Consider the following 226,217-nt stretch of genomic DNA (forward strand, 5'->3'; position numbering starts at 1 on the left):
GCACCGCGCCGCGCTTGGCGATGGCGGCCTCGATATCGCCCGCCACCTTCTCCGGCGTCGCCCACAGCGGGCCGCCTTGCGGCAGGTGGGCGGTCATCTTGGTTGCAACGAAGCCGGGGCGCACGTCGAGCACCGCGACATTGGCCTTGAACAGGCGATGCCGCAGCCCTTCCAGGAATTTCTGCAAGCCGCCCTTGGCGGCGCCGTAGAGATAATTGCTCTGCCGCCCCCGGTCGCCTGCCACCGAGGTGATAACGGCAATGGTGCCCGCCTTCCCCACCTCGAACCGCGCGGCGAGCGCATCGCAGAGCAGGGCCGGGCTGACGAAATTGAGCGCAAGCGCCGCCTCCCCTTCCCGCGCGTCGGCGGAAACGCGGGCTTGATCTGGCAGCGAGCCATAGGCGATGAGCGCCACGTCCAGCCCGCCGAGCGCGCTCCAGGCATTTTCGGCGACCGCCGCAAGGGCAGCGGTGCGGGCGAAATCGGCCTCCTGCACCTCCACCTGTGGCGCGCCGCGCACGCTGAGATCGGCCGCGAGCCGGTCAAGTGCGGCGCGGTCCCGCCCCACCAGAACCAAGCGCTGGCGCGCCTCGGCGCAGCGGCGGGCGAAGGCAATGGCGATGTCGGAGGTGGCGCCGAAAATGGCGACGCGGCGTGCGGTCAAGGTCATGTCTGGGCCTCCGCCGGGTGAATGCCGACGCGGCGCGAGAACGCCGAGGACATTGCGGGATCGAGAAAATGCCGGAACGCGGACAGGGCCGGATAGCCCTTCTCATAAGTCGCGGCCGACATGGAGAAATCCTTGGCGGGATAGATGCGCCCGCGTGCGGCCACCACCATATCCTCCAGCCGCCGCAGCAGGCGCAGCGTGTCGTCCCCGAGATTGGGGAAGTCCAGCGCCAGCGTCACGCCCGGCATGGGAAAGGACATGAGGCCGGGCGAACCCACGCTGCCGAAGCGCTTCAGCACCACCAGCATGGAGCCCTGCCCGGCGTCCGCGATGGCGCGCAGCAGATCCGCCGTGCCCTCGCGCGCCGCCTGCGGCGGGATCACCGCCTGGAACTGGTAGAAGCCGCGCGGGCCATAGAGCTTGTTCCACTGGCCGATGGCATCCAGCGGGAAGAAGGTCTTCTCATAGGAGGCGATCTGCGTCTTGCGGCCCGTGCGGCCGAGCTTGCGCAGGTAGGCGGCATTGAAGGCGCGCAGCGAAAGGGCGTTCACCGCCGAGATGGGCGGGGCGAAGGGCACCGCGATCTTCGGTTCGCGCGAGGGCGGCGGCGCGCCGATGCCGGGCGCGTGGCGCGCCCGCAGATAGATGCCGCGCCCGAGCTGCGCCCCACCGGCGAGGCAATCCACCCAGGCGGCGGTGTATTCCCACGCCTCGGCGCTCTCCGCATCGAGCGCGAAGAAATCGTCGAGATGGCCGAAGCGGATTTCCTCGCTCTCCAGCGCCAGCCCACTCACCTTGCGCAGCCGCAGCGTGGCGGAAAGGATCAGCCCGGTGAGGCCGAGGCCGCCGATGGTGGCGCAGAATAGCCCGGGATTTTCGGTGCGCGAGCAGATCAGCCGGCTGCCGTCGCTGCGCGCCAGCTCCAGGCGCTCGACGTGATTGCCGAAGCTGCCGCAGGCATGGTCGTTCTTGCCGTGCACGTCATTGGCGATGGCCCCGCCGACGCTGACGAACCGCGTGCCCGGCACCACCGGCAGCATCCAGCCCGAGCCGTCCGCCTGCGGGCGCGAGATCACCGCGAAAATATCGGCGAGGCGAACTCCGGCTTCGCAGGTCAGCAATCCCGTTTCGGGGTCGAACGCCATGAAACAGTCGAGATGGCGGGTCTCCACCAGCAGCCCGCCGGGATTGAGCGCCACATCCCCATAGGAGCGCCCGCAGCCATAAGCGATGACCGGCGCGGTATGCGGCCCCAGGAGAAACCGCGCGGCGCTTTTCGGATCGCGCGGGCGCACCACGTCGCCCTCGGCGCGGAGCACGCCGCCCCAGGAGCGATAGGCGCGCCGCACCGGTTCCATCAGGTCGCCGCGAACAAGACGAGAAGCGCCAGAAGGCCCAGCAGAAGCGAGAAGCGATCTTTCAGCGCGAACACCACCGGATCCTCGCTCATGCGCCCGTGCACGGTGAGATGCCACACCCGCAGGATCCAGATCAGCACCAGCGGCATCAGCGCCCACAACATGCCGGGATGCGTGTAGATGTCGCGCGGATATTGCTCGTTGATCAAATAGACCATGAAGATGACGATAGCGGAAAAGCTGGAGGCGATGCCCGCCGCCAGCAGCAGCGGCAGATCGCGCACCGTATAGCCGCGCGACACCACGCCCGTGCCCCCCGCCTGCACCACCCGGTTCAGCTCCGCATAGCGCTTCACCATCGCGAGGCCGAGGAAGATCAGCATGGAGAAGGTCAACAGCCAGGGCGAAACCGGCTGCGGCGCCAGCAGGCTGCCGGCGAGCACGCGCAAGGTGAACAGGCCCGCCAGGACGAACACGTCGATGATCGGCTGGCGCTTGAGGATCAGCGAATAGCTCAGCGTGACCCCCGCATAGGCCGCGAGCGCCGCTGCGGCGTCGATCGGCAGGGCCAGCGAAATCAGCGCCGAGAGCGCGAACAGGGCGATGGCCGCGAATGCGCCATCGCGCGGGGAAATGGCGCCGGCGGCGAACGGGCGATGGCGCTTGCGCGGATGCTGGCGATCCGTGGGCAGGTCCAGCAGGTCGTTCACGATATAGGTCGCCGAGGCCAGTATGCTCATGGCGAAGAACAGCAGGACCGCGTTCATCGCCAGCACCGGCGTCGCATAGCTGAAGCCGAGCACGGGCGCGACGAACACCAGCACGTTCTTCGCCCAATGCTGGAGGCGCAGCGCCTTCGCCCAGGTCCGCGCGCCCGCGCGCTTCACCGCAAACGCCTGCTCGATGGACTTTCCCGCCGGCAGCAACAGCTTGAGGCGGTCCACATTGCCGACCAGGATCACCGCGTCCGCCGCCGCGAAGATGGGCGCGTCCACCGGGCCGTCGCCGGCATAGACGAACCGCTCCCCCAGCATCTGCCGGATCACCGCCAGCTTGCGCGCGCCGGAGAGATTGACCCCGTGCTGCGAGCCGCGTGCCTGGTCGAACAGGCCGAGATGGGCGGCCACCGCATCGGCGATGGATTGATCGGCGGCGGTGACCAGCGCAATCGTGCGCCCGGCGCGCTTCTGCGCCTTCAGATAATTCAGCAATTCCGAATTGTAGGGCAGCAAAGCGGGATCGAAATCGGTGCGGTCGGCGACCGCGCGCTTGAACGCCGCCTTCCCCTCGCCGAGGCGCGCCGCGAGGTCGATGACATCTTGCAGCCCCGTCTTCACATAGGCGAGACATCCCTCGTGCAGGGTATCGGACAACGTCAAGGTGCCGTCGAGATCCACCGCCAGGGGCGGGAGGGATGCTTCTTCTTTCGCGGCCAGCCCTTGCACCTGCTCATAGCCTCCGAAGACGCGCCGAAGGCGTCCGGTGCGACATCCCGGCCGCGCGAACATCTATCCGCGCCACCCGATATGGCCCTGGCTTATTGCACTTGCCCTGCACAGGCGCAACCCGAGCGGTGGTATCCCGCACCCCCGTGCCGCGCGCGCCCGGCCCGGGGGAGTGCGGCAAAGAAAAAGGCCCCGGACATGCCGGGGCCTCGCGAACCGCCTTAACCGGAAAGGCTCAGTTCTTGGTCTTGTCCACCAGGGCCTTGGCCTTGATCCAGGGCATCATGGCGCGCAGCTTCTCGCCGACTTCCTCGATCTGGTGGGCATTGGCCTTGGCGCGGGTGGCCTTGAACGAGGTCTGGCTGACCTTGTTCTCCAGCATCCAGTCGCGGGTGAACTTGCCGCCCTGGATGTCGGCCAGGACGCGCTTCATCTCGGCCTTGGTCTCGGGCGTGATGATGCGCGGGCCGGTGACGTATTCGCCATATTCGGCGGTGTTGGAGATGGAATAGTTCATGTTCGCGATGCCGCCCTCATAGATCAGGTCGACGATCAGCTTCACTTCGTGCAGGCACTCGAAATAGGCCATCTCGGGAGCATAGCCCGCCTCGACCAGGGTCTCGAAGCCGGCGCGGATCAGCTCCACGAGGCCGCCGCACAACACCACCTGCTCGCCGAACAGATCGGTCTCGCACTCTTCCTTGAAGGTGGTCTCGATGATGCCGGCGCGGCCGCCGCCGATGGCGCTGGCATAGGAGAGGCCGAGATCATGGGCATTGCCCGAGGAATCCTGGGCGATGGCGATCAGGGTCGGCACGCCGCCGCCACGCTGATATTCCGAGCGTACGGTATGGCCGGGGCCCTTGGGGGCGATCATCAGCACGTCGAGATCCTTGCGGGCCTCGATCAGGTTGAAGTGGATGTTGAGGCCGTGGGCGAACAGCAGCGCCGCGCCGGTCTTCATGTTGTCGTGCAGGCTTTCCTTGTAGATGTCGGCCTGAAGCTCGTCGGGGGTGAGCATCATCACCACGTCGGCCCATTTGGCGGCCTCGGCGGGCGACATCACCTTGAAGCCCTCGGCCTCGGCCTTTTTGGCGGTGGCGGAACCGGGGCGCAGCGCGACCACGACATCCTTGACGCCGCTGTCACGCATGTTCAGCGCATGGGCATGGCCCTGGCTGCCATAGCCGACGACGGCAACCTTCTTCCCCTTGATGAGGTTCAGGTCGGCGTCACGATCATAATAAACGCGCATCATTCTCTCCTGTTGGGCGTTTCTTGGAGTGTTCGTTACTCAGGCGGAAGGCGGGACCCACCCTCGGGACGGGCGAAAATGGACGGGGGCCGGCGCGACCTGGCTTGCGGCGGCGCGCAGACCCCTTAGACCATTCGACGGCTTTCTTTTCGGCCCTCAGGTATCCCAGCCCCTCACATCAGCGCAAGCGCGGCCTCGCATGGCCGAGGGCGGAGCCCTGCGGCGAGCGCTGTGGCCGGCGCGCCGCCTCACATGGCCTCCGGTCCGCGCGAAATGGCGACGATGCCGGTGCGCGACACCTCCACCAGGCCGAGCGGCGTCATCAGCACGGCGAACTGGTCGATCTTGTCGGACTTGCCGGTGATCTCGAACACGAAACTCTCGGTGGTGGCGTCGATCACGCGGGCTCGAAACGCCTCGGCGATGCGCAGCGCCTCGCTGCGGGCGTCGCCTGTGCCGCGCACCTTCACCATGGCCAGCTCGCGCTCGATGGAGGAGGCTTCCACGGTGAGGTCGCGCACCCGGTGCACCGGCACCAGGCGGTCGAGCTGGTTGCGGATCTGCTCGATCACCATGGGCGTGCCGGTGGTGACGATGGTGATGCGCGAGAGATGGCCCTCGTGACTCACCTCGGACACGGTGAGGCTGTCGATATTATAGCCGCGGCCGGAAAACAGGCCGATCACGCGGGCGAGCACGCCCGGCTCATTGTCCACCAGGACGGAGAGCGTGTGGCGTTCGGTACGTTCGGGAGGGTGGGACATTTTGGTGTCTCTGATCAGCCGGATTCCCTCTCCCGCGCGCGGGGGAGGGGTAGGGAGGGGGCCGGCCGAAGGCCGGAAAGCTGCGGAATTCGGAGAGGTTGCGTCTGCCCCCTCCCCGACCCTCCCCCGCAAGCGGGAGAGGGGGAACGAACGCGCGTGAGGCAGCCGAGCTCACACCAGCATCTTGCCCTCGTCGGTGATGGCGTCGTCGAGATCCACCGCCATGTCGCCGAGGATCATCTCGTTATGGGCGCGGCCCGACGGGATCATGGGGAAGCAGTTTTCCTGCTGGTCCACGATGCAGTCGAAGATCACCGGGCGCTTGATGTCGATCATCTCGGCGATGGCCGCGTCGAGATCGGCCGGCTTGTCGCAGCGGATGCCGACGCCGCCATAAGCTTCCGCCAGCTTCACGAAGTCCGGCAGGGCTTCCGAATAGGAATGAGCGTAGCGCCCGCCGTGCAGCAATTCCTGCCACTGGCGCACCATGCCCATGTAGCGATTGTTCAGGATGAAGATCTTCACCGGCAGCTCGAACTGCACCGCCGTGGACATTTCTTGCATGTTCATCAGGATCGAGGCTTCGCCCGCGATATCCACGCACAGGGCGCCGGGATGGGCGATCTGCGCGCCGATGGCGGCGGGCAGGCCGTAGCCCATGGTGCCGAGGCCGCCCGAGGTCATCCAGCGGTTCGGCTCCTCGAAGCGGAAGAATTGCGCCGCCCACATCTGGTGCTGGCCCACCTCGGTGGAGATGTAGACGTCCTTGTCCTTGGTCGCCGCATAGAGCCGCTCGATGGCATATTGCGGCTTGATGATGTCCGTGCCCTGGCGATAGGCGAGGCTGTTGCGCCCGCGCCAGCGGTCGATCTGCTTCCACCACACATCCAGCGCGTCGCGGTCGAGCTGCTTGTCCTTGGCCTTCCATTCGGCGACCAGCGCTTCCAGCACCTTGGTGCAGTCGCCGACGATGGGCAGGTCCACCTTGACGTTCTTGTTGATCGACGAGGGGTCGATGTCGATGTGGATTTTCTTCGAATTGGGCGCGAACGCGTCCAGCCGGCCGGTGATGCGGTCGTCGAAGCGCGCACCGATGCACACCATCACGTCGCAGCCGTGCATGGCCATGTTGGCTTCATAGGTGCCGTGCATGCCCAGCATGCCCAGCCATTGCCCGCTCGCCGCCGGAAACGCGCCGAGGCCCATCAAGGTGGAGGTGACCGGAACGCCCGTGAGCCGCGCCAGGTCGCGCAGCGCGCGGCTCGCCTGCGGGCCGGAATTGATCACGCCGCCGCCGGTATAGAAGATCGGCCGCTTGGCGCCGGCAATCATCTCCACCGCCGCCGCGATCTTGTCGGCATCCCCGACCAGCTTCGGACGATAGGTCTTATGCTGGATGTTCTCGCGGCCGACATAGGTGCCGGTGGCGAACTGCACGTCCTTGGGAATATCGACCACGACCGGGCCGGGCCGCCCGTTCTGCGCCACGTAGAAAGCTTCATGCAGCACGCGCGCGAGGTCGTTCACGTCGCGGACGAGATAATTATGCTTGGTGCAGGGGCGCGTGATGCCGACCGTGTCGCATTCCTGGAACGCGTCATTGCCGATCAGATGGGTCGGCACCTGCCCGGTGATGCAGACGATGGGTATCGAATCCATCAGCGCGTCGGTGAGGCCGGTGACGGCATTGGTGGCGCCGGGGCCGGAGGTGACGAGCACCACGCCCACCTTGCCGGAGGAGCGGGCATAGCCCTCGGCGGAATGCACCGCCGCCTGCTCGTGGCGCACCAGGATGTGCTCGACCTGGTTCTGCTGGAACAGCGCATCATAGATCGGCAGCACGGCTCCGCCGGGATAGCCGAACAGATGGTCGACACCCTGGTCGGCCAGCGCCTGCATGACCATTTCGGCGCCCGTCATTTCCCTGCTCATCTCATCCACTCCTCTGCGCCCGTCCCCGAGGGGCATCCGCGCATCTCTAGTCCTCATCCACCCGCCGCCCGCCGGACACCCGATCCGGACGGCGGCCCAGAAACGACGAAGGGGCCCGAAGGCCCCTCGTCACGCGCCACCAGACCCCGAAGCAGCATTCAAGCTGCTCCGCCGGTGGCGCTCCTGCGTACAAGGATGGTAACGATCTTGCGCATGACTGCACATAGCCTTCCAAAAGTTGCGCGAACCTAGCCGCGCACGAAATCTCCGTCAAGGCGCCCTGCCACTTTTTTGTGACGCGCGCGCAAGGAAACGCCATTATCCGCGCTTCGCCCCGATATTGCCCAATCTTTCGTGGCAATATAAGGGGGAAAAGCTGGATCAGCAGCCGCTGCGGAAGACCTCATGCCCTTGAACACCAAATGCGCGCGCCTGTCGGCGATCACTTTCGCCCTGTTCCTGACAGGGGCCGGCGTCGCGCGCGCGGACTGCCAGACCGACTTCAATGCCCTGCGCCAGGAGATGGAGACCAAGGGGCAGGCGCTGCAGGCCGCCGGCAAGCGCAAGGCGCCGCCGCAGGAATTGTGCGGCCTGTTCCGCACCTATACGGCGGTCGAAGGCAAGCTTGCCAAATATCTCGCCGACAATAAGGACTGGTGCCAGATCCCCGATCAGGCCGTGACCTCCGCCAAGGCCAACAACACCAAGACCGCCGCTTTGCGCGACAAGATCTGCGCCGCCGCGGCCTCCGGCGCCGCCGGGGGCGAGGCCGCCGGCGTCAAGCCGCCGCCGCAGGGCTCCATCTCCAGCGCGCTCGGCGTCACCACCGGATATGTTCCCGGCCAGAGCTCAAAGGGCGGCGGCATCTTCGATACTTTGAACGGCAACGCCCTCGGCAAGTGAGGGCCACCCGATGACCCGCTGGGGGGGAGACGGGGCGGTCGCGCCGGTCGCCGATGCGCCTGCGAACAATTGGGTGGATCGCTACGCCCCGGGGCCGATCCGTCCCTATCTGCGCCTCGCGCGCGCCGATCGTCCCATAGGCAGCTGGCTGCTGGTCCTGCCGTGCTGGTGGTCCACCGCGCTCGCCGCCATCGCGGCCGGGCAGCCCTACCCCGATCCCGTGCTCCTGGCGTTGTTCGCCATCGGCTCCGTGGCCATGCGCGGTGCCGGCTGCACCTGGAACGACATTCTCGACCGGGATATCGATCGCAAGGTCGCGCGCACCCGCAACCGCCCGCTCGCCTCAGGCCAGATCCGCCTGCCCGCCGCCTTCGCCTTCCTGATCTTCCAATGCCTGGTGGGCTTCGCGGTGCTGCTCTCGCTGCCGCGCTTCGCAATCATCACCGGCATCGCCTCGCTCGGGGTGGTCGCCATCTATCCTTTGATGAAGCGCATCACCTCGGTGCCCCAGCTCGCGCTCGGCATCGCCTTTTCCTGGGGCGCGCTGATGGGCTGGGCGAGCGTGTTCCGCAGCATCGAGGACCCCGCGCTCCTGCTGTTCGCCGGCTCGGTCTGCTGGGTGTTCGGCTATGACACCATCTATGCCCACCAGGACCGGGAGGACGACGCCATCGTCGGCGTGCGCTCGACCGCCCTCTTGTTCGGCCGCCGCAGCTGGATCGCACTCGCGCTGTCCTTTGGCGCGACCCTGATCCTGTTCGCCATGGCCCTGGCCTCCGCCGGGGCCGGCCTGTTGGCCGCCTTGGGGCTGGCCATTTTCGGCGGCTACCTCTTCATTCAGGTGAAGCGGCTGGATATCGACGATCCCGACCGCTGCCTCGCCTTGTTCAAATCCAACCGGGACGCGGGCCTCGTGCTGTTTGCCGGCCTCGCGCTCGATGCCGCGCTCCAGCATGCGGTGGCGATCGGCCTGTTCTGAACGCTTCAAGGCTGTAGGCGCGCGCTGCGGCATCACGGGATTGTGCACCGCACGCTGAATGCCGGCGCCGCCGCCGAATTCCCCGCTGGCCGGGGCGATCTTCGCTTGCGCCGAAAGGCGCCTCCGCCTATTGCCTGCGCCATGAGCCTGCTTGATCCTCCGACCGCGACCGGCGCTTCCGAACCGGCGATCGAGGTGCCCGCGATTGCGGCCCGCCATCTCGCCGACGCCGTTGCGGCGGCTGGCGCGATCGCGCTCGCCATGTTCCGCACGGGCGTCACGAGCTGGACCAAGGACAATGATTCCCCGGTCACCGAGGCCGATATCGCCGTGGATCGCTTCCTGCGCGAGCGCCTGACGGCGCTTGCGGTCGATTACGGCTGGCTGTCCGAGGAAAGCGCCGATTCCGCCGAGCGTCTCGGCGCCCGCCGGGTATGGGTGGTCGATCCCATCGACGGCACGCGCGGCTTTATGGCCGGCGGGGCCGATTGGGTGGTCTCGGCGGCCCTGGTGGAGAATGGGCGGCCGATCGCCGGCGCCCTGTTCGCGCCGGTCTCGGACGAATTGTTCGTCGCCTCCCTCGGCGGCGGCGCGACCCGGAACGGGGCGGCGATCGTCGCTGGCGCGCGCGTTGCGGTGGCCGGCTCCGTGGTCGCAGGCCCCACCTCCATTCTCGACCGCGTCGCGCGGCACACCAGCGTGACCCGGCCGCCGCGCCTGCGCTCGCTGGCGCTTCGGCTCGCCCGCGTCGCCACCGGCGAACTGGACATCGCGCTTGCCCACGGCAACAGCGCCGACTGGGACATCGCGGCCGCCGACCTGATCGTGCACGAGGCGGGCGGGCTGCTGACCGGGCTCGACGGCACGGCGCCGATCTATAACGCACCGGTCCCGCTTCACCGGCCGCTGGTCTGTGCCGGAACCGCGCTTCACGCCCACACCCTCGCCCTCGCGCAACGCGAGTTCGGGGCCATCTTCTGACCGTCACCGCCGGGGAACGTTGACACCATGACCACCTCTTCCGAACCGAAACAATTGCTGCACCTCGTTTTTGGCGGCGAGTTGAAGGAACTCGACGGGGTCGAGTTCAAGGATCTGTCGAAGGTTGACATCGTCGGCATCTATCCCGACTACGCGAGCGCCGCCGCCGCATGGCGCGGGAAGGCCCAGCAGACCGTGGACAATGCCTTGATGCGTTATTTCGTGGTGCACATGCACCGCCTGCTCGACCCGGACACCCACACCCCGGGCCATTAGCCAAGACCTCCCGGCTGCGGCACCGCTGAAGGTGCCGCAGCCGATGGAAACACTGCCAAGCTTGCGTTTGGCGGTATCATAAGGGTATTAACTCCCCCTTCGTCCAAATATGCCCCCCGTGGGGATGTGGGATTGATCGCGTTCCCGGCCGGGGAACGCGCCCACGCAAGGAGCAGGACGCTTTTTGAGCATGTGGCGCCGTCTTCGCACGAACCGTGGCTTCCAGATCGCAGCCGGCACGACCTTCGCGTCCTATTTCGCGCTGGTGGCGCGGACCACGCGTTTCGACGTCGAGCCGGCGGACATTTACGAGCGCATCGATGCGCACCTGCCGCTGATCATGACCTTCTGGCACGGGCAGCATTTCCTCACCCCCTTCATCATGAAGCCGCACCACAAGGCCAAGGTGCTGATCTCCCGCCATGCGGACGCGGAGATCAACGCCATCGCCGCCGAACGGCTCGGGGTCGGCACCATTCGCGGCTCGGGGGCGACCTCGCCGGGGGATTTCCATCGCAAAGGCGGCGTCTCGGCCACCTATGCCATGATTGAGACCCTGCGAGAGGGCATCAATGTAGCCATGACCGCCGACGTTCCGAAGATCGCCCGCCGCGCGGGCCTGGGCGTGATCACCATCGCGCGCCATTCCGGCCGGCCGATCCTGCCCATCGCCATGGCCACCGCCAACCGCATCACGCTGAAAAGCTGGGACAAGGCCAGCCTCAACCTGCCGTTCGGACGCGGGGCGGCGGTGGTCGGCGAGCCGATCTTCGTCGATCGCGACGTGGACGAGGCCGGCATGCAGGCGGCGCGCGCGCAATTGCAGCGCAGCCTTGAGGTCATCACCGCCCGCGCCGAGGCGATGGTCGGCCGCCCGCAGGGGGCGCCGGCATGAAGGGCATCCGCCTGCCGGTTCCGCTGCGCCTGTATCGGGGCGTCACGTCGGCGGCGGCGCTGCTCACGCCCGCATGGCTCGGCTATCGCGTGCGCGAGGGCAAGGAAGATCCCGCCCGCTTGCCCGAACGCCGCGGCATCGCGAGCGCCGCCCGTCCGCGCGGCCCGCTGATCTGGGTGCATGGCGCAAGCGTGGGCGAGATCGTCTCGGTCCTGCCGCTGATCGAGCGGCTGGCGGGGCGCGGCTACGGCATCCTGCTCACCTCCGGGACGCTGACCTCCAGCCGCATCGCGGCGCGGCGGGCGCACCCGTCCGTGATCCACCAATTCATGCCGCTGGACGCCCATCGCTTCGTCGGCCGGTTCCTGGACCATTGGAAGCCGGACCTGGTGCTGCTGGCGGAATCCGAATTGTGGCCCAACCTCATGAGCGAGCTCGGCCGCCGCAATACGCCCCTGGTGCTGGTGAACGGGCGCCTGTCGCGCCGCTCGGCGGAGCGCTGGGCCCATCTGCCGAAGAGTGCGCGCGCCCTGCTCTCGCGGGTCGATTTGTGCCTCGCCCAGAGCCGCGACGACGCCGCACGCTTCAAGGCCCTGGGTGCGCCGCGGGTGGAAGTGGTGGGCAATCTGAAATTCGACGCCCCCGCCCCGCCCGCCGACGCGAAGTCGCTCGACCGCATGAGCGTGGAATGCGGCAACCGGCCGATCTTCCTCGCCGCCTCCACCCATCCGGGAGAGGATGAAATCCTGCTCGCAGCACACCGGCGGCTGGCGCAGGAGATACCCGACCTCCTGACCATCATCGCCCCGCGCCATCCCGAACGCGGCACGGACGTGCGCCTGCTCGCCGAAGCCGCGCATCTGGCGGCGGTGCAGCGCAGCGAGGGCTATCTGCCGGACGGCGGGACCGAAATCTACGTCGCCGACACCATCGGCGAGCTTGGCCTGTTCTATCGCCTCGCCCCGGTGGTGTTCATGGGCGGTTCCCTGGTGCGCCATGGCGGGCAAAATCCCATCGAGCCCGCCAAGCTCGGCGCCGTGGCGCTGCACGGCCCCCATGTGTGGAATTTCGGCTCCATCTACGCCCGGCTTGACGAACGGCACGGTGCCGCTTTGGTGCAGAATGACGGCGATATCGCCCAATGCGTGTCCGCTTTGCTGTTCGACGGCCACCTGCATGCGCAGACTGCCGCCGCCGCCCGCCAGGTGGTGGATCAGCTCGGTGGCGCGCTGGACCGCACGCTCTCGGCCATAGAGCCATATCTCCTGCATATCCGCCTCGCGCGCTGATGTTCGCCCGGGCGCCCACCTTCTGGTCGCATCCGCACACGCTGCCCGGCCGGCTGTTCGCGCCCATCGGCTGGATCGTCGGGGCGATCACCTTGCGGCGGATGGCGAAGCCCGGCGTCGCAATGGACCTGCCGGTGATCTGCATCGGCAATCCCACGGTGGGCGGCGCGGGCAAGACGCCGACCGCTTTGGCATTGCTCGCCCGGCTGACCGCACGCGGCGCCACTCCGTTCGCCCTGCTGCGCGGCCATGGCGGGCGCGAGGCGGGGCCGCTGCTTGTGGATCTCGCGCGCCACGATGCGGCGGCGGTGGGCGATGAAGCCTTGCTCCTGGCTCAGGCCGCGCCCACGGTCGTGTCCCGCGACCGGGTGGCGGGGGCGCGGCTCGCCGTGGCGCGGGGCGCCTCGCACATCGTGATGGACGACGGCTTTCAGAACCCGTCCCTGCACAAGGATGCCGCATTGCTGGTGGTGGATGGCGCGGCCGGGCTCGGCAACGGGCACGTGCTGCCGGCGGGGCCGCTGCGCGCGCCCTTTCCCGGCCAGGTGGCGCGCGCGGATGCGCTGCTGATCATCGGCACGGGAGCGGCGGGCGCGCAGGTCGCCGCGCGCGCGGCGGGGCAGATCCCTGTGCTGCGCGGGCACCTCGTGGCGTTTGCAGACGATGCCGCCGCGCTCGCCGGACAGCGCATTCTCGCCTTCGCCGGCATCGGCCGGCCGGAGAAATTCTTCCAGACCCTGCGCGATCTCAATCTCGACGTGGCGGCGTGCCGGGCGTTCCCGGATCATCATCCCTATTCGCCCGCCGATCTTTCCAGCCTTCACCGCGAGGCGCGCGCCGGCGGCCTCAGCCTCGTGACGACCGCGAAGGACGCCGCGCGCCTTCAAGCGCAGGATTTTGCGGACGCGCGCACGCGGATCCGGGTGCTGCGGGTGGGGCTGGAGCTGGATGGCGGCCCAAAGGCCCGGGGCTTGGAGGCGCAGGGCTTGGAGGCGCAGGGCTTGGAGGCGCAGGAGTTCGATACGCTGATCGCGCTGGCGGAGACGCGCGCCGCGCGGCGGCTGAGGACTGAGTGACATTCTGGGCGCGACGTATGGTTGCAGCGCCTGAAGCAGGTGTGCGCCATTGTCTGTCTTCGATCGCTCGTCATGGCCAGACTCGTCATGGCCGAGCTCGTCCCGGCCATCCATGCCGGGCCGACCGTGCGGGTCTTGGAAACCTGGCGCCAGCGGCGCTGCGTGGATGCACGGGACAAGCCCGTGCATGACGGCATCTCCGGCCGGGACGCCAAACCCTGAATGTCTTTCGCGACTAGCCCTGCTGCTGGCGGCGGATCTGGTTGACGCGCGTCAGCACGGCCTGCGGATCGATATAGGCTTCCTGGAGATCGACGCTCCAATAGCGCAGCTCGTCCAGCGCGATACCCTGGCCGGTCACGGCGCAGCGCACGAAGGTGCCGGGGCGCATAATGCGGAATTCGCCGTCCAGATAGCGCAGCTCGGCTTCGCCATTGCCTTCGGGAAAACGCTCGAATCTGTTCATCACGGGGAAAACAAGGCCTCATCTAGAGCGAATAACATAAGCCCAACCGGCGCCGACCGAAAGGGCCGTCGTTTAAATTGCTTGTGGTGAAGGCAAGAGCTCCTTCATAGGCTTGCCAAACGAGGTAGAGCGACCATTTCATGTGCGGAAGATAAGAAACGAGGTACGAAATGGCGGATGCTCATTACGTCGCTGTCATGATCACGGATGGCGGAATAGATCAGGGTCCTATCGATTTGAATGATGCAGTCGATGAAAATCACGCCAAATCTCTCGCTAAAGAGCGGGGTACCATTTGGCTAAATGAACGAGGCTTGACACTCGGAATTGTCCGCATCACACGCGGCGCTGTTTTAATGGATGTTAGTATCAGTTTATAATTTAGTTGTGCCGCAGATAGGGCAAATTTCGCCCTCGCATCCCTTGTCAAAGGTCGAACAGGCCGGGCTGGGATTTGGCCTTCTCGCCGCTCCGCGTCCGTGCGGGCTTCGGTCGCGACGGCGGGGCCATGCCCTGCCCGCCCGTGGGCGGAACGGGGGCGGTGCCGGCACCGTTCGCCACCACGCCGACGCGCCCGTCGGCGAATTCCAGTTCCAGCGCCGTGCCCGGTGCGACCGCCGAGGCGGCGCGCACGGCCATGCCCCGCGCATCGCGCACCAAAGCGAAGCCGCGCTTCAGCACGCCCTTATAGGACAAGGCGCCCAGCACCTGGGCGGCGCTCGAAAGCTGGCGCCGCCGCTCGCGCAGCAGGATGCGCGCCGCCCGGGTCGCGCGGTCGCCAAGCCCCTCCAGCCGGTCGCGATTGCGGGCGATGTGGACGCGCTGCGCGCGCCGGGCCGCATCGAGGCCGGTGCGGATCGCGGAAAAGCGTTCGCGCTTGCGCTCCACCGCCCGCCGCAGGCAGCGCTCCAGATTCGCCCCAAGGCTTTCCGAACGTTCCCGCGCGCGCTCCAGCCGCGCCTTCAGGCTGGACGGGGACAGCCGCGCGCTCGCCTTCTGGAACCGGATGCGATGGGCGAAAGCGTTGGCCCGCAAGGCCCGGGGCAGCCGGCCGGACGCCGCATCGAGCCGCTGGCGGGGAATCGCGAGAAGCGCATCGGCGGAGGGCAGCAGGCGCGCGAGAGCGCGCAATTCGCCGCGCCGGCGCTCCAGCAGGCGCAAGGGCGCCGCCATGAGCCGGCCGCCCAGCCCCTCCACCGCCACCAGCAGATCCGCCCGCACCGGCACCACCATTTCGGCGGCGGCGGTGGGGGTCGGCGCGCGCACGTCGGCGGCAAAATCGATCAGCGTCACGTCCGTCTCATGGCCGACGGCGGAAACGAGGGGAATCGCGCTTTCGGCGGCGGCGCGCACCACCGCCTCCTCGGAAAAGCCCAGTAGGTCTTCCAGCGAGCCGCCCCCGCGCGCGACGATGATCACGTCCGGCCGGGGCACCGGCCCACCCTCGGGCAGCGCATTGAAACCGCGAATGGCGGCCGAGACTTCCGCCGCGCAGGTCTCGCCCTGCACCCGCACCGGCCACACCACCACCCGGCGCGGAAAACGGTCCGCGAGGCGATGCAGGATGTCGCGGATGACGGCGCCGGTGGGCGAAGTGACGATGCCGATGACGTTCGGCAGATAGGGCAGCAGCGCCTTGCGCGCGGGATCGAACAGGCCTTCGGTGGCGAGGCGGCGCTTGCGCTCCTCCAGCATGGCCATGATGGCGCCGGCCCCGGCGAATTCCAGGGATTCGATGATGATCTGATAGCCCGACTTGCCGGGATAGGTGGTGAGGCGCCCGATGGCGATCACCTCCAGCCCCTCTTCGGGCCGCAGCTTGAGGCGGGCAAAATTGCCCTTCCACACCACGGCATCGAGCCGGGCGCCCTCGTCCTTCAGCGAGAAATAAGCATGGCCCGAGGAATGCGGGCCGCGGTAACCGGAAATTTCGCCCCGCACGCGGACATGGCCATAGGCCTCCTCCACCGTGCGGCGGAGCGCGGCGGAGAGTTCCGAAACGCTCCATTCGGGAGCATTGGCATGGGGTTCGGGCAGTTGGACCATCGACTCACATCGCTGCATATGATCTTGGCAAGAGCATAGCGGCACCATCTCATATGCGGCGAGCGCAATGCCTGCCCCCTTGTTTGGAAGCCCGCAAGCCGATAGCCAAGTTAAAAAGGGAGATGACGCCGCATGAATGTGCTTCTGCTCGGTTCCGGTGGCCGCGAGCATGCCCTCGCCTGGAAGCTCGCGCAGAGCCCTAGCATTGCTCAGCTCTATGCCTTGCCCGGCAATCCCGGCATCGCGGACCATGCCGAGCTGGTGGAAGGCATAGCGCTCTCGGCCCACGACACGCTGGTAACGTGGTGCCAGAAGAACGGCATCGCCCTAGTGGTGGTCGGCCCCGAGGCACCGCTGGTGGCGGGCCTGGTGGATCGGCTGGCGGAAGCCGGCATCCCTGCCTTCGGACCGACGGCCGCCGCCGCCCGGCTGGAGGGCTCCAAGCTCTTCACCAAGGAATTGTGCCGCGCCCACGGTATTCCCACCGCCGCCTTCGCCCGCTTCACCAAGCCGGAAGCCGCCTGGGCCCATGTGACCACCGAGGGCGCGCCCATCGTCATCAAGGCCGACGGCCTGATGGCCGGCAAGGGCGTCGTGGTCGCGCTGACGGTGGAGGAAGCCATCGCCGCCATCGACCAGGTGTTCGCCGGCGGCGGGCAGGAAGTGCTGATCGAGGAATTCATGGAGGGCGAGGAGGCCAGCCTGTTCTGCCTCGTCGACGGGGAAACCGTCATTCCCTTCGGCAGCGCCCAGGACCACAAGCGCGCGTTCGACGGCGATCTCGGCCCCAACACCGGCGGCATGGGCGCCTATTCCCCCGCCCCGGTGCTCACTGCCGAGCTGGAAGCGCGGGCGATCGCGGAAATCGTCGTGCCCACCGCGCGCGCCATGGTGGCCGAGGGCAGCCCCTATCGCGGCATCCTCTATGCCGGCCTCATGCTGACGCAGAGCGGGCCGAAACTTGTGGAATATAATTGCCGCTTCGGCGATCCGGAATGCCAGGTGCTGATGCCGCGCCTGGAGAGCGACCTTCTCGCCCTGCTCAACGCCGCCGCCCACGGCGAACTCGCCGGCGCCGCGCCGCAATGGTCGCGGAAGAGCGCCATCGCGGTGGTCTACGCCAGCCGCGGCTACCCCGGCCCGCACCAGACCGGCTCGGAAATCCGCGGCATCGAGGCGGCCGAGAAGGAAGAGGGCGTGATCGTCTTCCAGGCCGGCACCAAGCGGTCGGGCGCCAAGATCGTGTCCAACGGCGGGCGGGTGCTGAACGTCACCGCCACCGGCGACACGCTGCGCGAAGCCCGCGACCGGGCCTATCGCGCCGCCGCCCGCATCGACTGGCCGGACGGCTTCTATCGCAACGATATCGGCTGGCGCGCCCTGGACTGAGGGCCCTTCGCGCCGGCGGGCGAGGCGCTGGCCCTCGCCCTGCGGCCGTGTCACCTTGCGGCCTGCCATTGCCGCCCTCCATTGCCGCTCTCCTCGCGCGGAGCATGACCATGCCCGATCTCGCCGACTTATTTCCCGGCTTCTCGTCCCACAATGTGGACACGCCCGCCGGCCGCCTGTTCGCGCGCACCGGCGGCGAGGGGCCGCCGGTGCTTCTGCTGCACGGCTATCCCCAGACCGGCGTGATGTGGCATCGCGTGGCGGGCGAGCTTGCGAAAACCCATCGCCTTATCATTCCCGACCTGCCCGGCTATGGCTGGAGCGCGGCGCCAGCGCCGGGCAAGGACCATGCGCCTTATTCCAAGCGCGCCACCGCCGCCGCCCTGGTGGCGCTGATGGAAACACTCGGCCATGCCCACTTCGCTTTGGCGGGACATGATCGCGGGGCGCGGGTTGGCTATCGGCTGGCGCTCGATTCCCCCGGCCGGGTGGACCGGCTCGCGGTGCTGGATATCGTGCCCACGCTTGCCATGTGGCACGGCATGGACCGGGCCCGTGCGCTCCAAGTGTATCATTGGGCCTTCCTCGCCCAGCCCCATCCGCTGCCGGAAACCCTGATCGGCGGACATCCGCGCTTTTATCTCGACCATACCCTGGCGAGCTGGACCGCCGCGAAGGATCTCTCCGCCTTCGATGCGCGGGCACTCGCCCATTATCGCGCGGCCTATTCATCACCCGACCATATCCGCGCCATGTGCGAGGATTATCGCGCCGGCGCCACCATCGATCTTGCCCATGACGAGGCCGACCTTGCCGCCGGCCGGGTGATCGAATGTCCGGTGTTCGCGATCTGGGGCGCCCATGGCATTCCGAGCCGCGGCGTCACCCCACTGGGTGCTTGGCGGGTGTTCGCGCCGAAGATCGAGGGGCAGGCCGTGGAGGCCGGCCATTTCCTGTGCGAGGAAAACCCCGAGGCAACGCTGAAGGCGCTGCAGGGCTTTTTGGGCTGAGGGTTTTGCGCTTCGGCTGCGGACGGCGCGCAGCCCCCTCACCCGTCCGCTGCGCGGCCGACCTCCCCCCACGGGGAGAGGTGAGACGGAAAGGCTGGGTTTTAAGACTGGCCCTTCCCATCACGCCAGCTTGCCCCCTCTCCCCCACGGGGAGAGGGCTGGGGCGAGGGGTGTTCAAGCCAAGCGCCCCCCTCACCCGTCCGCTGCGCGGCCGACCTCTCCCCCACGGGGAGAGGTGAGATGGACAGGCTGGGTTTTAAGACCGATCTTTCCCACCACGCCAGCCCGCCCCCTCTCCCCGACGGGGAGAGGGCTGGGGTGAGGGGTGTTCAAGCCGCGGCCGCGCGCAGCCCCCTCACCCGTCCGCTGCGCGGCCGACCTCTCCCCCACGGGGAGAGGTGAGACGGAGAGGCCGGGCTTTAAGACTGGCCCTTCCCATCACGCCAGCTTGCCCCCTCTCCCCCACGGGGAGAGGGCTGGGGTGAGGGGGCCGCCGCCGCTATCGAACCCACCGCCCTTCAGCGCCGGTCCTTGAAAAACGCGCGCAGCACGTCGGCCGCCTGACGCTCGGCGATGCCGCCATAGACTTCCGGCGCATGATGGCAGGTGGGCTGCGTATAGAAGCGCGGGCCGCTCTCCACCGCGCCGCCCTTGGGATCGGGCGCGCCGTAATACAATCTGCGGATGCGGGCGAACGAGATCGCCGCCGCGCACATGGCGCACGGCTCCAGCGTCACATAGAGATCGCAGGACAAAAGCCGCTCGGCGCTGAGAATTTTCGCCCCGGCGCGCAGCACCTGCATTTCCGCGTGTGCGGTGGGATCGGACAATTCGCGCGTGCGATTGCCGTCGCGGGCGACCACGGTCGAACCCCGCACCAGCACCGCGCCGACCGGAACTTCGCCCCGTTCGGCCGCCGCGCGCGCCTCATTGAGCGCCATCTGCATGAAAGTCTCGCCCAACCCGCGCTCCTGCACCTCGTGTCGCCGCACGGTTCGTGCTATCGGCCTTCCATGCCCCGTACACAACCTCCCCGCAAGGACAAGAACCGCGTCCCGCGCGACAAGCGCGCGTTGCCGCAGGCCAAGACCAATGACGCCGAGCGCGTCGCAAAGGTGATCGCACGCGCAGGCCTCGGCTCGCGGCGCGAGATCGAAACCTGGATCGAGGCCGGGCGGATCGCCGTCAACGGCATCGTCCTCACCAGCCCCGCCTTCACCGTGACGGAAAAGGACGCCATCCAGGTGGACGGCCAGCCGCTGCCGGAGCGCGAGCGCACCCGTCTTTACCTCTACCATAAGCCCAAGGGCGTGGTGACCACCAACCGCGACCCGGAAGGCCGCACCACCCTGTTTGAAATCCTGCCGAAGGGCCTGCCGCGCCTCGTCAGCGTCGGGCGGCTCGATCTCAATTCGGAAGGCCTGCTCCTGCTCACCAATGACGGCGGGCTCGCCCGCGCGCTGGAGCTGCCGGAAACCGGCTGGCTGCGCCGCTATCGCGTGCGCGCCAACGGCGCCATCGACCAGGCCAAGCTCGACGCCCTCATGGGCGGCATCACGGTGGAAGGCATCGAATACGGCCCCATCGAAGCCACGCTGGACCGGGTGCAGGGGGCGAATGCCTGGATCAGCGTATCGCTGCGCGAAGGCAAGAATCGCGAAGTGCGCAACGTGCTCGCCGCCCTCGGCATGCGCGTGAACCGCCTGATCCGCGTCTCCTACGGGCCGTTCCAATTGGGCGACGTGCCCGAGAACGGCATCGAGGAGGTGCGCACGCGCATCCTGCGCGACCAGCTCGGCGAGGAACTCGCCACCGCCGCCGGGGTGGATTTCGACGCGCCCATGTTCGAGCGTGCGATGGAAGAAGCCCAGCGCTTCACCCCGCGCCCCGAGGATCTGGACGATCGCCCGGTCCGCCGGGCGCCCACGCGCCGCGACACGATATCCGTGCGGCACGATACGGAAATCGAGCATCGCGGCCGCTCGCGCCATCCCCATGGCGATGGGGACAGCGAAGGCGGCGCATTCCGTGTGCGCAGCCGCCGCAAGGACGAGCGCGAAACCGTCAGCGCCGGAACCGTCGCCGACCGCAAGGGCCGGCAGGTGAAGGTGGAACGCTTCGTGCCCGAGCCGCAGGAAGAGCGCTTTGCCGAGCGGTCCGACACCCGCCGCCCGGCGCGGCCCGGCATGGGCCAGAAGTTCGGCCCGCGCCCGTCGCGTCCCGAGGGTCGCTTCAGGAGCGACGAGGAGCGCCCGCGCGCGGCCCGTCCCGAGGAAGGCGGCCACAAGCGCGGCGCCGCCCGGTTCACCCGCGAGGACAACCGCGACGGCGCGCCTGCACGCGCTCCGCGCCGGGAAGGGGTCGGCGCTTCGCCGCATAAGCCGATCTTCGGCCGCGGCCGCCCTGAAGGCGCCGAAGGCGGTTTCCGCCGCGAAGGTGGCGAACGCGGCTTCCGCCGCGAGGGTGGCGCCGGCAAGCCGGGCGGCTTCCGCTCGGATCGCGCGGAACGTCCCAAGCCCTTCAGCGCCGACCGGCCGGAACGCGCCCCCCGCCGCGACGACCGGCCCGAATATGGCGACAAGCGCCCGCCGCGCCGCGAAGGTGGCGCCGGCAAGCCGGGCGGCTTCCGCTCGGATCGCGCGGAGCGCTCCAAACCCTTCAGTGCCGACCGGCCCGAGCGCGCCCCGCGCCGCGACGATCGCCCGGCCTATGACGACAAGCGTCCGCCGCGCCGCGAAGGTAGTGCCGGCAAGCCGGGCGGCTTCCGCTCGGAGCGCACCGAACGTCCCCGCCCCTTCAGTGCCGACCGGCCCGAACGCGCCCCGCGTCGCGATGAGGCGGGCCGCAGCGAGCGCCCGCGTGGCGGCGGCTTTGCCGAGCGCGGACGGGGTCCGGAGGACGTCGGCTTTTCCGGCGCCCGTCCCCAGCGACCCGACGCCCCGCGGGGCCGCGGCAGTTTCGGCGATCGCCCGCCGCGCGAGGGTAATGAGCGCGGTGGATTCGGTGGCGGCAAAGCGCGTGGCGCTTACGGTACGGACAAGCCGCGCAGCGCCTACGGGACAGAAAAACCGCGCGGCTCTTATGGGACAGACAAGCCGCGCAGCAGCGGCGGCCCGCGTGGCGCGGCGGGCGCGGAACGTCCGCGCGGCGAATTCGGCACCGGACCGGGGCGCGAACGTCCGGCCGGCAAGCCCGGATTTGCCGGCGGGCGGCCGCGCGCCGGCGGCGCTGAAGGCGGCGAGCGCACCGGCTTTCGTCCCGGCGGCAAGGCCGGCCCTGGCGGCCCCAAGCGCCCCGGCTTCGGCGGCCCGAAAGGCGGCGCGCGTCCCGGTGGCGCACCGCGTGGAAAGCCCTCGGCCCCGCGCAAGCGGGACTGAGGCGGTACGCGAGAGCTGATGCAGCATGCGCATCGTCGGCGGCCTCCATCGCGGACGGGCTCTGAAAAGCCCGTCCGGCAGCGCCACCCGGCCCACCACGGACCGGCTGCGCGAGGCGCTCTTCAACGTGCTCGCCCATGCCTATGACGACGCGGCCGACGGCGCGCGCGTGCTGGATCTGTTCGCCGGCACCGGCGCGCTGGGCCTGGAAGCGCTCTCGCGCGGGGCGGCCTTCGCCTTATTCGTGGAAGATGCGGTGGAGCCGCGCGCGGTGATCCGCACCAATGTGGAGACGCTGGGCCTCACCGGGGTGACGCGCATCTTCCGCCGCGACGCCACCAAGCTCGGCGCCATGGGGCCGGGCGAACCTTATTCGCTCGTGTTCTGCGACCCGCCCTATGGCAAGGGCCTCGCCGAGCTTGCGCTGGCCTCGGCGCGGACCGGCGGCTGGCTCGCGCCCGGCGCCCTGCTGGTGGTGGAGGAGAAGGCGGGCGCTTTCACCACGCCCGAAGGCTTCCGCGAGCTGGAGCGCCGCCGCTATGACGAGACCGAGCTGACAATTCTCTCGGCCTGATATTCCCGCTGATCATTCCGCCTTCAGGAACGCGCCCACGCGCTCCACCGCCTCGCGCATATCCGGCGCGGAACCGGCATAGGAGAAGCGCAGGAACTGGCGGCCGCGGAACGGGTCGAAATCCACACCCGGCGTCACCGCCACCTGCACCGCATCGAGCATGCGCGAGGCAAAGGCGTGCGAATCGCCGGTGAAGGCCGAGACGTCGGCATAGAGATAGAAGGCGCCGTCGGCCGGCAGGAAATGGTGCAGCCCCACACGCGGCAGCCCCTCCACCAGGATGCGCCGGTTCTCCTCATAACCGTGCTTGACCGCTTCCATCTCCGCGCGCCCGTCGAAGGCGGCCTCGGCGGCGACCTGCGAGAGCGTCGGCACGGAGATGGAGAAATTCTGCTGCAACCGCTCCATGGTGCGCGACAAGCCGGGCGGCACCACCATCCAGCCCACGCGCCAGCCGGTCATGCAGAAATATTTCGAGAAGGAATTAATGATCACCGCATCCTCAGCGATCTCGGCCGCGCTCACGGCCGGAAACGCATAATCGAGGCCGTGATAGATCTCATCCGAGACGAAGCGCAGGCCAAGGTCGCGGGCGCAGGCCATCAGCGCCGTGAGCGCTTCGCGGTCCATCATGGTGCCGGTGGGATTGGCGGGGCTCGCCACCAGCACGCCCTTGAGCGGCTTTTCCCGGTGCGCGGCGATCAGGCTTTCGGGCGTCAGGGCGAATCGGTCCTCGGCGCGGGTCTCGATCAGCACCGGCTCGCAGCCGAGCGCGGACAGCACGTGCCGATAGGGCGGATAGCCCGGCGCGGCGATGGCGACGCGGTCGCCGGCCTCGAACAAAGCGAGAAAGGCGAGGATGAAGCCGCCGGATGAGCCATTCGTGACCACCACCCGCTCGGGATCGAGCGCAAGGCCGTGCACCTCGCCATAATGCCGGGCGATGCGCGCCCGCAGCCCGGGAAGGCCGAGCGCGGCCGTGTAACCCACCTGCCCGGCCTGAAGAAATGCCGCTGCGGCATTGCGCGCGCTGAGCGGCGCGGGAGCGGCCGGCTGGCCGACTTCCAGATGGATCACCCGCGCGCCCGCCCGTTCCAGCCGCGCGGCATGCTCCATCACGTCCATGACGATGAAGGGCGCCACCGCGCTACGGCGGGAGGCAAACTCGAAATCGGACGCGAGACCCATGATCCAATCCTGCCCTGCGGGCGTTTTGCCCTGGCGCGCCGCCGTGCTCTCGCCGCAATCGCACGTTGGGTAAGAGGCTCGTCGCCCCAACGTGAACGGGGGTGCATTGACCGCAGCCGCCGGCCCGTGTTCCTTCGTTTCGTATCGTGTCTGCCGGCGTCCGCCAAGGGTGCGGTGCTGGCGCCCATTGGCGGGGCGATGGGCAGGCGTCTCCGGTTCTAAGCGAAAGAGAGCACGCGCGTTCGATGAGCTTGACGGCCAGTCCTTCCCGTCCCCTGTCCGGCATCGCGCAGCGCCTTGCCGGGGCGTGCGGCCATGGCCTTGCACTGCTCGCCGCGGCCCTCTTCTGCACGCCCCTTGTGCACGCACAGGAAAGCGGCGCCAAGCCGCGCACCCAGATCATCCGCGACGCCGAGATTGAGGAATTGCTGCGCGACTACACGCGCCCGGTGCTGAAGGCGGCGGGGCTGGCGCAGCAGAATGTGGAAGTCGTGCTGATCGGAGACCGCGCCTACAACGCCTTCGTGGCCGACGGAAAGCGCATCTTCATCAATGTCGGCGCTTTGATGGATTCGGATACCCCGAACCAGATCATCGGCGTGCTCGCCCACGAAACCGGCCATATCGCCGGCGGGCATCTGGCGCGCATGCGCGAGCAGATCGCCGGCGCGCAGACCATGGCCATCGTGGCCATGCTGCTGGCCGGCGCCGGCGTCGCGGCGGGGGCGGTCACGGGCTCGAGCGGCCTCGGCAGCGCGGCGGCCGGCGCCATGACCGCACCGCAGGAGATGATCCGCCGCTCGCTTTTGTCCTACCAGCGCGGCGAGGAGCAGGCGGCCGACCGCTCGGCGGTGAAATATCTCAACGCCACCCACCAGTCCGCCAAGGGCATGATCGAGACCTTTCAGCGCTTCCAGAACGAGCAATTGTTCATCAGCCAGCGGGTCGATCCCTATCTGCTGAGCCATCCCATGGCGCGCGAGCGCATCGCCGCGCTGGAGGAGCTGGCCAAGGCGAGCCCCTATTACAACACCAAGGATTCGCCCGCCCTCCAGGCCCGGCACGACATGATGCGGGCGAAGCTCTTCGGCTTCGTCGAGCGGCCCGACGTGGTCTACCGGCGCTATCCGCTGAACGACACCTCCCTGCCCGCGCAATATGCCCGCGCCATTTCCGCCTATCGCTTCGGCAATGTGAATGATGCTGTGGCCAAGATCGACGCTTTGGTGGCCAAGCAGCCGTCCAATCCCTATTTCCTGGAATTGAAGGGCCAGGCGCTGCTGGAAGCCGGCCGCGCCGGCGCGGCGGTGCCGCCCCTGAAGCAGGCGGTGAGCATGACCAACGGCAATCCGCTGATCCGCGCCATGCTCGGGCAGGCGCTCGTCCAGTCGGGCAATCCGGCCTATACGGACGAGGCGATCCGCGAATTGTCGTTCGCCACCCAGCGCGACCCCAATTCCGCCACGGGATGGCGCTCCTTGGCGCAGGCCTATGGGCGCAAGGGTGATCTCGCCAACGCCGACCTGGCGTCGGCGCAGGCCGCCTTCGCCTCCGGTGATTTCAAGACCGCGCGGGAGCTCGCCGCCCGCGCCCGTACACGCTTTCCCAAAGGTACCCCCGGCTGGCTGAAATCCGACGACATCGTCAATTTCAAGCCGCCCGCCACCGCCCAGCGTCGATAGACGCCGTTACTGACTGGAGATTTCGATGCTGTCCCGCCTTGGCCCGCGCGCCGCCCTTGCCGCCTTCGCCGCGCTCGCGCCGGCCCTGGCCCTCGTCACGCCCGCCGCCGCCTTCACCGACGCCGAGAAGGCGGAGATGGGCCCCGTCATCCGCGACTATCTGCTGAAGAATCCGGAAGTGCTCCAGGAGGCCATCACCGTGCTGGAAAGCCGGCAGCAGCAGGCGGAAAGCGCCGGCCGCAAGGATGCGCTGGTGAAAATGAAGGATCTGGTCTTCAACAGCCCGCGCGGCGTGGTGGTCGGCAATCCCAAGGGCGACGTCACCCTGGTCGAGTTCTTCGATTACAATTGCGGCTATTGCAAACACGCCCTGGCTGACATGAACGCCCTCATGAAGGCCGACCCGAACCTGAAGATCGTGCTGCGCGAATTCCCGGTGCTCGGACCGGGCTCGGTTGAAGCCGCGCAGGTGGCGGTGGCGGTGCGCATGGTGGCGCCCGAGAAATATCTCGCCTTCCACGAGGCCCTGCTCGGCGGCAAGGGCCCGGCCGACCGCGCCCGCGCGCTCACGGCGGCGAAGGAGGTCGGCATCGACCCCGCGCTGATCCAGAAGCAGGCCACCTCGCCGGAGCTGAACGCGACCCTGGATGAAAGCATGAAGATCGCCCAGGCCCTCGGCCTCAACGGCACGCCGAGCTTCGTCGTCGGCGACGACGTGATCGTGGGCGCGGTCGGCTTCGACAAGCTGAAGAGCGCGGTGGACGCGGTGCGCAAGCCGGTCGCCAATTGAGGCACACGCTTTTTCGCGCCGGATCGCCCCTGAACCCCGCGTCGCGCCCCCGCGCGGCGCGCTTCGGCGGTGTATTGCGCGCAACGGCGCTTTTCATGTCGCACCGGGACCCCTATAACCCCGTGGCCCGGCTTGGCCGGGTTCACGGCTGAACGGTCACGGATGCCCGATACCATCCACGTCCTGAACGGACCCAATCTCAATCTGCTCGGCACGCGGGAACCCGCGATATATGGCGCCGCGACGCTCGCGGACGTCGAGGCCCTGTGCCGTGCCGCCTGCGAGAGCCATGGCCTGGACCTCGTGTTTCGCCAGACGAACCACGAGGGCATGCTGGTGGAGCATATCCAGGAGGCGCGCGGCGCCTTTGGCATCGTGCTGAACGCGGCGGCCTATACCCACACCTCGGTCGCGGTGCGCGACGCCATTGGCGGTTGCGGCGTGCCGACGGTGGAAGTGCACCTGTCCAACGTTTTCGCCCGCGAAGACTTCCGCCACCATTCCTATATTTCCCCGGTTGCGCGCGGGGTGATCTGCGGCTTCGGCCCGCAGAGCTACGTGCTCGGCATCGCGGCCCTCGCCGCGGGCCGGACCAGACCCGCATGACCCGCACGAATATCCGCAAGGAGCCCTTGTGCGGCCGCCCAGGCCACACGATCGCAGGACCATGATGAAACCCAGCAAAACCCCCATCGACACCGCGCTGGTGCGCGAAATCGCCAAGCTTCTGTCGGACTCCGACCTGACCGAGATCGAGGTGCAGCAGGACGCGCTGCGCATCCGCGTGGTGCGCACCCCCGCCGCCGTCACCATCGCCGCGCCCGCCCAGGGCTATGCGCCGGTGCACGCCGCCGCCCCGGCACCGGCGGACGCCGCGCCGCTCGCGACGCCGACCGATTTCTCCAAGCATCCCGGCGTCCTCTCCTCCCCCATGGTGGGCACCGCCTATCGCGCCTCCGAGCCGGGCGCGCCCGCGTTCGTCGAGCTGGGCACGGTGGTGAAGGAGGGCCAGACGGTCCTGATCATCGAGGCCATGAAGACCATGAACGCCATTCCGGCCCCCCATGCGGGCACGGTGACGCGCATCCTGGTGGAGAACGGCCAGCCGGTGGAATATGGCGAGCCGCTGATCGTCATCGAGTGAGCGGGCGCCAAAGCGCACGTCTCGCCCGGTCGACAAGGTGCCGCGCGCCCCGGTTCCCCGCACTCGCCAGCGCGCCGCGACGCCGGCACGGCGCAGGCCGGGCGGGCCGGAACAGGGCGCGCAGCCATAAGCTTCAAGACCAATTTCAAGACCAGTTTCAGGTGAAAGCAGGCATCCTCAGATGTTCCAGAAAATCCTGATCGCCAATCGCGGCGAGATCGCCTTGCGCATCCTGCGGGCCTGCAAGGAATTGGGGATCGCCACCGTCGCCGTGCATTCCACCGCCGATGCCGACGCCATGCATGTGCGCCTCGCCGACGAGAGCGTGTGCATTGGCCCGCCCGCCGCGCGCGAAAGCTATCTCAACATCCCGTCCCTGCTCGCCGCGTGCGAGATCACGGGCGCGGACGCGGTGCATCCCGGCTACGGGTTCCTGGCGGAGAACGCCCGGTTCGCGGAGATCCTCGCGGACCACAAGATCCATTTCATCGGCCCCAAGGCCGAGCACATCCGCATCATGGGCGACAAGATCGAGGCCAAGCGCACCGCGCAGCGGCTCGGCATTCCCGTGGTGCCGGGTTCGGAAGGCGGCATCCATTCGGACGAGGAGGCGCACCGCGTCGCCAAGGAGATCGGATTCCCGGTCCTGGTGAAGGCGGCGGCCGGCGGCGGCGGGCGCGGCATGAAGGTGGCGATGACCGAGGAGGATCTCTCCACGGCGCTTTCCACCGCCCGCACCGAGGCCAAGGCCGCGTTCGGCGACGATGCGGTCTATCTGGAAAAATATCTCTCCACCCCGCGCCATATCGAAATCCAGGTGCTCGGCGACGGCAAGGGCCATGCGGTGCATCTCGGCGAGCGCGATTGCTCGCTCCAGCGCCGGCACCAGAAGGTGTGGGAGGAAGCCCCCTCCCCGGCGCTCACCCCCGCGCAGCGCGAGGAAATCGGCGAGACCGTCGCCAAGGCCATGCGCGAGCTGCAATATCTCGGCGTCGGCACGGTCGAGTTCCTGTATGAGAATGGGCAGTTCTATTTCATCGAGATGAACACCCGCATCCAGGTGGAGCACCCCGTGACCGAGATGGTCACCGGCATCGACCTCATCAACGAGCAGATCCGCGTTGCTGCCGGCGAGCCGCTGACCATCCAGCAATCGGACGTGGTGATCGAGGGCCATGCCATCGAATGCCGGGTGAATGCCGAGCATCCGAGCACCTTCCGCCCCTCGCCCGGCCGCATCACCCATTATCACGTGCCGGGCGGCCTTGGCATCCGGGTCGATAGCAATGCCTACCAGGGCTATGTCATCCCGCCCCATTATGACTCGCTGGTGGGCAAGCTGATCGTCCACGGCAAGACCCGGGCGGAATGCCTCAACCGCCTGCGCCGGGCGCTGGACGAGTTCGTCGTGGACGGCATCGACACCACCTTGCCGCTGTTCCGCGTGCTGGTGCGCACCCACGACATCGCGGAAGGCCGCTACGACATCCACTGGCTGGAGCATTTCCTGGCCGAGGGCGAAGGATCAGACAAGGCCGTGCGCTAAGCGCGGCTTTCCCGGCTGCACAGTCGGACCGGATCTCAGTCGAACCCGAGCAGAGCGAGCGTCGCCGGATCCGCATCCCCGCCGAAATGCCGGTCCAGCGCCGCCCGGAAGACGTCGTCGCCCTCCTCCGCCTCGCCTGTCTCTGCCGCCTTGGCGAACAAGGTCATGCAGGAGTGGAATTTCAGATCGTCCGGCGTGCCGAAAATGGCCGATAGGCTGCGCCCCTCATGCGTCTCCACCGCCTGCGTACAAGCGATGAGACGGGGGCCGAGCAGCGGGTGCGCCAGAAAGGCGCGCGCTTCCGCGAGGGAGGAGATGCCGTAGAATGCGGCGGTCGGCGAATGTCCGAGCCCGCGCATCTGCGGAAACACGAACCACATCCAATGGCTGCGCTTGCGGCCCGCGCGAAGCTCGGCCAGCGCCTGTTCGATCACGCCGTGCTGCGCCTCGACGAAGCGGGCGAGAGAGAATTCATCCTGTGCCATGCTCCCTCCTGCCTTTGGGGCCGCGGGCCGTGCGGCACGACTTGCCGCCCGCTCAATCCTCCTCGCCCAGGCTGAATTGCTGCAATTGCTCGTCATAGGCGAAGCTTTCGCCATAGCGCGCCCAGGTGATGACCGCGCGCAGGGATTCGTCGGCGAATTCCTCCGACATATGATCTTCCAGCTCATCCTCGAAGCGCGACCAGGGCGCCTTGTGGCTCGGCCGCTCCTCCAGCACATGGCGGATGTGGGCGGCGAGCGGCACGTGGGCGAGGAGATGCTTGGCGAACAAGTCCTTGCGGTCGTCGATATCGGCGGCGGCAAACGCCCGGCCGGCTTCGGTGAGCAGGATATCGCCGCTCTGCACGTCGGCGAAGCGCAGGATCTGGAGCGTTTCCGCGATCGGGAACAGCGCGTCGGCCGGCATGTTCAGGCTGTCGGCGAGCGCCGGAAGGTCCGCCCGCCCGTTATAGGGCGCGTCGGTCAGTTCCTCCAGCAGGCCCGCGAGCACGTTGGTGGACACCGCCGTCAGCGGCGTCGTGATGGTGATGTCCTGCCCCTGGCCCTGCTCCGCGCCCGGCTTGTTCAGTTCGGCGCCCGGGCCGTCGCGATTGGTCATGCGCGAATAGATCTCTTCCACCAGCGCGCGGAACTCCGGCGCCAGGCGGTCGCGCGGATGGGCGAGCGGGATCGGCATCTCGTGCGCGACCCGGCCGGGGTTGGAGGAGAAGATCAGGACGCGGTCGCACATCAGCACCGCTTCCTCGATATTATGGGTCACGATCAGGATCGACTTGATGGGCAATGCGCCCTCGGTCCACAAATCGATGATGTCCGTGCGCAGGGTTTCTGCGGTCAGCACGTCGAGGGCGGAGAAGGGCTCATCCATCAGCATCAGGCGCGGATGGACCACGAGCGCCCGGGCAAAGCCCACGCGCTGGCGCATGCCGCCGGACAATTCCTTGGGATAGGCGCTCTCGAACCCGCCGAGGCCGATCAGATCGATCGCCTGTTCGGCGCGGCGGCGGCGCTCGGCCATCTCGATGCCGATGGCCTCAAGGCCGATCTCCACATTCTGGAGCACGGTGAGCCAGGGAAACAGGGCGAAGGTCTGGAACACCATGGAGATGCCCCGCGCCGGCCCGTCCAGCTTGCGGCCGCACCAGGTCACCTCGCCCGAGACCGGCGTGGTCAGGCCGGAAATGATCCGCAGCAGCGAGGACTTGCCCGAGCCCGAGCGGCCGAGCAGGCCGACGATCTCGCCTTCCTGAATCGCCAGCGAGACGTCATCGAGCACCAGGAAGCGGTTGTTGTCGCTCTTGCGATACGACTGGACCACATGGGACACCGACAGCATCGGCGTGGTCGCGGCCGGGGACGTGGTTTCGAGCATGGGAGGTCTCCTCAGTCGAGCCGCAGGCGGCGGGCCGCGAAGGTGAACAAAGGTCGCCACAACACCCGGTTGAAGGCGATGACATAGAGCGACATGATCGCGATGCCGAGCGTGATGCGCGGGAAATCCGCCGCCGTGGTGGCGTCCGCGATATAGGCCCCGAGGCCCTCCGCGCGCAGGGTCGTGTTGCCCCAGCTCGCCACTTCCGCAACGATACTGGCGTTCCAGGAGCCACCGCTCGCAGTCAGCGCGCCGGTGACATAATAGGGGAACACGCCGGGCAGGATCACCTTGGTCCACCAGTGCCAGCCGCGGATATGGAAGGCGGAGGCCGCCTCGCGCATGTCGCCGGGAAACGCGCTCGCGCCGGCGATCACATTGAACAAAATGTACCATTGGGTCCCGAGGATCATCAGCGGCGAGAGCCAGATGTTCGGGTCGAGCCCCAGCGCCACGATGCCCACCACCGCGAACGGAAATACGATATTGGCCGGGAACGCGGCCAGGAACTGGGCCAGCGGCTGCACCGCCGTCGCCACCTTCGGGTTGAGGCCGATCCACACGCCGATCGGCACCCAGACCAGCGAGGCGAGGAAGATCAGCACCGCCACCCGCAGCAAGGTGAGGAAGCCGAGATAGAGCACATGCACCACCTCGCCGCCCGCGACCTCGGTGGCGACGAAGGCGACGATCACCCACAGGCTGTAGAGCGCGGCCAAGATCACGAGACCCGCCCAGATGCGGTCCATGGTGCGGCTGCCCCAGGCCTTGTGCACCTCATGCGGCACCCGCACCGGCGCGCGCAGCGGCATGCGGCCGAGCGCCCGCGCGAGGCTGCCGAGGGGCGAGAGCACGATGCGGAAATAATGCGCCCGCTTGACGAGATCGAGCACCCAGGACCGCGGCGGCGGCCCGCCGGCCGATTGCTCGAAGCGGAATTTCTCCGCCCACGCCACCAGCGGGCGGAACAGCAGCTGATCGTACAACAGGATGATCACCAGCATGGCCAGCACCGCATAGGCGACGGCCGCGATGTTCTGGTCGGCGATTGCCGTGGCGACATAAGCGCCGATGCCCGGCAATGTAATGGTGGTATTGCCCACCGAGATCGCTTCCGAGGCCACCACGAAGAACCAGCCGCCGGACATGGACATCATGGTGTTCCACACCAGCCCCGGCATGGAGAACGGCACTTCCAGACGCCAGAAGCGCTGCCAGCCGGTGAGGCCGAATCCGTCGCAGACCTCCTCCAGGTCGCGCGGCAGCGTCTTCATGGACTGGTAGAAGCTGAAGGTCATGTTCCATGCTTGGCTGGTGAAGATGGCGAACACCGCCGCCAGTTCCACCCCCAGCACCTGGCCGGGGAATAGGCCCATGAAGAAGACCACGGTGAAGGATAGAAATCCCAGCACCGGCACCGACTGGAGAATGTCGAGAATGGGAATCAGCACCATTTCGGCGCGCCGGCTTTTTGCGGCGATGGCGCCATAAATGAAGGTGAACACCAGCGAGGCGACGATCGCGGCCAGCATGCGCAGCGTGGTGCGCAGGGCATATTCCGGCAGCATCGCCGGATCCAGCGAGATCGGCGTCTGCTGCAATTGCGCGATCGGAACCAGCGTCTCCTGCGTGCCATGGGTGAACAGCGCGAACAGCGCGAAAATCACCGCGAAGGCGAAGATGTCGAAAATGGAGAACCGGTGCTGCCGCACAGGGTTGGACTCGTTTCCGGCACCAGCTGGCTGAAAAAGCATGGCAGGCCCACCGCGCAGAGGAGGATGCAAGCGGTTCACACCGAGGTGAACATCAGGGGCAGTAGCGCGCCCGCATGACAAATGCACTACGCATTTGCAAGGCGCCGGCCGGATCTCGACAGGACGCACGCACGCCCATGTTCGGCCGGTTCAGCGGCACCGGCGGCAAAGCGCCACATCCTCGCTCAACTTATATGCGCCATCAATGGAGCCATGAGCCGACCCAACGAACCGATCGTCGAAATCACCCCGGATGTGCTGCTGAAGGCCTATGCCTGCGGCATCTTTCCCATGGCCGAAAGCGCGGACGATCCCGGCCTCTATTGGATCGAGCCGGAGCGGCGGGGCGTGTTTCCCCTCGACGGGCTGAAAATCTCCTCGCGCCTCGCCCGCACCATCCGATCGGACAAGTTCGAGATAAGGGTCGATCACGATTTCGAAGCGGTCATCGACGGCTGTGCCGCGCCTCAGGAGGGCCGCGCCAAGACCTGGATCAATGCCCGCATCCGCCGGCTCTACGGGGAATTATTCATGCGCGGCCGCTGCCATACGGTGGAAGCCTGGCGCGACGGCCGGCTGGTGGGCGGGCTTTATGGCGTGCGGCTCGGCGGCGCGTTTTTCGGCGAGAGCATGTTCCACATCGAGCGGGATGCCTCGAAAGTGGCGCTGGTGCATCTTGTGGCACGCCTCAAGGCCGGCGGCTTCCGCCTACTCGACACCCAGTTCGTGACCAGCCACCTGGAAAGCCTCGGCGCCATCGAGATTAGCCGGCGCCAATATCACCGGCAGCTGGAACAGGCGCTGGACGTGGAAGGCGATTTCTATTTCTGGCCGGCGGCCTTGCCGGTGGCGGGCGGGGTGGCCTTGCAGTCGGTCAGCCAGACGTCATAGATCGGGTGCTCCACGCCGTGCAGGCCGGGACTGGAGGCGAACATCCAGCCGGTGAAGATGCGCTTCGCCTCGCCCTTGAGGGTGATTTCGTTCACTTCGGTGAAGCTGGTGGTGTTCTGCGTCTCCGTGGGCGGGCGCGTGTAGCACACGCGCGGCGTCACCTGGAGCGCGCCGAACTGCACGGTTTCGCCGATTCCCACCTCGAACGAGGTGATGCGGCCGGTGATCTTGTCGAGCCCGGCATAGACCGCGGTGCGATTGGAAATCCGCTCCGGCGGCGGCTGCACCACCACCACATCCCCGGAATCCCCCGGCGCTGAGGGCGTTCCGGCGGCGGGCGGCTGCGCCACGGAGGGTGCGGGCAATTGCCCCTGTCCAGGCGGGCGGGGAGAGCCGGGCGGCGGCAATTGGGGTGCCGAAGGCCGCTGAGGGGACGCGGGATATCCCGGCGGCAACGCGCCGTTCGGCGCGGGGGCGGTTGAACTGCCGAAGCCGCTCGGCGGCGCCAGCGGCGCCGATTCGATACCGGTGCGGCTCTGCGCCAGCGCCGGACCGGCGGCGCAAAGCCCGATGACGAGCGCGACGCCGGCCTTCAGCCGCGATAACGGAGGAAACAGCCGACACGCATCGAATTGGACTTTGACCATGAAAACGCAGACCCGAACATGCCGAGGGCGGAGCCCGTTCCCCGCGTTGCACTGGCGTCCGGCGGACGGCGCGCCGTCCAAGCCATTCCTCGATGCACGCGGCACGGTGAAGCGCACCCAATTCCCTGCTGGTTATCACCTGCAATGCGGCGCTGCGAGGGCGAATCGCGCATGCCGGAACGAAAGCGCGGGATCAAAGCCCGCACCCGCAGGCCCCATCGCCGCCCGCCTCAAAGCGCGAGCGGCGGACGCGCAGTCACTCGCCCGGTGCCCACGCTTTATAATCGCCCGTGACTTCGGGACGGTTGCGGCCGCCGGGAAACGCGCCCTTGGGCCGATAGGCGGCGGGCGAGCCAGTCATGTTCCGCAGATGCGGCTTCTGCCAGTCGCGCGGGGTGTAGGATTCCTCGGTGGGCGGGGTGTCGGTGCGATGGTGAATCCAGCCGTACCAGCCGGTTGGGATGGTCGTGCTGTCGGCATAGCCGGGATAGATCACCCAGCGGCGTTCAAACCCCAATTGCGGATCTATGGCGCCGCCCTTGGTGCGGAAATAACGGTTGCCCGCCTCATCCTGCCCCACGAACTCGCCAAAGCGACGGGTCCACAGCATGGTGCCGACCGTCTGCTTATTCCACCAGGTGAACACATAGAGCAGGAACTCTTTCACGGCCCACGCCTCGCTGCTTGACGCCTCGCCCTTGATCGCGCGGACCATGCCACCGCGCCCCGGCGGTGTCCACCGAGCGGAAGCACGCGCCGCCGCTCAGGGCGAAAAAAGCGTCATGACATAAACAAAGAACAGCACCAGATGCACCAGCCCCGTCAGGGCATTGGTCTTGCCGGTGCCGAAGGACACGATGCTCAGCACCAGCGCCAGCAGCAATTGCACCCGGTCCTCGGGATCGAGCGCGAGGGTCACCTGCCGGTCCACCATATAGCTCACCGCCACCATGACCGGCATGGTCAGGCCGATAGTGGCCAGCGCCGAGCCAAGCGCGGCGTTCAGAGCCCGCTGCAACCGGTTGCGCCGCGCCGCCCGCACCGCGGTGATGGTCTCCGGCAGCAGCAGGATCGCCACGACGATGGCACCCACCACCGCATCCGGATCCGGCAGGCCCTGGCGCTCCATGAACCGCTCGACGCCCTCCGCCACATGATTGGAGAGCAGCACCACGCCGCCGAGGCTCAGCAGCAGAAACACCACCGCGCGCCAGAATTCGGAGGCGGTCGCCTCGCGCTCCTCGCTCTCGTCCCAGCCGAGGAAATGATCGCGGTGCCGCACGGTCTGCATGAACAGGAACGATCCATACAGCAGCACCACGCCGGCCATGATGACAGCGATGTTCAGGGTTTTGGGCGTGCCCAGCTGGCCGTCCGCGGTGACGCCTGGCAGGATCAGCGCCAGGATCGAGATCGACATGATGACCGAGAGGAATCCGCTCAGCCCCTGCTGGCGCACCTCCTGCTCGCGATGGCGCAGCCCGCCCAGCAGCAGGCACAGCCCCACCACGCCCGTCAGCACGAACATCACGGTGGACAGCACCGCCTCACGCGGCAAGGTCGGGTTGTTCTCCCCGTGCAGCATCATGGACACCAGCACCGATACTTCGATGAGGGTGACGCTGAAGGTCAGGACGAGGGTCCCGAACGGTTGCGGCAGCCGGGCCGAGACGGTGTCGGCATGGCTGACCGCCGCAAAGATGGTGCCCATCATCAGCAGCGAGGCAGCCCATTGCGCGACGCGCCCCAACAGCGGGTAGAGCACCGGCCACGCAAAAGCGAGGCCGAGCGCGACGATGGGGAAGAGAAACGGTAGCAGCCGGCGCAGCATCGAGCCGGCCCGCTAGAGCGCGATGCTCAGCCCCTGCGCCTTGCGCTGGGCGAGCAGGCACAGATAGGTGGCGGCGAGGCTCGCGCCCGCGAGCGCCGTAATCTCCGCGTGATCGTAAGGCGGGGACACCTCCACCACGTCGAAGCCCTTCAGGTTGAGAGCGCCGAGCCCGCCGACCGTCATCAGCGCCTCGCGGCTGGTAAGGCCGCCGCACACCGGGGTGCCGGTGCCGGGCGCGAACGCGGGGTCGAGCGCGTCGATGTCGAAAGTGAGATAGACCGGCGCATCGCCCACCCGCTCGCGGATATGACGAATAATGCCGCGCGGGCCGAGCTCGGCCGCATCGAAGCCGTGCAGCACGTCGATGCCGTAGGTTTCCGGCGCATGGGTCCTTATGCCGACCTGGACCGAGCGGTCCACCCGGATCAGCCCATCCTTCACCGCGCGGGTGATCATGGTGCCATGGTCGACCCGCGTGCCGTCATCGTCCCAGGTGTCCTGGTGGGCGTCGAACTGCACCAGGGCGATCGGCTCGCCGAGGCGCGCCACCAGGGCCTTGAGCACGGGATAGGTGAGAAAATGGTCCCCGCCCAGGGTCACGAGATGGGAGCCGCGCGCGAAATGCTGCGCCGCCTGCGCCTCGATCGCCGCCGGGATGGAATAAGGCAGGCCATAGTCGAACACGCAGTCGCCGGCGTCGGCCACATCGAGCGCCGCGAAGGGATCGAAGCCGAAAGGATAGAACTCGTCGCCGTCCAGGATCGCGGAGGCGGCGCGGATGGCGCGCGGCCCGAAACGCGTGCCGGGCCGGTTGGACACCGTGACATCGAGCGGAATGCCCCACACCACCGCCTCCGCTCCGCCGCCATCCTTGGCGTAGCGCCGGCGCAGGAACGAGGTGGCGCCGGAATAATTCGGCTCCATGGACTGGCCATGACGGAAGTTGCGATCCAGGGCCCGATCCACGGGGCGCGGGTGAAGGGGATCATCGCTCATGGAAGACCTCTCGGGCGCGGGTACGGCAGCCGCGCCGCCGTGGAGGGCGGTGCGATCGTGCGGCGAGGCACGCCCCTGTCGATAGCGCCCGCACGCGGCCGCAGGCAAGCATTTCGCGGGCACAAAACCCGATTATGGCCCGGCGCCACGGCCTTGGCCGTCAGATCGCGTATTCGCCCACCTGGTGGGACGCCGGCGGGCGGCAATCCACCCCTGGCCCGCTGGCCGGAAACAGGCGGGCGCGGTCGAACCGCACTGCGACTTTGCCGGCCTCGGGCACCTTGGCCGTGGGAGCGACATCGGCTTCCACATGCGCCCCGCCCACCTCCAGCTCCAGCCGGCGGATCGCCCCGTGGCGCCGATAGGCCTTCACCATTCCCTCCGCCCCCGGCGTGCCGGCGAGCGCGACCGTGATGTCGTGCGGCCGCGCGAACAGCACCGCCGGGCCATCGGCCACGCGCTCCACGGCGGTGGCGATGATCTGCCCTTCGGCGCGCACCACCCCCTGCGCGACCTCCACCGGAATGCGGCTCGATTCGCCCATGAAGCCGAACACGTCGGGCGTGGAGGGCCGGTCATAGACATCGTCCGGCGTGCCCACCTGCTCGATGCGGCCCTTGCTCATCACCACCACGCGGTCGGCGAGTTCGAGGGCCTCTTCCTGATCGTGTGTCACGAACAAGGTGGTATGGCCGGTCTGTTCGTGCAGATGCCGCAGCCAGGCGCGCAATTCCTTGCGGACCAGCGCATCCAGCGCGCCGAACGGCTCGTCGAGCAGCAACACCTTGGGCTCGATGGCGAGCGCGCGCGCCAAAGCCACCCGCTGGCGCTGGCCGCCGGACAATTGCGCCGGATAGCGCGCGCCATAGCCGGCCAGTTGCACCAAGGCGAGCAGGCTTTCCACGCGCTTGCCAATGTCGCCTTCGGACGGGCGCGTGGCGCGCGGGCGCGAGCGCAGGCCATAGGCGATGTTGTCGGCCACGTTCATATGGCGGAACAGGGCATAATGCTGGAACACGAAGCCGATGCCGCGATAGCGCACCGGCACGGTGGAGGCATCCGCCCCATCCAGGACCACCCGGCCGGAATCCAATTGCTCCAGCCCCGCGACCACCCGCAGCAAGGTGGTCTTGCCCGAGCCGGAGGGCCCGAGCAGTGCCACCAGTTCGCCCGGCTGCACATCCAGGGAGATGCCCGCAAGCGCCTGCTGCGTGCCGAACATCTTGACGGCATTTTCTACGGCGACGGCAACGGTCATAAGCTGTGCAAGGCCCCGGTGAAGCGGAAGTCCCGCTTATGGCATGATCGCGCGGCGCAGGAAACGCACGCCCCGCGAGATCAGGTCACAGCCGCCTGAGCGGCCCGGTGAGGATCACTTCGGCCGCGCCCTGCCCCGGCGCGGCATCGGCGGCCTCAAGCGTGATCTCGAGCATGGCGCTCGATTCTCCGGTCCAGGTCGTGAGGTCGGGGGCGAGCGCGGTCGGGTCGCGGAAGGCGCACAGGAGATGGCGCGTGCCATCCTGCGACACCAGCCACAGGCGATAGGTCTGCCCTTCCGGCGGAGGACCGGGAAGCCCGATCACGTCCAGGCGACCGGTCGCCGGATCAAGCGTTATGGTGACACGCGGCGCGCTGCGCGGGGTCAGCACCGCCTCGTGCGGGGTCTGTGCGGGGCTTGGCTGTCCGGCAGGGGTCTGCGCTGCAGGCGTTTGTGGAGCGGCGGTTTCTTGCGGGACGGCGGTTTGTACGACCGGCGGCTGGAGGCTTCCCCGATCGCTGCGCCCCGCGTCGCGCAGCAGCAGACCGCCGAGGCCGAGCACAAGGATGGCCATCAGCCCGCTCGCCACGCGCCAGGGATTGCGCGCGGCCGGCGATTGCGCGGGGGGCTCCGGTGGGTTGAGCGGAACGCTCTTCTGCGGCAAGGGCGAAGGCGCACGGGCCGATGCGGCGCCTTGCGGGCTGGAGTCTTTCTCCAGTTCCCGGATTTCCGCTTCCGCCACCACCGGCGGAATCGGCAATGGCTCCTCGTCCGGTGCCCCCTCGGCGGCAGGCGGCGCATCTGGCGCGAGGGGGGACGGCGCGACGGCGGACGCCGAGGCGGGAGCCGGTGCGGAGGGAACCGGGACGACGGGGGACGACGGGGCGGCGGGGGACGGCGGAGCCGTCGACACCACGGCGGCGTCGGGTGGGTGCTCGGGCGACTCCTCGGTGATGGCGGGTCCGCTCTCGACCGCCGGCAGGTCCGCCATCAGCTCTTGCAGCAGCCCTTCGGGCGGGGCCACGCTGACCGCGAGTTCATGCAGCGGCCCGAGCCGGCGTTCCCAGAGCGTGACGAGGGCGGCGAATGTGCTGTCGCTGGCGATCCGCGCCCGGGCGGCGTTGCGTTCGGCGGCATCGAGCGTGCCGAGGACATATTCGGCGGCGTCCTGGCGGTCGTCTTCTCGCGCACCGGTCATTGCAGGACCGCGTCGATCTCGCCGACGCTCCGCCGCAACCAGCTGTTGATGCCGTGGACCGGCGCGTCGAAATAGACGGAGAGCGCGTCGCGGGTCCAGCCGTCATAATAGGCCAGCAGGACCATCCGGCGGCGCTCCTCCGAAAGCTGGCCGAGGCAGCCGAGCAGTTCGAGCAGTTCGCGGCTGCGCACTTCGCTGGCCAGGGGATCGTCCGCCGCCTCCTCGGCCGCGAACGGCTCGAACACCGAGCCGTCGTCGCTCGCCTGCTCACGGGCGAGATCGAGCGCCGTGCGCCGCACATGCGCGACCATCCAGCACAAGGGATCGCCGATGACATCGCGCAGGGTCTCGGCCGCCGGACCATCGGAAGGCGCATCGTCCCCCTGCGGAGCCGCGTCCAGCGACGGGCGCAAGGTGCGCGCCTCGTTCCAGATTGCGAGATAGGCGGCCTTCAGCGCGGCCCTGGCGCGATCGCGGTGGCGCAGCAGGCGCAGGGCGACGCCATAGAAGCGCGGGCTGGTGCGGGCATAGAGAATCTGGAAGGCGTCGCGATCCCCGTGGGAAACCGCGATCACAAGATCGCTCAGCACATCCGAATTCGCCACGACCGTCCTGATCCCGCACACGGGAACCGCTGAAAAGCGAGACTTAAACTCTCACTCTAAAAAACGGCCGCAAGGCTTTGCGGAAAAATACATTTTCGCCGCCAGGCCCGCGCGCGGCGGAAGCGCCGCACCCCAAGGAAATGAGGCTAAATCAAGACCCGCCAAAGGTGAAGCCCTTCTGGCCCTTTCGCAGGCAAGAAGTTGAAACTACGTCCTTTTTGTACGGAACCTCACAGGGCGTGGACGCCGGCCGGCACCCGCGAAACCCTCACGCCAAGCCCTCGGGCAAGGCCCTCAGGCCCGGGCCGGCTCGCCCATGCGCCAGCCGATGCGACGCTCCAGCGCTTCCGCCTCGCTCACGCGTTCGCGCTCGCTGGCGGCCTCTTCCATCTGAAGCTGGGCCTCGGCGTCCGCAAGGGCGCCCTCCGCCTCGTCGCGCTGGGTGCGCAGATCCTGGGCGGAGCGGGAGAGATTGTCGCGCCGCTGGCGGGCCGCGGCGGCGAGTGGGGAATAGGCAAAATGGCGCGGATCGGAAATGCCCGACCGCTCCTCCTCTCCCGCGATGTCGCGATCGAGATCGGCCGCCATGCGGTCGAACTCGGCGATCATGGCATCTATCCGCACGATGCGCCGACGCGCATCCTCGATCTTGAACCGCTTGGCGCGGATCAGGGGTTCACGCGACTTCATGGAACGCGATACTCCGAAGGCACAAATGAACGCGGCGGCCAAGTTCCCGGCGCTTCCAGAGCCACAATGACGCCGACCTCTTGCCCTTTCCTTACCGCCCCGCCGCTTTGGCCAGGAAAATCGCTTAACCTCGCGGGACGGAAACCAATCGTTTACCGACTTCGTTAATGATGCCTCCACGGTTCGGATGAGGGCGCTTCGAAAAAGCCCCTTACCCGACGCTCCCGAGGCTCGGGAGATGGTGTGGAGATACAGGCCGAGTCGGCCGAAACAACTTTAGCGGCGTGCGGAGAGTCAGTCTTCGCATTCATGCACAAAGTTTTTTCGAAGGACTCTTGTCCAGATGAATCGGTATCGGGTATCGATTCATCACACGTATCGCGAATCACACTGTCGGCTGAGCACACCAAGGGCGGCACGCCGCTTTTCGGGTTGTTGCGAGGAAGGGGATTGCCATGCGCGTCTTGCTCATCGAGGACGACAGTGCGACGGCCCAAAGCATCGAGCTGATGCTGAAGTCCGAGAGCTTTAATGTCTACACGACGGATCTCGGTGAAGAAGGCATCGACCTGGGTAAGGTCTATGAATACGACATCATCCTGCTCGACATAAACCTTCCGGATATGTCGGGCTTCGAGGTGCTGCGCAACCTGCGCGTCGCCAAGGTGAAAACCCCCATCCTCATCCTCTCCGGCCTCGCCGGCACCGAGGACAAGGTGAAGGGCTTCGGCTTCGGCGCCGATGATTATCTCACCAAGCCGTTCCACAAGGACGAGATGGTGGCGCGCATCCACGCCATCGTGCGCCGCTCCAAGGGCCATGCCCAGTCGGTGATCCAGACCGGGGACCTGATCGTCAACCTCGACACCAAGACGGTGGAAGTGGAAGGCGCGCGGGTCCATCTGACCGGCAAGGAATACCAAATGCTGGAGCTGCTCTCGCTCCGCAAGGGCACCACGCTCACCAAGGAGATGTTCCTGAACCATCTCTACGGCGGCATGGACGAGCCCGAGCTGAAGATCATCGACGTGTTCATCTGCAAGCTGCGCAAGAAGCTCGCGAACGCCTCGGCGGGCAAGAACTACATCGAGACCGTCTGGGGTCGCGGCTATGTTCTGCGCGAACCCGTGGCCGGTGCCGACCGCATCGCGGTCTGACCCACGCCGGATCAGCCATCCGACAAAAAGGCCTCGCCGGCGGCGAGGCCTTTTTCATTTTCGCGTCCTGCTTCGAAGCATGTCTTAAGCGCTTCCCGCCGTGGATCTCATCGCCCCTTGGCGGCGAGCCATTTGCGCATCTCGGCGATTTCCTGCTCCTGCGCCACGATGATCCCCTCGGCCAGCTTGCGGACCTGCGGGTCCGTACCCTAGCTCAGCTCCACCTTCGCCATGTCGATGGCCCCCCTGGTGATAAGCGATCATGCCGCGCACGAAATCGACGTCGGCATCGCCCGTATAAGCGATGGCCATGTCGGCATGCATCTTGGCGTTCTGCGCCTGGAGCGCCGCAGTGGCCGGGGAAGCGCTGGGAGCCGCCGGGGAAGCGGCAGGCTCTGGCATTGCCGTGGGCATGGTGTCATCGTGACTGGCGGGCGCCGACGTGGACTGGGCAGAGGCCCGCGCCGGGCAGTGCAAACGCGCCGACCACGAGGCTCGCCGTGCATATCCGTACCATGCGAGCCATCATGTGCTGCTCTTTCTAAGGCGCGTGCGCCCATGACGCGGCACGCCGCGCGGCACTTGGCGCCGGCGGCAAATGAGGTCGCAGCACAGGGATGGGCCAACCACGGCTTCAACAGCAAGGCGCGACGCACCGACGCGGCGCTCAGGGCACGAGGCTCAGGGCGCGACCCGCAACGACGCGGACGCGCCGCCGCCGGGCGCGGCGTCATTTTTCCTCGGCGACCGCGCGCATCTTGCGCATCAGCGCTTCAAGCTCCGGGTCGTGGTCGGCCGGCAGCACCAGATTGGCGCTCACCAGCAGATCGCCGTGTCCACCGGAGGCCTTGGGAAGCCCCTTGCCGCGCAGCCGGAAGGTGCGCCCGCCTGAGGTCCAGGCGGGAATGTTCAGGTCCACGGCCCCTGTCAGCGTCGGCACGCGCACCTTGGCACCCAGCACGGCATCAGGAAGCGTCACGTCGGCCTCATAGCGCAGGTCGAAGTCCTCGCGCTTGAACTTCTCGTGCGGAGCGTAGCTGATGGTGACGAAGGCATCGCCCGGCGGACCGCCGAGCGGGCTCGGCTCCCCCTGCCCCTTCAGGCGCATGCGGTGGCCTTCCAGCGTGCCGGCGGCGATCTTCACCTCCACCTGCTTGCCGCTAGGCAATTGCACCCGCTTTCCAGCGCCATGGGTCGCCTCCTCGAAGCTGACCGGCAAGGTCAGCTCGATATCGGCGCCCGGCTCCGGCATGCCGCCACGCGTTCCGCGCCGCTGGCGGCCGAACCCGAACATATCGCCAAGATCCTCGCCCAGGTCGGGGCCGCGCCGGGGATTACGTCGCACCCCCTCGGGGCCGAAGGAAAAACTCTCGAAAATCGTGTCGCCGTCGAAGCCGGAAAAGCCGCCCGGACCGGGCCGGCCGCGCCCGCCGCCGAAACCGGAGAAATCCGGGGCGCGTGGCTTGCCGTCCGCATCGATCTCGCCCCGGTCGAACTGGCCCCGCTTTTCGGCGTCGGCCAGAATCTCATGGGCCGTATTCAGCTCGGCAAAGCGGTCCTGCGCCTTCGGGTCGCCCTGGTTGGCGTCGGGATGCAGCTTCTTCGCCAGCCGCCGATAGGCGCGCTTGATCTCCGCTTCGTCGGCGTTCTTGGCAACGCCGAGGACGTCGTATGGATCACGCATGCAAATTCACCTCAGGGTCGGCGCTTTCCGGCCGACCTCGCCCTTCATGTGGGAACAGGGTGCCCTATTTCAACAGCGGGGCTCAAGCCCGTCCAAGGACTCGCACCTGCGACAGGGTGGTTGCCTTGCCATCACGGCAGGCTTCGCCCTGCACCCAATGTTCGCCCGTGCTGTCGACGACGCCGATCCGGAAGTCGCGGCACCCGTTGTCCTTCAACGCGCCCAGCGGCGTGGAGGTCCCGCGCGCGCCGGTGATGGTGTTCTGCCACGGCATGCTTGCGCCAGCATCGCGCGATTTCAGCGCCTGGTCGAGCGCGACCTTCGCTTGGACCCAATCCGTGGAGGCGATGCCCTGCGGCGCCTCCCCTACGGGCATGGAGAGCGCCACCGGCTGGGGTTTCAGCGAGCCTGTCACCAATTGATCGTCATCCGACATGCCCAGCAGAGAGCCGCACCCGGACAGCGCCAGCGCGGTGCACAAAAGCGCCCCTGCGACCAATGGCCGGACGACTGTGCGGCGCCGGGCGATCGCCCTATATAAGGCGGTCTCTGCGTCGCCTTGGTCCGCCGTTTCATAATGACGCCACACGGGAAGGGCTCCCAGCCATGTCCGATTCGCCTATGGAAGCCGCAAACCCCTTAACAGGCGGTGATTTCACGCAGAGTCCCGAGCCTTTTCGCCTGTTTGCCGAATGGCTCGACGAGGCCGGGCGCACCGAACCCAACGATCCCAACGCCATGACCCTCGCAACCGTGGACCGGGACGGCCTGCCGGATGCCCGCATGGTGCTGTTGAAGGGCCTCGATGCGCGCGGCTTCGTTTTCTTCACCAATACGATGAGCGCCAAGGGCCGCGAGCTTGCCGACACCCCCAAGGCGGCGCTCGTGTTTCACTGGAAGTCGCTGCGCCGGCAGGTGCGGGTGCGCGGCCCGGTGGAGCAGGTCACCGATACGGAAGCGGACGTCTATTTCGCCACTCGTCCGCGCCTGTCCCAGATCGGCGCCTGGGCCAGCCAGCAGTCGCAGCCGCTGGAGGGGCGTTTCGCCTTCGAGGCGGCGGTGGCCGCGACCACGGCGAAATACGCCCTCGGCTCCGTGCCGCGCCCGCCCCACTGGACCGGCTTCCGCATCGTGCCCGTGGCGATCGAATTCTGGCACGATCGCCCGTTCCGCCTGCATGACCGCATCGTGTTCCGCCGCCCGGAGCCGGAGGGCGACTGGACCCGCACGCGTCTCTATCCCTGAGGCGGGCAGGCCGCGATGCGGGGACGCGGGCCGCCGCGCTTGACCCCGCCTCCCGCCCGTGCTGCCTGCCGGGAGAAGGCGCCGGGCGCGCCACACGGCTTTACGTTTCGAGGAATCCATGTCCGCCAGCAACCAATCGCCACGCATCATGCTGCTGACCGGCGCCTCGCGCGGCATCGGCCACGCGACGGTGAAGCGCTTTTCCAGCGCCGGCTGGCGGGTCATCACCTGCTCGCGCCACGCGTTTCCCGAGCAATGCCCCTGGGCGGCCGGGCCGGAGGACCACATCCAGGTGGACCTCTCCGACCCGGAGAACACCGAAGCCGCCATCGCCGAAATCAAGAACCGCCTGCCGGCCGGCGAACTGCACGCCCTGGTGAACAATGCCGGCATCTCGCCCAAGGGCGCGGGCGGCGCGCGCCTCGGCTCGCTCGACACGACGCGCGAGACCTGGGCCCATGTGTTCCAGGTGAATTTCTTCGCACCCATCATGCTGGCGCGCGGGCTGGTGGAGCAGTTGGAAGCCGCACGTGGCTCGGTGGTGAACGTCACCTCCATCGCCGGCGTGCGGGTGCACCCGTTCGCGGGGGCGGCCTATTCAACCTCCAAGGCCGCGCTGGCGGCGCTCACGCGCGAGATGGCGGTGGATTTCGGCCGGCGCGGCATCCGCGTCAATGCCATCGCGCCGGGCGAGATCGATACCGCCATTCTCTCCCCCGGCACCGACAAGATCGTCGAGCAGATCCCCTTGCAGCGGCTCGGCACGCCCGACGAGGTGGCGAAGATCATCTATGTGCTGTGTACCGAAACCTCGTCCTATCTCAACGGCGCCGAGATCCACATCGACGGTGGGCAGAACGTGTGAGCGGAGCGGCAGCTATAGCCAGCGGCGCCATTTGAAAAACAGGTAGGGCAGGATCGACGAGATCACCATCGCGGTCAGCGCGATCGGATAGCCATAGGTCTCGGCAAGCTCTGGCATGTGCTGGAAGTTCATGCCGTAGATCGAGGCGATCAGGGTGGGCGGCATCAGCACCACCGAGAGCACGGCGAAAATCTTGATGATGTTGTTCTGCTCCAGCCCCACCATGCCGATGGTGCCGTCCAGCAGGAATTGCAGCTTGTTGCCGAGGAAATTGGCATAATCCGAGAGGCCCGCGACGTCGCGCGTCATGCTCTTGATCTGGCTCTTGGTGTCCGGGCCGAGAGGCTTTGAATCGCCCTCGGTGCCGATGAAGGCCAGCACCCGCGACAGTGAGGCGAGACTTTCCCTGGCATAGGAGAGCAAGCCCTCCTTGCGGCCGATATGGGTCAGGATCGCGCGATAGCGCTGGGTGCGGTTGCCGCCCTCGGTGTCGCGCTCGAACACGCGCTTGGACAGGCGCTCGATATCCGTGCCGGCCCGCTCCAGCACCTCGGACACCCGATCCACGATGGTGTCGAGGAGTTCCATCATGATCTGCCCGCCGGTGGTCTGCGCGCACAGCTTATTGAGCCGGGTCGCGAGCACCGTGAAGGGCTTGGGATTGGCGTAGCGCACCGTCACCAGCTTCCCCTTGACCAGGATGAAGGTGACCGGATCGACCGACGGCGCCTCGGTATCGGCGCCGCACAGGATCGACAGCGTCATGTAAGCGGCGCCGCCTTCCACATAGAGCCGGCTGGATGGCTCGATCTGGCGCATCTCTTCCCGGGTGGGAATTTCGACCCCCACCGCGCGCTCGATCTGCTCGTCCTCGTGGTCCGCAGGAGACACGAGATCCAGCCACAGCGCATCCGTCGGCACCTCGCCATCGTGTGGAACGGTCTGCGCCTTCAGCGCACCGTCAACCAGGCAATAGGCCACCAGCATGTCTCACCGTCTCGGCTCGCGAACGCGGCTCACGGGCGTCCGCTTCAGGCGATACATGCGCGGCCCTGCACGGGCTGGCAAGCGCGGCTCAGGCCGGAACGCGCGGTTCAGGCCGCGAGGTGGTCGATATCGCGCAGGGTGACGACCTTGTTGGGCTCTCCGGCGCTCTTCGGCGTCGCGGCCTTGGTCTCGCTGGCGAGACGGGCAGCGGCGGCGGCGGCAGCAACGGCCGTGATCCCGATCTCGCGCCACTGGCCCGAATGGGCGCCGTAACGGTTTGTTTCGGTCTCCGCGCGGGGGGCTTCGCCCGGCCCTGGCTGATTGCTAGACATCGTACTCTCTCCTAACGATGGCATCTGCCTAAAACAGATGCCCCTGGGTGTGAAGACCACTGACAGATGGTGGGCAACTGCGTCGAAACTGTGCAGGAGCTGCGACATTGCAGAGGTCTTAGTGCGAGAGCATTGCGCAGGCCTTTCAACACGGTCTTAACGGGTGACGAAAGGTGAGACACTGAGACATTTTTGCCACGTTTTTCTGCGCTGCGGCGTGGCGAGTTCGTGGCCTCTTCAAGGCGTGGCAGGGTTCGGGTAATCCATTTCTACGAAACGAATCTGTTCACCCTATTTTGGTATGAGGCGGTCATGGCGAAGCGGGCGGTCGCGGCTGTTCTGCTTGGACTTCTATTAGGTGGCTGCATGGCTTCCACGCCTCAGCCCGCTCCGGAATCGTCGCTCAAGCCGCGAGACAAGCAATTGCTCGCGCAGGCGCCCTATCCGAAGGTGAAGCCCGAGGGGATGTTTGCACGACAGATTGTCGAGTACACCGGCAAGGAGAAGCCGGGGACAATCGTCATCGATACCGACAAGAAGCTGCTCTATTTCGTCGAGGGCAATGGCCAGGCCATTCGCTACGGCGTGACGGTGGGCGAGGAGAGCCTGGCTTTCCGCGGCGACGCCAAGGTGGGCCGCAAGGCCGAATGGCCGAGCTGGACCCCGACCCCGGAGATCCACCAGCGCATTGCCGGCCTCCCGGCCTATGTGGGCCCCGGCCCGCATAATCCGATGGGCGCTCGCGCGCTGTATCTCTACCAGGGCCAGAAGGACACGCTGTTCCGCATCCACGGCACCAACCAGCCGGAATTGCTGGGCCAGGCCATCTCCTCGGGCTGCATTCGCATGCTCAATGAGGACGTGATCGACCTCTACAATCGCGTCCCGGTCGGCGCGCAAGTCGTGGTGCTCTGAGCCCCGCCTTCGCTACGGACCGTTGAAAAAGGACCGCTGAAAAAGCCGCCGCGCTCTTGCACGGCGGCTTTTTTCGTTTCCCATGCCTTGGCCCCCATGCCTTGGCCCCGACGCCTTGGCCCAAGCCGTGGCGCCCGAGGATCGGATCGCGCTCCGCGCATTCCGGCTGCCCGCAAATGCAGGCGCATCCGGCCAATGCCGATGGCTGATCGCGCCGGACAGCCCGCGTCGGCTGCCGCGCGACGGGACGGCCGCAACCCGGGACCACCGGAAGATGCGAGCAGAGGCACACAAGCCGCTTCGATTAACGGCGCGGAATCGTCGGTAGAATTTACCCCACGGAATATCTCGCGGATGCGCGACATCCGGCCTCGGTTCAGCCTCCGGGCGATTTCCCGCCGTCGCCGGCAGCCTTTGGGCCGGGCTTGATCTGCGGCCGCTTCAGGGGAAGCGGGACCTTGTCCCGCATCGTCGCCGCGCCGCTGTCTCCCGGCGCGCGTGACGCCGCCGGCGATGCTTCCTGCGCCTCCGCTTCCTCCGGCGCGGCGGCCCCATCCTTGCCGGTAGCGTCCTTGCCGGTGGCGTCCTTGCCGGTGGCGTCCTTGCCAGCATCGCGCGTCGCGATCACGGCCGGTGCCGGCGTCTTGATGATCCAGCGACACAGCTTGATGTCGAGCCGGCGCTTGGCGATGTCCACGTGGATATGATCCTCGTGATAGCCGTCCGATCCCGGGCCGAGCACGGTGGAGAAGCGGGTACAGGCATCCGCCTTGATGCGTTCCTGCAGGGCAATGGGAAACCCGCCGTTCTTCACCTCGATCACCCGCTTGTCGGCGGTCTCGAAGCCGCCGAAGTCGATCGCATTGCCCTGCCCGTGCTCGCTCATCTTGGCACCCTTGATGCGGTTGCGCGGGCGGCAGTCGTAGGAGGCGGCGACCTTGAAGGTCTCCATCCGGGTGCCGAGCGTCGCCACCGCCGGGCCGAGATCATCGCGGATCCATTGCGTCACCGCCGCCGCCATCTCGCACTGGAGGATCGCGGCGGGCGACAGGGTCACGAGATGGCCGTCCGCCAGCCGCACCGCCGTGACATGCACCGGCGCCGGCAGCGCGCAGCCGGGCTTGATCGCGACCGGCGGCGCCGGGGTCGCCACCAGGGCCTGCTGATCCACCAGCGCCGCGCATAAGGCGGGCAAGTTTCCCGGCGCGACCACCTCGGCGGGCGCACCGGAAGCCGGCGGCGCGCCGGGCGCGGCCGATCCACTCGGCGGCGGCGGGGAGACCAACGCCGGAGCCGGCTTGTCCTCGGCCGCGGGCTCCGCGTCCTCCTCGCCCGGCAAGGGTTCGCGTGCCCGGGGCATGGGAACATTGGCAAGGCGCGGCAAAGGCGCGGTCGATGGCGCCGCCTCGGCGACTTCCGGAGCCGGAGCCGGCGGCGCGGCGAAGGCGGGCGCGGGCGCCAGCGCGGCAAACGGCGGAAAAGCAAAGGCCGCAGGAGCCGGCTGCGCCTCGGCGGGTTGCGATTCGGCCTCCGCCGCGTCCTCGGCCTCGATCTCCGCATCCAGAATATCGGGGCGCGGCGTCGGCAAGGGCACCTTGGCGAGGGGAATGCGCGGCTTTCCAACCGGCAGGGAGGCGGGCGGGCGCGGCGCGGCGCTGGTTGCGGCCTGCGTGGGCTGCGGCATGAGCACGGGTGCGGCGGCCGCGAGCAAAAGCGCGAGCCACAGGCCCGCATGCGCCTTGAGGCGGCGACCCCGCGCGATGCGATGGGGCATGGCGGTCCACCGCGCGGGTGGCGACCAGGGAAGCGGGGATCGCAGTCTCATCGGCGCGATCATAGGCAGATGGCTTCATGATGTGAACGCCTATCCACACCATACACGCGCAGCCAAGGTGAAGCTGAGTGCGCGCCTTGTGTTTCTTCGTTCCGGCTTCCACAACACATGAAACTGTTCGCGCCGCATCGGGCGCTTTCCCTATTTTCTCCTTGTGCGGAGGCCCCATGCGCGACCTGAAGGCGGTTTTATTCGACAAGGACGGCACATTGGTGGATTTCGACCGGACCTGGGGCCCGTCCGCCGGCTCCGTCATGCGCACGCTTGCGGCCGGAAATGCCGCCGCCCTGGCGCGGCTGGAGGCGATCAGCGAATATCTGCCGGGCGAGGAGCGCTTCCTGCCATCCTCGCCTTTGGTCGCCGGCTCCTCGGCCCATTACGGGCCGCTCTGGGCGCAGACCCTGGCGCGGCCGGCGGATGAGGACTTCCTGCACCTCATCGATCGCCTGTTCCGCGAGGCCGGTCTCATTCATCTCACCCCGATCGGCGCGCCGGATCAGGTGCTTCAGCGCCTGCACCAGGGTGGGCTCAAGCTCGCCATCGTCACCAATGACGCGGAATCCAACGCCCGCACCCAGGCCGAGGCGCTGGGCCTCATGCCGTATCTGGAGGCGATCCACGGCTATGATTCCGGCTTCGGCTCCAAGCCCGGTCCCGGCATGGTGAGCGCGTTGGCGCGAAGCCTCGCGCTCGATCCCCACGCCATGGCGGTGGTGGGCGACAGCGAGCACGATTTTACCGCCGCGCGCAGTGCCGGTGCCCGCTTCATCCTGGTCCGCACCGGACCGGCGCCGGTGGAGCATCTCTATGGCGCGGCCGATCTGGTGGTGGATTCCATCGCCGATTTGCCGGCCCGCCTTCTGGACGCGTGACAGCCGGCGCTGGAAACGCACATGAAAAGCGGGCATAGATCGGCGTGATGCGGCGCCGGGCACTCCGAACAGCGCCTCCTGGGACACCGACGCGACAGCCATGATCAAGCGCCAGCTCTATGTGGAGGAGCGATCTTCCGCCCTCGCATCCTGGAGCCTGCGGCTCGCCCTGTTCGCCATCCCGGTGATTGCGCTGGCCTCCGTGCTCTATCGCGCCAATCTGCTGGACTTCGAACCCGCCATGGCCACCGTGGGCGCCGGGCTCGGCCTTGCGGTGGTCGGCGCGCTGGTCGCGGTTGCGGCGTGCATTTCCATCTGGGAAAGCGGATGGCGCGGACTCGGCAAGGCCATCGGCGCGCTGGCGATCGCGCTGTTCGTGCTGGCGGGGCCGGCCGCCGTGCTGGCGCGCGGCGTGATGCTGCCGCCGCTCACCGATCTTTCCACCGACATGGAAGACCCGCCCTATTTCCGCGCCATGGGCTTCGCACGCCCGCGCGCCGCAAATCCGGCCATTTATCCGGGCGAGGATGTGGCGGCAATGCAGCGCTCCGCCTATCCGGGCATCAAGCCCATCGACCTCGACGCGACGCCGGAGGAAGCCTTCAACACCATGCTCGCTTTGGTGCAGAAGCGGCGCTGGCGGGTGCTCGACGCGGTGCCGCCGCGCGGCGGCCTGCGCGACGGGCAGATCGAGGCGGTGGCCATGACCCCGCTGCTCGGCCTGCGCAACGACGTGGTCATCCGCGTGCGGCCGACCGCGCGGGGCGCGCGTATCGACATCCGCTCCATGTCGCGTTTCGGCGTGCATGATTTGGGCGAGAATTCCTGGCGCATTTCCAGCCTTCTGGCCGATATTTCCGCCGAGCGCCGCAAGAAGCGGCAATAAGGCCGGGCGCGTACGGGCTCAGACCGCGACCGGGAGCGCGAGGTCCTCGCCCTCGTTGCGCACCGAATTGACTCGGGCGGAGACCGCCCACATCTCCATCGCCGCTGCCGGATAGGGCTTCATCAGATCGAACGGCGCAGGATCCGCCAGCCAGCGCGCGATGTCCGCCGGATCGAGGATCACCGGCATGCGGTCGTGCAGCGGCGCCAGAAGCGGGTTCGCGGCGCAGGTGAGAATGGTGAAGGTGCGCACCCATTCGCCCGAGGCCGGATCCTTCCACCCCTCCCATAAACCTGCGAGCGCCATGGGCTGGCGGCTGCGCAAGGCGATGAGAAAAGGCTGGTGGCCCGTGGCCGTGCGCTGCCATTCGTAGAAGCCGTCGATGGGGATGACGCAGCGGCGCGGCTTCCGCCAGGCGGCCCGGAAGCTTTGCTTCTCCGCCACGGTCTCGCTGCGGGCATTGATGAGCGCGCTCGCGCCCTTCATGTCCTTGGCGAACGAGGGCACCAGCCCCCAGCGCAGCAGGCCGATTTCCGCGCGCGCCGTTTCAGGATTGCGCCGGATGACCAGCAGATCCTGGGTCGGCGCGGCGTTGAAGCGCGCCGGCGCGTTGGGCAGGGGCATGTTCTTGGACTCAAGGCCAAGGCGCTCCATGTAATAGACTGGCCCGTAGCTTTGGATGAAGCGTCCGCACATGGATGCACCGTGCCGCACCACGCCGCGCGGGAGAAGGCCGGCACGCGGCCTTCGCGGACCGGCCCACAGGAGAAATGCCCATGAAGCGCGTGCTGCTCGTGCTGCCCTTGTTCGGGATACTCGGGCTCGCTCTGTGGTGGATGGTGGTGGGCTGGGAGGCCGGCGCGAACGCGCCCATGCAGGCGACCGATTATATTCCCATGGTGCTCGGCGTCGTCCTCACCTTGCTCCTCGGCTGCGGGCTGATGGCATTGCTCTTCATTTCCAGTCGCCGGGGATATGACGAAGCGGCAAGCGGTGCCCACGATCCACAGGCAACTGCTCCTCCCGAGCGCACCGGCAGCTACAATCTGCATGTGCGCCCGGCAGCATCGAGCCCGGACGGCATGGCGAACCGCCATGCCGATGCCGAAACGCCGGACCCGCCTCAGCGCGCGATGCGATAATCCCCGGTGATGGAGGGTGCGCCCTCGGTCTCGACCTGCCGCTTCTCCACCAGATGTTCCAGATGGGCGAGCACGGTGAGCGAGGCGGCGCCGAACAGGCGGGGATCGAGGCCGATATAGATGCCGCGCACCAGTTCGGGAATGGTGGAGGTGCGCTCCAAGCCGCGCAGGATCGCCGCCTCGCGGGCATGGCGATGGTTGAGATAATCGCGCACGAAGGCGGGCGCATCGTTTACCGCCGGGCCGTGGCCGGGCAGATAGAGCGTCTCGCTGCGCTGGGCCAGCTTCTCCAGCGAATGCACATAATCGCCCATGGACCCATCGGGCGGCGCGACGATGGAGGTCGCCCAGCCCATCACATGGTCGCCGGAGAACACCAATGCGTCCTCGTGCAGGGCGAAGGCGAGATGGTTGGCGCAATGGCCGGGCGTGGTGATCGCCTCCAGCGTCCATCCGCTGCCGGTGAGCACATCCCCGTCGGCAAGCACGATGTCGGGCACGAAATCGGTGTCGGCGCTCGCATCCATGGGGTTGATCTCGCCGATGAACAGGGGACGGGCCGGGCGATGCGGCCCTTCCCCCACCGTGCGCGCGCCGGTCGCCGCCTGCACCGCCGGCGCGGCGGGGGAATGATCGCGATGGGTGTGGGTGATAACGATGTGGCTCACATTCTCGTCGCGCACCGCATCCAGCACCGCAGCGATATGGGCGGCATCGTCGGGACCGGGATCGAGGATCGCCACATTGCCGCGCCCGACGATATAGGTGCAGGTGCCGGTGAAGGTGAAGGGCGAGGGATTGGGCGCCACGATGCGGCGCACGTTGGGCGCCACCTGTTCCACCTGTCCGGGCGGCACATCGAAGCGCCGGTTAAACTCAATGTCATCGCTCATGGATATTTTTCGCAGGCTGGCGGGCGCATCGCGGAGTAATGTCGCGCCGGAGTTGGGGTTCGCAAGGACGAGTCGCATGACAATCTTCCGCAGCTTGACCGGCAACGCAAATGCCCAGGCCCGCCATAGCGCCCGCCCGGTGCTCGCCGGCTTGGCAATGGTGGCCGGATTTGCGCTGGCCGGCGCGCTCACCGGCTCCGGCACGGCGATGGCGCAAAGCGCCTATCCCAACGGCCCTTCCAGCGTGACCATGACCTGCGCGCAGGCTTTGAGCTTCGTCACCAAGGCGGGCGGCACGGTGCTCGGCACCGGCGGGCTGACCTATGACCGCTATGTGCGCGACCGCTCGTTCTGCAATTATTCCGAAGTCACCAAGCCCGCCTTCGTACCGACGCGGGACGTCAAGCAATGCTTCGTCGGCTACACCTGCATTGATCCCTCGATCGACAATGGCGGACGTCGCTAAAGACCTGTCGCGCTAAAGACCTGTCGCGCCGAAGGCCGCAATGGCTGAAGCGCGCCGGCGTCAGGTGCGGCGGCGCGCTGTCGCTCAGGCGGCGGACAAGGCGGCAACCGGCGGCGCGATGGCGGCGAGCGCCGCGAGCAGCGATTCATAATCCACGCCATAGCGCTCCGCGAGCGTTCGCCACCAGGCATCGCGCGCGAACACCTCGCGCGCCGCGGCCGCATGGAACGCGGCCTGCGCGGCATCGCCCAGCCCGCGATAACACAGCGCGACATAGAGGTGGCCGAAGGCGTGGTCCTCATATTTGGCGACGACATTCTTCATGTAGTTCAGCGCCAGATCGTAGCGGCCGATCTTGATATTGTAGTTTTCGACGAAATTGACCCTGAGCTGGGTTTCGTAGGCATAGGCCTCCAGCTTCACCGGATCGACGCCGGGGGCGCGAATGACCGATCGGGTCGCCACGAAGTTCGCATTGTCGGTATTCTCGATATAGCCTTTCTCGACGCAGATGTCGTAAAGGCGGCTGCCGAAAATCGGGATCGCAAGATAGACGTGCACCCAGTCGAAGCCGTTTTCGATCAGCATCTCCAGGGTTTCCTGGCGATGTTCGTCCTGCTCGCCGGGCAGGCCCGTGACGATGAAGACATGCGAACGCACGTCGAACTTGCGCAAAGCCTCCACGGCGGGGCGGATCAGCTTTTTCTTCAGCGGCTTCTTGATGATGTGGTTCAACACATGGTCGGACCCGGATTCGACCGCCAGCGCCACCGCCGAGACTCCGGCCTTGGAAAACAGCTCCGCCACCTCCTCGTCGATGGCATAGACCGCGACCCCGTTCGGAAACTCGCAGCGGATTCCAAGGTCCGCCATGGCCCGTAGCAAGGTTTTCGCGCGCGCTTTGTCGTGGAAGAAATGATCATCCTCCAGCATCAGCACCGTCATGCCGAATTCGTCCCGCATGCGCGTCACGTCCGCGATGATGCGGTCCACCGACATGAAGCGCACGTCCTGTCCGTGCAAGGAGGGGTTTGAACAGAAGACGCACAGGAACGGGCAGCCGCGCGAGGTGTGGATCGCCATTTCGCGCTTGGGCTGGTCGGTGTATTTCTTGTCGATGCCGCGATTGTTGTAATGATCCAGATCGAGCATCGCGTAATTCATCTGCGGTATCTCGTCGAGATTGGCAATGAAGCTATGCGCGGGCACCTTCCCCGCCTGCACGCCGTCCCGCGTCACCCACGATTTGTGCGCGGCGAGGACCGTCGCGGGATCGTCCGCGTCGAGCAATGCCTTGAGCGGCAATTCCCCTTCGCCCTTGCAGATGGCATCGAGGTCCGGGCATGCCTCCAGCATCAGCTTGAAAGCGGCGGAGGGCAGGCCGCCGCCAGCAATCGTGAGGATCTGCGGGCGAAACGCCTTCACTGCCTGCGCCAGGGTCTGGATATAGCCGAAGGAGGAATTGAACAGGGCCGACACGCCGACGATGTCCGGCTGGAAATCCGCAAGCACCGCATGCAGTTCGGCGCGGAAGACGTCCTCGTAGCCATCGACGGCGCGCTCTTCCACCAGGCGCTTCAGCGTCACGTTCAGATCGAGCAGCCGCAGGTCTTCGAGCCGCGCGCATTGGGCGCGGAGATAGGCTTCCATGGAGAGGATGCCATAGGGAATGGTGAAGGCCGGCAGCACCGCCGCGCGGGTCTTGTCGAGATAGTCCGCCGCGTTGAAGTAAGGCGGAATCACGAACAGCAGCTTCTTCATCGGCAAGGCTCACCACCGGCGTAACGGACGGATCGGGATTTTCATCCCCACCCGGTCCGTTCTACGGTGCCGTACTGTGCCGAGGCTTGCGCCGAAGGAGCGCGGTTTTTCGCCCGCCAAGCGCTAGGCACGTTCGGCGAACACTGGTCGCCGAACTGAATACGCTCTAGACTCCATAGCCGCGCTGCTTCAGCACGGCGCCGATCTCCTCCAGCACCGCCGGATCGTCGATGGTGGCGGGCGCGGTCCACACGTCCGCGTCGGCGATCTTCTTCATGGTGCCGCGCAGGATCTTGCCAGAACGCGTCTTGGGCAGGCGCGCCACGGTCACCGCCAGCTTGAAGGCGGCCACCGGGCCGATCCGGTCGCGCACGAGGCCGACCAATTCCCGCTCGATGATCTCCGGCGCGCGCCGCTCGCCGGCCTTCAGCACCACGAAGCCGCACGGGATCTCGCCCTTCAGCGCATCCTTAACGCCGATCACCGCGCACTCCGCCACATCGGGATGGGAGGACAGCACCTCCTCCATGCCGCCGGTGGAGAGGCGGTGGCCGGCGACATTGATGATGTCGTCGGTGCGGCCCATCACGAACACATAGCCGTCGTCGTCGAGATAGCCGGCATCCGAGGTTTTGTAATAGCCGGGGAATTCGGCGAGATAACTCTCGCGGAACCGCTCGTCCTGCTGCCACAAGGTGGGCAGGCAGCCCGGAGGCAGGGGCAGCTTGATGACGATCGAGCCCATGACGCCATTCGCCATCGGCTTTGCCGCTTCATCCACGATATGAATGTCATAGCCGGGCAGCGGCACCGTGGGCGAGCCGGGCTTGATGGGCAGAAGGCCGAGCCCGACCGGATTGCCGACGATGCCCCAGCCGGTTTCCGTCTGCCACCAATGGTCCACCACCGGCACCTTCAGCTTTTCCCCGGCCCAGGCGACCGTATCGGGATCGGCCCGCTCGCCGGCGAGGAACAGGGTGCGCAGCGAGGAGGTGTCGTAGCGGGCAAGGAAGGTCGCGTCCGGGTCTTCCTTCTTGATGGCGCGCAAAGCGGTGGGCGCGGTGAACAGCGCCGCGACCTTGTGCTCGGCCACCACGCGCCAGAATGCGCCGGGATCGGGCGTGCCCACCGGCTTGCCTTCATAGATCACGGAGGTGCAGCCCATCAGCAGGGGGCCATAGACGATGTAGGAATGGCCGACCACCCAGCCGATGTCGGAGGCGGTCCAGAACACGTCGCCGGGCTTGAGGCCGTAGAGATTGTCCATGGTCCAGCGCAGCGCCACCATATGGCCGCCGGTGTCGCGCACCACCCCCTTGGGGATGCCGGTGGTGCCCGAGGTATAAAGGATATAGAGCGGATCAGTGGCGCCCATGGGGGCGCAATCCACGCCCCGTCCGGCGGCGGCGGCGGTTGCCCGCTGCTCGGCCCAGTCGAGATCGCGGCCTTCCACCATGTCCGCCGCAAGCTGCGGCCGCTGGAGGATCAGGCAGCCCGAGGGCTTTACTGTCGCCATCGCGATGGCCGCATCCAGCAGCGGCTTGTAGGGCACCACGCGATTGGGCTCGATGCCGCACGAGGCGGCGAGGATCACTTTTGGCGCCGCATCGTCGATGCGCACCGCCAGTTCCTTGGCCGCGAAGCCGCCGAACACCACCGAATGGATGGCGCCGATGCGCGCGCACGCCAGCATGGCGATCACCGCCTCGGGCACCATGGGCATATAGATGACGACGCGGTCGCCCTTGCCGACGCCCATGTCGCGCAGCACGGCGCCGAGGGTGCGCACTTCCGCCAGCAAGGCGGAATAGGTGATTTCGCGCTTGACGCCAGTGACCGGGCTGTCGTGGATCAGCGCCACCTGCGCGCCGCGCCCGGCGTCCACATGGCGGTCCACCGCATTGAAGCAGGTGTTGCACACCCCACCGACAAACCAGCGGCCATAGGGTCCAAGGTCGGGATCGAACACGGTGCGCGCAGGCGCGATCCAGGCAATGTCGCGCGCCGCTTCCGCCCAGAAGGCCTGCGGATCGCTCTGCCAGCGGGCATAAACCTCGCCATAGCGGCTGGAGCCCAGGTCGAGCATGGCACGTTCCTCCCGATAGACGTGTTCTGATTGGCGCGCATGATGCGCGGGGGATTTCACAACGCAAGTCCGCTCTACTGCGTACGACCTTTGTCGACCACACGGGGTGATTGCGCCGGCCCGAACGGCTCAGCTAGGTTCGGCCCGCCGTTACGGCCCAAAAAGATAGGGGAAGCGCCATGGTGAGCATTTATGATCGCGATCTCGACCGGACGCCCGCCAATTTCCAGCCGCTGACCCCGCTTGGCTTCCTGGAACGGGCCGCGTGCGTGTTTCCCGAGCACACGGCGATCATTCACGGCACCCTGCGCCGCAATTATCGCGATTTCTATGCCCGCGCGCGGCGCCTCGCCTCGGCGCTGGAAAAGCGCGGGGTCGGCCCCAACGATACGGTGGCAGTGATGCTGCCGAACGTGCCCGCCATGCTGGAAGCCCATTACGGCGTGCCCATGTGCGGCGCGGTGCTGAATGCGCTCAATACCCGCCTCGACGCGGCGATCCTCGCCTTCACGCTGGAGCATGGCGAAGCGAAGGTGCTGATCACGGATCGCGAATTCTCGCCCGTCATCAAGGCGGCGCTGGCGCTCTCCACCAACAAGCCGATCGTCATCGATTATGACGACCCCGAATTCACCGGCGCCGGCGCCCGCATCGGCGAACTGGAATATGAGGATTTCCTCGCCACCGGCAATCCCGAATATGACTGGGCCATGCCCGGCGACGAATGGAACGCCATCGCGCTGAACTATACCTCCGGTACCACGGGCGACCCGAAGGGCGTGGTCTATCACCATCGCGGCGCGCATCTGCTGGCGGTGGGCAATGTGGTGACCTGCGCCATGGGCCGGCATCCGGTCTATCTGTGGACGCTGCCCATGTTCCACTGCAACGGCTGGTGCTTCCCGTGGTCGGTATCGCTCGCCGCCGGCACGCATGTGTGCCTGCGGCAGGTCCGTGCGAAGCCCATCTTCGATGCGTTCGCGGACTATGGCGTCACCCATATGTGCGGCGCGCCCATCGTCATGTCGACGCTGCTCAATGCGCCGGACAGCGACAAGCGCCCCCTGCCGCACGTGGTCGAATTCATCACCGCCGCCGCCCCGCCGCCGGCCGCCGTGCTCGCCGCCATGCAAGAGGCCGGCTTCAACGTCACCCACGTCTATGGCCTGACCGAAGTGTACGGCCCGGCGGTCGTGAACGAATGGCACGCGGAATGGAATGCGCTTCCCGCGCCCGAACGGGCGGCGAAGAAATCGCGCCAGGGCGTGCGCTACGGCGCGCTGGAGGCGCTGGACGTGATGGACCCCGATACCATGGTGCCGGTGCCGGCCGATGGCGAGACGCTGGGAGAAGTCATGTTCCGCGGCAATGTGGTGATGAAGGGCTATCTGAAGAACCCGCCCGCGACCGACAAGGCCTTCTCCGGTGGCTGGTTCCATTCCGGCGACCTCGGGGTGAAGCATCCCGACGGCTATGTGCAGCTCAAGGACCGCTCGAAGGACATCATCATTTCCGGGGGCGAGAACATCTCATCAATTGAAGTTGAAGACGCGCTCTACAAGCATCCGGCCGTCAGCGCCGCCGCCGTGGTGGCGCGTGCGGACGACAAATGGGGCGAAACCCCGGTCGCCTTCGTGGAAGTGCGGGAAGGCGCGAGCGTCACGGCGGAGGAGCTGATCGCCCATTGCCGGGCCCATCTCGCCGGCTACAAATGCCCGCGCCACATCATTTTCGATGAGATCCCCAAGACCTCCACCGGCAAGATCCAGAAATTCAAGCTGCGGGAAATGGCGAAGGAGGCCTGACCGGCCGCCGGGGTCCGCCTGGGGTTCGCAATGCGATGACCTTCGGTTCCGAACCTGACTAAGCGGTAATATGCCGGCCATCGTTTTTTCACGTGCCCTGGGCCTATGGTGCGCGAAAGTCACCAACGCCAGGACCGCGATGCGCTCCCTCTTCCGTCTGCTCCGCGATATCCGCCGTCTTGCCCTGCCCTATTTCCGCAGCGAGGAGCGCTGGAGCGCGCTCGGCCTGCTCGCGGCGGTGATCGCCCTGGAACTTGGCTGGGTCTATGCCACGGTGCTGCTGAACCAATGGAACAGCGCCTTTTACGACGCCATTCAGGAAAAGAACTTTCCGGCGTTCCAGAAGCAATTGCTGGTGTTCTGCGGCATTGCGGCCGGCGCGATCATCGTCGCCGTGTACCAGATCTATCTCAAGCAATGGCTCCAGATCCGCTGGCGGCGCTGGCTCACCAAGCGCTATCTCGACCATTGGCTGGCGGACGAGACGCATTATCGGCTGCGCCTGTCCGGTGATTCGGCGGATAATCCCGACCAGCGCATCGCCGAAGACGTGAACATGTTCGTCAGCCAGACCATCGGCGTCGGCATCGGGCTTCTGGGCACCATCGTGTCGCTGGCCTCGTTCAGCGTGATCCTGTGGGGCCTGTCCGGCTCCTATGACCTCAAGCTTTTCGGCACCAGCCTCCTCATTCCGGGCTATCTGTTCTGGGCTGCGTTGATTTATGCCGGCGTCGGCACCTGGCTCGCCCATCTCATCGGCAAACCGCTGGTGCGCCTCAATTTCGACCAGCAGCGCTACGAAGCCGACTTCCGCGTGGACCTGGTGCGGGTGCGCGAGAATGCCGAGCAAATCGCGCTGCTGCGCGGCGAGCCGGCGGAAGAGCGCCGCCTGACCGGCCGCTTCTCTCGCATCCGGGAGAATTTCTTCGCCCTCATGGGCGCGCAGAAGCGCCTGACCTGGTTCTCCGCAGGCTACAACCAGATCTCCACCATCTTCCCCTATGTTGTAGTGTCGCCGGCCTATTTCTCCGGCGCCATCCTGCTTGGGCCGATGATGCAGACAGCCTCCGCCTTCTCGTCCGTGCAGAGTTCGTTTTCCTTCTTCATCTCCTCTTATTCGACCCTGGCTGAATGGACCGCAGTGGTGAACCGGCTCACCGGTTTCGAAGCCTCCATGGCGGCGGTGAAGCGCGATGCCAATGCTCCGGCCTTCCGCCATGTGCAGAGCGGCGGCACCGAGGTGCGGCTTACCAATCTGGACGTGCGCCTTCCCAATGGCAGCGCCTTGCTGCACGCGCAGGGCATCTCCGCCCATCCGGGTGAGCGGGTGCTGGTGACCGGGCCGTCGGGTGCCGGCAAGACCACCTTGTTGCGGGCGATCGCCGGCATCTGGCCGTTCGGCGAGGGGGAAATCGCCCTGCCCGAGCAGGCGCGGCTGATGATCCTGCCGCAGCGGCCCTATATTCCCGCCGGCCGGCTGGATGCCGCCCTCTCCTATCCCGCCGAGCCGGAGGCCTATGAGCGCGCCCAGTTCGAGGATGTGCTGACGGCGGTGGGGCTTCCCGCTCTCGTGCTGCGCCTCGAAGAGGCGGCCGCGTGGCCCCATGTGCTCTCGCTCGGCGAACAGCAGCGCCTCTCCATCGCCCGCGTGCTGCTGGTGCGGCCCGACGTGCTGCTGCTGGACGAGGCTACCGCCGCGTTGGACGAGCCCCTGGAAGCGCGGCTCTATGCTTTGATCGCGCAGCGCCTGCCGAAGGTGGTGCTATTGTCCATCGGCCATCGCTCCACCCTGGTGGCGCTGCACGACACGGCGCTGGCGTTGGAGGGCGCGCAATCACCGCGCACGCTGGCCGCATCCCGATTGGCGCCAGCGGCAGCATGAGGCGACACGTCGCATAGGATTGTCGCGCTCAATGCTGCGACACAGTGCATCGCAGCAAATGCAAAGGTAGCGGGACACAAATTTCACCTGAGTAAACCGATTTATTCACGCATTCGATAACTTGTGCGACACCCTTTAACTTGCCCTTAGGGTTTGCTATAATTGCAAAGCCATCGGGTGTTTAGATCATGATTTTAGTCGGACGCAAGTTGACCCGTTTCACGAAGCTCCGCTAACGGGGAAGTTTTATGCGCAAAGTTCAGGAGTTGATGAACGTATTGTCCATGTTTTTCTTCGTCGCTTGCGCGGCGATTTTGACGTGTTCGATGATTGCGTCTACGGCTTACTCGCTTTTCTTATATCTGATTTACGGGTTTGATCTTCCTCAGGCGGCCATGTCCGGCTTTGACCTTCTGTTCAAGCTCATCATTTGCGCCATTGCCGCGCTGGTGATGTCCATCTTCTGCCGCGCGGTGGCGCGCTTGAGCGCGGAGATGGTGGAAGCTCCGGTTGCCCTGAAGCCCTCCCTTCAGCGCAAGTCGGTTTCCAAATAGAGGCGTCCGCCCGCCCCCGGTGGTCTGTCGCCAAGTGGGAGCGCCGGCCCAATGGGCCGAACCGCCGCATTCCGAGCCTTTTCCCGTTCATGCGCATTGACGGTGGCGCCGCTAGCCCGTAACGCCTGGGAAGGCTGGGCGTGAGGCGGGAACCATGATGTTTAAACGGGATTTGCGGCGTGTGCGGGTCGCTCTCACGTCGCGGATCTTCTGGCAGCGCCGATGCGTCTTTCTCCTGGGCGCGGTGGCGGTTGGACTCGCGTCCGTCCTGTTTGCCGCCGCCGCCGATCGCGGGCAGGAGCTGTATGTCGCCATCTCGCACGAGGTGCCGTACGCGCTGCTGATCATAACGCCGGTCGGCTTCGGCCTGTTCGCTCATCTCACCGCCCGCTATTTCGACGGCGCCCAGGGCAGCGGGATCCCGCAAGCCATATCCGCGCGCCGGTCGAACGATCCCGCCCATCGCGCCCGGCTGCTCAGCGTGAAGGTGACTCTGGGCAAGGTCGCCCTCACCATCGCCGGCCTCGCCGTAGGCGCCTCCATCGGCCGGGAGGGGCCGACCGTGCAGCTCGGCTGCGCGATCATGGTGATGCTCGCGGGATTCGTCGGCATCGGCCGCGCCAACGGCCTGATCCTCGCGGGCGCTGCGGCCGGCATCGCGGGCGCCTTCAACACGCCGCTGGCCGGCATCATGTTCGCCATCGAGGAGATGGCCAAATCCTACGACAAGCGCCTCTCGGGCATGATCTCCTACGCCGTGGTCATATCCGGCCTCGTGAGCTTGCTGCTGGTGGGCCAGTATTCCTATTTTGGTACCATTCCGTCGGAGGCGTTCCCCCAGCAGATCGGATGGACGGCGGTCGCCGCCTGCGCGATCATGGGCGGCATCGCCGGTGCCATTTTCTCGCGCGGCCTGGTCGCGCTCTCGTTCGCCAATAGCGGAATGATCGGCCGCCTGAAGCGCACGCCCTGGCTCTACGGGGGCCTGATCGGCCTCATCGTGGCGGTGCTCGCCGTGACGACGGAGGGCTTTGCCGGCGGCTCCGGCTACGCGCCCACCCGCGACCTGCTCGAACAGGGCATCACCCATCCGTGGTGGTATGCCCCGATCAAGCTCGTGACCACTCTGCTCTCCTCCGCCGCGGGGATTCCCGGCGGGCTGTTTTCGCCCTCCCTCTCCGTGGGAGCCGGCTTTGGCGCGGCGCTGTCCGGCCTTCTGCCCCATATCGATGTGCGCGCGCTGGCCATGCTGGGAATGGTGGCCTATTTCGCCGGCGTGGTTCAGGCGCCACTGACCGCCTTCGTCATCGTCATGGAGATGACCAACGAAGTGCATCTGGTGGTGCCGCTGCTGGCGACCGCGCTGCTGGCCGCCGGCCTGTCCCGCCTGCTCGCGCCGGAGCCACTCTATCACGCGCTGTCCTATGCCTACGACCCCAAGCCGGTCTCTCCCCCGCCGTCGCGCCCAACGGGATCCTGAATCCGCGCCGCGGTGGGGAATCACCCACCAGGCGGCGGTGTTCGGCAGAACTCAGGCCAGACGCGCGTCCGCCTGGGACAGCAGCGCCAGAAAGGCGTCACCCGCCAAGGCGGCATATTCGCGCGCGCGCTGGTCGGTGACCGGATCGCGGCTTGCGAGCACGGCGTCGGGATGGCCGGGATGCACCATGACGAGGCCGCCGTCGGGAAGCCCGGCGATGAAATGGCCGAGCAGCGCCACGAAATCGTGCCCTGGGCCGAAATCATAGGCGCCGGCAAAACCGCTGTTGGTCGGCAAGCCCCACGCCTGCGCCTGCGCCTTCAGCCCGGTGGCGAACAGGCCGAGCAGCCGGGCCTTGGCATCGAAGCCGAGACGCGCCAGGGGCGCCGGCGTGCAGTCGCGCACCAGGGCGCCGGGCGCATGGCGGGCCGTCGCTTCCAAGACCACGCCCCGGATGCCAGGAAGAAGGTGCACATGCTGATGCCCGTCCACATGGGCAGGCGGGCGGCCGAAGGCGGCATGGAAGGCCTGGAACTGGGCCTCCACCTCCGCGCGGACCGCGGCTGCGTCCAGCCGGCCGGTGAGCGCACGCCCGACGACCGCCCGCAACGGCGCGAAAGCCGTCCCGCCGAGCGGATCGGCGGCGAGCGGGGTGAATCCGCCCGTAAACGTCACATGCAGCCCGATGCTGGCGGACGTAGGCGTGGGCTTCGTCCGCAGGGCCTCGTCAAGACATGCGGCCTCCTCGGCGAGGCCGGGAAACACGGTCATCACCGAGGTGGCGTTCAGCCGGCCCATGGAAAGAAGCGCGCGGATCGCCTCCGACACACCCGGTGCGAGGGCGTAATCGTCCGCGCAGATCCAGATGGATTTCACGGCAGGATCATCGGGCGCACGCCGACATCGCCATAATCGGCCGCGACGGGCGCTGCCGGCTCCTCGTCATGGCGCAGCGCATGGTCGGCGACGAAATAGACCGGGCGCGCTTTGATCTCCGAGAGGATGCGCGCGATATATTCGCCCATCACGCCGATCACCAGCAATTGCACGCCGCCGATCACCATCAGGCCGACCACAAGTGAGGGGTATCCTGGCACCGGAATGCCCCAGAACAGGCGCTCGATCACGATCCACACGCCATACAGGAAAGCGATGCCGGCAAGCCCCGCGCCCACCAGGCCGGCGAGCCGCAACGGGGCGGGCGAGAACGAGGTCAGCGCCTCCATGGAGAGGCTCAGCAGGCGGAAGAAGCTCCAACTGCTGGACCCATGGGTGCGCCCTGCCGGCCGATAGGGCACGGCGATCTGGCGAAAGCCGATCCAGCTCGACAGGCCCTTGAAGAAGCGGTTGCGCTCCGGCAGGCGGCGCAGGGCCGCCGTGGCGCGCGGCGAGAGCAGGCGAAAATCCGCCGCATCCTCGGGGATGCGCGTCGAGGCGCCGAAATTCAGCAGCTTGTAGAACACCTTAACGAACCAGCGCCGGGACGCCGCCTCATCCATGCGGTCGGCCTTGACCGCATAGGGCACGTCATAACCCTGATCCTTCCAGAGGCCGACGAAGGTTTCGATCATTTCGGGGGGATGCTGGCCGTCGCCGTCCATGAACAACAGCGCATCGCCGCGCGCATGGTCGAGCCCGGCGAGCAGGGCAGCTTCCTTGCCGAAATTGCGGGAGAGCGCCACCACCTGCACATCGACGCCCAAGGCCGGCAATTCACCGGCCACGGTGGCGCAGGCGTCGCGGCTGCCGTCGTCCACATAGACGATCTCGATCCGCATGCTGCGCGCGCGGGCGACCGCCTGGGCGCAGGCGCTGAGCTTGGCATGAAAGGTCGGCAGGCCTTCCGCCTCGTTGTAGACCGGAACGACGATGCTGAGGTCGGGTGTCATGGGAAAGCCGCCCTTGGCGCCGCTGGCTATTTTCACCCGTTTAGCCGGGATCGGGGGGATAGGCGAGAGACTCGACATTTTTTTAGAACCTAGGGGAACCGCCGTTCCCAGTGGCGCGTTAACGCGACGGACAGTGTGCTTCCCCCGGCACTGTCCATGGACGCGGTCGCCTCCCCCCCGGCGGCCGCGTTTTCCATTTCAGATGTTGATATCCGATGCGCGGTCGAAATTTGCGGCGGGTCAATGAAGGAATTGTGGCCAATACTTAAGCTGAATTAAATGTCGACGACACGAGCTAAGGTCGTGTCGCCGACACGGCTAGAGCCGGATCTGCCCATATTGAATCGCCTTTGGCGTTTCAATAATGGGCAGTGAATCCGCCTCTATTCAATAAGTGAGAGGGCGATTCACCGCCCATATGGAACCACTTGGTGGTTCCATATGGGCGGATCGCGCTCAAGGAGAGGCCACTTCCGATGATCCGGGACATTCTCGTCAATCTGACCAACGGCGGCGCGCGTGACGCGGCCGGCGAATTTGCAATTCACTTGGCGGCCCGCCTGTCCGCCAACCTCACCGGCCTTGCGGTGACTTATGAAATGGAAGTGCCGCCCTTCTACATGGGCGCGCTGCCGACCGATTTCATTGATGCGCAGATCAAGGAAAACGAGGAAGCCGCGCTGAAGGCGGCGGAGCGGTTCGGTCACGAAGCCGCGGCGGCGGGGATCGTCTATGAAACACGCACGCTCAGCGCCTCGCTCGGCATCGCGGCGAATCGCTTCGCGAGCATGGCCCGCCTGTTCGATCTGACTGTGGTCGCCCAGCCCGATCCCGACCGGCCCGGCCCGGAAGAGGTGATCGCCGAGACCGTGCTGATGGACAGCGGCCGCGCGGTGCTGCTGGTGCCCTACGTGCAGACGACGCCGCTCGGCACCGGCCGCGCCGTGATCGCGTGGGACGGCAGCCGCGCCGCCGCCCGCGCCCTCAACGAAGGCATGCCCCTGCTGCATCTGGCCAAGACCATCGAGGTTCTCTCGATCATTCGCGGCAATGAGGACGAACAGAGTTTCGAAGGCTGCGCCGAGGTGGCCCGCCATCTCGCCCGTCACGGTCTCAAGGCGGACGTGCACAAGCTGCATATCGGCCCGGGGCAGAAGGTCGCCGACACGATTCTGAACGAAGTGTCCGACCAGGGCGCGGATTTCGTCATCATGGGCGGCTACGGCCATTCCCGACTGAAGGAATTGGTGATGGGCGGCGTCACCCGCGAAATCCTCGACACCATGACCGTGCCGGTGCTGATGGCCCATTAGGCCCAAGGTCACGCAGCGAGGGGCCGCGCGACGCAGCCACGCCGCACAGTGGAGCTGAAACAAAAACGGCGCCTCCCGGGGCGCCGTTTCTATTCAGAGGCCAGGGCACCCCTGAGGCCAGGTACCCCTGAGGCCAAGTATCTCAGAGGCCAGGGCACCGCGCTAGCGCGCGGCGTGCGTCACTCGCCCTTCTTGGAGCCGCCGAGCTTGGCGAACACGGTTTCCAGATCCAGCGATTCCCGACGGCCGCTTGGCGCGTGGTCAGTGTCGCGCTCCTCGTGGCGGGTCGTGACGTCGGCGGGCAGAAGGGTTGCGCCCTTGTCCTCGCCGGCCGGCGAAGCGGGCCGATCCTTGGCGGCGCGTTGGACTTCCATGTCCAGGTCGATCTGGCTGCACAGGCCGAGGGTCACTGGGTCCATTGGGGTGAGCGCCGCCGAATTCCAGTGGGTGCGCTCCTTGATCTGCTGGATCGTCGCCTTGGTGGTGCCGACGAGGCGGATGATCTGCGCGTCCTTCAATTCGGCATGATTGCGGACCAGCCACAGAATCGCGTTCGGGCGGTCGTGGCGACGCGACACCGGGGTGTAGCGCGGACCCTTGCGGCGCTTCTGCTCCGGCAGGCGCACCTTGGATTCCTGCAATTTCAGCCGGCGGCTCTCGTTCTTCTCCGCAAGGTCGATTTCCTCGCGCGTGAGCTGGCCGTTGGAGATGGGATCGAGCCCCTTGATTCCCTGCGCGACTTCGCCGTCGGCGATGCCCTTCACTTCCAGCGGGTGAAGTTTGCAAAAATCGCCGATCTGCTCGAACGTGAGCGCGGTATTCTCCACCAGCCAAACGGCCGTCGCTTTCGGCATCAGGGGGGTGTTGGGTGACATGGGCTGCCTCTGAAGCTTCTCTTAGGTGGACATTCGCGACACCTGGGGCGCAAATCTGCGCGAGGTCGCTCCGGGTCGGGAGCGAACCGCGGATGTCTCACGATGTCCGGGATGCGCTTAACATAAGCGCCTGTGCGTTCTTATGCAAATGCTCCCCTGCGGGAGCGTGCGAATCGTCCCGCGCCGGCCGCGCCGCTTGACAGGCGGGGTGCCGGCGGGGCTTTTCAGCGTCCGAACCCTGGAACACATGAATCATGGAAGAAAAGCCCCCGCTCCGTGTCCTGCTCTGCGCCCCGCGCGGCTTCTGCGCCGGCGTCGTGCGCGCCATCGACGCGGTGGAACGGGCGCTGGAAATGCATGGCGCGCCGGTCTATGTGCGCCACGAGATCGTGCATAATAAGTATGTGGTGGAAGGGCTTAAGAACAAGGGCGCGGTCTTCGTGCGCGAGCTGGACGAGATTCCGCCCACCAGCGCGCCGGTGATTTTCTCCGCCCACGGGGTTGCGAAATCGGTGCCGGAAAACGCCGCCGCGCGCAATTTCTTCGCCATCGACGCCACCTGCCCGCTGGTCACCAAAGTGCATCGCGAAGCGCAGGTGCACCACAAGAAGGGCCGCGACATCCTGCTGATCGGCCACAAGGGCCACCCAGAAGTGGTGGGCACCATGGGACAGTTCGAGCCCGGCGTGGTCACGCTGATCGAGACCGCCGAGGATGCGCGCGCCTTCACCCCGCGCGATGCGAACAATCTCGCCTATGTGACGCAGACCACGCTTTCCATCGACGACACGGCGGAAATCGTCGCGATCCTGACCTCGCGCTTCCCGGCGACGGTCGCACCCCACAAGGAAGACATCTGCTATGCCACCACCAACCGCCAGGAAGCGGTGAAGAAGGTGGCGCCCAAGGTGGATGCCATGGTGGTGGTGGGTGCGCCGAATTCCTCCAATTCCCAGCGCCTGCGCGAGACCGCCGCGCGCGAGGGCTGCGACGTCGCGGTGCTGGTGCAACGGGCCGCCGACATCGACTGGCCCCGCTTTGAAGGCATCGCCAGCCTCGGCGTGACCGCCGGCGCCTCCGCGCCCGAAATCCTGGTGGAAGAAATCCTCGATGCGTTTGCGGAGCGTTACACATTGCATGTCGAGACCGTAACCGCCGCCCAGGAAGACGTGTTCTTTCCCCTGCCCCGCGCCCTGCGCCCCGACGCGGCGGAATAGAGCGTGGCTGTCTATACCGACGTCTCGGCCACGAGCCTTGCCGAATTCCTTGAGCGCTACGATATCGGCACGCTGGAATCCTTCCACGGCATCGCCGAGGGCGTTGAGAACTCGAACTTCCTGCTGCAAACCAGTCGCGGCACGTTCATTCTCACCTTGTACGAGAAGCGGGTGGACCCGGCGGACCTGCCCTTCTTCATCGGCCTGATGCAGCACCTGGCCGCGCGTGGCCTATCCTGCCCCGAGCCGGTGGCCGGGCGCGACGGCTCCATGCTGGGCGAGCTGGCCGGCCGACCGGCGGCGATCGTCACGTTTTTGCGCGGGGTTTCCGTGCGCCGGCCCACCGCCGCACAGTGCGGACAATTGGGCGAGGCGCTGGCGCGGCTGCACCTGGCCGGTGCGGATTTCGCGCTGAAGCGGCCGAACGCCCTGTCCGTCTCCGGCTGGCGCCCCCTGTTCGAGGCTGCCCGCGCGCGCGCTGACGAGGTCGTGCCGGGCTTGGCCGAGACCATCGGCGCCGAGCTTTCCGAGCTGGAGGGCGCGTGGCCCCACGGCCTGCCTGCCGGGGTCATCCATGCCGACCTGTTTCCGGACAACGCCTTCTTCCTGGACGATCGGCTCTCCGGTATCATCGATTTCTATTTCGCCTGCACCGATCTTTATGCCTATGACGTGGCGGTGTGCCTGAACGCTTGGTGCTTCGAGCAGGATGGCGCCTTCAACGCCACCAAGGGCCGGGCGCTTCTGGCCGGCTACCAGGCGGTGCGCCAGCTGACCCCCGGCGAGGCCGAGGCCCTGCCGCGGCTCGCGCGCGGGGCTGCGCTGCGCTTTCTGCTGACCCGCCTCGTAGACTGGCTGAACGTGCCGGAGGGTGCGCTGGTGCGGCCCAAGGACCCGCTGGAATATCTGCGCAAGCTGCGCTTCCACCGCGCGGTGCACACCGCCCGCGACTATGGACTGGCCGCATGAGCGCCCGCATCGAAATCTGGACCGACGGCGCCTGTTCCGGCAATCCGGGACCGGGCGGCTGGGGGGCGGTTCTGCGTTCCGGGCCGCACGAGAAGGAACTCTCCGGCGGCGAGGCGCACACCACCAACAACCGCATGGAGCTGATGGCCGCCATCAGCGCCCTGGAGGCACTGAAGAAGCCGAGCGCGGTGGACCTCCACACCGACAGCGAATATCTGCGCAACGGCATCACCAAATGGGTCGCCGGCTGGCGCCGCAACGGCTGGCGGACCGCCGACAAGAAGCCGGTGAAGAACCAGGATCTCTGGGAACGGCTCGACGCCGCCCTCGGTCGCCACGAGATCGCGTGGCACTGGGTGAAGGGCCACGCCGGCAATGAACTGAACGAGCGCGCGGACCAACTCGCCCGCGACGGCATGGCGCCGTTCAAGTCCGGCGGAATGGCGCGGGTGGGCGTGGTTTAGGCCTTCTCGCCGTTCGTACGCGTTTTGCCGGCCCCCGAACCCCTACCCCAGCGCGGCCGCATAGTCCCCCTCCTTGAAGCCCACGATCAGCCGGCTGCCCAGATCCAGCACCGGCCGCTTGATCATGGAAGGCTGGGCCAGCATCAACGCCACCGCCTTGGCTTCATCGAGGCCGGTCTTCTCGGCGTCCGGCAGCTTGCGGAATGTGGTGCCGGCGCGGTTCAGCAGCACCTCCCACCCGAGCGTGCGCACCCAGGAGTCCAACTGGTCGCGCTCGATGCCCTGGGTTTTGTAATCGTGAAAATCATAAGAGATCCCATGGGCATCGAGCCAGGCGCGCGCCTTTTTCATGGTCTCGCAATTCTTGATGCCATAGATCGTCGCCGTCGCCATGGTCCCGCCCTTTACTGGTTGCGCGCGCTATAGCATTTCGCGCCCCGCCCCCGCACCGGGCTTGGCAGCGCCCGTCGCCCTTTTCACCGCACCCGGCTGAAAATTAATTAAATCGCATTTTTAATTATTGATGCGAAATTAAGGGGCCGCTAGGCTTCCCTCGATCACGCCGGATGCCCCTGTCATGACGCGCCCCGCGCACATCGTTCGCCACTCGCTGCATGAAACTCTCGTGGCGCCCTTGCGGGATATGATCCTGCAAGGCGAACTGAGGCCCGGCGAGAAAGTGCCGGAAGAGCGGCTGTGCGCGCATTTCGGCGTCTCCCGCACACCCATTCGCGAAGCGCTAAAAGTGCTTGCGGCGGAAGGCGTGCTGCAGATCCTGCCCCATCGCGGCGCCATCGTCGCCCGCATCACCGAGGAGCAGGTGGAGGAGCTCTTCCCCATCATGGCGTCGCTGGAAGCGCTGGCCGGCACGCTCGCCTGTCGCAACGCCACCGACGCGCAGATCGCCCAGGTGCGGGCGCTGCATGACCAGATGATGGCCCATTACCGGGCCGGCGATGAGCCCGCCTATCTCAAGCTGAACCGCCGGATCCACGACGCCACGTTCGAGCTGGCGGGCAATGCGACGCTCGCCTCCTTCTATCAGCAGGTGCTCACCCGCATCCACGCGTGCCGCTTCGTGATGCGCAAGAGCCCCGAGCATTGGCGTCAGGCGGTGGCGGAGCACGAGCAGATGATCGCGGCGCTGGAAGCGCGCGATGGTCCCCGCCTGTCCAAGTTGCTGGAAGAGCATGTGACCGGCACCACCGCCGGCATCGCCCGCGAATTCATCGCCCGCGAAAGTGCCGCCGAGGGCGCTGGGCGTCGCGAAGGAACGGGCGCGGCAGGTGCGGCAGAACGGGGCACCGCGCTTCCCATCCCTGCCCGGCGTGCGGTCGGCCGACCGCGCAAGATTCCCGCGGAATAAGACCAGACACCGCGCGCGCCGGCGCCATCACGCGCCACAAAATTCGTAATTATTGATGAGATGCCAGGAGACCCCTTCATGAACGCACCCCATCGCCCCGCCCCCGCGCGGGACACCGCCGAACGCCCCGCGGTGGAGGGGCAGGCCGCGCGCCGCCCCTTGCCTCTGGAGGGCGTGCGCGTGCTGGACGTCAGCCAGGTCATGGCCGGCCCCTATGCCAGCATGCTGCTGGGCGATCTCGGCGCCGACGTGATCAAGGTGGAACCCCCGGGAACGGGCGATCAGACCCGCAGCGCCATGGGTTTCAAGATGAAGGGGCCCGACAGCATGGGCTTCCTCAACATGAACCGGAACAAACGCTCCATCGCACTGAACCTGAAGAGCGATGCCGGGCGCGAACTCTTCTATAAGCTGGTCGAGACCGCCGATATTCTGATCGAGAATTATCGGCCCGGGGTAATGAAGAAGCTCAAGTGCGATTATGAAAGCCTGAAGGCGATCAATCCGCGCCTGGTCTATGCATCCATCTCCGGCTTCGGCCAGACCGGCCCCTGGGCCATGCGTCCGGGCTTCGACCTGATGGCGCAGGCCATGTCGGGCGTGATGAGCGTCACAGGCCATCCCGGTGGCCCGCCGGTGAAGGCGGGCGTTCCGGTGGCCGACATCGGTTGCGGCCTGTTCGCGGTCTATGCGGTGCTCGGCGCCTATATCGGCCGCACACATACCGGCGAAGGACAATATATCGACGCCTCGCTGTTCGAAGCGGCGCTCGCCTTCTCGGTGTGGGACACCAGCGAATATTGGGGCACCGGCAAGGAGCCGACGCCGCTCGGCACCGCCAACCGCATGAGCGCGCCCTATCAGGCGGTGCGTTCCAAGGACGGCTATTTCGTCATGGGCGCCACCAACCAGAAGCTCTATCGCGCCCTGTGCGAAAATCTCGGCCGGCCCGAATTGATTGACGATCCGCGCTTCCACGACATTTCCGCCCGCCTCGCCAATCGCGAAGCGTTGATCGAGGAATTGGAGAAAGTGTTCGTTACGCGCACGTCCGAAGACTGGGTGGAAAGCCTGCTCGCCGTCGGCATTCCCGCCGGCCCCATGTATTCCTATCCCCAGGCCTTCGAGAGCGCCCACGGGCAGCATCGCAACATGCGCATGGAAATCCCACACCCCATCGAGGGCACGGTGCCCAACATCGGCTTTGCGGTGAAGCTCCAGGGCACCCCGCAGCAGGTGCGGCTGCATCCCCCGCTGCTTGGCGAGCACACCGAGGCTATCCTCGGAGAATTGGGCGTGGTCGGCGCAGCCGTGGACGCCCTGCGTACGGGAGGAGCCTTCGCGCCATGAACGATACCCTGACCGCCACGGCCCCGTCCGCCGCCGATACCGGCACCGTGCGGCTGGAGATCGACGGGCCGATCGCCCGTATCACCATTGACCGGCCCCACGCGCACAATGCCATGACCTGGCGCATGTATGAGGAATTGGCGCAGGCCTGCGCCCAGCTCGCCACGAGCGCCGATACCGTACGCGTGGCGGTGCTGCGCGGCGCCGGCGGCAAGGCGTTCGTCGCCGGCACGTCGATCGATCAATTCCGCCCCTTCGCCGACGGCGAGGATGGCATGGCCTATGAGGCGAAGGTGGAGGGCTTCATCGGCGCGCTGGAGCGCCTGCCCATGCCCACCATCGCCGTTGTTGAAGGCCTTGCGGTCGGCGGCGGCATGGTGATTTGCAACGTCTGCGATTTCCGCGTGGCGACACCGGGCGCGCGGTTCGGCATACCCATCGCCCGCACGCTGGGAAACTGCCTTTCAGCCGCAAACCTGCGCCGCCTCACCCAGACGCTGGGGCTGCCGATCGTAAAGCGCATGCTCCTGACGGCGGAGCTGATGCCGGCCGAAAGCCTGCCCGCCGGCTATGTGAGCGTGGTCGCACCCGAGGCGCTGGACGCCCATGTGGAGGCGATGTGCGCGCGCATCGCCTCCCAGGCGCCCGTCACCATGCGCGTGACCAAGGAAGCCCTGCGCCGCCTCGGCGATGATCTCGATCCGGAGGACGGCGACCTTGTGCGCGCCGCCTATGGCAGCGCCGATTTCCAGGAGGGCGTGGACGCCTTTACCTCCAAGCGCCCGCCAGTCTGGCGCGGCGTGTAGCGACCGCCGGGCACGTTTTCGAATCGAAAGTCAAACATGCCCGGCGGTTCGCCGGGCATGCGTTTTTCGCAAAGACGCGTCTCAGCGCAAGACGTCGAGCGTGGTCGCCGGCGTTTCGATGGAGAAAGTCTTCATCGCCTTGGCGTCGAGATCGGCCTTGGTCAGGTCGAGCACCTGCGTCTGGCTGTTCTGGTAGGTGCGCAGATAGAAGCGCTTGGTCTTCAGGTCGGACACGGCGCTCCATTCCGTGGTTTCGAGCCCGGCGACACCGCCGCCGGCCTGGCTGTCCGCGGCCGTGCGCACAACACCCGGCGCGATATCGAACGTATTCAACAGGTGGAACGCAAGATCCACGGCATCCGAACTCTTGGCGAGCGGAGGCGCCGCACGGGTATATTGGAACGCCCGAACGAAGCGCGAGGGCGAAGACACATCACCCGGCAGGCCCACCGCGCCCGACCCGGTGCTCGGCGGTGCGATCGTCAGGCCGCCGATGGTGATCGGCTTAGGATCATAAGCCGAGAGGTTCAGATAATTGCCGAGATTGGCGATGTGCCATTCGAAGCGCGGCGCATTGGTGAGCACGCCGGTCGGGTTGTCGTGCATGTGAAGCACGCCGCCGATATATTCGATCACAAGGCTCTTTCCGCCGGCATCATGCAACGTCACATGCAGCGGCGCCGGCATTTTCAGCACCGATTGCAGCGCCTTGTTGACCTTGATCTTGGGCAGCGCGACCTTGACTTCCTCCACTGTGGCGAAATTCGTCAACAGATAGAGCAGAAGTTCGTAGGATGCGATCGACGTCTTGGCCTCGGCTGGCGCAACCTCCTGATAATCGGCAAGGCCCGGCAGATAGAGCATGCCGCCGGCAAGGCCCGCCTCGTTGAGGCCGTCCACCAGGACCGGCAGGCCGAGCCCATTGAGGCCGACGGCGCCATATTTCGTTGTCCACGGCAGGCCCCCATTGGCGGTGCCGTCCGGCGCGGTGCCCGCGAGGGCGAGCTTGCGCGGCACCACCATGAATTGCGATTGCATGGGCAGGCCGAATTCCATGGTGCGCCCATAGACGAAACCACCGTCATTGGAATGCAGCAGGAAGGATGTGCAGGCATTCGCCTGCTGTATCGGCAACACCACCGCTGCCATAAGGGCAAATGCGGCGGCCGTCGACCGCGTGAGGCGTGAAAGCATGTGGAGCCTCCTTGGCGCGGCCTGGTGGCCGCCACAGGAGCATAAGCTTCGCCATTGCTGCTGCCCAGGGGACAAGGCACGCCATTTCTTCCAGAATCCGCAAGCTTGGAAATGTTCAGCAACAGGCGCCTGAGTGATTCTCTTTTCGGCCTCGCGCCGGCTTCACATTTACGTTTGGTCAATCGTATTGATACACAGATGCGGCAGAATTCGAAGATCGGAACGCGGGAAGATCAACGTTAAATGGTAGGGTGACACCCGCTTCCGCGATGCGAATATCGTCGCGCAATTCACCTCCGCCCACGCTCCGCCGGTCCCGCTCGGGACAGGGAAATATCGATGGGATAAAGGGTTGCGGCTAGACCGCCGGGAGCGGGAACACGAAGATTACCTCACGCCAAGTCCCTGGGAACGGGCCTTCCGCCTGCGTCTTCGCGGCACCGCCAAGGCCGCTTCTCTTCAAGGATGCACGCAAAAACCCCGCGTTGCCATTTTAGCGCGAAAAACGACGAAGACTTGCGGTTGTCAATGAGATGAGGCAATAAAGCATCACTCAAGAATAAGGACGACTTCATTGACCGACGAATCCAATCCCGCCTTGAATGCAATATATGTGGAGCTCGCAGCAGAGATCGTGGCGGCCTACGTCAGCAATAATTCGGTGGCGGCAAGCGAGATCGCGAGCCTGATCGAAACCGTCCACACCTCCATCGCCAACCTCACGCAGACCGCCAAGGAACCGGAAGTGGTGCCGCTGACTCCCGCCGTCAGCGTCCGTAAATCGGTGACTCCCGATTACATCATCTGCCTGGAAGACGGAAAGCAGTTCAAGTCGCTGAAGCGCCATCTGCGCACGCGTTACGACCTGACCCCCGAAGAGTACCGCGCGAAGTGGGGCCTGCCGAGCGACTATCCCATGGTTGCTCCGAACTATGCTGCCGCCCGCTCGGAATTGGCGAAGGCCTCCGGCCTCGGCCAGCTGCGCAAGACCGCCGCCGCCGCCCCCGTGGCCGCCAAGCCGGCCGCCAAGCGCCGCGCGCCGGCCAAGAAGAGCTGAAGTCGTATCCCTGAAAAGACGGCGCGGGCGTCACAGCCCGCGCCGTCTTTTTTATTTGCCCCACGCGCATTGCGCAATCCAGGCCCGCATTTTTGAACCGCCGCTCTGTTTATATTGACTCCAAATAAAGCCGCGAAATTCTCCGGCAGGAATCAGCTGCTTCCACACGCCGGTCCGCGCCGTTTTTCCCCATCCGCATCATCGATCTCTTCACGTCTGCACCGGATCGTCGCGCAGCGGCGCGGGATCATCCACCGGCTCAGGATCGGGGAAAGGATCGCGCCGTGGCTCGCGGCGCGGATCATCGTCCGGCAAGGGCGGCAGATCCGGGCCCGGATCGGGCACATCCTCGGGATCGCCGATGGGATCGATGGGCGGACCAGGGGGCCGTGGCGGCCGGGTCGGCTCTGGAGTGCCGGGGAACGGCCCTGCGTGAGGGCCGGAGCCGCGCAGCGGTGCCGGGGCGTGCTCCAGGGGATGCATGGAATGTCCTTCCGCGTCTTCACCGGAAGAAACCCACGCGGCGTGCCCGCGGTTCCCGCGTCACCATATGCGTGCAAGGGGCGCCGAAAAGAAAAGTGCCGGACCTCGTGAGAGGCCCGGCAAGTATCGCCGCAGTGCGGCGAACCTTCCAGAGGGGAACAGCTGCTGCACCGCACAGGATGCAAGCAGTGCAAGGACAAATTGCCCCTTCCTTGGGCAGATTGCAATGCAAAATGATCGCATGTCAGGCATGTGCCTGACGCTTGGCTAATGCGCGCCCACACCGCGTGCACAGGCCGAAAGCGTCACAAATCAGTAATTCCAGCGCTGCGCCTTGGAGATCAAAAAGTCCCGGAACACCTGGATGCGGGCCACCGAGCGCATTTCCTGGGCATAGGTGAAATAAGCCTCAAGTTGAGGCGTTTCGCGGTCGGTGAACAATTGCACCAGCGAGGTGGAATCGTCGGAGAGATAATCCGGCAAGGTGCCGATGCCCACACCGCGCTCCACCGCCCGCTTCAAGCCCAGGACGCTGTTCACCTCGAACGCCGGCACGCGCGGCGCCCCGCCCTCGCGCCCGGCATGTTCCAGCCAGTTCAAGCCCTGGAAATAGCTCGGGATCGGCCCGCCCAGCAGCAGGATGCGATGCTTGTCCAGCTCGTCCAGCGTGCGCGGGTGGCCGTGGCGCTTGAGATAATCCGCCGAGGCATAGGCATGAAAATGCACGGTGAACAGTTTGCGCTGCACCAGATCCGGCTGCACCGGCTGGCGCATGCGGATCGCGACATCGGCCTCGCGCATGGCAAGGTCCAGCTCCTCGTCGGTAAGGATGAGCTGGATCCGGATATCGGGATAGAGATCGACGAATTCGCCCACCCGCGCGGTCAGCCAATGGGTGCCGAGGCCGACCGTGGTGGTCACCCGAAGGTCGCCATTGGGCTTTTCCCGGCTGTCGGTGAGCTGCGCGCGCGCCGATTCCAGCTTGAGGAACACCTCATGCGCGGTGCGATAGAGCAGCTCGCCCTGCTCGGTGAGAATGAGGCCGCGCGCATGGCGGTGGAACAGGGGCACTTTCAGCTCCTGCTCCAGAGCCGAGACCTGCCGGCTCACGGCGGATTGGGACAAACCGAGGGTCTCACCCGCATGGGTGAAGGAGCCCGCTTCGGCAGCGACGTGGAAAACCTTAAGCTTGTCCCAGTCCATGCTTGCGCCCTTACGCTGCTACTCTGCCGCCGCCGAGACCTCGTTGAGCGCAAGGAAGCGCTCCGCTTCCAGGGCCGCCATGCAGCCGCGCCCGGCGGCCGTCACCGCCTGGCGATAAATGTCGTCCGCCACATCGCCCGCGGCATAGAGGCCGGGCACGGAAGTGGCGGTAGAATCGGAAGCGGTCCACACATAGCCGCTCTCCTTCAGCTTCACCTGCCCCTCCACGAGGCCAGTCGCGGGCGCATGGCCGATGGCGATAAACACGCCGTCGGTGCGCAGTTCGGCGACCTTGCCGGTCTGCACGTCGCGCAGCTTCACCGCCGTGACGCGGGAGGGATCCTCCTGCCCCACGATCTCTTCGAGGGCGGCATTCCACACCACGTTGACCTTGGGATGAGCGAACAAGCGATCCTGGAGGATGCGCTCCGCCCGCAACCGGTCCCGGCGATGCACGAGGGTCACCTTGGAGGCGAAATTGGTGAGGAAGAGCGCTTCTTCCACGGCCGTATTGCCGCCGCCGACCACCACCACTTCCTTGCCGCGATAGAAGAAGCCGTCGCAGGTGGCGCAGGCCGACACGCCGAGGCCGCGATAGGTCTCCTCCGAGGCGAGGCCGAGCCAGCGCGCCTGCGCGCCGGTGGCGAGGATCACCGTCTCGGCCACATAGACTGCGCCCGACTCGGTCACGAGGCGGAACGGGCGGTGCGACAGATCGAGGCTGGAGACGTGGTCGGAGACGATTCGCGTACCGACGTGCTCGGCTTGGGCGCGCATCTGCTCCATCAGCCAGGGACCCTGGATGACGTCGGCGAAGCCCGGGTAATTTTCCACGTCGGTGGTGATGGTGAGCTGGCCGCCGGGCTGGATGCCCTCGATGAGAACGGGTTCCAGCATGGCGCGGGCGGCATAGATGGCGGCGGTATATCCAGCGGGGCCGGATCCGATGATCACGACCTTCACATGCTGGGCGGATGCGTGGTGAGCAGGCATGGCAACCTCGAACGGCGAGCAGTCTCCCCGCTTGCGAGGGCTGCAAGGGCCGAGACCGCCTCTCTCCGCGCCTTCCCTGGCGCGAGCTATGCGTGAATGTAGGGACAGCCGCGCTGTCCCACAAGGCACTGCCTGCACCCGAATAGGGTTCAGGACGGATGTCCCCAGCCCACTGACGAAATATAATTTCGTTGCGTGCCGACGCGGCTACACTAAGGTGCGGCGCAAACGCCCGAAGGAGTGACCCCTTGACCTCTCATCTCGACGCCGTGGACTGGAAAATCCTGGCCGAGCTGCAACGAGACGGGCGCATGACCAATGTGGAGCTGTCCCGCCGCGTGGGGATTTCCGCTCCGCCGTGCCTGCGCCGCGTGCGCGGGCTGGAGGAAGAGGGCATCATCCAGGGTTATCGCGCTCTGCTGGACGAGAAGCGCCTGGGCTATGATCTCATGGGCTTTGCCATGGTGCATCTGATCAGCCAGGCGGAGGTCGACCTTTCCGCCTTCCAGGACCGCATCGACAATTGGCCGCTGGTGCGCGGCGCCTGGATGCTGTCGGGAGACGTGGATTTCCTCATGCTGTGCGTGGCGCCGGACCTGCGCACGTTCCAGAATTTCGTGCTCGAGATCACTGCCGCGCCCAACGTGCGCAATGTGAAGACGGCGCTGACCCTGAAACAGCCGAAGAACGCTCCGATCGTGCCGCTGGAATCGATCGAGATGCCGGAGTGAGGGCGCGGTCCGCCCGATAGGCAAGCCGTCCCCTCCCCCGCAAACGGGAGAGGGAACGGGCCAGGCAGAGGCCTTTGCGCTTTAGACCCAGCGCACCGAGACGATTTCGAACGAACGGGCGCCCTTAGGCGTCACCACCTCGACGGACGCGCCCTTCTGCTTGCCGATCAGCGCGCGCGCCACGGGCGAAGAGATGGAGATGCGCCCGGCCTTTGCGTCGGCTTCATTGTCGCCGACGATCTGCCAGACCTTCTCTTCTTCCGTGTCCTCGTCCACCAGGGTGACGGTGGCGCCGAATTTCACCGTCTCGCCGGAGAGTTTGGAGACGTCGATGATATCGGCGCGGGAAATCTTGTCCTCCAGCTCCGCGATCCGTCCCTCGTTCAGGGATTGCTGCTCCTTCGCCGCATGATATTCGGCGTTTTCCGAAAGATCGCCGTGGGCGCGCGCTTCGGAAATCGCTGCGATGATCCTCGGACGCTCCACCTGCTGACGGTTGCGCAATTCAACTTCCATGGCGGCAAAGCCGGCCTGGGTCATGGGAATCTTGTCCATGGGTCCTTCGTAGAACCTCCTAGAAACGGAGCGACTCACTGGTCGCCCGCCGGTGGGATGGCCCATCCGGCGCTGAATATGATACCGCAAGCGCGCGACGATCACCGTCTCGGTTTACGGCGCGCCTTCAAGCAGTCATGCCGATCGCGCGCGCGGGCCTTTTGTCCCGCACGTTCGAAAGGGCTGAGCCCTCAGGATACGGACACCTTGTCCGCGGCCTTCGATGCACCGACGCCGAAATAGCTTTGCAACGCGCGCACCTGGAGATCGCCGCCCACATAGGCCTTGACCCCCTGCGCCGCTGCTACGGCTCCTGATAGCGTGGTGTAATATGGCACTTTGTGCAAGAGGGCCGACCGGCGCAACGAGCGGCTGTCCGCAAGCGCCTGTGCACCCTCCGTGGTGTTGAACACCAATTGCACCTCGCCGTTCTTGATCGCGTCCACGATGTGGGGGCGGCCTTCGAGCACCTTGTTGATCTTGCCGGCGGTGATTCCGTGCTCTTCCAGATAGCGCTGGGTGCCGGAGGTCGCGATCACCCGGAAGCCCAGATCCTGCAACAGTTTCACCGTGGGGAGAATGCGTTCCTTGTCGCTCTCCTTCACCGAGACGAACACCGTGCCGGCCTTGGGCACCTTGGTGCCGCCGCCGATCTGGCTCTTGGCGAACGCGACGCCATAATCGGTGTCGAGCCCCATCACCTCGCCGGTGGAGCGCATCTCCGGGCCCAGCACCGTATCGACGCCAGGGAAGCGCGCGAACGGGAACACGGCTTCCTTCACCGCGATGTGGTTCATGTTCTGCTTCACAAGATCGAAGCTCGAAAGCTTCTCGCCCGCCATCACCCGCGCGGCGATCTTGGCGATGGGCACGCCCACCACCTTGGCCACGAACGGCACCGTGCGCGAGGCGCGCGGATTGACTTCGAGCACATAGATGTCGTCGCCCTTCAGGGCGTATTGCACATTCATCAGCCCGACCACGCCGAGCGCCAGGGCCAGGGCGGAGGTTTCCTCCTCCAGCCGCTTGATCATCTCTTGCGAGAGGGAATGGGGCGGGAGCGAGCAGGCGCTGTCGCCGGAATGGATGCCGGCTTCCTCAATATGCTCCATGATGCCGGCCACGAACACCTCCTTGCCGTCGCACAGCGCATCCACGTCCACCTCGATGGCGTCCGAGAGATAGCGGTCGAACAGCAGCGGGTTCTTGCCCAGCACCGTGTTGATCTGGCCCGTCTTGTCGTTGGGATAGCGCGCCTTCACATCCTGCGGCACGAGGCCGGGAAGGGTCTCCAAGAGGTAATCGCCGAGCTGGTCTTCCTCGCGGATGATCTGCATCGCCCGCCCGCCGAGCACGTAGGACGGCCGCACCACCAGCGGGAAGCCGAGCTGCGCGGCGACGATGCGGGCCTGTTCCACCGAATAGGCGATGCCATTGTCCGGCTGGCGCAACTTCAGCTGGTTCAGCAGGCGCTTGAAGCGGTCGCGGTCCTCGGCGAGGTCGATGGCGTCGGGCGAGGTGCCGAGGATCGGCACGTTCGCCTGCTCCAGCGCATGGGCGAGCTTCAGCGGCGTCTGGCCGCCGAACTGCACGATCACCCCCACCAGCGTCCCAGCGGTGCGCTCGCGCTCGATCAGCTCCAGCACGTCCTCGGCGGTCAGCGGCTCGAAATAGAGCCGGTCCGAGGTGTCGTAGTCGGTGGAGACGGTCTCGGGATTGCAATTGACCATGATGGCTTCATAGCCGGCTTCCTTCAGCGCGAAGGCGGCATGGCAGCAGCAATAGTCGAACTCGATCCCCTGCCCGATCCGGTTCGGGCCGCCGCCCAGGATGACCACCTTCCTGGCATCGGAGGGCCGCGCCTCGTCGGCCGGCGCGGCGCCGAACGGGCGTTCATAGGAGGAATACATATAGGCCGTGGGCGAGGCGAACTCGGCGGCGCAAGTGTCGATGCGCTTATAGACCGGGCGCACGTCCAGCGCCTGCCGACGCGCGCGCACATCCCCTTCGCCCATGCCGGCGAGGCTTGCCAGGCGCGCGTCCGAGAAGCCCATGCTCTTCAGCCCGCGCAGCGCGCCGGGCGTGGTGGGCAGGCCGAAGCGGCGCACCTTGTCCTCGGCTTCCACGATGCCGCGGATCTCGGCCAGGAACCAGGGATCGATCTTGCACGCGGAATGGATCTGCTCGTCGCTCATGCCGACGCGCATGGCCTGCGCCACATAGAGCAGGCGGTCGGGCGTGGGCGTGCCCAGCGCCGCGCGCACGGCATTCTTGTCGTCGCCATGGCCGAGCCCGCCGATCTCGATCTCGTCGAGCCCGGTGAGGCCGGTTTCCAGCGAGCGCAACGCCTTCTGCAGGCTTTCCTGGAAGGTGCGGCCGATGGCCATGGCCTCGCCCACCGACTTCATGGATGTGGTGAGCGTGGTGTCGGCGCCGGGGAATTTCTCGAACGCGAAGCGCGGGATCTTGGTGACCACGTAGTCGATGGTCGGCTCGAACGAGGCCGGGGTCGCGCCACCGGTGATGTCGTTCTCGATTTCGTCCAGCGTGTAGCCCACGGCGAGGCGCGCCGCGACCTTGGCGATGGGGAAGCCGGTGGCCTTGGAGGCCAGCGCCGAGGAGCGCGACACGCGCGGGTTCATCTCGATCACGATCATGCGCCCGTCCTCGGGGTTGATCGCGAACTGAACGTTCGAGCCGCCGGTCTCGACGCCGATCTCGCGCAGCACCGCAAGCGATGCGTCGCGCATGATCTGGTATTCCTTGTCGGTCAGCGTCAGCGCCGGCGCCACCGTGATGGAATCGCCGGTGTGCACACCCATCGGGTCGATGTTCTCGATGGAGCAGATGATGATGCAATTGTCCGCCTTGTCGCGGACGACCTCCATCTCATATTCCTTCCAGCCAAGCACGCTCTCCTCGATGAGCACTTCGCTGGTGGGCGAGGCATCGATGCCGCGCTCGACGATCTCGATGAACTCGGCCTTGTTGTAGGCGATGCCGCCGCCGGTGCCGCCCATGGTGAAGGACGGGCGGATGATGGCCGGCAGGCCGACGATATCGAGCGCGTCCAGCGCCTGGGCCAGGGTCTTGATCTGGCGCGAGGTGGGCGTGTCGAGGCCGATCTTGGTCATGGCCTCGCGGAACAGCTCGCGATCCTCGGCCTTGTCGATGGCCTCGGCGGTGGCGCCGATCATCTCCACGTTGAACGTTTCGAGCGTGCCCATGCGTTTCAGCGACAGGGCGCAATTCAGCGCCGTCTGGCCGCCCATGGTGGGCAGGAGCGCGAATCCGCCGGGGCGGACATAGCGTTCCTTCTCGATGATCTTGGCGACGATCTCCGGCGTGATCGGCTCGATATAGGTGGCGTCCGCCATGTCCGGGTCGGTCATGATGGTCGCGGGGTTGGAGTTCACCAGGACGACCCGGTAGCCCTCTTCCCTCAGCGCCTTGCAGGCCTGGGTGCCGGAATAATCGAACTCGCAGGCCTGACCGATGACGATGGGGCCGGCGCCGATGATGAGGATGGTTTCGAGGTCAGTGCGTTTCGGCATGTCTCGCGGGCGCTCAGCGGGCGCAAAAAAAGGGCCGCGGGAAGCGCGCCCCTGAGGAATGGAAACCGTCGCGAATGACGGCAGACGCGGCGCAGGGCGTTGAATTATCTCTTCCCGACGCGCTATTGGGCTTCCTTAGACCATATTTGGACGCGACGGAAGACGCCTCCATGGCCCCATGCTCCGGAGTCCGCAGTCCCGTGCCCCTGCCTTTCGGCCATATCTTATCTCAATACCGTCCCCTGCTGATCCAGCTCGCCACCTTTCTCGGGGTCGGGTTCACGGCGCTGTTCTTCCATTTCCTGGTGTTGAGCGCGCTGGTGGAATGGGAGGTGGTGGGGCCGGTCTCCGCCTCGCTGGTGGGATTCGTGGTGGGCAGCTGCGTGACCTATACGCTCAACAGCCGCTTCACCTTCAAGTCCACCCGCTCCCATGCCGGCGCGATGCCGCGCTATTTCGCGGTCGCGGGCGTGGCGTTCGTGCTGAACGGGGTGCTGATGGACGTGTTCGTGCACCGGCTCGGCGTGTTCTATCTGCTGGCACAATTCCTCACCAGCGCGCTGGTGCTGTGCTGGACCTTCACCGGCTACCGGGTGTGGGCGTTCGCGGAGAAACGCCCGCGACCGGAAGCAAGCTGACCTTGCCTCAGCGGGTCGCGAGAAACGCCATGCGGGCCTGGTTGTGCCCCACGTTCGGCCGATGGCGCGTGGCGGCGAAGCCGGCGGCCTTCAGCATGGCGAGCACATCGGCTTCCTCATAGGTGGCGAGCCCAAGATCGGCCCGCAGCTTGCGATAGGGCGAAACCGCCGTGCGGGCGAGACCCAGGACGGCGGCGAAGAAGAATCCTTCCCGTGCCGCGAAGGAGAGCAGCGCCGCCGCATCGCGCGCCGCGCCGACGCCGGGGGGAATCACATCCGCCAGCAGCAGCCTGCCGCCGGGTGCCAGCAGGCGGTGAAACAGCGCGAGCAGCCCTTCGAGCTGGGCGCGGGAAAGATATTGCACCAACGAATTGACGATCACGAGGTCAAAGCTCCCGTCCGGCAACGCCTCCACCGCCTCGATCGACAGGACCGAGAGCGCGGAATCCGCTGATAAGCGCGCTTTCAGCTTTTCCCGCACGCTCGGCGCGGCGTCGCTCAAGGTGAGATGCGCGCAGGTTCGCGCCATGGCTTGCGCCGCCAGGGCTTCGCCGCAGCCATAATCGAGCACCCGCGCCGAAGGGCCAGGCACGAAGTACGCGAGATCCGCCACCAAGCGTTCATAATGCACGCTCTTGTGGCGCTCGTTCACATAGATCGCATTGGCGCCGTCCCAGAACGAAACCCAATCCATGCGCCCTATCCTCCACGCGCGCGGTGCGGTGGGCACGCGCGCCGCGTCGCGCCACACCGCGATCCGGTCCGCTTCGCGCGCCATGGTGCCCCGGCCGACAGCAAAATGCACGGGTGCCGTAACGGCGTTGTGATTTTGCATTCATTATGCATGAAAACGCGGCACCTGCCTCAAAGGCGGGCATTAAACGATGTGCCTATTTATGGGACGTCAGCCTCACGAACCCGAAGTTCCTTGCGCTGCAACATTTTTTCCGTGTGGCACAGCGGTTGCCTATGGACTGGCGGCAGACAGGAGACGCCATGTCATCACCTAAAGTGCAACTGCGCCTCAACGGCATCCGAAAGAGCTTTCCCGGAAAGCAGGGTCCCACCCAGGTGCTCGATGGCCTGACCTTCGACATCCACGAACGCGACTTCGTCAGCATCATCGGCCCCAGCGGCTGCGGCAAGACGACGGTGTTCAACATCATCGCCGGTCTCGTCGACCCAGACGAAGGCATGCTCATGTATCGCGGCCAGGAGGTGGACAGCCTGCGTGGCAAGGTCGGCTACATGATGCAGAAGGATCTGCTCTTCCCCTGGCGCACGGTGCTGGACAACGTCCTGCTCGGGCTGGAGACGAAGGGCGTCGATCCGCGCCAGGCCATGGATACGGCCCGCGAATATCTGTCCACCTTCGGCCTGTCGGGCTTCGAGAACGCCTATCCCAAGATGCTCTCGGGCGGCATGCGCCAGCGCGTGGCGCTGATCCGCACCCTGGTGCTGGACCCCGACATCCTGCTCCTGGACGAGCCGTTCTCCGCGCTCGACTACCAGACCCGCCTCTATCTGGAAGGCATCCTGATGGAAGCGGTGGAGACCTTCCACAAGACCGTGATTCTCGTCACCCACGACATCGACGAGGCGGTCGCGCTCTCCAAGCGCGTGGTCGTGCTCAGCCAGCGCCCGGCCCGGGTGAAGGCGGTTCACGATATCGCGCTCAACGAGCATTCCCCCATCGCAGCGCGCAGCGACCCGCGTTTCTCGGGCTATTTCAACACGCTGTGTGCGGAACTCGATATTCAGACCAGGGCGAGCGCATGACTGAGATGGCTCAACTCGCAAAAACCAGCGTCCGCAGGCACCTGCGTGCCAGCAAGCGGCGCAATGTCTTCGATTCCACGGCCGGCCGCAGCGCGCTGCAGATCCTGGCCGTCGTCGCCTTCTTCCTGCTCTGGGAAATGGCGGTGCGGATGGAATGGCTCAATGCCTTCCTCGTGGGACAGCCGAGCGGCGTGCTGCACGTGCTGGTCTCGATGGTCGCCGACGGCTCGCTGTTCGTCGACACCGGCTATACGGTGTTCGAGGCGATCCTCGGCTTTGCCTTCGGCACCGTGATCGGCTCGGTGATCGGGCTGACGCTCTGGTATTCGGCCTTCGTCGCCCGCTTGGTGGAGCCGTTCATCGCAGCCATCAATTCGGTGCCGAAGATCGCGCTCGCGCCGATCATCATCCTGTGGTTCGGCACCGGGCTGACATCCAAGGTGGCGCTCGCCATCTCGCTCACCTCCATCGTCGCGCTCATCACCGCCTATCAGGCGGCGAAGGACGCGGACAAGGATCTGCAAGCGCTGCTGTTCTCCATGGGCGCCAGCAAGCACCAGATCTTCAAGCGGGTGATCACGCCGTCCACGTTGCCGGCCATCATCGCCACCTTCCGCATCAATATCGGCTTCGCGCTGGTGGGTGCCGTGGTGGGCGAATTCATCTCCTCCCAGCACGGCCTCGGCCATGTGATCTATGTCGCCTCAAGCCTGTATGACCTCAATACAGTCTGGGCTGGCCTGTTCACGCTGATGCTGGTGGGCTTCATCTTCTACCACATGGTCGAAATCACCGAACAGCGCCTGCTTCCCTGGAAGCAACAGATGGGCGGTTCCCAGATCAACGTTTGACCTCTTCCTTCAGGAGATACGCCGACATGACATTTTTGCCGAAACTGGGCGCCTTTTCCCTCGCCCTTGCGCTTTCCTCCGCCGCGCTCGCTCCGGCCTCCGCCGTGGAAATGAAGAAGGCCACCATTTCCCAGGCCTTCCAGTCCATGCTCTATCTCCCGCTCTACGTGGCCATGGACGAGGGCTTCTTCGAAAAGCAGGGCCTTGATCTCTCCAAGGAAAGCGCCGGCTCGGGCTCGGTCGCCCTCTCGGCCGTGATCTCGAAGAGCGCGCAATTCTCCCTGCACGGCCCGGAATGGACGGCGATCGCCGCTTCCAAGGGCGCGCCGGTGAACACCATCGCCAATGTGGTGAATGGTGCCGCCGTGTGGATCGCCGCGACGCCCGACTTCAAGTTCGACAGCGTCAAGGACCTGAAGGGCCAGAAGATCGTCACCGGCTTGATGCCCACCACCAGCACCTCGCTGCTCATCAAGCTGATGAAGGAAAACGGCATGGATGCCAATAAGGACGTGGAGATGATCCAGGTTCCGCTCGGCACCGAGCCCGGTCCCTTCGTCGCCGGCCAGGCCAAGGTCGCGGTCATGTACGAACCCGGCCTCGACCAGGTGGTGGCCAAGGGCATGAAGGTCGTGCTCGGCTTTCCCAAGCTGTACGGCCCCTATGCGTTCTCCACCATCACCGCCCGCACCGATGTCGATCCCGATCTCGCCCAGCGCCTGACCAACGGCCTGGAGATGGCGGTTCGCTTCATGCACAAGAATGAGGCCCGCACCATCGAGATCGCGCAGAAGGAATTCCCGAAGCTTGATCCCGATGTGGTCGCCGCCGCCACCAAGCGCATGCTGGCTGACAACGTCTATCCCACCAGCGTCGACATTACCCCGGCCGCGCTGACCCTCGCGCTCGACACCCAGATCGCGCTCGGCAATCTCTCCGGCCAGCCCGACTACAAGACCTTCGTGCCGCGCACCTATATGGACAAGGCCATGGCCATGCCCACGAACTGACGCGCAGACTTTCGTGCGTCAGGGGGCTTCGGCGGGGTTCTCACCCTTCGCCGCCGGAGCCCCGCTTCACGGACCTCGCTTCACGGACCTCGACCCGGGACCGGCACATCTCGGCCATGGCGCCGCGCCACCGGTGCGCCCTTCCAAAGGAAGGTAACCCACCCGCGCCGCGCATGGCGTGGTCCCGCCCGCCCGGACGATGCGTCCCGCCTGCATTCCTCCCGCTCCGGACCTTCCCATGACCGCCCTCAAGACCAGCGCCGGCGTGCTCGACATCGTGCGCGCCCTGGCCGCAGGCGAAGCTTTGCCCCAGGATCTGATCGCCGCCAGCCATGCGCGCGCGCGCGCCCTGGAAGGTGAGCTTCGTGCCTTCGCCCATCTCCCCGCCGAAGCGCCTTCCGCGACACAGGGCGCGACCTCTGGCGCCGGGCCGCTCACCGGCGTCGCGGTCGGCGTGAAGGACCTCATCGCCACCGCCGACATGCCCACCACCTATGGCTCGGCCGTCTATGCGGACCATCAGCCGGCGGAGGACGCGTATGTGGTTGGCCGCCTGAAGGATCTCGGCGCGACGATCCTCGGCAAGACCATCACCACCGAATTCGCCTGGCGCGAGCCCGGCCCTACCCGCAATCCCTGGAATCTCGGCCACACGCCCGGCGGCTCCTCCTCGGGCTCGGCGGCCTCGGTCGCCAGCGGCTCGGTGCAGGTGGCGCTGGGCACCCAGACCCTGGGCTCGATCCTGCGCCCTGCCGCCTATTGCGGCGTGGTCGGGCTAAAGCCGAGCCATGGCACCATCGCCCTCAAGGGCGTGCACGATCTCTCCCAATCTCTGGACCATCTCGGCCTGTTCGCCCGCAGCGTGGACGATGCCGCCTTCGTGCTGTCACTGCTGGCGGGTGGGCCCGGCACCGCGCGGCGCACGATTTTCCCGTTCGGCGTCGCTGGCGTCACGCCCTTCCCGGCGCCGCGCATCGCTTGGCTTCGCCCGGCCGGTGCGCCGGCGCTGGAGGACAGCCAGATCGCGCTCATGGAGATGGCGGCGGCGCGGTTCGCCGGTTCGGGCGCCACGGTGCAGGCGGTGACGCTGCCGGAGGCGTTCGCCGAGTTGCCGGCGATTTCCGCGACCGTGTGCGGCGCTGAGGGTGCGGCCAATTTCGGTGATCTGGTGGCCCGTTTCCCGGACAAGACCTCCGCCCGCCTGCAAGCGCTGGTGGAGCGGGGCGCCGCGATCACGGCCACCGATTATCTTGCTGCCCGCGCGGCGCAATTGGCGCTACGGGCGGAGTTCACGCGCGTGCTCGCGGGCTTCGATGCTCTGCTGACCGCGCCGGCGACGGGAGAAGCCCCCGAGGGGCTTGGCGAAACCGGCGATCCCGGCCTGTGCGTGCCGTGGACCACGATCGGCGTGCCTGCCATCGCTTTGCCGGCAGGAACCGGGCCGCGCGGCCTGCCGCTCGGCATCCAGCTGGTGGCGCCGTTCGGCGAGGACGTGAAGCTGCTGCGCGTCGCGAAATGGTGCGAGACCGCGCTCGCCTACCCCTCGCGGATCGCGCCGGGCGCCTGAAATCATCGCAAGTCGGGGGGCTTGCGGTGGACTGGCGGCTGGCAGTGGCGACCTTTTTTCCACTGTCAGCCGCTGATCTTTGCTGAACGCGCAGGTGAAGCGCGCCAGCTCACCGGCCGGCGGCGAACGCGATACCCAGCTCCACCTGATTGATGGCGCCATCCACCAGCTCGATGGCGCGGTCGCGATGTCCGCCCTTATTGGGCTCGGCTTGGACCAAATTGGCGCGCGCCGCCCGCAGCGAGGCGAGCGCGGCGTCCATGAACGGCTGGTTGGCGCGCGCCGTGGACATCAGCGCATTTGCACCAAGCGTGCAGGCGATGCCCAAGGTGAAGGCGAGCACGAGTGTGCGACGGGACGACTTGCGCTCCGGCATCTTGGCTTTAGACATGACAGGTCTCCGTTGACGCCGCCCCAGCCCTCCCGGCGGATCCGCGGCCTTAGCGACTTACCAGCGATAATTCACCCAGAACAGACCGACAATCGGTTTCAGCGCGCGGATATTGGGATCGGACGACAGGAATATTTTCGGCCCGGAAACCTTCGCCTGCCCGCCGTTCGAGGCTTCCGCCGTCAGCGCGAACTGCACGCCCAGCCGGCACGGGCCGGGCATGTTGCCGAGCGCGCCCTTCTGCCAGTCCACCACCACGCCGCCGGCATTGCCGCCGAAGCCCTGGATGCGGAACGGGCGCCCGTTCGCCCGCTCGACATCGGCCAGCGAGGCGCCGATGCGCACGCCGGCGACGCTCCAGGCGCTTTCCTCGGTGAAGGCGGCGCGGGTCGGCACGGTGTAGCCGAGCCCGTCGGCCCAGGCGATATCGACCCGAAGCTTTGAATCGCCCGCCAGCAGCACCGAGCCGGGGCCGGTGGAGCCGTCCGGCTCCTGCACATCTGCGCGGGTGATGGCCTGCGCGCCGAAATCGGCGATCAGATTGACTTCCGTGGTGGTGGGCGCCCAGGGTCCGCTGCATTGGAACACGCGCGGCCCGGCGGTCGGCGCAGGAATGCCGACAACCGTTTCCGAAACGCTGTCGAACGGCCCGGTCTCCACCACGGCGCCCGTGCCCCAGCTCGGCCCCGGCGCCTGGCATCCGGCCACGACGCCCGCGAGCGCCAATCCCGCAAGGGCAAAGATGGGCCGACCGAGCCCTTCGAAACACGCCGCCATCCCCGAGCCTCCCGTGTAAAAGCCTTTCATATCCGAGAGTTCGCCCGGCCACCAGGGTACCCCTGTCATACGGTATTCATCTGTGGTGCGCATCTGTGCGGGGATCGCGGGGGATTGCTCATGAACGATATGCATATGCCGAACCCATCGGCACCGGCGGTGGAAGCCCGTTCCGTTCAGGAATATATCGATGAGCGCCCGCTGTGGCGTGACGGGACGGAAGTTTCCGTAACGCCCATGACGGCCATGCAATGGCGCATTTGGGGGCTCGCGGCGGCGGGAAAATTCTTCGAGGGTCTGGTCGTGTTCATGACCGGCGTCGCCATGCCGCTGATGGCGGTGGAATTCTCCATGGGCGCGTTCGAGCACGGCCTGGTCGGCGCGGCGAGCCTGTTCGGCATCCTGATCGGCGCCCTGTTCCTCGGCGGCCTTGCGGACCAGTTCGGCCGAAAACTGATGTTCATCGCCGAGATGGCGCTGTTCATCCTGTTCCTGGTGCTGCTGTCTGTGGCGCCGAATTTCTATTGGATGGTGTTCTTCCTGTTCGGCGTGGGCGTGGCGCTGGGATGCGATTATCCCACCGCCCATCTGGTGATTTCGGAAAGCATTCCCTCCAGCGCGCGCGGCCGCCTGGTGCTCAGCGCCTTCGGCTTCCAGGCGGTGGGCGCCCTGGTGGGTACCGGCGTCGGCTATCTCATCCTCACCTTCGCCCCGGAACTTGCGGCGTGGCGGATGATGTATGCCACCGCCATCATTCCCGCCGTCATCGTGCTAGTCGGGCGCTTCTACGTGACCGAGAGCGGCCATTGGCTGGCGGCCCACGGCCGCATGGCGGAAGCCGAGCGCGAAGTCCACAAGCTGCTCAAGCGCAAGCCGGACTACCCTAAGGAAATCAAGCTCAAGGCGCGCCATCCCCACGCCCATCCGCACCACGAGCGCAACCTGTGGGCCCTGTTCAAGGCGAAGAACCTGCGCGCCACCATCCTCGCCTCCGTGCCCTGGTTCCTCCAGGATCTCGGCACCTATGGCATCGGCATCTTCACCCCCACCATCCTCGCCGCCGCCATCGGCTCGCATGCCAGCGTGAACCACGACCTCACCGACATCATCGCCAGCGACATGCTGGCGGCGGAGGGCGCGGCCTTCATCGACCTGCTGCTGATCGTCGGAATCTGCGCCGCCGTCATGCTGGCGGACAAGGTCGGGCGCATCCCGCTCCAGGTGTTCGGCTTCATCGGCTGCGCGGCGGGGCTGCTGATTGCCTCTTTCTCCGTGGACTATACCGGCGGGGCGCAGATCTTCCTGATCTATACCGGCTTCATGCTGTTCAATTTCATGACCAACATGGGACCGAACGCGCAGACCTACCTTCTCGCCGGCGAGGTATTTCCCACCCACATCCGCGGGCGCGGCGCGGGATTTGCGGCCGCCTTCGCCAAGATCGGCGCGGTGCTCACCGCCTTCCTGTTCCCGATCCTGCTGCTGGACCTCGGCACCAAGCCGCTGCTCTATATCCTGGTCGCAACCTCGCTGCTGGGCGCCTGGATCACCTGGCAGTTCCGCATCGAGACCACCGGCGTCAAGCTGGACGATATCGGCATCTGACCGGCACCGCCCGCGCGCAGACCGCGCGGGCCGCCGGGGACGGGCGAGCCACGCTCAGGCGAAGCGGTCGCCGACCACCTGCCAGTTCACACGATCCTTCAGCACCGCTTCCACATGGGCAGTGCGCCTGTTCTCATAGTCGAGATAATAGGCGTGCTCCCACACATCGATGCCGAGCAACACCTTCTTGCCGTCGGGTAGCGGGTTGGCGCCGTCCTTCAGGCCGAGCACGGCCAGGCGATCGCCGTCGCGCACCAGCCAGGCCCAGCCAGTGCCGAACACGCCGTCGCCGGTCTCGACCATCTTGCGGTTGAGCGCGTCGAGCGATTTGAAGTCCGCCTCGACGGCTTTCGCAAACGCCCCGGTAGGCGCGGCTGGGCCCCCCTTGAAGCTCGCCCAATACAGATCGTGGTTCCACGCCTGGGCGGCCTGGTTGAACATGGCGGTATCGCCCGCCTGCTTCGAGGCGACGACGATTTCCGAAAGCGTCATGTCGGCATAGGGCTTGCCGGTCGAGAGGGCATTGACCTTGTCGTAATAGCCCTTGGTGTGCTTGCCGTAGTGCAGGCCCACGGTGCGGGCCGAGATGGTGGGCGCCAGCGCGTCTTCCGCATAGGGCAGCGGAGGTATTACGAACGGCGCCGCCGCCCGCGCCACGTGGGGCATGAACACGCTGGCGGCGATCGCGGCGCTGCCGAGCACCAGCGCATCGCGGCGGGACAAGCCCGCGTCGGGCGCGGACGACTCCGGCGCGGAGGGCGCGGGCGCGGAGGGACTGAAGGAGGATGTCATGAAGCGTCTCCCGATAGTGCGCCCGATGCACCGCATTTCCTGCGGGCTCGGGCGGCCGCGAGGTTCAATCCCGCCCCGCAGGGATCATCGCCCCGGTGCCATGCCCGGCGCAACCGCCTCGCGTCTTAGTGACCCGGACGCTCCGAGACCGGCCCCGGCGTGGGGCGCGGGTCTGGTGCGCGCGCGGTTTTGCACGGATTCAATGGCTTCCCGCCACGCCCTCGGCTAGAAGGAGGCGCATTTTCATTTCGCGTCACGGCCGCGCGGGGCGGAGCCCTGTCGCAAAGGGTGCATGCCCGTGCCGTATCGCTACCCCATCCAGCGCTTCCCGAAGGAGGCGCCACACGGCGCTTGCGCCTCATCGAAAACAGGTTTCGCCTTTGGCTTTCTCGACCCCCTCCCCGTCCATTGCCCGCGCCCTCGCGGCCCGCGACTATAACGAGCCGACGCCCGTGCAGGCGGCCGTGCTCGCCCCTGAGACCGCCGGGCGCGATCTGCTGGTCTCGGCCCAGACCGGCTCCGGCAAGACCGTCGCCTACGGCCTTGCGATCGCCGAAACCCTGCTCGGGGAAGCCGAATTCTTTGGCGCCGCCGGCGCGCCGCAGGCGCTGATCGTGGCGCCCACGCGCGAACTCGCCCTGCAGGTGCACCGCGAGCTGGAATGGCTGTACGAGAACGCGCGGGCGCGCATCGTCGCCTGCGTCGGCGGCATGGACCCGCGCCGCGAACGCCGCCTGCTGTCCGACGGCGTGCACATCGTGGTCGGCACCCCCGGCCGTCTGCGCGACCATATCGAGCGCGGCGGGCTGGATCTCTCCGCCCTCCAGGTGGCGGTTTTGGACGAAGCAGACGAGATGCTCGACCTCGGCTTCCGCGAGGATCTGGAATTCATCCTCTCCGCCGCGCCGGAGACCCGCCGCAGCCTGCTGTTCTCCGCCACCCTGCCGCGCGGCATCGTCGCGCTCGCCAAGCGCTACCAGCACGATGCCATGCGCATCGAGGTGGCGAACACCCAGGGCGGGCATGCCGACATCGAATATCGCGCCGTGCGCATCGTGCCCAAGGAGATGGAGCACGCGGTGGTCAACCTGCTGCGCTATTTCGAATCCCCCTCGGCCATCGTGTTCTGCAACACCCGCGAGAGTGTGCGGCACCTACTCTCCACCTTGCAGGAGCGCGGCTTCGCCGGCGTCGGCCTCTCCGGCGAGATGGGCCAGAACGAACGCAACCAGGCGCTCCAGGCGCTGCGTGACGGGCGTGCGCGCGTCTGCGTCGCCACCGATGTCGCCGCGCGCGGCATTGATCTGCCCAATCTCGGCCTCGTCATCCATGCCGATCTGCCGCACGATTCAGAGAGCCTCCAGCATCGCTCCGGCCGCACCGGCCGCGCCGGCCGCAAGGGGGTAAGCGTGCTGCTCGTGCCGCCCTCGCGCCGCCGCCGGGCCGAGCAATTGCTTCACTTCGCCAATGTGGTGCCGCTCTGGAGCGGACCACCCAGCGCCGAGGACATCCGCCGGCTCGACCAGGAGCGCATGCTCGCCGATCCGCTGCTGAACGAGGAGCCCTCGCCCGAGGATCTGGTCCTCGCCCAGGCGATCCTCGCCGAGCGCTCGCCCGAGCAGGTCGCCGCCGCTCTCGCGCGGCTCTATCGCGATCGCCTGCCCGCGCCGGAAGATGTGCTCGACCCCGGCGAGGGCCGCAACGCCGTGCGCCTGCGCGATGCCGACCGCGAGGAGCGCCGCCCCGAGCGCGCGCCGCGCGAAAGCCGGGCCGGCGGCGCCGGTGGTCCCGGCGGGGAGAGTGTGTGGTTCCGCATGCCGGTGGGCCGGCGCAAGAATGCCGATCCCAAATGGCTGCTGCCGCTGATCTGCCGGCGCGGCGTCGTCACCAAGCAGGACATCGGCTCGATCCGCATCTTCGACAGCGAGACCGTGTTCGAGATCGCCGAGGACCTGGCCGAGAGTTTCCTGGCGAATGCCCGCGCCTCCGAAGGCGGGGATGTGCCCATCGAGCCCTTGACCGGCGATCCCGCACCCGCGGTGCGCCGGCCGAGCTTCAGCAAGTCCCGCAAGCCGGCCTACGACCCCGCCGCCATCGAGCGGCCCGCCGGCTCCGGCCGCACCGACGTGAAGGGCGCGTTCGGCAAGGCGCGCCCGCCGAAAGCGGCCGGCGCGAAATATCCCCCCAAGGCGCCGGGCGCCGGCAAGGGCGGCAAGGCCAAGCCGAACAAGGGCCGCTTGCGCGACTGAGCCGGGACGCGATTTTTTGCGCGCGCGGGCGAGGGGCATCGCGGACGGCGGGGACAACCGCCGCGCGCGTTCTAGCACGATGCGCGCGAGCCGCGGATCTGATGTCGCAGGCGGGCTGAAGTCTTTGAAGCGGAAGCCTTCATCGGCTACAGCAAAGCTTGCGGCAGGGGGCTGCCGCGCGGCGAAAATGCTCTCCCGCCCCGCCTGAAGGAATGCACGATGCAACGCCTTGCCCCGAAACGCCTAGTCCTGACCTGCGGCGTCCTGATCTGCGGCGCCTTGCTCTTCACCGCCGCGCCCGCCTTCGCCGACCGCGCACCCACCGATGCCGAGCGCGCCAAGGTTGTGGCGGCGATGGAAGCGGAAGGCTGCACCGAGGGCTTCATCAAGGTCGACGACGGCATTTTCGAAGTGGACAATGCCAAGTGCCGCGATGGGCACATCTACGACCTGAAGTTTGATCCCGCCTTCAAGCTGATCGACAAGGACTTGGAGCACTGAGGCGGCGCGCGGGGCGATGTCGCACCGGCGTGATCAAATGGCCGATGCGTGACGCATATTGGCCATTGGTATAAGGCGCGGCCTCACCTTCGCCATACAGATGTTGCGGTTTCGTGCGTCGCAACACTGGAAACGCACGCTTTGATTCGTCGTCCCCTCCCCTTTTGCGCGCTCCCCCTGCTGGCCCTTGCGGTGCTGGGCACGAGCGGCGCCCGCGCGGCTTCCCACAGCCGCCAGACCTTCACCAGCGGCGTGCACGACAAGGAGATGCTCTCGCTCGCGCCCGGCACACGCATGGAGCAGCGCTGCAACGCCCGCGCCATGGGCGAGATCAGCCGTGCGCGCAAGGATCTGCATCCCGACGAGCTGGTGGCCTATGCCTTCGGCGACACGCAGGTGTCCGGCACCGCCATCAAGGCGCCGGGCGCGGCGGTGCGCAGCGGCGAGACCTGGTATCGCCTTTCCTATTCCTGCCGCACCAGCGCCGACGGCATGAGCGTGCTCTCGTTCGATTATACGCTGGGCAATGCGGTGCCGAAGAAGGATTGGACCGCCCATTATCTCGTGCCGTGAGCACGCCGCGCAGGCCGCACGCACTCAGAACGAGCCGACCGCGACCCCGTCCCGGCCGTCGGCCTTCACCTGATAGAGCGCGCGATCGGCGCTCTCCAGCGTCGCCTGCGGGTTCGCCACGCCCGGCGTTCCCTCTGCGACGCCGATGCTGCAGGTAAGCCGCACCTCACGACCCTCATGCACGAAGGGGTGCTCCGCCAGGGCGCTGGCGATGTCGAGACCGACCAGGCGGGCCTCCGCGGCCACGGTCTCCGGCATCAGGATGCAGAATTCATCGCCCCCGAGCCGGGCCAGAAGATCGGTCTGGCGGATGCGGCTCGCGGCAATCGTGGCGAAATGGACGAGACTGCGGTCACCGGCACCGTGGCCGAAACGGTCGTTGACCTGTTTGAAATTGTCCAGGTCCAGCAACAGCAGCACATAGGACCGGGCGGTCCGCAGCGTGCGCGCGTGCTCAAAGGCGATCTGTTCCTCGAACTTGCGGCGGTTCCAAACGCCGGTGAGTGCATCGACCTGCGCCAGCACTGCGACCTCGCCGCGCAATTGGTCGATGGTCATCACCGCGAAGCCGAAATTCCACAGGATGCCGCTGAAGATCACGCCGAGCATGGTGAGGGCGGCGATCTGGCCGAAATCGGTGAACGGCGCGCGGCCGGAGAGGCTCCACAGATTGATCAGCATCACGGTCCCATGGCCGGCGAGCCCGATGAAGATCCCGCCGCATGTGATGGCACTCCCCACCGTCCGGCGGCCGCCGGACATCAGGAACACGACGCTGAGGGCCATGGGGAGCGACTGGGCCACGGCATAGACGAGGGCCAGGGCGATGCCGCTGCCGAAGGCGAGGACCATGGCGACAACGCTGGCAGCCGTGGCGAGCACGACGAGGCTCCATCCGCCGGGCCGGCCATGGAAGCGCCAGGCGCCCAGCCACAACAGCCAGAAGCCGGCGACGATCATGCCATTGCCGCCCACGGCGGGCAGCATGGAGGCGGTCATGTGCTGGAACGGCAAGGCGAGCCCGCCAGCGGTGATCAGCCCGCAACCGCCGAGCCACAGGCGCGCGGCGTGAAAGGTGGCATATTCGAAGGCGATGGCGGCCCAGACGATGGAAAGGGCGATGGATACCAGGATGATCACGCAATAGAGCGTGAGGAAGTGCAACTCCATGAGGGAACCCGCCTGCCCGGCCGCGCCTTCCGGCAAAAGGCCAGCCGTAAGCTATAGCGGAAACCGCATCGAGATTGAATGCCGCCCATTATCTCGTTCCGTGACAATGGGCCGGCCTGGCGCAGACCCACGCAGGCCGCACGCACATCACCCTGCGCTGCCAAGTGCTGCGATCGCGCTATTGCGCCGCCGCCTGCGTCACGGGCGGGGAACCGCCGGCGCCCTTGTCGGTCCATTCCGGGGGCAACCCGACGGCGCCGCTGAGAAGCCCGCCGACCCCCTGCTCGCGTCCGAACACCGCGCAGGCCGAATATTTCGGCGCGCCGCCCGCCAGCGACTGGAGCCGCTCCATGGAGGGCGGGCCGGACAGATTCTTGAACGGGTTTTCCCCGGTCACCAGAAGCTTGCTGAAATCGTCGCCGAAGGCGCTGGCCAGTTCGTAGGCATCGCCCGAGCTGGAGACCCGCGCCGAGCCCGACAGGAAATTGGCGCCCCGCCCCCACACCATGGCCGCCTCCTGCGCGCCGCCGGAGCCGCGCGCCTCGGCCTCCATGGACAGGCTGCCGAGGCCGATGGGAAGCCGCGGCGTGGGCACCGGAATGCCCGGCAACAGGATGGATTTCGCCACCGAGGCGATCTTTGTGGCCGCGACCGCGGCTTCGTTCGTCGCCGCCATGTTGGTGACCACGGCATGGACCGTGAGATCCGCGGGTTCGGCGGCATCGACCACCTGGAAGCGTTCGCTGAGCCCGGCGCAGAGCGAGCGATCCACCGCATTGGCGACCAGCTTGCGCTGATCCTCTGAAATCGTGTCGTGCGAGGCGGCCCCGGCGAAGACGGTCGGCACGATGCGCACGGTTTTCGCCGCGAGCACGGCGTCCTTGCTGATGCGCAGCTTCGACTTGGCCAGCAGGCCGTCCGCCTGGGTCAAATCGGAATAAGAGGCGAGCGACCCGCCTTCATCCAGGGGCGCCATTGCGCAACCGGCGGTGAAAAATGGCATGAGAACCATGCCGATGAACCTGCGTCCCCTACAAGGCTCTGCCACCCCGTCCTCGATCCGAACGCCCCCAGGCCGCGCGGCGAGCGGTCTCGCAGCGATTCCCATGGGTCAGGGAAGCTTTTAAATGCGGCGTATCTTTGTGCCGCGCGCGCGGCGACGCTTAAGAATTGCGAAACCAGCCGGGACGCTCCGCCCCTGTCTCAGGCGCGCCTATTTATCGGGCGCCTATTCCTCGGGTTCTGTGGTGAACATCAGGGGATAGCCCTTGGCGCGGGCGGCATCCGAGGCGCGGGCGGACTTGGTTTCCGCCACATCGCGCGGAAACACCGCCACCACGCAGGCGCCGCGCCGGTGGGCGGTGAGCATGACGCCGAGCGCCTGGGGCTCGTTCATGCCGAACTCGGCTTTCAGCAGCATCACCACGAATTCGCGCGGCGTGTAATCGTCATTGAGCAGGATCACCTTATGCAGGCGCGGCCGCGCGAGCTTGGGGCGCGTCTCGTCCTTCGGCCGTTCGATGGTCGAGGGTTTGTCGGCGGCGCTGAAGAGTTCGCTCATGGTGCGGCCCGCATCTGCTGGAGGTCCCGGCCCATGGGCGGGCTTTTACCGCAGGTGCGGGGGTGGGGCAAGGGGTGGGGCAAGGGGGTGGGAGACAGCAAGGAGTTAGGCCTCATCGATAAAGCCTTCGCTCAGAAACTGTTATGAGGCGCCATTCTTCGCGCCTCATCGGCTTTCTTTCGTCAACTCTTTAGGTAAAAACTACTTTGAACGCGCTACATTGCGAAGCGATCAGACAAATCGCTTAGCACAAAAATGAATAAAATTAGATATAATCGCCGCAGATTAGAGCAAAATTACATAATGATGGACAATTATCGTAGAGTTTATGGAGAATTAAATGATCAAAGATGACGAATACCTGGAGAGAATAGTTGCTGGAATACACGCAATTACAACAGATGGAGCGGAAGTATTATGGAATGAAATTATTAACGGCCGACAATTTGATGTAACCATTCGATTCAAGATCGGCACGTTGCGATATCTTGTTTTAGTAGAAGTAAAAAATCGAAAACGGAAGGCTGCAGCCTCCGATTTAGAAGCATTTGCCTTAAAGGCGCGTGATCATAATGCCAACAAATCCGTTTTCGTAACTGCATCTGGATTTCAAGAAGGCGCAATTACCGTAGCAAAACGACACGCTGTAGACATATTTACGGTTACGTTTGATGATTCAAAGCCGACATTTCCCGCAGAAGCAAATTTTATAATCGTGAATCAAAAAAATTCCCCAGAAAATACACAGCCAATACTCGAATTTGGAGAAAAAATACTTGTCGCTCAAATCGAAGACGCCGAACTAATATATATCGACGGAAAACATTTTCATATGCCGAACGAATCATCGCAAATGCAATATTATTGCAAAAATACAAAACTAGAAAATGGATTAGACATCGAACGCCTGTTAAAAGAATTAAATATTGATGATATTGAATTAGAAAAGACTATAACGCGGGATATAAAAATCACTCCGCCATCATATATAACCCCACCAGATAAATATTTTATCCCAACTGGAATTATTAAAGAAATAAAACTAAAAATAACAGGGCGAATTGGACGCACTATAAAGGGAAATGTATTAATTGAGCCGAGCACTTTTTCTCTTCCAATATTATATAAAAACGTCATAACTGGAGAAAAATATGTATTTGATATAAGCCAACTTCCATTGGGGGACAATCGTGTCTCAGTTGGATCATTTTACTTTATATCACATCCGCTGATGTATTATTATTGCGACTCAATTAATAACGAATTAATTAGATGGCATTTAATCGAAAGCTTTCAAAATGGACAAAAGATAACTGGTACATTTAAGCAAGATATAATCTATTCCAAACACTATATTAAAGTCTCAGACAAAAAAATAATAGAGAGACTTGAAGGTCGGCTTTTTGATTTCATTAAAAATTCAAATAAAAATAAATAATACGAAATTATATTCAGATATCAAATCTGAACGAAAGTATCATCATAAATTATAATTCATCCTCATCTTATTCCCTCACTTCCGCCGCCCCCCTTGCGATACCCCTTCGTTCTCGGATCGAGGTGCGGGCCCGGCTTGTAGTCGAGGGCGGAGAGGGGTTCGGCGCGGTCGGTGCCGGGGCCCATGTCGTCGAGCGTCGGCTTCGCCATGCGGGAGCCGCCGATTTCACCTCTCCCCCACGGGGAGAGGTCGGCCGCGCAGCGGACGGGTGAGGGGCTGAGCCTTTCACGAATTCAAGGTTCGTCGAACCGACGGCGTGCCCCCTCTCCCCAGCCCTCTCCCCCTCGGGGAGAGGGAGAAGGCCTTTGTGTCGAGCCCTCAGCCCGTCTCCGGCCTCTCGCTCACTTCCTCCGCCCGCCCTTGCGATACCCCTTCGTTCCCGGATCGGGACGGGGCCCCGGCTTGTAGTCGAGGGCGGAGAGGGGTTCGGCGCGGTCGGTGCCGGGGCCCATGTCGTCGAGCGTCGGCTTCGCCACGCGGGAGCTGGCGCGGGGGGCGTAGAGGGGGAGTTCGTCGGGGGAACGGTCGCGCGCGGTCGGGGCCGGCTTCACCCGGCCCTCGGGGGCGGTCGGGGGCGGCGCCTCGGGCGCAGACACATTGGGCGCAGGGGCAGCGGGCGCAGGCGCGTGGCCGCTGCCGGTGTCGGATTTCGCCCGCCCCGTGATCTTGCGACTGCCCCGGCCGGATGACCCCGCAGACGCGCCCGCTGAAGATCCCGCCGCCTTGGGCGGCTGGTTGGCGGCGCGGCCGTATTTGCGCTCGCCCCTGAACCCGCCGGTCTTGTCGTCCACCGCCTCCTGCCGCGCCATGGGATCGTCGGAAACCGCAAGCTCGGTGGCCTGAAGCCGCTTGATCTCGTCGCGCAAACGGGCGGCGGTCTCGAAATCGAGGTCGGCGGCGGCGGCGCGCATGCGCTTTTCCAGGTCCGCCATCACCGCCTTGAGATTGTGCCCGAAGGCCGCCCCCTCTTCCGCAAGGCCGGCATCCACCTGCACATGGTCGCGCTCATAGACCGAGTTGAGGATATCGCCGATGGCCTTCTTCACGCTCTCGGGCGTGATGCCGTGCTCGGTATTATAAGCCACCTGCTTCTCGCGCCGGCGGGTGGTCTCCGCCATGGCGCGCTGCATGGAGCCGGTTTCGTGATCGGCGTAGAGGATGACGCGGCCATCCACATTGCGGGCGGCGCGGCCGATGGTCTGCACCAGGGAGGTTTCCGAGCGCAGAAACCCTTCCTTGTCGGCATCGAGAATGGCCACCAGCCCGCACTCGGGAATATCCAGCCCCTCGCGCAGCAGATTGATGCCGATCAGCACGTCGAACGCGCCGAGCCGCAGGTCGCGGATGATCTCGATGCGCTCGATGGTGTCGATATCCGAATGCATGTAGCGCACGCGGATGCCGTTTTCGTGGAGATATTCGGTGAGGTCCTCGGCCATGCGCTTGGTGAGCACGGTGACGAGGGTGCGATAGCCCTGCGCCGCCACGGCCCGCACCTCGCCGAGGAGGTCATCCACCTGGGTGCGCGCGGGGCGGATTTCCACCGGCGGGTCGATGAGGCCGGTGGGGCGGATCACCTGTTCCACGAACACGCCGCCGGTGCGGTCCATCTCCCACGGGCCGGGGGTGGCGGAGACATGCACGGTCTGCGGGCGCATGGCCTCCCATTCCTCGAACCGCAGCGGCCGGTTGTCCATGCAGCTCGGCAGGCGGAAGCCGTATTCCGCCAGCGTCGCCTTGCGGCGAAAGTCGCCGCGATACATGGCGCCGATCTGCGGAATGGTCACATGGCTCTCGTCGATGAAGACGAGGGCATTGTCGGGCACATATTCGAACAGGGTCGGCGGTGGCTCGCCGGGCTTCCTGCCGGTGAGCCAGCGGGAATAATTCTCGATGCCCGCGCAGGCGCCGGTGGCCTCCATCATCTCCAGATCGTAGCGGGTGCGCTGTTCCAGCCGCTGGGCCTCCAGCAGGCGGCCCATCTTGTACAATTCGTCGAGCCGGGTCTTCAGCTCGGCCTTGATGCCGGAAATGGCCTGGATCAGCGTCGGGCGCGGGGTGACGTAATGGGAGGAGGCGTAGACCTTGATCGACTTCATGTCGCCGGTCTTGTGGCCGGTGAGCGGGTCGAACTCGGCGATGCTCTCCACCTCGTCGCCGAACAGCGACACCCGCCAGGCGCGATCCTCGTAATGGGCGGGGAATATCTCGATATTGTCGCCGCGCACCCGGAAGGTGCCGCGCGCGAAATCGGACTGGATGCGCTTGTATTGCAGGGCGACAAGATCGGCGATGAGCTGGCGCTGGTTGATGCGCTCCCCCACCTCCAGCTTGAAGGTCATGGAGGAATAGGTCTCCACCGAGCCGATACCATAAATGCAGGAGACCGAGGCGACGATGATCACGTCGTCGCGCTCCAGCAGTGCGCGGGTGGCCGAATGGCGCATCCGGTCGATCTGCTCGTTCACCGAGGATTCCTTCTCGATGTACGTGTCGGTCCGGGGCACATAGGCTTCGGGCTGGTAATAATCGTAATAGGAAACGAAATATTCCACCGAATTATCGGGGAAGAAACTCTTGAACTCGCCGTAGAGCTGGGCCGCGAGCGTCTTGTTCGGCGCCAATATGATGGCGGGACGCTGAAGCTCCTCGATCACCTTGGCCATGGTGAAGGTCTTGCCGGAACCCGTCACCCCGAGCAGAACCTGGTCGCGCTCATGGGCGCGCGCCTGGGCCACCAGTTCGGCGATGGCCGCCGGCTGGTCGCCGGCCGGCTCGAACTCGCTCTTGATCACGAGGGGAACGCCGCCCTCGCTCTTGTCCGGGCGGGGCGGGCGATGGGGCGTCCAGGTCTGGCCGGTGACCTCGGGCCGCCCCTCCACGATCAGCCGCGAGAGCGCCGCGACCGTCGCCGAGGCGCCAGCGGATTCGAAATCGCCGCTCATGTCTCCCGGTGCGAGGCCGAGCGACTTCGCAACTTCAGGATCAAGGGGTTGGGAGGGCGCAGGCTCGAAATGACGCTGCGAGCGCTCACCAAGTTTGCCGGGTCGGGATGCTTTGGCCATGGCGCCAATATGGGGTGCATCGGCGCCGGAGAAAAGGTGGTCCCAGCGCGGGATCGCGACCGGGCGCGGCGGATCAGGGCCGCCCCGCCTGCTCCAGTTCCTGCGCCCTTTGCTGGGTCAGCACGCGCCGGCATTCGGCGCCCTCCACACGGGCGATGGTGCCCTCGCCATTGACGTAGAAGGCGCAGTCCGCGTCGCGGAAGGCGGTCCAGGCCTTCTGCGACGCCTTCAGCCGCTCCTGCTGCGGGGTGGTCTGCTGGGCGGAAAGGGCCTTGAGGGCGGTCTCAAGGCGGGCCTCCCACCCTTCCGTGAGCTTGGTGATGCAGCGTACGATTTCCGGCGTCGTGTCCTGGTCGCAGCTTTTGTATTCGCCGGAATACCAGGCATTCGGCTCCGCCGCGCGCGCCGGCAGCGCCGCCGCCACCAGCATCAGGCAACCGAGCAGCGCCGCGCGACGCCGAGCGCCGGCTCGAAGGGACCCACACACCGCTCCGCGAGCTTCACCCATCCGCGCCTCCCGATCCCACGTCCTGCGCCGCGATCCTGTCCCCGCCGCGCGAGTCGCGCGCCGGATCCGCCCACGATGCCCATGCGACGCGCAAAATCAACGTCCCCTTCCGGCACGAGGGCTCCGCGCCCGGTGCCGATTCAACCCGGCGGCAGGCCGCCCGGAACGGTGGCGCGGAACTGGCTCATCACGCTCGCTTCCAGGATATTGTAGCGATTGCGCGCGTCCGAGAGGTTCCACCGCTCGCGGTCGAGGTCGTTGCGGATGGTGTTGCGGTTGCGCTGCTGGTTCTGCTTCGTGAAGTAGCAATTGGGATCGTTCACGCACGGCTTGGAGAGATCGTCCTCGGCGCGGCGCAGCTGGTTTTCCAGGTCCAGCACCCGCGATTCATAGCGCCGCACGGTCTGCTGCGCGTCCCACAATTTGCGGCCGACCATATAGCCGGACGAGAAGGCGGCCGCCGTGGCCGGCGGGCAGACGCCGGCATAATCATCGCCGTTGCGCCCATGGGCAAAGCCCGAAGCCGGCGTGCAATAGGAGGCAAGGCCCACCTCACGGCCCGCCATATAGGCCTGAACGTTCGGCGCGACACTATAGCTGCTGCAGGCCTTGGCATGCTCCTGCAGGCGGCTTTCCGGTTCGCCGTTGAAGCCGTCGGCTTGGCCGATCTCCTGCCAATTCCCGCTCTGGCACTCTTCCTTGGACAAGGTGGCGCAGCCGTTCAGGGCCAGCGCCACGGGAAAAACTATCAGCAGCGCCAGTCGTTTCGCCCGCATCGTGCCCCGCCCCTCGAACGCCGCGGCCTTAAGCTGCGGTATGGTTGTAAGTTACTTGCCGCGGCTCACGGGTTTATGACACCGAGCCGCGCCAGAACCCGGGTCCGTCCCAGCAGAGGCAGAAGCGCGGCGAGTTCCGGGCCGGTCTCCTGGCCGGTCAGGGCGAGGCGCAGCGGCCGGAACAGCGCCTTGCCGCTGCGGCCGGCGGCGGCCTTCACGGCGGCGATCCAGGGGGCATAGGTGCCGGCGTCCCACGGCTCGAGCGGCAAAAGCGCGGCGGCGGCGGCGAGAAAGGCGCGGTCTTCCTCGGCGATGATTCCCTGCCCGGCATCCGAGCACACCTGCCACCAATGGGCGGCATCGGCGAAGGTTGCGAGATTGCCGCGCACCGCCAGCCAGAAATCCGCGCCGCCGGTGATCCCCGCCGCGGCGAGCCGCTCCGCCACCGCCTCAAAGGGCAGGTGATGCAGCGTGCGCGCGCTCAGCATGGCGAGGTCCGCCGGATCGAACCTCGCCGGCGCGCGGGAGATGTGGGAAAGATCCACCTTGGCGGCGAGCGCGTCCATGCTCTCCACCGGCGCCAGCGCATCGGAGGTGCCGACGAGCACGGCGGCGGCAGCCACCGCCAGCGCCTCCTGCCCCTCTTCCCGCAGCGCCCGCAGCGAGAGATGCCCGAGCCGCTTGGAGAGGCCCTCGCCGGTCGGCAAGGTCAGCAGATTATGGTGCGCGAAGCGCGGCGCGACGCCGCCGAGGGCCTCGAACAATTCGATCTGCACGGCGGTGTTGGTCACGTGATCCTCGCCGCGCACCACGCAAGTGATACCCATGTCGAGATCGTCCACGACCGACGTGAACGTATAGAGATAGGTGCCGTCCGCCCGCACCAGGACGGGATCGGACAAGGTGGCGGTGTCCACATGCTGCGGGCCGCGTACGCCGTCGTCCCAGGTCACCGTGCGGCGGTCCAGCCGAAAGCGCCAATGGGGCGCGCGGCCTTCGGCTTCCAATTTGGCGCGCTCGTCCGCCGTCAGGGCGAGGGCGGCGCGATCATACACCGGCGGCAAGCCGCGCGCGCGCTGAAGGCCGCGCTTCAGATCCAACTCGGCCTCGGTCTCATAGGCGGGATAGAGGCGCCCGGCGGCCTTCAGGGTTTCAGCAGCCGCATCATAAAGGGCGAGCCGGTCGGATTGGCGCGCCACGCGGTCGGGGGGAATGCCGAGCCAGTCGAGATCCTCGGCGATGGCCTCGGCGAATTCGGGGCGCGAGCGCGCCGCGTCCGTATCGTCATAGCGCAGAATGAAGGTGCCGCCGCCGCGCCGCGCGAGCAGCGCGTTCAGCAGGGCGGTGCGGGCGTTGCCCACATGGATCAGGCCGGTGGGCGAAGGCGCGAAGCGCAGGACCGGCGCAGGGCCCAGGAACGCCGAAGAGGAGGAGGATGCCGACATGGCCAAGCCCATAGCGCGCGGCGACCCGCGCGTCGATGCCCAGATGCGCCGGGGCGAGGATGCGCCGGCCGTGATGCGCCGGCCTCGAACGGGCCGGCACCGGCGGCGGAGCGGAGAAAGCGAACGGGACGAAGCGGGCGGGAGATCGGCCCCGCCCGCGCGTCACATTTTCCGCTGGCCGGTTCGGCTCATTGCGGCGGCGGGCACGGCGCGCCGGGCGCGCAGCCGGCGGGCGCCCCGCGCGGCGGACGCTGCTGCCCCGGAGGCGGACCACCGGGATTGCCATGCGGCGGACGGCCGGGATTGGCGCCCGGAGGCGGGCCGCCCGGATTGCCGTGCGGCGGACGGCCGGGGTATGCGGCGGGATTGCCGTGCGGCGGGCGACCGGGATAAGCGCCAGGATTGCCCTGTGGCGGGCGACCGGGATACGCGCCCGGAGGCGGGCCGCCGGGATTGCCGTGGGGCGGACGGCCCGGATACGCACCCTGTGGCGGGCGCCCGGGATTGCCGGGATAGCCGCCCGGCGGCCGGCCGGGATTGGCACCCGGCGGATGATAGCCGGGCGCGCCCGGCCCTCCAGGATAACCGGGGCCACCGGGATAGCCGGGGCGGCCGGGACCGCCGGCCGGATAGCCGGGACCCGGACGGCCGGGATGGTTCCACCAGCCGGGCGGACGCGGGCCGACGCCCGGCGGCGGGACGCCCCAGCCCGGACGCGGGCGCGGCGCATAGCCCTGCCAGCGGGCGCGCTGGTTCCACCACGGCGCGCCGCGATAATAATTGCCCCAATAATTGCCGAAATTGAACCCGATCACCGGAATGCCGACCACCGGCGCATATTCCGGCACCAGGACCCGCGCGCCGCGATAGTCGAAGGCGAGATATTCCCCATAGACCCAGCCGCGATTGGGACCCCAGGCCACATCGCACCAGGATTGGTTGGAGAGGCAGCCGAAAATCTCCACCGGCGCGCCTTCCGGCAGCACCGTGACGCGGGGATATTGGGTGTCGGGACCGGCGCGCATATTGACGTCCGCCGTGGTGAAGCCGGGCGAGGCCTGCGCCGCACCCGCAATGCAGGCAAAGGCCAGAGCCCAGCCCGCGATCCTCATTGCCCCAATCATCCGCACCCTCGTTTCACCCGGTAACGTCACCGTTAAAGGGAGTCGTGATCTGTTTCCGTGGCGTTTCCGGTACGTGACCACGGCGGCATTGCGACACCGCGCAGGCTTAATCATGAGATGGCGAACGGCACCACCTCGCGGATGTTCGGATCGGTGCGGATCTCGCGGTCGAGCGGGGGGAACGCCCGCAGGTCGCAGTCGCGGCGCGGGCAGATGCGGCAGGAGACGCCGAGCCGCGCCACCGGCGCCGCCTTCAGGTCGAGCCCGTCCGCATAGACCATGTCGTCGGCGAACGAGATTTCGCAGCCGAGCCCGAGCGCATAGGCGCGGTGCGGCTGCCCGTGGCGCAGGCTCGGCGCCTGGATCGAGCGGGCAAGGCAGATGTAGCGCACGCCGTCCGGCATCTCGCCGAGTTGCACCGATGTGCGGCCCTGCGCCTCGAACGCCTCGTGGACGTTCCACACCGCGCAGGCGCCGCCGTGGCGGGCGAACTGGAAGCGGGTCGCGCTGTGGCGCTTGGTGATGTTTCCTGCCCGGTCCACCTTGGCGAAATAGAATGGCACGCCCTTGGCGCCCGGCCGCTGGAGTGTGGAGAGGCGATGGCACACCTGCTCCAGGCTCGCCCCGGTCTCCAGCACCAGCCGGTCGAGATCGTGCCGGCGGGCGCGCGCTAGCTCCAGGAACCGGCCATAGGGCAGCACCAGGGCGCCGGCGAAATAATTATTGAGCGCGAGGCGGCAGATTTCCCCCGCCGTCTGGCTGCGGAAGCCGGCGCCGGCCACCAGGCGATCCATCAGCGGCCCATGCTCCAGCTGCGCGATCGTCACGCCGAGGCGGAACGCGCGGCTCGCGGGCGAGAGCACCCCCGACAAGGTGAGCAGGCGATTGCGCGTGTCGTAGCGCGACAGCGGCAAAGCGGGATCGGGCGGGCCGAGCTCGGTGCGCACGTTGAAGCGGTCGGCGAGATAGGACATGAGGGCGGAAATGGGCTCGGCCCCGGCCAGCAGGCCGAGCCGCTCGGCGCAGCCTTCCGCCGCCCGGTCCAGGGCATCGACGTAATTGTCGATATAATGGAAATAATCGCGCACCTCCTCATAGGGGATGAGCTTGGCCTCGTCGCCGATGCCGGCGGTCAGCATGTCGTCCATGGAGGCGCGCCATTCCGCCGTGCGGCGCAGGGCGGCGTTGGTGCGCAAGAACGCATGGGCGAAGGCGGGCGAGAGATTGGCCACCGCCTTCATGTCCTGAAGCCCGAGGTCGAGATCGCGGAACAGCGGGTCGGCGGCGGCCTCGCGCAGGTCCGCCACCAGGCGGTCGAGATCCTCCGCGCCGAACGCGGTGATATCGACGGAGAAGGTGCGGGAAATGGCGATCAGAACCGAGGCGGTGAGCGGGCGCTGATTGCTCTCGATCTGGTTCACATAGGAGGGCGATACGCCCAGCCGGTGCGCAAGTTCGCTCTGCTTCAGCCCGAGCTTCTCGCGCAGGCGGCGCACCGCATGGCCGGCGAAAACCTTTTGGCGCATGGCCGCCTCGAATTGTAAATTCTTTACACATTACAACATGATTTTTTTACATATTCAACTTTCTCACTGCATTTGCTAGCGCAACAGCCTTCGTGCCGCATTTCGCCCGGCGCAGGGGGATGTGAACCCTTTCCCTCGGGCGTTCGGCACCATTAGACTGGTTGCAAGAAACCGGGACGAGACTGGGCAATCCGGCAGGGGACTTGGGCGCATGAAGGAAATTCTGGAAGAGCTTGAGAGCCGGCGCGGCGTTGCACGCTTGGGGGGTGGGCAAAAGCGCATCGAGGCGCAGCACGCCCGCGGCAAGCTGACCGCCCGCGAGCGCATCGAGCTTCTGCTGGACCGCGGCTCGTTCGAGGAGTTCGACACCTTCGTGCAGCATCGCTGCATTGATTTCGGCATGGAAAACCAGAAGATCCCCGGCGACGGCGTGGTCACCGGCTGGGGCACGGTGAACGGCCGCAAGGTGTTCGTGTTCGCCAAGGACTTCACCGTGTTCGGCGGCTCTTTGTCGGAAGAGCATGCCCGCAAGATCACCAAGATCCAGGACATGGCGCTGAAGACCCGTGCGCCCATCATCGGCCTGTTCGATGCCGGCGGCGCGCGCATCCAGGAAGGCGTCGCGGCGCTCGGCGGCTATGGCGAGGTGTTCAAGCGCAATGTCACCGCCTCCGGCGTGATCCCGCAGATTTCGCTGATCATGGGCCCCTGTGCCGGCGGCGACGTCTATTCCCCCGCCATGACCGACTTCATCTTCATGGTGCGCGACACGAGCTATATGTTCGTCACCGGCCCGGACGTGGTGAAGACCGTCACCAACGAGACCGTGACCGCCGAGGAGCTGGGCGGCGCCAAGGTGCACACCTCCAAGTCCTCGGTGGCCGACGGCGCCTATGAGAACGACGTGGAGATGCTGCTCCAGACCCGTCGCCTCATCGATTTCCTGCCCGCCAACAATGCCTCGGGCGTGCCGGAATGGCCCTCCTTCGACGATCCGCTGCGGATCGACGAGAGCCTCGACACGCTGATCCCGGACAATCCCAACAAGCCCTACGACATCAAGGAACTGATCCTGAAGACCGTCGACGAGGCGGACTTCTTCGAGATCCAGGCGGCGTATGCGAAAAACATCGTCACCGGCTTCGGCCGCATCGAGGGGCGCACAGTGGGCTTCGTCGCCAACCAGCCCATGGTGCTGGCCGGCGTGCTCGATGCCGACGCCTCCCGCAAGGCCGCGCGCTTCGTGCGCTTCTGCGATGCGTTCGAGATCCCCATCGTCACCTTCGTGGACGTGCCGGGGTTCCTGCCGGGCACCGCGCAGGAATATGGCGGCCTCATCAAGCACGGCGCGAAATTGCTGTTCGCCTATTCCCAGGCGACCGTGCCGCTGGTCACGCTCATCACCCGCAAGGCGTTCGGCGGCGCCTATGACGTGATGGCCTCCAAGCATGTGGGCGGCGACGTGAATTATGCCTGGCCGACCGCGCAGATCGCGGTGATGGGCGCCAAGGGGGCGGTGGAAATCATCTTCCGCGCCGATATCGGCGACCCGGACAAGATCGCGGCCCAGACCAAGAATTACGAGCAGCGCTTCCTTTCGCCCTTCGTGGCGGCCGAGCGCGGCTATATCGACGAAGTCATCATGCCGCATTCGACCCGCCGGCGCATCGCCCGCGCGCTCGCCATGCTGCGCTCCAAGCAGGTGGAACAGCCGGCAAAGAAGCACGACAATCTGCCGCTTTAGACGAGACTTTATGGGCTCCCTCTCCCCGAGGGGGAGAGGGTTGGGGTGAGGGGGCGACCCTCGCCACAAAGGCCGGAGCCCCCTCACCCGTCGCCTGCGGCGCCGACCTCTCCCCCCGAACACGGCTGTTGCCGTATTCGGCACCAGGCGAGGCCGAAGTCGGAAACATCCGACTTCGGCGGGGAGAGGTGAACCGAACGAAATTCGCGCCAAAGGCGCCGGGGGACTGACTGAATGTTCTCGAAAATCCTGATCGCAAACCGGGGTGAGATCGCCTGCCGCGTCATCAAGACGGCGCGCAAGATGGGCATCAAGACCGTGGCCGTCTATTCGGACGCCGACAAGGACGCGCTCCATGTGGAGATGGCGGACGAGGCGGTGCATATCGGTCCGCCCCAGGCCGCCCAATCCTATCTGGTGATCGAAAAGATCATCGACGCCTGCAAGCAGACCGGCGCCGAGGCGGTGCATCCCGGCTACGGCTTCCTCTCCGAGCGCGCCGCCTTCCCGCGCGCGCTGGCCGAAGCCGGCATCGTCTTCATCGGCCCCAATCCGCACGCCATCGACGCCATGGGCGACAAGATCGAATCCAAGAAGGCGGCGGCGGCGGCCAATGTCTCCACCGTGCCGGGCTATCTCGGCGTGCTGGAGGACGGCACCCAGGCCGCGAAGATCGCCGACGAGATCGGCTATCCGGTGATGATCAAGGCCTCCGCCGGCGGCGGCGGCAAGGGCATGCGCATCGCCTATTCGCGCGCGGAAGTGCAGGACGGCTTCGACCGCGCCAAGAGCGAGGCCAAGTCCTCGTTCGGCGACGACCGGGTGTTCGTGGAAAAATTCATCGTCGATCCGCGCCACATCGAAATCCAGGTGCTGGGCGACAAGCACGGCAACGTGGTCTATCTCGGCGAGCGCGAATGCTCGATCCAGCGCCGCAACCAGAAGGTTGTGGAAGAGGCCCCCTCCCCGCTGCTGGATGAAGAGACCCGCAAGAAGATGGGCGAGCAGGCGGTCGCCCTCGCGAAGGCGGTGGGTTACGACAGCGCCGGCACGGTGGAATTCGTCGCCGGCCAGGACAAGAGCTTCTACTTCCTGGAGATGAACACCCGCCTCCAGGTGGAACATCCCGTCACCGAGCTGATCACCGGCATCGACCTCGTGGAACAGATGATCCGCGTCGCCGCCGGCGAGCCCCTCGCCTTCTCCCAGGCCGACGTGAAGCTGAACGGCTGGGCGGTGGAAAGCCGCATCTATGCGGAAGATCCCTACCGCTCCTTCCTGCCCTCCACCGGCCGCCTGGTGCGCTATCGCCCGCCGGCGGAAGGGGTGCACAACGGCATCACCCTGCGCAACGACACGGGCGTCTATGAGGGCGGGGAAATCTCGCTGTTCTACGATCCCATGATCGCCAAGCTCGTGACCCATGCGCCGACCCGGATGGAGGCCATCCTGGCCCAAGGCGATGCCCTGGACGCCTTCACCATCGACGGCATCGGCCACAACATCCCCTTCCTCTCCGCGCTCATGGCCCATGATCGCTGGAAGGAAGGGCGCCTCTCCACCGGCTTCATCGCCGAGGAATATCCCGACGGCTTCCACGCCCGCGCCGCCGAAGGCGAGACCGCGCATACGCTCTGCGCCGTGGCGGCGACCATCGACCATGTGCAGAACGCGCGCAAACGCCAGATTTCCGGCCAGATCACCGGCACGCCCGTGACCTTCGACCGGCGCCGGGTGGTGCAGCTCGTGGGCGAAGGCGGCACGCAGTTCCAATCCGCCGAGATCGACACCATCGAAGGCGGCTTCCAGGTGGAATTGCTGACCTGGGGCGGGCAGGTCACCAACACCTACACCCTGCTGACCGACTGGAAGCCGGGCGATCTGGTGTGGAACGGCACCATCTTCGATGACACGGTGAGCGTCCAGGTCCGCGCCATTCCCAATGGCGTTGCCCTCACCCATCGCGGCGTCGCGGTGCAGGCGCGGGTGTACACCGAGCGGGAAGCCGCCCTCGCTTTGCTGATGCCGGAAAAAGTGGCGGCCGGCGGCGGCAAGGAATTGCTCTGCCCCATGCCGGGCCTCGTGGTTTCCATCGCGGTGGTGCCGGGCCAGGACGTGAAGGCCGGCGAGGCGCTGGCCGTGGTCGAGGCCATGAAGATGGAAAACGTGCTCCGCGCCGAGCGCGACGGCATCATCAAGGCGGTCCATGCCAAGCCGGGCGAGAGCCTGGCGGTGGACGCGGTGATCCTGGAATTCGCGTGATGGCGCGGCGGGTCGTCCTTTCCCATGCTGAACCGTCCCGGCGCGCGGCCGTGGGCGGAGGGGACGGCTCCGCCTGCACGCGCCCGTTGGCGGCGCGGATGCGCTCTCGTCAGGAGGTCCTCGTTATGCTTGGCGCCGTCATGCCCGGCCTTGTGCCGGGCATCCACGCCGCGCCGCAAGCATGGACCTCCCATGGCCCAGCCCGGCCCAACCGCGTGGATGGCCGGGACGAGCCCGGCCATGACAATGGTGAATGCGGAGCCTCGCATGCCCGCAGCATTCGTCTACATGCTCACCAACCGCCCCAACGGGATACTTTATCTGGGGGTAACGAGCGATCTCGTTCGGCGGATCTTCGAACACCGCGAAGAACTGGCGGAAGGATTCACGAAACGCTATGGCCTGAAGCGGCTCGTCTATTTCGAGGAGCATGCCGAGATCCGGCTCGCCATTCAACGCGAGCGGACCATGAAGCATTGGGCGCGGGCCTGGAAAGTGCGCCTCATCCTGGACGCGAACCCGTAATGGCGCGACCTGTGGGACGAAATCGTCTGAGGAGCGCCCGTGATGCCGGGCATCCACACCGCTCCGCCGGCACAGACCTTCCATGTTGCTCCCGGCGCGGCCGCGTGGATGGCCGGGACAGGCCCGGCCATGACAACGACAGAGATTGTTTTGCGACGGTGCCATGGGACATAGAGCAGGTGGTCATGCCCGGCCCTGTGCCGGGCATCCACGCCGCACCGCAAGCATGGACCTCCGAAATCCCTTCCCGGCCGAGCCGCATAGATGCCTGGCACGGGCCGCGCCATGATGAAAACGCATCTCGGCGCGGGAGCGGGGTCTTCGCCAATGGACCGGAAGGCTCTCGCGTCATAAACGCGGGCCCAACACGGAGAAGGACCCTCTGATGCGCCTGCTCTCGCACCTGCTGAAGCGTTTCGTGGAAAAGGGCCAGCTCTCGGTCATCACCGTGGACGGCGTGCGGCACGTGTTCGGCAGCGGCGTGGATGGGCCGAGCGTCACGGTGCGCATGCATGACAAGAAGCTCGAGCGCGATCTGTTCCTCAACCCGGAACTGGTGTCCGCCGAAGCCTATATGGACGGCCGCCTCACCTTCGAGGATGGGGCGGGCGTGTTCGACCTGCTCAATCTGTTCTCGGTGAACCGCAAGGGCCTCGGTGCCCATCCCGTGCAGCAGGCGTTGCGCAAGGGCTGGCGCGCGTTGCGGCGGTTCCATCAGGCGAACCCAATCGCCAAGGCCAAGGAAAACGCCTCCAGCCATTACGACCACCCGGCCGAATTCTACCGCCTGTGGCTGGACGAGACCATGGCCTATAGCTGCGCCTATTTCTCCGAGCCGGACGAGCCGCTGGCGGATGCCCAGCGCAATAAGTTCCGCCATGTGGCGGCGAAGCTGAAGCTCACTCCCGGCATGCGGGTGGCGGAGATCGGCTCGGGCTGGGGCGGGCTGTCCATCTATCTCGCCAAGACGTGCGGCGTGCACGTCACCGCCATCAATGTCTCGCCCGAGCAACTGGCGGAATCGCGCCGGCTGGCGGAAGCAGCGGGCGTCGCCGACCAGATCGATTTCCGCGAGATGGATTATCGCGACCTGAAAGGTCCGTTCGACCGCGTGGTCTCCATCGGCATGATGGAGCATGTGGGCGTCCATCATTTCGACGCCTATTTTTCCACCATCCGCGATTTGCTGGGTCCCGGCGGGTTCGCTCTGGTGCACGCCATCGGCCGCATGTCGCCCCCGGGCACGACCGCCCCTTTCATCCGCAAATACATCTTCCCTGGCGGCTATGTGCCGGCGCTGTCGGAAGTGTTCGCCTCCACCGAGCGCACCCATCTGTGGGTTGCCGACATGGAGGTGCTGCGGCTGCATTATTACTGGACCATCCGCGCCTGGCGCCACAGGTTCGAGGCGCGCCATGGCGAGGTGGAGGCGATGATGGGCGCCCGCTTCACCCGCATGTGGGAATTCTATCTCGCGGCGGTGGAGCTGGGCTTCCTGCACGGCTCCAACATGGTGTTCCAGCTGCTGCTGTCCGACCGGCGCGACGATGTGCCGGTGCGGCGCGATTACATGTTCACGGGGGAAGAGGCTCTGGCCGCGCAGGACTTGCGCCTGCCGCCCGCCCCCTCCAGCGAGGAGTTTGCGCGATGACCGAGGAAACCGGCCCCTTGCCGTTCACCACCGATCTGCCCCCCGTGACGCGCGAGGACTGGCTGAAGCTGGTGGAAGGCGTGCTGAAGGGCGCGCCCTATGACAAGAAGCTGGTGACCCGCACCTATGAGGGGCTCTCGCTCGATCCCCTGCCGCCGCGCAAGCGCGATGCCTTGCCCATCGCCGGGCGCCCGGCCGGCGCGCCCTGGATCATCAGCGCGCGCATCGACCAGGCGGACAAGGACGCCGCCAACGCCCAGGCGCTGGAAGACCTCGACGGCGGCGCCTCCGGCCTCACGCTGGTCTATGCCTCCTCGCCCCACGCCCACGGGTTCGGCCTGCCGGACGGCGAGGTGCTGGACCGGGTGCTGGACGAGGTGATGCTGGACCTCGTCGACACGCGCCTGGAAAGCGGTGGCTTCAAGGGCCGCGAGAATGCCCTCGCCCTGGCCAAGCTGGTGCAGGATCGCGGCCATAGCCCGGCGGATCTCTCGGTCTCGTTCGGCCTCGATCCCATCGGCGATCTCGCGGCGGCGGGGTCCGCGCCCCTGCCCTGGGCCAATCTTGCCCAGCGCTTTTCCGAGACCGCCGGCATTTTGGCCGGTAAGGGCTTCAAGGCCCGCTTCGCCCGCGCCGACGGGGCGGTCCATCACGCCGCCGGCGCCTCGGATGCGCAGGAGCTGGCCGCCGTGCTCGCCACCGGTGTCGCCTATCTGCGGGCGCTGGAGGCGGCGGGCGTGCCGCTGGAGGCTGCTTTCGGCCAGATCGAACTGGCGCTGACCGCCGACGTGAACCAGATCGCCACCATTGCGAAATTCCGCGCGCTCCGCCTGCTCTGGGCGGCGGTGCAGCGCGAGAGCGGCGTTGCCGCCCGGCCCGCCCATGTGCATGCCACCACCGCCTGGCGCTCGCTGACGCGCCGCGATCCCTATGTGAATCTGCTGCGCGCCACGGTGGCCACCTTCGCCGCCGGCGTCGGGGGTGCGGACAGCGTCACCGTTTTGCCCTTCACCCAGGCGCTCGGCCTGCCGGATGCGTTCGCGCGCCGGCTTGCCCGCAATACGCAATTGGTGCTGCTGGAGGAATCCAACCTGCACCGGGTCGCCGATCCCTCCGCCGGCGCCGGGGCCATGGAGACGCAGACCGAAGGCCTCGCGGCCGCCGCCTGGCAGATCTTCCGCGCCATCGAAGGCAAGGGCGGCATGGCGCAAGCGCTCACCACCGGCTGGTGGCAGCAGCAGGTGGCCGAGGTGCGCGCCCGCCGCGCCAAGGATGTGGCGACCCGCAAGGAGCCCATCACCGGCACCTCCGAATTCCCGCTGTTGGGCCAAGCCATGCCGGCGGTGCTCGCGCAAAGTCCCGCGCAGCCGGTGCCGGTCGCCGGCGCGCTCGCGCCCCACCGCCTCGCCGAACCCTTCGAGGCCCTGCGCGATGCCGCCGAGGCGGAAACGCCGACCGCCTTCCTCGCGACGCTCGGCCCCGTCGCCGCCTTCACGGCGCGCGCCACCTATGCCCGCAATCTGTTCGAGGCCGGCGGCATCGCCGCCCCGGTGCCGGAAGGGTTCGCGACGCTGGAGGATCTCATCGCCGCGTTCGCGGTCTCGGGCGCGCGTATCGCCTGCCTGTGCGCCTCGGACGAGATTTATGCCGAGCAGGCGGACGCCGCCGCCCGCGCGCTGAAGGCCGCCGGTGCGAAAGCCGTGTGGCTCGCCGGCCGGCCGGGCGAACAGGAGGCGGCATGGCGCGCCGCCGGCGTGGACGGTTTCCTGTTCGCCGGCTGCGACGTGCTGGATGTGCTCGGCACCGCCCAGCAGCAATTGAGTGCCTGAACTGGACTGGACGTGCGAACTGGACTTGCGTCACCCAGCGCTTGCTCGCGCGGTGCGCCGAACTGAGTTAGGATGAGACATGAGCCGCTTGCCCGCCTTCGCCGATATCGATTGGCGCGCGCCGGATCTGGCGCCACCGTCGGCCAAGTTCGCACCCTGGGTCACGCCCGAGGGGATTGCGCTGAAGCCGCTTTACGGCCCGCAGGACGTGGCGGGGCTCGATTTCATCGACACCTATCCCGGCATCGCGCCGTTCCTGCGCGGCCCCTACCCCACCATGTATGCGAACCAGCCGTGGACCATCCGGCAATATGCCGGCTTCTCCACGGCGGAGGATTCCAACGCCTTCTACCGCCGCAATCTCGCGGCCGGGCAGAAGGGGCTTTCGGTCGCCTTCGATCTCGCCACCCATCGCGGCTATGACAGCGACCATCCGCGCGTCGCCGGCGACGTGGGCATGGCCGGGGTGGCCATCGACAGCATTTACGACATGCGCACGCTGTTTTCCGGCATCCCGCTGGACCAGATGAGCGTGTCCATGACCATGAACGGCGCGGTGCTGCCGATCCTGGCGCTGTTCATCGTCGCGGGCGAGGAACAGGGCGTGCCCCACGCCAAGCTCTCGGGCACGATCCAGAACGACATCCTCAAAGAATTCATGGTGCGGAACACCTATATCTATCCGCCCTTGCCGAGCATGCGCATCATCTCGGACATTTTCTCCTACACCTCCAAGGAGATGCCGCGCTTCAACTCGATCTCCATTTCCGGCTATCACATGCAGGAAGCCGGCGCGACGCAGGATCTGGAACTTGCCTATACGCTGGCGGACGGGGTCGAATACGGCCGCGCCGGTGCCGCCGCCGGCCTGCCCATCGACGTGTTCGCGCCGCGCCTCAGCTTCTTCTGGGCCATCGGCATGAACTTCTTCATGGAGGTGGCGAAGCTGCGCGCCGCCCGCCTCCTGTGGACCCGCCTGATGACCGACCTCGGGGCGAAGAACCCCAAGTCCCTGCCGCTGCGCACCCATTCCCAGACCTCGGGCTGGAGCCTCACCGCGCAGGACGTGTTCAATAACGTCATGCGCACCGCCGTCGAGGCCATGGCGGCGACGCAAGGCCACACCCAGTCGCTGCACACCAATGCGCTGGACGAGGCGCTGGCCCTGCCCACCGACTTTTCCGCCCGCATCGCCCGCAACACCCAGATCCTGCTGCAGCAGGAAAGCGGCACCACGCGCCAGATCGACCCGTGGGGCGGCTCCTTCTTCGTCGAGCGGCTCACCGCGGACCTTGCCGCCAAGGCCTGGGCCCATATCCAGGAAGTGGAAGCCCTCGGCGGCATGGCGAAGGCGATCGAGGCCGGCATTCCCAAACTGCGCATCGAGGAGGCCGCCGCCACCACCCAAGCCCGCATCGACGGCGGCGCGCAGACCGTGGTGGGCGTCAACAAATACAAGCCGCTGACCGAAGCGCAGATCGACGTGCTGAAGGTGGACAATTCCGCCGTGCGCGCCGCGCAGATCGAAAAGCTCAAGCGCCTCAAGGCCGAGCGCAGCGATGCCGAGGTGGACAGCGCCCTCACCGCCCTCACCAATGGCGCGAGCCAGGGCGCGAACCTGCTGGAACTCGCCGTCAACGCCGCCCGCGCCAAGGCGACGGTGGGCGAAATCTCCGACGCTTTGGAAAAGGTGTTCGGCCGCCATCGCGCCGAGATCCGCGCCATTTCCGGCGTCTACAAGCGGGAGGCCGGCGCCATGACCGACAAGGTGGGCAAGGTGCAGCGGCAGGTGGAAGAGTTCGAGCACGCCGAGGGCCGCCGCCCGCGCATCCTCGTCGCCAAGGTGGGCCAGGACGGGCACGATCGCGGCCAGAAGGTGATCGCCTCCGCCTTCGCCGACCTCGGCTTCGACGTGGATATCGGCCCCCTGTTCGCCACCCCAGAGGAAGCCGCCCGGCAGGCGGTGGAGAATGACGTCCATGTGGTGGGCATCTCCTCGCTCGCCGCCGGACATCTCACGCTCGTGCCGGCGCTGAAGCAGGCGCTGGAGGCGGAAGGGCGGGGCGACATCATGGTGGTGGTGGGCGGCGTGGTGCCGCCGCAGGATTACGAGGCCCTGCGCGCGGCCGGCGCGGAAGCCATCTTCCCGCCCGGCACCGTGATCGCGGACGCCGCGCGCGACCTGCTTGTGACGCTGTCCCAGCGGCTCGGCCATTCCAAGGCGGCGGCCGAATAGCCGCCTCTCCCGCCCGCAAGGATTCCCCCATGCCGGACTATGGCGCGACCATGGAGGTGCTGCGCCTCGCACCCCATCTGCTCGGCTTCTATGACGGCCGCATTCACGGCGTGCGGCTGTATTCCGAAAAGCCGAACTGGCTGGACGACGGCGCCTTCGCCCTCGGCATCTGCACCTATGCGGTGGTGGATGGTGCCGACGCGCTGGTCTACGACCCGCACATCTCCGTGCCGCACGCCCGCATCATCCGCCGCACGCTGGAGGAGATGGGCGTAAAGCGCATGCGCCTCGTGCTCTCCCATTGGCACGACGACCATGTGGCCGGCACCGAAGTGTTCGCCGATTGCGAGATCATCGCTAACAGGGACACCGCCGAAATCCTCGCGGCGCACAAGGACGCGCTGGAAAGCGGCGATCCGCCGATCAAGCCGCTGATCCTCCCCAACGCCCTGTTCTCCGGCACGCTCGACCTCATGGTCGGGAAGATCCCGGTTCAATTGCGCCAGCTCGACATCCACAGCCGCGACGGCACGGTGGCGCTTTTGCCGGGCGGCGTGCTGCTGGCGGGGGATACGCTGGAAGACCCCATCACTTATGTGGCCGAAGAAGACCGGCTGGCGATCCATCTGCGCGATCTCGACCGCATGGCGGGCTGGGAGATCACCACCATCCTGCCCAATCATGGATCGAAGGCGCAGATTCTGGCGGGCGGCTATCCGCCGGCCTTCATAAAGGCCACCCGCCTCTATGTGGAAAAGCTGCTGCGGCTCGAACGCGAGCCCGCGCTTGCGGCGCAGGATCTTTCCACCTTCGCCGCCGAGGCGCTGGCGACCGGGGCGGTCAGCTATTTCGAGCCCTATGAAGCCGTGCACCGCCACAATGTGGAGAAGGTGCTCGGCGTCGCGGGGCAAGCCGCCTGAAGGGCGAACCCGCTATTCCGCCGCGACGAGCCCCTCGACGTCCGCTTCCAGGGTCGGCGTTCCGAACAGCAGCAATTGCTGCTCGCTTCTCGCGCGTCATGCCCGGCCCTGTGCCGGGCATCCACGCCGCACCGCTTGTCACACCGTGGAAAAATCCGTCCCGGCGCGACTGCGTGGATGGCCGGGACGAGCCCGGCCATGACGACCGCGCTGCTCCGGCGGCAGCCATTATTCCGCCGCAACGAGCCCCTCGGCTTCCGGTTCCGCAGCCGGCGCGCCGAACAGCAGCAATTGCTGCTCGCGCACCGGGGTGAAGGATTGGCGGTGATGCCGGCACGGGCCATGGGCGCGCAGCGCGTTGCCGTGCTCGGGCGTGCCATAGCCCATGTGCCGCTCGAACCCATAAGCCGGGAATTGCGCGCCGAGGCCGCACATCAGCCGGTCGCGCGTGACCTTGGCGACGATGGAAGCGGCGGCGATGGAGGCGATGAGACCATCGCCGCCGATGATCATTTCCACCGTGCAAGATAAAGGCGGGCGATCGTTTCCATCGACAAAGACCAGAGCGGGCGCGCACGGCAGGCCGCGCACGGCATTGGCCAGCGCCCATAAGGTCGCCTGGCGGATATTGTCGCGGTCGATGCGCGCGGGCGGCGCGAGGCAGACCGAAACCTCGGCGGTGGCGCAGATTTCGGCGAACAGGCGCTCGCGCACCTCGCGCGTCAGCTTCTTGGAATCGTTGAGCCCCAAGGGAACGCGCTTGGGATCCAGCACCACGGCGGCGGCCACCACCGGCCCGGCGAGCGGGCCGCGCCCGGCCTCGTCCGCTCCGGCCACCGGCCGGGCGCCGGCCTTATAGGCGGCACGCTCGCGCTTGAAATCCAGGCCGAGCTTGGCTTTCGCGAGGCGGCCCTCGATGGCGGCCATGGTGTGAACTCTCTCCCGAAGCGTGCGATTCGGCTGCACCGATGATCGGCAAGGGTGTCTTCCCCGCAGGCCGAAGACAAGTCCACCCTGGGCGAGGGTGGCGCCGCACCCGAACGCCCGTCGCGGGCGGCCCTCGCATCATTCCTCTTCGCGCTGTTTCGATCCACCCCTCACCCCAGCCCTCTCCCCGGCGGGGAGAGGGGGGTAGGTCCATCACTCCAGCCCCTCCCCGACGGGGAGAGGGGGTAGGCCATCACTCCACCTCTCCCCGCCGGGGAGAGGTCGGCCGCGCAGCGGACGGGTGAGGGGGCGCCTTGCGCGGCGTTTCGATCCACCCCTCACCCCAGCCCTCTTCCCGCCGGGGAGAGGGGGTTAGGCCCATCACTCCACCTCTCTCCGCCGGGGAGAGGTGGTTTAGGGGCTTCCGGCCGTCACGCCAAAAAGCTTTCCCCAAGGAAAATTTAACGCCGGCCGAGGCGCAGTGTCGCGGCGCGTGGGCCGGAGGCAACCGCCGCGCAGACGAGGATTTCGCCGCAAAGCTGTGCTTTAAGGGAAAGGGATCGAACCACAGGCCCGCTCAAGCGTTGTCTCTGCGGCCAAGAATGCGGTGGCCAAGACGGCGGTAGCCGTCGGTGGTCGTGAAGACGGCGGTAGCGAAGACGGCGCGTCGCATCAGGTGGCGCGCCGGTGGGCAGGAGGCTTTGAGCATGCGGTGGGACGACTTCCGGTCCAGCGGCAATGTGGAGGACCGGCGCGGCGGAGGCGGCGGCGGGTTCCAGATGCCGGGCGGACGCGGCGGGATGGGCATCGGCACCATCATCATCGTCGGGCTGGTGGGCTGGGCGCTGGGCATCAATCCACTGGTGCTATTGAGCGGGCTCGACGCGATCCAGGGCGGCGGAAGCTCCTCCCAGCAGAGCGCCCCGTCCCAGGCGACGCGCCAGGGCCCGCCGACCGACGAACTCGGCCGCTTCGCCGCCGCCGTACTGGCGCAGACCGAGGATGTGTGGACCGAATTGTTCCGCGCCCAGGGCCGCACCTATGTGGACCCGAAGATGGTGCTGTTCACCGGCCAGACCCGCTCCGGCTGCGGCGGCGCCTCGGCGGAGATGGGGCCGTTCTATTGCCCGACCGACCAGAAGGTCTATCTCGACCTCTCCTTCTTCCAGGAGCTGAAGACGCGGTTCAAGGCGCCGGGCGATTTCGCCGCCGCCTATGTGATCGCCCATGAAATCGGCCACCATGTGCAGAATCTCACCGGCATATTGCCGAAGATCCAGGCGGCGCAACGTGATGCGGGCACCAAGCGGGCAGCCAATGCGCTCTCCGTGCGGGCCGAACTGATGGCCGATTGCCTCGCCGGGGTCTGGGCCTATCACGCCAACGCACGCTTCCGCATCCTGGAACCGGGCGATGTGGAAGAGGCGCTCGCCGCCGCCACCGCCATCGGCGATGATCGCCTGCAACGCCAATCGCAGGGCGTCGTGGTGCCCGACAGCTTCACCCACGGCTCCTCGCAGCAACGCGTGACGTGGTTCACGCGCGGGCTTAAGAGCGGCTCCATGCAGCAATGCAACACCTTGCAGGGAGCCATCTGATGCCGGGCATAGATGCCGCGCGCAGCTTCGTCGCGCTGAAGATCGCCGTATTGACCGTTTCCGATACCCGCGCGCTCGCCGACGACAAGTCCGGCGCGGTGCTGGCCGAGCGCATCGCAGACGCGGGCCATGTGCTGGCGGACCGCAAGATCGTCCCCGACGATGTGGCGGAGATCCGGGCGGTGGTCCAGGGCTGGATCGACGATCCCGCCATCGACGCGGTGATCACCACCGGCGGCACCGGCTTCACCGGCCGCGACGTGACCCCGGAGGCGGTGGAACCCCTGTTCGAGAAGCGCATGGAAGGCTTCTCCACCGTGTTCCACATGATCTCGTTCGCGAAGATCGGCACCTCGACCCTGCAAAGCCGGGCGACCGCCGGGGTCGCGCGCTCCACCTATATCTTCTGCCTGCCCGGCTCCCCCGGCGCCTGCAAGGATGGCTGGGACGAAATCCTCGTCAACCAGCTGGACGTGCGCTATCGCCCCTGCAATTTCGTCGAGATCCTGCCCCGGCTGGACGAGCACCTGCGCCGCGACAAGGCCAAAGGGGCGGGTGTGTAGGGGCGAGTGTGTAGGGCGCGAGCGTTTAGGGGCGATCGACAGTCAGCGGCCTGGTGTATCGCCGAGGTGCTCGACAGCAGGCGCCTGCCGTTGTCGCTTTTTGACCGGCCGGTCATTCTTCATCGTTCGTCATGGCCGGGCGCGCCCCGGCCATCCACGCGGCGCCGACCCGTGCGATGCTTGTCAGCCAGAGCCAGCGGCTCCTCATCCCGAAAACGCTACCCTGGCACCATCAAGGCCCCCAGGCCGCTCACTCCGGCCTGACCCCTCGCGAGAAAAATCGCGCGCCGAAGTTCGGCGTGGAACTTCGGCCGAAATGCCGGTTCGGTCGGCCCGAGAGGCGCGGAGAAGCGGCTTCTCACCCCTGTTCGTCCGCGCTAAGCCATTGTTTCACGTGAAACATTTTTGCGCCTTCAGGCGGCCTGAGCCGGCGGACGGCGGGGTTTGCGGGGCGCCCGGACCGGCGTGGCAGGCGCCGGTGGCGGCACGGCGACGCGCCCGTGAAACGCCGCCACCATGAGCGCGGCGGGGAGCGCGGCGTTCAGCACCTGGATCGCCACCAGCGGCACCAACCCTATGAAATCCCGCAGATAAGCCAGCAGCGAGCCCATCAGCACCGCATGCACCAGCAGGCCGGCGAGAAGAACCAATCCGATCGCCTTCACCCCCGCCCCATAACGCCGCACCGCCACCGCCAGTGCCCATAGGCAAAGCGGCAGGAACAGCACCACCGCGCTGAACAGCCCCGGATTATAGCGGCGCTCCAGAATGGCCGGGACGATGTGGGCAAAGGCATTCACCAGCGGCACGGCGAAAAAACTGAGCGCGATCAAGGGAAAGCGTCGCGCCGCCAAAGCGCTGGCAAAGCCCGCGACCCAGACCGCCGAGACATTCACGGCAGTGATGAAAGCCAGCGGCACCGGGCAGGAGACGGCATCGCCATAGCCCAGCGTCGCGCACAAAGTGCCGCGAAAGGCGTAAGGCGCACCCAGCAGGCTCACCCCGTGTTCCTCGAACTGGTGCAGCAGATAGGCCGTCACCGCGAGCCAGGTGAGCCATTGCAGATCATACCAGCGCGCGATCCGCCGGTCGGCCTGAAGACCGTCGCTGGCGGCAAGCAGAATCAGCAAGGCCCCGGCAGCGCCGAGGCCGATCCAGGGCCAGATGGTTGCGAACAGAGGCATGGGCGGGCAGCTTAGAGCGCGATCCACCCATATGGAACCACCCAGTGGTTCCATATGGGTGGTGAATCGCCCTCTAACTTATTGAATATGGGCGGATTCGGCTCTAGCGAGCAGAAAAGGCGTGTCCAGCCGAAGGCGCTGCAATGCACCGGGCACGCCGCCTTGGAGGGCGACCCATGAGCGATCCCGTGGCCGAGGAGCAGGTCTTCAACCAGCCGCCGCCGTTCGCGGACGTGAATCTGATCGCCGCCGACACTCCCCTGCGGGAGGCGGCGGGCCTTGCGGCGGGCGAACTTTTGCCGTTCGGCGCCGAATGGGGGGCCGAGGCGCGCCTTGCCCTTGGCCGGCACGCGAACGAGAATCCGCCGCGCCTGCGCACCCACGATCCCCAGGGGCGGCGGCTCGATCTCGTGGAATTCCATCCCGCCTATCACGCCCTGATGGGCCACAGCCATGCGGCGGGGCTCGCCCATTCCACATGGGCCGGCGGCAGCCATGTGGCGCGGGCGGCGCGCCTGTTCGTGATCGCGCAGGTGGAGGCCGGGCATGTGTGCCCGCTCACCATGACCCATGCCGCCCCGGCCGCGCTGGCCGCCGCGCCCACGCTTCTGGCCGAATGGCTGCCGCGCATCAATGCCGGGCCTTATGATTCGCGCTTCGTGCCGTTCTGGGAAAAGAGCAGCGTCACCCTCGGCATGGGCATGACCGAAAAGCAGGGCGGCACCGACGTGCGCGCCAATATCACCCGCGCCGAGGCGATCGGCGGTGATGACTATGAGATCACCGGCCACAAATGGTTCTTCTCGGCGCCCATGAGCGATGCGTTCCTGGTGCTGGCGCAGGCAAACGGCGGGCTGACCTGCTTCCTCGTGCCGCGCTTCCGCCCGGATGGCGCGGTGAACGCGCTGCACCTGCAACGGCTGAAGGACAAGCTCGGCAACCGTTCCAACGCCTCGTCCGAAGTGGAATTCGCCCGCGCCTTCGCCTGGCGGGTGGGCGCGGAAGGGCGCGGGGTGGCGACCATCATCGAGATGGTGCAATTGACGCGGCTCGACTGCGCCGTCTCCTCGGCCGGCCTGATGCGCATGGCGCTCGCGCTGGCGGTGCACCACGCGCGGCACCGCACGGTGTTCGGCAAACGCCTGATCGACCAGCCGGCCATGACCGCCGTTCTGGCGGACCTTGCCTTGGAGAGCGAGGCGGCGACCGCCCTCGCCTTCCGCCTCGCCCTGAGCTTCGACCGGGCGAAGGACGATCCGCTGGAGGCCGCCCGCGCGCGCCTGCTGACGCCGGCGGTGAAATTCAGCGTGTGCAAGGCGGCGCCGGGCTTCATCTATGAGGCGATGGAGGCGCTCGGCGGCAATGCCTATGTGGAGGAGAGCCCCCTGCCCCGGCTCTATCGCGAGGCGCCGGTGAATGCCATCTGGGAGGGCTCGGGCAATGTCATGGCGCTCGACCTGCTGCGCGCCGCCGCCCGGGACGCAGCCGCGACCCGCGCGGTGATTGCGGCGCTGGCGCAGGAGGCGCGCGAGGTGCCGGGAGCCCTTGAGGCCGCCCGAGACATCGCAGATTCCCTGACCGGCGACGATCTGGAAAGCCGCGCCCGGCACATCGCCGAGCGGCTCGCCGCCCTGGCCGCCGCGGCAGCGCTGGCCTCGTGCGCGCCGGGTCCGGTCGCCCATGCCTTTGGGACAACCCGGCTGATGCGCCCGCGCGCGCTGTTCGGCGCCAATCCCATCGCCGAACCCGCCTGGCTGCTGGATCGCGCCTTAACCGAACCGTGAGGGGAAACGGTATCGCGCCGCCACCTCAGCGCGGTTCCCATTGAAACCTCAGGCCGCCTTCGCTATAGGGCACTTCGACTATCCGAGGGGCCGCAGAGGCCAAGCCTCGGCCGTGGCCGCTTTGTCTCGCCCGCAGCGAGCAGGTCGTGCCCCGAGCGGCCGAGCCATAACAGAGGCGCACTCATGTCTTCGACGTTCGATACCGTCGCCAATATCATCGCCGAGACGTGCGACATTCCGCGCGACACCATCACGCCGGAAAGCCATGCCATCGACGATCTGGGTATCGACAGCCTGGACTTCCTCGACATCGCCTTCGCCATCGACAAAGCGTTCGGCATCAAGCTTCCGCTGGAACAGTGGACGCAGGAAGTGAACGACGGCAAAGCCACCACCGAGCAATATTTCGTGCTCAAGAACCTGTGCGCTCGCATCGACGATCTGGTCGCGGCGAAGACCGCCTGAGGTCGGACGGAGCGAATGCGTCCAGAAGTTTTCAAGATGGTGGACCGGGTCGTCGCGATCGATCCGGGCCTTGAGACCATTCATTGCGAAGGCCTTGTGCCGGAAGAAAGCTCCATCTTCGAGGGGCATTTTCCTGGCCATCCCCTGATGCCCGGCGTCCTGCTGATCGAGGCCATGGCCCAGACCACCGGCTGGCTGGTGCTCGCGCGCAACCGATTCGACAAGATGCCGTTCCTGGCCACCGTCAAGGAAGCCAAGCTGCGCACCTTCGTCGTGCCCGGGCAGAATCTGGACCTTTATTCCAAGATCCTGCACGAGGGCTCCGGCTTCGTGGTGGCGCAGACCCGCTGCACCTGCGAGGGCAAGCCGATCTGCAACGCCGAGCTGGTGTTTCGCGTCCTTCCCTGGCCCGAGGGCCGGATGAAGGACGTGGTGCTAAAAGTGGCCGAGCGGGTGGAATTCCCGATCGCGGACTATGTCGATGCCTGAGCAGAGCCCGAGCACCAAGCGCGACGTGTGGATCACCGGCATCGGCCTCGTTTCCTCGCTGGGCGAGGGGCCGCAGGCCAATTGGCAGGCGCTCGCCGCCGGCACCGCGCCGGTGACCGACGCCGAGCGCTTTGCGCCTTATGTGGTCCATCCCCTGGTCAAGGTGAATTACGACAGCCAGATCCCCAAGAAGGGCGATCAGCGGCAGATGGAGCCCTGGCAGCGCATCGGCACCTATGCCGCCGGGCTGGCGCTTGACAGCGCGGGCATCGCCAAGAATGCCGAGATCCTCGGCGAGACCGATATGATCGTCGCGGCCGGCGGCGGCGAGCGTGACTTCCTCGTCGATGCGGCGATTCTCAACGATATGCTGGTGTCCAACGATACCGGCCGCCTGCTGAACGAGCGCCTGCTGTCGGACCTGCGCCCGACCTTGTCGCTGGCGCAATTGTCCAATTTGCTGGCCGGCAACATCTCCATCGTGCATGGCGTCACTGGCTCCTCGCGCACCTTCATGGGCGAGGAAAGCGCGGGCGTGGATGCCACCCGCATCGCGTTCTCGCGCATCGCCGCCCGCCAGAGCGAGATCGCGCTGGTCGGCGGGGCCTATAATGCCGAGCGTGAGGACATGCTTCTCCTCTACGCGCTGAACGATTTCTGCATGAAGAACGGCTTCCGGCCGATCTTCGGCGCCGATGGCGCGCCGGGCATTCCCTCCGGCTCCATGGGCGCGTTTCTGGTGCTGGAATCGCCCGAGCACGCCACCGCGCGCGGCGCCAAGCCGCTGGCCAAACTCTCCGGCGTCTGGTCGGAACGGGCGCGGCGCGATGCGCCGGGTAGCGTCGCGGAAAAGGTGACGGCCCTGCTCGCCAAGGCCGGCACGACACCGGGCACCGCCGTATTCTCCGGCGCCACCGGCGCACGCGGCGCCACCGAGGCGGAAGCGCAGGCCCTGCGCGCGGCCGCCCTGCCGGTCCGTTCGCTCGCCAATCGCATCGGCCATGGCTTCGAGGCGCAATTCGCCGCCGGCCTTGCCCTCGCGGCGTTGGCGGTGAATGAGGGCACGCTGTTTCCCGCTTTGCCCGGCGATACGCTGGAAAACGGCAGCGGCGCCGTGTCCCGTGTGATCGTCACCGCCGTCGGCCATTGGCGCGGTGAAGGCGCAGGGCTGGTGGAACGGGTGGATTGAGCCTTATATCTCACGCATAAAGCGGGCGGGCATCGGGGCTGGCGAGGGGCGCGCCGGAAGGTCCCATGAAGTCCGTCCATGCGGGTGGAGGTGCGACGTCCCCCTCCCTCGCCGCCCCGCCGCCGTCCGTCACGGACACGGCCCCAGGACGTGCGGACGCTCACTCCGGTAGTGACGTCCTTGGAAGGAGGCGCCCGTGGCGCAGGCATATACGGACAAGTTCGGCCGCCCCATCGTGGTGGTGACCGGCATCGGCATCGTGACCTCGCTGGGCCAGGGCAAGGCGGACAATTGGCGCCGCCTGACCGCCGGAGAATCCGGCATCCACACCATCACCCGCTTTCCGCTGGAAGGCATGCGCACCACCATCGCCGGCACCGTGGACTTCCTGTTCGACGGCCGCGTTCCCGCGCCCGACCTGTCCCAGCGCCTCGCCACCCTGGCGGCGGAAGAAGCCATCGCGGAAGCCGGCATCGGCTCCAAGGGCAGCTTTCCAGGCCCGCTGTTCGCTGCCGTCCCGCCGGTCGAGCTGGAATGGCCGGAAAAGCGCGCGCTGGCCGAGGTCGTCCCCAACAAGCCCCTGGTCTATCACGATCTTCTCGACGCGGCGGAGACCGGCAAATTCTCCGCCTGGCACGAGCGCTTTCTGTTCGGCTCGGTGGCGGACCGGCTCGCCGACCATTTCGGCACCCAGGGCCAGCCGATTTCCCTCTCCACCGCCTGCGCCTCCGGCGGCACGGCGATCCAGCTTGGCGTCGAGGCGATCCGGCGCGGGGAATGCGATGTCGCGCTTTCGCTGGGCACCGACGGCTCGGTCCATCCCGAGGCGCTGATCCGCTTTTCCCTGCTCTCGGCGCTGACCACCGCCAACGACAAGCCCGGCGAGGCGGCGCGCCCGTTCGCCAAGAATCGCGACGGCTTCGTGATGGCGGAAGGCGCCGCCGCCCTGGTGCTGGAAAGCCTGGAGCATGCCACTGCCCGTGGCGCCAAGATCCTCGGCGTGCTGGAAGGCTGCGGGGAGATGTCCGACAATTTCCATCGCACCCGCTCCAGCCCGGACGGCAAGCCCATCATCGGCTGCATGATGAATGCGCTGAAGGATGCCGGCATCACCCCCGGCGACGTGGATTACATCAACGCCCACGGCACCTCGACGCCCGAGAATGACCGGATGGAATATGTCGGCATGAAAGCCGTGTTCGGCGAGGAGGCACTGGCTGGCATTCCCATCTCGTCCAACAAATCCATGATCGGCCACACGCTGACCGCCGCTGGCGCCATCGAGGCGGCGGTGTCGCTGCTGACCATCGCGAACGGACGCATTCCGCCGACCATCAACTATAACATCCCCGATCCGGCGATCCCGCTGGACGTGGTGCCGAACGTCGCGCGCGACGCCACGGTGAACCGCGTCATCTCCAATTCCTTTGGCTTCGGCGGGCAGAATGTGTGCCTGGTGCTGACGGGGGAGCCGGCGTGAGGCACGGCATCAGCCGCTGGCCGGCGCCGATTGGCATCGCAGGGCGCGGACATCCATGACCGCGCCCGAGAACAAGCGCGTCCTCGTCACCGGCGGCGGGCGCGGCCTCGGCTCGGCGATTGTGCGCGCGCTGGCGGCGGCCGGCTATGACGTGACCTTCACCTATCGCAGCGCCGGCCCCGAGGCCGAGGCGCTGCTTGCGGAGATCCGCGCCGCCCATCCCGACGCCACCATCGACGCTAAGGCGGTGGACCTCGCCGACCGCGCCGCCGTCGAGGCCCTGGCGCAGGAGATCGAGGCGGATGCCGCCTATTACGGCTTCTGCCACAATGCCGGGGCCTCCTACGACACGCTCGCGGTCATGGTGGACCAGGACAGGGCCGAGCAGGTGATGCAGGTCAATCACCATGCCTTCGTGCGCCTCACGCGCGCCCTGGTGCGCCCCATGATCCGCGCACGTGTGGGCAGGATCGTCGCCATCGGCTCGGTGGCGGCATTGCAGGCCAACCAGGGCAATGTCGCCTACGCCGCCTCCAAGGCCGCCCTGCTGGCCCATGTGAAGGGGCTTGCCGTGGAGAGCGCGAAGCGCGGCGTCACGGTGAATTATGTCGCCCCCGGCTTCATCGACACGGCTATGCTCGCCAAGTTCGCCGATTATCGCGACCGCATGGCGGCGCAGATCCCCGCCGGGCGTTTCGCACAGGTGGATGAGGTCGCCGCGCTGGTCGGATTTCTCTTCTCGCCGGGAGCAAGCTATATCACCGGGGCCGTGATCCCGGTGGATGGGGGCCTCTCGGCCCAGCTTGCGATCCACCGCTGACCTTCAGGACCAAAATGCGCGCCCTTCAGCTCGTCTCCGACCGCAATCTCCAGATCGTCGACATGCCCGAGCCCGACGCCCCCGGCGCAGGCGAAGTGCAGATCCGCGTCAAGGCGCTCGCCCTCAATCATATCGACGTGTGGGGCTGGCGCGGCATGGCGTTCGCCAAGCGCAAGATGCCGCTGGTGGTGGGCGCGGAAGCCGCCGGTGAAGTGGTGGCGCTGGGCGCCGACGTGCGCGGGCTGAAGGTGGGGCAGACGGTCGCCATGTACGGCGCCATGACCTGCGGCCATTGCAAGCAATGCCTCAAGGGCCGCGACAATCTGTGCGAAAGCGTCGGCGGCGTGCTGGGCTTCCACATCGACGGCTTTGCCCGCGACGTGATCAACATGCCCGAGCGGCTGGTGATTCCCGCCCCCGAGGGCGTCTCCTTCGAGGAGGCGGGCTGCGCCGGCATCACCTTCTCCACCGTCGAGCACATGCTGTTCGATAATGCCAAGCTGGAAGCGGGCGAGACCGTGCTGGTCCATGCCGGCGGGTCGGGCATCGGCTCCGCCGCCATCCGCCTCGCCAAGGATATCGGCGCCACCGTCATCACCACGGTGGGCGACGACGAGAAGATGGAGAAGGCCAAGGCGCTCGGGGCCGACCACGTGATCAATTACCGGGTCGACCGGTTCGAGCACGAGGTCCGCAAGATCACCAAGAAGGTGGGCGTGGACGTGGTGTTCGAGCATGTTGGCGCCGACACCTGGAACGCCTCGCTGCTGTCCATGAAGCCGGGCGCGCGGCTCGTCACCTGCGGCTCCACCTCCGGCGTCAGCGTGCAGATGAACCTGATGCAGCTGTTCCAGCGTCAGTACAAGATCTTCGGCTCGTTCGGCGCCACCATCCGCAATGTGGCGGACGGGCTGGAAAAGATGGGCCGGGGCGTGAAGCCGGTGATCGATACCGTGGTGCCGCTGGAGCGGTTCAACGAGGGCCTGGAGCGCTTGGAGAGCCGCAAGGTGTTCGGCAAGATCGTCGTGCGCTTCTAAGACCCTTGCGAGGAAACCGGCCGTGTCGCCGCTGAAGATCCTGTGGGGCCGTTTCATGCGGCGCATCCGCCGCGCGCTTGCCCCCATCGCCGAGAGCATCATCGTCGGCTTGGTGCGGGTGCTGGTGTGGTGGTCGCGCCTCTTTCCCATCTCCTGGTCCTCGGCGGTGGTGAGCACGCTCGCCCGCCTGCTGGGTCCGTTCTTCCTGGTGAGCCGGGTCGCGCGGCAAAACCTGCGCCGCGCCTTCCCGGAAAAGAGCGACGCCGAGATTCGGCGTATTCTTGATGGGGTGTGGGACAATCTCGGCCGCATGTCGGCGGAATTCGCCCATCTCGATCGGATCTGGGATTATGACCCGGTGCATCCCGGCAACGGGCGCATCGAAATCGTCGGCACCGAGGTGATGGCCCGCCTGCGGGACGACGGCAAGCCGGCGCTGTTCTTCACCGCCCACACCGGCAATTGGGAATTGAACGCCATCACCGGCGGCAAGCTGGGCGTGAAGGGCGGCGTGCTCTATCGCGCGCCCAACATCAAGAAGGCCGCCAAGCTGATCGAGGACATGCGGGCGGAGACCATGCCCGGCCTGATCCGCGCCAACCGCAATGCCGGCCGCCAAATGGCGCGGATGCTGGAAGAGGGCCAGCATATCGGCATGCTGGTGGATCAATATTGGGGCCAGGGCGTGGTGGTGGATTTCTTCGGCCGCCCCTGCCCCACCAATCCAACCTTGGCGCGGCTCGCCCGGCAGTTTGAATGCCCGGTGCACGGCATGCGCGTCATCCGCCTGCCGAAGGGGCGGTTCCGCATTGAGGTCACCGAAGAAGTCATCCTGCCGCGCGACGCGGACGGCCGCATCGACGTGCAGGGCGCCATGCAGGCGGTGACGGCGGTGATCGAGGATTGGGTCCGCGAATATCCCGGCCAATGGCTTTGGTTGCATCGCCGCTGGCGATAATGACCCGGCGAAACGCTTCCGGCAAAATCCCACGCTTGCCCCCCGACCCCTTATCCTATAAAGCCGCGCTTTCCTTTTTTCGGGGATGAACGATATGGGTTCGCGGCCGGTGGCCGTCATCATGGGCAGCCAGTCGGACTGGGAAACCATGCGGCACGCTGCGGAAACGCTCGCAGCACTCGAGATCGGCAACGATGTGCGCATCGTCTCCGCCCATCGCACGCCTGAGCGCATGTTCGCGTTCGCCAAGGGGGCGAAAGCGGAGGGCTTCAAGGTGATCATCGCGGGCGCCGGCGGCGCGGCGCATCTGCCCGGCATGGTGGCGGCCCTCACCCCGCTGCCGGTGTTCGGCGTGCCGGTGGAATCGAAAGCCATGTCCGGCCTGGACAGCCTCTATTCCATCGTCCAGATGCCGGCGGGCGTCCCCGTGGGCACGCTCGCCATCGGCAAGGCCGGGGCCACCAACGCCGCTTTGCTCGCCGCCGCCGTGCTGGCGCTCGGCGACGAGGCGCTGGCCGCGCGGCTCGATGCCTATCGCGCCGAACGCACGGCAGCTGTCACGGAACGGCCGGTCTGATCCATGCTGAAGCCCGGTTCCACCATCGGCATCCTCGGCGGGGGGCAGCTCGGCCGCATGATCGCCCTTTCGGCGGCCCAGCTCGGCCTGAAGACCCATATTCTGTGTCCGGACCAGGACAGCCCCGCCTTCCAGGTGGCCGGCGGCCACATCTGCGCCGCCTATGACGACGAGGCCGCCCTCGCCGCGCTGGCGCAGGTGAGCGATGTCGTCACGTATGAATTCGAGAATGTGCCCCTGGCCACGGCGCAGTTCCTGGAAAGGCACGTGCCCGTGCGGCCGGGGGCGAAGGCGCTTGAGATCACCCAGGACCGCTTGCTGGAGAAGAGCTTCGTGCGCGGCCTCGGGATCGAGACCGCACCGTTCGCCGCCGTGGACGATTTGGCCGGCCTGGAAGCCGCGGTTGCCACCATCGGCCTGCCCGCGGTGCTGAAAACCCGCCGCTTCGGCTATGACGGCAAGGGGCAGGTGACGCTCCGCCCCGGCGACGACCTTGGCGCCGCCTGGCAGGCCATTGGGGCACAGAGCGCGATCCTGGAAGGCTTCGTCACGTTCGAGCGCGAGGTTTCCGTGATCGCGGCGCGGTGCATGGACGATGCATTCACGGCCTATGACGTGACCGAGAACGTGCACCGCGACCATATCCTGCACACCTCCACCGTGCCGGCCGCCGTATCGCGGCAGGCATCGGACCGCGCGCACGCCATCGCCTGCAAGATCGCCGGCGCGCTCTCCTATGTGGGCGTGTTCGCGGTGGAATTGTTCATCAGCTCCGTCGCCTCGGGGGAGCGGGTGATCGTCAACGAAATCGCCCCGCGCGTGCACAATTCCGGGCATTGGACGCAGGACGGCGCCGTCACCAGCCAGTTCGAGCAGCATGTCCGCGCCATCGCCGGCTGGCCGCTGGGCGATGCGTCCCGCCTCGGTGCGGTGCAGATGATCAACCTCATCGGGTCGGATGCCCACGATTGGGCGAAGATCCTGGCCGAGCCGGGCGCCCATCTGCATCTCTACGGCAAGGACGAGGCCCGTGCCGGCCGCAAGATGGGCCACGTGAACCGCCTGCGGCTCGACGGCCGCGTCTCGCCCACCTCGACCTGCTGAGACTGGCGGCGGCCTGCACGAACAACCCCACCTGGCAGCCGGCGAGCCGGCAGCCAGCCCCCTCGCCTTCCCGCGCCCCGGGCGCCGGGCGCCGGATATTCCGAGGCTGATCGCGGTGGCGGGTCGCTACGGCATCACCGCACTACCTCAATGATGCAGTCATTCAGGATCTGTATCCATTCATTTTGGCGCGACCTTCGGGAGAGGGATCAGCTTTCCCTCTTCCGCCTTGTAGAAATATTGGCTCGCCACCAGCCATCCCTTCAGCGGCCGCAGGGGCGGAATGCAGGTGAGCAGAAGCAGGGGAAGCGTCGTCACCAGATGCACCCAATACGGCGCCTGATGCGCCACTTCCAGCCAGATGGCGAACAGGGTCGAGGGCAGGCAGCCGAAGCAAATGACAAAGAAGGCCGGGCCGTCCGCCGGATCGGCGAAGGAATAGTCGAGGCCGCACACTTCGCACTTCGGCGCGAGGGTGAGAAACCCATTGAACAGATGCCCCTGCCCGCAGCGCGGACAGCGCCCGCGCAAGCCGGTTTCCAAGGGGGATAGGGCGGGCCAGGAGGGAGCGGCCATGAGCATATCCAGTCACGTGCATTATTTGACTGCATATAATATACATTCAATTTAGTCGGGCAATGAGGGCCAATGTCGCAGGGCTGACGCCGGGCAAGCCCCAATCTAGGCGCGCTTGCGCGAGCGCTCGGCGCTGACGTTGCGTGCGATGTGGGCGGCCAGATAATCCGCCGCCTGAAGCAGGCCGGGCTGGCGCTCCCAGAGGATGAGGTCCACCGAGGGCAGCGTCGGCAGCCCATCCGCCGCGCCGAGGCGCACCAGCCCGGTGGAGCGCACCGAATCGGCCAGCACGATGATGGCGGCATCCGCCAATGCCATGGCCTGGAGGCCGGCAATGCTTTCCGAGACACAGGCGATGCGCCAGGGCCGTGCCTGCTCGTTCAGTCCCGCAAGGGCATAATCGCGATAGAGATTGCCGTCCGGCAACATGGCGAGCGGCAGCGGATCTTCGAGATGCGCCGTCCCGTCGGCGGCGCCGAGCCAGACCAGCGGCTCCGCCCGCAGAACCGTGCCGCGCCCCACCTTCGGCGCCACGCCGGGCATGCGGGTTGCGATGGCGATATCGATCAGCCCGTCAGTCATGTCCTGCGCCAATTGCCGCGACAGCGCGCAGCGCACCGTCACCTCCACGCCCGGATAGCTGGCACGGAAGCTGGCGAGGGTCTCGGGCAGGAGGAAGGCGGCATAGAGGTCGGGACAGCCGAGCGTTACTCGCCCCTCGATCTCCTCGGCCGCGAGGCGCAGGCAGGCCTCCTCATGCATACGCAGCACGGTGCGCGCATAGGGCAGCAGCATCTCGCCATGGCGCGACAGCCGCAGGTGCCGCAAATCCGGCTCGAACAAGGGGCGGCCGGCCGCCTCCTCGAGCCGTTTCACCTGGAGGCTGATGGCGGGTTGGGTGCGGTTCAGCTTGCGGGCGACACGGGTCACGCTCTGCTCCTGAACGAGCATCACGAAGGTGCGCAACAAGGTGATTTCGAGGGGACGGGCCATTTCTCCTGATAAATATTATTTTGCTTTTCGCAAAGCAATATAAATTTGATTACTTGATTCAACCAGGATTTAATTTGATACGACTTCATCAATATTGACTACCTCATAGGCAACTGCGCAAAATTTGATCTGAATCAAACGCGGATGTGCGACCAAAAAAGGCAATCGACAAGCGGCGAGATGATAATTAATAAAATCAATGGACATAGGGGATATTTGCATGTCGGGTGCGTTTCTGGAGGTCTCCGGGCTGGTGAAGCATTATGGCGGCGTGGCGGCCCTGGACGGGTGCAGCCTGTCGCTTCGCAAGGGCGAGGTCACCGGCCTGATCGGACCCAACGGCGCGGGCAAGACGACCTTGCTCAATGCGCTCACGGGGCTCGCCAAGCCCGAGGCTGGCACGGTCACCTTCAACGGCGTCGATGTCACCGGCCTGCCCGCCCATCGCATGGCGGCGCTCGGCGTCGTGCGCAGTTTCCAGATCGTGCGCGAGCTCTCCAGCCTTACCGTGTTTGAAAACCTGCTGCTCGCCCCACCCCACCAGATCGGCGAGCGGCTTTTGGGCGCCGTGATCTCGCGCCGCAAATGGTGGGCGCAGGAGCATGTGAACGCCGCGAAGGCCCGCACCCTGCTGGAACGTGTGGGCCTGTGGAAGCTGGCGGATCAATCCTCCGCCGCGCTTTCCGGCGGCCAGAAGAAGCTGCTGGAGGTCGCCCGCGCGCTGCTGCTGGAACCCCGCCTCCTCCTGCTGGACGAACCCGGCGCCGGCGTCTCCCCACCGCTGCGCGAAGAGATCATCCGCCTGGTGCGCGAACTGAAGGCCGAGGGCCTGTCGTTCGGCATCGTCGAGCACGACATGCACCTCGTCGGCGAAGTCTGCGACCATGTCCATGTGCTGGCCGAAGGGCGGACGCTGGTCTCCGGCACCTTCGCCGAGGCCACGTCCGATCCCCGCGTCGTGGAAGCCTATCTGGGGCTCGCGGCATGATCGAAAACCACGAAATGGACGCCCTGCGGGTGCAGGGGCTGCGCGCCGGCTACGGCCGCGGCGGCGATATCGTATGCGGCATAGATTTCGCGCAGCGGGCGGAATCCATCATCGCCGTGATCGGCCCCAACGGCTCGGGAAAATCCAGCTTCATCAAGACCATCGCCGGTCTTTTGCCGGCCCGCGCCGGATCCGTCTCGGTGACAGGAAGCGATGTCACCGCCCTTTCCCCAGCGCGCCGCGTCTTCGCCGGCCTCGCCTATGTGCCCCAGGAGGCCAATGTCTTTCGCAGCCTCAGCATCCGCGAGAATCTCAAGCTCGCCACGGAATTCCTGCGCGGCCGCCCAGGCATTGGGCGCGAGCAGGAGGAACGGGTGCTGAGCCTGTTTCCCGAGATCGCCGCACGGCCCCGCACGCTGGCCGGCAACCTCTCCGGCGGCCAGCGACAGATGCTGGCCTTCGCCTGCGCCCTGCTCGCCAATCCGGAAGTGCTGCTGCTGGATGAACCCTCTGCGGGCCTGTCGCCGAAAATCGTCGGCCAGACCATGGAGGCCATCACCCGCGTGCGCGAATCCGGTGTCACCATCCTATTAGTGGAGCAGAATGTCTCCGCCGCCCTGAAGATCGCGGAGGAAGTGGTGGTGCTGGTGGCGGGACGCCTCAGCCTACGGGCGCCGGCGGCGGATGTATCGACGGCCGATCTCGCCGGCCTGTTCTTCGGAAAGGCGGCCTGACATGGCGCAGCTTTTCCTGAACGGCCTGGTGACGGGCCTGCTCCTCGCCCTGCCCGCGCTCGCCCTGACGCTGGTGTTCGGCATCCTGAAATTCGCCAATTTCGCGGTCGGCGCCCTGCTCACCTTCGGGGCCTATGCCGGCTTCGTCGCCAATGTGCAGTTCGGCTGGCCGCTGCCGCTCGCCGCTGCCTTTGCCGCTTTGTGCGTGGCGCTCGCTTCGATCATCGCGGATGCCCTTGTGTTCGAGCGGCTGCGCGAACGCGGATCCATCACTTTGCTGGTCGCCTCCATGGGGGTTTCGCTGGTGGTGGAGAACATTTGCCGCTTCTTCTTCGGCAATGCCGCCCGTAGCTTCGATGTGACTCTCGCGCGGCCGATCCGCTGGCAGGGGCTGCGCATCAACCACGAGCAGATCGTAACCGCGAGCGTGGTGATCGTGGCGCTTCTGCTCGTGCATCTGCTGCTGACCGCCTCGCCCCTCGGCCGCGCCATGCGGGCGGTGGCCGACAATCCCGCCCTCGCCGCCGTGCGCGGCGTGGAACGGCGCACCGTCGCGCGCATCGCCTGGGCGCTGACCGGTGCCCTGCTTGGCGTCGCCGGGGTGCTGGCCGGGCTCGATCGCGCCATCGATCCGCTGATGGGCTGGAACTACCAGATCCCGATTTTCGCCGCCGCGATCCTGGGCGGCCTCGGCAGCCCGCTGGGCGCGGTGGCGGGGGCGCTGATGATCGGCATCGCGGAAGAGATGTCGGCCCTGATCCTGCCCACCAATTACCGGCAGGCGGTGAGCTTCACCGTGATCCTCCTGCTGCTCCTGTTCCGCACCAACGGCCTGTTCGGCGCAAAGGCGGTGCGCAAATGAGCGCCTATCTCGTCACGCTCATCATCCTGGTCAGCGTTGCCGCTCTGGTCGGCCTTGCCTTGAACCTGCAATGGGGCCTCGCCGGCCTGGTGAACTTCGGCGTCTCCGGCTTCGTGGCGCTGGGCGCCTATGGGGTTGCGATCACTGCGCCCCATATCGGCTGGCTGCCGGCGCTGATCTTTTCTGCCGTGCTTTGCGCCGCCGTCAGCATGGCGCTGGCCTTGCTCTCGATCCGGCTGGAGGAGAATTATCTCGCCATCGTCACCATCGGCTTCGGCGAGATCGTGCGCATCCTGCTGCTGAACGAAGGCTGGCTCACCGGCGGCGCGCTGGGCATCGCCGACATTCCGCGCCCGTTCGCCGCCATAACGCCGCCGGGCGGAGGGGACGGGGTGATCCTCGCCTTCGCCATCGGGCTCGTGGCCGTGGTGTTCGTGCTGCTGGAACTGCTGGTGCGCTCGCCCTTCGGCCGCGTCCTGCGGGCGGTGCGGGACGATGCCACTGTGGCGTCCGCGCTGGGCAAGCCGGTGCTGGCCCTGCGGGTGCGGGCGTTCGCCGTGGGCGGCGCGGTCATGGGCCTCGCCGGAGCGCTGCACGCCTTCTACCTGACCTATATCGACCCGAGCCAGTTCACCCCCATCATCACCGCCTATGCCTTCATGGCGGTGATCGCGGGCGGACGCGGCTCCAATCTCGGCCTCCTGTTCGGCGCCGGCTCGATCATGGCGCTGCTGGAAGCGACGCGCTTCCTTAAGGATCTCGTGCCGTCCATCGACGGCGCGCAATTGTCGGCGCTGCGGCTCGGCATGATCGGCATCGGCATCGTGCTGCTGCTGATCCTGCGCCCGCAGGGCCTCGTGGCGGAACCGCGCCGGCGCGCGACCGAATTCTTTCCCGACGCGAAGGGAGAAGGCTGATGCCTCGCGTAACCCCACTGCCCCCCACGGCCCTGCCGCCCGAAATCGCGCAGGTGTACGAGCAATTCGCCGGCGGCTATGCCGATTTCGCCGATCAGGCGGCGGTGCTCGCCCACGTGCCGCCGGCGCTCGACCATATCTACCGCATGCTCATGGAATTGCGGGCGCGCGAGGCCGTGCCCTGGCGCTATATCGAGCTGGCAGTGGTGGTGGTCTCCAAGCTGAATGCCTGCCCCTATTGCGTCTCGCATCACGCCCCCCTGCTCGCCGTGGAGGGAATTCCCGCCGACGCGATCGAGAAGCTTCCCGATGCCGAGCATGAGGCCTTCGACGAGGTCGATCGCCTGGTCATCGATTATGCGCGGCTGGTGACCGAACGCGCCTGGGGCATCCGCTCGGGCGTGTTCACCCAATTGCGCGCGCATTTTTCCGAAGCGCAGATCGTCGAGCTGACGTTCCGCATCGCGCTCTGCGGCTTCTTCAACCGGTTCAACGATGCCTTGCAGATCGACGATGGCGTCGCCGAAACCTTGCTCAACCTTCATCCAAAAGAAGAACCAGCCACCTCAGGAGAACAGCCATGAGCCAGTCGACGCGTCTTACCCGCCGCCAGGTCGTTGCCGGCCTCGGCGCCCTCCCCTTCGTCGTCGCCGCGATGCCGGCGTTCGCCCAGGCCGCCGAAATTCCGCTCGGCATGGTGCTGCCGTTCTCGGGCGCCACCGGCCCCTATGGGCCGGACATGAAGAAAGCGGCCGAACTGGTTCTTGGGCAGGTCAATGAGGCCGGCGGCATCCTCGGTGGGCGCAAGCTCAAGCTCTTCATCGAGGATTCCGAGACCAATCCCACCGTCGGCGTCACCGCCACCAAGAAGCTGTTGGAAGTCAACAAGGTGGAACTGGTGGGCGGGTTCTGGGGCAGCCCGATCGCGCTGGCCGCCAAGCCCATCATCCTGGCCGCCAACAAGGTTCAGATGGTCTCCTGCTCGGCCAATTCGGTGACCGACGGCGACACCAAGGGCCTCGTGTGGCGCTTCCAGGCCAAGAGCACCTCCTGGGGCCCGGCCGGCGCCAAGGTGATGAATTCCATCGGCGCCAAGAAGGTGGTGGTGCTGGCGCAGCAGAATCCGTTCGTGGTGGCGATGATCGAGCCCTTCAAGGCGGAGATGGCCAAGCTCGGCGGCACGGTGCTGGACGTGGTGATGTACAATCCCGACCAGCCCTCCTATCGCGCCGAGGTGGAAAAAGCCTTCGGCGGCGATCCCGACGGCGTGTTCTGCCTGTCCCTGCTGACCGATTTCACCTCCATCGCCAAGGAAGTCTATCGCGGCGGCTTCAAGTCCAAGATCGTGGCGCTGTCCATCGGCGCCGATGCGGAAGGCAAGTTCCTACAGGCGGTCGGCCCGGAAGTGGCCGAGGGGATCTATCATCTCCAGCCCGCCCCGCCGCTCGATACCCCGTCCTACAAGAAGTTCGTGAAGGAGATGGGCGCCCCGGCCGGCACCGTGTTCCTGTTCGCCGGCAATGCCCACGACCAGATCAGCGTCGCCGCGCTCGCCATGGAGCATGCGAAATCCTCCGATGCGTTGACCTGGGCAAAATCGATCCCCGAGGTCTGCAACCCGCCTGGCGAGGAAGTGGACGATGTGGTGAAGGGGCTCGAACTGATCCGCGCCGGCAAGAAGATCAAGTTCGTCGGCGCCGGCGCAAGCTGCGATTTCGACGCCAGGGGCGATCAGATCAACCGCTCGTTCCTGGTTCAGGTCGTCAAGGGCGGCAAGAACACCATCGTCGGCGTGATCTCCTGATCCGCTAGCTTTTTTTCAAGCCCGAACACCAGCAGCGCGCGGAGAGCCTCCGCGCGCAACGAGAACGCGTGCCTTAAAGGCCGCTCGGAGACGCATCATGACACAGCCCAAGCCCATGCATCTGTGCGGCTTCCTCATTGCCGGCCCGGTGGTGCACAGCCATGCCATCTGGCGCAATCCGGCGCACGAGACCGCTTTCCTCAGCCTCGAGCATTATGCCCATATCGCTCGAACCCTGGAGCGCGGGAAGTTCGACTTCCTGTTCTTCGCCGACCGCCTCGCCGTTGCCGACCGCTATGGCGAGAGCCTGGAGACCGGGATCCGGCTCGGCGATCAGGATGCGACCCGCATGGATCCGCTGCCGGTGCTCGGCGCCATGGCAGCGGTGACGCGCAACATCGGCCTCGGGGCGACGCGCTCCACCACCTATGACGCGCCCTATAACATCGCCCGCGAATTCGCGACGCTGGATCATCTCTCCGGCGGGCGGGTGGCCTGGAACGTCGTCACCTCCATGAACGATGGCGAGGCGCTGAACTTCGGCTCGGTGCCGCACCTCGGCCATGACGAGCGCTACGACCGCGCGGACGAATTCATGGAAGTCGCTTTCAAGCTCTGGGACAGCTGGGAGGAAGGCGCGCTGGTGCTCGACCGCGCCAACGGCATTTATGCCGACCCCGACAAGGTCCATTACGTGAACCATCAGGGGAAATGGTTCCAGTCGCGCGGGCCGCTGAACATTCCACGCAGCCCGCAGGGCCGGCCGGTGATCATCCAAGCGGGATCGTCGGGCCGGGGCAAGGCGTTCGCGGCGCGCTGGTCGGAGGTGATTTTCGCCCTTCAGCCGAACCGGGAACGCATGGGCGTCTTCACGCGGGACGTGCGCGCCGCCCTGGAAGCGGCCGGCCGCGCGCCGGACGCCAGCAAGGTGCTGATGGCGGTGATGCCCTTCATCGGCCGCACCCGGGCCGAGGCGGAGGAGAAGCGCGACTTGCATGATTCCCTGATCGATCCGCGCGTCGGCCTCTCCACGCTCGCCGCCCATGCCAATGCGGATTTCTCCAGCCTGTCGCTGGATGCGCGGGTGGATGAGATCGCGGTCTCCGGCAGCCAGGGCAATTTCGCCGCGCTCCGCAGCATCGCCCCCGACGGATCTATGACCATTGCCGAGGCGGGGCGCGTCTATGGGCGCGGCGTCATGTGCCCGCGCATCGTCGGCACGGCGCAGGATGTGGCGGACGAATTGGCGGGCATCGTCGATGCCGGCCTTGCCGACGGCTTCGTGATCTCGCCCGCCTTTCTGCCGGATACGTTCGATGACTTCGTCGACGAAGTCGTCCCGCTGTTGCAGGCCCGCGGCGCCCTGCGGCGCGAGTATCCCAGCGGAACCTTGCGCGACATGCTGGGCGCGTAGCGCGCCCGGCACGGCTACACCCAGTCCGGCGGCAGGTCGGGGCGGAAGGAGAGCGGGTGCGGGGCGTCGCGATAGGTGACGCCCGGCAGGATGCACAGCATCTCGAACAGCAGGTTCGCCCCGATCAGCGCCGTGTTGCCCGTGGTGTCGTAAGGCGGGGAGACCTCCACCAGGTCGAAGCCGACGATGTCGAGCCCGTGCAGGCCTCGGATCAGTTCCAGCGCCTGGGGCAAGGTGAGGCCCGCCGGCTCGATGGTTCCCGTACCCGGCGCGATGGAGGGGTCGAGGCTGTCGATATCGAACGAGATGTAGGTGGGCCGCCCCATGAAGCGGGTACGGATCTCGCGCGCCAGATCGGCGAGCGAGCGATGCCAGCAGCGCTCCGCCGGCACCACCCATACGCCGAGGCCGCGCTGCCAGTCGAAATCATCCGCCGCATAGCCCGAGCCGCGCAGCCCCACCTGGACCATGAAGCGGGGATCGACCAACCCCTCTTCCAGCGCCCGCCGCATGGGCGTGCCGTGGGCGATGCGCTCGCCGAACATGGTGTCGTTCACGTCCGCATGGGCATCCACATGCACCAGCGCCACCGGACCGTGAGTTTTGGCCGCCGCCCGCAGGATCGGCAGCGTCATGGTGTGGTCGCCGCCCAGCGCCATCGGCCGGCAGCCGCTCGCGAAGATGCCGGCGAAATGCGCCTCGATGAGATCCACCGAACGTTCCAGGCTGTAGGGATTGGTCGCGACGTCGCCGAGATCCGCGATCGCGAGGCTGTCGAACGGCGCGGCGCGCGTCGCCACATTGTACGGGCGCACGAACACCGATTCGGTGCGGATCTGGCGCGGCCCGAAGCGGGTGCCGGCGCGGTTCGAGGTACCAACATCCAGCGGCACGCCGATGAAACCGGCGTCGAGTTGCGCGGGATCGGCGATGTGCGGCAGGCGCATCATGGTCGCGATGCCGCCGAAGCGGGGCATGTCGTTTCCGCTGAGCGGCAGATGGCGGGTGCGGTCGGTCATGGGGAATCCGTAAGCAAGACAAGTCTCAGCCTAGGATGCCGCATGCGTCGCACCAAGAGCGCAGGGGCCAGCCGGACCCGCAGGTGCGGATCAGGCGACGCGTTTCCGACGCGCGGCGCCGCGTATCATTTCATCCAGCCGGGAAATATCGCGCCCAGCCCGCCCGCGATCATTTCCATGGCGATAGCGGCCAGGATGATGCCCATCAAGCGCTTGGAGATGGAGAGCGCGGTCGGCGTGAGCCGCGAGCCGAGCCATGGCGTGATGGCCATCGCGCCGGCGAAAAAGATCAGATAGCCGATCAGGCCGATATAGAAGGCGGCGATGTCGCTGGGCTCCTGCGCGGACTGGGCGAAAATGATGATCGTCGCCATGGCACCGGGCCCGAGCGCGATCGGCAGGCCGAGCGGATAGACGCCCGCATTCTCAACCGACTTGAAATGCTCCTGCTCCTCCTCGGCACCATGGTGCGAAGGATGATCGTCGCCGCTAAGCATCGAGAGGGCGATCAGCAGCACGATCAATCCGCCGGCGAGGCGGAAATGCGACACGCTGATGCCGAACAGCCCCAGGAGCGCATGCCCGGCGAGCGCGCAGACCAGCGCGCCGATGCTCACTGTCGCGATCATGGCGATCAAGGTGCTGCGCCGCGTGGCGGGCGTGGCATCGGCCGTCAGCGCCAGGAAAATCGGCGCAATGCTGAGCGGACCCATGATGGCAAACAGGGCCGCAAACAGTTTTGCGGACAATGAGAAATCGATCATTCCGGCGCCCCTTAACCTATCCCACCTAACGGAAAGGGTGTGCCCCATTTTCATGCGTTTCGATACCGATACCTTTCCCGCAGGCACCTCCGGCGCTGTCTCTTTTGCGAGGGGCAATCCCCCGAAAAACCGCATCCGCGCCGCAGACGCCGCCCGTCGGCTCCGCCAAGCGGAACCACGGCCCCGTCGGGCATGTGGGCTCTGTTCGGTGCCACGGACTAATGATCCCATCATCCGCTCAATCGACAGACCCATTCGCCGGCACGAACCTTGCTCTGCCAAATGCGACACGCCCGGCGCCGCGCGCGGTCATCCTCAATTGCCCACCAGATGCGCTTGACTCACCTGCGACATCATGTTCCAAATTAGTTGACCACTTCGCTAGTCGACTAGCACGCTACGCACTCAGGAAAATCGTAGGCATTCAAGCGGGTTATGCCTGCCGCCATGCGACAGCTGATGGCGCAAAGGCGGGCTTGACGGTGCCAGGGCTGGAGGAAGCGGCGGCGGCAGGCGCCACCCGCGGGGACCGCGCGGAATCGGGCGAGAACAAGAAGAGAGTAGAAAATGCTCAATATCGACGAGGCGAATGCCGCTTTCGTGACCTATCGCGAGATCAAGAGGCGCATCGTGGATCTGTATTATGGGGTTGGCGAGCGACTTTCCGAGGCGCGCCTTGCGGAAGATCTGGGCGTCGGCCGCTCGCCCATCCGCACCGCTTTGTCACGTCTGAAGTCGGAGGGGTGGATCGCCATCTCCCCGCAGAGCGGCACCTATATAAAGGCGCTCACCCCGCGCGAAATCCGCGAGGTGACGGAACTGCGCATGCTGCTGGAGATGCACGCCGCCGGCGCGGCCGCGGCCCGCATGTCCGCGCCCATGCTGAAGACGCTGCGGGCCGACTTCCGCGCCAAGGCACCGCGCATCGCCAAGGGCGACGCCGATGCCTTCATCGCCCTCGACAATCGCCTGCATGCCGCCATCTATGACGCCGCCGACAATTCCCTGGTGCGCCAGACCCTGCTGGACCTGCGCGACAAGGTGCAATGGATCCGCCGCGTGTGCGCGGTCTCCCAGGAGCGCGTGCAGGACGGTTTCGCGGAACTGGAAGGCATCCTCGCGGCCCTCGAGCGGCGCGACGCCGACTGCGCCGCCAAGGCCATGCGCGACCATGTGAAGAGCGCCGCGGCCTTCTGCGAGCGGCTCGAGGAAATCGCCATTCTTCAGCAGCGGACGCCCTGACGGCGCCCGCCTTCGTCACCCTCACCCGCATCCCCGGCCAGGAGCGCGTCTCTTAAGTCGTTTCAAAGTTCGCCCGAGAATTGCGCAAAAAGCGCGACCGGGCATCCAGAGGAGTACGGATCATTATGGCAGCCATGGCGGGTGCGACACCCTTCATCGTCAATACGCATGCGCAAAAGCCGGTTTTACCGCCCGTCGTCGCCTTAAATGACGTGACGAAGGTCTATGAAACGGCATCCGGTGGTACGGTGCATGCGCTGAGCAAGATCAACCTTGCGATCCACGGCGCGGAATTCGTCTCTGTTATCGGGGCGTCCGGCTGCGGCAAGACCACGTTGCTGCGCATCATCGGCGGGCTCGAGGACGGGTTCGGCGGCGAGCTTGTCCTCTCCGGCCGCAAGGGCGGCGGCCCGAGCCGGGATGTCGGCATCGTGTTCCAGGACGCGAACCTGCTGCCTTGGCGCACCATCCTCCAGAACGTGCTTCTCCCGGCGCAGGTGCTGCGCCTGGACAAGCAGGCGTCCCTGGCCCGCGCCCACGAGCTGATCGAACTGGTCGGCCTCAAGGGGTTCGAGGACAAATATCCGTTCGAGCTGTCCGGCGGCATGCGCCAGCGCGTCTCGATCGCCCGCGCCCTCATCCACGATCCCTCGGTGCTGCTCATGGACGAGCCGTTCGGTGCGCTCGATGCGCTGACGCGGGAGACCATGAACGCGGAGGTGCTGAAGATCTGGGATGCCACCAAGAAGACTGTCTTCATGATCACCCATTCGATCACTGAAGCGGTCTTCATGAGCGACCGGGTGATCGTCATGTCGCCGCGCCCCGGCCGGGTGATCGCGGAAGTGGATATCGCCCTGCCGCGGCCCCGGCACATCGGCATGCTGAGCGAGGAGAAATTCGGCGCCTACACCGGAAAGTTGCGCCGCCTGCTGGATGTCGGCACCGATTAGACCGCGTCCCGCCGCATCGCTTTGTTCCGCGCGTCTTCGCGCCACCCGAACCTATGAGTCATCGCCATGTCCCTCGACGCTACGGCCGCGGCCGAAATCCTCGCTTCACGCAAGCGCGAACGCCTGCGCTGGCTCTCCGTCTCCAGCGTGGATTCCCTCATCTCCTTCGGCGGCTTCGTGATGCTGGCGCTGGTGTGGGAACTGGCGGTGGATCTGTTCAAGGTCCCCGATTTCATCCTGCCCGCGCCCTCGGCCATCGCGGTTTCACTTTACAACGGTATTGCCTCCGGCCTGTTCGTCTATAACTTCTTCGTCACCGCCTTCCAGACCATTGCCGGCTTCCTGCTGGCGGCGGTGGTCGGAACCGCCATCGGCGCCGTGGTGGCGCAGTTCCGTATCGTCGAGCGCATCGTCTATCCCTGGCTCGTGGCATTGCAAACGCTGCCAAAAATCGCGATCGCGCCGCTGATCATCATCTGGGCCGGCTACGGCATCGGCTCCAAGGTCATCATCGTCGCGTTGGTGGCCATCTTCCCGGTGCTGGTGAACACCATCATGGGGCTGAAATCCTGCGACCAGGGCAAGCTGGACCTCATGCGCTCGCTCGGCGCGGGGCGGTGGGAAACCTTCCGCACGGTGCGCCTGCCGAACGCGCTGCCCTTCATCTTCGCCGGTCTGAACGTCGCCATCGTGCTCGCCATCCTGGGCTCGATCGTGGGCGAGTTCGTGGGCTCCAAGGCCGGGCTCGGCAATCTCATCCTGGAAGCGAATTTCCAGTTCGACGTGGCCCGCATCTTCGCGGTTCTGGTGGTGCTCGGCGTGTTCGGCGTCGTGCTCAGCCTGATCATGCGCATGGCCCAGAGCCACTTCCTGTTTTGGAACAAGTCGCTCAGCTGAAGGCGACCCAAATAAACCTAAAACAACCAGAGGCGGAGTTTGAATATGCGAAGCATTCGTTTGTCTTTATGTACGCTGGCGGCGGCGTTCGCCGTCACCGCCGCGGCCGGCAGCGCCGGTGCGGCGGAGAAGGTGGTCTATGCGGTCACGACCTCCAACATCTCGGTCGGCCACGCGGCCCAATCCTCGATCCCGCTTGCCGCCGATTTCTGGAAGCAAGAAGGTCTGGACGTCGAGGTGATCGGCCTGTCCGGCGCCACCGCCGGCGTGCAGCAGGTGGCCAGCGGCCAAGTGGATTTCGCCACCGTGGGCGGCGACGCGCTGCTGATCGCCCGGTCCAAGGGCATCAAGGTGAAGGCCGTCTATACTTACGCCCGCAAGTCGATCTATCGCATCGTCGTGCCGGAAGACAGCCCGATCAAGACCCTCGCCGACCTGAAGGGTAAGACTCTGGGCGTGCCCGACATGTCCGCCGGCTCGGTACCGTTCGCCCGCGCCGCGCTTTCCTCCGCCGGCATCGACCCGCAGACCGGTGTGAAATGGCTGTCGGTCGGCATCGGCGGCCAGGCGGCCAACGCCTTCCGCCAGAACGTGATCGACGCCTGGTCGTCCTGGGATACGGTGATCGCGGCGCTGGAGAACAACGGCTTCAAGTTCCGCTACATCGACCCGCCGTGGATCGACGAAGTGCTGGGCAACGTCATCATCGCCCGCGAGGAGACCATCGAGAAGAAGCCCGAGCTGGTGGTGAAGGTCGCGCGCGGCATCGCCGAAGCCTCGGTGTACGGCCTCACCAATCCCGACGCGGCCCTGCGCAACCATTGGAAGATGTATCCGGAGACCAAGCCGCAGACGGTGAATGACGACACCTTCAAGCAGGCCCGCCGCATCTTCGATTCCCGCTTCAATCTCACCAAGCTGGAGCCGGGCGTGAAGTGGGGCGAGAACGTGCCCGCCCAGTGGAAGCGCATGGCCGACATCTCCATCGAGGAGGGGCTGATCCCCAAGGATTTCGACGTGACCGCCGCCTATACCAACCAGTTCATCCCGAAGATCAACGACTTCGATGCGAAGAAGATCGAGGTGATGGCAAAGGCGTCCGCTTGGTGAGGACGCGTTAAGTTTGAGCACGTTCGGCGAACACCGGTTCGCCCAACGTGCTCTAGCTTTTTGTTTCAACGCGTTTTCTTACCGCAAAACCGGAATCCACTTTTGTTGAAAACGCTCTAACGCGCCAGCGGACCTAAGGCGCCACGTGATCTGCCCGTTTCACCCGTCCCCTAACAAGAAAAGCCGTGCCGCGCCTCGGCGTTGCACGAGGAGAACAAGAAATGACCGAACGACGTAAGGATCAGATGAGGCTGGGTGGCTTCTTCCATCCCACGGGCAATCACGTGGCCGCCTGGCTCGATCCCGGCGCCCAGATCGACGCCGGGACCAATTTCGATCATTATGTGCGGCTCGCGCAGACCGCAGAGAAGGCCAAGTTCGACCTGATCTTTCTCGCAGATGCCATCGCCACCCGCGACGGCAACCTTCAGGCGCTGTCCCGATGGCCGCAATACATGGCCTATTTCGATCCGGTAACCTTGCTCTCTGCGATCTCGGCCGTCACGAAACACATCGGGCTGGTGGCCACCGCCACCACCTCCTTCAACGAGCCCTACAGCCTCGCCCGCCGCTACGCCTCGCTGGACCACATCAGCCACGGCCGCGCCGGCTGGAACGTGGTGACCTCTTCCAACCCGTCGGAGGCGTTCAATTTCGGCCGCGATGCCCATTACGGCCATAATGAGCGCTATGAGCGGGCGGAGGAATTCGTCAAGGTCGTGAAGGGCTTGTGGGACAGCTGGGAAGATGACGCGTTCCTGCGCGACCGCGCCACCTCCCGCTATTTCGACCCCGCGAAGCTTCATTACCTCAACCACAAGGACAAGCACTTCACGGTGCGCGGGCCGCTGAATGTCGCCCGCCCACCGCAGGGCTATCCGGTGATCTTCCAGGCCAGCGCCTCCGACACCGGCAAGGAACTGGCGGCGCAGATCGCGGAAGTCATCTTCACCCCGCTCCACGATCTGGAGCAGGCGCAGAAATTCTATCGCGAACTGAAGGACCATGCGGCCAAATACGGCCGCGGCGAGGATGAGATCGTCGTAATGCCAGGCCTCAACGTGGTGGTCGCCGCGACCGAGAAGGAGGCGGACGAGAAGATCCGCTATCTCCAGAGCCTGATCCATCCCGATGTCGGCAAGGAACTGCTCTCCGCCGCGCTGGGTGGCATCGATCTCAGCCAGTGCGACGTGGAAGAGCCCCTGCCCGCCCATCTCGTCGCCGAGGAACTGGCTCGCTCCAATTCGCGTGTCTCCTACATGCTCAAGGGCAATCCCACATTGCGCCAGATGTACGAGCAGTTCGGCACCGGGCGCGGCCAGCGCACCGTGAAGGGCACACCTTCGAGCATCGTCGACCAGATGGAGAATTGGTTCGTGAACCGGGGCGTCGACGGCTTCCTCATCCAGCCGCCGGTCCTGCCGGCCGGGCTCGACGAATTCTGCGAACACATCATCCCGGAATTGCAGAACCGGGGCCTGTTCCGCACCGAATATAGCGGCAGCACGCTGCGGGAAAATCTCGGCCTGCGGCGTCCCGCCAGCATGTACGCGAAGGCAGGCTGAGGCGCATCGGCGCCGGCGCCGCCGTTCGCGCGGCGGCGTCCCCAAGGGAGGAAGAAGACATGAGCGTGCATGCGGCCTTTGAATGCGATCCGGCCCGCGAGCCCCAGGAATTCCGCCGCTGCCTCGGCCAGTTTGCCACCGGCGTCACGGTGGTCACGGCCAATGTGGGCGGCGAACTGGTGGGGCTGACGGTGAATTCCTTCGCCTCGGTCTCGCTGGACCCGCCGCTGATCCTGTGGTCGATCGGCCAGACGTCGAAGAGCTACCCCAAGTTCAGCATCGCGGAAAACTTCACCATCAACGTGCTGGCGCATGACCAGATCGCCCTGTCGCGCCATTTCGGCCGCTCGGGGCCGGACAAGTTCCAGGACATCGGCTGGAGCGCCGGGGAAACCGGGGCGCCGATCCTCGACAATGTGGCGGCCTTCTTCGAATGCAGCCGGGAATCCGAGCATCGCGGCGGCGATCACCTCATCCTTATCGGCCGGGTGCGGCGCGCGGTGCATTTCGAGCGCGGCACGCTGCTGTTCGCACAAGGGCGCTATCGCGTCGCCACCGACCATCCCGCCGAATCCAGCGCGGTGCGCGCCGCCTCCTGATCGATCCGCTGGCCGTGCGCGGGAGCGCGGCCCCTCAGATCGGCATGCCACGCGGCGGCGCACCAAGCCGGGCGTCGTGCGCCTCGCCCGCCAGCAGCGTCACTTCATGCAAGGGCAGCTCGCCCGTCGACTTCGGCAGGCTGATGGAGGCGCGCAGCCCTCCCGGCTGGTTGAACAGAACGATGTCGCCGCCGTGCCGCCGCACAATGGTGCGCGCGATGGAAAGGCCGAGGCCGAGGCCGCCGGTCTCGCGATTGCGCGAATGCTCCATGCGGAAGAAGGGCGCGAATACCTGCTCGCGGGCCACATCGGGAATGCCCGGCCCATCGTCCTCGACCACGATTTCGATATTCTCGGGCCCCTGCGTCACGCTCACCCGCGCGCGCTCGCCATAACGAACGGCATTCTCCACCAGATTGCGGCACGCACGGCGCAGCGCATCGGGCCGGCAGCGATAGCTGATCCTTTGCCCCTCGGCGAAGGTGACCGTATAGCCAAGTTCGGCGAGATCGTCGCACATGCTCTCCACCAGCGCCGGCAGGTCTACTGTGCGGGTGGTTTCCGCCGTGGCTTCCTCGCGCACGAAGGTCAAGGTAGCCTCGGTCATGGATTGGATTTCGGCGATGGTGCTGAGCATTTTTTCCCGCAATTCGTCGTCGGAGACGAATTCCGCTCGCAGCCGCAGCGAGGTGAGCGGCGTGCGCAGATCATGGCCGATGGCGGCGAGCATGCGGGTGCGATCGTCGATGAACCGCACCAGCCGGCTTTGCATGCGGTTGAAGGCTTCAGCGGTGCGGCGGATATCGTCCGGCCCGGTTTCCGGCAGCGGCGCGATCTTTTCCCCCCGCCCGAGCGCCTCGGCCGCCGCCACCAGGCGGCGCATGGGCTGGGCGATGCCGCGCGCCGTAATCACCGCGATGACCGACAGTACCAGCGCCGACAGGGCGAGCGAGACCGTGGATTGCGAGGTCCAGAAATTCTCCTGCGCGCGCTTGGCGAAGGCGGAATTCAGCCATGAGCCGTCGGCGAGCTGGACCGTGATGCCCATCGCGCCGTCATCGTCCAGATAAACGAACTTTGCCGGCCGCGAGAGCGGCCACGCATGAGGAGGAAGATCAATCCAGGATGAATTGAGGACATCGAGGCGTGGCGCCGCGCCGACGCCCGCTTCCGTCGGCACGGCCGTGTTCACCTCATTGCCCGGCGGCGCGAGCGGCGGCAGCGGTTGGCCGAGATAAGACCACGCCTGCTGGCGCCACGCGGTGGAATTCTTCGGCCGATCGGGCGAGATCCAATAGCGCGTGGTGCTGGTGCTGCTGGCGGCGAGGATATCCTTGTGGAGCGCCGCCGGCGTCGCCTCCAGCACGCGCGCGAGCGAGGCGCAGCGGCTGAGCGTCTCGGCCTTGGCGGCCTTGCGCATCACCTGCCCGTGCTCGTCCCAGGAAATGAAAAACACGACGGACTGCGACAGCATCAGCGACAGAAAAGTGAAGCAGATGAAGCGCGCGGCGAGACTGCGCGTCCACAGGCGCATCATCACGAAGCAACCTCCGCCACGAGGCTGTAGCCGCCGCCCCAATGGGTCTTGATCAATGCCGGACTCTTGGGGTCGGCCTCGATCTTCTTGCGCAGGCGGCTCACTTGATTGTCGATGGAGCGATCGAACGGGTCGGCCGCCCGGCCCACCGTGAGGTCGAGCAATTGATCGCGGCTGAGCACAAGGCCGGGATGGTCGAGGAACGCGCACAGCAGGCGGAATTCGGCGGTGCTGAGCGCGACCGCGATGCCGTCCGGCCCCAGAAGCTCCCGCCGCCCGGCATCCAGCGTCCAGCGATCGAAGCGCACCACCTTGGCCGCCATTTGCCCCTTCTGCGGCGGCAGGCTGTGAACCCGGCGCAGCACCGCCTTGATGCGAGCCAGCAGTTCGCGCGGGTTGAACGGCTTGGTGAGATAATCGTCGGCCCCGACCTCGAGGCCGACGATGCGGTCGGTCTCCTCGGCCATGGCGGTGAGCAGGATGACCGGCAGATCCGTGGTGCTGCGCAGGTGCCGGCACAGGGAAAGCCCATCTTCCCCCGGCATCATCACGTCCAGCACCACCAGATCGGGCGCATTGCGCTCCAGCAGGCGGCGCAAGGCGATCGCATTTTCCGCGAGGCTGATGCGGTAGCCGTGCTGCGTCAGGTATTTGCCGACGAGGTCGCGAATGTCGCGATGATCGTCCACGACGGCGATGTGATGTGCCGAGTTCATTTCGATGCTCCTCCCGGAACATACGCACGCCCGCCACCGCGCCCACCGGGATTATGTATCAGAATGTATCGCCCTGTGCCCATGCGACACACTGCGATTAAAAACTTGCACCGCCATCGATCAGATGCGGTTGCAGGCCCGTGGAATGCCGGTCCGGCCACGCGTGCGGCCACCATCCGGTCGTTGTCCTTCGGGCGGAGGTTTTGCGGCAATCTCATCACGGATCGGCGAGCTCGTATCAGAATGCCCGCATCGCCGGCACGCACGACATTTCGCGACAATTCCCATGGTGCGGCGCGATAGTTTTGCGACAACTTCAATCTAGCTTATGCATGCTTCGGCAATCACACGAATATGCAGATCAAATCTGCGTTAAACAGACGGATATACGAACATGCGTTACGCTATTCTTGCCCTGATTTCCGCTTCCCTGTTCGCAACCGCCGCTTCCGCGCGCGAAACCCACTTGGAGCAGCAGGCGCCGCGCAACCAGCAGCAGACCACCACCACGCCCGAGCAGCGCGACCAGACGCCCGTCATCTCCGAGCAGGATCGCCTGTTCCTGATGCTCGGCGATCGCGGCATCGGCAACGGCTGATCACGTTCGGCTGAAATCCTGCCAGAGGGCGGTCGGAATGCCGGCCGCCCTTGCGCGGTAACCCTTTTACGCATCTGGCTGGCGGCGCGCGCATCTCAAAGCCTCAGGGCCGCACGGCGGGTGCCTCCATGGGCAGGCCGGCAGCGCGCGACATCAGATAGAGTTCCAGATCGACATATTCCGGGGCGCCGAGGTCATAGGGCTCGGCCCGCACCCCCACCATGCAATTGCGCATCCGCCGTTGCAGCGAACCCAGTGCCTGCCATTCCAGACGATAGATGGGATACCCGTTGGGTTGCCCCTGGGTGATGGGGCTGCCGCCGAGACGGCCGCGCCAATTGTTGTCATGGCAGGAGGCGCAGGCGAGATCGAGCTGGCCCATGCGGCGCTCGAACAGGCGCCGGCCATTCTCCCGAAACGGCACAAGCCGCGCATCGGCCTCCGGCGTCACCGGCAGGCCGCGCGACTGGTGCGCCACATAAGCGGTGAGCGCGAGCAGATCCTGTCCGTCGCGGACGAGGGCGGTCGCGTTCTGCTGCCCGGTGCGGCACAGATTGATGCGTCCGGCGAGATCCACCGGGCGGTTCGCCCGCGCATCGAAGGCGGGATAGCGCGCCGCGACCCCGCGCATGCTGGTCTCGGCCGCGCCATGGCAATCCGCGCAGGATTTCGCCGACGCGCCGGCCGGGGCCTGCCACAGCCGCTCCCCATCCAGCACCCAGAGCATGCCGGGATTGGCGGCATCGTCGGCCTGCGTGGCACGGCTCTCCGCCGACATGAAATCAGCGCCGGACCTGCGATCCTGCGGGGCGATCTCCGCCGCCCCCGCCATGCCGCTAGCCGCCGCGAGCAGGACGCCCGCCACGCTGAACCTCAGGCCAACCACCACGCGCCGCATCAGGTCACGACGATCTCGGCGGTGGCGGTCTGCGTGACGCCGGCATCGTCGGTCCAGGCGAAGGTCAGGGTACCGCTCACGGTCGCGCGGGTGGAAAAGGCGAGATAGGGATTGGCCGAAACGGCGGGATGGAAATCGGCCGCGAACACCTCCGCGCCGTCGTAGGTGCAGACAAACCTTCGGATGATGTTGCGCGGAATCATCGCGCCGTTCGGGCCCTGGCGATAGCCGGTCTCCATGGGATGGGCGATCATTGCTCGGATCTCGACGATGTCCCCCGCCCGCGCGGTTTTTGGCACATTCACCAGGGCGCGGGTCATGACAGATCCTCGATGCAGGCGGCGAGCGTGACGATGACGCCGGCGCGGCTCACCCAGAAGCTGCCGTCGCTCATCTGCGCCACCGCGACAACGCTCTGGGAGGTGGCGGGGCGGATGCGCGTCGCCACCCGCGCGCGCCCGGCGCGGGGGCCGAGCTGGAACTGGATGATCTCGGCCTCGGGATTTTTCTCGTTGAACAGCGCGATGCGGCGCACGTGGTCGGCTTCGCTCATGGGGCTGTCGACATCGACCACGACCCCCACCGCATTGCCGTTTTCCACCAGCGGCGGCAGGTCGAGCCGCACCCGTCCCTCGTTAAGCGGCGCGCCGCCGGTGAAGGCGCGGAGCGCCTCGTCCAGCGTCGGCCGCGCCAGCGCTTCCAAAGGCAGCATGCACACCGTCAAAGCGCCCGCACCCGCCGCGAGGAAGGCGCGCCGGGGAAGGCCGGACGCGGCCGGTACGTCACATGAGGCGGGTGCGTCCACCATGGCTCACTCCTTCAGTGTCGAAAGATAGGCGACGAGATCCTCGATCTCACCCGCCGTCAGCAGCGGCTTTCCGCGCCACGCGGCGGCGACGCGCGGGGCATCGGCGATGCGATAATAGGCCGGCATGAGGCTTTCGGGATGCAGCGCTTTCATGTCGACGATCCGCAGCCGGATTTGCCCCGGCGACAGGCGGCCGCCGATCCCCGCCAGATCGGGAGCGAGCGTGCCTTGCAGTTGTTGTGGCCCGAAGGGTCCGGAATGGCACAGCACGCACAGGCTTTTGTGGCGATCCCCCATGAGCGCGGCCCCACGGGCCGCATCGCCCGCCTGCCCCGCCAGCGGACGGACGATGGCATCGCCCGCGACCGCATAGGGCAATGGCGCCTCCTGCGCACCCACCGGCGTCGCGGCGATGGCGAGCCCGGCGGCCAGGACGGACGCGAAGCTGGAGGGAAAATCCGTGCTTCCCGCCGTCACGCGAAAACCTCATGCGTAATGGTGTCGAACCAGGCGCCCGCATAGGTCGCTTCCAACACCCGCTGCGCGCGCGGCGCCCCGAGCGGGCTGACGCCTCCGGCGCCTTCCACTTCGGTCAGCAGGCCGGCGCTCGGGTGATAGACGCCGGCAATGGAGATGCCATAGTCCGGCGCGACGAGGCTGTAGCAGGTGTTGATCAGCTTCGGCGCCTGCGGCGCGCGTTCGTGCAGCAGGCTCGCGACGGCGGCGGCGCAGACCTTGGCCTGGGCATTGGCGGTGAAGGCGGATTTCGGCATCGCCCCGCCGATGGCCGCATCGCCGATCACATGGATGCCGGCCTGGAGGCGGGATTCGAACGTTACCGGATCCACCGGACACCAGCCGGTGCGATCCGCCACCCCCGCCGCCTGGGCGATGGCGCCGGCGCGCTGGGGCGGGATGACATTGATCACATCGCCCGTGTGATCGCCGAATTCCGTGATCAGCCTCTTGCCCGCGACATCCACCTCGGTCACGCGGCCGCCCTGGGACAGGCCCACCCATTCGATGAGGCCGGGATAGAGATCCGCCCACGCCGCCTGGAACAGCCGCTGCTTGGAAAACGCATCCTTGGCATCGAGGATCACGAGCTTGGAGCGCGGCTTGTGGGTCTTGAGATAATAAGCGATCAGGCTCGCCCGCTCGTATGGCCCCGGCGGGCAGCGGAACGGATTGGCGGGCGCGCTGATGAGCACGACGCCGCCATCCTCCATCGCTTCGAGCTGGCTTCGCAGCGCCAGCGTCTGCGGGCCGGCCTTCCAGGCATGGGGCAGGAGCTCGGCCGCCGCGGCGTCATAACCGGGCACTGCGGTGAAATCCATGTCGATGCCCGGCGCCAGGACCAGGCGCTGGTAATCGAGCAGCGACCCGTCCTCCAGGGTGACCCGGCGCGCCTGCGGATCGACCGCCACGGCGCGCCGGCGCACGCGCGTGATGCCGTCGCGGTCGAGCGCTGAATAATCGAAGCGTTGTGCCGCCATCTCCCGCAGGCCGGCGATGACGCCATTGCTGAACGGGCACGCGAGGTAATCCTCGTTTGGCTCGACCAGCGTCACGCCCAGCGTCGGATCGGCGCGCTTCAGTTCGCGCGCACAGGTCGCGCCGGCAAAGCCGCCGCCCACCACGATCACAGGCGCGCGCGCCTGTGCCAGCACGGCCGGCGCGCCAAGCGCCAGCGCCGCGCCACCGGCAAGGCCGGCGAGTACGCGCCTACGGCTGGGCGTTGGCCCGGCTGCCAGCGGCGATCCAGTCGGCGATGGCACGTGTTTCCTCATCGGTGAAGCCCTTGGCGATGCGATCCATGACGGTGGTGGGGCGCGCGCCGGTGCGGAACGCTTGCATGTCCGCGACGATCTCGCCCGCCGGGCGCCCGGCGAGCGCGGGAACCGCGCCTCCCGCCGCGCCGTGACAGCCCGAGCAGGACGAGCCACCGGGCGGTGCGGCGTGAGCGGCAGGCGCCCACAGCAGGGCGCCGAGCGCGGCGACCTGAAACGCCGCGCCCCCGCGGCGGGGCCGGGCGGTCCTGCCCGGCGCGGCCGCCCCGCTCATGCGAGCGGATGGTTCTTCAGCGGCATGGTGCGGATGCGCTTTCCGGTCGCCGCGAACAAGGCGTTCAACACCGCCGGCGCCGCCACCGCGATGGTCGGCTCCCCCACCCCGCCCCAGAAGCCGCCGGACGGCATGACGATGGTTTCCACCGCCGGCATCTCCGCAAGGCGCAGCACCGCATAGGTGTCGAAATTCTCCTGCTCCATGCGGCCGCCCTTCACCGTGCATTCGCCATAGAGGCACGCCGACAGCCCATAGACGAAGGACCCCTCCACCTGGCGCTCGATCTGCGCCGGGTTCACCGCATGCCCGGCATCGGTGGCGGCGACAATCCGATGGATCTTCAACTGCCCCTTATCCACCGACACCTCGGCGGCGGCGGCGACATAGCTGCCGAACCCCATGGTGTGGGCGATGCCGCGATAACCCCCCGCCGGCGCCGGCTTTTCCCAGCCGATGCGCGCGGCCACCGCCTCCAGCACCGCGCGATGCTTGGGATGGTTCGCCATCAGCTTGCGCCGGAACGCGAGCGGATCGACTCCCGCCGCGTGCGCCAGCTCGTCCATGAAGCATTCCATGTAGAGCGCGTTCTGGTTGAGGTTCACCCCGCGCCAGAAGCCCGGAGGGATCGGCGGATTGCGCATGGCGTGGTCGACCAGCACATTGGGGATGGTATAGCCCATATGGCCTTCCGGGCTGTTCGCCGTCAGCCCCTGGAACACCACCGGGTCCATGCCGCCCTGCATGCCTTCCGGCCGCACCGCCGCCAGGATCGACTGGCCGGAAATGCGCATGTGGAAGGCGATCAGATTGCCCTGCGCATCGAACCCGCCGGTGAGCTTGGCCTGGGTGATTGGATGGTAGGCGCCGTGGAGCATGTCCTCCTCGCGCGACCACAACAGCTTCACCGGCGTGCCGGGCATCTGCTTGGCGATCAGCACCGCCTGGCGGACATAATCCTGGAAATTGCCGCGCCGGCCGAAGCCGCCGCCCAGCAGCAGCTTGTGCACGTCGCACTTCTGCACCGGCAGTCCCGCCGCCTCCGCCGCAACGGCAAGGCTGGATTCGCCGTTCTGCGTCGGCACCCATACCTCGCACTTGTCCGCCGTATAGAGCGCGGTCGCGTTCATCGGCTCCATGGTGGCGTGGTTGAGATAGGGGAAGGAATAGGTCGCGGTGACGGTCTTGGCGGCACCCGCCAGCGCCGCCTTCGCGTCCCCCTGCTTGTTGCCCACGAAGGCGTCCGGCGCATCGAGGCCGGCGGCCAGCGTGGCGGCGATGTCGGCGCTGGAGAGGTTTTTGTTCGGGCCCTCGTCCCAGGTGATGGGCAAAGCGTCGAGCGCGGTCTTGGCCTGCCACCAAGTGTCGGCGACCACCGCCACCGCATTGTCGTCCACCTGCACCACCTTGCGCACGCCGGGCTTGCCGGCGACCGCAGCCGCATCGAAACTTGCCACCTTCCCGCCGAACACCGGACAGGCCTTGATGGTCGCGACCAGCATGCCCGGCAGGCGCAGGTCCGCCCCGTAGATCTGCTTTCCGGTCAACTTGTCCGCCGTATCGAGCCGCGGCAAGGGCTTGCCGGCGATGGTCCAGTCCTTGGGATCCTTGAGCTTGATATTGATCGGCGGCGTCTGGGCTGCGGCGGCATCGGCCACCTTGCCAAAAGTGGTGGTGCGGCCGCTCGCCGTGTGGGTGATCATCCCCTTTGCGGCCGTGCAGTCGCCGGCCGGAACCTTCCATTGCGCGGCGGCGGCGGCGATCAGCATTTCGCGGGCGGCGGCACCGCCCTGGCGCACATAGCTTTCCGAATCCCGGATGCCTCGGCTGCCGCCGGTGGAATAGCTGCCCCACACCCGGTTGCGGGCGAGATTCTCACCCGGCGTCGGATATTCGGTCGTCACCTTGGACCAGTCGCACTCCAACTCCTCGGCCACCAATTGGGCAAGGCCGGTCAGCGTGCCCTGGCCCATCTCGGAGCGGGCGATGCGGATGATGACGGTTTCGTCGGGCTTCACCACCACCCAGGCATTCACCTCCGGCGGGAGGGCCGAAGCCCCTTGGGCCATCGCCGCGTCGGCGAACGGCACATGGAAGCCCAAGGTGAAGCCGCCGATGGCGGCGGCGGAGCCGGCGATGAAGGCGCGGCGCGATACGTTCGGCTGATATGTCATGTCACCCTCCCTCACCCGGCCTGCTTGGTGGCACCGCCCGCGGCGGCCATGTGGATCGCCGCGCGCACCTTGGGATAGGTGCCGCAGCGGCAGATGTTGGTGATCTCGGCGGAGATGTCGTCGTCGTTCGGCTTCGGATTTTGTTGCAGCAGCGCCGCCGAGGCCATGATCATGCCGGACTGGCAATAGCCGCATTGCGGAACGTCCAGCGCCAGCCACGCCTTCTGCACGGGATGGCTGCCATCGGGCGAGAGGCCTTCGATGGTGACGATCTTCTGGTCATCCCCGACCGCGCTGACCGGCAGCGCGCAGGAGCGCGTGGCGACGCCGTCAATATGCACGGTGCAGGCGCCGCATTGAGCGATGCCGCAGCCGAACTTGGTGCCGGTGAGGCCCACCTGTTCGCGGATCACCCAGAGCAGCGGGGTGTCGGGATCGACTTCGACGTCCCGAATCTGGCCATTGATGGTCAATCGAGCCATGTTGATCTCCTGAAGGACGAGGCTTTTAGATCGAGGCTTTGGGCGCGCCCGCGCGTCACAGCGCAGAGGCCCCGCCATGCAGGCGGCGGGCGACGCGCCGGTTTGAAATCCAGTTTCGCGAGCCTAGGCGGCAGCTGTCGCAAAACCTTGCCCGGCAGGACCGGGTTTGTCGCAGTTTGTCGCAGAACGTCCCGCGCATAAGAGTTGATACAATTTCAGATCGGCGGGCGGCCCGGCACGCGCGCCGCCGCGCTCATTGCGGCTTGGCGCTCTCCTGCGCCCGCAGAAAAGCGATCACCGCCTGGCGCTGCGCCGCATCGCGCAGGGCGAAGGTCATGGTGGAGCCGGGGACCACGTCGCGCGGATTGTTCAGATAGGCGTCGAGGCTCGCTTCGTCCCAGGTCACGGCAGCGCCGCGCATGCCGGGCGAATAGCGCGCCCCCTCCACTTTGCCCGCGGGCCGGTCATAAATGCCGGCAAGGCTCGGGCCGATGCGGTTCTGGCCGGCTTCCAGGCTGTGACAGGACCCGCAGCGGGTACGGAACACCTGCTCGCCCGCCGCAGCCGAGGCCGCTGGCGCGGCGGCGGGAGGCGTGGCGGTGGAAGGGTTTGCGCCGGCATCCTGGGCCCGGGCTGGAACGCCAAGGGCGATGGTGGAGAGGAGTGCGGCCAACGGCGGCAACGCGCGCAGAAGGGTGGGGCGGGCGAGACGCATCAATGCTCCTTTTGAAAGGCGCGCGGCCGGCGGCTGGGCATCATCCAGGCCGGGCCCGGACACGACATGCCGCCGGCCGGGCGGTGCGCCGGAACGGCTGAGGAATGCGGAGGACAACTCCGACCCGCGCACCATCGCCCGCGCCCATCGCAGAATTTTGCCAGGAACGCCCGAAACTGTCGCAGATTGTGACGAGCGGGCGCGGTGTTACAGCTCGATACAGTCCGCCCGCGTCCCGTTCGCCACCGAATCCGCGTGAACCGCCGCGGGCCATGTGGGACACCTTCCGAAATGCGTCGGAATGCGCGAATCTGCCGGGGTGCGACGTGCCGTATCTTTTCGTCCTGCGTACCGTTTTCCTGATGTTTTCCGCCCTCTGCGCCTCGGCGCTGGCCGATGCCGGCGCGGCGCGGGCACAGGCGCCGGCCGGGCTTTCCGCACCGGCGGGCGCGCGCCTCCAGGGCGTGGTGCTTTTGAGCCGCCACGGCCTGCGCGGCCCCACCAAGGCCACGCGCTGCGCGCCAGCGACATCGGGCGCCTGCTTCGACGCGCTCGCGAACCGCCCCTGGCCGGCGGATGTCGCGGCCGGACACCTGCTGCCGGAAGGCTATGGCCGCGTCGCCCGGCTCGGCCACTTCTATCGCAGCCATTATGCTGCGCTCGGCCTGCTGGCTGGCGGCGCCTGCCCCCCGCCCGACGCCGCCGCCTTCACCGCCGATAGCTCCGAGCGCACCATCGTCACGGCCGGCGCGCTGATGGACGCCATGTTCCCCGGCTGCGCGATCCCCCGCTGGTCGGTCAGTGCCGATGTCTATAAGGGGCCGTCCTGCGGCTTCGATCCCGCGCTGGCGGCCCGTGCCGCGCAGGCCATGGCCGGCGGCTCCTGGGCCGTGGCGGCGGCGGGCACGTTGCGCGCGCCCCTTGCCGCCATGGATGCGGCGCTCGGCCCCTTTTCCGCTGCCGGCTGCGCGGCCCACGGCGCCACCGCCCCGTGCTCGCTCGCAAGCGTACCGGTTTCCGCCGAAGCGCCGGGGCCGATCGCCCTCGCCACCGCGCCGTCCGAGCAATTCCTCATGCAATATGCCGCCGGCCACCCGCCCGACCAGGTGGCCTGGGGCCGGCTGGAGGCGGCGAGCGGCCGTCCGCTGCCGCAGGCGCTCACTTTCGTCAGCGCCATCCATGCCTTTTACGACCGCGCCGCGCACATGCCGAAATACCAGGCCGTGAAAAAGGGATCGCCGGTGCTCGCCCGGGTTCTGGAGGCGCTGGAGGCGACGGCGGGCGAGGGTCCCGCGCTCCAGGTCTTCGCCAGCCATGACGATCTGATCTTGAATGTCGCGGGCATGCTCGATCTGCGCTGGCAGCTTGAAAGCTATCAGCCCGAGCAGGTGCCGCCGGGCGGCGCCATTGCCTTCGAGCTGTGGCGGAGCTCCAAGGGCGAAAGCATGGTCCGCCTCGTCTATTTCGCCCAGACCATCATGCAGATGCACGCGGACGCGGTGCTCTCCGACGCCACCCCGCCGGCCTCAGCGCTGTTGCCGCTTCCCGCCTGTGAAACCGGCGCGGATGGCCTCTGCCCGTTTGCGCGCTTCCGCCAGATCGCGAGCGAGGCCATCGACCCGGCCTGCGTGGGAAAGCCGGAGCGGTCGTCGCCCTGACCGGCCGCCCGCCTCACAACCGCGCTTCCCAACCGCGCCTCACATGGAGGCCAGCGCGCCATTTGCGATGTCGCACACCAGCATATGGCCGGGCGCGTGGGTGATGCAGAATTCCGGCCGAACGCTGGCGATCACCGCCTGCGGGGTGACGCCGCAGGCCCAGAACACGGGCACTTCGCCGGGCCGGATCTCGACCGGGTCGCCATAATCCGGCGCGCCGATGTCGGCGATGCCGATGGCCGCGGGATCGCCGATATGCACCGGCGCGCCGTGCACGGAGGGAAAACGCGAAGTCACCTGCGCGGCGCGGATGGCATCGGCCGGCGAGAGCGGGCGCATGGAGACCACGAGCGGCCCGCTGAATCGCCCCGCCGGCTGGGTGGCGATGGAGGTGCGATACATGGGCACGTTGCTGCCCTGCTCGATATGGCGCACCGGCAGCCCGGCGGCGAGCATGGCCTCTTCGAACGAAAACGAGCAGCCGATCAGGAAGGCGACCAGATCGTCCCGCCACAGATCGGTGATGTCCGTGGGTTCGCTGACGAGCTCGCCCGCGCGCCACACCCGGTAGCGCGGAATATCGGTGCGGATGTCGAGGTCGCGGCCGAGCAGCGGGAGGAACGGATCGCCCACTTCCGACACCCCCACCAGCGGGCAAGGCTTCGGGTTGCGCTGACAGAACAGCAGGAAATCATACGCCAGCGCGCGCGGCAGAATGGCGAGATTGGCCTGGACGAAACCGGGGGCGACATTGGCCGTCGGACCGCTCAACGCGCCGGAACGGGCGGCGAGGCGGGCCTCGTACGGCATCGCGGGAAGAGATGGGGAAGAGATGGGGGACATGTGGCGCCTCCGCGGGTCAGCGGCGCAGGGCGGCGTCAAGCGCCGCCTCCGCCGCTTGTCCGATGGCCAGGATCGCGCGGTCGCGGCCCGCCGCCCCGGCGATCATCAGGCCGACCGGAGCCGTTCCGGGCCAGTGGCAGGGAATCGACAGGGCGCAGCCGTCGAGGAAATTGATGAAGGTGGGGTTGCGCAGCATGAGGATATTGGCAGCCCCATAGGCGGCGTCGTCCGCCTCCAGCGTGGCGAGCGCGGGGGCGATGACGGGCACGGTCGGCAGGAGCAGGGCATCGAACGGCGCGATGCGCGCTTCGAGCGCGGCGATCCAGGCGGCACGAGCCTCCAGCACATCGATATAATCGGCCGCCGACATGTCCCGCCCACGCATGAGCCGCACCAGGACGCGCGGATCATAGCGCGGCCCCGCGCGCTCGATCAGCGCACGATGCCAGTGCCATGCCTCCGCGGCGATGAGGCCGCCCTTGGCATTGATGGCGGGAAGCTGCGCGAACTCGGGAACGGCAATCTCGCGCACCTGCGCGCCCGCCGCCGAAAGGATCGAGAGCGCCTGGGAAAAGGCGGCGGAGACCGCGCTGTCCATGCCGTCGAGGGCCATGGTGGTCGGCACGGCGAGCCGCAATCCCTCAAGCGCGGCGGGGGCCGGCACCTCCGCCCCACTGCCGGAGAGAATGGAATCGAGGATCGCGCAACAAGTCACGGTCGGCGCGATGGGGCCGATGGAATCCAGGCTGGTGGACAGCGGCAGCACGCTGTCGCGCGGCACACGGCGCGCGGTCGGCTTAAAGCCGGTGAGGCCGCACAAAGCGGCGGGAATGCGCACCGAGCCGCCGGTGTCGGTGCCGATGGCGGCCGCAGCCATGCCGTCGCTCACCGAAACCGCGGCGCCCGAGGAGGAGCCGCCTGGAATGCGCCCGGTGGCCCGGTCATAGGGATTCAGCGGCGTGCCGTAATGGGGATTGAGGCCGAGGCCGGAAAAGGCGAACTCGGTCATATTGGTGCGGCCGGTCAGCACCGCCCCGGCGGCCAGCAGGCGCGCCACGACCGGGGAATGGGCAGCGGCGGGCGGCGCGTCGTCAAGCGCCACCGATCCGGCGCGCGTGGTCTCGCCGGCCACGTCGAACAGGTCCTTGACGGAGAGCGGCAGGCCTTCGATGGGCGAGCGGGAAACGCCCGCCCTGTGCACCGCGTCGGAGGCGCGCGCCAGTTCGCCGGCGCGCGTTCCATAGAGCGTCGTGAACACCCGCGCCCCCTCCCCGGCCGGATCGCCCGCGCGGTCGAGCGCCGCGTCCGCCAGGGCGACGGCGCTGGTGCGGCCAGCGTCGAGGTCGGCGCGCAGATCGGTGAGGGGGCGCATCATGGTCAGGCCACTTCCGGCAGGATGTCGATGGTGTAGCTGTGGTGGATCGTGCGGCCCTTCACCGGGTCGAACAGCTCCATGGTGAAGGCCGGCGCCGGGCGAATGCCGCCGATGGCACCCACCGTGCCGCAGATCATGCCGACACCCGCCGGCAGGGCCTTGGCACCGCCCGTGAAGCCCTCGATCAGCTCCAGCGGCGGACGCAGCGTGGAGAGCGGGCCTTCCTGATAGAGCACGCTCTTGCCGCCTTCCTCGATGAAGGCGCGGATGATCATTTCGTCCCAATGGCCGGCAACGTCCGCGAAGCGCCAGGCGGTGCGGGCGATGGGCTTGGCGCAGATCTGCTTGGAAAGCGCGACGCCCTGCGTCTCCAGCTTGCGGTCGGTATGGTCCGAGGACAGGCTGACATACATCTCGCCCTCGGCGGAGAACACGAAGGTCTCCACCTCGCCCGAGGTCGCCGCGCCCAGCACCTGGATGCGGTCGGCCTGGGTCATGAGGTTCTCGGCGGCGCGATAATAAAGCGGCACGGTGCTCGGGCGCGGCACGCCGATGGCGTACAGCTCCTCGATGTGGTGCTCGATGGCAGCCATGTCGCGCCCGGCCCAGCCGGCGACGACGAGAGCGGTGAGATTGACCTTGAGCGCCCGCGCGGCGCCCTCGGCTTCGACGTTGAAATTCAGTTCCATGACAACCTGCGAAGAAAGACCGGGGGAAAGCCGCGCCTCAGGAGAAGACGCGCGGCAGGTACAGGGCGAGGCCCGGAAAGACGGAGATCAGCACCAGCAGCACCGCCATAGCGAAGACGAACGGCAGGGAACCGACGATCACCGCCCCCATCGACCCGCTCTTGCGCAGGCTCTGCACCACGAACAGGTTGAGGCCGACAGGCGGGGTGATGAGCGCCGCTTCCACCAGGATGATGATGAGGATGCCGAGCCAGATCGGGTCGTAGCCGAGCTGGAACATGATCGGCGCCACGATCGGGATGGTGGTAATCATCATGGAGAGCGTCTCCATGAAGCAGCCGAGGATCAGGTAGAAGATCACGATCACGAACAGCATCGCCGTCGCGGAAATCCCGAGCCCGGAGATGGAATTGGTGATGGCGTCGGTGATCCCCGTGGCCGACATAACGAAGTTGAGGAAGCTGGCCGCGAGGATGATCAGCATGATCATCGCCGTTGCCTTCATGGTGCCTTCCACCGCCGCGCGCAGCATGGTCAGTGTCAGCCGGCCGAACCAGGCGGCGAGGATGAGCGCGCCCAGCACGCCGAGCGCCGCCGCCTCCGTGGGCGTCGCGAGCCCGGCATAGATCGAGCCGACCACCAGCAGGAAGATGCCCAGTGGGGGGGCGAGATGCACCAGGCTGCGCAGCCGCTCGCCCCAGCTCGCCTGGATCTTCTGCCCGCCCCATTGGGGCTTGGCGATGCAGGCCACGATGATGGTGAACATGAACAGGCCCGCCAGCAGCAGGCCGGGAATAATGCCGGCGAGATAGAGCTTCGGCACCGAGGAATTGGTGAGCACGCCGTAGATCACGAGGTTGATGGACGGCGGGATCAGGATGCCCAGCGTGCCACCGGCGGCCAGCGAGCCGAGGAACAGCGGCTCGTTATAGCCATAGCGCTTGATCTGCGGGATCGACACCGTGCCCACCGTCGCCGCGGTGGCGACGCTGGAGCCGGAGGTCGCCGCGAACAGCGCCGAGGCGCCGATATTGGCATGCATCAGCCCGCCCGGCAGCCAGGAGAGCCACAGGCTCATGGCGCTGTACATGCGCTCCGCGAAGCCCGCCCGCAGCAGCACTTCGCCCAGCAGGATGAACAGCGGAATGGCGACCAGCAGGAATTCGTTGTTGGTGCTCCAGGCCAATTCGCCCATGGCGCGCGAGAGCGGGAGCATGGAATAGAGCGGATCAAGGATGAGCCCGAGCACGCCGAGGGCCGCGCCCACCGGAATCGACAGGCCGATCAGCACCAGCAGAAGGACGATGGTGGTCGCGATCATGATGCCACCTCTCCCTTCACCATGCGTTCGCCGGCGGCGGCTTCTTCCTCGGCCTCCTCCTGGGTGGAGCGCACGCCGGCGATGGATTTCACCGTCGCGATGTCGCCCGTGACGAGCGCCACCGAGGCGCGCAGCAGCATCATGGCGAGGATCACGCACATGAACACCAGCCCGAGGAACCACAGGCCCTGGGGAATGAACAAAGGCGTGGCGAGCGGCGTATTGGCGTGGGAACCCTGGGCGATGGAGGTTCCGACCACGTCATAGGCGTAATAGGTCAGCACGCCCATGAAGGTGCCGAGCGCCACCAGCGACAACCAGTCGAGCACCGCTGCGACGCGCACCGGCATGTATTGATAAAGCACGTCGACGCGCACATTGGCCCGCTGGAGCGTCGCGAAGGCGAGCGACCAGGACGTGCTGATGGCGAAGGCGTAGCTGGAGAGTTCATCCGCCCCGCCGGTGGTCCAGCCGATGAACTTGCGGCACAGCACGTCGAAGGAGATCAGCAGCACGCTGGCGATGGTGAGCGCCCCGCCGAACCATACCGCGCCCCGCGACAGGGCTTCGGCGAAGCTGAGCACCTTGGCAAGCGCTGGATGGGGTGTCGGGCTGTTCATGGCAGAGGCTCCACGGACGCGACGGTCGGGAGGACCGGACACACCGGCCCTCCCGCGCCGGCACCGTCACTTGTTGACGGCGAGACCGAGTTCCTTGCCGATGGTGGCATTGAAGCTGGCGACACAATCGGCCGAGCAGCGGGCCGCCCACTTGGGCAGGATCTGGTCTTCCAGCACCTTGCGCAGCAGCGCCTTGTCGGCATCGCTCGGGGTCACCAGCACCATCTTGCCCTTCACATCGAACGGGCAAGCGGCGGCGCCGGTGTTGCAGTCATAGCCCTGCTGGGTCTGCTTGGCGGCGGCGGCCCAGATGTCGTTGACCATGCCCTTGATGTTGGTCTGCAAGAACGCCTGCACCTTCGGGTCCAGCTTCTGCCAGGCCTTCTCGTTCACGGCGTGGATCTGCTGGTTCCAGTTGATCGGCAGCGCCACGAGATGGGTGGAGACTTCATACCACTTGGCCGAATAGCCCGAGAGCGATCCGGTGATGGCGCAATCCACCACCTTGTTCTGAAGCGCCGGCACCACTTCGCCGAACGCCATGGTCACGCTCGAACCACCGAAGGCTTCCACGAACTCGGCCTGGGTGCGCGAGGAGGTGCGCACCTTCTTGCCCTTCAGGTCCGCCAGGCTCTTGATGTCGGCATTGCAGAACAGGACCTGCGCCGGATAGGTGGAAATGCCGAGCAGCCGCACGTTGGAACCATCGCCATACAGCTTGGCGAGCACCGGCTCGAAGGCATCGGTCACCTTGCGGGCGGTCTGCGCGTCGGGGGCAAGGCCGGCGAGGTCGATGGCTTCGTTGATCGGATTGTCCGAGGCGAAATAGGACAAGGTGGCGGTGCCGAATTCCACCACGCCCTGGGACATCAGGCGCAGCAGTTCCGGGCCCTTCAGGCCCATTTCGTTGAAGCCCTTGATCTCGGCCGTCACCTGGCCGTTGGATTTCTCGGGGATCGTCTTGGTCCAGAACGGCTTTTCATAATCCTGATAGGCGGTGAGATTGCTCAGGCCGCCCACGACCTTCAGATTCGTCTTGGGCAATTCCTGCGCGCCGGCGGAGAGAGTCGCGGCGAACAATGCGGCGGCGACTAAGGTCAGGTGTTTCATTTTAGATCCTCTGGTTGGTCTGGGTTTTGATCTTTGTTTTATTGATGGATATTACGGGTCAATTCAGCTCCATTGCACGCAGGAGCGCGGAAAGCGCAGCAACACGTCTGCGCCGTGGGGCGACAGCAGCACCATTTCGCCCAGCGCGGCCCCACCGAGACCGGCGACGAACAGATTGGGGTGCAGTTCAAACAGCATGCCCGGCGAAAGGGTGAGCTCGGGCGCGACCACCGGCGCGGCGGTGGGGTCGAAATGCTGGCGGAACGCGTCGGTCAGCAAAGGGTCCTCATAGGAACAGCCGAGCCCGTGGCCGTTTCTGAACCGGCGCACACCGGGATCGCCGGCGGCGAGCCCGCGCCGGAGGCGTTCCGCTTCCATGGCGGCTTCCACGCCGGCCAGCGGCAGGCCGGGACGCAGCGCAGCAAGGCCGGCCTCGAGCATCGCGTCCACATGCCCGGCAAGTTCCGCATGCGCCGCGCTCTGCGGGCCGATGCTGCCCATGCGGATGCCGTGGCCCCAATGCCCGTCCACCGTCAGGGCCACGCCGAGCAGCACCTGGTCTCCGGCCTGCGGCACCGCCAGGGCTTCCTCGCGCCAATAGCGGCAATAATCCGCCTGCGGCGCGATGGTGAGCCAGGTGCGGCAATAATCGGCGCCGGCGCGGCGGGCGCGCATCTCCAGGTTCAGTTGGATCTGCCAAGCCGGCAGGCGGGCGGAAAGCTCTGCGCCCAAGGCCGCGAACAGCTCGTCGCATAAAGCGGCGGCGGCGCGGTGGAGATGCTGCTGGGCGGCATCCTTCACCAGGCGGAGCCGCGCCACGTCCGCATCCAGCGCGGGTCCATGGCCGAAATCGCCAAGATCGCGGTGGATGCCCGCCGGTATCTCATCGAAACCGACGCGGCCGAGCCGCGCGCCCACCGGCAGCAGCGCGCCGAGCGTTGCGCCCCAGGCGCCGGGCCGCACATCATGCACCACAAGGTCGGGGCGCAGATCGCGGGCGAGCGGCACCATGAAGGGGCTCGCCACCAGGAGGCGCGCGCCTTCGGGCAGGATCAGCAGAAGCGCGGCGCTCTCATGTCCGTCCCAACCGCTCAAAAACCGCAGCGCGCCGTGGGATTTCGTGCCCGTGCCGAGCGCGCTTCCATGGCCGAACACCGCGATCCCGGCACATCCACGCGCGCCGGCAAGATCCAGCAGCGCCGCGCGCCGCGCCGCGAGGAAGCCTGCGTCGTCGATGGGAAAGAGAGGCGGCATCGCCGGCCCTCAACCGACGGATGCGAACGGGACATCCCCACGGGAGACCCATCGCACGCCAGGCGCACGCTCGTTTGTCATTGCCCATATCCCTCTCTGCCGCGGCGTTGACGCCGTCGTTCTGAGGGTCATTGCAAGGCATGGGGACGGCAGCTGTCCAATTGTATGTTTGGAAGCGACGTATAAGCTGGATTTATGTCTCCATGTCCCGCTTAGGAGCGCCCCCCGCCACGGTCTGCGCCAGGCGGGCGATGACGCGCGAGGGATAGCTCTCCGGCCCGTCGATCCAGCTCGCGGTGAAGCTGAGATCCGGCAGCGGATCGCACACCACGTCTAGCAGCTGCAATTCGCCCCGCTCCAGCTCCTTTCCCAGGAAAACCGGCGTGATGACCGCGGTGCCGATGCCGTCGAGCACCATGCGCACCACCATGGAGAGCGAGGCGCAGCCATACATGCGCGGAGTCGATATGCCCCAGCGCATCAGCATGTCGCGCACCATGCGATAGGGCGAGCTGTTGGAGGGATAGGTGATGATGGGCAAGGTCGCCACCCGGTCCAAAGTCACCGGCCCCGGCCCGAGATCGACCCCGGGATTGACCACCCAGGCCAGCGGATAGGTGCACAGGTGCAGATTCTCCACCCGCGCCTCCAGCACCGGACCCATGAGGAAGGCGACGTCGATCTGCCGTGCCATGAGGTGGGATTGCAGCACGTGCGTGCTGTCCACCTCGATTTCCAGCACCAGCGAGGGATAAGCGGAATGCACCTGTTCGATCAGGCGCGGCAGCCACGTCTGGACGATGGTTTCCGCCACGCCAATGCGCAAGGTGCCGCTCATGGTGGTCTGGTCGCGCGCCGCTTGCAGCATGTCGTGGCGCACCTGCATCATGCGCTCGGCGTGGGAGAGCAGCTCATGCCCCTTGGCGGTGAGCTTGACGCCGCGCGCCTCCCGCTCGAACAGCCGCACGCCCAGCGCGCTCTCCAGCGATGCAATGCGCTGGGAAATGGCGGGCTGGGTCGTGCCAAGCTTCTCCGAAGCCGCCCGCAGGCTGCCCAGCGCCGCCGCCCAGAAGAAGGTCTCGATGTTCCTCAGGTCGATCATCCCACGATGATGGCCCCGCCCGCCGCCACCTCCAACCGAAACTTCAACGCCCATCGGCCGGCGCATCCGCCGCGGCTCCGCGTCGCATCACATCACCCAGATACCGCCAACTATTTTCGAAATCCTTGAAAGCGGAGCCGACGCACGGCGGGTCCACCTTGGGCGAAATTTTTCAAGCCGTTTGTTTTTCTAAGCTTTTCAAGGTGCGACGGCGCGGCGTTTGCACGGATCGGGGGGCGCGGGCTACATATTTGCGCCATCCTGATTTGCTTGAAGCGGCAAGATCAATAAAATGGTTACCAGGCGCTGGTAGCTTGGGGTATCGGCAGGGCGGACAGACCATCGGTTCCGCCCTGGCAAGCCAAGGTTTGATTGAAAAGCCCACGGGCCGTTCGGCGCGGGCGCAGACATCTGATTCGCACAGCGTGGCGCAATCCGCCGCGTTTAGAATCGGGATCGAAATCCGTTCGCGCAGTGAGGATCATGACCTACACGCCCTATGACGACACCGGCTACATGGATAGCCCTGTCTCATCAAAGGCCCGGCTGCCGCTGGTCGTCTTCGGCGCGTTGGTCATCGGCGTCGGCGCGCTGGCCGCCGCAACGCTTATCGTCGCTTCCGATGCCGAATGGCGCATGCTGGCGGGCGGCTCCAGCCACCGCATCGAGGTGCCGCCGGCGCCCCTGCCGGCCCCGGTCCAGGTGTTCGCCGCCCCCGTTCAGCCGGCCCCGGCGCTGGACGACGCGGAAAAGGACGTGACCGACATCGAGAATTTCCGCTCCGCCGGCGCGATCATCCTGGCGCCGAGCTGGATGTTCGACGGCGGCATCCGCACTGCGCAGGGCTCGTTCGTGCCCCGGCGCACCGCGGTTGCGTCCGCGCTGCCGCCGGCCGAGCCGCTGGAAGCCTCCCGCGCCGTGCCCCTGCCGCCGGTGAAGCCTCTGCTCGCACCCGGCCTGCCCTCGCAAACCCAACTCTCCGCCGCGCCCGATCTCGGCCTGCCGGACACCGCCCCGCTGCCCACGCGCAACCCGCTGAGCCGCCAGATCGCCAACCAGATCGGCGGCACGCAGCTGGCCTATCTACCCCCCTCCGACCGGCCGTTCGGCGAAGAGCCCGCGCCGAAGCTCACGCCCCAGATGGTGCCGCCGCCGGCCGCCCAATCCATCCTGCCCGGCCCCACCGACCGCTTCGCCGTCTACGACATCGCCGGCAAGACCGTGTACATGCCGAGTGGCGAGAAGCTGGAGGCGCATTCCGGCTATGGCGACACATTCGACGACGTGCGCCACGTCTCGAAGAAGATGGTCGGGCCCACCCCGCCGAACACCTATGAGCTGACCATGCGCGAATCCCTGTTCCACGGGGTCGAAGCGCTGCGCATGCGGCCGGTGGGCAAGGAGCCCATGTATGGCCGCGACGGCTTCCTGACCCACAGCTACATGATGGGACCGCGCGGCGATTCCAACGGCTGCATCTCGTTCAGCGATTATCCGAAATTCCTGCAGGCCTATAAGCGCGGGGAGGTCACGCGGATTATCGTTGTGGCGAGCCTGCCCGGCGCCCAGCCCAAGCACGACAATCCCCTGCTCTCCTGGCTCGCCGGCCGCGCCGGCACCGTGCCCGAGACCCGCTGAGCGGCGGCCGCGCCGCAGGACCGTCGCGCCCTTCCCCTTGGAAAACCGCGCAAAATATGTCGCAGCGGAAGACCGTGGACCCTGTCCGCGCGCGCCCCAAGCGTGGTTTGCCGAGGCGAGACAGCGCAATCGCGCTCGTTTGTGGCAGCGCACTCGGCTACAGTGCGGGCGATGCCCGATACGAGCGAAGCGCTTGCCCAGCTGTACGAACATACGCCGGTCCTGGTGGCCGCGTACGATATGTTCGACCGCCTGCGCTATGCCAATGCGTCTTTCCGGTCCGCTTTTTTTCTCGCACTCGGCGAGGCCCCCTTCTGGGGCGACCTGATGCGGCGCAACTTCCATGCCGGGCGCGGCACGGTGATCCGCACCGCCGATTTCGAAGCCTGGCTGATGTCGACCCAGTCGCGCCGGGGCAAGATCGGATTCCGCGCCTTCGAGACCGACCTGGTCGAGGGGCGCTGGCTGTGGATGACGGAAACGGTGCAGCCCAACGGCTGGATGCTGTGTATCGCCAGCGACATCACCTCCCTGCGCGCGGAAGAGCGCAGCGTACGGCAGGATCGCGATCTCGCGATCAAGGCTTCCCATACCGACGATCTCACCGGGGTCGCCAACCGGCGCTATGTGATCGCGCGCATTGAAGACATGCTCTCGCGCAATGGCAGGCTCCCCGGCCATGGCGGAGAGGCCGTCGTCGCGGGCTGCGTCGCCGTGCTGGATCTCGATAATTTCAAATATATCAACGACCATTATGGCCATCAGGCGGGCGATCTGATCCTGCGGGATTTCGCCCGGCGGATCCAGGGGCAGGTGCGGCGGCGCGATTGCTTCGGTCGGATCGGCGGCGAGGAATTCGTGCTGGTCTTTCCCGATACCTCCATCACCCAGGCGCGGCTGCTGGTGGAGCAGATGCTCGCCACCATCCAGATGTCCCGCCCGCTGCCGCAGCGCCCGGACTTCGCCTATACGTTTTCCGCCGGCGTGGCCGCCGCCATACCGGGCGAGGGCGCGACCGATATCTACGGGCGCGCCGACAAGGCGCTTTACCGGGCCAAGATGGCCGGGCGCAATTGCATCCTGCTGGAAGAGCCCCGCCCCGCAACCGCCGCCAGCGCCTAGGGTCCCTGCCCGATAAAGTCCGGCGCAATTCCGGCAGAGCATTGTCATGCACGGGCTCGACCCGTGCATCCACGCGGCACCGCTGGCGCCGGCTTTTCAAGGCCCGCGCGTTCGGCCCGGCGCGGGTGGCCGGGACGGGCCCGGCCATGACGACCAAGGAACGACGATGGAAAGGCGCGCACCTTCCTTCACGCCCCCGACCGGCGATGCGGTTTCATCTGTGGATCGCGAATGCCATGGGGCTTCGCGGGCGGGCGAAATTCTGTCTACTCCCCCCATGGAATTCGCATCCGACAACACAGCCGGCGTTCACCCCGCGATCATGGCCGCTCTCGCGCGGGCGAACGAAGGGTCCGCGCCTTCCTATGGCGCCGACCCCTGGAGCGCGCGCGCGGCGCAGGCGCTGCGGGAGGTGTTCGAGACCGAGGCGCGGGTGTTCCTGGTGGCCACCGGCACCGCCGCCAATGCGCTCGCGCTCTCAGCGCTGACGCCGGCCTATGGCACCGTGTTCTGCCACCGCGATTCCCACCTCAATACCGATGAATGCGGCGCGCCGGAATTCTTCACCGGCGGCGCCAAGCTCACCACGCTGGAGGGCTTCGGCGGTAAGTTGAGCGTGGACGAGATCGAGCGGTCGCGCCGCGATTTCCGGCGCGGCTTCCACCAGCAGATGCCGGCGGGGGTGTCGATCACCCAGGCAAGCGAGCTCGGCCTCGTCTATACGGCCGAGGAGGTGGGGGAGATCGGCGCCTATTGCCGCGCGCACGGCCTCAACCTGCACATGGACGGCGCGCGCTTCGCCAATGCGCTCGCCGCGTCCAATGCCAGCCCGGCGGCCCTCACCTGGAAGGCGGGCGTGGACGTGATGACCTTTGGCGCCACCAAGAACGGCGCCATGGGGGTGGAGGCCGTGGTGATCTTCGATCCGGCACTGGCGGATCATTTCGACTATCGCGTGAAGCGCGGTGCCCATGTGATTTCCAAGAGCCGGTTCCTCGGCGCGCAAATGGCGGCCTATCTGGAAGACGGCCTGTGGCTCGAAACGGCCCGGCACGCCAATGCCATGGCGGCGCGGCTCGCGGCCGGGCTCGCGGGCGTGCCCAGCGTCGCGCTGCCCGTGCCGACCCAGGCCAATGAAGTGTTCGCGATCCTGCCGCGCACTTTGCACGAGGCCCTCCAGGCGGCGGGCGCGCATTATTACGAATGGCCGCGCCTCGCCTCCGGGCTTGCCCCCATCGGGACGGACCAGGCCTTCGTCCGCCTGGTCTGCTCGTTCCGGACCGATCCCGCCGAGGTGGATCGGCTGATCGCCGCCACGCGCGCCGCGCAGGTCTAGCGCCGCAACGGCACGAACCCCGCGCCGGGCCGGGCCCGCCAGCGGTTCTTCCTTTTCCGGCATCGCGCATGAGGAAAGGACATCGGCACGGCCGGTGAGCCCAGTGCAGCGCGTGCCCCTCTGCGGACGGCCTGAGCTGCGCAAGCCCGGCAGCCCGCGCCCGTTCCGCGCCAAACGTGCCCCCCGATCGAGCAAGCGTGATCGCACGGCACTGGCGTTGCGGCCGATCACGTCATATAACATTGCTATCAATGAGCATGCTTATTATATGAAAGCTCCTAAATGGTGGACCATTCCACGCTCGGCTTCCTGCTGCACGACGTTGCCCGCCTGCTGCGCAAGCGGTTCGAGCAGCGCGCCCGCGACAGCGGGCTGACGCGCTCCCATTGGCAGACGCTGGCCTATCTCAAGCACAATGAGGGCATCCACCAGGGCGGCCTCGCGGACCTGATGGAGATCGAGCCCATCACGCTGGTGCGCATTCTCGACAAGCTGGAGCAGCGCGGCCTGATCGAGCGGCGGCGCCATCCCACCGACCGGCGGGTGTGGCTGCTTTACATGGGCCAGGGCGCGCAACCGATCCTGACCGAAATGCAGAAGCTGGGCGAAGCCACGCGCAGCGAGGCCCTCGCCGGCGTTTCGGACGAGGACTGCGCCCGCATGATGCACGCCCTCGCGATCATGAAGGCGAACCTTCTCAACGTTTCCAACGAACCTGGCCCCGATCAGGAGCAAAACCATGGCTGAAGCTCAATCCATTGATCGTCCCGCCGTCGCGCGCCGTGACCCCGCGGGCGCCGCACAGCCGGCCAGCCTCGACACGATGCGCGAGGCGCGCGCCGAACCGGCGGTCGCTTCCCCCGAACCCGCCGCGCCCCCTGCCCCGGAGCGTCCCGCCAAATCGCGCCGCAGCCTTGTGCGCACCATTCTATTCGCGCTGCTGCCGGTGGCACTGGTGGTGGGCGGCTATTTCTACGTCACCGGCGGAAGCGTGATGTCGACCGACAATGCCTATGTGCAGGCCGACACCGTGGGCATCTCCACCGATGTCGCGGGCATCGTCGCGTCCATCGCCGTCCACGACAACCAGCGGGTGAAGAAGGGGGATATCCTGTTCCAGCTCCAGCAGGACACGTTTCAGATCGCGCTCGATGGCGCGACCGCGCAGCTCGGCACGGTGCGCAACCAGATCCTCACCCTGAAGGCCAATTACAAGCAGGCCCAGGCGGAGATCGCCCAGGCGCAGGCCGATCTGCCCTTCTACCAGACCAGCTTCAAGCGCCAGGAGGAGTTGCTGGCGAGCGCGGCAGCCTCCAAGGCCGCCTATGATCAGGCCAAGCAGAATCTCGACAGCGCCAACCAGAAGGTGGCCGTGGCGAAGGCCCAGGCGGCGGCGACGCTGGCGCAGCTCGGCGGCGATGCCGACCAGAAGGTGGAGCAGAACCCGTCCTATCTCCAGGCCAAATCCGCCGTGGACAAGGCCCAGCGCGACCTCAACGAAACCATCGTGCGGGCGCCGTTCGACGGCATCGTCACCAATGTGCCCTCGCTCCAGGTCGGTGCCTATCTCGATGCCGCCCAGCAGGCCTTCAGCCTCGTCTCCACCACGAATATCTGGGTCGCCGCGAGCCCGAAGGAGACCGAGCTGACCTTCGTCAAGCCGGGGCAGCCCGTGAGCATCACGGTGGATACCTATCCCGGCATCGAATGGGCCGGCACGGTGGAGAGCATCAGCCCGGCCTCGGGCGCGAGCTTCTCGCTGCTGCCGGCGCAGAACACCACCGGCAATTGGGTGAAGGTGGTGCAGCGCATTCCCATGATCGTCCATTTCACCGACCTTGCCGGCAAGCCGCCGCTGCGGGTTGGCATGAGCGTGACGGTTGAGGTGGACACCGGCCATCCGCGCGGCCTGCCCACCTTCGTGTCTGACCTGTTCGGAACCGCAAACCATGGCTGAGGCCGCTGCGGGCGGCACACCCGCGATCGCCAACCGGGGCGCGATCACCGCGTGCGTGATCCTCGCCGTGATCATGCAGGCGCTCGATACCACCATCGCCAACGTGGCGCTGCCCTATATCCAGGGTAGCGTCTCGGCGAGCGCGGACCAGATCAACTGGGTGCTGACCTCCTATATCGTCGCCGCCGCGATCATGACGCCGCCGTCCGGCTTCCTCGCGACGCGGTTCGGGCGCAAGCGGGTGCTGCTCACCGCCATCGCCGGCTTTGTAATCGCCTCGATCCTGTGCGGCCTCTCGCAATCGCTGGTGGAGATCGTCGCCTTCCGCCTGGCGCAGGGCCTGTTCGGTGCGGCTTTGGTGCCGCTGTCGCAGGGTATCCTGCTGGATATCTACACGCCGCAGGAGCGCGGCTCCGCCATGGCGCTGTTCGGCGTCTCGGTGATGGTCGGCCCGGTGCTCGGGCCGGTGATCGGCGGCTGGCTGACCGACAACATCAGCTGGCGCTGGGTGTTCTACATCAACCTGCCGATCGGCCTGCTGGCGTTTGCCGGCATCACGGTGTTCGTCACGGAAACCACGCGCAATACCGCCGCGAAGCTCGACTGGCTCGGCTTCGGCGCGCTCTCGGTGGCGATCGCGACGCTGCAATTGTTCCTGGACCGGGGCGAACAGCTCGATTGGCTCTCGTCCGGCGAAATCATCATCTGGGCGGTGGTGTGCGCCTCGGCCACCTATGTGTTCCTGATCCACACGTTCACGGCCACCAAGAGCTTCGTCAATCCGCGCCTGTTCCTGGACCGGAACTTCTCGGTCAGCATGTTCTTCATCTTCATCGTCGGCGTCACCTATCTCGCCTCGCTGGCGCTGATGACGCCCTATCTCCAGACTCTGATGGGCTATCCCGTGATGACCGCCGGCCTGGTGATGGGGCCGCGCGGCATGGGCACGATGCTGTGCATGTTCATCGTCGGCCGCATGATCGGGCGGGTGGATACGCGCATCCTTCTGACCCTCGGCCTCGGCCTCACCGCCTGGGCCATGTACGCCATGACGGGATGGACGCCGGACGTGTCGCAATGGACCGTGGTGTGGGTCGGCTTCGTGCAGGGGGCGGGGCTGGGCTTCCTGTTCGTGCCGCTGACGACGGTGGCCTTCTCCACCTTGCCCGCCCACATGCGCGGCGAGGGCACGGGGCTCTACAATCTCTCCCGCAACATCGGTTCCAGCGTCGGCATCGCCTATGTGACGGCGCTGCTGGCGGACAATGTGCAGGTGAACCACGCGAACATCGCGGCCTATGTGACGCCCTTCAACCACGCCTTCGACGCCCCCTGGATCCACCAGCACATGGACCCGCTGCTGGCCGGCGGACGGGCGGCGCTGGACCAGATCATCACGCTTCAGGCCACCATCATCGCCTATATGGACGACTTCAAGTTCATGATGATCCTGACGCTGATCGCCATGCCCCTGGTGCTGCTGCTGCGCGCGCCCGCCGCGGCGCCGGCGGACAATGACCACGCCGTGGTCATGGAATGAGGTTCTCCTGAAAGTATCGCGCCGCATGTCGGCGCGGCGTCGCATGCGGCGTCCTTGGGTCGGGAGGCGAATGGAACGCCCCGATCCTGAAAGGAGAGACCCATGCGCGTGATGGTGATGGTGAAGGCGACCGCCGAGAGCGAAACGGGGATGTTGCCCTCCAGCGAATTGCTGGAAGCCATGGGCAAGTTCAATGCGGAGCTGATCGCCGCTGGCATCATGCTGTCCGGCGACGGCCTGCAGCCGACATCCAAGGGCAAGCGCGTCGCCTTCGACGGCACGAGCCGCACAGTCATCGACGGGCCGTTCGCCGAGACCAAGGCAATCGTCGCCGGCTTCTGGATGTGGCAGGTCAAGGACATGGCGGAAGCGGTGGCCTGGGTGAAGCGCTGCCCCAATCCCATGCCCGGCCCGAGCGAAATCGAAATCCGCCCGGTGTTCGAATTCGCCGATTTCGGCGAGGCGCTGACACCGGACCTCGTTGCCCTGCACACGCAAAATCAGGAGCAGATCGCCGGGCGCTGAATCGCGCGGCGCCGCACAGGTGCTGTGTGTGCGCGACATTAAAGGCGGGCCAAGCCATGGTGCCCTGCCCGCCTGTTTAAAGCTTAGCGTGCCACCCGCAGCGCGCGGCTCAGCCGCTGCATTTGGGCAGCAGGGCGTTCACGTCGCGCACCAGATCCGGCATCACCTGCTCGGCCTTGCGCTTGCCGGTCACGAGGCTCTCGGTATGGCTCTTGATCACCTCGATGATCTTGAGCGAATTGTCGCCGGGGAAGGACGCCCATTCGGTCAGCACCGGCAATTGCTGGATGCTGGTCATGTGATTGGGGTTCTTGGCATAAAACGCGCCGAGCAGGTCCGGCTGCCGCACCGCGATTTCATTGCCCGGCATATAGCCGGTGTAATTGGCCATCAGCGTCTGGCCGAGCGGGCCGGTGACGAACTTCACGAATTCCCAGGCGGCCTTCTGGTGCTCGGCATCCTTGGAAAACACCATGGCGACATTGCCGCCGGCGGGCAATTTGCCGTCCGCCGCCGCGAGCGGGAAGGCGAGCGTCTTGAACGCGAACTTGCCGGCGATCTGGCGATCCGCCGCCGCCACATAGGAGGTCGAGTCGGCGAGGATGGCGATGCTGCCGGCGACGAAAGATTGCCGCGCCTGGCCGAGCGCGAGGTTGGGCATGCCCGAGGCGCCGAAGGATTCCAGCGTCTTCAGCGCCCACATGCCGGCATCGTCATTGAAGGCGATGCTGCATCCGTTGGGCTGGAGCATGTGGCCACCCTTGCTGGTCACCAGCGATTGGAACAGCCAGTTCCCGGTCTGCTCCCATTGATAATAAAGGCCCGTGACCGGCGTGCCGGCCTTGGCCTCGACCGCTTTTCCGGCGGCGATCAGCTCCGGCCAGGTCTTGGGGAGCGCCGCGACATCGATGCCCGCCTTCGCCAGCAGGTCGGCGTTCACATAGAGCACCGGGGTGGAGACGGCGAAGGTGAGGCCGTAGAGCTTGCCCTTCCATTTGCCCAGTTCCGCCAGCGTCGGATAATAGCCGAGCTTGGCGAGCCCGCCGTCCTGTTCGGCATAGGCATCCAGCGGCACGCCGAGGCCGCGATCCACGAACAGGCCGATCTGGTTGATGCCGTTGAACGCCACGTCCGGCAGCCGCCCGGTGATCTGGTCGCGCAGGATCTGCTGCGCGGCTTCCTCATAGCCCGCCACGGGGTTGCGGAATTTCACCTTGATGTCGGGATGCGCCTCGGTGAAGCGCTTGGCCAGTTCCTGCTGAAGGGCATTGAAGGTGCCGGGGGTGGTGTAGAGCACGTCCAGCGTCACTTCCGCCTGGGCGCAGGCCGTGCCCGCCAGCAGGAGGGTGGCGACGCCCGCGCTTATCCGGCCGAGCCGGGTGGTCAGTCGTTCGAACATGGGGGATCTCCGCGTGAGGGTCATTTCATGGTCGTCACGGCAAGGCCGTCGATAAACCGGCGTTGCGCGATCAGGAAGGCGAGTAGGAGCGGCGCGACGATGATCGCCGCACCCGCCATGAGCGGGCCGAGGAACTGGCCCGCCTCATCGTCCCGGAACAGGAGAATGCCGAGCGCGGGCGTGGAGATGTCCGCGCTGCGCACCGCGATCAGCGGCCAGAACAGATCATTCCAGTGGGCGACCACCGAGAAGATGCCGAACGCGGCCAGGGCCGGTGCGCTCATGGGCACCATGATGCGCCAGATAATTTCGAATTCGCCGAGCCCGTCGAGCCGCGCCGCGTGGATCACATCGTCCGGTATGGCGCGGAAGAACTGCCGCAGCAGGAAGATGCCGAAGGCGGAAATCGCCCAGGGCAGGATCAGCGCCGCATAGGTGTCCAGAAGCCCGAACACGTAGAGCAGCACGAAATGGGGGATCGCCAGCGCCTGCGGCGGCACCAGCAAGCCCACCAGCACCGCCGCGAACAAGGTATCGCGACCGTGGAAACGCAGCTTCGCCAGCGCATAGGCGCAGGGCACGCAGACCAGAAGCTGCAGCGTGAAGATCGCCGCGCACACCATCAAGCCGTTCAGCAGGAAGGTGAACATGGGCGCGGCGGTGAAGGCGATGCGATAATTCTCAAAGCCGTAGAATTGCGTCGGCCACAGGTGGAAATCCGCCTGGAAGATCTCCTGCGGCGGCTTGATCGAGAGGCTGATCATCCAGACGAACGGCGCCAGCGCGAAGGCCGCGGTGCAGGCGAGCAGGACATGCCGCGCGATGCGGCCGGCGCGCCCGCGGCGTCTCTTTTGCGCGCTCATGTGTAATGCACCCGCCGTTCGAGGAGCTTCGCCTGGGTCAGCGTGAGCGCGACCACGATGGCGAGATAGACCACGGTCAGCGCCGCCCCATAGCCGGTGCGCAGGAAATCGAAGCTTTCGGTGTAGAGGCGATGCAGCAGCACCTCGGAGGCATAGTTCGGCCCGCCCTGGGTGAGCACGCGCACGGCGTCGAACACTTCGAACGCGCGGCTGGCGGTGAGGATCACCACGAACATGGTCACCGGCCCGAGCATGGGCAGGGTGACGAGGCGCAGGCGATCGAACAGGCCGTCCGCGCCGTCGATGGCGGCGGCGTCGTAGAGATGCTGCGGCACCGCCTTCAGGCCGGAGACGAACAGCACCATGGCAAAGCCGAACCCCTGCCAGATGCCGATGACCGCCAGCGCGAGCAGCGCCGTATGCTCGTCGCGCAGCCAGTTCACGCCGCTGATCCCGATCGCGCCGAGCGCCCGGTTCACCAGGCCGATGGTGGGATGGAGCATGGTGCCCCACACGATCGCCATGGCCGACATGGTGGACATGACGGGCAGGAAATGCGCCGCCCGGTAGAAGCCGCGCAGCCCCGGGCTCGCCTCAATGAGCAGCGCCACGCCGAGGCCGAGGCCCACCGTGCCGGGCACCACGAGCACGACATAGAGCAGCGTGTTGCCGAGCGCCTTCCAGAAAATCGGATCGCCGAACAAAGCCTGGAAATTCGCCAGCCCGATGAAATGGAAGCTGGCGCCGCCGAGCTGCCAGTCGGTGAGCGAGAACAGCACCACCGCCGCCGCCGGACCGAACAGAAGGCCGATCAGCAGCACCGCTGCGGGCGAGACCGCGAGCCAGCCGACCCGCGCCTCGCTCTGCCCGGCACCCGGACGCGCGCTCTTCTCCGCGCGGCCCGCGCGGATGAGATGGGGCGCGGCGCTGTTCATGCCGCCACCCGCGCAAGTGCGGCAAGGCGCCGGCCCTGGCTGTCGAACTGCATCAGGCGCGCGTGCTCGACGCGCACGCAGACCGGATGCCCGATTTGTGCGCGCGGCGCATCGGGATGGGTGCGCACGACGATGGCGCCCGCCCCGTGCGCGAGCGTCACGTTCAAGAAAATGTCGGAGCCGAGATTTTCGATGCTGGCGAGGCTTCCACCCAGCATGCCGGCGCCCGGCCCGGCGATCGCGGCATCCTCCGGGCGGAAGGCGAGCTGGGTCGTGTCGGCATGCAGGCCGCCCGGCTCGGCGCCGCCGAGTGCGGCCCAATGGGCGCGCGAGACCACATTGATCTTCGGGCTGCCGATCATCTCGGCCACCCGCAGATCCTGCGGATCGCGATATAGCATCTCGGGCGGGGCGACCTGGAGCAATTCCCCGCCCATCATCACCGCGACCCGGTCCGACATGGTCATGGCCTCGGCCTGATCATGGGTGACATAGATGAAGGTGACGCCGAGCCGGCGATGCAGCGCCGTGATCTCGGCCCGCATCTGCACCCGCAGCTTGGCGTCGAGATTGGACAGCGGCTCGTCCATGAGGAACACCGCCGGGTGGCGCACCATGGCCCGGCCGAGCGCGACGCGCTGGCGCTGGCCGCCGGAAAGCTGGCCCGGCTTGCGATGGAGCAGATGGGCAACGTCCAGCATGGCGGCGGCCTGCTCGACCTCGGCGCGGATCGCCCGTTCGATGCCGCGCCGGCGGGGAAAGGCGCGGCCGATCAAAGGCAGCCGCTCGGCGAAGCTCAGGCGGCGGGTGCGCAGCGGCAGCGCGATATTGTCGAACACGCTGAGGTGGGGATAGAGCGCATAGGATTGGAACACCATGGCGACGTCGCGCTCCTTCGGGCGCCGGTCGTCCACGCACGTGCCGCCGACGCGCACCTCCCCGCTGTCCTGCGCCTCCAGCCCGGCGATGATCCGCAGCAGGGTGGATTTCCCGCAGCCGGAGGGACCGACGAGGGTGAGGAATTCGCCGTCGCGGATGGTCAGCGACACCCCGTTCACCACCCGGGTGTCGCCATAGCGCTTCTCGATGGCGTGCAATTCGATGTCAGCCATGCCCGCCCCCTGCCGCCTGGAGCGGCCGCCCGTCCATGTCGCCAGCCGCAAGGCCGAGATGGGTGAGGATGGTGGGCGCGATGTCGATCACGCAGGCGGCGTGCCCGCGCGCCACGTCGGCGCCGAACCCGCGCCCGGAAATCATCAGGAACGGCGCCTGCTCCGCCGCGCCGAGCCCGCCATGCTGGCCGGCGCCGATCACATCCGCCTTCTTCTCCCCCGCCCGCCGGGCGGCAAGGCTGCTGCCGGGGATGCCGAAGGCGTTCGGCGCATCGCTCGCCCGCAGGGAGACCGCGAAGGCGAGGCCATTGTCCCCCGCCTGGCCGATTTCGGCGAGCTTATCCCGCGCGATCACCGTGCCGGCCCAGTCGCAGGCCGCGAGGAAACGAGCGAGCGCCGGCGCGCGCGCCTCAGCGTCCACATGCAGATAGATCAGCACCGACGTGCCGTTGGAGGCGACCACCACCTCGTCGGACTCCGTCGCGTCCTTCAGCCCGGCGGCGACCAGTTCCGCCTCCACATCCACCACGCCGGCGACGCTCTGGTGGCCGTGGTCCGATCCCACCAGGAACAGCACCTCCTCGCGATCGGGCAGGCCCGCCACCGCGTCCATGACGCGCCCGGCGGTGCGATCGGCTTCTGCAAGGATCGCCAGATGCGCCGGGGAGCCGAGCGCCAACGCATGCTGGCTCGCATCGGGCTCGCCGAGCCAGAGCACCGCCAGCGCGGGCGGCGTGGGGGCCAGTACCGCCTCGGCGATGAAGCGTTCGGCCATCGCCCGGTCGCCGGCGACATCCAGCCCCACACGCAGGGCACACGCCTCGTCCATCGGCACCCGGCCGGGGCCGAACGAACCCGCGCGATGATAGACATGGCCGTGCCCGTCGGGATCATGGGCATAGGCCGCGCCCGGCGAGACGTTGGAGAACACCACCGCGCCGCCGTGGTCCTTCACCCGCTCGGCCAGGGTCGGCATGGCGAGCGAGCGCCCGGTCACGCGCCGCTTGTGCTGGAGGAAATCGGGATGCCCGGCATCGTGCCGCACCAGATGGCCGCCTTCCAGCAGCGCCATGGTGTTGCCCTGGAGCCCGTGGCGCGCCGGATAACAGCCGGTGGCAAGGCTGGCGGAAACCACGCGCGTGCAGGAGGGAAACACCGTGCGATAAGCGTCGAACCGTTCGGCGCCGCCAGCGAATGCGGCGAGGCGCGGCGTGGTCCGCGGCGAGAGGAGGTCGCGGCGCAGACCGTCGAGAATGAGCAGGATGGCGCGGCGCATGTTCAGGCCGCCACGTCGTTGAGCAGCACGGAAAACACATCGTAATTGCGCAGCTGGAGCCGCCCCGCCCGGTCCGCTTTCAGGGGATGGGAGAGGATGAACGGCACCACCTGTTCCTCCAGCCCGCCGTGGGAGCGCAGGCGCGCGCCGGACAATTGCGACAGATCGTGATCGCGCGCATGGGCGCCGAGCGCGATGCCCTTGCCGGCGATCACCGCGATATCGCCCTCGCGATCCTCCGGCAGGTCGAACCGCAAGCAGGCTTCCGCGCGCGGCGCGGCAAGGGCGATGCCCGGCATCTGGCGGATCGCGTCCAGCACCGCCTCGGGCGCGACGTCCGGTCGTTGCAGATGCACCCGCACGAAGCCGCCGAGGGCGCCATGATGGCGCACGAACGGGTCTGTGATCGGGCAGATGACGCGGGTCGCGCCCGCCCCGAACAGCGCGTCCAGCCGATCGCCGAGATAGATCACGTTCGGCGTGCCGTCGGCCGTCGCCATGTCGCTCATGCCATGGTCGGCGACGATGCCGAGCCGGGCGCCGAGGGCCAGGATGCGCGCGAGGCGATCATCCACCGCCTGCATGAAGGCGAGCGCCTCGGGCGCATCGGGGGCGTGCTTGTGCTGCACATAATCGGACAGGGACAGATAGCTCAGGTCCGGCCGGCGCGTCTCCAGCAGGCGGATGCCGGCATCGAGCACATAGAGCGAAAGATCGGCGCTGTACTGGTCCGGCGCGCCGCGCCCCACCAGGGCGGCGAGATCGCTGATGCCGTTCTCGTCCGCGCGCGCCGCATCGGCCTTCTCGGCGGAAAAGGCGATGCCGGCGAGGCCGTGGCCCAGCGCCTTGCGCAGCTTGTCCTTCGCGGTGACGGCGACAACCTTCGCGCCCGCCTGCGAGAAGGCGGCGAGCAGGGTCGGCGCGCGCATGGGCGTCGCGTCCACTATCATGACGTCCGCGCCGGTCTCACGATCGAGATAGAAATTGCCGGAAACCCCGTGCACCGCCGGCGGCACGCCGCAGACGATGGAGACATTGTTGGGATTGGTGAAGGTCGGCATCGCCGCCAGCGCCAGGGCGGAAAAGCCCTCGCGGCACATGCGCTCCAGGGTCGGCACGACGCCCGCGGCGCGCGCCGCCGCCACATAGGCGGGGTCGCAGCCATCGAAGCACACCACCACGGTCGGCTGCGCCGGCCAAGCATAGGCGCGCCCGTTCACGCTGACACTGCGGCCCGGCGTCCCCTCGGACGCGACCCGCGCGGCCGCCTGCTCTGTTTCACCCATCACTCGATCCATCCTGGAAATCGCACCCCGGCGCACGGCCGCGATGCGCGCGACCATCACCCCTGGCGGGCGCGATGCAAAAGCTGTTTTCGTCGGCTGGAGGGATATCAAAACGTCACAACACATTTGTGACGATAAAGGAACATATGTACCAATAGGGGAAAGTACGGGTGCGCTGCTGCCACCTGCCCCCGCGCGCCCGGGGCGTTTTCGCGAACCGGAGACCGGTTCGCGTGATGAAAACGCGCGGGACACAACAAGACCGAGCGTTTCCGCGATTCCCTGAATCGGGGAAACGCTCTAGCAAGGACATCCCGCGCGGACGGCCGAGACGAGGACAATGCGGTGAACCAAACTCAGACAGCGCCGGCGGGTGACAGCGAGAACGGGGAGGCCGGCGCCGACGCCGCGCTCATCGCTCGCATCTGCTGGTATTATTTCAAGGAAGGTCAGACCCAGGACGCCATCGCCCAGCGCCTGAAGATCACCCGCAAGCGGGTCAACCGCATCCTCGGCGAGGCGCGCGAGAGCGGCTTCGTCCAGATCACCATCACCGATCCCGTGGGCGCCTGCGTGGAGCTGGAAGCGCTGCTGGTGGCGCGGTTCGGCCTCACCCGCGCGATCGTCGTGCCCGCGCCCATGGCGGACACGGACGTGCGCGCCTTCATCGGGGCGGCGGCGGGGCGCTATGTGTCGCAAGCGCTGCCGCCGGGCGGCGCGCTCGGCATCAATTGGGGCGGCACCATCAATGCCGCCGCGCAAAACCTGAAGCGCCGCTCGGGCGATGGCAGCCGCGTGGTGCTGCTGTGCGGCGGGCTGGCGCAGAGCACCTATATCAACCCGTTCGACAATGCCGCCATGATCGCGCGCGCGCTCGACGCCACCTGCTATTACGTCACCGCCCCCATGTTCGCCGAAACCGCCGCACTGCGCGACGCGCTGGTCGCCAGCGAGCCGGTGCGCACGGTGCTCGCCATGGCGCGCGATCTCGATGTGGCGCTGCTAAGCGCCATCGACCTGTCGGACCAGTCGAAGGCGCTGGAATATGGCGTCATCTCACCCGAAACGCGCCGCGCGCTGCTGGAGGCCGGGGCGGTGGGCGATATCTGCGGCCATTACCTCACAGCGGAGGGCGCGACAGTCACCCACCCGCTGACGGCGCGCATCGTCAATCCGACGCTGGCGGATCTGCTCATGATCAAGGAGCGCGTGCTTGCAGCCGGCGGCGTGCAGAAAGTCGCGATCATCCGCGCCGCCCTGCGCGCCGGCCTGTGCCACGTGCTGATCACCGACGAGGACGCGGCCGGGGCCTTGCTGGGTTAGGGCTGGATGAGAACATTTTCGAGCGAAGTGGATACCGGTTCGCGTGAAGACAATGCTCTAGCGGCTCTCGCCGCTCGCGACCGCCTGGCGGTACCCGGCCCAATGGCGGGCGCGGAACGGTTCGGAAATGATGATGTCCAGGGACTGGCCCTCCGTTTCCTCTGCCCCAAAGCCGAAGATATGGAGCAAAGCTGCGGTACCGACGGTCATCCGGCCGGTGTCTTCTTCCGCCGCGTGGTCCTGGCCGAGACCGAGTGCACCTCCGGCCGGGGCGAAGCTGCGATCTGCTCTGAGGCTTTGACGCTCGCGTTCGCGGACGAAAGAGAAAAGATACCGGCGAGTGCAGCCCGCCGGCCGATCAGATCCGCCAGGGTATAGCGATCAAGAACCTGCAAGAATGCGGCGACCGCTTCGCAGAGCACTTTGGTCAGGCCGCACGCCGGTGCGATGACGCATTTCGAGCAATCCACGAGGTCGAACCCCTCCTCGGTATGCCGGATGACGTCGCCGATATTCAAAGACTCTGCCGGGCGGGCGAGGCGGATGCCACCGAAGCGGCCGCGGACACTCTCCACATATCCTGCCCGCGAGAGGTCATTCACCACCTTCATGAGATGGTTCTGCGAGATGCCGTAGCCGCGCGCGATCTCAGCTATCGAGCATAGCCGATCTCCGTGGGTTCCCAGATACACCAGCACCCGCATGGCGTAGTCGCTGTACAGCGTCAGTCGCATGGATCCCCCTGCGCTCCCCCCATGTCTAAATATATGCATCGGATTTGCATATTTCGAGCCGCACTGATACATGCATATCAGATGCATGATTTAAGTCATGCGCTGCCGCCTCGCACGGTGAGAGCCGCATCCTGCCCCGCCGCCTCTCTCGCGAGAGAGGCCGGCCATGACGCGCCACCCTGCTCCTGGACGGTGTTTCCATCGCTTGTAACGCGGCGACCCGCGCCGTCTCTGGGAGAGAAGAATGTCGCAGACCCTCAGCAATCAGACCGTGCTACTCGTGAAGGCGACCGTCCCCGCGCTTGAGGCCCACGGGCTCGAAATCGTGCGGGAGATGTATGACCGGATGTTCCAGAATCCGGAAATCCGCGATCTCTTCAACCAGTCCCATCATGGCGATTCCGGCTCGCAGCCGCGGGCGCTGGCGACGGCGATCCTCGCTTATGCTGCCAATATCGAAAACCTCGCGGCTCTTGCGCCTGCCGTCGAGCGGATCGCGCAGAAGCATGTGGGGCTTCAGATTCTGCCCGAGCATTATCCCCATGTGGCCGAGGCGCTGCTGGGAGCGATCAAGGCAATCCTGGGTGACGCTGCAACCGACGACATCCTCGCGGCGTGGCGGGAGGCCTATTGGTTTCTCGCCCATATCCTGATGGCCCGCGAAACCCGCATCTATCACGAGTTGGCGACGGCGGATGGTGGCTGGACCGGCTGGCGCACGTTCGCCGTGGATGCGGTTCAGCCGGAGAGCGAGATCATCACCTCCTTCGTCCTGCGTCCCGCCGACGGCAAGCCGGTGCTCCGCCACAAAGCGGGACAATACCTCACCTTCTGGCTCGAGATTCCAGGTCACGCGCCCATCAAGCGCAACTATTCGATCTCGAATGCCGCCAACGGCGAGACCTACCGCATCTCGGTGAAACGGGAGGACAAGGGGCTCGCATCCACTTGGCTGCACGATCAGGCTGTGCCCGGCACGGTGCTGAAGGTCGCGCCGCCGGCCGGCGAGTTCTTCCTCGAGGACCGTCCCGAGCGCCCCATCGTCTTGCTGTCGGGGGGCGTTGGTCTGACACCCATGGTGGCGATGCTGGAAACGTTGGTAAACCGGCACCCCGAGCAGCCCGTGCATTTCGTCCATGGCACGCTTGATGGAACCACCCATGCCATGGCCGCTCAGGTCCGAGGCTTGGCGGCCACGGGGCGGGCGGCGAAGGTGACCACCTTCTATGAAGCCCCGCGCGCGCAGGACGTCGTGGGTCGAGACTTCGACATAGCCGGCCGCATCGATGCCGAGTGGTTGACGGCACATACGCCGCTACAGGATGCGGATTATTTTCTGTGCGGGCCACGACCGTTCCTGCGCGCCCTGGTCGCCGCGCTATCGCTTTCGGGCGTTGCATCCGATCATGTCCATTACGAGTTCTTTGGTCCTGCCGACGAATTGCTTGCCGCCTGATCGAAGGCCCGCAAAAATAAACGGGGCGAACGCTTTTCGCCTCGTTGGTTCCGTGCCGCCGCCATTACCGCGATGCTCAGCTCAGTATGCCCCGGCCGCCATGTTCCACAATCCCCTGAGATTCATGATTGAGCCTGGGCTCAATCCGGCAGGTCCACCAGGGGATCCGGCTTGGCGTAGGCGACGAGGGCCGACCGGTCCGTGAACTCCACCCGCGCGCCCTTTGTCCGAACCCCATATTCCGCGAGCGTGGCAAAGGCGCGGGATAGATTCTCGGGCGTCATGCCGAGCCGGGCCGCGACCGTGCGCTTCTCGACTGGAATTTCGACGGCTCCGGTAGCGCCCTGTTCCAATTCCGCGCGGATGAGCCAGTTGGCGAGACGCTCCGCTCCGTTGCGGAGTTTCAGGTTTTTCAGATCTCGGATGGTCCGCCGATAGTCGCCGGCCAGTTCCATGACCACCGCCCGCATGAAGGCGGGGTCGGCCTCCAGAGTGGCGCGCACACTTTCCGCCGGAAGCATGAGGATGAGGGACCGCTCCAGGGTCCGCGCCGACTGAAGGTAAACCTGGTCACGCAGCACGGCGGCGAGGATGAAAAGACCCACCGGGCGGACCAGCTCGATGGTGGTCTCCCGCCCCCCAGTCCCCGCGAACAACTCCGCGGTCCCTTCCACGACCACATGCAGGAAATCTGCCCGATCGCTTTCCTGGATCAGCACCACGCCGGGCGGAAAGCGTTGCAGAAATCCCGCATCTATGAGCCGGGCAAAGGCGCCGTGCTCGACATTCCGGAACAGCGGCAGTTCGCGGATCACAGCAGCATCCTCGATCCTCATGGACGCCTCCGTCGTGATAACGGCCTCCATGAACGCGACCGCTTAACAAATGTCAATTAATAGGTATAAATCAATCATTTACTGATCCATATATTATCATAAATCTTATGAATTCCAAAATGTTTCGGGCAATTAGCCACGGTCATCTGTTTATTCTGATTCAAATCAAAGTTGACGGATCGAACTTGCAGCAATTTGCGGGCTGGGCGCGACACAGATGCGCCAGAGCAAACGGCCGAGATCCATCATGACTACCATCCAAGACGTTGATCGTGGAGACCAGCGCACGTCGCTCGCCATGAGCACGCTCGCCTTCACCGTTTGCTTCGCGGTCTGGACGATCTTTTCCATCATTGGAATCCGCATCCGACAGGAACTGGGCCTCAGCGAGACCCAGTTCGGCCTCCTCGTCGGCACCCCGATCCTTACCGGCTCGCTGATCCGCGTGGTGCTCGGCATCTGGACCGACAGGTATGGCGGCCGCGTGGTCTTCACCGCCACCATGCTCGCCGCCGCAGCCGCCACTTTTCTGCTGTCCTATGCCCACACCTATCCGCAGATGCTGATAGCCGCGCTCGGCGTCGGCATCGCCGGCGGGTCGTTCGCCGTGGGCGTGGCCTATGTCTCGCGCTGGTATCCGCCGGAGCGGCAGGGCACCGCCTTGGGCATCTTCGGCGCCGGCAATGTGGGAGCCGCGGTCACCAAGTTTCTCGCGCCCTTCGTGCTTGTGGCCTTCGGCTGGCAAATGGTGGCGCAGGTGTGGGCGGCCGGCCTGGTGCTCATGGCGCTCGTGTTCTGGTTCACCACCAAGGACGATCCGGTTCTGGTCGCGCGCCGTCGCTCCGGCGTGGTGCCCAAGAGCGCCTGGCTTGAGCTTGAGCCGTTGAAGAACATCCAAGTCTGGCGCTTTGCCATCTATTATTTCTTCGTGTTCGGCGCTTTCGTCGCCCTGGCGCTGTGGCTGCCGCAATATCTGATCAATGTGTACGGCCTCGACATCAAGGCGGCGGGCATGATGGCGGCCTTCTTCTCGGTGCCGGCGAGCCTGTTCCGTGCCTATGGCGGCCACCTCTCCGACGTCTACGGGGCGCGGCGCGTGCTCTATTGGACCTTCCTGGTCGCCATTGCTGCAACCTTCGTCCTCTCCTATCCGCCCACCGATTACATCGTGCACGGGGTACATGGCCCCATTGCCTTCCATTTGGAGATGGGGCTGGGCGCGTTCACGGTAACGGTGTTCGTGCTCGGCTTCTTCATGGCCCTGGGCAAGGCTGCGGTCTACAAGCACATCCCGGTCTATTATCCCGGACACGTCGGTTCGGTCGGCGGCCTCGTCGGCATGATCGGCGGCCTCGGGGGCTTCCTGCTGCCGATCCTGTTCGGCGTCCTGCTGGATCTTACCGGCCTGTGGACCAGTTGCTTCATGGCGCTGTTCGTCCTGGTGGCGGGCGCGCTCATCTGGATGCATGTGGCGATCCGGCAGATGGAGCGTGAGGCGGGCGGTGAGGCGCTGGCCCGGTTGCCGCAATTGCCGGAAATGCAGGGCATGCCCGCCCCGCAGAACGCGGCGCGGCCGAACGGCGGAGCGCTCACCGACTGGCGTCCAGAAGATCCGGAGTTCTGGGCCAAGACCGGCCGCGCCATTGCCCGCCGCAATCTGTGGCTCTCCATCCCCGCGCTGCTGCTGTCGTTTGCTATCTGGCAGGTGTGGTCGGTGGTGGTCGCCAAGCTACCGTTGGTGGGCTTCACCTTCACCACGGACCAATTGTTCTGGCTTGCGGCCCTGCCGGGCATTTCCGGCGCGACGCTCCGGATCTTCTATTCCTTCATGGTGCCGATCTTCGGCGGCCGGTTGTGGACGACGCTGACCACCTGGTCGCTGCTCATCCCCGCGCTCGGCATCGGCTATGCGGTGCAAAATCCCGACACGCCCTATGTTGTGCTGCTGATCCTGGCGCTGCTCTGCGGCTTCGGCGGCGGCAACTTCGCCTCCTCCATGTCCAACATCTCCTTCTTCTTCCCCAAGGCGGAGAAGGGCAATGCGCTGGCCCTCAACGCGGGCCTCGGCAATCTCGGCGTCAGCGTGGTCCAGTTCGTGGTGCCGCTTGCCATCACCATGGGCGTGTTCGGCTGGCTGGGCGGCGATCCGGCCATGGTGAAGGGCGCCACGGGTCCCACTCCCCTGTGGCTTCAGAATGCCGGCTTCGTGTTCGTGCCCTTCATCGTGTTGTCCGCGTTCGTCTCCTGGTTCGGCATGAACGACATCGCCGATGCCAAGGCCTCCTTCGCTGAACAGGCGATCATCTTCCGGCGCAAGCACAACTGGATCATGTGCTGGCTCTACACTGGCACCTTCGGCTCCTTCATCGGCTACGCCGCGGGCTTCCCCCTGCTGTCCAAGACCCTGTTCCCGGACGTGAACGCACTGCAATTCGCCTTCCTCGGCCCCCTGGTCGGTGCGCTCTCGCGCTCGGGAACCGGCTGGCTGGCGGACAAATATGGCGGCGCGCGCGTCACCCTGTGGGCGTTCGTGCTGATGATGATCGGCGTGTCTGGCGTGCTGTGGTTCATCGGCATCAAGGACCAGCCGGGCGCCTTCTGGGGCTTCTTCGCCTCCTTCCTGCTGCTGTTCTTCGCCACCGGCGTCGGCAATGCCTCCACCTTCCAGATGATCCCGGCGATCATGGGCAAGGAGATGGGCCGGCTGATGCCCGACGCCGATGCAGAGACCCGGCGCCGCCAGGTGGAGAAAGAATCCGCCGCCATCACCGGCTTCACCTCCGCCATCGCAGCGTTCGGCGCCTTCTTCATCCCCAAGGGCTACGGCACCTCCATCGCGCTCACCGGCGGGCCCGAGGCCGCACTGTGGGGCTTCCTCATCTTCTACGTGATCTGCCTCGCCATCACCTGGGCCGTCTACACCCGCAAGGGCGGCCTCCTGCACGACGTCGAGCGCGCCAAGCGCGCCGCGTCCCTCCGTCCGGCTTCGGCCAAGTAATCACCTCTCATAAGGGCGAGACTGATGTCCCACTTCCTCGACCGCCTGAGCTTCTTCAAGAAGACCGTCGATACCTTCTCCGACGGCCATGGCATCGTCACCAATGAGGACCGCTCCTGGGAAGACGGCTACCGCAAGCGCTGGCAGCACGACAAGATCGTGCGCTCCACCCATGGCGTGAACTGCACCGGCTCGTGCTCGTGGAAGATCTACGTCAAGGGTGGGATCGTCACCTGGGAGACCCAGCAGACCGACTATCCGCGCACACGACCGGACCTGCCCAACCACGAGCCCCGCGGCTGCGCCCGTGGCGCCTCCTATAGCTGGTACCTCTATTCCGGCGCGCGGGTGAAATACCCGATGGTGCGGGGCCGCCTGCTCAAGTTGTGGCGGCAGGCGCGCGCCGCGCTGCCACCGGTGGCCGCCTGGGCCTCCATCGTCGAGGATGCCGGCAAGCGGAAGTCCTACACGGCCATTCGCGGCCACGGCGGCCTGGTCCGGGCGACCTGGGACGAGGTCAACGAGATCATCGCTGCCGCCAATGCCTATACGGTGAAGACGCATGGTCCGGATCGCGTCATCGGCTTCTCTCCCATCCCCGCCATGTCCATGGTCTCCTACGCGGCGGGCTCGCGGTATCTCTCGCTGCTGGGCGGCGTCTGCATGTCGTTCTACGACTGGTATTGCGACCTGCCGCCCGCCTCGCCGCAGACCTGGGGCGAGCAGACCGACGTGCCGGAGAGCGCCGACTGGTACAATGCCGGCTTCATCATCGTCTGGGGCTCCAACGTGCCGCAGACCCGCACGCCCGACGCCCATTTCTACACCGAGGTGCGCTACAAGGGCACCAAGAGCGCCGTCGTCAGCCCCGACTATGCCGAGGCGACCAAGTTCGCCGACATCTGGCTCAATCCCAAGCAGGGCACCGACGCCGCCCTGGCGCTCGCCATGGGCCATGTGATCCTGCGGGAATATCACCTCGACCGGCAGGCGGCCTATTTCGAAGACTATATCCGGCGCTATTCCGACATGCCGTTCCTGGTGCGCCTCGTGGCGCGGGACGGCCGTCTGGTGCCGGAACGGATGCTGCGCGCCTCCGATCTCGACGGCGGCCTCGGCGAGGACCGGAATCCTGATTGGAAGACCGTGGCGATTGACGAGATTTCCGGTGCACTGGTCGCGCCGCACGGCTCGGTTGGCTTTCGCTGGGATGAGAGTGCCAAATGGAACCTGGAAGAGAGGGACGGCAGCGGCGCTGACACGCGCCTTAAGCTGAGCCTGGCCGGCGCGGGGGCCGACATCGCCGCGGTGGACTTCCCCTATTTCGGCGGCCGCGCCACCGAGCATTTCGTCGCGACCCAGCATGGCGAGATCCTCACCCGCAACGTGCCGGTGCGCACCCTTGCCGCGGCGGATGGCTCCAGCATCACGGTCGCCACGGTGTTCGACCTGATGATGGCCAATTACGGCCTCGACCGCGGCTTCGGCGGCGACCACGTGGCCCGAAGCTATGACGACGACGTGCCCTTCACGCCCGCTTGGGCGGAACGCATCACCGGCGTGAAGCGAGACGCCATCATCACGGTGGCCCGCGAGTTCGCAACCAATGCGGAGAAGACCAACGGCCGCTCCATGGTGATCCTGGGCGCCGGCATCAACCACTGGTACCACATGGACATGGCCTACCGGGGGATCATCAATCTCCTGGTGTTCTGGGGCGCCATCGGCCAGTCCGGCGGGGGATGGTCTCATTATGTAGGGCAGGAGAAGCTGCGCCCGCAGACCGGCTGGCAGCCGCTCGCCTTCGCGCTCGACTGGAGCAAGCCGCCCCGGCACATGAATTCCACCTCGTTCTTCTATGCCCACACCGACCAGTGGCGCTACGAGACCCTGACGGCGGCGGAGATCCTCTCGCCCACCGCGCCCGAGGGCGATTGGGGCCAGAGCTTCATCGACTACAATGTGCGTGCCGAACGCATGGGCTGGCTGCCCTCCGCGCCCCAGCTCAAGCAGAACCCGCTGGAGATTGCCACCAAGGCCAAGACCGCCGGCCTGGAGCTGAAGGACTATGTCGTCCAGGCTCTCAAGTCGGGCGAGCTGGAGCTGTCCTGCCACGACCCGGACGATCCGGCCAACTGGCCGCGCAACATGTTCGTGTGGCGCTCGAACCTCCTGGGATCTTCAGGCAAGGGGCACGAATACTTCCTCAAGCATCTGCTCGGCACCACGCACGGCGTCATGGGCAAGGATCTCGGCCCGGAAGGCGCGGTCCGCAACCAGGAGGTGGCCTGGCACGAGACCGCGCCGCAAGGCAAGCTGGACCTGCTGGTGACGCTGGATTTCCGCATGTCCACCACCTGCGTCTATTCCGACATCGTCCTGCCCACCGCCACCTGGTACGAGAAGAACGACCTCAACACCTCCGACATGCACCCCTTCATCCATCCGCTCTCGGCGGCGGTGGACCCGGCCTGGGAGGCGCGCAGCGACTGGGACATCTACAAGGGCCTGGCCAAGGTCTTCTCGCAGGTGTCGCAGGAGGTCCTGGGCGTGGAGGAGGACGTGGTCCTCACCCCGATCCTGCACGACACGCCGGGCGAGATGGCGCAGGCCATCGACGTGAAGGACTGGGTGCGCGGCGAAGTGGAGCCGATCCCCGGCAAGACGATGCCGGCGATCAGCGTCGTCACGCGCGACTATCCCAACCTCTATGCGCGCTTCACCGCCCTCGGCCCTCTGCTCGCCAAGGCCGGCAATGGCGGCAAGGGTATCAGTTGGAACACGGAGCATGAGGTCGCGGCCCTCGGCGCTCTGAACGGGGTACGCGGCGAAGGCGCCGCCCACGGCTTGCCGAAGATCGAGACCGACATCGACGCCGCCGAAGTCATCCTGATGCTGGCGCCGGAGACCAACGGCGAGGTGGCGGTGAAAGCCTGGGAGGCGCTCTCCAAGGCCACAGGCCGCGAACATGCCCATCTTGCGCTGGCCAAGGAGGACGAGAAGATCCGCTTCCGCGATATTCAGGCCCAGCCGCGCAAGATCATCTCATCGCCCACCTGGTCCGGCATCGAGAGCGAGAAGGTCTGCTACAATGCCGGGTACACCAATGTCCACGAGTTGATCCCCTGGCGCACGCTCACCGGGCGCCAGCAGCTCTATCAGGACCATCTGTGGATGCGGGCCTTCGGCGAAGGCCTCGTGACCTGGAAGCCGCCGGTGGACCTGAAGACCATTGTCGGGGTCAAGGATCTGCGGCCGAACGGCAATAAGGAACTCGTCCTCAATTTCCTGACCCCGCACCAGAAATGGGGCATCCACTCCACTTATTCCGACAATTTGCTGATGCTGACGCTCAATCGCGGCGGCCCGGTGGTGTGGATTTCGGAGACGGACGCCAAGGCCGGCGGCATCATCGATAACGACTGGGTCGAGGTCTTCAACATCAATGGGGCGCTGACCGCCCGCGCGGTGGTGTCCCAGCGCATCAAGGCGGGCATGATGATGATGTATCACGCCCAGGAAAAGATCGTGAATACGCCGGGCTCCGAGCTCACCGGCAACCGCGGCGGCATCCATAATTCGGTGACCCGCACGGTGCTCAAGCCCACCCACATGATCGGCGGCTACGCCCAGCAAGCCTATGGTTTCAACTATTACGGCACCGTGGGCGCCAACCGCGATGAATTCATCGTCGTCCGCAAGATGGCCGAAGTGGACTGGCTCGAAGGCCCGCTGACCACCCACCTGCCGATGGAGGCTGCACAATGAAAATCCGCGCACAGATCGCCATGGTGCTGAACCTCGACAAGTGCATCGGCTGCCATACCTGCTCCGTGACCTGCAAGAACGTCTGGACCAACCGCGAAGGCGTGGAATACGCCTGGTTCAACAATGTGGAGACCAAGCCCGGCGTCGGTTATCCCCGCGAGTGGGAGAACCAGAAAAAGTGGAACGGCGGCTGGCAACGCAAGAAGAACGGCCGCATCGAGCCTAAGATGGGTGCCAAGTGGCGCGTTCTGGCCAACATCTTCGCCAACCCAGATCTTCCGGAGATCGACGACTATTACGAGCCCTTCACCTTCGACTACGAACATTTGCACACCGCGAAAGAATCCAAGGCGTTCCCCACCGCGCGGCCCCGTTCGGCCATCTCGGGACAGCGCATGGAGAAGATCGAATGGGGCCCGAACTGGGAGGAAATTCTTGGCGGTGAATTCGAGAAGCGCGCCAAGGACGTGAATTTCGAGGGGATCCAGAAAGAAATCTACGGCCAGTTCGAAAACACCTTCATGATGTATCTGCCGCGCCTGTGCGAGCATTGTCTGAACCCGACCTGCGCTGCGGTGTGCCCCTCCGGCGCCATCTACAAGCGCGAGGAAGACGGCATCGTCCTCATCGACCAGGACAAGTGCCGCGGCTGGCGCATGTGCGTCTCCGGCTGTCCCTACAAGAAGGTTTATTACAACTGGTCTTCGGGAAAGTCGGAGAAGTGCATTTTCTGCTATCCGCGCATCGAGGCGGGCCAGCCGACCGTCTGCTCGGAAACCTGCGTGGGGCGCATCCGCTATCTGGGCGTGGTGCTCTACGATGCCGACGGCATTGAAGCCGCCGCCAGCGTGCCGGACGAGAAGGACCTCTACGAGGCGCAGCTCAAGCTGTTTCTCGATCCGAAGGATCCGGCGGTGATCGCCCAGGCGCGGGCGGACGGCGTGCCGGAAGCCTGGCTGGACGCGGCCCAGCGTTCGCCGGTGTGGAAGATGGCGATGGAGTGGAAGATCGCCTTCCCGCTGCATCCCGAATACCGCACCTTGCCCATGGTATGGTACGTGCCGCCGCTGTCGCCGATCCAGTCGGCGGCGGCCGCGGGCAAGATGGGCGTCAATGGCGACATGCCGGACGTGCGCTCCCTGCGCATCCCGCTGCAATATCTCGCCAATCTGCTCACCGCCGGCGACGAGGAGCCGGTGGCGCTGGCCCTTGAGCGCATGCTGGCCATGCGCGGCTACATGCGGGCCAAGACGGTGGATGGCCGCCTCGACGAGCGGATCGCCGCCGAGGTAGGGCTCACCGGCGCGGCCATCGAGGAGATGTACCAGGTGATGGCAATCGCCAACTACGAGGATCGCTTCGTCATCCCCACCGCCCACCGCGAATGGAGCGAAGACGCCCAGGATCTGCGCGGTTCCTGCGGCTTCTCCTTCGGCAACGGCTGCTCCGGCGGCACGTCGGAGACAAATCTGTTCGGCACCAGGCAGGCCAAGCAGCCCACGAACCCGATGGAGATCGTGTGATGACCGCCGCCCTTGAGTCCATCACCTTCAAGGCCCTGTCGGCGCTGCTGGTCTATCCCGGCGCGCCGCTGGTGGACGCCGTCTGCGAGATCGACGCGGCGCTCGCCGCCGAGGGCCTCCTCGATGCGCGGCGCCATGCGGCCCTGACACCGCTGCTGAACGACCTGCGCACGCTCGACCTTTACGAGTTGCAGGCGCGGTATGTGGACCTGTTCGACCGGACCCGAAAATTGTCGCTGCACCTGTTCGAGCACGTGCATGGCGAGAGCCGCGACCGGGGCCAGGCCATGGTGGACCTGGCCGGGCTCTACGATGCCGGTGGCATGATGCTGGCGGCCAACGAACTGCCCGACTACCTGCCGTTGTTCCTGGAATATGTGGCCACCCGGCCCCGCGCGGAGGCGCGCGGGCTGCTCGCGGATACCGATCACATCCTCGCCACTCTTGAAGAACGGCTTACCAAGCGCGGAACGCCCTACGCGGCGGTGTTTGCGGCCATTCGTGCCGCGGCCGGAGCGCCGCCCATGGTCCTGGACCCGACCACGCCCTGCGTGCCGGAGATCGACGATCTCGCTGCGCTGGACGCCGCCTGGGAGGAATCCGCCGTGGTGTTCGGCCCCGGCGAAGCCCTCGACGGCTGCTCCGTCGATCGCCTGCGCACCCAGATCCGCGCCGGCGCGCGGGACGCGCGCACTGTCACCGCCTGAGGGAGACGCACCATGTCCACAGCCATCAATTCCGCACTCTTCGGCTGGTACCCTTACCTGTGCCTCACCGTGTTCCTGCTGGGCAGCCTGATCCGCTTCGACCGCGAGCAGTACACCTGGAAGACCGGCTCCTCCCAGCTTCTGCGACGCAAGCAATTGCGCCTCGGCTCGAACCTGTTCCATGTGGGCATCCTGCTGATTTTTGCCGGTCACGCGGTGGGGCTGCTGACGCCGATCTGGGTGTTCGACATGCTGGGCGTCAGCCATTCCTTCAAGCAGGGGCTGGCCATAACCGTGGGCGGTATCGCCGGCCTCGCCTGTTTTATCGGCTTCGCCCTGCTCGCCCATCGCCGGTTGTTCGACCCGCGCATCCGCGCGACGTCGAGCTTCGGCGACACCGCGATCCTGCTGCTCCTCTGGGCGCAGCTCACCCTGGGGCTCTCCACCATCTTCGTCTCGCTGGGCCACATGGACGGCCACGAGATGGTGAAATTCATGAACTGGGCCCAAGGCATCCTGACATTGCAGCCGTCGGCGGCGGCCTATGTGTCCGACGTGAACCCCATCTTCAAGGCCCACTTGCTGCTCGGGATGACCCTCTTCCTGGTCTTCCCCTTCACCCGGCTGGTGCACGTGTGGAGCGCGCCGATCTGGTATCTCGGCCGTCCTGGCTACCAGGTGGTGCGCACGCGTTTCACCCATTGGCGGGGACGCGAGACCGCGCAAGCCCATCATCCTGCCGCAACCATCGCCGTGCGCCCGGTGCCGATCTATCCGGCCCGGCAGCGGGGGGAATGAGAGCCATGGTCACGCTGATTGTCGATCACGGCGCCAACCGCGCCGCCGCCGAGCACGAACATCCCCACACCCATGCCCCCGCGCAGCGGGCGACGGCGCCATCCAGGGAGCCCGTGTCCATGCCTGCCGTCAGCGTCAACGGCGTGCCCGTCTCCCGCAAGGCGATCGCCGCCGAGGTGCAGAACACCCCGGCGCGCACGCCGGCCGAGGGGTGGACTGCAGCTACCCGCGCCCTGGTCATCCGCGAGCTTCTGCTCCAGGAGGCCCGGCGGCTGGACATCGAGGCCGAACCGAAGCTGGACACCGCCGGCCGGCGCGAGACCGAGGAAGAGGCGCTGATGCGTGCGCTGCTGGAGCAGGAAGTGCGCACGCCGGTTGCCGACGCGGCGGCTCTGGAGCGCTTCTATGGCCAGAACCTTCGGCGCTTTGTCTCGCCGCCGCTGTGGGAGGTGGACCACATCCTGTGCGCCGCCCGCCGCGACGATCCGGTGACCTTTGCCGCCGCGCGGGAGAAGGCGGGGCTGCTGGCGTCCGAGCTTGCGGCCGCGCCCGAGCGATTTGGCGCCTTGGCACGGGCGCATTCCGATTGCCCGTCGGCGGCGGTCGGCGGGAGCCTCGGCCAGATCGGTCCGGGCGACACCACGCCGGAGTTCCAGGTGGCGCTTGCCGCTCTGTCGGCCGGCCAGATGTCCGGCCCGGTGGAAACCCGCTACGGGGTCCATCTCATTCGCATGCATCGGTGCATCGCGGGGCGACAACTGCCCTTCGAGGCCGTGCGAGAGCGGATCGCGGCCTATCTGGAAGACCATGTGACCCATGCGGCCCATGCCCAGTACGTTTCGCTGCTGGTGGGCCGAGCCGACATCAAGGGCATCGTGCTCGGCGGCGCCGACACGCCCCTCGTGCAATAGGGGAAGGCCATGCTCGGCGTGCTCATCGCGGCGCTCGACGACCCTGCGGTCTCGGCGCGCGTTCTCTCCGCCCTTGATGGCCCGGACCTCTCGGCCCGGCTCGCGGCAGCCGCCCAAGCCGATGGCCGTGCGCCCTGGGAGGTGATGGCCGCCTTGTTGCGGAATTTCCTGGATGCGGCGAGCGATGAGCAGTTCGTTCAGCTCATCGGCATCATGAACCGAGCCGAGGATCCCGGCCTCGCCGCCGTCCGTGCCATCCTGTCCGCAGCTTTGCCGGAGGGCACCGCATGACACGCTGCGGCCTCGTCGATACCTTCGGGCGACGGATCAGCTATCTGCGACTCTCGGTCACCGATCGCTGCGACCTGCGCTGCATCTATTGCATGTCGGAAGACATGACCTTTCTGCCGCGCAACGAATTGCTGACCCTTGAGGAACTGGATCGCCTCGCCTCCGCCTTCATCGCCCGCGGCGTCTCGAAGATCCGCCTCACCGGCGGCGAACCGCTGGTGCGCAAGGGCGTGCTCGATCTGGTCGCCAACCTCTCCCGCCATCTGACGACCGGACGGCTGAAGGAATTGACGCTCACCACCAACGCCAGCCTCCTGGCGCGCCATGCGGATGCGCTGGCCCGCGCCGGCGTGCGCCGGATCAACGTCTCCCTCGACACGCTGGATGCCGCCCGCTTCCGCGCCATCACCCGCCGCGGCACCCTGGGCGTGGTGATGGAGGGGCTGCTGGCGGCGCAGGCGGCCGGGCTCAAGGTGAAGCTGAACGCCGTGGCGCTGAAGGGCAGCACGGAAGCCGAGATCCATGATCTCATCGCTTTTGCCCACGGGCGCGGCATGGACCTGACCCTGATCGAGACCATGCCGCTCGGAGATGTGGGCGAGGACCGGACCGAACAATATCTGCCGCTCAGCGACCTGCGGCGCATCATCGAACAGCGCTGGACGCTGACCGACACCTGCGAGCGCACCGGCGGGCCGGCGCGCTACGCGCGGGTCGGCGAGACCGGGGGACGCATCGGATTCATCACACCGCTCACACATAGCTTCTGCGAGACCTGCAACCGGGTGCGGGTCAGCGCCAAGGGCGTGCTCTACACCTGCCTGGGGCAGGAGGCGCAGGTCGATCTGCGCGCGCCGCTGCGGGCCTCGGAAGGCGACGACGCCCTCCACGCCGCCATCGATGCCGGCATCCGGGGCAAGCCGCGCGGCCACGATTTCGAAATCGCCCGCAATGGCGCACCGGCAACGGCGCGGCACATGTCGGTGCTGGGAGGCTGAGCCATGGTGCGCATCGGCATCCTCACCATCTCCGACCGGGCCAGCCGAGGCGACTATGCCGACCGCGCCGGTCCGGCCATGGAGGAATGGCTCGCCCACGCCATCTCATCACCCTGGAACCCGGTGCGCCGGGTGATCCCCGACGGGGTCGAAAGCGTGCGCGCGGCCCTGGTGCATATGGCGGATGAGGAGCGGCTCGACCTCGTCCTCACTTCCGGCGGCACCGGCCCCGCGCCGCGCGACCTCACGCCCGAGGCGATGCGCCTTGTGTTCGAAAAGGAGCTTCCAGGGTTCGGCGAGGTCATGCGCCGGGCGAGCCTGAAGGAGGTGCCCACCGCCATCCTGTCGCGCCAGACCGCTGGGGTGCGGGGCACGACGCTCATCGTCAACCTGCCGGGCAAGCCCGCCGCCATCGCCACCTGCCTGAGCGCGGTGTTTCCCGCCGTGCCCTATGCCCTTGATCTCATCGGCGCGGGCCGCATCGAGACCCATCCCGCCGTGGTCGCGGCGTTCCGCCCGGGATCAGAGAGCCGTAATGGATGATGTCGCCATCGCCCGTGCGCTGCACGTGATCGCCGTAATCCACGGGATCGGCGGCCTCGCCTTCTTCACGCTGGTGCCATTGCTCCATCGCCGCGTCGAGCAGGGGATGTGGACGCAACCGCAGGCCTCTCTACTGAACACCGGCCTGATCCACGTGGTTTTGCTGGCCGGTGCCGGGCTTAACGGTACTCGGCGCGGTCGCGGGCGCCCACGGGCTATTCTTGCCATGAAAGGGCTTGGCGCATGAAACGGACCGCGCAGGCGCGCCGGGCGTACGAGGGCGCGCCCCTCTGGAGCCGGGGCTTCCGGCCTTTCTTCCTCGCCGGTGGGCTCTGGGCGGTGGCGGCCATCGCCATCTGGCCCCCATTCTTTACTGGCGAGATCACGATTCCCACCGCCTTCTCGCCGCAGGATTGGCACGTCCATGAAATGGTCTACGGCTTCGGTGCCGCCGTCGTCGCCGGCTTCCTGCTCACCGCGGTGCCGAACTGGACCGGACGCCTGCCGGTGGCGGGCCGTCCCCTGATCGCCCTGGCGGCGGTGTGGCTAGCCGGGCGCATCGCGGTGTTTCTCTCGGCGCGGATCGGATGGATCCCGGCCTTCGCCATTGATGCCGGCTTTCTGCTGGTCCTCGGGCTGGTGATCGGGCGCGAGGTGGTGGCAGGGCGCAACTGGCGCAATCTCAAGGTGGCGATCCTTGTGCTGCTGTTGGGTCTCGCCAATGCCATGTTCCATGTGGAAGCGGCGCTGGAGGGGACGGCGGCGGTTTCCGCCCGCGCCGGCGTGGCCCTGATGATTGCGCTGATCCTGCTGGTGGGCGGGCGCGTGGTGCCGAGCTTCACGCACAATTGGCTGGCCAAGCAAGGCGTGACGGCGCGGCCGGTGCCGTTCGGCCCGGTCGATGGCATTTTCCTGGCGCTGTCGGGGGCTGCGCTGGCGCTATGGGTGGCCCAGCCCAATGCCCGCGCCACCGGCACGGCTCTACTGCTGGCCGGCGGCGCGAACCTCTGGCGGCTCTCACGGTGGCAGGGCTGGCGCACCCGATCGAGCGGGATTGTCCTGGTACTCCACGTCGGCTTCCTGTTCGGTGCGGCGGGCTTTCTTGCGGCCGGAGCCCATGCCTTCGCACCAGAACGTGTTCCGCTGGCCTTTGGCATCCATGTCTGGGGCATCGGTGCCATCGGCACCATGACGCTGGCCATCATGACGCGGGCCACGCTGGGGCATACCGGGCACACCTTGCAGGCCTCGCGCGCGACGCTGGCCAGCTACATGCTGATTTCGGTGGCCGTGGGACTGCGCCTCGCCATGATATTCGCGACCACCTGGGCTATTCCCTTGATGTATCTGGCGGGCTCGGCCTGGGTCGCAGCTTTTGTCGTCTTCGTGATGGCCTATGGGCGTTTTCTACTGGGAAAATGAGGCCCACACAAAGGCACGCAACTTAACTGCCGACATGTCCGGGCGGCCCAGCGGCCGCCCGGAAGCTTCAAAACAACGCAAATACCGGGATCCCCAGCGATCCTCTTACGGCATTACCAGACGCTCCGTACGAAACCTTGGGTCCCGAGTACGGAACCCGAGGTCTCTCGCGCCTCATCTGCCCCCGGTTCAGCTGCAGCCGGTGGTGCCGCCGCAGGTGTCGCACTTCAGGCAGGTGCCGTTGCGCACCATGGTGAAGTTCATGCACTCGGGGCAGGCTTCGCCTTCATAGCCCTTGGCGCGGGCCTCGGCGCGACGATCCGCCTTGCGCGCCGCGCCCCAGTTGAGCGAGGTCGACACCGAAATCTCAAGGCTCGGCGCCGCCTCGGGAAGCTCCTCCTCCCGCAGGGCGGGGGAAACCTCCGGCTCGGCCTTGAGGGCGGTCGCCCCCTCGGTGCGGGCCCGCAGCATGGTGACATTGTCGCTGGCCGCGCGCGGCTCGGACGGCGGGGTGGCGAGCAGGCTCACATTCTTGCCGCGCACCAGGCCCTTGGAAACCACGCGCGAGGCGGCCGAGGCCGGCGCCTTGCCCTCGTCCACGCCCTTGCCGAGCGCGTCGAAGCCGGTTTCCGAGGGTTCCACATGGCCGAGGTCGCTGCGGCCGAGATAGGACACCGCCAGTTCGCGGAACACATAGTCCAGGATCGAGGTGGCGTATTTGATGGTGTCGTTGCCCTGCACCGGGCCGGCGGGCTCGAAGCGGGTGAAGGTGAAGGCGTCGACATATTCTTCCAGCGGCACGCCATATTGCAGGCCGAGCGAAATCGCGATGGCGAAATTGTTCAGCAGCGAGCGAAGGGCCGCGCCCTCCTTGTGCATGTCGATAAAGATCTCGCCGAGCGCGCCGTCGTCATATTCGCCGGTGCGCAGATAGAGCTTGTGGCCGCCGACCACCGCCTTCTGGGTATAGCCCTTGCGGCGATCGGGCATCTTCTCGCGCTCGCGCACCCGGTGCTCGACGATGCGCTCGATCACCCGCTCGACGATCTTCTCGCTGACCGTGGTGGTGCGGGCGGCGGCGGGCTGGGCGACCAGCGCCTCGACCGCATCCTCCTCGTCCTCATCGTCCGCCACGAGCTGGGCATTGAGCGGCTGGGAGAGCTTGGAACCGTCGCGATACAGCGCATTGGCCTTCAGCGCGAGGCGCCAGGAGAGCAGATAGGCCTCCTTGCAATCGTCCACCGTGGCGTCGTTCGGCATGTTGATGGTCTTGGAGATGGCGCCCGAGATGAAGGGCTGCGCCGCCGCCATCATGCGGATGTGGCTTTCCACCGACAGCGACCGCTTGCCGATGCGCCCGCACGGCGAGGCGCAATCGAACACCGGCAGGTGCTCGGCCTTCAGGAAGGGCGCGCCCTCCAGGGTCATGGCGCCGCAGATATGCACGTTCGCCACGTCGATGTCGGCCTTGGAGAAGCCGAGATGGGCCAAAAGGTCGAACTTCGCATCGGCAAGCTGGGCCGGGGCGACGCCGAGCGACTTCACCAGGAAGTCCTCGCCGAAGGTCCAGCGGTTGAAGGCGAACTTGATGTCGAACGCGCTCTTCACCGCGGCTTCCGCCTTGGCCAGCGCCGCATCGTCGAAGCCCTTGGCGCGCAGCGTCGTGTGGTTGATGGCCGGGGCCTGGGCGAGCGAGCCGTGGCCCACCGCATAGGCCTCGATCTCGGCGATCTGCGCTTCGCCATAGCCGAGCGCGCGCAGCGCCTCGGGCACGGCGCGGTTGATGATCTTGAAATAGCCGCCGCCGGCCAGCTTCTTGAACTTCACCAAGGCGAAGTCGGGCTCGATGCCGGTGGTGTCGCAATCCATCACCAGGCCGATGGTGCCGGTGGGGGCGATCACCGAAACCTGGGCGTTGCGATAGCCGTTCGCCTCGCCGCCGGCGAGCGCCTTGTCCCACGCGCTCCTGGCATGGGCGGAAAGGCGGGCATCCTTGATCGAGCCGTGGTCGAGCGGCACCGGGTTAACCGAGAGGCCCTCATAGCCCGACGCTTCGCCATAGGCGGCGCGGCGATGGTTGCGGATCACCCGCAGCATGGACGTTGCATTGGCGTCATAGGCCGGGAAGGTGCCGAGCTGGCCCGCCATCTCCGCCGAGGTGGCATAGCAGATGCCGGTCATGATCGCCGAGATGGCGCCGCCGATGGCGCGGCCCTCGGCCGAGTCATAGGGAATGCCGGACGACATCAGCAGGCCGCCGATATTGGCATAGCCGAGGCCGAGGGTGCGGTATTCATAGGAGAGCTCGGCGATGCGGCGCGAGGGGAATTGCGCCATCAGCACGGAGATTTCCAGCACCACGGTCCACAGCCGCACCGCATGCTCGAAGCTTTCCACGTCGAACCCCCACCCGTGCCCTCCCCCGCCCGCGGGGGAGGGTTGGGAGGGGGCACGGAACTGCAGCAGGTTCAGGGAGGCGAGATTGCAGGCCGTGTCGTCCAGGAACATATATTCCGAGCACGGATTGGAGGCGCGGATCTCGCCGCCCGCCGGGCAGGTGTGCCAATCGTTCACGGCGGTGTGGAACTGGATGCCGGGATCAGCGCAATGCCACGCGGCCGAGCCGATCTTCTCCCACAATTCGCGGGCCTTGATGGTCTTTGAGACCTTGCCGTCGGTGCGGCGGATCAGGTTCCAGTCGGCATCGGCTTCCACGGCGCGCAGGAAGTCGTCGGTGACGCGCACCGAATTGTTGGAATTCTGCCCCGCCACCGTCAGATAGGCTTCGCCGTCCCAATCGGTGTCATAGATGGCCAGATCCAGGTCCTTATAGCCCTGGCGGCCATATTGGATGATGCGGCGGATCGCGGCGTCGGCGACGCAGGCCTTGCGGGCGGCCTTGATCTCGCGCTTCAGGGCCGGGTTCTTCTCCGGATCGAAGCAATCGTCGCCATTGCCGTCGCAATTCACGCACGCCTTGAGCACGGCTTTCAGGTGCTTGGCATTGATCTTGGAGCCGGTGACCAGCGCGGCGACCTTCTGCTCTTCTGCGACCTTCCAGTCCACATAGGATTCGATATCGGGATGGTCCGCATCCACCACCACCATCTTGGCGGCGCGGCGCGTGGTGCCGCCCGACTTGATGGCGCCGGCGGCGCGATCGCCGATCTTCAGGAAGCTCATGAGGCCGGACGAGCGCCCGCCGCCGGAGAGCTTCTCGCCCTCGCCGCGCAGGGACGAGAAGTTCGAGCCGGTGCCGGAGCCATACTTGAACAGGCGCGCCTCGCGCACCCACAGATCCATGATGCCGCCGTCGCCGACGAGATCGTCCGCCACCGACTGGATGAAGCAGGCGTGCGGCTGGGGATGCTCATAGGCCGAGGTGGAGGCGGTCAGCTCCCCGCTCTCGTGGTCGACGTAGAAATGGCCCTGCCCCGGCCCGTCGATGCCATAGGCCCAATGCAGGCCGGTGTTGAACCATTGCGGGGAATTGGGCGCCACCATCTGCATGGCGAGCATGTAGCGGTGCTCGTCGAAGAACGCCTGGGCGTCGCCTTCCGTGTCGAAATAGCCGCCCTTCCAGCCCCAATAGGTCCAGGTGCCGGCGAGACGGTCGAACACCTGCTTGGCGGAGATTTCGCCGATGGTGCGCTGGTCCTTCGGCAGGCCGGCAAGCGCCGCCTCATCCGCCACCGAGCGCCACAGGAAGGAGGGGACGGCATTCTCCTCCACCTTCTTGAGGCGCGCGGGGACGCCGGCGCGGCGGAAATATTTCTGCGCGAGAATATCGCTCGCGACCTGGGAGAATTGGGCCGGAACTTCGATGCCTTCCTGGCGGAAGACCACCGAACCGTCCGGATTGCGGATCTCGCTCACCGTCTCGCGGAACGGAATGGCCGCGTAGGGAGACTGTCCATCCGTGGTGTAGCGGCGTTCAACGCGCATGACCGAAGCTCCTCGCCCCCGGGGGGCACATATTAGCTCAAAGGGCGCAACCGGTACGCAACAAAACGGGTACGGCGGCGCGCGCCGTCCCTGGCCGGACTGCTGGATTGGGGAACCGCGACGGTCGGGTCCGGGCCGAAGCCTTGAGGATTTGTCCGCCGCTGAGGTGACTAACGCTAGAGCGAGTCTGCCGATTCCGCAAACACAGATTTGGGGCCAACGAGGCCGTTCGCCTACTAAATATAGTGGACCACAGCCTGTTAATAAAGTCCTAACGCCCTTGCGGGCGTGGCGTTTCCGGGGCACTCGCCCTGTGGATAGCGGCCCCGGCGCGCGGGCCGTCTTATGCACGTCATCCACAGCCGGCGAACCATATGCGCGCCATTTTTTCGCCGCGGTCAGAAAGCGCTTGCGCCCGCCCGACTCGCCCTTCCCCGCAGGGGTTTCACCCTCCCCCGCAAGGGGGAGGGAGAATGGAGCCCACTAGCCCTGGTAGGTCCTCACCGCCGGGCGAACAATTTTTCCATGTCCTTCAGCGACAGGCTGACGAAGGTCGGCCGGCCGTGATTGCACTCCCCCGCATTAGGGGTCGATTCCATCTCGCGGAGAAGGGCGTTCATCTCCTCCACCTTCAATCGGCGCCCGGCGCGCACGGAACCGTGGCACGCCATGGTGGCGGCCACATGCAGCAGGCGACGTTCCAGCGGCAGGGCATCGTCCCATTCCGCCGCATGCTCGGCGAGATCGCGCACGAGGCGCGTCACGTCGCCGTCCTTCAGCAGGGCCGGCACCTCGCGCACCAGCACGGCGCCGGGGCCGAAGCTCTCCACCACCAAGCCGAGGGCGGAAAGATCCTCCGCCCGCTCGGTCAGCCGGTCCGCCTCGGCGGCCTCCAGGTCCACCACCACCGGCACCAGCAAGCCCTGGCGGGCGACCCCGTCGCGGGCGAGCGCGGCCTTGAGCTTCTCATAGACGAGCCGCTCATGGGCGGCGTGCTGGTCCACCAGGATCACGCCGTCGCGGGTCTGGGCGACGATATAGGTCTCGTGCAATTGCGCCCGCGCGGCGCCGAGCGGCTTGTCCAGGTCCGCCCCATCCATGGGGGTTGCGGCGGGGCGGGCATCGGCGGTGGGCGCGCCCACGTCCAGCAGGCCCTGGAGGCCCGGGAGCGGCCCAACGCCCTCCCCGCTTTCGGAAAATCCCTCGTCCCCGAAAGGCCGCGCCGGCGAGCTGCGCCAATCATAAGGCGCGGCGGGCGAGGGGCGCGGCTCGATGAAGCGCGGCGTCCAGGCCGTCCCGGACGCCAACGCGCCGCCTCCACTGCGCAAAGGCATGGCGTGCGCCTGTTCCTGCGGCCGGGCAAACGCCACCAGCCGGTCGGCCATGCTGCCCGCGGTGCGCGGCGCCCGAAGCGCGAGCGCATCGGAGAGCGTGCGCACGATCAGCGCGCGGATGTTGCCGCCGTCGCGAAACCGCACCTCGGTCTTGGCGGGATGGACGTTCACATCCACCTCGCGCGGATCGAGGCGGATGAACAACGCCAGCAGGGGGTGGCGGTCGGACGGCAAAAGGTCCGCATAGGCGCCGCGGATGGCGCCCATCAGCAGCTTGTCGCGCACCGGGCGGCCGTTCACGAACACATATTGGGACAGCGAATTGGCCTTGGAGAAGGTGGGCAGGCCCGCCAGCCCCTCCAGCACCGCCCCGCCCCGCTCGCCGCGCACGGCAATCACATTGTGCCCCGCCTCCGCCCCCAGCACATCGGCGATGCGTAGCGCCCGGCCGGCATCATCAGCCGTGCGGGCGGGATAGGTCATGGGGCCGCGCTCCTCGGCGACAATCGTGAAGGCGACATCGGGGCGCGCCAGCGCGAGGCGGCGCACCACATCGAGCGCGGCGGCGCTTTCCGCCCGGTCGGATTTCAGGAATTTCAGCCGCGCCGGGGTGGCGAAGAACAGGTCGCGCACCTCCACCCGCGTGCCGCCATTGAGCGCGGCGGGGCGCGGCGGCGCGACCACGCCACCTTCCACCCGGATTTCATAGGCATGGGGCGCACCCGCCGGCCGGCTGGTGATGGCAAGCCGCGCCACCGCGCCGATGGAGGGCAGCGCCTCGCCCCTGAAACCCAGGGTGGAGATGGAGAGCAAATCTTCCGTCGGCAGCTTGGAGGTGGCGTGCCGCTCGATCGCCAGCGAGAGTTCGTCCGGCCCCATGCCGCCGCCATCGTCGGTGACGCGAATGAGCCTGCGCCCGCCACCGTCGATCACCACCTCGATGGCGCCCGCCCCGGCATCGAGCGCATTCTCGACGATCTCCTTCACCGCCGCAGCCGGCCGCTCCACCACCTCGCCGGCGGCGATGCGGTCGATCAGGACAGGCGGCAGGCGGCGGATGGCCATGGGAAAACGACTCGCGAGGATGGCCGCACAGGATAGCGCAGGTGAGACGTGTTGGCAGGGCGCGGGAGGCGCCGTCCCCGTGATCCACGGGGGCCTTCTTGCGCGAAGCCCTTCTCCCCGGCGCGCGTTCTCCGGCCGCGCCCCCTCACCCCAGCCCTCTCCCCGTCGGGGAGAGGGGGCTTCTCGGGACGCCGCACGCCGCACCGGCCGAGCCCTCACCTCTCCCCGAGGGGGAGAGGTCGACCGCGAAGCGGGCGGGTGAGGGGGCTGAGCCTGTCCGGTAAGACCAGCCGCGCCGGCCCTTTCTCAGGCCACGCCCCCTCACCCCTGCCCTCTCCCCGTCGGGGAGAGGGGGCTTCTTGCGGCGTTGGGCGCCTTACCGGCCGGGACCCTCACCTCTCCCCGACGGGGAGAGGTCGACCGCGCAGCGGGCGGGTGAGGGGGAAGGCTCCAAATTCACGCCACCAGCGGCTTCAGCCCCGCTTCGATCTGCGCCCGGCGCGCCTCCAGGAACGGCGGGAGCGAGAGCTTTTCGCCCAGCGTCGCCAAGGGCTCGTCGGCGGTGAAGCCGGGTTCGTCGGTGGCCAGCTCGAACAGGATGCCGTTGGGCTCGCGGAAATAGAGGCTGCGGAAATAGAAGCGGTCCACCGGCCCGGAGGACGGCATGCCGAATTCCCGCAGCCGCGCCGCCCAGGCATCGTAATCGGCGAAGGTGGGCACGCGGAACGCCACGTGATGCACCGCGCCTGCGCCCTGCCGCGCCCGGCCCATGCCCTTGTCGACGCGCACCTGCACCTCGGCCGAGGGACCGCCGGCGCCCATCTCATAGACGAGCGTCTCCACCCCGTCCGGCCCGGCGAAGCTGCGCGCCTTGCGCATGCCCATCAGGCCGGTCAGCACGCCATCTGTGGGCGCGAGGTCCGGCACGCTGAGCGTGATCGGCCCGAGGCCGCGGATCTGGTGGGCGGCGGGCACCGGGCTGCGGTCCCAGGCGATGCCGGGGCCCTGCCCGCCATCGACGATCAGGCTCAGGCGCTGCCCTTCGCGATCCTGAAGGTCGAGCGTCGCCCGCCCGTCCCGCTCGGCGATGGGGTCGGCCTTCACCCCGGCATCGGCGAGGCGCTGCGCCCAATAGTCGAGCGCGGCCTCGTCCCGCACGCGCAGGCCGGTGCGCACCACCGCATTGGTGCCGCGCTTCTCCGGCATCACCGGCCAATCGAAGAAGGTGAGGTCGGTGCCGGGGTTGGCCTCGCCGTCCGCATAGAAGAGGTGGTAGGCCGAGGTGTCGTCCTGGTTCACGGTCTTTTTCACCAGCCGCATTCCCAGCGTCTTGGTGTAGAAATCATGATTGTACGGAGCATCCGCCGTGATGGCGGTGAGGTGGTGGATGCCGGTGAGTTCCATAGCCGTCTCCCGAGGCGACGTCCCGCCGCCCGATTGGGGTCTCGATCCGGCGCTGTCGGCCGGGTCCATGGCGCTTTACTTAAGGGGGCGCGTCGCGCGGTGCGAGCCGCGCCTTCGCAAAGGAAGTTTGCACCGGCGCATGTGGACATTCGCCGAACCTTTCATGAAATAGCGCCCGCGAAGGCGCGGAGAAGCGCGGCCAAGCGCTTCAAACCGGGGGTTCGTCGGCGGCGCGCGCCCATCTGCCCTTTCGCGGCAAAATGGGTTATGAGGCCCGCCATGGCCTATGCGGTGAAGGAAATGTTCAAGACCCTCCAGGGCGAGGGCGCCCAGGCGGGGCGGGCGGCGGTGTTCTGCCGCTTTGCCGGCTGCAACCTGTGGTCGGGCCGTGAGCAGGATCGAGATACCGCCATCTGCCGCTTCTGCGACACCGATTTCATTGGCATGGACGGCGACGGCGGCGGCCGGTTCGCCGATGCGGAGGCGCTCGCGGACGCCCTGGTCCGGGTGTGGGGCGCAGGTGGATATGAGCGCCGCTATGTGGTGTTCACCGGCGGAGAACCCTTGCTACAGCTGGATTCTACTCTGGTCGCGGCGGCCCATGCGCGCGGCTTCGAGATCGCCATCGAGACCAATGGCACGCTCGCGCCGCCGGACGGGATCGACTGGATCTGCGTCAGTCCGAAAGCCGGCGCCGATCTGGTGCTGAAGCGCGGGCAGGAGCTGAAGCTGGTCTATCCGCAATCTGGGATTGTGCCGGATACTTTGGACGGACTGGATTTCGCCCATTTCTTCCTGCAACCTATGGATGGCCCTCGCCGGGTGGAGAACACCGCCGCGGCGGTCGCCTATTGCCTTGACCATCCACGCTGGCGCCTCAGCGTTCAGACCCACAAAATGGTTGGAATCCCTTAGGTTTTTACCGAGCATGTGCCCATGAAGATCACCCAGGCCTTCACCTTCGAAGCCGCCCACCGCCTGCCCAACGTGCCGCAGACGCACCGCTGCTTTCGCATGCACGGCCATTCCTACCGGGTGGAACTTGTGCTGGACGGGCCGGTGGATCCGGTGAGCGGCTTCGTCGTCGATTTCTTCGACGTGGAAGCCGCTTTTGCCCCGCTTCTCAAGCGGTTGGACCATTATTGCCTGAACGAGATCGAAGGTCTGGAGAATCCCACCGCCGAGCATATCGCCATGTGGATCTGGGACCGTGCCAAGCCCGCCCTGCCCACCCTATTCGCGGTAAAAGTGTTTGAAACGCCAATGTCTTGGGCGGAATACCAGGGCGCCTGAACGCCCCGGAGATCAGGGCGCGACCCGCCGGACATAGGCTTCGAACGCCTTGAGCTGGCCGGCGATGAACTCGCGGGTGCCGGCGTCGGAAAGCTCGCCCTGTTCGTTCACCTTGTGCTGGGCCTGCCCCACCATCACCTCGGGCACGTTCATCACGAAAGAGTCGAGAAACACCAGGATCTGGCGCAGATGATATTGCGCCCGCGCCCCGCCGAACACGCCCATGGACGCCGATTGGATGAGAACCGGCTTTTCCTTCAATGGCTTGGAAGGAAGACGGGAGACCCAGTCGATGGCGTTCTTGAGCCCGCCGGGCACCGAATAATTATATTCCGGCGTCACGATGATCAGCCCGTCGGCGGCCTTCAGCGCCGCGCCAAGGTCCGTGACGGCGGGGGGAAACCCTTCCGCCTGGATATCGGCGTCATAGATGGGCAGTTCCGCAACCGAAGGTAGCATTTCCACCTCGACGCCCACCGGCGCGAGGGATTGAAGGGCACGGGCAACTGCCGCGTTGTAAGAGCCCTTGCGCACGCTGCCGACCCAGACAACCCATTTCATGGCCGCTCCTTTTGCCGCATCGCCGGCTGCGCTGGTGCGCGGGGAACCACACAATTGTGGCGCCGGCCGATGAATTATTGCACGTTCGCCGCGTCGATACATGGGGCGGCGGCATGCTTGAAGATTACGATCTATTCCTCACCCAGTTCGTGACCCTCTGGGCTGTGCTGGAACCGGTAAGCCACCTATCCATGTTCGTCGCGACGACGGCGGAAATGCCCCCCGTCCAGCGCCGCAAGACGGCGCTTCTGTGCTGCTTCTTTGCATTCCTGATTTTGGTCTTCTTCGCCGTCGCGGGCCGGGCGCTGCTGGATGCCATGCATGTGTCGGTGCTGTCGTTCCAGATCGCCGGCGGGCTTATCCTGTTCATCTTCGCCACCGGCATGATCTTTTCCGATCCCCATCCCGCGCCCACCCTGGACGTGGATGCCGACAAGAATATCGCCGCGCTCGCGGTCTATCCCCTTGCGATCCCTATCATTGCCGGGCCGGGTGCGATCCTGTCCGTGGTCATCCTTGCCGACAACAACCGCGGGGTGCTGGAACACCAAGCGGTGACGATCTCCGTGCTGGCCCTGCTCATGGGCCTCATGGCGGTGCTGTTCTTCTTGGGGGATTACGTGCTCAAGCTCATCGGCAGCGCAGGCGCAAACCTGATCCGCCGCATCATGGGCCTGGTGCTGGCCGCCCTTTCGGTGGACATCGTGCTGACCGCGCTCGCAAGATGGCTGCACCTGCCGCCGATCTGAGGCCGGGGCGCGGGGCGCGCTCAGTCCGAATAGCGCTGTTCCATCCACGGGTCGCCGCGCTCGTGATAGCCCCGCTCCTCCCAGAAGCCGAGCGTGTCGGCCGGTAGGAATTCTATGCGCTTCAACCACTTGGCGCTCTTCCAGAAATACAGATGCGGCACCACCAGCCGCATGGGGCCGCCATGCTCGCGCGTCAGCGCTTCGCCCTGCCAGCTGTGGGCGAGGATCGCGTCCGGCGCGGCGAAATCCTCCAGCGGCAGGTTGGTTGTGTACCCGTCATAGCTGTAAAGCAGCACGAACCGCGCCTCCGGCGTCGGTTCAACCATTGCGAGCAAATCGCGGGTGGAAACCCCGTCCCACCCATTGTCGTAGCGCGACCAGGTGGTGACGCAATGGATGTCGCTGACCTCATGGGTCTGCGGCTGGGCGCGGAAGGCGGCCCAATCCCAGGAGAGCGGATGTTCCACCAGCCCGTCCACATCCAGCCGCCAGGACATGGGCGAGACGAAGGGCTGCGTGCCGAGATCCAGCACCGGCCAGTCTTTTACCAGATGCTGGCCGGGCGGCAGGCGCTCCGCCTCCGGGCGGGAAATCCGCCCGGTCAGGAAGCGGCCTTCCTTAGCCCAGCGCTGCTTGGTGCGGGTCAGCTTGGTCTCCGCCGTCTCGGGGGCGGAATCGGCGGCAACAGGATCGGAGGGGGAAGGCGAAGAATCGTCAGTCATAACCCGCTCCATTCAAAGGCATGCGCTTGGTCGCGCTGGCGCATCAGCCTCCCACAGCTCGGCCCGGCCCTCAAGCAAGGACCGGCGTGCGCGGGGCGACGGCGCCGACTTCGGCGAGGATTTCATAGCTGCGCAGCCGCGCCCCATGGTCGTGGATCGCCGCCGCGACCATGAATTCATCGGCCCGGGTCTGTTCCAGAAGGCGTTCGAGCCCGGACCGGACCGTGGCGGGGCCACCGACCACCGAGCACGCAAGCATGCCGGACGCCTGGCTCTTTTCCATGGGCGACCAATAGGTCTCGATATCGTCGATCGGCCGGGGCAGCAGGCCGCGGGTGCCCCGGAACATATTGGTGAAGGCCTGCTGGGCGGAGGTGAACAGGCGCTTCGCCTCCGCATCGGTATCGGCGGCGATCACATTCACGCCAACCATGGCATGGGGCTTGTCCAGCTGCGCCGAGGGCTCGAACCGCGCGCGATAAACCTCCAGCGCCTGGAGCAAAGCGTCCGGGGCGAAATGGGAGGCGAACGCATAAGGCAGGCCGAGCATGCCCGCCAGCTGCGCCCCGAACAGGCTGGAGCCCAGGATCCACAGCGGCACGTTGGTGCCGGTGCCGGGCACCGCACGGATCACCTGGTCGGGCCGCGCCGGCCCCAGAAGCGCCTGCAATTCCAGAACATCCTGGGGAAAACGGTCGGATGAGGCAGGGTCGCGATGCAGCGCCCGCAGCGTGCGCTGATCGGTTCCGGGCGCACGCCCGAGGCCAAGATCGATGCGGCCGGGAAATAGCGTTGCGAGGGTGCCGAACTGCTCGGCGATGACCAGGGGCGAATGATTGGGCAGCATGATGCCCCCCGCCCCGACCCGGATGGTCTTCGTGCCGCCGGCCACATGGCCGATCACCACCGAAGTCGCCGCGCTGGCGATGCCGATCATATTGTGGTGTTCGGCCAGCCAGAAGCGGGGGTATCCCCAGGCCTCCGCATGGCGGGCGAGATCAAGCGAACGCGCCAGGGCATCGGCCGGTGTTCCGCCATCGGGAACGGGGGCAAGGTCGAGAATGGAAAGAGGGGGCATGGATTGTGCGCTCCGTGGGTGCGGGCGTCATGGCTGCGCCCGCGGCATCTCAACTCGCCGGCAGACATGCGCCCCCACCGGCGCCACGAGAGATTGGGACCCCGGAGCGGAAAAACAAGGGCGACCCGCCGCGCGAGCACATCGCCGGGCGGTAGGCGGCACCCGCCGGTCGGCCTCCCCGAGGCCCGGTCAGGCGGCCAAAGCGCTGAGCGTCACGGTCTCGCCATCGATGGCGAAATCGACGGAAATGCCGCAATCGCGGGCGAGAAGACCGGCGTAATAGGGCTGGATGGCGTGGGCATCGAGCCCGCCGTCGGGGATGCCGCCGGCGATCAAAGCCGGCACCGTCTGCGGGATGCGCGCGCTGACGCCGTTGGTGGTGATGACGAACCCCTTCTCCACCCCGCCCGGCGCCACGTCCACCTTGATCACGCCGCCACGCGGAATGGTTGTGCCGGCCAGCAGCACCAGATTTAGCAGCAGCTTCACCCGGTTCTTGGGCTGGAACTCGCGCGGCAGGGTCCATTCGATCCTGGTGCGGGAATCCTCCATCATGCCGCGCACCACCTGGTCGGCGTCGCTGAGATCGATGGTGGCCCCGGCGGACCCGGCGGCGCCGAAGGCAAGGCGGGTGAATTGCAGCCGCGCGGAAGCTTGGCGCGCGCTCTTCGCGATCAGGTCGAGCGCGACCTCGCGCATGTCGGGCGCGTCCTCATCCTCGAGCACTTCCAGGCCGTTGACGATCGCGCCCACCGGGCTGATGACATCATGGCACACGCGCGAACACAGCAGCGCCGCGAGATCGAGGGGGGAGACCGCAAGCTTCACGGGGGCGTCGGAAAGGGACATGGCAGATCCGTAGACGGCGAGACCGGCCGATCCCACCGCGAAGGCGAAGCCGGCAATGCCCGCGGGAGCGAGTGCGGTCTGATACCCCGCACCTTCGCCCACCACAAGCCGGCTTTGGAATAGGTCGCGGGGAGAATCCTGCAATGTCAGGGCCCGGCACACCCATGATGACAGCGCATCCGGCAGACAGAAAGGTCCGAACGCCTTGCCTCGCGCCTTTTCTGCGTCACAGTCATCGGCGAACCTACGCTGCCGATTCGCGGCGATCCTTGAAAGCCCAGCGCGAGACCTTCATGACCGCACTGCGATCCGCCCTTCTCCGCCTCGCCGCCGCATCCACGCTGTGCGTGGGGTTCGCGAGCGCCGCCGCCGCCCAATATGCCCAGCAGCCGCAGCCGGCGCCGCAATATGCCCAGGGCCAGCCGGCGCAGCAGCAATATGCGGCGCAGAACCGCTATGCCCAACCTAATTCCCAGCCCGCCCCCTATTCCACCAACGAATTGGTGAGCAAGGGGCATTCCTTCTTCGGCAGCGTGTCGCGCGGGCTCGCCCTTTCCATCGAGAAGGCGGTCGGCCAGTGGGGCCAGCCCAACGGCTACATCCTCGGCCAGGAAGGCGGCGGCGCCTTCGTCGGCGGCCTGCGCTATGGCGAGGGCACGCTTTATACCCGCAACGCGGGCGACCTCAAGGTGTTCTGGCAGGGGCCGTCGATCGGCTGGGATTTCGGCGGCGACGGCGCGCGCACCATGGTCCTGGTCTATAATCTGCGCACGGTGGACGATGTGTTCCGCCGCTTTGGCGGGATTTCCGGCTCGGCCTATTTCGTCGCGGGCTTTGGAATGACCGCCTTGACCGCGGACAATATCGTCGTGGTGCCGATCCGCTCCGGCGTCGGCGTGCGGCTCGGCGCCAATGTGGGCTATCTGAAATTCACACCACAGGCCACCTGGAACCCGTTCTGATCGCGCAGGCCTCTCACCCGCTGGCACGAAACGCTGCGGCGTCGTATGTATCAGGACGTTGCAGTTGAAAGCGTAGGTTCCGCGTGATCGAGCAGATCATGTATTTCGCGCTGGGCGTCCTTGGGGCGACCCTCGTGGCTCTAATGGTGCTGCCTGCCGTTTGGCATCGGGCGGTGCGCCTCACCACGCGCCGCATCGAAGCGGCCGTGCCCATATCCATGTTCGAGATCCAGGCGGAGAAGGACCAGCAGCGCGCCGGCTTCGCCCTCAACCAGCGGCGGCTGGAACTGCAACTCGACGCGGTCCGCGAGAACGTGGTCGCCCATGCCGGTACCATCGAGCAGCAGCGTCTTCAGTTGGTCGAGCTGGACAAGGCACTCTCCGCCAAGACCGCGGCCCATGAGGCACTGACCCTCGCCCACGGCGAACTGGACGCGCGCTTCACTGCCGAGCAGACGGCCCTGATCGAGCGCAACGCACAACTCGCGCAAACCTCCACAACGCTGGAACAGACCGCCGCGGACCTGTCGCAGACCCGCGGCACGCTCGCGGCCACCACCGCCCGTGCCGACGATCTGGCCACGCGCCTCGCTGCACGCGAGACGGAGCTCGCCGCGCGGGTCGCGGACATTGCCGCACTTCAGGCGGAGCGCACCCAGCTCTCCACCGACCTGGCGGCCGTCCGCGCCGCCCTGGCCGAAACCAGCGCCACCCTGGCCACCGAGCGGGCCGCCGCATCTGCCGCCGCCGCCAGCGCCGAAGCCGAGCGCCTTCGCCTGGAAGCGGCGCTGGCCGACACCAGCCAGCGCCTCGCCGCCAGCGAAGCCCTCGCCGCCGAACGCGCCGTCACCCTGTCGGCACAAGCCGCCGACATCGAGAGCCTCACGACCCGCCACGCCGCCAGCACGGCCGACCTGGAAGCCAGCCGCGGCGTTCTCCAGGCCCTGTCCCAGCAGCGCGCGAACGAGTTTGCTGCCGCTCAGGCCCAGCAGACACGCCTGTCGCAGGCGCTCGACATGCTACGTGCCGATCATTCCATGATGGAAGCCGCCCTCGCCAAGGCCCGCGCCGAGCGGGATGCGCATCTGGAACGCGAGGAAGACCTCGATCTTCTGCGCAAGACGCTTGCCGGCTTGGCTGAGCAGGTGGTGACGCTTGCCGCGCCCTCCGCATCCAATGGCCTCGCCGGCGGTCCGACCATCGCCCCCGCTCTTCCGGCGGAGACGCCAGTGGCCGAGCCCTTGGAAAAGGCAAGCACCGGCCGGCGCAAGCGCGCCGGCTAATCAGCCAGTATCGGCCCTCGGCGCTCGAGCGCGCGCCTCGTCAGCGAATGAAATTGCCGGTGGCTCCGCGCGAGACCATCAGATCCTGGATGCGGCGCTTAAGGTCGCTGGAAATCCTGGGATAGCGCTCCGGCGGCACGAACGCGGCGGGCGAATAAGGCACGCCGCCCTTGGCGCCGGCGAAGATGCGCGGTCCGTCCGCTTGCATCACGATATCCCCCTTCTGCAAGGAGGTGTCCTCCTCGATCGGAACGGCGGCGAGGCCGAGCGGCCCGTTGCCGGTGCAGGTGCAGGCATCCGTCAGCTTGGTCCGGTACAAAAAGGCGTTGGGCATGTCGGCATAGGATGCACCCGCGCGGTCGGTCGCGTGCTCAATGCTCCCGCCGCGAAATACTGTGGTAGTCGCCGCCGGACAGAGCGCGGCGCAGCGCCCCTCCTCCTGCCCGGAACTGACGCCGGACAGGGGGAAATAGCGCCCGTCACAGGTGCGCACGCAGAAGGCGACGCCGCCGCCAGTGCTGCGGCGCGGCTCCGTGCTGGGCGTGACCGTGATCGTAGGCGGAGCAATCGGCACCGCGCGAATGATCCCGCCGAACAGCGCGGCGAAGAAATCGCCGGGACTCTGCGCCGCCGCCGGCCCGGCGCCGAACGCGACCAGCAGGACGGCCGCCGCCTGAAGCTTCCATGCGGTGCGCATGGCGTCCCTCCGCTCTCGAACCGAAGTCGCTCAGCCAATGGACGCAGGAGCGGGGGCTTCGACCGAGGCGAAGGCACTCGGGCCGAAATAGCGCTGCTTGGGCGCGGGGGCGTCCAGCTCGGGCAAGACAACGAAAGCTGAAGCTGAAACCAGGGTCACCATCATCGAGACGATGACCAGCGCGCGTGCGATCATGGACATGGCAAAACTCCGTCGGTGCCTCGCCTTCCTCCGCTCTTATCTCGGAGGGCTGCCATGGGAACGCCTTATTAACCACACAGTTCCATCACTCCCATCATATCAAGCGCCGGCGACAGACCGGCGCTCCGTCCGCTTTCTTCAGCGCCACGTGCTTGTGGCTTGCAGCGCGCGCCAATCCGGGCGAAGGAACGGGACCTTAGGTCAGCTTATGCGTTGAAACGGCGACATGATCGACAAACTCGAATATCTGATCGCCCTTGCGCGCGAGCGCCATTTCGGCCGCGCCGGCGAAGCCTGCGGCGTCACGCAGCCGACCTTGTCGGCGGGCATCAAGCAATTGGAAGACACGCTCGGCGTGCTCCTGGTGCAGCGCGGCTCGCGCTTCATGGGCTTCACGCCGGAGGGGGAGCGCACGCTGGAATGGGCCCGCCGCATCGTGGCCGATTCGCGCGCCATGCGGCAGGACATCGACGCGCTGAAGCGCGGCCTTTCCGGCCCGCTGCGCATCGCCGCCATTCCCACCGCCCTGCCGATGGTGGCGGCGCTCACCACGCCGTTCCGCGCGCGCCATCCCGACGTGCGCTTCACCATCATCTCGCGCACCTCCATCGAGATCCTCAACCATCTCGAAAATCTGGAGATCGACGCGGGGCTGACCTATCTGGACAATGAACCGCTCGGCCGGGTGAACACCGTGCCGCTCTATCGCGAGCGCTATCGCCTCGTCACCTCGCCAGACGCCAAATACGGTGATCGCGAGGAAGTGACATGGGCCGAGATCGCCGGCCTGCCGCTGTGCCTGCTGACGCCGGACATGCAGAACCGCCGCATCATCGACGGCATGCTGAGCGTCAGCGGCAGCCCGCCCAAGCCGTCGTTGGAATCCAATTCCATGATCGTGCTGTTCACGCATGTGCGCACCGGCCATTGGGCGAGCGTCATGCCGGCCATGCTGGCGGATTCGCTGGGGCTGACCTCGATCGTCCGCTCTATCCCCATCGTCGAGCCGGACATCACCCATTCCATCGGGCTCGTGGTGCCGCATCGCGAGCCGACCACGCCCATCACCGCGGCGCTGGTGGCGGAAGCCCGGCGCATCGCGCCTCGGCTGGAACAGAATCTGATCATGGAGCGCGATCCCGCGCTCGCCGCCCTCAAGCCGTAGCGCGGCGCTCCGAGCGCGCTACTGAACCGCGACGTCCTGTGCGCGCGTCTCGAGCGGTGCGGGGCCCGGCGCCATGATGGGCTTGGCGCACCCGTCCGGCGCCGCCACCGGACGCCCGCCCGGCACATGCCCCTGCTCCTGGTGGTGCTTCAGCCGCATTTCCAGGAATTCGATACGGTCCAGCAGGGCGGCGACGGCTTCTCCCACCGGGTCCGGCATCAAATGATGCTCGAGGTCGATCCGCCCGTCGCCCAATCGCCGGCGCTCGGACAGGGGCTTCACGATCCGGCCAGGAATGCCCACCACGGTCATGCCCGGCGGCACGTCCTCCACCACCACCGAATTCGCCCCGACGCGGGCGCCGACCCCGACCGTGATCGGGCCGAGGATCTTGGCACCAGCTCCCACCAGGACGCCGTCCATCAGGGTCGGGTGGCGCTTGCCGGCGGTCCAGGATGTGCCGCCGAGCGTGACGCCGTGGTAGAGCGTGACGTCATTGCCCACTTCCGCCGTCTCGCCGATCACCACGCCCGCCCCGTGGTCGATGAAAAACCGCGCGCCGATCCGCGCGCCGGGATGAATATCCACATTGGTGACGAGGCGACCGAACCAGGACAGGAAGCGCGCCAAAAATTTCGCCTTGCCCTGCCAGAGCCGGTGCGCACAGCGATGCCAGATCACGGCATGCACACCGGGATAGGTCAGCACGATCTCGAGGGTAGCGCGCGCCGCCGGGTCGCGCGACTTCACGCACGCGATGTCGTCGCGGATCTGGCGCCACAGGCTTGGCGCGCGCAGCACCACGGGCACGGAACGGTTGACGGCGGCGGGGACCTCTTGACGACTCGTTCCCATGATCATGTCGCGCTCCCGACGGTGGACCGGCGCAGCCGAAGGGCTGCCTCGGTGAAGGTGTCCTCATAGAATCGCAGCAGCATTTCCGAAGGCACGGTAGCCTTGGTGCGCACGGCGAAGGCCCGCACCCGCTCCAGGATCGCCCTGCCCCGCGCCACGTCCACGACGATGCCTTCGTCCGCCAATGCCTTCTCCACCGCCGCAAGACCCGAATGCTTGCCGAGCACCACCCGATGGCCGCGCCCGAACAATTCCGGGTTCAGCGCCTCATAGGTGGCGCGATCCTTCAGCAGGCCGGAGACATGGATGCCGGATTCATGCGTGAAGACATCGGCGCCGACGATCGCCTTGCCACGCGGCACCGGACGGCGGGCCGCGAGCGAGACCTGTTCCGCCAGCGGGCCGAGGGCGGCGGGCGTGATGCCGGTTTCGGCGCGGGCGGTCTGGCGCAGCGCGATGGCGACCTCCTCCAGCGCCGCATTACCGGCGCGCTCGCCGAGCCCGGCGACCGTGACGCTGGCGTGCCGTGCGCCGCCCATCACCGCCGCGAGCGTATTGGCGGTGGCGAGGCCGAGATCGTCATGGGCGTGAAATTCCAGCTCCAGGTCGCTCGCCGCCGCCACCCGGCGCACCAGGGCATAGGTGGAGAAGGGATCGAGCACGCCGAGCGTATCGGCGAGCCGCAGGCGGAACGCACCGGCCGCGCGGGCCGTCTCCGCAAGGCGGCAGAGGAAGTCCGGATCCGCGCGCGAGGCATCTTCGCCGCCCACCGCCACTTCGAAGCCCAGCGTGCGCGCGAGCGAGACGATGCGGGTGACGGCCTCCAGCGCCCAGGCGCGGTCCTTGCCCAGCTTGCCCGCCAATTGCCGATCCGAGGTGGGAACGGAGAGATTGACGATGCCGACCCCGGAGGCCACCGCCGCCATGAGGTCATCTTCGCTCATGCGGCACCACGCCATGACGCGGGTCGGCAGCTTCAGCGACACGATGGAACGCAGGGTCTCGATTTCCTCGTCGCCCATCGCCGGCGTGCCGGCTTCGATCTCCGGAACACCAGCCGCGGCGAGCGCCTCGGCGATCTCGATTTTTTCGCGCCGTGTGAAGGCGACGCCGGGCGCCTGCTCGCCATCCCTCAATGTCGTGTCATTGAGGAAAACGTCGCGGAAGCGCACGTCTTCATTCGAGCCGGGCGTGTTTGCGAAGCCGGGCCGGCCCTCGGTGGTCTTGGCGGATTTGGATGTCTTAGCGAGCATGATGTGTCTCGGCTATCCAGTGGATTGAGACTGTCACCGAAACCAAAGCAAGCCGTGTGCCACCGAATTAAGCAGCTGAATTTGCATTATTTTTCGGCACTATTGGGCGACTGTGGCGTCCTCTCCCGTCGCGGGGGCGACGCATTCGGCGGGTTCGCGACAGAGCCTGTCGCGCCGCCCCCGACATGATGCTTCTCATCGTGGTTCCATGTTGGGGAAAAGCCACTGCACACACGGGGTCACGCGGGCCCAAGGGTGACCTTCACATCGGCAGGGGCAGCCCAATAGGGAGCGGACGTCACCAGGATATGCGCGCCCGCCTGGGCATAGGCGGCGGCATTCGCGGCATTCACGCCCCCCGCCGCCGCCACCAGCGTCCGCACGCTGGACGCCGCAACCATCTGCACCACGGACGCGATGTCCTGCGGAGTCATCTTCTCGCACTGGAGAACATCGGCGATCGACACCATGGCCGCGGCTTCCTCCAGCGAGGCGACCTCGATTACGACCTTCTTCTCCGGCGCGGCCTGACGCAGGCGCGCAATCGCGGAAGCCGGATCACCCAGGAACACCCGGTGCTCGGGAAACACCAGCAGCGTTTCCGACAGGCCCAGCCGATGCGGCTCGGCCCCGCCGGCACGGATCGCGGCGATCATCGGCGCTTTCGCACCGGGAAAGGTCTTCCGCGTCGTGACAATGGAAATCCCGGGAGCGACAGCACGCGCCGCATCGACGATGGCGGCGGTGGTGGTGGCTATGCCCGACAAATATTCCACGAGCGTCTGGGAGACCTTCCAGGCCCGATGGATCGCGCCGGCGCTTCCATTTGCCCGCAGCAGCACCGCGCCCGCCTCCACACGCGAACTCGAGGGTGCCACGACCTCGGCCTGCGCGCCCGCGCGGACAATCAGCGCCGCTGCCGTCTCGATGCCGCAGACCACGCCCGCCGCCCGCATCTGAAACTGCATGCGGGCGCTGGCGCCGCCGATGCCGAGAAGGTGCGTTGTCAGATCCCCATGGGGGACGTCTTCCGCCAACAGCGCGTCGAGCCGCTCCGGCAACCAGCCGAGATCCATGTCGAAATCCTCCCGGGGCCGCCCGCCCGCGGGAGAGCGGCGAATAAGGTCAATGAGCGATGCCGCCGGCGGCGCCGGTGCCCATGCTTTCGAGCGTGCGGATCGCGTCGAGGGTTGCTTCCGCGATCCGGCGCGGGCGCTCGGCAATACCCAGCCAGCTTGGCTCGCAGTCCAGACGCGGGTCAACTTCCGCAAGCTTGAGATCGGCCGGCACCGCAACGCCGCTGCGCACGAGGCCGCGCAAATGCCCGGCAAGGGGCGCCATGACCGGGGTTTTGTCGCAGGTCCCGATCACCTCGTCGCGCCGGACGCGGTCCCCGATCGCGGCACGGGTCACCCAAATGCCCGATGCGGGCGCCCGGGCAAACCGTTCGCGGCCCGCTCCCGCCAACGGCATGGAGCGCCCATGGGGCGCCAGCGTGGAACCGTCGCGCAAGATGCCGATCGCCTCCGGCGCCGTCTCTACGGCCACGTCCACGTGTCGGCCGGCCGTGAAGCCCGGTCCGAGACCCACGCTCACCCGGGCGAACGGCCGGATATCCACCTTCAGGTTCCGCATGCGCATGCGGGCATCCACCAGCACATCGATCAGGCCGAGGCACAGCAACTCGCCCATTTCCAGGGACGTCACCATGACCGCATGGCGCTCGGTGAAACCGCGCAGCACTTCCACCAGAGTGTCCGCCGGCCTGGCCGGCAGGCCCTCCAGTTCCGAAAAGCCGGTGACCAGCGCGTCATCAAAAGCCATGCTGCGGCGCAGGACCGGCTGGGAGGGATCGCGCGACAGCACGACGCCGTATCCGGCATGGAACATCCGGTGCGCGACCGCCGAGGCGACATCGTTGGTGCCGAGCACCACGGCCACTGGCGCACGCCCGGACGGGGTGAATTCGGTTTCGCTGCGCATTTTATATTGCCCTACGTGGACGTGTTGCAACGCGTGTAGCGACATTCGTGCCAAGTCGCCGGGCTGGCACTGCGAAAACTTGATCGCGTCCGGTTTCACGTCGTTCACCGAACCATCTACTGCGTTTGCAAACGTTCGGGGCGACCGGCTGACGCCATCCGGATCACCCGTGGGTTTTGCGACACACGCGGACATCACATCGGCGCGTTGTCGTGTCGCAAAGCCGACATGCCATGGCTGTCGCAAACCGGCTCATTGGAATCAGAAGCATTTCGCACTGCAACACCGGTGGCACATGGCTTGCTAGAATCTCTCCATACGTCATTGCACGCGCCCCTTCGGCGACTTTGGAGACTGACATGCTCGGTATCGGCAGCACCCTTCCCGCCTTCTCCGTCACTGGCGTGAAGCCTGGCTTCAATTTCCATGAAGAGAACGGCCAGTCCGCATTCGAGCCTCTCACCGAGGCGAGCTTCCCTGGCAAATGGAAGATCATCTTCTTCTATCCGAAGGATTTCACCTTCGTCTGCCCGACCGAGATCGCGGAATTCGCCCGCCTTTCCGGCGAATTCGCGGACCGGGACGCGGTCGTGCTCGGCGGCTCGACGGACAATGAGTTCGTGAAGCTCGCCTGGCGGCGCGACCACAAGGACCTGAACCGCCTGCCCATCTGGTCGTTCGCCGACACCAACGGCTCGCTGGTGGATGGGCTGGGCGTGCGGTCTCC

210 protein-coding genes and 1 pseudogene (2 of these 211 only partly in view) are annotated in these 226,217 nt (G+C 66.7%); 110 read left to right on the forward strand and 101 right to left on the reverse strand.

Features of this window, described 5'->3' with window-relative positions:
* The 6 genes from V5G24_RS14560 to V5G24_RS14585 form a co-directional block, all read right to left on the reverse strand.
* Positions 1–670, reverse strand: the 5' portion of a protein-coding gene (locus tag V5G24_RS14560) for an SDR family oxidoreductase (protein ID WP_394081729.1). The gene continues 83 nt to the left of window position 1, outside the view; 670 of the gene's 753 nt are visible here — the first part of the coding sequence; its start codon is at positions 668–670; its stop codon lies beyond the left edge, outside the window.
* A complete protein-coding gene (locus V5G24_RS14565; protein ID WP_394081727.1) occupies positions 667–2,028 on the reverse strand; it encodes an FAD-binding oxidoreductase in 1,362 nt (453 codons plus the stop codon). The genes V5G24_RS14560 and V5G24_RS14565 overlap by 4 nt, the downstream gene beginning before the upstream one ends.
* Positions 2,028–3,473, reverse strand: coding sequence for a UbiA family prenyltransferase (locus V5G24_RS14570; RefSeq protein WP_394081725.1), 1,446 nt, complete (start codon positions 3,471–3,473; stop codon positions 2,028–2,030). The genes V5G24_RS14565 and V5G24_RS14570 overlap by 1 nt, the downstream gene beginning before the upstream one ends.
* A gap of 235 nt (positions 3,474–3,708) precedes the next feature.
* The gene (gene ilvC / locus V5G24_RS14575) at positions 3,709–4,728 is read right to left on the reverse strand and encodes a ketol-acid reductoisomerase (protein WP_348844864.1); all 1,020 of its coding nucleotides are present in this window, start codon (positions 4,726–4,728) and stop codon (positions 3,709–3,711) included.
* Between the two features lie 248 nt (positions 4,729–4,976).
* Complete coding sequence (gene ilvN / locus V5G24_RS14580) at positions 4,977–5,492, reverse strand: acetolactate synthase small subunit (protein ID WP_394081723.1); 516 nt, start codon at positions 5,490–5,492, stop codon at positions 4,977–4,979.
* Positions 5,493–5,663: 171 nt separating this feature from the next.
* On the reverse strand, positions 5,664–7,424 hold the full coding sequence (locus V5G24_RS14585) for an acetolactate synthase 3 large subunit (RefSeq protein ID WP_394081721.1): 1,761 nt from the start codon (positions 7,422–7,424) through the stop codon (positions 5,664–5,666).
* Positions 7,425–7,829: 405 nt separating this feature from the next.
* Here V5G24_RS14585 and V5G24_RS14590 point away from each other — a divergent pair, with 405 nt between their 5' ends.
* From V5G24_RS14590 to V5G24_RS14625, 8 genes are all read left to right on the forward strand, one after another.
* Complete coding sequence (locus tag V5G24_RS14590; protein ID WP_394081719.1) at positions 7,830–8,327, forward strand: hypothetical protein; 498 nt, start codon at positions 7,830–7,832, stop codon at positions 8,325–8,327.
* 10 nt (positions 8,328–8,337) lie between these two features.
* Entirely contained in the window at positions 8,338–9,306 is a 969-nt protein-coding gene (ubiA, locus tag V5G24_RS14595; RefSeq protein WP_394081717.1) for a 4-hydroxybenzoate octaprenyltransferase, read from the forward strand.
* Between the two features lie 141 nt (positions 9,307–9,447).
* Entirely contained in the window at positions 9,448–10,287 is an 840-nt protein-coding gene (locus V5G24_RS14600; protein WP_394081715.1) for a 3'(2'),5'-bisphosphate nucleotidase CysQ, read from the forward strand.
* Between the two features lie 27 nt (positions 10,288–10,314).
* The gene (locus V5G24_RS14605; protein WP_394081713.1) at positions 10,315–10,563 is read left to right on the forward strand and encodes a DUF4170 domain-containing protein; all 249 of its coding nucleotides are present in this window, start codon (positions 10,315–10,317) and stop codon (positions 10,561–10,563) included.
* Positions 10,564–10,753: 190 nt separating this feature from the next.
* Positions 10,754–11,458, forward strand: a complete 705-nt coding sequence (locus V5G24_RS14610) for a lysophospholipid acyltransferase family protein (protein WP_394081711.1) — start codon at positions 10,754–10,756, stop codon at positions 11,456–11,458.
* Positions 11,455–12,747, forward strand: a complete 1,293-nt coding sequence (locus tag V5G24_RS14615; RefSeq protein WP_394081709.1) for a 3-deoxy-D-manno-octulosonic acid transferase — start codon at positions 11,455–11,457, stop codon at positions 12,745–12,747. The genes V5G24_RS14610 and V5G24_RS14615 overlap by 4 nt, the downstream gene beginning before the upstream one ends.
* Positions 12,747–13,823, forward strand: coding sequence for a tetraacyldisaccharide 4'-kinase (gene lpxK, locus V5G24_RS14620; RefSeq protein ID WP_394081707.1), 1,077 nt, complete (start codon positions 12,747–12,749; stop codon positions 13,821–13,823). Before V5G24_RS14615 ends, lpxK begins: the two co-directional genes overlap by 1 nt.
* 72 nt (positions 13,824–13,895) lie before the next feature.
* Positions 13,896–14,045: a hypothetical protein gene (locus tag V5G24_RS14625; RefSeq protein WP_394081705.1), complete on the forward strand. Its 150-nt coding sequence runs from the start codon at positions 13,896–13,898 to the stop codon at positions 14,043–14,045.
* A gap of 13 nt (positions 14,046–14,058) precedes the next feature.
* On the opposite strand, the gene V5G24_RS14630 is transcribed toward V5G24_RS14625, so the two are convergent.
* Both V5G24_RS14630 and xseA read right to left on the reverse strand, forming a co-directional pair.
* Entirely contained in the window at positions 14,059–14,289 is a 231-nt protein-coding gene (locus V5G24_RS14630) for a DUF2093 domain-containing protein (RefSeq protein ID WP_394082112.1), read from the reverse strand.
* Positions 14,290–14,715: 426 nt separating this feature from the next.
* Positions 14,716–16,335: an exodeoxyribonuclease VII large subunit gene (gene xseA, locus V5G24_RS14635; RefSeq protein WP_394081703.1), complete on the reverse strand. Its 1,620-nt coding sequence runs from the start codon at positions 16,333–16,335 to the stop codon at positions 14,716–14,718.
* Positions 16,336–16,467: 132 nt separating this feature from the next.
* Between xseA and purD the strand changes: the two genes are divergently transcribed.
* Together purD and V5G24_RS14645 are read left to right on the forward strand one after the other, a co-directional pair.
* A complete protein-coding gene (gene purD / locus V5G24_RS14640; protein WP_394081701.1) occupies positions 16,468–17,724 on the forward strand; it encodes a phosphoribosylamine--glycine ligase in 1,257 nt (418 codons plus the stop codon).
* Positions 17,725–17,834: 110 nt separating this feature from the next.
* Positions 17,835–18,734 (forward strand): alpha/beta fold hydrolase, encoded by a 900-nt coding sequence (locus V5G24_RS14645; RefSeq protein WP_394081699.1) that lies wholly within the window; start codon positions 17,835–17,837, stop codon positions 18,732–18,734.
* Between the two features lie 518 nt (positions 18,735–19,252).
* Here the strand turns inward: V5G24_RS14645 and V5G24_RS14650 are convergent.
* A complete protein-coding gene (locus V5G24_RS14650; protein ID WP_394082110.1) occupies positions 19,253–19,681 on the reverse strand; it encodes a nucleoside deaminase in 429 nt (142 codons plus the stop codon).
* Between the two features lie 66 nt (positions 19,682–19,747).
* Here V5G24_RS14650 and V5G24_RS14655 point away from each other — a divergent pair, with 66 nt between their 5' ends.
* Both V5G24_RS14655 and rsmD read left to right on the forward strand, forming a co-directional pair.
* Positions 19,748–22,111: a pseudouridine synthase gene (locus V5G24_RS14655; protein WP_394081697.1), complete on the forward strand. Its 2,364-nt coding sequence runs from the start codon at positions 19,748–19,750 to the stop codon at positions 22,109–22,111.
* A gap of 25 nt (positions 22,112–22,136) precedes the next feature.
* Positions 22,137–22,685, forward strand: coding sequence for a 16S rRNA (guanine(966)-N(2))-methyltransferase RsmD (rsmD, locus tag V5G24_RS14660; RefSeq protein ID WP_394081695.1), 549 nt, complete (start codon positions 22,137–22,139; stop codon positions 22,683–22,685).
* A gap of 12 nt (positions 22,686–22,697) precedes the next feature.
* Here rsmD and V5G24_RS14665 read toward each other — a convergent pair whose 3' ends face one another.
* A complete protein-coding gene (locus tag V5G24_RS14665) occupies positions 22,698–23,873 on the reverse strand; it encodes a pyridoxal phosphate-dependent aminotransferase (protein WP_394081693.1) in 1,176 nt (391 codons plus the stop codon).
* 245 nt (positions 23,874–24,118) lie between these two features.
* Between V5G24_RS14665 and V5G24_RS14670 the strand changes: the two genes are divergently transcribed.
* The 5 genes from V5G24_RS14670 (at position 24,119) to accC (ending at position 29,035) form a co-directional block, all read left to right on the forward strand.
* On the forward strand, positions 24,119–25,555 hold the full coding sequence (locus tag V5G24_RS14670) for a M48 family metalloprotease (protein ID WP_394081691.1): 1,437 nt from the start codon (positions 24,119–24,121) through the stop codon (positions 25,553–25,555).
* Between the two features lie 25 nt (positions 25,556–25,580).
* Complete coding sequence (locus V5G24_RS14675; RefSeq protein WP_394081689.1) at positions 25,581–26,345, forward strand: DsbA family protein; 765 nt, start codon at positions 25,581–25,583, stop codon at positions 26,343–26,345.
* Between the two features lie 162 nt (positions 26,346–26,507).
* On the forward strand, positions 26,508–26,951 hold the full coding sequence (gene aroQ, locus V5G24_RS14680) for a type II 3-dehydroquinate dehydratase (RefSeq protein WP_394081687.1): 444 nt from the start codon (positions 26,508–26,510) through the stop codon (positions 26,949–26,951).
* Between the two features lie 64 nt (positions 26,952–27,015).
* Positions 27,016–27,489 (forward strand): acetyl-CoA carboxylase biotin carboxyl carrier protein, encoded by a 474-nt coding sequence (gene accB, locus V5G24_RS14685; protein WP_394082108.1) that lies wholly within the window; start codon positions 27,016–27,018, stop codon positions 27,487–27,489.
* Between the two features lie 181 nt (positions 27,490–27,670).
* Positions 27,671–29,035 (forward strand): acetyl-CoA carboxylase biotin carboxylase subunit, encoded by a 1,365-nt coding sequence (gene accC, locus V5G24_RS14690; RefSeq protein WP_394081685.1) that lies wholly within the window; start codon positions 27,671–27,673, stop codon positions 29,033–29,035.
* A 35-nt stretch (positions 29,036–29,070) separates the two neighbouring features.
* Here the strand turns inward: accC and V5G24_RS14695 are convergent, their stop codons facing one another.
* Genes V5G24_RS14695 through V5G24_RS14705 form a run of 3 tightly spaced genes read right to left on the reverse strand, consistent with a single transcriptional unit; the run spans position 29,071 to position 32,664 of the window.
* The gene (locus V5G24_RS14695; protein ID WP_394081683.1) at positions 29,071–29,520 is read right to left on the reverse strand and encodes a DUF1810 domain-containing protein; all 450 of its coding nucleotides are present in this window, start codon (positions 29,518–29,520) and stop codon (positions 29,071–29,073) included.
* A gap of 52 nt (positions 29,521–29,572) precedes the next feature.
* Positions 29,573–30,910, reverse strand: a complete 1,338-nt coding sequence (locus V5G24_RS14700; RefSeq protein WP_394081681.1) for an ABC transporter ATP-binding protein — start codon at positions 30,908–30,910, stop codon at positions 29,573–29,575.
* A gap of 11 nt (positions 30,911–30,921) precedes the next feature.
* The gene (locus V5G24_RS14705) at positions 30,922–32,664 is read right to left on the reverse strand and encodes an ABC transporter permease (RefSeq protein ID WP_394081679.1); all 1,743 of its coding nucleotides are present in this window, start codon (positions 32,662–32,664) and stop codon (positions 30,922–30,924) included.
* 213 nt (positions 32,665–32,877) lie between these two features.
* On the opposite strand from V5G24_RS14705, the gene aat reads away from it, so the two are divergent.
* Positions 32,878–33,555: a leucyl/phenylalanyl-tRNA--protein transferase gene (aat, locus tag V5G24_RS14710; protein ID WP_394081677.1), complete on the forward strand. Its 678-nt coding sequence runs from the start codon at positions 32,878–32,880 to the stop codon at positions 33,553–33,555.
* On the opposite strand, the gene V5G24_RS14715 is transcribed toward aat, so the two are convergent.
* The 8 genes from V5G24_RS14715 to V5G24_RS14750 all read right to left on the reverse strand — a co-directional run bounded on the left by V5G24_RS14715 (position 33,486) and on the right by V5G24_RS14750 (position 40,780).
* Positions 33,486–34,202 (reverse strand): DUF2155 domain-containing protein, encoded by a 717-nt coding sequence (locus tag V5G24_RS14715; RefSeq protein WP_509292242.1) that lies wholly within the window; start codon positions 34,200–34,202, stop codon positions 33,486–33,488. The genes aat and V5G24_RS14715 overlap by 70 nt on opposite strands.
* 256 nt (positions 34,203–34,458) lie before the next feature.
* Complete coding sequence (locus V5G24_RS14720; RefSeq protein ID WP_394082106.1) at positions 34,459–34,869, reverse strand: NADH:ubiquinone oxidoreductase subunit NDUFA12; 411 nt, start codon at positions 34,867–34,869, stop codon at positions 34,459–34,461.
* 96 nt (positions 34,870–34,965) lie between these two features.
* On the reverse strand, positions 34,966–36,033 hold the full coding sequence (locus V5G24_RS14725) for a calcium:cation antiporter (RefSeq protein ID WP_394081673.1): 1,068 nt from the start codon (positions 36,031–36,033) through the stop codon (positions 34,966–34,968).
* 12 nt (positions 36,034–36,045) lie between these two features.
* On the reverse strand, positions 36,046–37,029 hold the full coding sequence (gene speB / locus V5G24_RS14730) for an agmatinase (RefSeq protein ID WP_394081671.1): 984 nt from the start codon (positions 37,027–37,029) through the stop codon (positions 36,046–36,048).
* A 160-nt stretch (positions 37,030–37,189) separates the two neighbouring features.
* Entirely contained in the window at positions 37,190–38,287 is a 1,098-nt protein-coding gene (locus tag V5G24_RS14735; protein WP_394081669.1) for a sulfate/molybdate ABC transporter ATP-binding protein, read from the reverse strand.
* Positions 38,288–38,372: 85 nt separating this feature from the next.
* Positions 38,373–39,485: a hypothetical protein gene (locus V5G24_RS14740; RefSeq protein WP_394081667.1), complete on the reverse strand. Its 1,113-nt coding sequence runs from the start codon at positions 39,483–39,485 to the stop codon at positions 38,373–38,375.
* Positions 39,482–40,090 (reverse strand): sigma factor-like helix-turn-helix DNA-binding protein, encoded by a 609-nt coding sequence (locus tag V5G24_RS14745; protein ID WP_394081665.1) that lies wholly within the window; start codon positions 40,088–40,090, stop codon positions 39,482–39,484. Before V5G24_RS14745 ends, V5G24_RS14740 begins: the two co-directional genes overlap by 4 nt.
* Before the next feature lie 294 nt (positions 40,091–40,384).
* Positions 40,385–40,780, reverse strand: coding sequence for a flagellar export protein FliJ (locus V5G24_RS14750; RefSeq protein ID WP_394081663.1), 396 nt, complete (start codon positions 40,778–40,780; stop codon positions 40,385–40,387).
* A gap of 455 nt (positions 40,781–41,235) precedes the next feature.
* Between V5G24_RS14750 and ctrA the strand changes: the two genes are divergently transcribed.
* The gene (gene ctrA / locus V5G24_RS14755) at positions 41,236–41,937 is read left to right on the forward strand and encodes a response regulator transcription factor CtrA (protein ID WP_394081661.1); all 702 of its coding nucleotides are present in this window, start codon (positions 41,236–41,238) and stop codon (positions 41,935–41,937) included.
* A 107-nt stretch (positions 41,938–42,044) separates the two neighbouring features.
* Here ctrA and copM read toward each other — a convergent pair.
* The 3 genes and pseudogenes from copM to V5G24_RS14770 form a co-directional block, all read right to left on the reverse strand.
* Positions 42,045–42,351, reverse strand: a pseudogene (gene copM, locus V5G24_RS14760) (CopM family metallochaperone).
* A 316-nt stretch (positions 42,352–42,667) separates the two neighbouring features.
* The gene (locus tag V5G24_RS14765; protein ID WP_394081659.1) at positions 42,668–43,621 is read right to left on the reverse strand and encodes a DnaJ C-terminal domain-containing protein; all 954 of its coding nucleotides are present in this window, start codon (positions 43,619–43,621) and stop codon (positions 42,668–42,670) included.
* A gap of 82 nt (positions 43,622–43,703) precedes the next feature.
* The gene (locus tag V5G24_RS14770) at positions 43,704–44,210 is read right to left on the reverse strand and encodes a hypothetical protein (RefSeq protein ID WP_509292243.1); all 507 of its coding nucleotides are present in this window, start codon (positions 44,208–44,210) and stop codon (positions 43,704–43,706) included.
* Between the two features lie 17 nt (positions 44,211–44,227).
* Between V5G24_RS14770 and pdxH the strand changes: the two genes are divergently transcribed.
* Both pdxH and V5G24_RS14780 read left to right on the forward strand, forming a co-directional pair.
* Complete coding sequence (gene pdxH, locus V5G24_RS14775; RefSeq protein ID WP_394081655.1) at positions 44,228–44,866, forward strand: pyridoxamine 5'-phosphate oxidase; 639 nt, start codon at positions 44,228–44,230, stop codon at positions 44,864–44,866.
* Between the two features lie 118 nt (positions 44,867–44,984).
* Complete coding sequence (locus tag V5G24_RS14780) at positions 44,985–45,731, forward strand: SDR family NAD(P)-dependent oxidoreductase (protein ID WP_394081653.1); 747 nt, start codon at positions 44,985–44,987, stop codon at positions 45,729–45,731.
* A gap of 12 nt (positions 45,732–45,743) precedes the next feature.
* Here V5G24_RS14780 and V5G24_RS14785 read toward each other — a convergent pair whose 3' ends face one another.
* Positions 45,744–46,718: a magnesium transporter CorA family protein gene (locus tag V5G24_RS14785; RefSeq protein ID WP_394081651.1), complete on the reverse strand. Its 975-nt coding sequence runs from the start codon at positions 46,716–46,718 to the stop codon at positions 45,744–45,746.
* Between the two features lie 107 nt (positions 46,719–46,825).
* Positions 46,826–47,050, reverse strand: coding sequence for a hypothetical protein (locus V5G24_RS14790; protein ID WP_394069164.1), 225 nt, complete (start codon positions 47,048–47,050; stop codon positions 46,826–46,828).
* A 312-nt stretch (positions 47,051–47,362) separates the two neighbouring features.
* Here V5G24_RS14790 and V5G24_RS14795 point away from each other — a divergent pair, with 312 nt between their 5' ends.
* Positions 47,363–47,965 carry a L,D-transpeptidase gene (locus tag V5G24_RS14795; RefSeq protein ID WP_394081649.1) on the forward strand — a complete coding sequence of 201 codons (603 nt, stop codon included), beginning with the start codon at positions 47,363–47,365 and terminating at the stop codon, positions 47,963–47,965.
* A gap of 376 nt (positions 47,966–48,341) precedes the next feature.
* Here the strand turns inward: V5G24_RS14795 and V5G24_RS14800 are convergent, their stop codons facing one another.
* Positions 48,342–49,739, reverse strand: coding sequence for an extensin family protein (locus tag V5G24_RS14800; RefSeq protein WP_394081647.1), 1,398 nt, complete (start codon positions 49,737–49,739; stop codon positions 48,342–48,344).
* A gap of 227 nt (positions 49,740–49,966) precedes the next feature.
* Between V5G24_RS14800 and V5G24_RS14805 the strand changes: the two genes are divergently transcribed.
* Both V5G24_RS14805 and V5G24_RS14810 read left to right on the forward strand, forming a co-directional pair.
* Positions 49,967–50,671: an HAD family hydrolase gene (locus tag V5G24_RS14805; protein ID WP_394081645.1), complete on the forward strand. Its 705-nt coding sequence runs from the start codon at positions 49,967–49,969 to the stop codon at positions 50,669–50,671.
* Between the two features lie 100 nt (positions 50,672–50,771).
* On the forward strand, positions 50,772–51,557 hold the full coding sequence (locus V5G24_RS14810) for a DUF1499 domain-containing protein (protein ID WP_394081643.1): 786 nt from the start codon (positions 50,772–50,774) through the stop codon (positions 51,555–51,557).
* 18 nt (positions 51,558–51,575) lie between these two features.
* Here V5G24_RS14810 and V5G24_RS14815 read toward each other — a convergent pair whose 3' ends face one another.
* On the reverse strand, positions 51,576–52,253 hold the full coding sequence (locus V5G24_RS14815; RefSeq protein WP_394081642.1) for an SOS response-associated peptidase: 678 nt from the start codon (positions 52,251–52,253) through the stop codon (positions 51,576–51,578).
* A gap of 80 nt (positions 52,254–52,333) precedes the next feature.
* On the opposite strand from V5G24_RS14815, the gene V5G24_RS14820 reads away from it, so the two are divergent.
* Positions 52,334–52,699, forward strand: coding sequence for a hypothetical protein (locus tag V5G24_RS14820; RefSeq protein WP_394081640.1), 366 nt, complete (start codon positions 52,334–52,336; stop codon positions 52,697–52,699).
* On the opposite strand, the gene V5G24_RS14825 is transcribed toward V5G24_RS14820, so the two are convergent.
* Positions 52,681–53,592: an MBL fold metallo-hydrolase gene (locus tag V5G24_RS14825; protein WP_394081638.1), complete on the reverse strand. Its 912-nt coding sequence runs from the start codon at positions 53,590–53,592 to the stop codon at positions 52,681–52,683. The genes V5G24_RS14820 and V5G24_RS14825 overlap by 19 nt on opposite strands.
* A 157-nt stretch (positions 53,593–53,749) precedes the next feature.
* Here V5G24_RS14825 and V5G24_RS14830 point away from each other — a divergent pair, with 157 nt between their 5' ends.
* Positions 53,750–54,058, forward strand: a complete 309-nt coding sequence (locus V5G24_RS14830) for a hypothetical protein (RefSeq protein WP_394082104.1) — start codon at positions 53,750–53,752, stop codon at positions 54,056–54,058.
* An 84-nt stretch (positions 54,059–54,142) separates the two neighbouring features.
* On the opposite strand, the gene V5G24_RS14835 is transcribed toward V5G24_RS14830, so the two are convergent.
* Both V5G24_RS14835 and V5G24_RS14840 read right to left on the reverse strand, forming a co-directional pair.
* Positions 54,143–55,819: a B12-binding domain-containing radical SAM protein gene (locus V5G24_RS14835; protein ID WP_394081636.1), complete on the reverse strand. Its 1,677-nt coding sequence runs from the start codon at positions 55,817–55,819 to the stop codon at positions 54,143–54,145.
* 166 nt (positions 55,820–55,985) lie between these two features.
* The gene (locus V5G24_RS14840; RefSeq protein ID WP_394081634.1) at positions 55,986–57,905 is read right to left on the reverse strand and encodes a propionyl-CoA synthetase; all 1,920 of its coding nucleotides are present in this window, start codon (positions 57,903–57,905) and stop codon (positions 55,986–55,988) included.
* 179 nt (positions 57,906–58,084) lie between these two features.
* Here V5G24_RS14840 and V5G24_RS14845 point away from each other — a divergent pair, with 179 nt between their 5' ends.
* From V5G24_RS14845 to V5G24_RS14860, 4 genes are all read left to right on the forward strand, one after another.
* Complete coding sequence (locus V5G24_RS14845) at positions 58,085–59,710, forward strand: acyl-CoA synthetase (RefSeq protein WP_394081632.1); 1,626 nt, start codon at positions 58,085–58,087, stop codon at positions 59,708–59,710.
* Between the two features lie 139 nt (positions 59,711–59,849).
* Entirely contained in the window at positions 59,850–61,592 is a 1,743-nt protein-coding gene (locus tag V5G24_RS14850; RefSeq protein WP_394081630.1) for an ABC transporter ATP-binding protein/permease, read from the forward strand.
* 248 nt (positions 61,593–61,840) lie between these two features.
* A complete protein-coding gene (locus V5G24_RS14855) occupies positions 61,841–62,146 on the forward strand; it encodes a hypothetical protein (RefSeq protein WP_394081628.1) in 306 nt (101 codons plus the stop codon).
* Positions 62,147–62,300: 154 nt separating this feature from the next.
* The gene (locus V5G24_RS14860) at positions 62,301–63,626 is read left to right on the forward strand and encodes a chloride channel protein (RefSeq protein ID WP_394081626.1); all 1,326 of its coding nucleotides are present in this window, start codon (positions 62,301–62,303) and stop codon (positions 63,624–63,626) included.
* Between the two features lie 51 nt (positions 63,627–63,677).
* On the opposite strand, the gene V5G24_RS14865 is transcribed toward V5G24_RS14860, so the two are convergent.
* Together V5G24_RS14865 and V5G24_RS14870 are read right to left on the reverse strand one after the other, a co-directional pair.
* Positions 63,678–64,502, reverse strand: coding sequence for a ChbG/HpnK family deacetylase (locus V5G24_RS14865; protein WP_394081624.1), 825 nt, complete (start codon positions 64,500–64,502; stop codon positions 63,678–63,680).
* The gene (locus V5G24_RS14870; protein WP_394082102.1) at positions 64,499–65,515 is read right to left on the reverse strand and encodes a glycosyltransferase family 2 protein; all 1,017 of its coding nucleotides are present in this window, start codon (positions 65,513–65,515) and stop codon (positions 64,499–64,501) included. The genes V5G24_RS14865 and V5G24_RS14870 overlap by 4 nt, the downstream gene beginning before the upstream one ends.
* Before the next feature lie 476 nt (positions 65,516–65,991).
* On the opposite strand from V5G24_RS14870, the gene V5G24_RS14875 reads away from it, so the two are divergent.
* Positions 65,992–66,828 carry a universal stress protein gene (locus V5G24_RS14875; protein WP_394081622.1) on the forward strand — a complete coding sequence of 279 codons (837 nt, stop codon included), beginning with the start codon at positions 65,992–65,994 and terminating at the stop codon, positions 66,826–66,828.
* Between the two features lie 179 nt (positions 66,829–67,007).
* On the opposite strand, the gene V5G24_RS14880 is transcribed toward V5G24_RS14875, so the two are convergent.
* On the reverse strand, positions 67,008–67,703 hold the full coding sequence (locus V5G24_RS14880; protein WP_394081620.1) for a DUF1013 domain-containing protein: 696 nt from the start codon (positions 67,701–67,703) through the stop codon (positions 67,008–67,010).
* 254 nt (positions 67,704–67,957) lie between these two features.
* Between V5G24_RS14880 and ispH the strand changes: the two genes are divergently transcribed.
* The 3 genes from ispH to rnhA are packed head-to-tail and all read left to right on the forward strand — an operon-like array spanning position 67,958 to position 70,353.
* A complete protein-coding gene (gene ispH, locus V5G24_RS14885; protein ID WP_394081618.1) occupies positions 67,958–68,920 on the forward strand; it encodes a 4-hydroxy-3-methylbut-2-enyl diphosphate reductase in 963 nt (320 codons plus the stop codon).
* Positions 68,921–68,923: 3 nt separating this feature from the next.
* Entirely contained in the window at positions 68,924–69,889 is a 966-nt protein-coding gene (locus V5G24_RS14890) for a homoserine kinase (RefSeq protein ID WP_394081616.1), read from the forward strand.
* Positions 69,886–70,353 carry a ribonuclease HI gene (gene rnhA / locus V5G24_RS14895; RefSeq protein ID WP_394081614.1) on the forward strand — a complete coding sequence of 156 codons (468 nt, stop codon included), beginning with the start codon at positions 69,886–69,888 and terminating at the stop codon, positions 70,351–70,353. The genes V5G24_RS14890 and rnhA overlap by 4 nt, the downstream gene beginning before the upstream one ends.
* Before the next feature lie 42 nt (positions 70,354–70,395).
* Here the strand turns inward: rnhA and V5G24_RS14900 are convergent, their stop codons facing one another.
* Positions 70,396–70,746 (reverse strand): ArsC family reductase, encoded by a 351-nt coding sequence (locus tag V5G24_RS14900; RefSeq protein WP_394081612.1) that lies wholly within the window; start codon positions 70,744–70,746, stop codon positions 70,396–70,398.
* Positions 70,747–70,930: 184 nt separating this feature from the next.
* On the opposite strand from V5G24_RS14900, the gene V5G24_RS14905 reads away from it, so the two are divergent.
* From V5G24_RS14905 to V5G24_RS14915, 3 genes are all read left to right on the forward strand, one after another.
* Complete coding sequence (locus V5G24_RS14905) at positions 70,931–71,719, forward strand: GntR family transcriptional regulator (protein WP_394081610.1); 789 nt, start codon at positions 70,931–70,933, stop codon at positions 71,717–71,719.
* A 78-nt stretch (positions 71,720–71,797) separates the two neighbouring features.
* The gene (locus V5G24_RS14910) at positions 71,798–73,069 is read left to right on the forward strand and encodes a CaiB/BaiF CoA transferase family protein (RefSeq protein ID WP_394081608.1); all 1,272 of its coding nucleotides are present in this window, start codon (positions 71,798–71,800) and stop codon (positions 73,067–73,069) included.
* On the forward strand, positions 73,066–73,875 hold the full coding sequence (locus V5G24_RS14915; RefSeq protein WP_394081606.1) for an enoyl-CoA hydratase/isomerase family protein: 810 nt from the start codon (positions 73,066–73,068) through the stop codon (positions 73,873–73,875). Before V5G24_RS14910 ends, V5G24_RS14915 begins: the two co-directional genes overlap by 4 nt.
* A gap of 81 nt (positions 73,876–73,956) precedes the next feature.
* Here the strand turns inward: V5G24_RS14915 and V5G24_RS14920 are convergent, their stop codons facing one another.
* On the reverse strand, positions 73,957–75,069 hold the full coding sequence (locus tag V5G24_RS14920; RefSeq protein ID WP_394081604.1) for a linear amide C-N hydrolase: 1,113 nt from the start codon (positions 75,067–75,069) through the stop codon (positions 73,957–73,959).
* Positions 75,070–75,643: 574 nt separating this feature from the next.
* Between V5G24_RS14920 and V5G24_RS14925 the strand changes: the two genes are divergently transcribed.
* Positions 75,644–76,126, forward strand: a complete 483-nt coding sequence (locus V5G24_RS14925) for a Ros/MucR family transcriptional regulator (protein WP_394081602.1) — start codon at positions 75,644–75,646, stop codon at positions 76,124–76,126.
* Between the two features lie 210 nt (positions 76,127–76,336).
* Here the strand turns inward: V5G24_RS14925 and V5G24_RS14930 are convergent, their stop codons facing one another.
* From V5G24_RS14930 to trxB, 3 genes are all read right to left on the reverse strand, one after another.
* Positions 76,337–76,609: a hypothetical protein gene (locus tag V5G24_RS14930; RefSeq protein ID WP_394081600.1), complete on the reverse strand. Its 273-nt coding sequence runs from the start codon at positions 76,607–76,609 to the stop codon at positions 76,337–76,339.
* A 312-nt stretch (positions 76,610–76,921) separates the two neighbouring features.
* Positions 76,922–77,812, reverse strand: a complete 891-nt coding sequence (locus V5G24_RS14935) for a LysR family transcriptional regulator (RefSeq protein WP_394044591.1) — start codon at positions 77,810–77,812, stop codon at positions 76,922–76,924.
* Between the two features lie 18 nt (positions 77,813–77,830).
* Positions 77,831–78,805: a thioredoxin-disulfide reductase gene (gene trxB / locus V5G24_RS14940; RefSeq protein WP_394081598.1), complete on the reverse strand. Its 975-nt coding sequence runs from the start codon at positions 78,803–78,805 to the stop codon at positions 77,831–77,833.
* A 248-nt stretch (positions 78,806–79,053) separates the two neighbouring features.
* Here trxB and V5G24_RS14945 point away from each other — a divergent pair, with 248 nt between their 5' ends.
* Positions 79,054–79,536, forward strand: a complete 483-nt coding sequence (locus V5G24_RS14945; RefSeq protein WP_394081596.1) for an Lrp/AsnC family transcriptional regulator — start codon at positions 79,054–79,056, stop codon at positions 79,534–79,536.
* An 81-nt stretch (positions 79,537–79,617) separates the two neighbouring features.
* Here the strand turns inward: V5G24_RS14945 and greA are convergent, their stop codons facing one another.
* The gene (gene greA, locus V5G24_RS14950) at positions 79,618–80,091 is read right to left on the reverse strand and encodes a transcription elongation factor GreA (RefSeq protein ID WP_394081594.1); all 474 of its coding nucleotides are present in this window, start codon (positions 80,089–80,091) and stop codon (positions 79,618–79,620) included.
* Between the two features lie 191 nt (positions 80,092–80,282).
* Entirely contained in the window at positions 80,283–83,645 is a 3,363-nt protein-coding gene (gene carB, locus V5G24_RS14955; protein ID WP_394081592.1) for a carbamoyl-phosphate synthase large subunit, read from the reverse strand.
* 200 nt (positions 83,646–83,845) lie between these two features.
* Here carB and V5G24_RS14960 point away from each other — a divergent pair, with 200 nt between their 5' ends.
* Positions 83,846–84,283: a GtrA family protein gene (locus tag V5G24_RS14960; protein WP_394081590.1), complete on the forward strand. Its 438-nt coding sequence runs from the start codon at positions 83,846–83,848 to the stop codon at positions 84,281–84,283.
* Between the two features lie 7 nt (positions 84,284–84,290).
* Here V5G24_RS14960 and V5G24_RS14965 read toward each other — a convergent pair whose 3' ends face one another.
* Entirely contained in the window at positions 84,291–84,977 is a 687-nt protein-coding gene (locus tag V5G24_RS14965; protein WP_394081588.1) for a class I SAM-dependent methyltransferase, read from the reverse strand.
* Between the two features lie 302 nt (positions 84,978–85,279).
* Between V5G24_RS14965 and V5G24_RS14970 the strand changes: the two genes are divergently transcribed.
* The 4 genes from V5G24_RS14970 (at position 85,280) to V5G24_RS14985 (ending at position 89,490) form a co-directional block, all read left to right on the forward strand.
* Positions 85,280–86,062: an ABC transporter ATP-binding protein gene (locus V5G24_RS14970; RefSeq protein WP_394069108.1), complete on the forward strand. Its 783-nt coding sequence runs from the start codon at positions 85,280–85,282 to the stop codon at positions 86,060–86,062.
* Positions 86,059–86,913 carry an ABC transporter permease gene (locus V5G24_RS14975; protein ID WP_394081586.1) on the forward strand — a complete coding sequence of 285 codons (855 nt, stop codon included), beginning with the start codon at positions 86,059–86,061 and terminating at the stop codon, positions 86,911–86,913. The genes V5G24_RS14970 and V5G24_RS14975 overlap by 4 nt, the downstream gene beginning before the upstream one ends.
* A 26-nt stretch (positions 86,914–86,939) precedes the next feature.
* Positions 86,940–87,923 carry an ABC transporter substrate-binding protein gene (locus tag V5G24_RS14980; RefSeq protein WP_394081584.1) on the forward strand — a complete coding sequence of 328 codons (984 nt, stop codon included), beginning with the start codon at positions 86,940–86,942 and terminating at the stop codon, positions 87,921–87,923.
* Positions 87,924–88,161: 238 nt separating this feature from the next.
* Complete coding sequence (locus V5G24_RS14985; protein ID WP_394081582.1) at positions 88,162–89,490, forward strand: amidase; 1,329 nt, start codon at positions 88,162–88,164, stop codon at positions 89,488–89,490.
* A 109-nt stretch (positions 89,491–89,599) separates the two neighbouring features.
* Here the strand turns inward: V5G24_RS14985 and V5G24_RS14990 are convergent, their stop codons facing one another.
* The gene (locus V5G24_RS14990) at positions 89,600–89,881 is read right to left on the reverse strand and encodes a hypothetical protein (RefSeq protein WP_394081580.1); all 282 of its coding nucleotides are present in this window, start codon (positions 89,879–89,881) and stop codon (positions 89,600–89,602) included.
* Between the two features lie 57 nt (positions 89,882–89,938).
* Positions 89,939–90,658 carry a hypothetical protein gene (locus V5G24_RS14995; RefSeq protein WP_394081578.1) on the reverse strand — a complete coding sequence of 240 codons (720 nt, stop codon included), beginning with the start codon at positions 90,656–90,658 and terminating at the stop codon, positions 89,939–89,941.
* Positions 90,659–90,778: 120 nt separating this feature from the next.
* Here V5G24_RS14995 and V5G24_RS15000 point away from each other — a divergent pair, with 120 nt between their 5' ends.
* Entirely contained in the window at positions 90,779–92,263 is a 1,485-nt protein-coding gene (locus V5G24_RS15000; RefSeq protein WP_394081576.1) for an MFS transporter, read from the forward strand.
* A 54-nt stretch (positions 92,264–92,317) separates the two neighbouring features.
* On the opposite strand, the gene V5G24_RS15005 is transcribed toward V5G24_RS15000, so the two are convergent.
* Positions 92,318–93,055 carry a superoxide dismutase gene (locus tag V5G24_RS15005; RefSeq protein WP_394081574.1) on the reverse strand — a complete coding sequence of 246 codons (738 nt, stop codon included), beginning with the start codon at positions 93,053–93,055 and terminating at the stop codon, positions 92,318–92,320.
* 380 nt (positions 93,056–93,435) lie between these two features.
* Between V5G24_RS15005 and V5G24_RS15010 the strand changes: the two genes are divergently transcribed.
* The 3 genes from V5G24_RS15010 (at position 93,436) to V5G24_RS15020 (ending at position 96,378) form a co-directional block, all read left to right on the forward strand.
* Positions 93,436–95,304: a DEAD/DEAH box helicase gene (locus V5G24_RS15010; RefSeq protein WP_394081572.1), complete on the forward strand. Its 1,869-nt coding sequence runs from the start codon at positions 93,436–93,438 to the stop codon at positions 95,302–95,304.
* A 219-nt stretch (positions 95,305–95,523) separates the two neighbouring features.
* Positions 95,524–95,805 carry a PepSY domain-containing protein gene (locus V5G24_RS15015; protein ID WP_394081570.1) on the forward strand — a complete coding sequence of 94 codons (282 nt, stop codon included), beginning with the start codon at positions 95,524–95,526 and terminating at the stop codon, positions 95,803–95,805.
* Between the two features lie 141 nt (positions 95,806–95,946).
* Entirely contained in the window at positions 95,947–96,378 is a 432-nt protein-coding gene (locus V5G24_RS15020; protein WP_394081568.1) for a DUF930 domain-containing protein, read from the forward strand.
* 24 nt (positions 96,379–96,402) lie between these two features.
* Here the strand turns inward: V5G24_RS15020 and V5G24_RS15025 are convergent, their stop codons facing one another.
* The 3 genes from V5G24_RS15025 to clpS form a co-directional block, all read right to left on the reverse strand.
* Positions 96,403–97,548 (reverse strand): GGDEF domain-containing protein, encoded by a 1,146-nt coding sequence (locus V5G24_RS15025; protein ID WP_394081566.1) that lies wholly within the window; start codon positions 97,546–97,548, stop codon positions 96,403–96,405.
* A gap of 178 nt (positions 97,549–97,726) precedes the next feature.
* A complete protein-coding gene (locus V5G24_RS15030) occupies positions 97,727–98,524 on the reverse strand; it encodes a DUF3313 domain-containing protein (RefSeq protein ID WP_394081564.1) in 798 nt (265 codons plus the stop codon).
* Positions 98,525–98,776: 252 nt separating this feature from the next.
* Positions 98,777–99,109 carry an ATP-dependent Clp protease adapter ClpS gene (clpS, locus tag V5G24_RS15035; RefSeq protein WP_394081562.1) on the reverse strand — a complete coding sequence of 111 codons (333 nt, stop codon included), beginning with the start codon at positions 99,107–99,109 and terminating at the stop codon, positions 98,777–98,779.
* Between the two features lie 340 nt (positions 99,110–99,449).
* Here clpS and V5G24_RS15040 point away from each other — a divergent pair, with 340 nt between their 5' ends.
* On the forward strand, positions 99,450–100,547 hold the full coding sequence (locus V5G24_RS15040; RefSeq protein WP_394081560.1) for a restriction endonuclease: 1,098 nt from the start codon (positions 99,450–99,452) through the stop codon (positions 100,545–100,547).
* Between the two features lie 401 nt (positions 100,548–100,948).
* On the opposite strand, the gene uvrB is transcribed toward V5G24_RS15040, so the two are convergent.
* The 6 genes from uvrB to V5G24_RS15070 all read right to left on the reverse strand — a co-directional run bounded on the left by uvrB (position 100,949) and on the right by V5G24_RS15070 (position 109,051).
* Positions 100,949–103,672 carry an excinuclease ABC subunit UvrB gene (gene uvrB, locus V5G24_RS15045; RefSeq protein WP_394081558.1) on the reverse strand — a complete coding sequence of 908 codons (2,724 nt, stop codon included), beginning with the start codon at positions 103,670–103,672 and terminating at the stop codon, positions 100,949–100,951.
* Between the two features lie 73 nt (positions 103,673–103,745).
* The gene (locus V5G24_RS15050; RefSeq protein ID WP_394081556.1) at positions 103,746–104,180 is read right to left on the reverse strand and encodes a lysozyme inhibitor LprI family protein; all 435 of its coding nucleotides are present in this window, start codon (positions 104,178–104,180) and stop codon (positions 103,746–103,748) included.
* 140 nt (positions 104,181–104,320) lie between these two features.
* A complete protein-coding gene (locus tag V5G24_RS15055) occupies positions 104,321–104,956 on the reverse strand; it encodes a DUF2799 domain-containing protein (RefSeq protein WP_394081554.1) in 636 nt (211 codons plus the stop codon).
* Positions 104,957–105,021: 65 nt separating this feature from the next.
* Positions 105,022–106,371 (reverse strand): glutamate--tRNA ligase, encoded by a 1,350-nt coding sequence (locus tag V5G24_RS15060; RefSeq protein ID WP_394082100.1) that lies wholly within the window; start codon positions 106,369–106,371, stop codon positions 105,022–105,024.
* A 218-nt stretch (positions 106,372–106,589) separates the two neighbouring features.
* Complete coding sequence (locus tag V5G24_RS15065; protein ID WP_394081552.1) at positions 106,590–107,513, reverse strand: SH3 domain-containing protein; 924 nt, start codon at positions 107,511–107,513, stop codon at positions 106,590–106,592.
* Between the two features lie 122 nt (positions 107,514–107,635).
* A complete protein-coding gene (locus tag V5G24_RS15070; RefSeq protein WP_394081550.1) occupies positions 107,636–109,051 on the reverse strand; it encodes a short-chain fatty acyl-CoA regulator family protein in 1,416 nt (471 codons plus the stop codon).
* Between the two features lie 211 nt (positions 109,052–109,262).
* Between V5G24_RS15070 and V5G24_RS15075 the strand changes: the two genes are divergently transcribed.
* The 7 genes from V5G24_RS15075 to V5G24_RS15105 all read left to right on the forward strand — a co-directional run bounded on the left by V5G24_RS15075 (position 109,263) and on the right by V5G24_RS15105 (position 120,218).
* Positions 109,263–110,795: an acyl-CoA carboxylase subunit beta gene (locus tag V5G24_RS15075; protein ID WP_394081548.1), complete on the forward strand. Its 1,533-nt coding sequence runs from the start codon at positions 109,263–109,265 to the stop codon at positions 110,793–110,795.
* A 234-nt stretch (positions 110,796–111,029) separates the two neighbouring features.
* Positions 111,030–113,057, forward strand: a complete 2,028-nt coding sequence (locus V5G24_RS15080) for an acetyl-CoA carboxylase biotin carboxylase subunit (protein WP_394081546.1) — start codon at positions 111,030–111,032, stop codon at positions 113,055–113,057.
* A gap of 267 nt (positions 113,058–113,324) precedes the next feature.
* Positions 113,325–113,582: a GIY-YIG nuclease family protein gene (locus V5G24_RS15085; RefSeq protein ID WP_394081544.1), complete on the forward strand. Its 258-nt coding sequence runs from the start codon at positions 113,325–113,327 to the stop codon at positions 113,580–113,582.
* A gap of 385 nt (positions 113,583–113,967) precedes the next feature.
* Positions 113,968–115,233, forward strand: a complete 1,266-nt coding sequence (locus V5G24_RS15090) for a class I SAM-dependent methyltransferase (RefSeq protein ID WP_394081542.1) — start codon at positions 113,968–113,970, stop codon at positions 115,231–115,233.
* Entirely contained in the window at positions 115,230–117,062 is a 1,833-nt protein-coding gene (locus V5G24_RS15095) for a methylmalonyl-CoA mutase subunit beta (RefSeq protein ID WP_394081540.1), read from the forward strand. Before V5G24_RS15090 ends, V5G24_RS15095 begins: the two co-directional genes overlap by 4 nt.
* A 79-nt stretch (positions 117,063–117,141) precedes the next feature.
* A complete protein-coding gene (gene scpA / locus V5G24_RS15100) occupies positions 117,142–119,298 on the forward strand; it encodes a methylmalonyl-CoA mutase (protein WP_394081538.1) in 2,157 nt (718 codons plus the stop codon).
* Between the two features lie 29 nt (positions 119,299–119,327).
* Complete coding sequence (locus tag V5G24_RS15105; RefSeq protein WP_394081536.1) at positions 119,328–120,218, forward strand: MBL fold metallo-hydrolase; 891 nt, start codon at positions 119,328–119,330, stop codon at positions 120,216–120,218.
* Positions 120,219–120,446: 228 nt separating this feature from the next.
* On the opposite strand, the gene rnhB is transcribed toward V5G24_RS15105, so the two are convergent.
* A complete protein-coding gene (gene rnhB, locus V5G24_RS15110) occupies positions 120,447–121,145 on the reverse strand; it encodes a ribonuclease HII (RefSeq protein WP_394081534.1) in 699 nt (232 codons plus the stop codon).
* 707 nt (positions 121,146–121,852) lie between these two features.
* Between rnhB and ypfJ the strand changes: the two genes are divergently transcribed.
* On the forward strand, positions 121,853–122,743 hold the full coding sequence (gene ypfJ, locus V5G24_RS15115; RefSeq protein WP_394081532.1) for a KPN_02809 family neutral zinc metallopeptidase: 891 nt from the start codon (positions 121,853–121,855) through the stop codon (positions 122,741–122,743).
* Entirely contained in the window at positions 122,743–123,306 is a 564-nt protein-coding gene (gene moaB, locus V5G24_RS15120) for a molybdenum cofactor biosynthesis protein B (RefSeq protein ID WP_394081530.1), read from the forward strand. Before ypfJ ends, moaB begins: the two co-directional genes overlap by 1 nt.
* 413 nt (positions 123,307–123,719) lie before the next feature.
* Here moaB and V5G24_RS15125 read toward each other — a convergent pair whose 3' ends face one another.
* Positions 123,720–124,490, reverse strand: coding sequence for an HXXEE domain-containing protein (locus V5G24_RS15125; protein ID WP_394081528.1), 771 nt, complete (start codon positions 124,488–124,490; stop codon positions 123,720–123,722).
* A gap of 176 nt (positions 124,491–124,666) precedes the next feature.
* On the opposite strand from V5G24_RS15125, the gene V5G24_RS15130 reads away from it, so the two are divergent.
* The 10 genes from V5G24_RS15130 (at position 124,667) to V5G24_RS15175 (ending at position 134,393) form a co-directional block, all read left to right on the forward strand.
* Positions 124,667–126,274: an acyl-CoA dehydrogenase family protein gene (locus V5G24_RS15130; protein WP_394081526.1), complete on the forward strand. Its 1,608-nt coding sequence runs from the start codon at positions 124,667–124,669 to the stop codon at positions 126,272–126,274.
* A 183-nt stretch (positions 126,275–126,457) separates the two neighbouring features.
* Positions 126,458–126,739 (forward strand): acyl carrier protein, encoded by a 282-nt coding sequence (locus V5G24_RS15135; RefSeq protein WP_348844761.1) that lies wholly within the window; start codon positions 126,458–126,460, stop codon positions 126,737–126,739.
* Positions 126,740–126,754: 15 nt separating this feature from the next.
* Entirely contained in the window at positions 126,755–127,228 is a 474-nt protein-coding gene (locus V5G24_RS15140; protein WP_394065889.1) for a 3-hydroxyacyl-ACP dehydratase FabZ family protein, read from the forward strand.
* Entirely contained in the window at positions 127,221–128,417 is a 1,197-nt protein-coding gene (locus V5G24_RS15145; protein ID WP_394081524.1) for a beta-ketoacyl-ACP synthase, read from the forward strand. Before V5G24_RS15140 ends, V5G24_RS15145 begins: the two co-directional genes overlap by 8 nt.
* Before the next feature lie 196 nt (positions 128,418–128,613).
* On the forward strand, positions 128,614–129,897 hold the full coding sequence (locus V5G24_RS15150; protein WP_394081522.1) for a beta-ketoacyl-ACP synthase: 1,284 nt from the start codon (positions 128,614–128,616) through the stop codon (positions 129,895–129,897).
* A gap of 55 nt (positions 129,898–129,952) precedes the next feature.
* Positions 129,953–130,717, forward strand: coding sequence for an SDR family oxidoreductase (locus V5G24_RS15155; protein ID WP_394081520.1), 765 nt, complete (start codon positions 129,953–129,955; stop codon positions 130,715–130,717).
* Positions 130,718–130,731: 14 nt separating this feature from the next.
* Positions 130,732–131,754 (forward strand): zinc-binding dehydrogenase, encoded by a 1,023-nt coding sequence (locus V5G24_RS15160; RefSeq protein WP_394081518.1) that lies wholly within the window; start codon positions 130,732–130,734, stop codon positions 131,752–131,754.
* Positions 131,755–131,809: 55 nt separating this feature from the next.
* Positions 131,810–132,712: a lipid A biosynthesis lauroyl acyltransferase gene (locus V5G24_RS15165; protein WP_394082098.1), complete on the forward strand. Its 903-nt coding sequence runs from the start codon at positions 131,810–131,812 to the stop codon at positions 132,710–132,712.
* 94 nt (positions 132,713–132,806) lie between these two features.
* Complete coding sequence (gene purE / locus V5G24_RS15170) at positions 132,807–133,289, forward strand: 5-(carboxyamino)imidazole ribonucleotide mutase (protein WP_394081516.1); 483 nt, start codon at positions 132,807–132,809, stop codon at positions 133,287–133,289.
* Positions 133,290–133,292: 3 nt separating this feature from the next.
* The gene (locus V5G24_RS15175) at positions 133,293–134,393 is read left to right on the forward strand and encodes a 5-(carboxyamino)imidazole ribonucleotide synthase (protein WP_394081514.1); all 1,101 of its coding nucleotides are present in this window, start codon (positions 133,293–133,295) and stop codon (positions 134,391–134,393) included.
* Between the two features lie 180 nt (positions 134,394–134,573).
* On the opposite strand, the gene V5G24_RS15180 is transcribed toward V5G24_RS15175, so the two are convergent.
* Both V5G24_RS15180 and V5G24_RS15185 read right to left on the reverse strand, forming a co-directional pair.
* A complete protein-coding gene (locus V5G24_RS15180) occupies positions 134,574–134,969 on the reverse strand; it encodes a DUF983 domain-containing protein (RefSeq protein WP_394081512.1) in 396 nt (131 codons plus the stop codon).
* A gap of 105 nt (positions 134,970–135,074) precedes the next feature.
* The gene (locus V5G24_RS15185) at positions 135,075–135,962 is read right to left on the reverse strand and encodes a LysR substrate-binding domain-containing protein (protein WP_394081510.1); all 888 of its coding nucleotides are present in this window, start codon (positions 135,960–135,962) and stop codon (positions 135,075–135,077) included.
* A 220-nt stretch (positions 135,963–136,182) separates the two neighbouring features.
* On the opposite strand from V5G24_RS15185, the gene V5G24_RS15190 reads away from it, so the two are divergent.
* The 7 genes from V5G24_RS15190 (at position 136,183) to V5G24_RS15220 (ending at position 142,681) form a co-directional block, all read left to right on the forward strand.
* Entirely contained in the window at positions 136,183–136,950 is a 768-nt protein-coding gene (locus V5G24_RS15190; protein WP_394081508.1) for an ABC transporter ATP-binding protein, read from the forward strand.
* Positions 136,947–137,684: a branched-chain amino acid ABC transporter ATP-binding protein gene (locus V5G24_RS15195; RefSeq protein WP_394081506.1), complete on the forward strand. Its 738-nt coding sequence runs from the start codon at positions 136,947–136,949 to the stop codon at positions 137,682–137,684. The genes V5G24_RS15190 and V5G24_RS15195 overlap by 4 nt, the downstream gene beginning before the upstream one ends.
* A 1-nt stretch (position 137,685) precedes the next feature.
* Positions 137,686–138,546, forward strand: a complete 861-nt coding sequence (locus tag V5G24_RS15200) for a branched-chain amino acid ABC transporter permease (protein WP_394081505.1) — start codon at positions 137,686–137,688, stop codon at positions 138,544–138,546.
* Positions 138,543–139,463 carry a branched-chain amino acid ABC transporter permease gene (locus tag V5G24_RS15205; protein ID WP_394081503.1) on the forward strand — a complete coding sequence of 307 codons (921 nt, stop codon included), beginning with the start codon at positions 138,543–138,545 and terminating at the stop codon, positions 139,461–139,463. The genes V5G24_RS15200 and V5G24_RS15205 overlap by 4 nt, the downstream gene beginning before the upstream one ends.
* Positions 139,463–140,047 carry a carboxymuconolactone decarboxylase family protein gene (locus V5G24_RS15210; RefSeq protein ID WP_394081501.1) on the forward strand — a complete coding sequence of 195 codons (585 nt, stop codon included), beginning with the start codon at positions 139,463–139,465 and terminating at the stop codon, positions 140,045–140,047. Before V5G24_RS15205 ends, V5G24_RS15210 begins: the two co-directional genes overlap by 1 nt.
* A complete protein-coding gene (locus V5G24_RS15215) occupies positions 140,044–141,267 on the forward strand; it encodes an ABC transporter substrate-binding protein (RefSeq protein ID WP_394081499.1) in 1,224 nt (407 codons plus the stop codon). The genes V5G24_RS15210 and V5G24_RS15215 overlap by 4 nt, the downstream gene beginning before the upstream one ends.
* Before the next feature lie 97 nt (positions 141,268–141,364).
* Positions 141,365–142,681: an LLM class flavin-dependent oxidoreductase gene (locus V5G24_RS15220; protein WP_394081497.1), complete on the forward strand. Its 1,317-nt coding sequence runs from the start codon at positions 141,365–141,367 to the stop codon at positions 142,679–142,681.
* Positions 142,682–142,695: 14 nt separating this feature from the next.
* Here V5G24_RS15220 and speB (V5G24_RS15225) read toward each other — a convergent pair whose 3' ends face one another.
* Together speB (V5G24_RS15225) and V5G24_RS15230 are read right to left on the reverse strand one after the other, a co-directional pair.
* Positions 142,696–143,700: an agmatinase gene (speB, locus tag V5G24_RS15225; RefSeq protein ID WP_394081495.1), complete on the reverse strand. Its 1,005-nt coding sequence runs from the start codon at positions 143,698–143,700 to the stop codon at positions 142,696–142,698.
* Between the two features lie 125 nt (positions 143,701–143,825).
* The gene (locus tag V5G24_RS15230) at positions 143,826–144,719 is read right to left on the reverse strand and encodes a MarC family protein (RefSeq protein ID WP_394081493.1); all 894 of its coding nucleotides are present in this window, start codon (positions 144,717–144,719) and stop codon (positions 143,826–143,828) included.
* A gap of 312 nt (positions 144,720–145,031) precedes the next feature.
* Between V5G24_RS15230 and V5G24_RS15235 the strand changes: the two genes are divergently transcribed.
* The 6 genes from V5G24_RS15235 (at position 145,032) to V5G24_RS15260 (ending at position 150,830) form a co-directional block, all read left to right on the forward strand.
* A complete protein-coding gene (locus V5G24_RS15235; protein WP_394081491.1) occupies positions 145,032–145,706 on the forward strand; it encodes a GntR family transcriptional regulator in 675 nt (224 codons plus the stop codon).
* A 125-nt stretch (positions 145,707–145,831) separates the two neighbouring features.
* The gene (locus V5G24_RS15240; protein WP_394081489.1) at positions 145,832–146,659 is read left to right on the forward strand and encodes an ABC transporter ATP-binding protein; all 828 of its coding nucleotides are present in this window, start codon (positions 145,832–145,834) and stop codon (positions 146,657–146,659) included.
* A gap of 66 nt (positions 146,660–146,725) precedes the next feature.
* Positions 146,726–147,556, forward strand: coding sequence for an ABC transporter permease (locus tag V5G24_RS15245; protein ID WP_394081488.1), 831 nt, complete (start codon positions 146,726–146,728; stop codon positions 147,554–147,556).
* Between the two features lie 45 nt (positions 147,557–147,601).
* Positions 147,602–148,666, forward strand: a complete 1,065-nt coding sequence (locus V5G24_RS15250) for an ABC transporter substrate-binding protein (protein WP_394081486.1) — start codon at positions 147,602–147,604, stop codon at positions 148,664–148,666.
* Positions 148,667–148,887: 221 nt separating this feature from the next.
* The gene (locus tag V5G24_RS15255) at positions 148,888–150,231 is read left to right on the forward strand and encodes an LLM class flavin-dependent oxidoreductase (RefSeq protein WP_394081484.1); all 1,344 of its coding nucleotides are present in this window, start codon (positions 148,888–148,890) and stop codon (positions 150,229–150,231) included.
* A gap of 59 nt (positions 150,232–150,290) precedes the next feature.
* Positions 150,291–150,830: a flavin reductase family protein gene (locus V5G24_RS15260; protein ID WP_394081482.1), complete on the forward strand. Its 540-nt coding sequence runs from the start codon at positions 150,291–150,293 to the stop codon at positions 150,828–150,830.
* Positions 150,831–150,864: 34 nt separating this feature from the next.
* On the opposite strand, the gene V5G24_RS15265 is transcribed toward V5G24_RS15260, so the two are convergent.
* Both V5G24_RS15265 and V5G24_RS15270 read right to left on the reverse strand, forming a co-directional pair.
* On the reverse strand, positions 150,865–152,367 hold the full coding sequence (locus V5G24_RS15265) for a sensor histidine kinase (protein WP_394082096.1): 1,503 nt from the start codon (positions 152,365–152,367) through the stop codon (positions 150,865–150,867).
* Positions 152,367–153,083: a response regulator gene (locus tag V5G24_RS15270; protein ID WP_394081480.1), complete on the reverse strand. Its 717-nt coding sequence runs from the start codon at positions 153,081–153,083 to the stop codon at positions 152,367–152,369. Before V5G24_RS15270 ends, V5G24_RS15265 begins: the two co-directional genes overlap by 1 nt.
* Before the next feature lie 394 nt (positions 153,084–153,477).
* Here V5G24_RS15270 and V5G24_RS15275 point away from each other — a divergent pair, with 394 nt between their 5' ends.
* A complete protein-coding gene (locus V5G24_RS15275) occupies positions 153,478–153,681 on the forward strand; it encodes a hypothetical protein (RefSeq protein ID WP_394081478.1) in 204 nt (67 codons plus the stop codon).
* A gap of 103 nt (positions 153,682–153,784) precedes the next feature.
* On the opposite strand, the gene soxA is transcribed toward V5G24_RS15275, so the two are convergent.
* From soxA to V5G24_RS15320, 9 genes are all read right to left on the reverse strand, one after another.
* Positions 153,785–154,579 (reverse strand): sulfur oxidation c-type cytochrome SoxA, encoded by a 795-nt coding sequence (gene soxA, locus V5G24_RS15280; protein ID WP_394081476.1) that lies wholly within the window; start codon positions 154,577–154,579, stop codon positions 153,785–153,787.
* Positions 154,579–154,899, reverse strand: coding sequence for a thiosulfate oxidation carrier complex protein SoxZ (gene soxZ / locus V5G24_RS15285; protein WP_394081474.1), 321 nt, complete (start codon positions 154,897–154,899; stop codon positions 154,579–154,581). The genes soxA and soxZ overlap by 1 nt, the downstream gene beginning before the upstream one ends.
* On the reverse strand, positions 154,896–155,387 hold the full coding sequence (locus tag V5G24_RS15290) for a SoxY-related AACIE arm protein (protein WP_394081472.1): 492 nt from the start codon (positions 155,385–155,387) through the stop codon (positions 154,896–154,898). Before V5G24_RS15290 ends, soxZ begins: the two co-directional genes overlap by 4 nt.
* Before the next feature lie 3 nt (positions 155,388–155,390).
* Entirely contained in the window at positions 155,391–155,864 is a 474-nt protein-coding gene (gene soxX, locus V5G24_RS15295; protein ID WP_394081470.1) for a sulfur oxidation c-type cytochrome SoxX, read from the reverse strand.
* Complete coding sequence (locus V5G24_RS15300) at positions 155,861–157,165, reverse strand: FCSD flavin-binding domain-containing protein (protein WP_394081468.1); 1,305 nt, start codon at positions 157,163–157,165, stop codon at positions 155,861–155,863. The genes soxX and V5G24_RS15300 overlap by 4 nt, the downstream gene beginning before the upstream one ends.
* A complete protein-coding gene (locus V5G24_RS15305; RefSeq protein WP_394081466.1) occupies positions 157,113–157,451 on the reverse strand; it encodes a c-type cytochrome in 339 nt (112 codons plus the stop codon). Before V5G24_RS15305 ends, V5G24_RS15300 begins: the two co-directional genes overlap by 53 nt.
* Positions 157,448–159,625, reverse strand: coding sequence for a xanthine dehydrogenase family protein molybdopterin-binding subunit (locus tag V5G24_RS15310; protein WP_394081464.1), 2,178 nt, complete (start codon positions 159,623–159,625; stop codon positions 157,448–157,450). Before V5G24_RS15310 ends, V5G24_RS15305 begins: the two co-directional genes overlap by 4 nt.
* Before the next feature lie 11 nt (positions 159,626–159,636).
* On the reverse strand, positions 159,637–160,107 hold the full coding sequence (locus tag V5G24_RS15315; RefSeq protein WP_394081462.1) for a (2Fe-2S)-binding protein: 471 nt from the start codon (positions 160,105–160,107) through the stop codon (positions 159,637–159,639).
* A 253-nt stretch (positions 160,108–160,360) separates the two neighbouring features.
* Positions 160,361–160,822 carry a c-type cytochrome gene (locus V5G24_RS15320; RefSeq protein ID WP_394081460.1) on the reverse strand — a complete coding sequence of 154 codons (462 nt, stop codon included), beginning with the start codon at positions 160,820–160,822 and terminating at the stop codon, positions 160,361–160,363.
* A gap of 326 nt (positions 160,823–161,148) precedes the next feature.
* Here V5G24_RS15320 and V5G24_RS15325 point away from each other — a divergent pair, with 326 nt between their 5' ends.
* The gene (locus V5G24_RS15325) at positions 161,149–162,480 is read left to right on the forward strand and encodes a histidine-type phosphatase (protein WP_394081458.1); all 1,332 of its coding nucleotides are present in this window, start codon (positions 161,149–161,151) and stop codon (positions 162,478–162,480) included.
* A gap of 39 nt (positions 162,481–162,519) precedes the next feature.
* Here the strand turns inward: V5G24_RS15325 and V5G24_RS15330 are convergent, their stop codons facing one another.
* The 8 genes from V5G24_RS15330 to V5G24_RS15365 form a co-directional block, all read right to left on the reverse strand.
* Complete coding sequence (locus tag V5G24_RS15330; protein ID WP_394081456.1) at positions 162,520–163,323, reverse strand: putative hydro-lyase; 804 nt, start codon at positions 163,321–163,323, stop codon at positions 162,520–162,522.
* Between the two features lie 16 nt (positions 163,324–163,339).
* Positions 163,340–164,698 (reverse strand): amidase, encoded by a 1,359-nt coding sequence (locus tag V5G24_RS15335; protein WP_394081454.1) that lies wholly within the window; start codon positions 164,696–164,698, stop codon positions 163,340–163,342.
* A gap of 2 nt (positions 164,699–164,700) precedes the next feature.
* Positions 164,701–165,387, reverse strand: coding sequence for a DUF2848 domain-containing protein (locus tag V5G24_RS15340; RefSeq protein ID WP_394081452.1), 687 nt, complete (start codon positions 165,385–165,387; stop codon positions 164,701–164,703).
* A 37-nt stretch (positions 165,388–165,424) separates the two neighbouring features.
* Positions 165,425–166,708: a TRAP transporter large permease gene (locus V5G24_RS15345; RefSeq protein ID WP_394081450.1), complete on the reverse strand. Its 1,284-nt coding sequence runs from the start codon at positions 166,706–166,708 to the stop codon at positions 165,425–165,427.
* The gene (locus V5G24_RS15350) at positions 166,705–167,328 is read right to left on the reverse strand and encodes a TRAP transporter small permease subunit (protein WP_394081448.1); all 624 of its coding nucleotides are present in this window, start codon (positions 167,326–167,328) and stop codon (positions 166,705–166,707) included. The genes V5G24_RS15345 and V5G24_RS15350 overlap by 4 nt, the downstream gene beginning before the upstream one ends.
* Positions 167,329–167,394: 66 nt before the next feature.
* On the reverse strand, positions 167,395–168,438 hold the full coding sequence (locus V5G24_RS15355; RefSeq protein ID WP_394081446.1) for a TRAP transporter substrate-binding protein: 1,044 nt from the start codon (positions 168,436–168,438) through the stop codon (positions 167,395–167,397).
* Between the two features lie 63 nt (positions 168,439–168,501).
* Entirely contained in the window at positions 168,502–169,692 is a 1,191-nt protein-coding gene (locus tag V5G24_RS15360) for a M24 family metallopeptidase (protein ID WP_394081444.1), read from the reverse strand.
* Between the two features lie 193 nt (positions 169,693–169,885).
* Positions 169,886–170,794, reverse strand: a complete 909-nt coding sequence (locus V5G24_RS15365) for a LysR family transcriptional regulator (protein WP_394081442.1) — start codon at positions 170,792–170,794, stop codon at positions 169,886–169,888.
* 483 nt (positions 170,795–171,277) lie between these two features.
* Here V5G24_RS15365 and V5G24_RS15370 point away from each other — a divergent pair, with 483 nt between their 5' ends.
* The 7 genes from V5G24_RS15370 (at position 171,278) to V5G24_RS15400 (ending at position 178,912) form a co-directional block, all read left to right on the forward strand.
* A complete protein-coding gene (locus tag V5G24_RS15370) occupies positions 171,278–172,432 on the forward strand; it encodes a DUF2778 domain-containing protein (RefSeq protein ID WP_394081440.1) in 1,155 nt (384 codons plus the stop codon).
* Positions 172,433–172,603: 171 nt separating this feature from the next.
* Complete coding sequence (locus V5G24_RS15375) at positions 172,604–173,554, forward strand: sensor domain-containing diguanylate cyclase (RefSeq protein ID WP_394081438.1); 951 nt, start codon at positions 172,604–172,606, stop codon at positions 173,552–173,554.
* A gap of 322 nt (positions 173,555–173,876) precedes the next feature.
* On the forward strand, positions 173,877–174,890 hold the full coding sequence (locus V5G24_RS15380; RefSeq protein ID WP_509292244.1) for a beta-eliminating lyase-related protein: 1,014 nt from the start codon (positions 173,877–173,879) through the stop codon (positions 174,888–174,890).
* 282 nt (positions 174,891–175,172) lie between these two features.
* Entirely contained in the window at positions 175,173–175,637 is a 465-nt protein-coding gene (locus tag V5G24_RS15385) for a MarR family winged helix-turn-helix transcriptional regulator (protein ID WP_394081434.1), read from the forward strand.
* A gap of 76 nt (positions 175,638–175,713) precedes the next feature.
* On the forward strand, positions 175,714–176,847 hold the full coding sequence (locus V5G24_RS15390) for an HlyD family secretion protein (protein ID WP_394082094.1): 1,134 nt from the start codon (positions 175,714–175,716) through the stop codon (positions 176,845–176,847).
* On the forward strand, positions 176,840–178,387 hold the full coding sequence (locus V5G24_RS15395; protein ID WP_394081432.1) for a DHA2 family efflux MFS transporter permease subunit: 1,548 nt from the start codon (positions 176,840–176,842) through the stop codon (positions 178,385–178,387). Before V5G24_RS15390 ends, V5G24_RS15395 begins: the two co-directional genes overlap by 8 nt.
* 102 nt (positions 178,388–178,489) lie before the next feature.
* Positions 178,490–178,912: a YciI family protein gene (locus tag V5G24_RS15400; protein WP_394081430.1), complete on the forward strand. Its 423-nt coding sequence runs from the start codon at positions 178,490–178,492 to the stop codon at positions 178,910–178,912.
* Between the two features lie 109 nt (positions 178,913–179,021).
* On the opposite strand, the gene V5G24_RS15405 is transcribed toward V5G24_RS15400, so the two are convergent.
* Genes V5G24_RS15405 through phnA form a run of 6 tightly spaced genes read right to left on the reverse strand, consistent with a single transcriptional unit; the run spans position 179,022 to position 185,783 of the window.
* Positions 179,022–180,311: an ABC transporter substrate-binding protein gene (locus V5G24_RS15405; RefSeq protein WP_394081428.1), complete on the reverse strand. Its 1,290-nt coding sequence runs from the start codon at positions 180,309–180,311 to the stop codon at positions 179,022–179,024.
* A 20-nt stretch (positions 180,312–180,331) separates the two neighbouring features.
* Entirely contained in the window at positions 180,332–181,174 is an 843-nt protein-coding gene (locus tag V5G24_RS15410; protein WP_394081426.1) for a carbohydrate ABC transporter permease, read from the reverse strand.
* Positions 181,171–182,109, reverse strand: a complete 939-nt coding sequence (locus tag V5G24_RS15415) for a carbohydrate ABC transporter permease (RefSeq protein ID WP_394081424.1) — start codon at positions 182,107–182,109, stop codon at positions 181,171–181,173. Before V5G24_RS15415 ends, V5G24_RS15410 begins: the two co-directional genes overlap by 4 nt.
* Complete coding sequence (locus tag V5G24_RS15420; protein WP_394081422.1) at positions 182,106–183,221, reverse strand: ABC transporter ATP-binding protein; 1,116 nt, start codon at positions 183,219–183,221, stop codon at positions 182,106–182,108. The genes V5G24_RS15415 and V5G24_RS15420 overlap by 4 nt, the downstream gene beginning before the upstream one ends.
* The gene (locus tag V5G24_RS15425) at positions 183,214–184,497 is read right to left on the reverse strand and encodes an alkaline phosphatase family protein (RefSeq protein WP_394081420.1); all 1,284 of its coding nucleotides are present in this window, start codon (positions 184,495–184,497) and stop codon (positions 183,214–183,216) included. The genes V5G24_RS15420 and V5G24_RS15425 overlap by 8 nt, the downstream gene beginning before the upstream one ends.
* A gap of 2 nt (positions 184,498–184,499) precedes the next feature.
* On the reverse strand, positions 184,500–185,783 hold the full coding sequence (gene phnA, locus V5G24_RS15430) for a phosphonoacetate hydrolase (protein ID WP_394081418.1): 1,284 nt from the start codon (positions 185,781–185,783) through the stop codon (positions 184,500–184,502).
* Positions 185,784–186,128: 345 nt separating this feature from the next.
* Here phnA and V5G24_RS15435 point away from each other — a divergent pair, with 345 nt between their 5' ends.
* Complete coding sequence (locus V5G24_RS15435) at positions 186,129–187,106, forward strand: sugar-binding transcriptional regulator (RefSeq protein WP_394081416.1); 978 nt, start codon at positions 186,129–186,131, stop codon at positions 187,104–187,106.
* 57 nt (positions 187,107–187,163) lie between these two features.
* On the opposite strand, the gene V5G24_RS15440 is transcribed toward V5G24_RS15435, so the two are convergent.
* Both V5G24_RS15440 and V5G24_RS15445 read right to left on the reverse strand, forming a co-directional pair.
* Entirely contained in the window at positions 187,164–187,316 is a 153-nt protein-coding gene (locus tag V5G24_RS15440) for a hypothetical protein (RefSeq protein WP_394081414.1), read from the reverse strand.
* On the reverse strand, positions 187,313–187,840 hold the full coding sequence (locus V5G24_RS15445; RefSeq protein ID WP_394081412.1) for an Rrf2 family transcriptional regulator: 528 nt from the start codon (positions 187,838–187,840) through the stop codon (positions 187,313–187,315). Before V5G24_RS15445 ends, V5G24_RS15440 begins: the two co-directional genes overlap by 4 nt.
* 244 nt (positions 187,841–188,084) lie before the next feature.
* Here V5G24_RS15445 and hmpA point away from each other — a divergent pair, with 244 nt between their 5' ends.
* The gene (gene hmpA / locus V5G24_RS15450; RefSeq protein WP_394081410.1) at positions 188,085–189,296 is read left to right on the forward strand and encodes an NO-inducible flavohemoprotein; all 1,212 of its coding nucleotides are present in this window, start codon (positions 188,085–188,087) and stop codon (positions 189,294–189,296) included.
* Positions 189,297–189,436: 140 nt separating this feature from the next.
* Here the strand turns inward: hmpA and V5G24_RS15455 are convergent, their stop codons facing one another.
* Positions 189,437–190,132, reverse strand: coding sequence for a cyclic nucleotide-binding domain-containing protein (locus V5G24_RS15455; protein WP_394081408.1), 696 nt, complete (start codon positions 190,130–190,132; stop codon positions 189,437–189,439).
* A gap of 247 nt (positions 190,133–190,379) precedes the next feature.
* On the opposite strand from V5G24_RS15455, the gene V5G24_RS15460 reads away from it, so the two are divergent.
* The 11 genes from V5G24_RS15460 to V5G24_RS15510 are packed head-to-tail and all read left to right on the forward strand — an operon-like array spanning position 190,380 to position 204,091.
* Positions 190,380–193,130, forward strand: coding sequence for a nitrate/nitrite transporter (locus tag V5G24_RS15460; RefSeq protein ID WP_394081406.1), 2,751 nt, complete (start codon positions 190,380–190,382; stop codon positions 193,128–193,130).
* A gap of 24 nt (positions 193,131–193,154) precedes the next feature.
* Complete coding sequence (locus tag V5G24_RS15465) at positions 193,155–196,898, forward strand: nitrate reductase subunit alpha (RefSeq protein ID WP_394081404.1); 3,744 nt, start codon at positions 193,155–193,157, stop codon at positions 196,896–196,898.
* Positions 196,895–198,421: a nitrate reductase subunit beta gene (narH, locus tag V5G24_RS15470; RefSeq protein WP_394081402.1), complete on the forward strand. Its 1,527-nt coding sequence runs from the start codon at positions 196,895–196,897 to the stop codon at positions 198,419–198,421. Before V5G24_RS15465 ends, narH begins: the two co-directional genes overlap by 4 nt.
* A complete protein-coding gene (gene narJ, locus V5G24_RS15475) occupies positions 198,421–199,128 on the forward strand; it encodes a nitrate reductase molybdenum cofactor assembly chaperone (protein ID WP_394081400.1) in 708 nt (235 codons plus the stop codon). Before narH ends, narJ begins: the two co-directional genes overlap by 1 nt.
* A gap of 12 nt (positions 199,129–199,140) precedes the next feature.
* On the forward strand, positions 199,141–199,926 hold the full coding sequence (gene narI / locus V5G24_RS15480) for a respiratory nitrate reductase subunit gamma (RefSeq protein ID WP_394081398.1): 786 nt from the start codon (positions 199,141–199,143) through the stop codon (positions 199,924–199,926).
* Between the two features lie 5 nt (positions 199,927–199,931).
* A complete protein-coding gene (locus tag V5G24_RS15485) occupies positions 199,932–200,837 on the forward strand; it encodes a peptidylprolyl isomerase (RefSeq protein ID WP_394081396.1) in 906 nt (301 codons plus the stop codon).
* 9 nt (positions 200,838–200,846) lie between these two features.
* Complete coding sequence (locus V5G24_RS15490; RefSeq protein ID WP_394081394.1) at positions 200,847–201,128, forward strand: hypothetical protein; 282 nt, start codon at positions 200,847–200,849, stop codon at positions 201,126–201,128.
* Positions 201,125–202,126, forward strand: a complete 1,002-nt coding sequence (gene moaA / locus V5G24_RS15495) for a GTP 3',8-cyclase MoaA (RefSeq protein ID WP_394081392.1) — start codon at positions 201,125–201,127, stop codon at positions 202,124–202,126. Before V5G24_RS15490 ends, moaA begins: the two co-directional genes overlap by 4 nt.
* Positions 202,127–202,132: 6 nt before the next feature.
* Positions 202,133–202,669 carry a molybdopterin adenylyltransferase gene (mog, locus tag V5G24_RS15500; RefSeq protein WP_394082092.1) on the forward strand — a complete coding sequence of 179 codons (537 nt, stop codon included), beginning with the start codon at positions 202,133–202,135 and terminating at the stop codon, positions 202,667–202,669.
* Positions 202,662–202,916 carry a hypothetical protein gene (locus V5G24_RS15505; RefSeq protein ID WP_394081390.1) on the forward strand — a complete coding sequence of 85 codons (255 nt, stop codon included), beginning with the start codon at positions 202,662–202,664 and terminating at the stop codon, positions 202,914–202,916. Before mog ends, V5G24_RS15505 begins: the two co-directional genes overlap by 8 nt.
* Entirely contained in the window at positions 202,913–204,091 is a 1,179-nt protein-coding gene (locus V5G24_RS15510; RefSeq protein WP_394081388.1) for an NnrS family protein, read from the forward strand. Before V5G24_RS15505 ends, V5G24_RS15510 begins: the two co-directional genes overlap by 4 nt.
* Before the next feature lie 189 nt (positions 204,092–204,280).
* Here V5G24_RS15510 and V5G24_RS15515 read toward each other — a convergent pair whose 3' ends face one another.
* The 3 genes from V5G24_RS15515 to V5G24_RS15525 all read right to left on the reverse strand — a co-directional run bounded on the left by V5G24_RS15515 (position 204,281) and on the right by V5G24_RS15525 (position 211,839).
* Entirely contained in the window at positions 204,281–208,036 is a 3,756-nt protein-coding gene (locus tag V5G24_RS15515) for a vitamin B12-dependent ribonucleotide reductase (protein WP_394081386.1), read from the reverse strand.
* A gap of 500 nt (positions 208,037–208,536) precedes the next feature.
* On the reverse strand, positions 208,537–210,435 hold the full coding sequence (gene mutL / locus V5G24_RS15520; RefSeq protein ID WP_394081384.1) for a DNA mismatch repair endonuclease MutL: 1,899 nt from the start codon (positions 210,433–210,435) through the stop codon (positions 208,537–208,539).
* A 456-nt stretch (positions 210,436–210,891) separates the two neighbouring features.
* On the reverse strand, positions 210,892–211,839 hold the full coding sequence (locus V5G24_RS15525; protein WP_394081382.1) for a ring-cleaving dioxygenase: 948 nt from the start codon (positions 211,837–211,839) through the stop codon (positions 210,892–210,894).
* 279 nt (positions 211,840–212,118) lie between these two features.
* Between V5G24_RS15525 and queE the strand changes: the two genes are divergently transcribed.
* Both queE and queD read left to right on the forward strand, forming a co-directional pair.
* Positions 212,119–212,754, forward strand: a complete 636-nt coding sequence (gene queE / locus V5G24_RS15530; protein ID WP_394081380.1) for a 7-carboxy-7-deazaguanine synthase — start codon at positions 212,119–212,121, stop codon at positions 212,752–212,754.
* A 21-nt stretch (positions 212,755–212,775) separates the two neighbouring features.
* Positions 212,776–213,132 (forward strand): 6-carboxytetrahydropterin synthase QueD, encoded by a 357-nt coding sequence (queD, locus tag V5G24_RS15535; protein WP_394081378.1) that lies wholly within the window; start codon positions 212,776–212,778, stop codon positions 213,130–213,132.
* 12 nt (positions 213,133–213,144) lie between these two features.
* Here queD and V5G24_RS15540 read toward each other — a convergent pair whose 3' ends face one another.
* Positions 213,145–213,693 (reverse strand): NADPH-dependent FMN reductase, encoded by a 549-nt coding sequence (locus tag V5G24_RS15540; protein WP_394081376.1) that lies wholly within the window; start codon positions 213,691–213,693, stop codon positions 213,145–213,147.
* 113 nt (positions 213,694–213,806) lie between these two features.
* Here V5G24_RS15540 and V5G24_RS15545 point away from each other — a divergent pair, with 113 nt between their 5' ends.
* Positions 213,807–214,442 carry a MarC family protein gene (locus V5G24_RS15545; protein WP_394081374.1) on the forward strand — a complete coding sequence of 212 codons (636 nt, stop codon included), beginning with the start codon at positions 213,807–213,809 and terminating at the stop codon, positions 214,440–214,442.
* A 20-nt stretch (positions 214,443–214,462) separates the two neighbouring features.
* On the opposite strand, the gene V5G24_RS15550 is transcribed toward V5G24_RS15545, so the two are convergent.
* The 3 genes from V5G24_RS15550 to chpT form a co-directional block, all read right to left on the reverse strand.
* On the reverse strand, positions 214,463–215,164 hold the full coding sequence (locus tag V5G24_RS15550) for a sulfite oxidase-like oxidoreductase (RefSeq protein ID WP_394081372.1): 702 nt from the start codon (positions 215,162–215,164) through the stop codon (positions 214,463–214,465).
* Between the two features lie 70 nt (positions 215,165–215,234).
* On the reverse strand, positions 215,235–216,242 hold the full coding sequence (locus V5G24_RS15555; protein ID WP_394081370.1) for an LLM class flavin-dependent oxidoreductase: 1,008 nt from the start codon (positions 216,240–216,242) through the stop codon (positions 215,235–215,237).
* A gap of 189 nt (positions 216,243–216,431) precedes the next feature.
* Positions 216,432–217,091 (reverse strand): histidine phosphotransferase ChpT, encoded by a 660-nt coding sequence (chpT, locus tag V5G24_RS15560; RefSeq protein WP_394081368.1) that lies wholly within the window; start codon positions 217,089–217,091, stop codon positions 216,432–216,434.
* A 293-nt stretch (positions 217,092–217,384) separates the two neighbouring features.
* On the opposite strand from chpT, the gene V5G24_RS15565 reads away from it, so the two are divergent.
* Positions 217,385–218,053, forward strand: a complete 669-nt coding sequence (locus V5G24_RS15565; RefSeq protein ID WP_394081366.1) for a DUF1134 domain-containing protein — start codon at positions 217,385–217,387, stop codon at positions 218,051–218,053.
* A gap of 83 nt (positions 218,054–218,136) precedes the next feature.
* Positions 218,137–219,336 carry a coiled-coil domain-containing protein gene (locus V5G24_RS15570; protein ID WP_394081364.1) on the forward strand — a complete coding sequence of 400 codons (1,200 nt, stop codon included), beginning with the start codon at positions 218,137–218,139 and terminating at the stop codon, positions 219,334–219,336.
* Positions 219,337–219,376: 40 nt separating this feature from the next.
* Here V5G24_RS15570 and V5G24_RS15575 read toward each other — a convergent pair whose 3' ends face one another.
* On the reverse strand, positions 219,377–220,033 hold the full coding sequence (locus V5G24_RS15575) for a DUF2865 domain-containing protein (RefSeq protein ID WP_394081362.1): 657 nt from the start codon (positions 220,031–220,033) through the stop codon (positions 219,377–219,379).
* A 30-nt stretch (positions 220,034–220,063) separates the two neighbouring features.
* A complete protein-coding gene (locus V5G24_RS15580) occupies positions 220,064–220,234 on the reverse strand; it encodes a hypothetical protein (protein ID WP_394081360.1) in 171 nt (56 codons plus the stop codon).
* A gap of 226 nt (positions 220,235–220,460) precedes the next feature.
* Between V5G24_RS15580 and V5G24_RS15585 the strand changes: the two genes are divergently transcribed.
* A complete protein-coding gene (locus V5G24_RS15585; protein WP_394081358.1) occupies positions 220,461–221,399 on the forward strand; it encodes a LysR family transcriptional regulator in 939 nt (312 codons plus the stop codon).
* 18 nt (positions 221,400–221,417) lie between these two features.
* Here the strand turns inward: V5G24_RS15585 and cysE are convergent, their stop codons facing one another.
* From cysE to V5G24_RS15605, 4 genes are all read right to left on the reverse strand, one after another.
* On the reverse strand, positions 221,418–222,260 hold the full coding sequence (gene cysE, locus V5G24_RS15590; RefSeq protein WP_394081356.1) for a serine O-acetyltransferase: 843 nt from the start codon (positions 222,258–222,260) through the stop codon (positions 221,418–221,420).
* A complete protein-coding gene (gene nifV, locus V5G24_RS15595; protein WP_394081354.1) occupies positions 222,257–223,507 on the reverse strand; it encodes a homocitrate synthase in 1,251 nt (416 codons plus the stop codon). Before nifV ends, cysE begins: the two co-directional genes overlap by 4 nt.
* Before the next feature lie 239 nt (positions 223,508–223,746).
* Positions 223,747–224,583, reverse strand: coding sequence for a ModD protein (modD, locus tag V5G24_RS15600; RefSeq protein ID WP_394081352.1), 837 nt, complete (start codon positions 224,581–224,583; stop codon positions 223,747–223,749).
* Positions 224,584–224,632: 49 nt separating this feature from the next.
* Positions 224,633–225,598 carry a hypothetical protein gene (locus tag V5G24_RS15605; RefSeq protein WP_394081350.1) on the reverse strand — a complete coding sequence of 322 codons (966 nt, stop codon included), beginning with the start codon at positions 225,596–225,598 and terminating at the stop codon, positions 224,633–224,635.
* A gap of 251 nt (positions 225,599–225,849) precedes the next feature.
* Here V5G24_RS15605 and V5G24_RS15610 point away from each other — a divergent pair, with 251 nt between their 5' ends.
* Positions 225,850–226,217 carry the 5' portion of a peroxiredoxin gene (locus tag V5G24_RS15610; RefSeq protein WP_394081348.1) on the forward strand. Its footprint extends 187 nt past the window's final position, so only the first 368 of its 555 coding nucleotides appear in the window; it begins with the start codon at positions 225,850–225,852; the stop codon falls past the right edge of the window.

Source organism: Roseixanthobacter finlandensis (genome assembly GCF_043195105.2).
Lineage (GTDB): Bacteria > Pseudomonadota > Alphaproteobacteria > Rhizobiales > Xanthobacteraceae > NCEH01.

Excerpts from the sequence above, each read along its gene's own strand:
- V5G24_RS15400 (WP_394081430.1), top strand. The coding sequence starts at position 178,490 with ATGCGCGTGATGGTGATGGTGAAGGCGACCGCCGAGAGCGAAACGGGG.
- V5G24_RS15220 (WP_394081497.1), top strand. The coding sequence starts at position 141,365 with ATGACACAGCCCAAGCCCATGCATCTGTGCGGCTTCCTCATTGCCGGC.
- V5G24_RS15235 (WP_394081491.1), top strand. The coding sequence starts at position 145,032 with ATGCTCAATATCGACGAGGCGAATGCCGCTTTCGTGACCTATCGCGAG.
- accB (WP_394082108.1), top strand. The coding sequence starts at position 27,016 with ATGAAACCCAGCAAAACCCCCATCGACACCGCGCTGGTGCGCGAAATC.
- purD (WP_394081701.1), top strand. The coding sequence starts at position 16,468 with ATGAATGTGCTTCTGCTCGGTTCCGGTGGCCGCGAGCATGCCCTCGCC.
- scpA (WP_394081538.1), top strand. The coding sequence starts at position 117,142 with ATGAGCCGCTTGCCCGCCTTCGCCGATATCGATTGGCGCGCGCCGGAT.
- cysE (WP_394081356.1), bottom strand. The coding sequence starts at position 222,260 with ATGATCATGGGAACGAGTCGTCAAGAGGTCCCCGCCGCCGTCAACCGT.
- V5G24_RS15460 (WP_394081406.1), top strand. The coding sequence starts at position 190,380 with ATGACTACCATCCAAGACGTTGATCGTGGAGACCAGCGCACGTCGCTC.
- V5G24_RS15445 (WP_394081412.1), bottom strand. The coding sequence starts at position 187,840 with ATGCGACTGACGCTGTACAGCGACTACGCCATGCGGGTGCTGGTGTAT.
- V5G24_RS15140 (WP_394065889.1), top strand. The coding sequence starts at position 126,755 with ATGCGTCCAGAAGTTTTCAAGATGGTGGACCGGGTCGTCGCGATCGAT.
- soxA (WP_394081476.1), bottom strand. The coding sequence starts at position 154,579 with ATGCGGCGCGTGGTGGTTGGCCTGAGGTTCAGCGTGGCGGGCGTCCTG.
- V5G24_RS15155 (WP_394081520.1), top strand. The coding sequence starts at position 129,953 with ATGACCGCGCCCGAGAACAAGCGCGTCCTCGTCACCGGCGGCGGGCGC.
- V5G24_RS14920 (WP_394081604.1), bottom strand. The coding sequence starts at position 75,069 with ATGCTTTCACGCCTCACGCGGTCGACGGCCGCCGCATTTGCCCTTATG.
- V5G24_RS14860 (WP_394081626.1), top strand. The coding sequence starts at position 62,301 with ATGATGTTTAAACGGGATTTGCGGCGTGTGCGGGTCGCTCTCACGTCG.
- V5G24_RS15205 (WP_394081503.1), top strand. The coding sequence starts at position 138,543 with ATGAGCGCCTATCTCGTCACGCTCATCATCCTGGTCAGCGTTGCCGCT.
- V5G24_RS15360 (WP_394081444.1), bottom strand. The coding sequence starts at position 169,692 with ATGCCGCCTCTCTTTCCCATCGACGACGCAGGCTTCCTCGCGGCGCGG.
- V5G24_RS15320 (WP_394081460.1), bottom strand. The coding sequence starts at position 160,822 with ATGCGTCTCGCCCGCCCCACCCTTCTGCGCGCGTTGCCGCCGTTGGCC.
- V5G24_RS14725 (WP_394081673.1), bottom strand. The coding sequence starts at position 36,033 with ATGCTGCGCCGGCTGCTACCGTTTCTCTTCCCCATCGTCGCGCTCGGC.
- V5G24_RS15385 (WP_394081434.1), top strand. The coding sequence starts at position 175,173 with ATGGTGGACCATTCCACGCTCGGCTTCCTGCTGCACGACGTTGCCCGC.
- trxB (WP_394081598.1), bottom strand. The coding sequence starts at position 78,805 with ATGCCTGCTCACCACGCATCCGCCCAGCATGTGAAGGTCGTGATCATC.
- V5G24_RS15230 (WP_394081493.1), bottom strand. The coding sequence starts at position 144,719 with ATGGGTCTGTCGATTGAGCGGATGATGGGATCATTAGTCCGTGGCACC.
- V5G24_RS15575 (WP_394081362.1), bottom strand. The coding sequence starts at position 220,033 with ATGCGCACCGCATGGAAGCTTCAGGCGGCGGCCGTCCTGCTGGTCGCG.
- V5G24_RS14655 (WP_394081697.1), top strand. The coding sequence starts at position 19,748 with ATGCCCCGTACACAACCTCCCCGCAAGGACAAGAACCGCGTCCCGCGC.
- V5G24_RS14765 (WP_394081659.1), bottom strand. The coding sequence starts at position 43,621 with ATGCGTGATCCATACGACGTCCTCGGCGTTGCCAAGAACGCCGACGAA.
- V5G24_RS14800 (WP_394081647.1), bottom strand. The coding sequence starts at position 49,739 with ATGCCCCATCGCATCGCGCGGGGTCGCCGCCTCAAGGCGCATGCGGGC.
- ilvN (WP_394081723.1), bottom strand. The coding sequence starts at position 5,492 with ATGTCCCACCCTCCCGAACGTACCGAACGCCACACGCTCTCCGTCCTG.
- nifV (WP_394081354.1), bottom strand. The coding sequence starts at position 223,507 with ATGCTCGCTAAGACATCCAAATCCGCCAAGACCACCGAGGGCCGGCCC.
- soxZ (WP_394081474.1), bottom strand. The coding sequence starts at position 154,899 with ATGACCCGCGCCCTGGTGAATGTGCCAAAAACCGCGCGGGCGGGGGAC.
- V5G24_RS14610 (WP_394081711.1), top strand. The coding sequence starts at position 10,754 with ATGTGGCGCCGTCTTCGCACGAACCGTGGCTTCCAGATCGCAGCCGGC.
- V5G24_RS15380 (WP_509292244.1), top strand. The coding sequence starts at position 173,877 with ATGGCCGCTCTCGCGCGGGCGAACGAAGGGTCCGCGCCTTCCTATGGC.
- pdxH (WP_394081655.1), top strand. The coding sequence starts at position 44,228 with ATGTCCGATTCGCCTATGGAAGCCGCAAACCCCTTAACAGGCGGTGAT.
- V5G24_RS15525 (WP_394081382.1), bottom strand. The coding sequence starts at position 211,839 with ATGGAACTCACCGGCATCCACCACCTCACCGCCATCACGGCGGATGCT.
- V5G24_RS15025 (WP_394081566.1), bottom strand. The coding sequence starts at position 97,548 with ATGGAGTTGCACTTCCTCACGCTCTATTGCGTGATCATCCTGGTATCC.
- V5G24_RS14815 (WP_394081642.1), bottom strand. The coding sequence starts at position 52,253 with ATGTGCGGACGCTTCATCCAAAGCTACGGGCCAGTCTATTACATGGAG.
- V5G24_RS15395 (WP_394081432.1), top strand. The coding sequence starts at position 176,840 with ATGGCTGAGGCCGCTGCGGGCGGCACACCCGCGATCGCCAACCGGGGC.
- ctrA (WP_394081661.1), top strand. The coding sequence starts at position 41,236 with ATGCGCGTCTTGCTCATCGAGGACGACAGTGCGACGGCCCAAAGCATC.
- V5G24_RS15265 (WP_394082096.1), bottom strand. The coding sequence starts at position 152,367 with ATGATGCGCCTGTGGACGCGCAGTCTCGCCGCGCGCTTCATCTGCTTC.
- purE (WP_394081516.1), top strand. The coding sequence starts at position 132,807 with ATGGGTTCGCGGCCGGTGGCCGTCATCATGGGCAGCCAGTCGGACTGG.
- V5G24_RS15090 (WP_394081542.1), top strand. The coding sequence starts at position 113,968 with ATGCGCCTGCTCTCGCACCTGCTGAAGCGTTTCGTGGAAAAGGGCCAG.
- V5G24_RS15370 (WP_394081440.1), top strand. The coding sequence starts at position 171,278 with ATGACCTACACGCCCTATGACGACACCGGCTACATGGATAGCCCTGTC.
- V5G24_RS15490 (WP_394081394.1), top strand. The coding sequence starts at position 200,847 with ATGCTCGGCGTGCTCATCGCGGCGCTCGACGACCCTGCGGTCTCGGCG.
- moaA (WP_394081392.1), top strand. The coding sequence starts at position 201,125 with ATGACACGCTGCGGCCTCGTCGATACCTTCGGGCGACGGATCAGCTAT.
- V5G24_RS15070 (WP_394081550.1), bottom strand. The coding sequence starts at position 109,051 with ATGCGCCAAAAGGTTTTCGCCGGCCATGCGGTGCGCCGCCTGCGCGAG.
- V5G24_RS14905 (WP_394081610.1), top strand. The coding sequence starts at position 70,931 with ATGACGCGCCCCGCGCACATCGTTCGCCACTCGCTGCATGAAACTCTC.
- V5G24_RS15315 (WP_394081462.1), bottom strand. The coding sequence starts at position 160,107 with ATGGCTCGATTGACCATCAATGGCCAGATTCGGGACGTCGAAGTCGAT.
- V5G24_RS15510 (WP_394081388.1), top strand. The coding sequence starts at position 202,913 with ATGAAACGGACCGCGCAGGCGCGCCGGGCGTACGAGGGCGCGCCCCTC.
- V5G24_RS14740 (WP_394081667.1), bottom strand. The coding sequence starts at position 39,485 with ATGACCGGTGCGCGAGAAGACGACCGCCAGGACGCCGCCGAATATGTC.
- V5G24_RS15215 (WP_394081499.1), top strand. The coding sequence starts at position 140,044 with ATGAGCCAGTCGACGCGTCTTACCCGCCGCCAGGTCGTTGCCGGCCTC.
- accC (WP_394081685.1), top strand. The coding sequence starts at position 27,671 with ATGTTCCAGAAAATCCTGATCGCCAATCGCGGCGAGATCGCCTTGCGC.
- V5G24_RS14585 (WP_394081721.1), bottom strand. The coding sequence starts at position 7,424 with ATGAGCAGGGAAATGACGGGCGCCGAAATGGTCATGCAGGCGCTGGCC.
- V5G24_RS15340 (WP_394081452.1), bottom strand. The coding sequence starts at position 165,387 with ATGGAACTGAATTTCAACGTCGAAGCCGAGGGCGCCGCGCGGGCGCTC.
- V5G24_RS14970 (WP_394069108.1), top strand. The coding sequence starts at position 85,280 with ATGTCATCACCTAAAGTGCAACTGCGCCTCAACGGCATCCGAAAGAGC.
- aroQ (WP_394081687.1), top strand. The coding sequence starts at position 26,508 with ATGCCCGATACCATCCACGTCCTGAACGGACCCAATCTCAATCTGCTC.
- V5G24_RS15105 (WP_394081536.1), top strand. The coding sequence starts at position 119,328 with ATGCCGGACTATGGCGCGACCATGGAGGTGCTGCGCCTCGCACCCCAT.
- V5G24_RS15125 (WP_394081528.1), bottom strand. The coding sequence starts at position 124,490 with ATGCCTCTGTTCGCAACCATCTGGCCCTGGATCGGCCTCGGCGCTGCC.
- V5G24_RS14805 (WP_394081645.1), top strand. The coding sequence starts at position 49,967 with ATGCGCGACCTGAAGGCGGTTTTATTCGACAAGGACGGCACATTGGTG.
- V5G24_RS15255 (WP_394081484.1), top strand. The coding sequence starts at position 148,888 with ATGACCGAACGACGTAAGGATCAGATGAGGCTGGGTGGCTTCTTCCAT.
- V5G24_RS15180 (WP_394081512.1), bottom strand. The coding sequence starts at position 134,969 with ATGGCCGCTCCCTCCTGGCCCGCCCTATCCCCCTTGGAAACCGGCTTG.
- V5G24_RS14645 (WP_394081699.1), top strand. The coding sequence starts at position 17,835 with ATGCCCGATCTCGCCGACTTATTTCCCGGCTTCTCGTCCCACAATGTG.
- V5G24_RS15465 (WP_394081404.1), top strand. The coding sequence starts at position 193,155 with ATGTCCCACTTCCTCGACCGCCTGAGCTTCTTCAAGAAGACCGTCGAT.
- rnhA (WP_394081614.1), top strand. The coding sequence starts at position 69,886 with ATGAGCGCCCGCATCGAAATCTGGACCGACGGCGCCTGTTCCGGCAAT.
- ubiA (WP_394081717.1), top strand. The coding sequence starts at position 8,338 with ATGACCCGCTGGGGGGGAGACGGGGCGGTCGCGCCGGTCGCCGATGCG.
- V5G24_RS14985 (WP_394081582.1), top strand. The coding sequence starts at position 88,162 with ATGACCGCCCTCAAGACCAGCGCCGGCGTGCTCGACATCGTGCGCGCC.
- V5G24_RS15175 (WP_394081514.1), top strand. The coding sequence starts at position 133,293 with ATGCTGAAGCCCGGTTCCACCATCGGCATCCTCGGCGGGGGGCAGCTC.
- V5G24_RS15240 (WP_394081489.1), top strand. The coding sequence starts at position 145,832 with ATGGCAGCCATGGCGGGTGCGACACCCTTCATCGTCAATACGCATGCG.
- V5G24_RS14875 (WP_394081622.1), top strand. The coding sequence starts at position 65,992 with ATGATCCGGGACATTCTCGTCAATCTGACCAACGGCGGCGCGCGTGAC.
- V5G24_RS14810 (WP_394081643.1), top strand. The coding sequence starts at position 50,772 with ATGATCAAGCGCCAGCTCTATGTGGAGGAGCGATCTTCCGCCCTCGCA.
- V5G24_RS14650 (WP_394082110.1), bottom strand. The coding sequence starts at position 19,681 with ATGCAGATGGCGCTCAATGAGGCGCGCGCGGCGGCCGAACGGGGCGAA.
- V5G24_RS15055 (WP_394081554.1), bottom strand. The coding sequence starts at position 104,956 with ATGCGGGCGAAACGACTGGCGCTGCTGATAGTTTTTCCCGTGGCGCTG.
- V5G24_RS15200 (WP_394081505.1), top strand. The coding sequence starts at position 137,686 with ATGGCGCAGCTTTTCCTGAACGGCCTGGTGACGGGCCTGCTCCTCGCC.
- V5G24_RS14915 (WP_394081606.1), top strand. The coding sequence starts at position 73,066 with ATGAACGATACCCTGACCGCCACGGCCCCGTCCGCCGCCGATACCGGC.
- moaB (WP_394081530.1), top strand. The coding sequence starts at position 122,743 with ATGCCGGGCATAGATGCCGCGCGCAGCTTCGTCGCGCTGAAGATCGCC.
- queD (WP_394081378.1), top strand. The coding sequence starts at position 212,776 with ATGAAGATCACCCAGGCCTTCACCTTCGAAGCCGCCCACCGCCTGCCC.
- V5G24_RS15365 (WP_394081442.1), bottom strand. The coding sequence starts at position 170,794 with ATGATCGACCTGAGGAACATCGAGACCTTCTTCTGGGCGGCGGCGCTG.
- V5G24_RS14880 (WP_394081620.1), bottom strand. The coding sequence starts at position 67,703 with ATGTCACCCAACACCCCCCTGATGCCGAAAGCGACGGCCGTTTGGCTG.
- speB (WP_394081671.1), bottom strand. The coding sequence starts at position 37,029 with ATGAGCGATGATCCCCTTCACCCGCGCCCCGTGGATCGGGCCCTGGAT.
- V5G24_RS14840 (WP_394081634.1), bottom strand. The coding sequence starts at position 57,905 with ATGCTCGACCTGGGCTCCAGCCGCTATGGCGAGGTTTATGCCCGCTGG.
- phnA (WP_394081418.1), bottom strand. The coding sequence starts at position 185,783 with ATGGGTGAAACAGAGCAGGCGGCCGCGCGGGTCGCGTCCGAGGGGACG.
- V5G24_RS14870 (WP_394082102.1), bottom strand. The coding sequence starts at position 65,515 with ATGACACCCGACCTCAGCATCGTCGTTCCGGTCTACAACGAGGCGGAA.
- V5G24_RS15455 (WP_394081408.1), bottom strand. The coding sequence starts at position 190,132 with ATGAGGATCGAGGATGCTGCTGTGATCCGCGAACTGCCGCTGTTCCGG.
- V5G24_RS15405 (WP_394081428.1), bottom strand. The coding sequence starts at position 180,311 with ATGTTCGAACGACTGACCACCCGGCTCGGCCGGATAAGCGCGGGCGTC.
- V5G24_RS14615 (WP_394081709.1), top strand. The coding sequence starts at position 11,455 with ATGAAGGGCATCCGCCTGCCGGTTCCGCTGCGCCTGTATCGGGGCGTC.
- V5G24_RS14930 (WP_394081600.1), bottom strand. The coding sequence starts at position 76,609 with ATGCATCCCCTGGAGCACGCCCCGGCACCGCTGCGCGGCTCCGGCCCT.
- V5G24_RS15390 (WP_394082094.1), top strand. The coding sequence starts at position 175,714 with ATGCGCGAGGCGCGCGCCGAACCGGCGGTCGCTTCCCCCGAACCCGCC.
- V5G24_RS15485 (WP_394081396.1), top strand. The coding sequence starts at position 199,932 with ATGGTCACGCTGATTGTCGATCACGGCGCCAACCGCGCCGCCGCCGAG.
- V5G24_RS14665 (WP_394081693.1), bottom strand. The coding sequence starts at position 23,873 with ATGGGTCTCGCGTCCGATTTCGAGTTTGCCTCCCGCCGTAGCGCGGTG.
- V5G24_RS14975 (WP_394081586.1), top strand. The coding sequence starts at position 86,059 with ATGACTGAGATGGCTCAACTCGCAAAAACCAGCGTCCGCAGGCACCTG.
- V5G24_RS15190 (WP_394081508.1), top strand. The coding sequence starts at position 136,183 with ATGTCGGGTGCGTTTCTGGAGGTCTCCGGGCTGGTGAAGCATTATGGC.
- aat (WP_394081677.1), top strand. The coding sequence starts at position 32,878 with ATGAGCCGACCCAACGAACCGATCGTCGAAATCACCCCGGATGTGCTG.
- ypfJ (WP_394081532.1), top strand. The coding sequence starts at position 121,853 with ATGCGGTGGGACGACTTCCGGTCCAGCGGCAATGTGGAGGACCGGCGC.
- V5G24_RS15135 (WP_348844761.1), top strand. The coding sequence starts at position 126,458 with ATGTCTTCGACGTTCGATACCGTCGCCAATATCATCGCCGAGACGTGC.
- ilvC (WP_348844864.1), bottom strand. The coding sequence starts at position 4,728 with ATGCGCGTTTATTATGATCGTGACGCCGACCTGAACCTCATCAAGGGG.
- V5G24_RS15350 (WP_394081448.1), bottom strand. The coding sequence starts at position 167,328 with ATGAACAGCCCGACACCCCATCCAGCGCTTGCCAAGGTGCTCAGCTTC.
- clpS (WP_394081562.1), bottom strand. The coding sequence starts at position 99,109 with ATGAGCGAACTCTTCAGCGCCGCCGACAAACCCTCGACCATCGAACGG.
- V5G24_RS14715 (WP_509292242.1), bottom strand. The coding sequence starts at position 34,202 with ATGGTCAAAGTCCAATTCGATGCGTGTCGGCTGTTTCCTCCGTTATCG.
- V5G24_RS15375 (WP_394081438.1), top strand. The coding sequence starts at position 172,604 with ATGCCCGATACGAGCGAAGCGCTTGCCCAGCTGTACGAACATACGCCG.
- lpxK (WP_394081707.1), top strand. The coding sequence starts at position 12,747 with ATGTTCGCCCGGGCGCCCACCTTCTGGTCGCATCCGCACACGCTGCCC.
- V5G24_RS15585 (WP_394081358.1), top strand. The coding sequence starts at position 220,461 with ATGATCGACAAACTCGAATATCTGATCGCCCTTGCGCGCGAGCGCCAT.
- V5G24_RS15345 (WP_394081450.1), bottom strand. The coding sequence starts at position 166,708 with ATGATCGCGACCACCATCGTCCTTCTGCTGGTGCTGATCGGCCTGTCG.
- modD (WP_394081352.1), bottom strand. The coding sequence starts at position 224,583 with ATGGATCTCGGCTGGTTGCCGGAGCGGCTCGACGCGCTGTTGGCGGAA.
- V5G24_RS14830 (WP_394082104.1), top strand. The coding sequence starts at position 53,750 with ATGGTGGCCGGATTTGCGCTGGCCGGCGCGCTCACCGGCTCCGGCACG.
- V5G24_RS14735 (WP_394081669.1), bottom strand. The coding sequence starts at position 38,287 with ATGACCGTTGCCGTCGCCGTAGAAAATGCCGTCAAGATGTTCGGCACG.
- V5G24_RS14785 (WP_394081651.1), bottom strand. The coding sequence starts at position 46,718 with ATGCTGGTGGCCTATTGCCTGGTTGACGGTGCGCTGAAGGCGCAGACC.
- V5G24_RS15275 (WP_394081478.1), top strand. The coding sequence starts at position 153,478 with ATGCGTTACGCTATTCTTGCCCTGATTTCCGCTTCCCTGTTCGCAACC.
- V5G24_RS15000 (WP_394081576.1), top strand. The coding sequence starts at position 90,779 with ATGAACGATATGCATATGCCGAACCCATCGGCACCGGCGGTGGAAGCC.
- V5G24_RS15130 (WP_394081526.1), top strand. The coding sequence starts at position 124,667 with ATGAGCGATCCCGTGGCCGAGGAGCAGGTCTTCAACCAGCCGCCGCCG.
- V5G24_RS15165 (WP_394082098.1), top strand. The coding sequence starts at position 131,810 with ATGCGGCGCATCCGCCGCGCGCTTGCCCCCATCGCCGAGAGCATCATC.
- V5G24_RS15250 (WP_394081486.1), top strand. The coding sequence starts at position 147,602 with ATGCGAAGCATTCGTTTGTCTTTATGTACGCTGGCGGCGGCGTTCGCC.
- V5G24_RS15160 (WP_394081518.1), top strand. The coding sequence starts at position 130,732 with ATGCGCGCCCTTCAGCTCGTCTCCGACCGCAATCTCCAGATCGTCGAC.
- V5G24_RS15335 (WP_394081454.1), bottom strand. The coding sequence starts at position 164,698 with ATGATGCGCCCCCTCACCGATCTGCGCGCCGACCTCGACGCTGGCCGC.
- V5G24_RS14900 (WP_394081612.1), bottom strand. The coding sequence starts at position 70,746 with ATGGCGACGGCGACGATCTATGGCATCAAGAATTGCGAGACCATGAAA.
- V5G24_RS14695 (WP_394081683.1), bottom strand. The coding sequence starts at position 29,520 with ATGGCACAGGATGAATTCTCTCTCGCCCGCTTCGTCGAGGCGCAGCAC.
- ispH (WP_394081618.1), top strand. The coding sequence starts at position 67,958 with ATGGAAGAAAAGCCCCCGCTCCGTGTCCTGCTCTGCGCCCCGCGCGGC.
- V5G24_RS14850 (WP_394081630.1), top strand. The coding sequence starts at position 59,850 with ATGCGCTCCCTCTTCCGTCTGCTCCGCGATATCCGCCGTCTTGCCCTG.
- queE (WP_394081380.1), top strand. The coding sequence starts at position 212,119 with ATGGCCTATGCGGTGAAGGAAATGTTCAAGACCCTCCAGGGCGAGGGC.
- V5G24_RS14795 (WP_394081649.1), top strand. The coding sequence starts at position 47,363 with ATGGCGAAGCGGGCGGTCGCGGCTGTTCTGCTTGGACTTCTATTAGGT.
- rsmD (WP_394081695.1), top strand. The coding sequence starts at position 22,137 with ATGCGCATCGTCGGCGGCCTCCATCGCGGACGGGCTCTGAAAAGCCCG.
- narJ (WP_394081400.1), top strand. The coding sequence starts at position 198,421 with ATGACCGCCGCCCTTGAGTCCATCACCTTCAAGGCCCTGTCGGCGCTG.
- V5G24_RS15330 (WP_394081456.1), bottom strand. The coding sequence starts at position 163,323 with ATGTCCCCCATCTCTTCCCCATCTCTTCCCGCGATGCCGTACGAGGCC.
- V5G24_RS14910 (WP_394081608.1), top strand. The coding sequence starts at position 71,798 with ATGAACGCACCCCATCGCCCCGCCCCCGCGCGGGACACCGCCGAACGC.
- uvrB (WP_394081558.1), bottom strand. The coding sequence starts at position 103,672 with ATGGCCAAAGCATCCCGACCCGGCAAACTTGGTGAGCGCTCGCAGCGT.
- V5G24_RS14605 (WP_394081713.1), top strand. The coding sequence starts at position 10,315 with ATGACCACCTCTTCCGAACCGAAACAATTGCTGCACCTCGTTTTTGGC.
- V5G24_RS15195 (WP_394081506.1), top strand. The coding sequence starts at position 136,947 with ATGATCGAAAACCACGAAATGGACGCCCTGCGGGTGCAGGGGCTGCGC.
- V5G24_RS15410 (WP_394081426.1), bottom strand. The coding sequence starts at position 181,174 with ATGAGCGCGCAAAAGAGACGCCGCGGGCGCGCCGGCCGCATCGCGCGG.
- V5G24_RS14590 (WP_394081719.1), top strand. The coding sequence starts at position 7,830 with ATGCCCTTGAACACCAAATGCGCGCGCCTGTCGGCGATCACTTTCGCC.
- V5G24_RS15210 (WP_394081501.1), top strand. The coding sequence starts at position 139,463 with ATGCCTCGCGTAACCCCACTGCCCCCCACGGCCCTGCCGCCCGAAATC.
- V5G24_RS15015 (WP_394081570.1), top strand. The coding sequence starts at position 95,524 with ATGCAACGCCTTGCCCCGAAACGCCTAGTCCTGACCTGCGGCGTCCTG.
- V5G24_RS15515 (WP_394081386.1), bottom strand. The coding sequence starts at position 208,036 with ATGCGCGTTGAACGCCGCTACACCACGGATGGACAGTCTCCCTACGCG.
- speB (WP_394081495.1), bottom strand. The coding sequence starts at position 143,700 with ATGACCGACCGCACCCGCCATCTGCCGCTCAGCGGAAACGACATGCCC.
- V5G24_RS14630 (WP_394082112.1), bottom strand. The coding sequence starts at position 14,289 with ATGAACAGATTCGAGCGTTTTCCCGAAGGCAATGGCGAAGCCGAGCTG.
- V5G24_RS15185 (WP_394081510.1), bottom strand. The coding sequence starts at position 135,962 with ATGGCCCGTCCCCTCGAAATCACCTTGTTGCGCACCTTCGTGATGCTC.
- V5G24_RS15440 (WP_394081414.1), bottom strand. The coding sequence starts at position 187,316 with ATGACCGTCGGTACCGCAGCTTTGCTCCATATCTTCGGCTTTGGGGCA.
- V5G24_RS15075 (WP_394081548.1), top strand. The coding sequence starts at position 109,263 with ATGAAGGAAATTCTGGAAGAGCTTGAGAGCCGGCGCGGCGTTGCACGC.
- V5G24_RS15305 (WP_394081466.1), bottom strand. The coding sequence starts at position 157,451 with ATGAGCGGGGCGGCCGCGCCGGGCAGGACCGCCCGGCCCCGCCGCGGG.
- V5G24_RS15355 (WP_394081446.1), bottom strand. The coding sequence starts at position 168,438 with ATGAAACACCTGACCTTAGTCGCCGCCGCATTGTTCGCCGCGACTCTC.
- V5G24_RS14790 (WP_394069164.1), bottom strand. The coding sequence starts at position 47,050 with ATGTCTAGCAATCAGCCAGGGCCGGGCGAAGCCCCCCGCGCGGAGACC.
- V5G24_RS14600 (WP_394081715.1), top strand. The coding sequence starts at position 9,448 with ATGAGCCTGCTTGATCCTCCGACCGCGACCGGCGCTTCCGAACCGGCG.
- V5G24_RS14675 (WP_394081689.1), top strand. The coding sequence starts at position 25,581 with ATGCTGTCCCGCCTTGGCCCGCGCGCCGCCCTTGCCGCCTTCGCCGCG.
- V5G24_RS15030 (WP_394081564.1), bottom strand. The coding sequence starts at position 98,524 with ATGGCGCCCCTGGATGAAGGCGGGTCGCTCGCCTCTTATTCCGATTTG.
- xseA (WP_394081703.1), bottom strand. The coding sequence starts at position 16,335 with ATGGTCCAACTGCCCGAACCCCATGCCAATGCTCCCGAATGGAGCGTT.
- V5G24_RS15545 (WP_394081374.1), top strand. The coding sequence starts at position 213,807 with ATGCTTGAAGATTACGATCTATTCCTCACCCAGTTCGTGACCCTCTGG.
- V5G24_RS15555 (WP_394081370.1), bottom strand. The coding sequence starts at position 216,242 with ATGCCCCCTCTTTCCATTCTCGACCTTGCCCCCGTTCCCGATGGCGGA.
- V5G24_RS14980 (WP_394081584.1), top strand. The coding sequence starts at position 86,940 with ATGACATTTTTGCCGAAACTGGGCGCCTTTTCCCTCGCCCTTGCGCTT.
- V5G24_RS14820 (WP_394081640.1), top strand. The coding sequence starts at position 52,334 with ATGAAGCGCGTGCTGCTCGTGCTGCCCTTGTTCGGGATACTCGGGCTC.
- V5G24_RS14845 (WP_394081632.1), top strand. The coding sequence starts at position 58,085 with ATGGTGAGCATTTATGATCGCGATCTCGACCGGACGCCCGCCAATTTC.
- rnhB (WP_394081534.1), bottom strand. The coding sequence starts at position 121,145 with ATGGCCGCCATCGAGGGCCGCCTCGCGAAAGCCAAGCTCGGCCTGGAT.
- V5G24_RS15290 (WP_394081472.1), bottom strand. The coding sequence starts at position 155,387 with ATGGTGGACGCACCCGCCTCATGTGACGTACCGGCCGCGTCCGGCCTT.
- V5G24_RS15550 (WP_394081372.1), bottom strand. The coding sequence starts at position 215,164 with ATGACTGACGATTCTTCGCCTTCCCCCTCCGATCCTGTTGCCGCCGAT.
- narI (WP_394081398.1), top strand. The coding sequence starts at position 199,141 with ATGTCCACAGCCATCAATTCCGCACTCTTCGGCTGGTACCCTTACCTG.
- V5G24_RS15270 (WP_394081480.1), bottom strand. The coding sequence starts at position 153,083 with ATGAACTCGGCACATCACATCGCCGTCGTGGACGATCATCGCGACATT.
- V5G24_RS14565 (WP_394081727.1), bottom strand. The coding sequence starts at position 2,028 with ATGGAACCGGTGCGGCGCGCCTATCGCTCCTGGGGCGGCGTGCTCCGC.
- carB (WP_394081592.1), bottom strand. The coding sequence starts at position 83,645 with ATGCCGAAACGCACTGACCTCGAAACCATCCTCATCATCGGCGCCGGC.
- V5G24_RS15040 (WP_394081560.1), top strand. The coding sequence starts at position 99,450 with ATGATCAAAGATGACGAATACCTGGAGAGAATAGTTGCTGGAATACAC.
- V5G24_RS14855 (WP_394081628.1), top strand. The coding sequence starts at position 61,841 with ATGCGCAAAGTTCAGGAGTTGATGAACGTATTGTCCATGTTTTTCTTC.
- V5G24_RS15085 (WP_394081544.1), top strand. The coding sequence starts at position 113,325 with ATGCCCGCAGCATTCGTCTACATGCTCACCAACCGCCCCAACGGGATA.
- chpT (WP_394081368.1), bottom strand. The coding sequence starts at position 217,091 with ATGTCCCTTTCCGACGCCCCCGTGAAGCTTGCGGTCTCCCCCCTCGAT.
- V5G24_RS15245 (WP_394081488.1), top strand. The coding sequence starts at position 146,726 with ATGTCCCTCGACGCTACGGCCGCGGCCGAAATCCTCGCTTCACGCAAG.
- greA (WP_394081594.1), bottom strand. The coding sequence starts at position 80,091 with ATGGACAAGATTCCCATGACCCAGGCCGGCTTTGCCGCCATGGAAGTT.
- V5G24_RS14780 (WP_394081653.1), top strand. The coding sequence starts at position 44,985 with ATGTCCGCCAGCAACCAATCGCCACGCATCATGCTGCTGACCGGCGCC.
- V5G24_RS15005 (WP_394081574.1), bottom strand. The coding sequence starts at position 93,055 with ATGACATCCTCCTTCAGTCCCTCCGCGCCCGCGCCCTCCGCGCCGGAG.
- V5G24_RS15260 (WP_394081482.1), top strand. The coding sequence starts at position 150,291 with ATGAGCGTGCATGCGGCCTTTGAATGCGATCCGGCCCGCGAGCCCCAG.
- V5G24_RS14935 (WP_394044591.1), bottom strand. The coding sequence starts at position 77,812 with ATGGACTGGGACAAGCTTAAGGTTTTCCACGTCGCTGCCGAAGCGGGC.
- V5G24_RS15505 (WP_394081390.1), top strand. The coding sequence starts at position 202,662 with ATGGATGATGTCGCCATCGCCCGTGCGCTGCACGTGATCGCCGTAATC.
- V5G24_RS14995 (WP_394081578.1), bottom strand. The coding sequence starts at position 90,658 with ATGGCGGCGTGTTTCGAAGGGCTCGGTCGGCCCATCTTTGCCCTTGCG.
- V5G24_RS14750 (WP_394081663.1), bottom strand. The coding sequence starts at position 40,780 with ATGAAGTCGCGTGAACCCCTGATCCGCGCCAAGCGGTTCAAGATCGAG.
- V5G24_RS15415 (WP_394081424.1), bottom strand. The coding sequence starts at position 182,109 with ATGAACAGCGCCGCGCCCCATCTCATCCGCGCGGGCCGCGCGGAGAAG.
- V5G24_RS14705 (WP_394081679.1), bottom strand. The coding sequence starts at position 32,664 with ATGCTTTTTCAGCCAGCTGGTGCCGGAAACGAGTCCAACCCTGTGCGG.
- V5G24_RS15050 (WP_394081556.1), bottom strand. The coding sequence starts at position 104,180 with ATGGGTGAAGCTCGCGGAGCGGTGTGTGGGTCCCTTCGAGCCGGCGCT.
- V5G24_RS15065 (WP_394081552.1), bottom strand. The coding sequence starts at position 107,513 with ATGAGGATCGCGGGCTGGGCTCTGGCCTTTGCCTGCATTGCGGGTGCG.
- V5G24_RS14965 (WP_394081588.1), bottom strand. The coding sequence starts at position 84,977 with ATGGATTGGGTTTCGTTCTGGGACGGCGCCAATGCGATCTATGTGAAC.
- V5G24_RS15425 (WP_394081420.1), bottom strand. The coding sequence starts at position 184,497 with ATGCGCCGCGCCATCCTGCTCATTCTCGACGGTCTGCGCCGCGACCTC.
- narH (WP_394081402.1), top strand. The coding sequence starts at position 196,895 with ATGAAAATCCGCGCACAGATCGCCATGGTGCTGAACCTCGACAAGTGC.
- V5G24_RS14670 (WP_394081691.1), top strand. The coding sequence starts at position 24,119 with ATGAGCTTGACGGCCAGTCCTTCCCGTCCCCTGTCCGGCATCGCGCAG.
- V5G24_RS15080 (WP_394081546.1), top strand. The coding sequence starts at position 111,030 with ATGTTCTCGAAAATCCTGATCGCAAACCGGGGTGAGATCGCCTGCCGC.
- hmpA (WP_394081410.1), top strand. The coding sequence starts at position 188,085 with ATGTCGCAGACCCTCAGCAATCAGACCGTGCTACTCGTGAAGGCGACC.
- V5G24_RS15565 (WP_394081366.1), top strand. The coding sequence starts at position 217,385 with ATGACCGCACTGCGATCCGCCCTTCTCCGCCTCGCCGCCGCATCCACG.
- V5G24_RS15095 (WP_394081540.1), top strand. The coding sequence starts at position 115,230 with ATGACCGAGGAAACCGGCCCCTTGCCGTTCACCACCGATCTGCCCCCC.
- mutL (WP_394081384.1), bottom strand. The coding sequence starts at position 210,435 with ATGGCCATCCGCCGCCTGCCGCCTGTCCTGATCGACCGCATCGCCGCC.
- V5G24_RS15540 (WP_394081376.1), bottom strand. The coding sequence starts at position 213,693 with ATGAAATGGGTTGTCTGGGTCGGCAGCGTGCGCAAGGGCTCTTACAAC.
- V5G24_RS15420 (WP_394081422.1), bottom strand. The coding sequence starts at position 183,221 with ATGGCTGACATCGAATTGCACGCCATCGAGAAGCGCTATGGCGACACC.
- V5G24_RS14825 (WP_394081638.1), bottom strand. The coding sequence starts at position 53,592 with ATGAGCGATGACATTGAGTTTAACCGGCGCTTCGATGTGCCGCCCGGA.
- V5G24_RS14625 (WP_394081705.1), top strand. The coding sequence starts at position 13,896 with ATGGCCAGACTCGTCATGGCCGAGCTCGTCCCGGCCATCCATGCCGGG.
- V5G24_RS15580 (WP_394081360.1), bottom strand. The coding sequence starts at position 220,234 with ATGTCCATGATCGCACGCGCGCTGGTCATCGTCTCGATGATGGTGACC.
- V5G24_RS15310 (WP_394081464.1), bottom strand. The coding sequence starts at position 159,625 with ATGACATATCAGCCGAACGTATCGCGCCGCGCCTTCATCGCCGGCTCC.
- V5G24_RS14990 (WP_394081580.1), bottom strand. The coding sequence starts at position 89,881 with ATGTCTAAAGCCAAGATGCCGGAGCGCAAGTCGTCCCGTCGCACACTC.
- V5G24_RS14835 (WP_394081636.1), bottom strand. The coding sequence starts at position 55,819 with ATGAAGAAGCTGCTGTTCGTGATTCCGCCTTACTTCAACGCGGCGGAC.
- V5G24_RS14700 (WP_394081681.1), bottom strand. The coding sequence starts at position 30,910 with ATGCTCGAAACCACGTCCCCGGCCGCGACCACGCCGATGCTGTCGGTG.
- V5G24_RS15145 (WP_394081524.1), top strand. The coding sequence starts at position 127,221 with ATGCCTGAGCAGAGCCCGAGCACCAAGCGCGACGTGTGGATCACCGGC.